Genomic DNA, 224,592 nt, shown 5'->3' with positions numbered 1-224,592 from the left:
CTTCATCCAGGCGCGGCACGCTGGCGTGGCCGATCAGCACCACGCCAGCCGCGGCATGGGTGCACAGAAACAGCAGGCAAGCGGTCAGCAGTTTGCGCATGGGTCAGTAGGAAACGCTGTATGACAGCGACATCACGTTCAAGCGCTTGTCGCTGGCTGCCGCGTCATCGATGAAGCTGGAGCCGGAACGGACTTTCACGTGCATCAGCTCCGCCTTCAGCTTGCTCGACGGCGTCAGCGCATACGACACGCCCAGTGCCGCCGACGACTGGTCGTCAAAATATCCGCTGGAGGACGATTGGCGTGCTGCCTTGTCCGTCAACAGGCGGCCCATCGTCACATATGGTGTCCATGGACCGGACTGGTACAGCAGCGACGCATAGGCGCCCTGGGTATTCTTTGGGGTGATGGCATTGACCACGCGGCGGCGCGCATATTCGCTGACGAAGCGGAAGTCGTTGCCGACGCCCACGTCCGCGCCCAATAGCCAGACGCGCGTATCGAGCTCGCCGCCATTGGACAGGACTGAGCCAGGGGCGAGGACATCGGTCCCCGGCGCAGCGCTGGTGAAGTCGCCGGCGCCTGCCGGGGGATTGCCAAAGAATCCGGCGCTGATACCGATCAGCGCCCGCTGCCAACCCATGCGGTACGTATCGTCGCCATTGCGCAGGCTGAGCACCAAGCCCCCTGTACGGGTGTGGAGCTCGGTGGCACCGCCGGTGCTGCCAACGTTGCCGCCGCCCGCATTGCGGGGCTGTACGCTGCTGCGGCCCGCATAGCCATCCAGGCTCAGGTCGCCCCAGGCCAGCGGCCAGCTCTTGCTGAACGAGGCCCCCGTGTAGTCGGTGGTGGGGGCGGTGGAATACACTTCGGTAGGCATACGCATCATCGCGTACGAGGCGCCGACATCCATGTTTTCCGAATAAAGGTACATCGGCATGCGCAGCTTGCCCGCGCGCAGCAGCAAGTCGTTGCCCGGGCGGTAAGAGAGGAAAGCCCAGGGCAACGACGCATCCCATTTGTGGTCGTCGCTGATGGACGGCGCCAGCCGCGCCTGCACGGTGGCGCTCCAGCGCGGCGAGAATTCCGCAGTGCCTTGCAGGCCAAGCAGCGAATCGCGCTTGATGGTGCCGGAATCGTCGGTAAAGCGTTCGTAATTGAATTCCCGGTCCGAGCGGGCATAGCCCAGCGTGCCGAAGGCGGACCAGCTCAAATCCGTGGCGGAAACAGGCGCCGCCAGCAGCAGTGCCAGTGAGGGCAGGGTGCAATGCAGTTTCATTCGTCGGCCCACCGCTGCGCAATGACTTCGAATTGCGGCAACAGCGCCAGCATGGCTTGCACCACCTCCGGGTCGAAATGCTTGCCGCTGCCATCCGTGATGAAGGCGGCGGCCTGGCTGCTGGTGAAGGGTTCCTTGTATGGGCGGCGTGACAGCAGCGCATCGTAGACGTCTGCCACGGCCATCAGGCGAGCGGGCAGGGGAATCGCATCGCCCGCCAGCCCGTTCGGGTAGCCTGAACCATCCCACTTTTCGTGATGGCATAGCGCAATCTGGCGCGCGACGTTAAGGAACTCGCCCCGTTCGCCCATATGGGTGCCGGCGCGCGTCAGGATGTCGGCGCCGCGCTGTGCGTGGGTTTTCATGATGGTGAATTCTTCCGGCGTCAGCTTGCCGGGTTTCAGCAGGATATGGTCGGGAATGGCGATCTTGCCGACATCGTGCAGCGGTGCGGACTTGGTCACCAGTTCGATGAATTCCGGCGTCAGCAAATCGCGGTGCCGCGGATTCTTTGCCAGCACCTGCGCCAGCAGGCGCACATATTCCTGCGTGCGCACGATATGGTTGCCGGTGCACTCGTCGCGGAATTCCGCCAGCGCCACCATCACGTAAATCGATGCATCCTGCAAATGGTTGATTTCCGACAGGCGCAACTCGACTTGCTGCTGCAGCCACGCGTTGCGGTCTTGCAGGAAGTCTTGCCATGCCTTGGCCTGCAATTGCGTGCGCACGCGCGCCGCCACGATGGGCAGGCTGATCGGCTTGTGAATGAAATCCGCCGCGCCCAGCGACAAGCCATATTCCTCGTCTTCCGGCGCGGATTTCGCGGTCAGGAATATAATCGGCACGCGCTGCGTGGCGGGATCGGCTTTCAGGCGGCGGCATACTTCATAGCCATCCATTTCCGGCATCATCACATCCAGCAGCACCAGGTCGGGGGGCGTGGCCGCCGCCAATTGCAGCGCCTTGGCGCCGTTGCCTGCCAGCTTGACGCGGTACTGGTCCTTCAGCAAATCGTGCAGGATGGTGACGTTGGCAGGCGTATCGTCGACCACGAGGATGGTGGGGCGCGTGGGTATCAGTGTGCTCATGGTGTACTCGGGGAAACTTGACGGTCGGCTTCTGGCAGCAGCGCCAGGGCCTGGTCGAAATCAATCTGGTCCAGCGCGCTGCTGATTTGCCGCACGGTCTGGGGCGGCAGGGCCACGGCAAACGATGCCTTATGTTCCTGCCACAGCACGATGCCATCGCCATCGCAGTCCTCCAGCAGTGCGCGCAGGCGGCCCAGGCAGGCGGGCAGCGGCGCCTGGCCGTCCGGCGCGCCGCTGTCGGTCGTGTCCTCGGTGGGCGAGGGCAGGCTGGCCAGCAGTGGCGGCAGCGCATCGGCCAGCGCCACCAGCGGCGCGGCGGCGGCATAGGGATCGGCTTTGGCGAATGCGCGCTCCAGCTGCGCGCCCAGGTTGGCGATGGTATGCGCGCCGATGGTACCCGCCAGGCCTTTGAGCGTGTGCGCCACGCGCTCCGCCTGCGGCCAGTCCTGTCTGTCAACCAGTGCGGCCAGTTCGGCCGGCGTGTTTCGGCAATATTGGCCGAAGCGCTCCAGCAGCGCCACGTACATGACGGTGCGTCCGCCGCAGCGGCGCAAGCCCGCGGCCTGGTCCAGGCCTGCGATAGGTGGCAGCGGCGGCGCCATGCCGGGGGCTGCGATGGCGGCTGACTGGTACGGCTGCGCGGCGCGGCCTGCGTTGCTATCTACGCTGTTATCCGCGTTATCGCCCACGTAATGGTGCGCCAGGGCCGCATACAGTTCGGACGGTTCCACCGGCTTGCAAACATGGCCATTCATGCCGGCGGCAAGGCACCGTTCACGCTGTTCCACCAGCGCATGGGCCGTCATGGCCAGGACCGGCAGCGAGGCGAAGCGGGGATCGGCCCGCAGGCGGCGCGTGGCTTCGTAGCCATCCATGACGGGCATTTGCACATCCATCAGCACCGCGTGGTAGTGGCGCTCCGGCGCTGCGTCCAGGTGGTCCAGCGCTTCGGCGCCGTGTTCCGCCGTGTCGACCCGCACACCCTGCGATTGCAGCAATTCCAGCGCGAGCTCGCGGTTGATGGCATTGTCTTCGACCAGCAGTACGCGCATGCCGCACAGCGAAGTACCGGGTGTGCCGGCGCCAATGCCTGCAACGTCGGCAAGCGGCGGTACGGCAACCCCGTTCAGCGTGGCGAGCAGCGAACGCAATGCACCCGGCAGCACCGGCTTGGGCAGAAAATGCGTTGCGCCCAGGCGTCCGGCAGCCGCATGGATGTGTTCCGCATCGTACGACGACACGATCACGGCGCATGGCCCGGGCTGTTCCATGCGCTGCAGCACGGCGTCGCCGGCCAGTCCCGGCATGGCCCAGTCCAGCAGCAGCAAGTCGTATGGCCGTCCCGCCGCGCGGGCTTCGGCCATCATGGCCAGCGCCGTGGCGCCATCGGGCGCGCAGGCGACACCGGCATTGCCTACACCCAGTGCGCCCAGCATGCCGGTCAGCACGCTGCGCGCTTCGGCATTGTCGTCCGCCACCAGCACGCGCAATTGCATGTTGCCGGGCAGCGGATCGGCAGGGGTGGCGGCATCGGCGAATACGGGGGCGGCGCCAAGGCGGACGGTGAAGCTGAAGGAGGATCCACAGCCAGGCAGGCTGTCGACGGTGATTTCACCGCCCATCAAGTCCACCAGGCGGCGGGAAATCGTCAGGCCCAGTCCGGTCCCGCCAAAGCGGCGCGTGGTGGAGCCGTCCGCCTGCGTGAATTCCTGGAACAGTTGGGCAACCTGTTCTCGTGTCATGCCGATGCCGCTGTCGCGCACCGTGAAGCGCAATGCGATGTCGTCGCCGCTGCGCTGCACTTGCGCCACGTCCAGCCGCACGTAGCCCTGCGCCGTGAATTTCACGGCGTTCGACAGCAGGTTGGTCAGCACCTGTCCCAGCCGCAGCGCATCGCCCGTCAGCGCGCCCCGTTCGCCCACCAGCGCCGCATCGTCCATGCCCAGCAACAGTTCCAGTTCCTTTTCGCGCGCGGCCTGCTGGACCAGCGCCAGCGAATTGGCCACCACGTCTTCCAGGCGGAAGCGCGACTGTTCCAGTTTCAGTTTGCCCGCTTCGACCTTGGAAAAATCCAGGATGTCGTTGATGATCCCCAGCAGCGATTTCGCCGCCTGGTGCACCTTGTTGACGTAGTCATGCTGGCGCGGCGCCAGCCCGGCCTGCAAGGCCAGGTAGCTCATACCGATAATGGCGTTCATCGGCGTGCGGATTTCGTGGCTCATATTGGCCAGGAACATGGACTTGGCGCGCGTGGCATCTTCCGCGTGGCTGCGCGCGGTTTCCAGTTCGCGCTGGGTGGCGGCGCGGGCCGCGATATCGCCTTCGATGGCGTGCGCCATGCTGTCGAAAGTGGCGCCCAGTGTCGCCAGTTCATCGACCGCACCGTCTTCGGCGGCGAAGCGGGTCGAGTAATCGCCCTTGGCGACTTTGCCGGCCGCCGTGCCCAGCATGTGGATCGGCCGCAGCACCTTGCGGCGGATGACCTGGCCGATCAGCAGCACCAGCGCCACCGTGATCACCAGCGAAATCACGCACAGCGCGATGCGGCTTTCCAGGCGCTGCTCGGCCTGCGCCATTTCCATGCTGGTGCGTTTGGCCGTCAGCGCGCCCAGTTCGCCCACCGCGGCCGACAAATCCGCTTTGCGCAGGCTGTAGTCGCGGCTGTGCACCAGCGAATTGGCATAGTCGCGGTGCGGTTCGCCGTCGGAGACGAAATCGCCGAGTTCCGGATCGTACAGCCCCTGGGTGGCGGCAAAGGCGATTTGCTCCGTCTGCTTCATCGCGTTGGTCGCGGCCAGCACCTTGCTCAGCGCATTGAATTCCGCCGAGCCAAAGCGGTGCCGTTTCATGCGTTCGGCCAGCGACAGGCGCACACCGTTTTCCGGTAAGCGATGTTCAATGCGGCCGGCGATGGCGGCATCCCAGTACGTGGCGGGATCGTAATCGGCCGGCATCGGCTTGGCGCCTTCGCGGATGCCGAGGATGTCGTAGTAGTAAAAGAGGTAGCGCGTCTCGCCGGTGTCCGTGTACAGCCGCACCAGCGACGTCAGGCGGTCGGTTTCCTGTTGCAGGCCGGCCGTCAGCGCCAGCGCTTCCTGGCGCGAGCGCTGCGATGCGACGGTGTCGCCATAAGCCCGGTGGATCAGGAACATCAGCCAGCAGTTCGCACCCAGCGACAGCAGGACAATGGCGGAGAACCAGGCGGTGACTTTGCGCAGTTTCATAATGGCGCAAAGTTAGCATGGGATTGCCTGCTGGTAAGTAATCTTTACCTAATTTAACATCACGGTGACGTGACATCCGGACCGGCCGCGATGCCGGCGCGGGCCAGGCTTGAACGCGCTGTGGCCATGGCCTGCAAGCGCTCCTGCAGGTAACTGCTCAGGCGCGGATGCTGGCTGAAGGCGACATTGAAACGGATGTGCCGGTCGGGCGTGGCGGTGGCGGAGAAGGCCGCTCCGCGCACGAGCAGGATCTTGTTCTGGTAGGCGTCCTGCACCAGCAAGTCGACATCCACACCTTCCGGCATCGTGCCCCACAGGAAAATGCCGGCGTCGCCGGGTTGCTCGAACAGCACGCCCGCCGCGCCCAGTTGGCGCGCGCTGGCGTTGCGCGCCGCCATGACCTTGCGCTGCAGCCGGTCCAGGTGCTTGCGCAAGTTGCCGGCCCTGAGTACTTCCAGCAGCACATATTCGTTCAGCGCCGGCGTCGTCATGATGGAATGGATCTTGGTGCGCATCAGTACCTTGAGCAGGGCGGGCGCGGCGGCGAGATAGCCCATGCGCAAGGCGGGGCTGAGCGCCTTGCAAAAGCTGGAATAGTAGATCACGCCATCGAGCCCGGACAGCGAGGCCAGGCGCGTACTGTGGCCTTGCTGGAAATGGCCGTGCACGTCGTCTTCCGCAATCAGGAAGCCGTATTGCCGGGCCAGCACCAGCAGCTTGTGCAAATTGGCGACGCTGCTGCTCCAGCCGGTGGGATTGTGCAAGGCCGTTTGCACGAACAGCAGGCGCGGACGGTGCTCGCGGCAGGCCGCTTCCAGTGCCTCCAGGTCCAGCCCATCGGGGCGGCGCCGGATGGGCACCAGGCGGATACCATCCTGCCGCATGCGGCCAAACATCAGGAAATAGCCGGGGTCTTCCACCAGCACGGTATCGCCGGCCTGCAGGAAGGTTCGGCAAATCAAGTCGATCGCATGGGTGCCGCCGAAGGTGGTGAGTATCTGGCCGGCATCCACGGCAACGCCGATGCCGCGCAACAGCAACGCGATGTGCTCGCGTAATTCCGGCAGCCCCTGCGGCGGACAGCGCGAAGCCATGCCGGCGGCGCTGCGCGCCACCGCACGCTGCACGGCAGTGGCCGGCACCGCGTCCTGCAGCCAGGTCGGCGGCAATGCCCCGCTGCTGGCCAGCAGGATGCCGGCGCGCTGATCGTTTGACTGCTGCGCCAGCCACACCGGCTCCTGTTCTTCGCCCGCTTCCAGCGCGGCTTCATCGGGGATCGGCTTGCCGGCGTCGTTCGCCGTGCGCACGAAAAATCCCGCCGTGCCATGGGAGTGTATGACGCCTGCGGCGACCAGCCTGTCGTAGGCCACCACCACGGTATTGGTGCTCACCGCCAGCTCGGTGGCGAGCTGGCGTATCGACCGCAGTTTGGCCCCGCCAGGCAAGGCCCCGCTGTCGACCATATGGCGCAAGGCGGTCTCAATCTGCTGCGACAGGGCGATGGGCGAGGAACGGTCGAGGGCGAACATGACGAAAGTCTAGCGCAAAAACGTCGCGGCCAGGACCAGCAGGGTTGCGCCCATGGTCAGATTGAAGACGCGCTGCTTGCGCGGATCCTGTAGCACGCCGCGGATCGATACGCCAAACAGGGCCCACAGGATATTGCAAGGCGCGCCCACCACGGTGCCGGTCATCGTCACCAGCAGCGCATTGCCGACCGTGTCGCTCCCCGCCGGCATGAAGACCGATGCCATGGTCATGGCTTTCACCCAGCTCTTGGGATTGAGCGCCTGAAATGTCGCGGCCTGTGCAAAGGATACGGCCCGGGGCGCCTGCGCCTTGCCCACCGATGCCCCGCTGAGTTTCCAGGCCAGGTACACCAGGTACAGCGATCCTGCGATGCGCAGCACCTGCTGCGCCAGCGGGTAGGCCGTGAAGGCGCTTCCCAGCCCCAGGCACATGAGCAGGGTTTGAATAAACAGGCCGGCCTGGATGCCGAGTATGGCGGGCAGGGCGCCGCGCCCGCCGAAGTTGGCGCCGGTGGTCGCCAGCATCACGTTGTTCGGGCCGGGAGTGACGGACATCACCAGGCAATAACTCATCAGGGGAAGTAACTCGGTCATGGTATGCGGTTCGCCGTGTCGGGATGGGGCCAGTCTAGGAGGGCGGGGCGGTGCGGACAAGGCACAAGGCGAGGGGGACAGACCCATGCTGTATCAGTCGGCGGACTGCTACAGTGGGCTCGGCAATGGCGGCCGGCATTGGAGGACGCAAAAAAGGCTTACGCGCCGAAGCGGGTAAGCCTGATCTGTACTGCGGTATTCGTGGTAGGCCGTGCGGGATTCGAACCTGCGACCAACGGATTAAAAGTCCGCTGCTCTACCAGCTGAGCTAACGACCCGAAGGGCCGGAATTATACGGGCTGCGGCGCGATCCGGCAAGTCCCGTCCGGGATCACGGCTCAATGCGTTTGGGACCGATGTGGCGGGCCAGGAACCGTTCCACCCGGTCCCAGAAATCAACATGGGTTTTTTGCAGCTTCCATCCATGTCCTTCGGAAGGGTACAGCACCCACTCCACCTCCTGGTTGGTGTTTTTCACGGCGTCATAGAATTGTTTGCCGTGGTGCATGGGCACCCGGTCGTCCGAGCCGCCATAGGCCAGCAGCAATGGCTGTTTGATGCGGGCCGCCTGGTGCAGCGGGGACGTGGCTTTCAACTGGGCGGCATCCTTGACCTGGTCGCCCACCAGCTCCGGCATGCCGTACTTGCGCCAGTGGTCGGAAATGTCGCTTTTTTCGGTCCAGGTCCCGTTGTACAGCAACCCGATATCGGTGACGCCCACCCAGTTGATGCCGCAACGGTACAGGTCACTGTCATTGACCAGGCCCATTAACGCCGCATAGCCGCCATAACTGGCGCCCGCAATGCAGATGCGCTTGGGATCGGCAATCCCTTGCGCAATGGCCCATTTTGCGCCATCGGCGATATCGTCCTGCATCGCCAGGCCCCATTGCTTCCAACCGGCGCGGAAATGTTTGTACCCGTAGCCGGTGCTGCCGCGGTATTCGGGTTCCAGTACCGCATAGCCGCGCGTGGCGAGAAATTGCGCATGCGCTTCCCAGCCCCAGCTATTGCCACGCACATAAGGACCGCCATGCACCAGCACCACCAGCGGCAGGTTCTTGTGCGGGACGCCCGGAGGCAAGGTCAGTGTCGCGGGAATGCTCAACCCGTCACGTGCGGTGTAGCGCAGGGTTTGCTGGCGTCCCATCTGGGCGGGATCGATGCGCGGATGTTCACCGCCGATCCGTTTCAAGGCACGGGTTGCCGTGTTGTAGACGAGGTACGTCCTCGGCATCACGTCCGAATACGATTCCACCAGTACCCATGGCGTTTCCGGCCTTGCCGCCACGGAGATCAGGTTGACGTTATCGGGCAGCAGTGCATCGACAGCTTTCTGGATCGCCTGCATTCCCGCATCAAACCATGTGGTGGTGGCAGCATCCGTGGTCAGGCGAACGCCAAGCAATTTATTGCTGCCGCTGATGAAATCGCCCTCCACATCGTAGTCGTCGGAGCTGATTTTGGGATCGGCGTCAACCTTGCCCGTATCCAGGTTGACCGTGTAGACGGATGCCTTGTCCCGGCCCATGTTGGCCGTGGCGTACAGCTTGCCGTTCGCACCAAATCCCAGCGGGGAAAAGCTGTTGACGCGATCCGTATAGGAATTGAAGCTGGCCAGCACCCGCCATTGGTCGGTGGCCGGGTCCCGGTAGTGGACGGTGTCCACGCCGGCATCACGCGCCATGGCCAGGCGCGGTTCGCCTTTGAAGTCCAGCAGCCATTCCTTCGTGTGCTGCGGACGGGGCACGGTCTGCACCGCGCCGTTGAACGTGTGGACCCGTTTCAGGTCGACATGGCGGATTTCACTTCCCGCGAAGCTTGGATTAATGACGTAAATCCAGTCGGTCTCCTGTGTTCCCTGCTGCGGGATCAGGAAGTGGTTCCAGGGCAGGATCTCCGCGCGGTGCCGCTGCTCCGTGGCGACGATGCGGCCATCGCCGTCGCGTTCGGCCAGTTGCACCAGGCGGCTGCCGTCGCGATTGATGGCAAACAGGCCGGGCGCCCGGTGCACGCTGCCGCGCGCGGCTTGCCGGTCGGCCGTGTCGTACACCAGCCGCTCGCTGTTAATCCATTGGAAATCCCCGATATCGACGTCGGAGTAGCCGATCACAGGCTGGATATCCATCTTGTCGAGGTCGATAACCGCCAGTCCCTGGCGCTTGCCCGGCTCGCCGGCCCTGACGGCCAGATAACGGGCTGTTGGCGACAGTTTGGCGCCGCTGAATTCGGGGGCGTCAAAAAAGTATTCGGTGGGAGGAGCGGCCATCGCAAATTGCGTGAGGGCCAGGGCGCACAAGGCCAACAGGGGTGAGCGGTATTTCATCGGAACGGAGTGCAGGGGGGAGCCTGTCATTATGATAATAACTGCCCAGTGTACCAAGAAAGTGCTTCTCAGAAATACGCACATCTTCACATGCAAGTATTGCCGAACTGGGTTAACCTTGCGCGACCGCCGCCACTGGCCCCTTGAACGAAATCGCACAGCCATGACGACCATGCCTGCCATGCCCGCCACCGAACGTGAAATCCGCGCCATCTACCTCGGCATGATGGTGCTGTTGGGCCTGTCCTCGCTGGACCAGAGCATCGTCGCCACCGCGTTGCCCCGTATCGTCGCGGAACTGGGCGGCATGGCGCATTTGTCGTGGGTGGTCACCGCCTATGTGCTGGCGTCGACCGCCACCATGCCGCTGTACGGCAAGCTGGCCGACCAGTTTGGCCGCCGTCCCGTGATCTTTGCCGCCATGGGCGCCTTCCTGCTGGGTTCCGCGCTGTGCGGGCTGGCGCAGGACATGACGCAGCTGGTGGCGTTCCGCGCCTTGCAGGGTATCGGCGCCGGGGGCTTCATGCCGCTGGTGCAGATCGTCATCGCCGACGTGGTGCCGCCCGCGGAACGGGGCAAGCGCATGGGCCTGGTGCCCGTGGTGTTTGCCGTGACCAGCATCCTCGGCCCCGTGCTGGGCGGGCTGATTACCGATGCGCTGTCGTGGCACTGGATTTTCTATGTCAACCTGCCCGTGGGCGCCGCCGCCTTTTACGTGATTGCCCGCACGCTGCGGACGGACCGCCACGGCCCGGCGCACCGCATCGATTACCTTGGCTCCGTGCTGATGACGGGCGCCATCACGTCGGCGCTGCTGGTGCTGGCGCTGGGCGGCACGGAGTGGGCGTGGGATTCCGTGCAGATCATGGTTTGCGCCGTGCTGGCCGTGGTGGGCGGCGCGTGGCTGGCGGTACACGTGCGCCGTGTGCCGGAACCGGTGCTGCCGCCGGACCTGTTCCACAGCCGTGTCTTCAACCTGGGCAGCGTGGTGATGGCGCTGACCTTCATGGGGTTGATGGGATCGTCCGTCTTTTTCCCGCTGTTTTTCCAGCTGGTGATGGGTCTTAGTCCCGCGAAGTCCGGGATGATGACGGTGGCCATGATGGCGGGGATGATCATTTCATCGCCGCTGGGCGGGCGCTGGCTATCGCGCACGGGCAATTACAAGAAGCCGCAGGTGCTGGGGCTCTCGGCCGCCATGATCGCGTTCGCCGTGCTGGCATGGGGCGTGGCGCACAGCGCCGGCTACCTGGTGATCGAGCCGGCCATCTTCCTGCTGGGCGCCGGACTGGGACTGGTGATGCCGAACATGACGGTGGCGGTGCAAAACGCATTGCCGCTGGCGCGGCGCGGTGTCGGCACCGCCATGCTGACGTTCTTCCGCTCGCTGGGCGGGCTGCTGGGCGTGACGGGTTCCGGCGCCATGCTGGCGCATGCGCTGCATACGCATGGCTTGCAGGCGGTGGCCGTGTTGCCGGGCACGGTCTTACCCGCCGCCACCGTGGCGGTGTACCGGCAGGCGATTGCCGGCGTGTTTGCCGGCGGCGCCGTGATGTTGCTGCTGGGCGTGGTAACGTTGCTGTTCTTGCCGGAGTTGCCGCTCGAGGGGCACGGGACTAACAATCCGTAGGGCGGTTTTGCCAGAGGCAAAGCCGCCGTGCATGCATGGCGGCTTCCGCTGCGCGGAAACCGCCCTACGGAATTAAGGTTACGGACCGGGATAAGGTTCAGCCCCGCGCGGGAATATTCAACCCGCGCGCCACCGCCGGACGCTCGACGAACTTCGCCAGCACGCGCTGCACGTTCGGGAAGTTGTCGAAGCCCACCAGTTCGCCCGCGCCATAGTAGTTGACCAGGTTGCGCACCCACGGGAAGGTGGCGATGTCGGCGATCGTGTACTGGTCGCCCATGATCCATTCGCGGCCTTGCAGGCGCTGTTCCAGCACGCCCAGCAAGCGTTTCGATTCGTTGATGTAGCGGTCGCGCGGGCGCTTGTCTTCGTATTCCTTGCCGGCGAATTTGTGGAAGAAGCCGACTTGGCCGAACATCGGGCCGATGCCGCCCATCTGGAACATCACCCACTGGATGGTTTCATAGCGGCCCGCCGCATCCTTGGGCAGCAATTGGCCGGTCTTATCCGCCAGGTACAGCAGGATGGCGCCGGATTCGAACAGCGGCAGTGGCTGGCCGTCCGGGCCGTTCGGGTCGAGGATGGCGGGAATCTTGTTATTCGGGTTCAGCGACAGGAATTCAGGCGACATCTGGTCGTTCTTGTCGAAGCTGACCAGGTGCACTTCATATGGCAGTCCCGTCTCTTCCAGCATGATCGATACCTTGACGCCGTTCGGCGTCGGCAGCGAATACAGTTGCAGGCGTTCAGGATGTTGCGCGGGCCATTTGGCGGTGATGGGAAAATCGGACAGGTCGCTCATGGTGTCAGTACTCCGGTTTGCAAGAAAAAGGATTATCGTGCAAACCGGCTTTACGTGCAGGACGCGTGACGAATCAATACTTGTACGTCATGCCCAGTACGAACGTGCGGCCCGAATGCACGTACAGCAACGTGTCATTGCGCTGCGAATCGCGGCCATAGCGCAGCGGGGTGTCCGTCAGGTTCTGGCCTTCGAACGTCACGCGCAGTTTCGGCGTCACGTTGTACGACACGCTGAAGTCCACGTTGGACGAGCCATCGACGATGGTGTAGTCGTGGCCCGCCACGTCGCCCAGCACGTTTTGCAGGTACGACGAGCGGTACGCTTTCGACACACGGGCACTGAACTTCGGATCTTCGTAATACAGCGTGATGTTGTGCGCCTTCGGCGACAGGCCAGTGAAGTTCGCCGTCTGGCTCAGCAATTCGTTGGCGGCCGTGTTCGGGTTGTCGACGCGCGTGATGTAGGTGATCTTCGACTTGACCCGCGTGTAGTTCAGCAGCGAGCCGAAATTGCTCCAGGCGCGAGGCAGGAACGTGAACGGCGCCTGCCAGTTGAATTCCAGTCCGTTCAGCGGGCCGCCCGGCGTGTTGACCTTGCGGTTCACCACCACCGTGGTCGATGGCAGCGTGGCGCAGGCCGGCGTGCCGCCCGTGATCGAGCAGCCGCCGCCCAGCAGGATCGAATCCGGCAAGCCCAGCGACGAGAACACGGCGCGCTCGGAGACACCCTGGATGAAGGTGTTGATCTCCTTGCGGAACGCGCCCAGCGACACCATGGCGTTTTTCGCGTAATACCATTCGGCCTGCAAATCGTAAGTGCGGGCGCGGATCGGATCGAGGTTCGGGTTGCCGATGGTGACGGTCTGGCTTTGCGACGACAGCGTGGTCGATGGCGCCAGGTCCGTGTACTCGGGACGCGACAGCGTTTTACCGGCCGAGAAGCGCAGCAGCACGTCTTTCGGCATTTGCGCCGTCACGTTCAGCGCCGGCAGCCAGTCGCGGTATTTGTGCGTATAGGAGGCCGGCGTCAGCGTGCCGTTGGCGTTCACCAGCGCATACGACGTGGCCTTGGTTTCCGCGCCGCGCACGCCGACATTGCCGCGCACCGGGATCGGGCCCACGTCGTAATGGAAGTCCGCCATCGCAAACACCGCATTGATGGATTCTTCCACGCCCCGGTTGGCCTGGCCCAGCAAGTTGTATTCGGAACCGGGGACGGCCGAGCAATGGCATTCGATGTCATACACCTTGCGGAACTTGTCGAGGTCGACCGCCGCCCACGACGTGGGCACGCCGGCGCCGCCCAGGCCGCGGCCGAAACCGTCGATCTGGCGTGTGATGCTGGCCATCGTCACGCCGGCAGGCAGGGCCAGGCCGTTGCCGCCGGAACCGATTTCCACGTTGGTCCACGTGTTCTTGCGGGCCGACAGGCCGCCGCGCAACGTGATGTTGTCGTTGACTTCAAAGCTGGCGTTGACGGCGTTGGTCTTCAGCTTGTTCTTGGTGTGCAGGTAGCGGCCCACGAACTGGCCGTGGAACGTGCCATCGGCTTCCTGCGGCGCAAACGTGAATTTGCTCGGGTCGGACACGTCGATGCCGAAGTTCAGCGCCGGCACGTTGCGGTTCTGGCGGAAGTCCCACGAGAAGCCGTTGATGTTGGGCGCGTCGAATTGCACGGTGGCGCGCATCGGTTCATCCAGGTCCGAGTTCGAAACACCCGTCAGGAAGTCGACCTTGAAACGGTCGGAAAAATCATGGCGGCCTGAAATCACGTGCTGGCGGAACAGCGTGGTGTACACGTCCAGCAAGCCTTCGGTGCGGATGTCGACCGCATTGAATTTGCCGTAGTCCCAACTGCCATTGCCGTCGAAGTGGGATTCCAGGATCGACGATTGCGGCTTGCCGTTCGATTGCGCCAGGCTGCGGCCGAACGAAATCGCGGAAATGTAATTGTCGTAGCGCTTGTTTTCGAACTTGCCGCCCAACAGGTCGAGGTTCAGTTCCGTCTTGCTGTCCGGGCGCCACTGCAGCGAGCCGGTGGCGCCGGTGCGCTGGTAATCGGTCAGCGAACGGCGGTAGCGGGGAATCCGTGGCGCGAAGGCGCCGGAACCGGCGGCCGGATTGGCCACGGTGCCGCCATAGTTGTCGGTGCGGCCCATCACGTCGTTGTAGGCGGCCAGGTTCGAGGTGCGCGGCACGCCGGTGCCGCAGTTCAGCGCATCGATGCCCTTGATGGCGCTGTTGGCGGGGTTTTGCGGCGTGTAGCCGACGGGCGAGCAAAAGCCGCCGTCGGCGCTGGCGGACAACAGTTCCACCGCCTCATAACCTTCTTCCTGCACCGTGCGGCGCGAATGCGCCACCGACACCAGCGCGCCAAACTTGCCGACACCGGTATCCCAGCGGTTCGAATACAGCGCCGTCATGCGCGGCTCGGGCTGGCGCACCAGCGAGTTGTAGCTGGCCTGGCCGCCCAGGCTGAAGGTCTCGCCCTTGAAGTCGAACGGACGCGCCGTGCGCAAGTCGACGGTGGCGCCCAGCGAACCTTCTTCCACGCCGGCTTCCGACGTCTTGCGCACTTCCAGGCTGTTGAACAGTTCCGAGGCGAACACGGAAAAGTCGAAGCCGCGGCCGCGGTTGGTGCTGCCATTGATGTCGGACGCGCCGGTGGCGGCCACGCCTTCGATGCCGTTGATGCGCACCCGCGTAAAGCCCGCGTTCAGGCCGCGCACGGTGATTTGCTTGCCTTCGCCGCCATCGCCGCGCGACAGCGACACACCAGGTACGCGCTGCAGCGATTCGGCCAGGTTGGCGTCGGGGAACTTGGCGATGTCTTCGGCCTTGATGACATCGAGGATGCCGTCGCTGTTTTTCTTGGTATTCAGTGCGCTGTTCAAGCTGGCGCGGAAACCCGTGACCACCACGGATTCGACTGGACCGTCGCTGTTTGGCGCTTGCTGCGCCCATGCCGGGTGGGCGCCGATCAGCGCCAGCACCGCGATGGAAATTTGGGTGTAGGGGTGCCCGGCCGCGTGGCGGCCAGGGTGATGCCGTGTCTTCATTGACTGTTTCCTCTGGTTCTCTTTATTGGAAATCGGCGCGCGCCCCCTCTGGGTAGCAGGATCATATGCGCAATTCGATTTGGGAAATCACCAGAAGTCAAAACACTCAGGGAAATGATTCGCGGCCGCGCAGATGCAAATCGACAACATATTAATTGCCAGAGTGACTTTCAATAGGTAAGGTGGTCGGAGATTAACGAGAAGTATGTTGCTGTTTTGAAATGAAGAACCTGTTTGCCAGGCCCGCGCCGGCCATGCGTACCGTTGCCAGCATGCTGTTGCTGGCAGTGGCACCGCATATGGGCGCACAGGCTGCATCGTCGTCCGACGAGGAAGATATTGCCCTGTACAGCATGAGCAAATCGACCATCAGCCTGGCAACCGGTTCGCAACAATTGCTGCGCCGCGCGCCGGCGGTGGCGACCGTCATTACTTCCGACGATATCGCCGCCATGGGCGCGACCGACCTGGACCAGGTACTGGAAACCGTAGCGGGATTCCACGTGACGCGCGCGGGACCGGTCAATCCGCCGAATTACATCATCCGTGGCATCGGCGGCGGCGGCCCCGCCAATCCGCAAGTCCTTGTGCTGTTGAACGGCATGCGGATGAATACGGACTTCAACGGCGACAAGGGCAATATGTGGGTCAGCTTCCCGCTGACCAATGTGGCCCGCATTGAAATCATCCGGGGGCCCGGCTCCGCGCTGTATGGCGCGGATGCGTTTGCCGGTGTCATCAACATCATTACCAAGACCGTCGCGCAAATGCAGGGCTTGCGCACGGGGGGGATCGCCGGCTCGTTCCGCACGCTGGAAAGCTGGGTGGAATATGGCAGCAACCACGGGCCGCTCGGGATTGCAGCGTACCTGCAACTGGGAACCACGGCCGGAGCGCACAGCGTGATCGAAGCGGATGCGCAAACCCTGAATGACCGCCGTTTCGGCACCAAGGTCAGCCTGGCCCCGGGCGGGATGAATCTGTCGCATGATTCGCTCGATGCCAGCGTCGAACTGGCGTACAAAAACTGGCGCTGGCGCAACAGCGTGAAGTGGCGCGGCAATGTCGGCATGGGCTCCGGCGTGAATTCCGCGCTGGACCCGCGACATCGCACCCAGAGCGGTAATGCCATCACGGACTTGTCATGGACCGATGACGATTTTGCCGAGGGCTGGGGGATGGGCGCGTCGCTCAGCTATATGCTGTTTACCGAACAATCGCCGGAAGGATTGGGATTATTCCCGCCGGGCGCCCGCATTGGCGCCAATGTCTTCCCGGACGGAATGATCGGCGGCCCGTTCCGCTGGGAACGCAATCTGCGCGCCTCGGCCTATGCCACCTACAGCGGCTGGCGCCAGCACCTGGTACGCGCCGGAGTCGGCCACGACGACATGAACCTGTACAAGGTGCACACCTTCAAGAATTTCATGCTGACGCCGGCCGGCGTCCCCGTGCCAACCGGTCCGGTCATCAACTATGATGCAATACAGCCGCACATCAAGCCGCAACGCCGCAATGTCGACTATGTGTACGTGCAGGATGAATGGCAATTTGCGCCGGACTGGGCATTGACGGCCGGCGTGCGCCATGACCGGGATTCCAGCTCTGGCGGCACCACCAATCCCCGCCTGGCGCTGGTATGGGACGCCAGCCTCGACGTCACCGCCAAGTTGCTGCATGGCCGCGCGTTCCGTGCGCCCAGCTTCAATGAACAGTCCGGCATTAATCCTGTCAATAACGGCAATCCGGACCTGCGGCCGGAAAAAATCCACACCACGGAAGGCGTACTGTCGTGGCAGGTCCAACCTGACTTGAACGTCAACCTCAGCCTGTTCCGCTATGCGATGACGGACATTATCCGCACGGTGCCGAACCCCGCGCCCGCGCCCGGCGCCAGCTACCAGAATGTCGGCAGCGTGAAAGGCAAGGGCGGCGAAGTGGAACTGGTGTGGGATATCACGCGCAACGTGCACTGGGAAGCAGGCTATGCGCGCCAGCACGCGATCGACCAAGGGACCAAACAGGATCCCGGCTATGCGCCGCGTCACCACGCCAACTCCCGCCTGGATTGGCGTTTCGGCCCGGACTGGAGCATCAGCCCGCAACTGAACTGGGTTGCGGGACGGCGCCGCGCGCCGGGCGATGCGCGCGCCCCGATTGCCGATTACAGGACGTTCGACACGACGCTGATGCACCATGCGGCAAGCGGCTGGACCGTCTCCGCTTCCGTGCGCAACCTGTTCAATGCGGATGCGCGCGAGCCCAGCCAGGCGCCGGGCCTGGCGCTGCCATTCGATATTCCCGTCTATTCGCGGGCGCTGGTGGTCCAGCTCAGCGGCAAGTGGTAAACCCGGCGCGGTTGTACACTGATACCGTCGCAAGTGTTGATGGCAGGGGAGCCGCTGATTGAAACCCGTGAACAACAGGCAAGCCGCCGGCGCCGTGGCGCTGCTGGCTTATGCATGGGCCGCGCCGTGTACGGCCGTGGGCGTGTGCCTGTTGGCCGCCGCGTGGCTGTTTGGCGCCAGGGCCAGGATATTTGCCGGTGTGATCGAAGTGGCGCTGTGGCCGGACGGGCACCCGGGGCCGCTGGCGCGTGCGTTGCCGTTTACCGCGATCACGTTCGGTCACAGCGTCATCGCGCTGACATGGCGGGAACAGGACCGCTTGCGTGCCCACGAGCGCGAGCACGTGCGGCAATACGAGCGCTGGGGCGTGGTGTTTTTCATCGCGTACCCGCTGTCCAGCCTGTGGCAGGTGGTACGGGGACGGCACTACTATTGGGACAACTGGTTTGAAGTGCAGGCGCGGCAAGCCGAACGCATGGGCTGGCCGCGCCGGCAGCCGTAGCCAGGCGCCGATCCGCGCGTTACGGCACCACGCGCAGCAAGGCGTTTTCCGACATTAAGTACAGGACCCCATCGTTGTCAAACGTCAGGCCGGTCACTACGCCCACGCTGCATGTCGTTCAGCCAGACCGATGCCGGCCTGGTCGACCGCGATGGCGTTGGGCTGCGTCAGGCGGCCGACCGGACCATCCGCATTGCCCACGCCGCCCAGGCCGCCGGCAACCATCGAAATGCCTGCCGCGGGCCTGACGATCCGCAGCGCCGCCGTACTGGTCACGGCGCCGCCGGCGCCGGTGACCACGACCGTCCAGCGGCTGCCGTCGTCTGTCGTCTGGACGCTGCCCAGCGTATAACTGCTGCCGGTGGCGTTCGCAACGTTGACGCCGTCGCGCTGCCACTGGTAGCTCAAACCCGTGCCGGTGGCAATCGCCAGGCTGACCAATGCGGCACGGGGTTTGATACGGGGGAAACAGGGCGTGAGTCTTATTCAAATTGCAAGAAAATCGAAGGCGCGAACTATACAACGTCCGCTGCATTGATAAATTCACACATTGTCACGAAAGCACTAATATAAGGGGCGGCGGCCACCCCCTGCGGAGGGAAATTGAAGACTGCAAACCAGTTGCACGTAACCGGGACCAGGATCTGCGTGGTGCAGTGGGTCCGACTGTGGTTGTGCGCTGCGTTTTTCCAGGCTTCCTTGGCATGGGCCGCTCCCCCGCAGCAGTCCGAACTGAAGTTCATCCAGACGCTCACCAACAACAGCATCATGGATGGCGTCGTCACGGCGGTGGCGCAGGATGCACAAGGCTATATCTGGGCCGGCGGCGCGACCGGCATCGCCCGCTTCGACGCCTACGATTTTGTCCGATTCCCCATCAGAAAGAGCCCGGGTGACCCCGAGGTGATCAGTTCGGTCTCGGCCATTGCGCCTGGTCCCGACGGGCGGCTCTGGCTGGGGCTGGCCGCGGTCGGCCTGGTGGCGCTGGACCCGCGCACGGGCCGCTCTGAGTTTTTCCGGCACGATGCGGCCAACCTGAATTCCGTCGGGGCAGGCATCGTCCGGGTCATCGCGTTCGACGGCGCGCAGGGATTGTGGATCGCGCTGACCGATGGCGGATTGGATCATTACGATCCCGTCACGCGCAAATTTGAACACCACCGTGCCGGCAATGGCGGTGTGCCGGACGACCGCGTGGAATCCCTGCTGCTCGACAGCCGTGGCGACCTGTGGATCGGCGGGCCGAAAGGCCTGGCGCGCATGGCGCGCGGCAGCACCGGTTTTACGCGGGTGTTGAGCGATGCCGGCGATGAGGCCCGGCTGGCGCGGCACGTGGTGGTCCAACTGTACGAAGACAACGCCGGACGGGTGTGGGCGGGCACTGTCAGCGGCGCGCTGCTGATCGTGGATCCGGTATCCGGCCGCGTGGACTGGCTGACCGATGGCGAGAGCGGGCAGGCCGGCGCCGTCCATGCCATCGCCGGCGCCGGCGCCAGCGAGCTGTGGATCGGGCGCTCGAATGGCATTGAAATCCGCGCCGCCACCGATGGCGCCTTGTTGCGGCAGGTGCGCCATATGCGGGGACGGGAAGGTTCACTGGCCGCGTCGGACGTGCGCAGCATCGTGCGCGACCGTTCCGGCGTGCTGTTTGTCGGCACCTACGGCGGCGGTGTGCAGCGCCATGTCCCGCCGCTGCCGGGCATTTCCGTTCACGTGCCGGTGTTGGATGATCCGTGGGCCGAGATCAGCATCCGCAGTATCGCTGAAATGCGCAATGGCGAGATCTGGCTGGGACGCGCCGACCGTGGGGTGACGGTGCTGGACCAGTCATTGCAGGTGAGGGGCGATATCGTCTTGCCCGGCCGGTGGCTGGGCGGCGGCGCGTCCGCCGTGCCGGTGGGGGCGGTGGCGCAGGGGGCGGACGACCACGTGTGGGTCGGCGCCGACGACGGCCTGTATGAATTCGGTGCGGACCGCCGCTTTCTCCGCGCTTACGATGCGCCTGGCGGCCGTGCACGCCGTTTGCTGCCGGACCCGGAGGGCGGGTTATGGATTGCGACCCGCAATGGATTGCTGCGCCGGAATCCAGGCGCTGCGGCACTGGTACCGGTGATGCAGGCGAAAGGCGGCCCGTTGCTGGGCAGCGTCGATGCCTTGGCGCGGGATGCATCCGGACGGACGTGGATCGGCCATGCCGCCGGCCTGTTCTGGATCGACGGCGCCACCGGCGTGGCGCACAAAGTGCAGTCCGTGCCGAATCCCGCCGACGCCAATTCCGCCGTCAAAGGCATGTTGGCCGATGGCGACGGGCTGTGGATCGATTCCGACATCGGCCGCTTCCGGGTTGACCGCTTCGATGGCCGCCAGGCGCGCTATACGCTGGCCTTCGACAGCAAGGGGCCGGATGGCCATGCGATTGGCGCCAATCTGCTGCGCGACGTGTCAGGCAGGATCTGGACCCACCGGGGCGTGTTTTATCCCGCCGAACAGCGTTACGACGAATTCAGTGTCGCGGATGGCGTGGATTTCGGTACCGGCTGGTTTCGCGCCTATGCGCAGTTGCGCGACGGCCGCATGCTGTTCGGCGGCGCCGCCGGACTGCTGGTGGTGGAGCCGGACAAGTATGTCAGCTGGGCTTACCGGCCGCCCGTGGTGCTGACGGCGCTGTCGGTCGGCGGCCAGCCCGCAGTGTTGCCCTTGACGCGGAAGGATGCACTGCGCATTGCGCCGCAGCAGCGCACGTTCCGCGCCGAATTTTCCGCGCTGGACTACAGCGCGCCCGAACGCAACCACTACCGTTACCGCTTGCTGGGCTACGATCCTGGCTGGCGCGCGGCGGGTGCGAACCTGCGTGTGGCCAGTTATGACAACCTGCCGCCGGGCGATTACACGCTGCAGGTGCAGGGCAGCAACCGCAATGGCGCCTGGAGCGATGCGGTGGCGTCGCTCAGGGTCACGGTATTGCCCGCGTGGTGGGAAACGTGGTGGGGCCGGCTGGGCATGCTGGCGCTGGCGAGCGCCGCCGTGATGGGGCTGGTGCAATGGCGCACATTGCGCCTGCGCCGCCGCGAAGAGGAACTGGAGTCGCGCGTCGCGGAACGGACGGTGCAGTTGCAGGAAGTATCGGTGGCGCTGGAGCTGGCCAGCCTGACCGATCCTTTAACGGGCTTGCACAACCGCCGCTTCCTGTCCGAGCACATCGAGGCGGACATCGTGCAATCGGTGCGCCGCCACGACGACTGCCTGCGCGACGGCGTCGAGCCGCCCGATAACGCTGACCTGATCTTCTTCCTGATCGATATCGATTATTTCAAGCACGTCAACGACCAGCATGGCCATGCGGCAGGCGACGCCGTGCTGTGCCAGATGCGGCAGCGTTTGCTCAGCACCTTCCGCGAAAGCGATTTTGTGATCCGCTGGGGCGGCGAAGAATTCCTGGTGGTGGCGCGCGGCACCCATCGGAGGAAAGCGGCGACCCTGGCGGAGCGGGCGCGCGCGGCTGTCGCCGACGCGCCGTTCGTGCTGCCCGGCGGGACGGAGTTGGCCAGGACGTGTTCGATCGGTTATGCCTGCTTCCCGCCCGCGCGCCAGGCGCCGCAGGTGGCGGACTGGCAAGCGGTGACGGAGATCGCCGATGCGGCCCTGTATGTGGTGAAGAACAGCGGGCGCAATGGCTGGTGTGGCGTGACGGCGTTGGAGATTCGCGACCAGGAAGGCTTGCGCAAGTTATTGCGCTTGCCGCTGGCCGACTGGCGGGAGAAGGGCGGGGCCGTGATTGAAGGCTCCCGCCTCAAGGCGGCGCAGCAGTGACCGCTTGGCGACTCAGGCGCGGCCCGGGAGTTCGTGGCGCTCGCCAGCCTGCACATTGATCACGATGCGCGGATAGGATGCCAGTTCGGGATACGTGCCATCGACGCGCAGCACCACTTCATACAGGCCGGGACGGACCGTGACTTCCCGCAGGTTGTCGGTCCAGTAGCTGGCGCGGCGCACCACGTTGCCTTCCTGGTCGTAGATGACGGCAATGCTTGCAGCCGTGTTGTTGGCGTTGATGTGCAACGTGGCGGTGGCCGATTCCGGCAAGCCGGCTGCGGCAGGGGCCACGGCAACCTGGGTGGTGGTGCACGCCGCCGATACGGTGGCGATGGCGAAAACGATGGCAATACGGCGGATCATCCGCTTCGATAAGCTGAACATGGTTATTCTCTCAATTAGAAATAGACGGGTAATACGACACTGCGTCGAAGACAGCGCGCCAGCCTGCTGCGGCACTGCTGTTTCTGTTACTGCTGGAATAGGCCGGGCGGGCGAAGGAAGCTGTGCCACGGCTGCGGAAAAAGCCTGTTGCGCTGGCAACTGGGGATCCGGGAGGAGGTGCCATTATAAAACGGGGATTGCTGCGGTGCAACAGATTGGTATATGCGAAAATGAATAACGCCGTCTGGCGACGGCGTATATGAGAGGGTTTGTGGGGGGGGCCGTCAACGTAGGCTGCAGCTAATGCCGTTGTAGTTCATGCCGCGCCGCCAGTTCGATGATCCAATCAATGAACACGCGAAGCTGCTTGCGGACATAGCGGTCGGGTGGATACGCCACGTGAAGCGGCATCGGCTCGATGCGCCAGTCCGTGAACAGCGGCACGAGTGCGCCGCTGGCGACATGCGCCCTGGCCATGTATTGCGGCAGCCATAACGCGCCAAGCCCGGCCAGCCCTGCGGTCAGATACGCATTGCCGTCATCGATCGCGACGAAGTAGCGGCCTGCGACCTTGACGCGTTCGCCTGCTTTCTCCATTGCATAGGGCAAACCGTTTTGCCAGCGGTAATGGACGATACGGTGGCCGGGGCCGTGCAAATCGTCGGGATGCACCGGCGTTCCCGCCTGGTCCAGGTACGACGGGGCGGCGTACACACCCAATTGCAGGTCGGCGACGCGTCGCGCAACGAGCGATCCATCTTCAATTTCACCGCCGCGCACCACGCAATCGACATTGTCGCCAATCAAGTCGACCTTGCGGTCGCTGGCGCCGATATCGAGCTGGATTTCCGGGAAACGCGCGTGGAATTCAGGCAGCGCCGGCACCAGGATGATGTTGGCAAACGGGCTCGGCACATCCACCCGCAGCAGGCCGCGCGGCGCGGTGGCGTCGCTGAAGATATTGTTTTCGATGTCGTCCAGTTCGGCCAGCAGGCGAACCACGCGCTCGTAATAAGCGGCGCCGGCCGTCGTCAAGTTCACTTTGCGGGTCGTCCTGTTGAGCAGCTTTATGCGCAGGTTGGCTTCCAGTTGCTGGACCAATTGCGTGACCGTGGTCTTGCTCACATTCAGCGTTTCGGCGGCCTTGGTAAAGCTGCCAGCCTCTGCAACCCGGACAAATGTCCGCATGCCTTCCAGTTTGTCCATCCGACAGCTCCGCCAATAGTTTGGATTTTCCAAACAGTGTAGCAGTCGTTTTGCCGTTTATCCGAATGATAGGCGGGGCTATAGTACTCGCACGTACCAACACCAGGAGCCAATATATGAAAACGCGCGACACCATTTTCCCAGCCGGGCGGCACGAACTGTACGCAGCCCATAAATATTCAGCCGCGATCCGTTCAGTGGATTTGCTGTTCGTATCCGGCCAGGTCGGCAGCCGGACTGACGGCGCGCCGGAACCGGAATTCGAGGCCCAGGTACGCCTGGCGTTTGAGAATCTGAAGGCAACCCTGGAGGCGGGGGGATGCGGGCTTGGCGATATCGTTGACGTGACGACTTTCCACACGGATCCCGAAAAGCAGTTCGCCACGGTCCTGGCGGTGAAGGACGAGATTTTTCCAGCCGCACCTTATCCGAACTGGACCGCCGTAGGCGTCAACTGGCTGGCAGGGTTCGACTTCGAGATCAAGGTCATCGCCAGGATTCCCGGCTGACTATCTCTGCGCTTCTATTCGTCCCGCTGTGATCGGAGAGCGGCTGGAAAAAGCTCCCGAACCGAAGTTCGTGGGCTTTTTTGCTGTATCTTGGGAGTTGGTACCGGATTCGAACCGAAGACCAACCGAGTAAAAGTGCGTAGTGTTGCCTAAAGGGATTTTAGCTCACCGACGAGTCAATTTCCCTATGGAATGCGAGTTTCTGCATAAATGTATTATTTTCGGTGGAACTAAACTTGGAACAGGCACCCAGACTTGTTTAGTCGGAGATGACTAGAGCACGCCTTGCACGTTTGCAATGGGGCTATAGACGGCAAGTTACATCGGCTTGTGTTGATGGTGATGGCAGGGACAGGTTTTGCCGTGACCATGTGTTGTGTTTTTGGTTCTGGAACGAATTGTTTGTTGATGATATGGAAAAAATTAGTAATACTAATTCTGCGTGAGCGTACCGCTCATTTGCCGCAGTCGTGAGATATATGTTATCGCTGGAAGATGCTCGGAAACGAGCGCTTTATGGGGCGACCTGTAAGGCACGTGGGGAGGGCTCGCACTCTCCTCTCCTCTGACCCCGAGGAGAGATGGACGATAGGCTTGGCCATGGGAAAAGTGGCAGTTGCCAGCGATAAATCGACGGAGGCTTTATTTTTCCCTGCGCTCTATTGTATGAGCTGGCTAATCCTATATTTTCACAGTGCCCACAGTTCCTCAGTTAAATCCAGTTAAAGTTTCCACTGAATCGATCATCACTGTCGAGAATCTTTGCTCGGCATTAAGTATCACCCTCGAGGAGCTCAACGAGGTCCGTTCAATTCCCAACGGTGAACGTTATATCGCATCCCAGATACCTAAAAAAGATGGGACGATGCGGGTAGTTCACAACCCGCATTTTCGACTGAGGCGTATTCAAAGAAGAATAAATAAGAGAATTCTTTCAAGGCAATCTGTAGTAAGTTGGCCTGACCACATCTTTGGAAGCATCCCCAACCAGTTGGACAGTGAACGCATCGAGCACGAAAAGGATTATGTTGCTTGTGCTAGGGTCCATTGTGAGGCAAAGAGTATATTAAGTATAGATATTGCAAATTTTTTTGATAATATTCACATAACTAAAATATCGAAAATATTTTGTGAATTTTTCAAGTATAGCACGGAAGTTTCTAATATTTTGGCTGAAATTTGCTGTCATAATGATAACTTGATTCAAGGAGCTCTAACTTCCAGTTATCTTGCAACATTGTCTTTGTATGAGGTTGAGGGGAAAGTTGTAGAAAGACTTTTGAAAAAGAATCTTCGCTACACCAGGCTTGTGGACGATATTACTGTCTCATCGCGTCTTGCAGGGTACAACTTCGACTATGCGAAAGCGCTCATTGAAGAGATGCTAATCGATATGGACTTGCCGATGAATTCGTCCAAAACGCGTATTCAATACAATTCCACTGTACCTCTAACCGTTCATGGCCTTAGGGTGGCGTTTAAGGAGCCGCGTTTGCCTGGAGACGAGGTTCGGAAGATCCGCGCCGCTGTGCATAGCATAGAACTAATGGCAAGCGAGCCTAATTACAGGACTACTCATCCATATCGCCGTGACTTTAACCGTTGTATGGGGAGGGTGAATAAACTAAGTCGTGTAGGCCATCAGCAGCACTCGGTATTGGTAAATCGTCTTCGGAAGGTAATGCCTCTGCCGTCACCGAAAGACATTGAACGGACTATCAAAATTATTACGCGATTGGAAAGAGATTATCCTACCAAGCGCGGTACGTTTTGGTTTTCAAAACGATACTATCTTGCCCATGAAAGGCTGAATATCCTCAAAAGGTCATTTCCCGGAATTTCGAAAGAATTAAGGAAGAGACTGAAGCCGCTTAGGTCAAAATATGAATAGAATATCAAAATTCAAAATCTTGCTGAGAGCAATTTTTTTAATAGCAATTTTGGGTTACGGATTTGCATTAATTAGTTTGGGTGCCACTATTTTTTCTACCGACCTGCTGGAGCGCTCCTTGTGTTTTCGATCTGAGTGCATAAAAAAATTCAGTGAATGTGTAGATGGAGCTTTGCTAATAGGGAAGGCAACTTCTGATTTGTTGGTTGCGATAGCAACGGCGGGCGGGATCTTGGTGGCGCTATGGAATTACTTCACTACGATAGAAAATTCCGCACTGGCTAATCATATCTCGCATTTTTCTACATTTCAAACTTATTTGAATAACGAAATTGCAAAAAGAAATAGGATTAATGCTTCTAGTATAGATACTTTTCATTGGTACAATGCAATATTTCCTTTTTCAAAATCGGGGAATATGTTGGTGTCGGAGCATTATAAGGAATTTGTTAAAGAATTAAATTTAAAAATCACCAATGCAAATCAACTTTCCTCTACTGCAACTGGGGAGTCATTTCGATATAAGCCTCACCAAACGGAGATAAAGGCCCACTTGAAATTAATAGGTGTAGCTATTTCGCTACAGCCTCGCATTGAGTACTATGAAATTGAAGACCAAGTTTTTTCGCTTATTTTATGCGTTAATAACGCTTTTTGCGTGGGAAGTAACTTGGACGAAATTGTTCAACGAGGATATGCTTGACCCTAGAATGTGATTCACTCAATACCTCTGTGTTCGTTTCTAACGTGGGTACGGTCACGGTGTTATGTTTGGGTGAACTGGATACCTGCGTTAGCTGCTGGCAAATAATTTACCCAGTCCGCATTATCCGACCCAAAGGGAGGTGGTAATTTGAGTTTTTAACTGTCCAGTCCCACAGGGATCCGATCAGTCTGTCATACGAAAAGAGTTTTGACCGCAGTGAATATTTTCCCATAATTTAGGAGTGCTACGCCAAAAGTAGCGCAGAAAATTATGGCAGTGACTGCTGGGTGAGATTTCGCAACTTCGATAATTGCTACAGGATGCACACCGTATATATCCATAAAATTCGCATTCGTCTTCAAGTCTTTCCCGTGTACACGGTCGAAAATATTTGCAAAAATATCCACTTTGCGCAAGGTTGATCGATGGAGGCGGAGATATTCTGAGTGATTATATGCCTCTGCCTCCTCCGCGCCCTGTAGGGCATCTATATCGGCGATTCTATTTAGCTCGACAATACTCATGAGCCGTCCTTTTCGGCCGGTTGGGGAGATATGCGGAGCGTAATTTCTTCCATAAAGGGTAACCAGTTCGCGGGCTAGGTCAAATTTTCTGTCATCGCTAAGTATGTAGGGTTTACCACGCAGGACGGTAAAGCAATGTTCTAATGCAGCGAAACCGAAATTCTCATCGCGCATGTTCCAATGTATGTACGTGGCATCGCGGTGGGCTTCCAGAAATTCAAAGTACCCTGCGAGCATCGCATATTCGTTCTGGTCGATATTTTCCTGGATGTTATCTAGCTGTCCTGCCAATTCAGCAGACTTGTGCAGAGACCACGACTTGGTTTGCCCTGACTTTAGATTGCGTACTGCGATTGACGTAACCCGAAGGGAACCTCCAGTGAAATTTTCATAGAAGGATTGACATGAGTAATGTATCAAGTAGCTGCGGATGGCATTATCGAAGATCTTATTAACCATTTCACGCGTCGCGGCGCGTTCCTTAATTCGTGAAAGCTCCGAACTCAATTCAGGTTCCTTCTCGCCGAGGTTTTAGGAAAAGGGAGTAGTACCCTACGGGCATCCATAGTAGCTTAGCCTATCGCTATGTGCAATTTGGCGGTAGTCTTTCTAAACGAGGCAAGTGCATGTGTAGGTACCTTCGAAGTGCTGTACCAGAAATGAACAAGAGAAAAAGCCCTCGCATCGAAATGCGGAGGGCTTCCTTGAATCTTGGTAGTCCGTGCGAGATTCGAAATTGTGACCAACGGACTAAAACTCCGCTGCGCTAGTAACTGAGCAAACTAACCGAAGGGCCGGCCGGTTATTTCCGCAGGCTGGTCTTGAAGCGCTCCGTCACGTCCGGTTGCCGCTCGAACGCGTCGAAACCTTGCGCCATCGCGACCGACAGGGCATCGAGCCGGGCGTTGAATGGCGGATGGGTTTTGAACAGCAGCGCCAGGCCGGCATGGTCGGCGTTGACCGTTTGCAGCGTTTGCAGGACGGATGGCAGGCCGTACGGGTTATAGCCGGCGCGCGCGGCCAGCACCACGGCCATGCGGTCGGCTTCGTATTCGTCGTCCTTGTCCAGCCCGCGCACGTACAGTTGCGTGCCGATGTTGGACAGTTCGCGGAACAGCGGAGTCAACTGGCCATTGCCGCTGCGGGCCATTTTCTGCTCCACCTTGTCCCCCAGGAATTCCGCGCCCAACGCGGTGCGGGCCGCTTTCTTGATCGCCGCCAGCTGGTGTTTGCGCAGCACGTGGGCAACTTCGTGCGCCAGCACGCCGGCCAGTTCGGCTTCGTTGCGCAGGCCGTACAGCAGGCCGCGCGTGATGAAGATGTAGCCGCCGGGTGCGGCGAAGGCGTTGGCTTCGGCATCGTCCAGCACGGCAAAGCGCCAGGTCAGTTCCGGCCGTTCGCCCTGTGCCGCGACCCACTGTCCGACCTGGTTCACGTAGCGCTGCGCCGCCGCATTGTTGTACAGAGGAGCGGCGCCCAGCAAGTTGCTGGCCATGCCTTCGCCCAGCGCCGCTTCTTCTTCCAGCGTGAATTCGCGCAAGGCATCGGCGATGTTCTTGCCCTTGTTGAGCAGGGCCTTGGCGCCGTCCAGGCTCATGGGCAGCTGGAACTGCGCCTGCGCCGGCGCGCACAGGGCCAGGGTGGCGGCAAATAACGCCGCGATTTTCAGGGATTTCATTTGGCGCCTCCCACTGCGACATACTTCACGGTCTGGCTTTGCAGCCCGGCGCTGGCGGCAAATTTCGCCGCATCGCCCGCGCTCACGGCGTTGCCCTGCATCTGCTGCAGCGCGGCCGGATTAGGGTGCGGGTTGATCAGCTGCTCTTCCTTCAGGCCGCGCACGCCGGTGGTGGCCACGCTGCCGCTGCCGCCTTTGCCGATCGACATCAGGAAGGGATTGGACGATGCATTGGCGGCGGCCGCATTGGTGGGAGCATCGAAACGCAGGCTGAGCATCTTGACCCAGCCCGTATGCGGTGCGGATTTGACTTCGATCCAGCTGGTTTCGCGTTTCAGCACGTCGACGCGGCTGCGCTCGGCCAGGCTGGTGACGGTTTCCGCATCGGTAAATGGCTTGGCTTTCATATCGGTTTGCCGTACCGCGGTGGCCTGCTCCGCGGCAGTAGCGGGCAGGCACACGCTGCTGGCAATGGCCAGCACGTACAAGGTCATCTTCATCGCTCACCTCCTCCTTTTGGACCAAACAGGGATACTTGCTGCTCCCGTCCTTTGACGTCGAATGCGCCGAACGGTGTGAATTCGAAAGCGTCGCCGCAGCGCTCCACGGTGTCCGACGACACCAGAATGCGGGTCACGCCCTTGGTCAAGCCTTCGATGCGGCTGGCCAGGTTGACCGTGTCGCCAATGGCGGTGTATTCGCGCCGCTGGTCGGAACCGATCAGCCCCACCACGGCCGGACCGGAATGGATGCCGATGCCGACATCGAAATCAAGCTCCGTGGCGTCCATTTCCTTTTTGAAGCGCTGCAGCACTTCGGCCATTTCCAGCGCCGCTTCGACGGCGTGGCGCGCGTGGTCCGGGTCGTCCAGCGGCGCGCCCCAGAAAGCCATGATGCAATCGCCGATGAATTTGTCGAGCGAACCGCCATGGCGGAACACGACTTCCACCTGCAGCGTGAAATAGCGGTTCAGCAGTGCCACCACTTCCTGGGGGCTGCGGTTTTCGGACAGCGTGGTGAAACCGCGAATATCGGAAAACAGCACAGAAATGTCGCGCGCTTCGCCGCTGCGCGCCAGCTCGCCGTTCTGCACCAGCTGTTGCACCACATGGGGATTGACGAAGCGGCTGAACATTTGCACCGCCTGGCGACGGCTGCGCCGTTCGGCGAGATAAGCCTGCAAGGCGCAGGCGATGTAGTAGATCCATAGCAGCAGCAGGGCCGAGATGGCCGGCACCAGCCACAGGTGGCCGATGGCCCAGTACACGCCAAGCAGCACGACGGCGCTGAAGGCGGCCAGCCCGGCGCCGATCAGCAGCACTTGCGCGCCGCGCACGAACAGGACGCAGAGCGCCGTCATCGACAACATCAGCACCACCGGCACTTGCCATGCCGGCGGCTTGCGCATCATGCTGCCGTGCTGGAGATTGTCGAGCGCGGTGGCCAGGATTTGCACGCCGGGATAATTGGCGCCGAGCGGCGTGTGGCGCAGATCGTTCAGGCCGGTGGCATCGGCGCCGATGATGACGATTTTCCCGGCCAGTTCGTTGGCGGGGCGTTTCGGATGTTCGCGTCCGAAGTCTTCGTACAGGTCGGCGTAGGAAATGGTGCGGAAGCCTGCCATGCCGCCACTCCACGACAAGAGCATGCTGGGCTGGCGCGGCGCCGCATAGCCGAGGCTTTCAGCAACACGCGCGGGCAAGGAGGGCAGCAGCCAGCCATCGTGGTCGCCGAACAGCTCGTAATGGCGCGTCACGCCGTCCGCATCGCTGAGCATATTGATGCTGCCCGTGCGCCAGTATTTCGGATCCACGGCCAGGGGCGGCATGACCCGCAGGCGCGCGTCGGGGTTGGCCCGGCCGGTACGGATCAGGCCAATCTGGTTGGCGATGGCCGCCGCCGGCAGGCTGGCGTCGGCGCCGCCGGCGTCCAGCCGCACGACAGGGAAATAAACATTGGTGCTGCCGGCCAGCGAATCATTGAACAGCTGGTCGCTTTCCGGGCGATAGACATCGCGCTCCACAAAGCTGATGTCGAACACGATCGCGCGCGGCGACTGGCGTTGCAGCCCGGCCAGCAATTCGGCATGCACGGCGCGCGGCCACGGCCAGGCGCCGGCGACATCCTGCATGCGCGCCAGGCTGGGGTCGTCGATGTTGACCACCACGATGTCCGGCGAGGGCGTTTTGCCGAGCGCCTGGGCGCGCACCATCCGGTCGAGGACATTGTTCTCCAGCGGCGTCAGCACGTGCAAAAAGAGCAGCTCGCAAGCTGCAATGGCCAGCATCAGGATGAACAGGGGCAGGCGCATTTGCGAAGGCGCAAATTCCGATAGGAAAATTAATTATACGCGCGTGACCAAAGGTTGACTTGTATCAAGGAAGGGGTATTGCGGATGGAGTAGGGAAAGCAACAAAAAAGCCCACGAACCGAAATTCGTGGGCTTTCTTGATGAATCTTGGTAGGCCGTGCGGGATTCGAACCTGCGACCAACGGATTAAAAGTCCGCTGCTCTACCAGCTGAGCTAACGACCCAAGGTGAACTTTTCAAGCATCTTTCGAATGGTAGGCCGTGCGGGATTCGAACCTGCGACCAACGGATTAAAAGTCCGCTGCTCTACCAGCTGAGCTAACGACCCGTCGAAAGAAGCAAGATTATAGGCAAGCTTGGCGGCCCTGTCAAATGCTCGAAAGCACTTATTTGGGCCACGAAGGCTTTATTTGCCCTTCAAGCGGTCGCGCGCTTCCTGCGCCTGCGGCGTGTCCGGGTACTTGCTGATCAAGTCCGTCAGGGTTTTCTTGGCGTTGGCCACGGCTTTCAACTCGGTCTGGCAGGTGGCGATGTTCAGCATCGCGTCGGCGGCGCGCGGGCTGTCCGGGTAGTTCTTCACCACCAGTTGCTGGGCCAGGATCGCGCCCTTGCAATCTTTTTGCACGTAGAACGTATTACCCAGGAAGTATTGGGCGTTGGCCGCGTAAATCGAATCCGGGTACATGCGCACGAAGTCGCCCAGCGCGATGGCGGCGTTCTTGTAGTCGCCGCCTTTCAGCAGCAGGACGGCCGCGTCATAAGCCTTTTGTTCGGTCGGGTCCACGGTGCCCTGCTTGCCTTCCACCGTCACCATTTTCGGTTCCAGCTTGCGGATGCGGGCGTCCAGGTCGATGTACAGATCTTTCTGGCGCTTTTGCACGTTGGCCAGTTCGTTGGCCAGCACTTCGATCTGGCCGCGCAGCTTGGCGATTTCCGCCATGGTCTGTTCGTGCTGGCTGACCAGGTCCAGCGTGCTGCTCTTGTCGGTCTTGCTGTCGATGCGTCCGCTGAATTCGGTACGCATGGCTTCCACTTTGGCGCGCAACTCGATGATGGCCTTGCGGGCTTCGTCATCGTCAAACAGGGCGGCGTTTGCCTGCAGCGGCAGGTACGAGAATGCGGCCAGCACGGCGGCGGCCAGGCCGGCTTTGGTGAGTGTCGTCATCTAATTTTGCGCTTTCAAAAGAAACGGGGCAGGGCGCAGTATAAACTGCGCGCCGCCCCGGGTGTAGCCCATGCTTGCTGCTACGAAGTCAGGATTACTTGTAGACGATGTCCGCACGGCGGTTTTGCGCCCATGCTTCTTCGTTGTGGCCTTCAGCCTTTGGCTTTTCCTTGCCCAGCGAAACGGCTTCGATCTGGCTCTCTGGCACGCCCAGGGCTGCCATCGATTTGCGCACAGCTTCAGCACGCTTCTGGCCCAGGGCCAGGTTGTACTCGGCGCCGCCGCGTTCGTCGGTGTTACCCTGGATCAGGATGTTGCGCTGTTTGTTTTTGGTCAGGTAGCCGGAGTGGTTCTGCACCACTGGCTTGCCGTCTTCACGTACCACGTAGCTGTCGAAATCGAAGTACACCGAGCGGGCAGCCAGCACGCCTTTTGGATCGTCCAGAGGGTCGATCGACTGGGTTTGCACAGGAGCGACCTGGCGGGTGTCCGCAACAGGGGCTTTCTGTTCAACTGGCTTTTCTACCACTGGGGCCGGTGCGGATTCTTTTACCGGGGTCGAGCAGGCGGACAGCAGGGCTGCGCCGGCGATGAGGGCTGCTACGCTTTTAACGTTACGCATTTGTAATTCTCCTGGTCGTTGATAAAGTACTGCTTCACTTCATGAAAGGACCCCAGGTGGGCTCCTTGATATTACCCGCTTGAACGGTCAAGCGTTGCTTAACGCGGCCATCAACCGACACCACCGCCAGCGATTTCGTGCGTCCGGATTCGGTCGCATATAGCAGGAATTTGCCGTTGGGTGCGAACGAGGGCGATTCGTCGCTGGTGGTATCGGACAGGCGTTGTTCCTGGCCGCTGGCAAGGTCCAGTACAAAGAGCTGGAAGTTGCCATCGCGCCGGGAGATGTACGCCAGCGTTTTTCCGTCCGAGGAAATACGCGGGCTGATATTGTAGTTGCCACCGAAAGTAACTCGCTGGGCATCGCCGCCGTTGACACTCATGCGATAAATTTGCGGGCCGCCGCTGCGATCGCTGGTGAAATAGATGTACTGGCCGTCGGCGGAGAATTGCGGTTCCGTGTCGATGCCGGCGCTGTTCGACACGCGGCGCATGCCGCTGCCGTCGGCGTTGACGACATACACCTGGGTGTGCCCGTCTTTCGACAGCGCCACGGCCACCTTGCTGCCATCCGGCGACCACGACGGCGCCGAATTGCTGCCCTTTTCATTGGCCACGACCTTGCGCTGGCCCGTCATCAGGTTGTGCACGTAGACCACCGGCTTTTTCTGCTCGAACGATACGTACGCCACCTTGGTGCCGTCCGGCGACCAGGCCGGCGAAATGATCGGCTCGTTCGAGCCCAGCGCCAGTTGCACGCCTTCGCCGTCCGCGTCCGCCACTTCCAGGCGGTACGAGCGGCCCAGTTGTTTGACGTAAGCGATACGGGTGGCGAACGCGCCTTTCACGCCGGTCAGCTTTTCATACACGTCGTCGGCGATCTTGTGGGCGGCCAGGCGCGAATGCTGTGGCAGCGCCGATTGGTCCAGTTGGGACAGCTTGGAACCCTTGACGGTGTCGAGCAATTTGTAGCGCACATCGAAACTGCCGTTGGCCAGCGCCTGCACGGAACCCACCACCAGCGCATCGGCGCCGCGCTGTTTCCACTGGCTGAAATCGACGTCGTTGGGGTTGGCGATGACGCCGGCGTCGATGATCTTGAAGGCGCCGCTGCGCTCCAGGTCCGACTTGATGATGGACGACACCTGGGCCGGCGACAGGTTTTCGTCGGCGAAAGTGGCGATGGCGACCGGGATCTGGTTGCTGCCGATACCGGAAATTTCCACGCGCAATTGCGCGTGCGCGTTCAGGCCGGCCAGCAGGCCGGTGTACAGAATGATTTTGTGCAGAGTCTTCATAGAACCTTCAATGCAAATCTTTAAGGTTGAACACCAGTTCCAGGTCGCGGTCCACAGTGCCGTCTTTTTTCTTGGGCAGCGGGCTCGACTTGTTGATGGCGTTTTCGACCGCGGAATCGTAAGCCGGATTACCGCTACTCTTTACTTTGCGAACCGAAACGATCTCGCCCGTCGGCAATTGCGCGACGCGGAATACCGCTTCCACGTCTTGCTTGGCGCCGGAATACGACACATTGCTTTGCACCTTGGCGCGGATCGCCGCCTGGTAGCCGGCGTCGATGCGCGGCGCCGTCGACTTGGCGGCGGTGCCCGTCACGCCGGTGGCGTCCAGGACGCCGGCCAGGCGTTTCATTTCCGCTTCGCGCCGCTTGTCGGCTTTTTTCTGTTCCGCTTCCGCCTTGGCCTTGGCAAGTTTTTCGGCCTGCTTCTTCTCTTCCCTGGCTTTTTCCTCAGCGAGTTTTTTCTCTTCGAGCTTCTTCTCTTCGGCTTTCTTTTCGGCGAGTTTCTTCGCCTTTTCAAGCTCTTTACGCTCGTCTTCTTCCTGTTTCAGCTTGGCCAGGCGTTTTTCTTCTTCACGCCGTTCCTTTTCAGCCTTTTCCTTCGCCTTGCGCTTTTCCAGCGCAATATCCGGTTCCTTCGCGGGCGGTGGTGCTTCCACTGGTGGTGCGGGGCGGGGCGGCGGCGCCACTTGCGGCTGCGGCGCGGGTTCCGGTTCCGGCTCGGGTTCCGGCGGAGGAGGTGGCGGCGCAGCCTGCTGGATCGCCATGTCCCATACTTCCGCCTCCACCGCTACCGGCTCGTTGTTTTGCCAGTGCACACCGATCCACAGGAACAGCAGCAAGCCCGCGTGCATGGCCGCAGCCATGGCAAGCGAGCGTATGCCATGCTCATCCTTCGGCACGCGGTACGGGCCGCCTGCGGTTGCGGGTTTCACGGGGTTCCTCACCATGCCTTACTTCGTTGCCAATCCCACCCGGTGTATGCCCATCTTCTTCGACTCGGAAATCAACTGGATCACGTCGTCGTACTTGCTTTCCTTGTCGCCTGCAATCATCACCGGATAATCCGGGTACTGCTCATGAATCGCTTTCAGTTTCTTGATCACCGCGTCGCGGTTCGGCGCGGTTTCCGGCGCTTCCTGGCCCTTGCCCTGGATGCCGATGGAAATCGCGCTGTTCGGTTTGATGCTGATCTGGATGTAGCTGTCCGGCGGGCGGGTGGAGCGCTCCGCTTGCGGCAATTCCACTTGCGACGGGTTGTTCGTCGACGGCATCACCATGAAGATGATGAGCAGCACCAGCATCACGTCGATGTACGGCACGACGTTGATTTCCGATTTCAGTTTGCGGCCGCCCCGGCTGCCGCGCATGCTGCTGTTAAAGGAGGAACCCATGGACGCTGACCTGTGACCTTAGCGCGACTGGCGCTGCAGGATGTTGGAAAACTCTTCGACAAAGCTTTCGAAGCGGATGGCCAGGCGGTCGATATCGTGCGAGAAACGGTTGTATGCCACCACGGCAGGAATCGCGGCGAACAGGCCGATGGCGGTGGCGATCAGCGCTTCGGCAATGCCGGGCGCCACTGCGGCCAGGGTGGCCTGTTGCACGTTGGCCAGACCGCGGAATGCATTCATGATGCCCCACACCGTGCCCAGCAGACCGATGTAAGGCGACACGGAGCCGACCGACGCCAGGAACGCCAGATGGCTGTCGAGCGCATCCATTTCACGCTGGAACGCGGCGCGCATGGCGCGGCGGGCGCCGTCCAGCACCACGCCGATGTCCAGTGGTTCGCGGCTCGACGCATAAGCGGCCTTGCCTTTGATGAATTCACCCATGCCGGCTTCGAAGATGCGCGCCAGCGCGCCGCTTTGTTCGCGGTTGCTGCCGGCGCTCTGGTGCAACGCGTGCAAGTTGCCGCCGGCCCAGAACGTGCGTTCGAATTCGCCCGTCTGTTTGCGGGCGGCGCGCACGGCAAACATCTTGCGGAAAATATAGGTCCAGCTGATCAGTGAAATTGCCAGCAGCAGCGCCATGATCAATTGCACGATCAAATGCGCATTGGCGATGAGGGCGAAAAAGGAAAGGTCTTGAGTGACGTTCATTATTGTCGATTCAGATTAACTAAGCGGCGCCGCGCATCCGGGACGCCACGGCATCAGGCACGGTGCGTAGACGCAGGGAAGAATCGACGCAGCCGACCTTGACGCGCGCCGAGTTGAGCAATTGTTCGCCGTTCCAGGCTTCCTGCACGAACTGGATGGAAGCACGGCCCAGCTTTTCGATTCTCAGCGTTAATTTTAGTACATCGTCCAGCCTTGCAGGCGCATGATAGTCAGCGCTGACACTCTTTACAACGAACATGACGTCATGTTCTTGCAGTAGTTGGTGCTGGTTGGTGCCCATGGCGCGCAGCCACTCGGTACGGGCCCGCTCGAAGAACTTCAGATAATTTGCATAATAAACAATGCCACCGGCATCGGTGTCTTCGTAATAGACACGGACATTCCAGATAAAGTCTGATGACATGTTATTTTGACTACTAGTGAGGATGGGCAACATTCTACGCGAAATCGCGCCAATGGTTGCGCAAAACAAGGAGAAAAGTCACGGAAAATCACAGGCGCGACATGACACCGCGCCAAGTAGAGCGGATTCGAGTCAATTTACCAACACTTGTAACATCCGCTTACGAATTTCCCGTCGAAGCCAACAATTCGCTGCTGATAGCGGAAGTTATCTAAAGTGTAAGTAAAACCCCTATGCAGGATTGCGCTTGATCGTGAACGGCGAGAACCCCTGGCAGGTCGGCATCATTTCGATCTGGTTGACGTTGACGTGTGGTGGCAACGTCGCGATCCAGTATGCCGTGTTGGCGATATCTTCCGGGCTCAAAGGCACGGTGCCTTCATAGACCTTGGAAGCGGCCGTGTCGTCTTTCAGGCGTACGTTGGAAAACTCGGTGCCGCCGCACAGGCCGGGCGCCAGGTTGGTGGCGCGCACGCCGGTGCCCACCAGGTCGGCGCGCAAGTTCAGCGTGAATTGCTCGACGAAGGCCTTGGTGGCGCCGTAGACGTTGCCACCCGGGTAGGGATAAGCGCCCGCCGTGGAACCGATGTTGATGATGGTGCCGCTGCCACGCTGGACCATGGCCGGCAGCACGGCGCGGGTCACGGCCACCAGGCCTTTGCAATTGGTGTCGATCATGGTTTCCCAGTCCTCCAGCGACGCTTCGTGCGCCGGCGCCACGCCCAGCGCCAGGCCGGCATTATTGACCAGCACGTCGATCGGCTGCCATTCGGCGGGCAGGGCGGCCAGCGCGGCGGCAATGGCGGCCTTGTCGCTGACGTCGAGCTGGATCGGCAGCACGCTCGGGCCCAGTTCGGCGGCCAGCGCCTGCAGGCGATCCACGCGGCGGGCGCTGACGATGACTTTGTGGCCATTGCCGGCAAATACGCGCGCCATGGCGGCGCCGAAGCCGGCGCTGGCGCCGGTGATGAAGACGATCATGTGGACTTTCCTCTATGTTGCGGCTTTTGCACATAACAATCATGCAATTGTGCCGAAATTAACTCAATTACAAAGATTCTAGCCTAACCAGCCCCTTTCACGCATGGAACGGTCGTGCTTCTTGATATCTTGTCATGGGTTTCCTTGCCCTTGAGCTGGTCTTGCCCTACAATCGGGGCTTCCATTTACGTCTCACGTGACTGGCGAAAAGCCGGCGATTCCTGATTGCCGGCGAAAGGTGGGTATATCCACCGGGGAGCGTGAGATTCAAACAATAGCCGTTCGCCTGGGCAGCCGAAGTGGATTTGCACGACCGAGGCTGCCTGTCCCGTTGTTTCCGGCTTTCCTCATTCGATCCTAACCTGCCAGTAACATTACTCTCACGGAGTTTTTTTCATGTTCGCCAAAGATCACACCCTCGCCAGCATCGACCCGGAATTGTTTTCCGCTATCCAGGCTGAAAATGTGCGCCAGCACGACCACATCGAGCTGATCGCTTCCGAAAACTACACGTCGCCGGCCGTCATGCAAGCGCAAGGCTCGCAGCTGACCAACAAATACGCCGAAGGCTACCCAGGCAAGCGCTACTACGGTGGCTGCGAACACGTCGACGTGGTGGAACAACTGGCGATCGACCGCGTGAAAAAACTGTTCGGCGCGGAAGCGGCGAACGTGCAGCCGAACTCCGGTTCCCAGGCGAACCAGGGCGTCTTCTTCGCCGTGCTGAAACCAGGCGACACCATCATGGGCATGTCGCTGGCCGAAGGCGGCCACCTGACCCACGGCATGCCACTGAACATGTCCGGCAAATGGTTCAACGTGGTTTCCTATGGCCTGACCGCTGAAGAAGACATCGATTACGCAGCGATGGAAGCGCTGGCGAAAGAACACAAGCCTAAGCTGATCATCGCCGGCGCATCGGCCTTCTCGAAGAAAATCGACTTCGAACGCTTCGCTGCCGTGGCCAAGGCCGTAGGCGCGTACTTCATGGTCGACATGGCCCACTACGCCGGCCTGATCGCCGCCGGCCTGTACCCGAACCCGGTTCCTCACGCTGACTTCGTCACGTCGACCACGCACAAATCGCTGCGCGGCCCACGCGGCGGCATCATCCTGATGAAAGCCGAACACGAAAAAATCATCAACTCGGCAATCTTCCCTGGCATCCAGGGCGGCCCGCTGATGCACGTGATCGCCGGTAAAGCCGTGGCTTTCCAGGAAGCACTGCAACCTTCGTTCGTTGAGTATCAGAAACAAGTGGTGAAGAACGCCGACGTGATGGCGAAGACCCTGATCAAGCGCGGCCTGCGCATCGTGTCGGGCGGCACCGAGTCGCACGTGTTCCTGGTGGACCTGCGTCCGAAGAACCTGACCGGTAAAGAAGCCGAAGCCATCCTGGGCACCGCGCACATCACTTGCAACAAGAACGGCATCCCGAATGATCCGCAGAAACCATTCGTGACGTCCGGTATCCGCCTGGGCTCGCCAGCGATGACGACCCGCGGCTTCAAGGAAGAGCAAGCCGAGCAGGTTGCCAACCTGATCGCCGACGTGCTGGACAACCCGCACGACGCCGCGACCATCGAGCGCGTGAAAGCTGCCGTAAAAGTACTGGCGGACGCGTTCCCGGTTTACGCATAATCACCTGCTTTTGGTAACATCGAGAGCGCCGTCCCGCCTGGGGCGGCGCTCTTTTAAATTTGGAAGGCAACTTGCTTAATGAAATGTCCGTTTTGTCAGCATGAAGAAATCCACGTCCTCGACACCCGCATGTCGGAAGAGGGCGATGCGATCCGCCGCCGTCGGCGTTGCGGCAAGTGCGACAAGCGCTTCACGACTTACGAGCGCATCGAACTGGTGATGCCTTACGTGGTCAAGAAAAACGGCAGCCGTGTCGACTATTCGGCCACCAAGTTGCGCGGCAGCCTGGCGCTGGCGTTGCGCAAGCGTCCCGTGTCGGCCGAGGCGGTCGACCTGGCGGTGCAAGCCATTGAAGAAAAACTGCTGACGTCCGGCCAGCGTGAAATCGATTCGCACGCGATTGGCGAACTGGTGATGCAGCAATTGAAGCGCCTCGATACGGTCGCGTACATCCGCTTCGCCTCCGTCTACAAGAATTTCGAATGCCTGGCCGAGTTCCAGGATGCCATCGAAGAAGTCGGCCACGATACGCCGCCGGCCAAACTTTCCTGATCACATATTTATTTGCCTCGCACATGAGCGAGGCAAACCTTCCTTCGATTTGTCATGCCGGCTCAGCCCGGTCTTGATCTTCGTCATGCCGCGCACCGCTTCGGCGCGTAACGTCGGGTTCTTCGGACCTGACGTGGAGGCGGCTTATGCAACCCCGGCTGGCACAAGGTTTTACGTTACCTGAAGTATTGGTGGCCCTGGTCGTGCTGGCGCTCGGCGTGCTGGGCGCCGGCGCCATGCAATTGACGGCGCAGCGCGTACGGCTGGAATCGCAATGGCTGTCGTCCGCTTCGCGGCTGGCCGCCGATGCCGCGGCACGCGTGCGCGCCAACGCGGCGCAGGCCGATGCGGTCTACGCCGGATTTGATTTCGATGCGCGGTTCGAATCCGCTCCCGGTCCTTCCTTTGCCTGTGCCGATGCGCCCTGCGACAGCGCGCAACTGGCCCATGCCGATCTCGCTGAACTGAAACAGCAGGTGATGCAAACGCTGCCCTCCGGGCGCGTGCGCATTTGCCGCGACCGGCACATGTGGCAGGGCGGCCGTTTGCGCTGGACATGCGACGGCGGCGCGAAGGCGCCCCTCGTCATCAAGATCGGCTGGCGCGCGCGGCGGCCCGACGGGCAGTCCGATACCGATGCCGATGGCTATGCGCCCGGTGTTGCGCTGGCGCTGGCGGGAGTGGCGCCATGACTGCGCGCGGCTTTGGCCTGGTGGAATTGATGCTGTCGCTGGCCATTGGCACGCTGCTGGCGCTGGCCGCGTCGGCCATGTTGACGGGCGCGCACGCCGCATATCAGCGCAACAGCGCCGCCGCGCGGCTCGACGACAGCGGGCGGCAGGCGCTGGCGATGATGGCGCGCGCCGTGCGCCAGGCGGGCTATGTGGAAACCGGCGCGCCGGCGCCGTGGCCTGCCGCCCTGACGGGACTCGATGCATCCGGCGTCGCGCAAGGCGGCCACGGCATTGACGGGCCATGGCCCGCCGCCGTCAATGGCAGCGATGTGCTGGCCGTGCGCTTTGCCGGCGCCGGCAGTGGCGGTGGCGACGGCAGCATGACTGATTGCGCGGGCTTCGCCATCGGTGCGGGTGAAGAAGGATGGAGCATCTTTTACGTGGCCACCGGGGCCGATGGCGAAGGCGAGTTGCGCTGCAAATACCGGGGCGCCAGTGGCTGGGGCGCGGACGCCATCGTACGCGGCGTCGATTCCCTGCAAATCCTCTACGGCATCGATACGGACGATCCCGCCGACGGTGTGCCGAACCGCTACCTGAATGCGACCGAAGTCGCCGCGCTCGATGCGGCGGGCGACGGCTGGCGCCGCGTGGCCAGCGTGCGCATTGCCTTGCTGCTGCACGGCGAACGGCATTCCGATCCCGGCGCACCGGCGGCCATGTATGACTTGTTTGGCAGTGGCTACACGGCCATCGCGGGCGGCCGCGATGCGGGTGTGGCGATCGATGAAAAGGTGTTGCCGGCTGCACAGCGGCAGCGGGTGCGGCGCGTGGTCGGCGCCACGGTCTTCGTTCGCAACTAGGAGGTGCATGATGGGCATGGTCAAAGCGGCAGTCCTCGTAGGACCCCAGCAAGGCATGGTGCTGATGGCGGCGTTGCTGGTGATGGTGATGCTGTTGTTGATGGGCGTTTCCGGGGCGCGCATCGCGATCCAGGGCGAGCGTTCCGCGCGCGGCTTGCGCGACCGCGACGTGGCCATGCAGGCGGCGGAAGATGCGCTGGCCGATGCGGAACGGGAACTGGCCGGCGGGGCAAGCGATGCGGCCCGCAATGCGTTGCTGGCTGCCACTGACGCTTTCGTGGCGGGGTGTGGCGACGGCGCCGCCGGCCCGGACCTGGGGTTGTGCGCGGCGGACGAAGGGGATGCGGCGCCCGCCTGGCAGCAGGTGGATGTTGCCGATGACAGCGCGGCGTCCCGCTCCGTGCCATTCGGCCTTTACACGGGGGCGGAAATGGAAACCGGCGAAGGATTCCTGCCATTCCGCAAACCGCGCTATGTGATTGAACAATTGCCGCTGCCGTCCGGCGCCGCACCCGGCACGGAACATGTGTACCGCGTGACGGCCGTTGGCTTCGGTGCGCGTGAAGGGACGGAAGTCGTGTTGCAAAGTACATTCCGGCCAGCCCCGAAGCCCGGTGCTGCGGCAGCGAAGGGAGCCCGCACCGCCTGGCGCGAGGTGTCCAACTACCGCGAACTGCGGCGCACCGCCAAACCCTAGGAGGCGGCCATGCACTCATCGAACGGTTTTACGCTGATTGAATTGCTGATCGTGCTGGTGCTGGCGCTGATCCTGTCCGCTGCGGCGTATCCCGCCTACACGCAATTCGCCGTACGGGCGCGCCGCACGGAAGCGCAGGCGGCGCTGCATTTGCTGATGCAGCAGCAGGAGCGTTACTTCAGCCGCCATGGCAGCTATATCGCCTTCGATGCGGATGCCACCGATGACGATGCGCGCGCCTTCCAGTGGTGGAGCGGCGTCAAGGCATCGTCCAGCGCCTATGAAGTGGAAGGCAAGGCGTGTGACGATGCCGCCATCACCGATTGCGTGCAATTGATTGCCAGGCCCGGAACGGCACGGGTGGATGGCAAGTTCCGCGATGAGGCCTGTGAAAACCTGGTCCTGACCAGCACCGGATTGCGGCTGGCGACCGGACCATCGCCGAATTGCTGGCGGTGACCGGTCATGGCATCGCTGACGGACAAGTGGCAACGGGGCCGCTCGCTGCTGGAATTGCTGGTGGCGCTGGCCATCGCCGCCATCCTGCTGTGTGGCGCGTTGCCTGCGGGCCGCACGCTATTGCAGCGCCAGCAATTGCGCACCGCAGTCGCGGACTTGCACGCCGCGCTGGACACGGCCCGTTCGCTGGCCATCGCGCGCGGCAGCGTGGTGGTGCTGGCGCCCCGGGCGGGCGGCTGGGAACAGGGCTGGACCATGTTTGCCGACCGCGATGGCGACGGCAAGCCGGGACCGGGCGACGAAACCATCATCGAGCAAGGCGCGCTGGCTGATGGCATCCATATCCGCATGCAATTCACGGGCAGCACCGGGCAACGCTATATTGCCTATAATGCCAATGGGCGCAGTTGCCGTGCGGATAAAAGCCAGACGGCCCGCTGGGGCACGCTGACGGTGGAAGCGGGGCCGCAGCAATACCTGGTCAGGATTAACATGCTGGGCCGTGCGCGCGTTTGCGATCCGAAAAAGGATGGCAGCGCCTGTACAGGATGACAAAGGTAATACAAAGAGGGTAATACGACGTGGACATAACGAACGACGCCGATGGCATGAAACTGGCCCTGGAATGGGCTGCGAAAGGGCTGTACACGACGTCGCCCAATCCCCGCATCGGTTGCGTGATCGTCCGGGATGGCAAGGTGATTGGCGCGGGCGTCACGCAGGCTGCCGGCCAGGACCATGCGGAAATCCAGGCCATGAAAGATGCGCAGGCGCGCGGCCACGACGTGCGCGGCGCCACGGCGTACGTGACGCTGGAGCCATGCAATCACCATGGCCGCACGCCGCCATGCTCCGATGCGCTGGTGCGCGCGGGACTGGGCCGCGTGGTGGCTGCGATGGAAGACCCGAATCCGCTGGTGGCGGGGCAGGGCATGGCCAAGCTGGCGGCCGCCGGCATCCAGGTGTCGACGGGCTTGATGGCCAACGAAGCCTATGAAATGAACATCGGCTTCTTTTCGCGCATGACGCGGGGCTTGCCGTGGGTGCGCATGAAAACCGCCGCCAGCCTCGATGGCATGACGGCGCTGCACAATGGCCAGAGCCAGTGGATCACGGGCCCTGAAGCGCGGGCCGACGGTCACGCGTGGCGAGCGCGCACGTGCGCAATCCTGACCGGCATCGGCACCGTGAAAGCGGACGACCCGCAACTGACGGTGCGCGCCGTCGACACGCCGCGCCAGCCGCGCCGCATCGTCGTCGACAGCCGCCTCGACATCAGCCCCCAGGCCAAAGTATTGCAGGGCGGCGGCACATGGGTCGTCGCTGCCATGCACGACCCGGAAAAGGAAGCGGCGTTGCGCGCCGCGGGCGCGGAAATCATCACCTTGCCCAACCCGCACGGCAAAGTGGATTTGCCGGAGCTGATGCGCGAACTGGGACGCCGCCAGATCAATGAATTGCACGTGGAAGCGGGCGGTAAGCTCAATGGTTCGCTGATCCGCGAAGGCTGCGTCGATGAATTGCTGGTTTATCTCGCGCCGGTCTTGCTGGGCGACGCGCAAGGCATGTTTGCACTGCCCGCGCTGACCGAACTGTCCGGCAAACACACGCTGACATTCCACGAGGTGACGCAAGTCGGCGCCGATTTGCGTATCCTTGCCAGATTCGTTTAATTTACATTTTCATTCGAAAGACTCGCTATGTTTACTGGTATCGTTGCCGCCGTCGGCAAAATCACTGAAGTCCAGCCGCTGGAAGGCGGCCTCGAAGCGGGCGTGCGCCTGTCGGTCGATGCGGGTGGCCTGCCGCTGGCGGACGTCGCGCTGGGCGACTCGATTGCCCTGAATGGCGCCTGCATGACCGTGATTGAAAAAACCGACACGGCCTTCAAGGTCGACGTGTCGCGCGAAAGCCTCAATTGCACCGTGGGCCTGGACGGCCTCAATGAAGTCAACCTGGAAAAAGCCCTGACCCTGGCCGAGCGCCTGGGCGGCCACCTGGTGTCCGGCCACGTCGACGGCCTGGGCGTGGTGCGCAAGTTCGAACCGGTGGGCGAATCGTGGGAACTGGTGATCGAAGCGCCGAAAAGCCTGGCGAAATACCTGGCGTTCAAGGGTTCCATCGTCGTCAACGGCGTATCGCTGACCGTCAACCGCGTCAACGACCTGGGCGCCGGCGATGAACTGGTCAGCCAGTTCTCCATCAACCTGATCCCGCACACGATTTCCGTGACCACCCTGAAGCACTTGAAAGTGGGCGGCAAGGTCAATTTGGAAGTGGACTTGATTGCACGGTATGTGGAGCGGATGCTGTCTGTTTCTGGGAAGTAACATCAGCAAACGTTCGCTTCAGCAGTAAATTTTTTCAATGAGCCAGCTCATCCGTACGAGCGTAGAATGTTGCCAATACGCTCGTAAAAACGGGGCTGGCCATGAACTTCCTGCGCATGCTGCTGACGCCCGCGGTGAATCTGATGCACCGCCTGCGGTATCCCTACAAGTTCGCTGCGATCGGCCTGCTGGGCGGAATTGCGATTGCCTATCTGTTTTATACGCTGACGTCCAACCTGCAGCGTTCCGCCGATATCGCGCACCAGGAGCAGGCCGGCCTGGCGGCAGATATCCCGTTGCTGACCTTGCTGCAAGCGGTGCAACAGCACCAGGGCTTGCAGGCGGCCGTTTCGGGCGGCGCGCGCCAGATGGAAGCCAAGCGCCGCGATAAAGCCGGCGAAGTGCAGCAAGCCATCGAGGCCGCCAGCCAGGCGGTGTCAGTCCATGGCGGGCGGCTGGGCATTACCCCGCATTGGGACGCCGTGCTGAAACAATGGCAAGCCTTGCAGGCCGGCGGTGGCGCCGATCGCGATGCGCACGCCGCGCTGTCGCGGGAAGTGATGGCCGTGATCGAAAAGGTGGGCGACAACAGTTTCCTCGTGCTCGATCCGGACGCCAACAGTTATTACCTGATGTCCGCCGCCACCGACAAGTTGCCGAAGGCGCTGGACATGGTGGGGCGGATCCGCGCCCATGGCGCCGAAGTGCTCGCCGCGAAAAAACTGACGGCGGAAGGACAAACCCGCTTCATTGGCGACGTGGCGGTGCTGCATGCGCGGCTGGACGAGCTGGAAGCCGTGCTGCGCAAGGCGGAAATCGCCAACCCGCAGGTGGCGGACAGGATCGCGCGTTTTTCCCGCCAGTTCCGCGAAGCGCTCAACGAAGTGCTGACGGACGTCGAGCAAGACATCTTTGGCGGCCGCTATGCGGCCGATCCCGTGCGCTATATCGAAAAGACCACCGCAGCGATCGACCGCGGCTTCGACCAGACCCGCGACGTGCTGCTGCCGCTGCTCGATGAATTGCTGGCTGCCCGTATCCGCCACGTGGAAGAACAGTTTTTCCGCAGCGCCGTGCTGGCCGGACCGGCTTTCCTGATCCTGTTCCTGTACCTGGCGACCGGCGCCTGCCTGGCCGTGATGTCGTCGATTAAATCGCTGCGCGACGGCGCCGACCGCATGGCGCAGGGCGATTTCGTCACGCCGATCCTGTTGGCCAGCAAGGACGAGTTGCGTTACGTGGCGCTCAGTTTCAATGACATGGGGATGCAACTGTCGCGCCGGGTGCGGGAAGCGAATCTGCATACATGCGAGCTGGAAGTGTTGAACCGCAAGCTGGCGGAGCTGTCCGCCACGGACGGCCTGACCGGCATCGCCAATCGCCGCCGCTTCGATGAGGCGCTGGCGTCGGAGTGGAGCAGGGCGGCGCGCCTGCGCACGCCGCTGGCGCTGGCCATGCTCGACGTCGACTGGTTCAAGAAATTCAACGACCATTATGGCCATCAGGCCGGCGACGAATGCCTGCGCCGCGTCGCATTGGTGCTGGCCGGCTGCATGCGGCGCGCGGGCGACCTGGTGGCGCGCTATGGCGGCGAGGAATTCGTCTTTATCGCGCCCAATTGCGACGAGCACCATGCGCGCAGCCTGGCCGCGAAAGTCAGCAATGCGCTGCAGTCGCTGGCGATGCCCCACCAGTTGTCGCAATTCGGCTACGTGACGGTGAGCATCGGCGTGGCCATCATCGTGCCCGATACGGGCGATACCCCGGATTGCCTGATCCGGGCCGCCGACGCGGCGCTGTACCAGGCCAAGGAGCAGGGCCGCAACCGCGCCGTGTTCGACAATGCCGTGTGCGTGCAGGCGGCCGCACCCAATGCCGCGCCATCGTCCACGCAGCCGGTGTACCAGTCGCCCGTTCACTCGGTCTGATAAGCGCGGCGCCGGCTGTTCCAGCTGGAGGTCGAACCCCGCGCCGCGCGCGATGATCCGGTCATGCGACTGGCCTGAACTGTTCAGCGCAATGTAGGTCGCATGCTCACCCGGATGCAGCGCGCGCAGTTGCCGCGCCAGCGTGTACCCTTCCACGCCCGGCAGGTCGGTGCGGATCAGCACCGCGCTCGGATGCAGCTCACGGGCCTGTGTCAGCGCGCAGCACGTGGCCGTCCTCGTCGCAGATCGGCATGGCGCGCGACAGGAACCAGCGGTACTGGCCATCGGCGCCCCGCAGGGGAAAGGTGTCCTCCCACATGCACTGCTCTTCGACGATCCGCTTGCGGTAGAGCGCCACCACGCGTTCCACGTGGTCCGGGTGGTGTACCTTTTGCCAGCCCCAGCCCTTCATTTCGTCGAGCGTGGCGCCGGTGTAGGCAAACCAGCGGTTGTTGTACCAGAAGATGTCGCCATTGCGGTCTGCCATCCATGCCAGCTGGGGAATGTTTTCCGCCAGCGTGCGGAATTCGGATTCGCTGATCCGGCGCGCTTCTTCCGCCATGACGCGCTCATGGATATCGGTCGACGTACCCATCCAGCGCACGATCTCGCCCTGTTCGTTGCGGACCGGCAGCGCGCGTCCCAGCGTCCAGCGGTACTGGCCGGAGTGGTGCCGGATACGGAACTCGACTTCGTAAGGGGCGCCGGTCGCCAGGCTGTGCTGCCAGCGCGCCATCAAGGCAGGCTGGTCGTCCGGATGAAACAGGTTGAGCCACGCTTCGCCTTCGCCCCGGTTTTCCGGCAGACCCGTATAGTTGTACCACTGCCGGTTGAAGTAATCGGCAAAACCGTCTGGACGGGCCGACCAGACGATTTGCGGAATGGCGTCGGCGATATTGCGGAATTTGGTTTCGCTTTCGCGTATGGCCTGTTCCGCCAGCTTGCGTTCGGTAATGTTTTTGTAAAACACCGCCAGGCCTTCGCCAAACGGGAAGACGCGCGCCTCCTGCCATAGTTCCTGTCCGTCATGCCGGCAGCATTGCTCGACAGTGGTACGGGAGCGGTCGCGCAGCGCTGTGCGGAAAGCCTTGGCTACTGGTAAATTCTCCGAGCCAGGCCATGCGTCCCAGTAGGTCAGGCCAAGAATGGCCGAGCGTGGCCGGCCGTCGAGCCGCAGCGCTTCATCGTTGATGCAGCGGATGCGGAATTCGTGGTCGAGCAATATGAATCCTTCATCGATGGCATGAAGGATGAATTCGCCCGCATCCCGCAGGCTTACTCCCGCCAGATTGGCAACGTCGGATTGCTCCATGGGACAGGTTCGCTTGGGGATCGTTATCGTGCAGGAATCATACTGGAAGCCACGCCGGGAGCTCGCCACGTTGCCTCGCGACCTTAGCTGGCGCCCACAGCTGGCTGCGCCCGCCTGGCCAGGGTCAATCGGCGTACAGTTTCAAATACTTGGCGGCCAGCCGCTCGCCTTCGGCCTGCCGGATTTCCGCCAGCGCTTTCCAGATACGGGGCGGCAAGTCCGGGTACTTGTCGTTGAACTGGTGGCTGATTTGCAGGTAGTAGTCGCGTGTCGCCAGCGGCAGCGGTACCTTGACGATGCGCTCCAGCCCGGACTTGCGGCGCAGCGTCAGGTCGCCGAAATCCGTCAATTGCGCGAAGCCGTCCGCGCGGCCGGCCAGCAGCATGCGGAAGGCGTCGTCCGGGCTGTTGACTTCCGTGACGGCCACGCCGGTTTTTCTCAGGTCGTCCACGATGGCGTAACTGCGCATGGCGATAATGCCCTGCTGTACGTTGCTCAACGTGGTCCCGTCCCACTCCAGCGGCGTGTCACGCAGCTTGTACAGGCTGTAGGACTTGGTGTCGATGCGGTAGCGCCGGTCCGCCTTGCCATCGGCCATCGGATAGATGCCGATCTTCAGTCGCTCCGGCTTGAAGCTGCTGGAAAAGATTGCATCGACCGCGCCCACTTCCAGTTCGGCCAGGCAACGTGCCCATGGTTTGCGGGAGAAGGTGATGCGCACATTCGGCACCCGTTGCGGAATCAGGGCCACCAGTTCGACCAGGACGCCCGGGTGTTCCGGCACACCGGAACCCGCTCCGGTGTGGTCATAACTATCCTTGTCTTCAAACGCGACGCGGAATTCCACCGGCTGCGCGCCTGCGGCGCAGGTGACCAGCGCCAGTATCGACGCCAGCAGGATACGAATCAAAGTCGGCATGGCAGTTGCTGCGCTCCGGATAGATTCATCGATACGGCGATTGTAGTCCAAGCGTCCGGCGATCCGGTGATGATTCTTGACAATGTGTAAAAGTGATCCTAAAGTGATATCACTTTGATGTTAACCAAGGACTCGAGATGTCTACTGCAACTCCAAGGTGTGAACGCAGTTTTACTTCCCATAACGGTTATCTGGCCGCGCTGGCTTCCGTGCTGCTGGTGCTGGGCAGCCTCGTGGCGCTGCGTGGCGGTCCGGTCGGTATCCTGCTGTTCCTGTTAATGGCCGCCACCGGCATTTTTATTGCGCCCGGCCTGTACATGCTGCAACCGAATGAAAGCGCGATCCTGACGCTGTTCGGCAAATACATCGGCACCGACCGCAGCGAAGGCTTGCGCTGGGCATTCCCGCTGTACCGCAAGCGCAAATTGTCGGTACGGGCCCGCAACTTCAACGCGCCCACGCTGAAAGTCAATGACAAGCGCGGCAACCCGGTGGAAATCGGCGCCGCCGTGGTGTGGCGCGTGCGCGATACGGCACAGGCGCTGTTCGAAGTGGATGATTTCGAGCGTTATGTGGCGGTGCAGGGCGAAGCGGCGTTGCGCCACCTGGCGTCCCAGTACGCGTACGATGAAGGCGAAGACTTGCCTGCCGGCGAAACCACGCTGCGCGCCGGCATGGATGAAGTGGCCCATGCGCTGCGCGCGGAACTGCAGGCGCGTTTCGACGCCGCCGGCGTGGAAGTGCTGGACGCCAAGTTGACGCACCTGGCGTATTCGCCGGAAATCGCGCAAGTCATGCTGCGCCGCCAGCAGGCCGAAGCCATCATCAGCGCCCGTTCCAAGATCGTCCACGGCGCCGTCAGCATGGTGGAAGCCGCGCTGAAAAGCCTGGCCGAACGCGAAATCGTGGAACTCGATGCGGAGCGCAAGGCCGCCATGGTCAGCAACCTGCTGGTGGTGCTGTGCTCCGACAAGGAAGCGCAGCCCATCATCAACGCCGGCACCCTGTACAACTAGCGTCAACAGAGGCGTATTACGATGGCCAGCCCGGGGAAAAAAGCCTTCCCGCTGCGGATTGATCCTGCACTGTGGGACGAGTTGCAGCGGCTGGCCGCGCGCGATCTCCGCAGCGTGAATGCGGAGATCGAATTTTTATTGCGTGAAAGCCTGGCGCGGCGCGGCATCAAGGTCAAAAGCAAGGCCGATGCGATGCCGGACGACGGGGATGCTGGGCGATGACCTCACTCGCTGGAAAGGCCGCGCCGCGCTTGCCGCAGGCGCTTGCTAAAGTCTGCCTGCCTGGCCGCCAGGAAGCCGCTTTTCTGCATCTCCTGCAGTGCCTGCGTCAACGCCGGGATCACGGCCGCGTGCGTTTTGTGCACGTAGTGATACAGCGGCCATGACTGGAGCGGGGTATCCTGGGTGCGCATGCCCCGGATATTGAGCCTTTCCAATTCCAGCCATGCGGTGTCCGGCAGCACGGCCACGTCGCAGCGTCCGTGTTTCAACATGTTGAAGATATTGGCGGACTGGCTGACCGCGCTCACTTGCGGAAAACTGGCTGTCGCCTTCTCAATTGACTTGAGGCCACGTCGAATACAGATGCGGTAAGGCTGCAGGTCGGGCCATGCACGCAGCGGCAGATCGCGGCCATAGGTAAAGGCCAGCACCTCGAACGAAATCAGTGCGACCGGAACGCGCACCAGGTTGGGGTACACGGCGTCGATACCGGCCACGTGGGTCACGTCGCCAAAAAATTCGCCCGCGTTAACGGCCGCCGCGGCCCGCTCGGGTGGCATCGGCACGCCCACCACCTCGATGCCGATGCGGCGGTACGCTTCGCGCAGGATGCCCAGCGCGGTGTCCGTCATGGGCTCATTTTCCACGCACCCCAACTGGACCGAGGCGGGCCAGGAAGGTTGCGCCCGGCAAACCTGCGCCGCCAGCGCCGCCAGCGTCCCCAGCAAAACAGTTCGCCGCGTCAGCGTTGCAATTTGCATTGCGCATCCCGTGGAATCGATCTCGCCAGCCATTTTACATGCCGCCGCCATCGCCACTGTGGCATTTTTGACCGCAAACAATCATCGTTTGATTTAATAAATCACTTGCTTTAATATTTTAGGCGGATATGTTCATGGAACAGGGTTGGCATGGATAACAACGTGATGTGCGATGACGTGCGCGATGCGGTGCGGATCGGCGGGGCGTCCGGCTTCTGGGGCGACAGCATGGCTGGCCCCGTGCAGCTGGTACAGTCGGGCGCCGTCGATTTTCTGGTGTTTGATTACCTGGCCGAACTCACCATGGGTTTATTGGCCAAGGCGCGCAGCAAGGATGCCGGGGCCGGCTATGCGACGGACTTCGTTACGGTCGCCATGCGCGCCGTGCTGAGACCCGCGCTGGCGCAGGGCATCCGCATCATCGCCAATGCGGGTGGGGTCAATCCGCACGCCTGCGCGCGCGCGTTGCAGGCGCTGGCGCGGGAATTGGGCGTGACCGTCACAGTGGCGGTGGTCGATGGCGATGACGTGCAGGCGCAGTTACCCGTGCTGCGCGAACAGGGCACCGTGTTGCCCGCGCAAGTGGCCAGCGCCAATGCCTATCTGGGTGCGTTACCCATCAAGGCTGCTCTCGATGTCGGCGCGCAAGTGGTGATCACAGGGCGGTGCGTGGACAGCGCAGTCACGCTGGGGCCGCTGCTGCATGTCTTTGGCTGGTCCATGGATGATTATGATTTGCTGGCGGCGGGCAGCCTGGCGGGTCACCTGATTGAATGCGGTTGCCAGGGCGTGGGCGGCTTGCACACGGACTGGGACACTGTGCCTGACTGGGCCAACAGCGGTTATCCCATCATCGAGTGTCGCCGCGACGGCGTCTTCACGCTCACCAAGCCTGTTGGCACCGGCGGGCTGGTGACGCCGGCCACGGTGGCGGAACAATTGCTGTATGAGATTGGCGATCCGGCGCGCTACCTGCTGCCGGACGTGACGTGCGACTTCACCGGCGTCACATTGACGCAGACGGGCCTCGATGCCGTGCAAGTACAAGGTGCGCGGGGTTTGCCGCCGCCGTCCACCTACAAGGTGTGCGCCACCTATATGGATGGCTGGCGCTGCGCGGGGCAATTAACGGTGGTTGGCTTCGACGCGGCTGCCAAGGCGCAGCGTACGGCTGAAGCGATTTTGCAGCGTACCCGCTTGATGTTTTCCCATCTTGGCATGGCGGACTACACTGCCACGCATATCGACATTCTCGGTGGCTTGAAACCGTATGCGTCTTCCGGCGGCAATGGTTTTGAAGCGGTTATGTGGCTGGCCGTGTCGCACACCGACCAGCGCGCGCTGGAATTGTTTGCCCGTGAAATTGCGCCGGCCGCGACGTCGTGGGCGCCTGGAACCACGGGGGCGGCGGGGCGTCCCGCGGTGACGCCGCTGGTGCGGCAGGCGGCGCTGGCGATCGATAAGGCGCAGGTGGCGGCACGGGTCGTGCTGCTCGATAGCGGCGGGGAAGTCGTGACGGTGTCCACGGGCGATGGTCCGGTGGCGCGCACCTCGCGGGCGAATGATGCCGCTGCCGCCGGGCAGGCATTGTGCGCGATTGACGGCGGCGCGGGCGGCAACATGGCGTCGGACGAAACGTCCGGCACTGTGCAGCCCGGCGCGGATGCCATACCTGCGCGCACCGCACCATTGATCGCGCTGGCCTACGCGCGCAGCGGCGACAAGGGCGACATCTCCAATATCGGCGTGATTGCCCGCCGTCCGCAAGACGTGCCGCTGCTGCGCGAACTGTTGACGGAACAGGCCGTGGCAGGCTGGCTCGCGCCGCTGGTCAAAGGCCGCGTGACGCGCTATGAACTGCCCGGTATTCACGCCTTCAACTTTGTCTGCGAACAGGCGCTCGACGGCGGCGGCATGGCGTCGCTGCGCAACGACCCGCTGGGCAAGGGCATGGCGCAAATCCTGCTGGCCATGCCGGTGCAGGTTCCCCACGATTATCCAATGGAGTAAACCGTATGTATCGTTCCATACTCAAGCCCGGCCTGTTTGACGGCCAACTGATGGTCGTGACGGGCGGCGGCAGTGGCATCGGTCGCTGCACGGCGCACGAACTGGCTGCGCTGGGCGGCACGGTGGCGCTGGTGGGACGCGATGCCGGCAAGCTGGCCTCGGTACAGGAGGAAATCGCGGCGGCGGGTGGACAGGCCCATACCTACGCCTGCAACATCCGCGACGAAACCGCGGTGCAGGCGCTGGTGGCGCAACTGGTGGCGGAACACGGCGCCATCGCTGGCCTCGTCAATAATGCGGGCGGCCAGTTTCCGTCGCCATTGAAAGACATTTCGCAAAAAGGCTGGGAAGCGGTGGTGCAGACCAACCTGACCGGCGGCTTTTTGATGGCGCGCGAATGCCTGAACCAGGCCATGATCAATGGTGGCGGCGCGATCGTCAATATCGTGGCCGATATGTGGGGCAGCATGCCCGGCATGGGCCACTCCGGCGCCGCGCGCGCCGGCATGGTCAGTTTCACTGAAACGGCGGCGTTCGAATGGGCGCAGTACGGCGTGCGCGTCAACGCGGTGGCGCCGGGCTATATCGCGTCGTCCGGCATGGACCAGTATCCGCCCGCCATGCGCGACACTATCCGCGCCTTCCCCGGCACGGTGCCGCTGCAGCGCTTCGGCACGGAAGCGGAAGTGTCGGCCGCCATCGCCTTCCTGCTGTCGCCCGCCGCCGCCTTCATCACGGGGACCACCTTGCGCGTGGATGGCGGCCGTCCCAATGTGCGCCCCGGCATGCCAATGGCCAAACCGGCACAGCCTCCAGAAGCGTTCAACGGTTTCCACCTGGCGGCCAGGCCCCGGGTGCTGGGCGATGGAGACGCATGATGGCGGCCATTGAAACCACAGTCGATCCGGGCGCGGACAGTTACCGCGCCAACCGTGACGCGCTGCTGGCGCAACTGGCGCAATTGCGGGCGCTGGAACAGCGCACCCGCGACAAGTCCAACGGCGCCCGCCCCTTGTTCGAACGGCGTGGCCAGTTGCTGCCGCGCGAGCGGCTGGGACACTTGCTGGATGCGGGCGCGCCCTTCCTGGAATTGTCGACGTTGGCCGGCTATGGTCTCGACAACCCGGACCTGGAACGCTCCGTGCCGGGCGGCGGCCTGATTGCCGGCATCGGCTTTGTCGAAGGCGTGCGCGCCATGGTGGTGGTGGACGATGCCGGCATCGATGCGGGCGCGGTGCAGCCGATGGGCATCGAAAAATTCCAGCGCGCGCAGCACATCGCGTTGCAGCAAAAGCTGCCGTTCATCCACCTGGTGGAATGTGCCGGCGCCAACCTGCTGGCGTACAAGGTCGAAACCTTCATCCACGGCGGCAGCGGCTTTTACTGGCTGGCGCGCCTGTCCGCGGCCGGCCTGCCCGTGATCAGCGTGGTGCATGGCGCCAGCACGGCGGGGGGCGCCTACATGCCGGGCTTGTCCGATTACGTGATCATGGTGCGCGGCCAAGCCAAGGCTTTCCTGGCGGGCCCTCCGTTGCTGAAGGCAGCCACCGGCGAAATCGCCAGCGAAGAAGAGCTGGGCGGGGCCGACATGCACGCGGCGATTTCCGGATTGGCGGAGTACGTGGCGGATGACGATGCCCATGCGCTGTCGCTGGCGAGACAAGTGGTGGCGACGCTGGACTGGAACCGCCACGTGGCGCCAGCGGGAACAGCGTTTTTGCCACCCACGCTGGATGCTGAGCAGTTGGCGGGCCTGGCGCCGGCCGACCAGCGCAAGCCGCTCGACATGCGCGAAGTGATAGCCCGCATCGCCGACGGTTCATCGTTCCTGGAATTCAAGCCGGACTTCGGTCCCGCCACCGTGACAGGGCATGCGGCCATTTGCGGCATGCGCATCGGTATCCTCACCAACAACGGCCCGCTGGACCCGGCCGGCGCCAACAAGGCCACGCAATTCATCCAGCTGTGCTGCCAGTCCGGCACGCCGCTGGTGTACCTGCAAAACACCACGGGCTTCATGGTGGGCAAGGCGTACGAGCAGGCCGGCATGATCAAGCACGGCTCGAAGATGATCCAGGCGATGGCCAACGCCAATGTGCCCCGCATCACCGTGCATTGCGGCGCGTCGTTCGGCGCCGGCAATTACGGTATGTCGGGGCGGGGTTTTTTTCCGGACTTTTGTTTCAGCTGGCCCAATGCCCGCACGGCGGTCATGGGCGCGGAGCAGGCGGCCGGCACGATGGCCATCGTGATGGAAGCCGGCATGCGCCGCAAGGGGCTGGAAGTGGATGCGGCAGCCATCGCCGCCATGCGCGAGCAGGTGATCGCCACGTTTGAAAAGCAGACCGGCGTGTTTTATACGTCGGGACGGTTGCTGGACGATGGCGTCATCGATCCACGCGATACGCGCAAAGTGCTGGCGATGGCGCTGGCCACGTGCCGCGAAGCGCGCGAAAGGACAGTCAATCCCGTGCAGTTTGGCGTGGCACGGCCATAACGAATAAACATTCCGGAGACAGGCATGCAACTGACACACGAACACCAGGAATTGCAACGCAACCTGAAGCGCTTTATCGACGAGGAAATCAATCCCCACGTGGATGAATGGGAAGCGGCGGAAATCTTTCCCGCGAAGGCATTGTTCAAGAAGATGGGGGAACTGGGTTTCCTCGGCCTGTGCAAGCCCGCTGCCTACGGCGGGCTGGGCCTCGATTATTCGTATTCGGTGGTGATGGCGGAAACGCTGGGCCACATCCAGTGCGGCGGCGTGCCGATGGCAATTGGCGTGCAGACCGATATGGCCACACCGGCGCTGGCGCGTTTTGGTTCCGATGCGTTGCGCGAACAATTCCTCGCGCCGGCCGTCAGCGGCGACATGGTGGCGTGCGTGGGCGTGTCCGAGCCGTCGGCCGGTTCCGACGTGGCGGCCATCCAGACCACGGCGCGCAAGGACAGCGGCGACTACATCATCAATGGCAGCAAGATGTGGATCACCAACAGCTTGCAGGCGGACTGGATGTGCGTGCTGGCCAATACGTCGGGTGACCCGTCGCACCGCAACAAGTCGCTGATCATCGTGCCGATGGATACGCCGGGCATTTCCGTCGGCAAGAAGATCCGCAAGATCGGCATGAATTCGTCGGACACGGGATTGATCCACTTCGACGACGTGCGCGTGCCCCAGCATTACCGCATCGGCGACGAGGGCAAGGGCTTTACTTACCAGATGCTGCAATTCCAGGAAGAGCGCATGTGGTGCGCGGCCAGCATGGTGCAGGCTGCGGAAAACTGCATCACGCAAACCATCGACTACGCGCGCCAGCGCAAGCTGTTCGGCGCCACGGTGCTGGACCAGCAGTGGGTGCACTTCAAGCTGGCGGAATTGAAAACCGAAGTGGAAGCGCTGCGCGCCTTGCTGTACCGCGCGTGCGATCTATACGTGGGCGGGCGGGACGTGACGGAACTGGCGTCGATGGCCAAGCTGAAGGCGGGCCGGCTGGCGCGCCAGGTGCCCGATACCTGCATGCAGTTCTGGGGCGGCATGGGTTTTACACTGGACAATCCGGTGTCGCGCTTTTACCGCGATGGCCGCCTGACGTCGATCGGCGGCGGCGCCGATGAAGTCATGCTGGGCATTATCTGCAAATACATGGATATCCTGCCGGGCCGTAAAGCATGACAGACTTCGACACCATCCTGATCGCCAACCGGGGGGAAATCGCGCTGCGCATCATACGCACGGCGCGCAGGCTGGGCTACCGCACGGTGGCGGTCTATTCGGATGCCGACGCGGATGCGCCGCACTGCCGCGCGGCGGACGTGGCGCTGCGCATTGGCGGCCCGCAACCGGCCGATTCTTACCTGAATATCGCGGCGTTGCTGGCGGCTGCGCGCCAGGCCGGCGCGCAGGCGATCCATCCCGGTTATGGCTTCCTGGCGGAACGGGCCGATTTCGCGCAGGCGTGCGCCGATGCGGGACTGGTGTTTATCGGGCCGCCGGCCCAGGCCATTGAATCGATGGGCAGCAAGGCGGGCGCCAAGCAATTGATGCGCGATGCCGGCGTGCCGTGCATTCCCGGCTATGACGGGAGCGACCAGTCCGATGCGCGGCTGATCGACGAAGCGCGCCGGATCGGCTATCCCGTGATGGTAAAGGCGTCGGCGGGCGGCGGCGGGCGCGGCATGCGCAAGGTCGATGAGGCGGCGGACATGCCGGCCGCGCTGGCGGCGGCCCGGTCCGAAGCGCAACACGCATTTGGCGATGCGGGACTGATCCTGGAAAAGGCCATCGTGTCGCCGCGCCATATTGAAATCCAGGTATTTGCGGACCGGCACGGCAACGTCGTGCACATGGGTGAGCGGGACTGTTCGGTGCAGCGCCGCCATCAAAAGCTGATCGAGGAAACGCCGTCGCCTGCCGTGGACGACGCGCTGCGCGCGCGCATGGGCGAAGTGGCGGTGGCGGCCGCGCGCGCCATCGGCTATCAGGGCGCGGGCACGCTGGAATTCCTGCTCGATGCGCACGGCGATTTCCACTTCATGGAAATGAATACGCGCCTGCAGGTCGAGCATGCGGTGACGGAAGCGGTGCTGGGGCTCGACCTCGTCGAATGGCAGTTGCGCGTGGCGGCGGGCGAACTGTTGCCGCTGCGGCAGGAAGAACTCGATGCGCGCCGTGCGGCGGGCGGCCATGCTATCGAAGTGCGGCTGTGCGCGGAAGATGCGCAACAGGGCTTTCTGCCGCAAAGCGGGACCGTGCTGCGCTGGCAGGCGCCGCAGGCAGTGCGCTGCGACCATGCGCTGGCCGATGGCGCCGTGGTGCCGCCGTTTTACGATTCCATGCTGGCCAAGATCGTCAGCCATGGCGCCAGCCGCGCCGATGCGCTGCGCCGCCTGCGGCGCGCGCTGGGCGAAACCGTGTTGCTGGGTGTCGCCAGCAACCGGGCCTTCCTGGCACGCTGCGTGGCGGATGAGGAATTCGCGGCAGGACTGGCCACGACGGATTTTATCGAACGCAGGAAGGATTCGCTGCTGGCGCAATATACCGATGCCGCCGCCGATGCCGGTCTGCCACTGCCTGCCTGTGTGGCGGCGGTGCTGCTGGCCCATCAGCAGATGCGGCAACACGCCGGACGCTGGCCGGATGAATTGCGGGGCTGGTCCAGCAGTGCGGCGGCCGGCCGCACCTGGCGTGTCGTTATCGACGGCGTGACGCACGGCGTGCCGCTGCGTTCAACAGGACCGGACAGCTGGGATGCAAGCGGGCGCATGCTGCGCCTGGCGCAAGGGGACACGTGGCGCGCGGAGGTGGACGGTTTACCCTTGCCGCTGGCGTGGGCAGCTGCGACTGGCGGCGTACCGGGTTGCGTACACTTCATGCTGGGCAATGGCGACCACGTGGCCGGCCTGGCGCCATCGGTGGCCGCCGGCAAGCGGGCGGTTGAGGCATCGCATGGCCGCATTGCCGCGCCCATGAACGGGCGTATCGCGGCGCTGCCGGTGGCGCAAGGCGAAACCGTCAAGGCGGGGCAGGTGGTGGCGGTGATCGAAGCCATGAAAATGGAGCACCGCTTGCTGGCGCCGCACGACGGCCTGCTGGAGACCGTGCATCTCAAAGTGGGCGACCAGGCCGTGCCGGGGCAGGTGCTGGTGACGGTTGCCGCCGTGGCGGTCAGCGCCCCGTGATCCCCGCTTCGCGCTGGGACTTTTCCAGGCGCTGCTGGTATTGCGCCCGCTGCTGTTCCAGGTAGCCGCTTTTTGCCATGTCTTGCAGCACGCGCTGCAGCAGGGGCACGATGGCGCTGTTGGACTTGTGGACGTGGTGGTACAGGGGCCAGCTTTGCAGCGGCGGCTCCAGCGTGCGCATGCCTTTCATTTCAAAGCGTTCCGGCTGCAGCCAGGCGCTTTGCGGCACCACGGCCACTTCGCAGCGGCCCACGCGCAGCATACGGAACAGCGGCGCATATTCGGCCGCGACAATGCGGTGGGGTAGAGACTTCGTCATCATGTCAATCGACTTGACGCCACGCTTGATGCAGACGCGGTATGGCGACAGGTCGGCCCAGGTCTTGATCGGCAATAGCCTGCCATCCGTCACCGCCATCGCGTAATACGTGATCAACGGAACAGGGATGCGCACCAGGTTGGGATACATGCGGTCGAATCCTTCGATATGTACGATATCGCCGAAAAACTCGCCCGCATTCAATGCCTTCAGCACGCGCTCGCCGGAAGGGACTTCGTCCGTGGCGGTAATGCCCAGCCGCGCATAGGCTTCGCGCACCATGGCGGATGAAAAATCGATGATGGGATCGTCCACGCCCCGCGCCAGGTGCACGGTGGCGGGGATGCCGGGCGGCGGACCAAGCGAAGACTGCGCCGCGCATGGCGCGCACGGCACGGATAGTGTCAGCGATAGCAACATGGCCGCCGGCGCTGTTGGCAGGCGGCCCGGCTTGGCATTGGGCATGGCGTTCCTCCGGGGCGGTACGGCAGCGTCACGCTTTCATTGTAGCGCAGCGGAAAGCCGGCGCGGCGGCGGCGTTCAGGGTTTGGCCGGCGTGCGCAGGATGAATTGCACGGCTTGCGCCGCCAGGTCTTCCAGCGAAGCGCGGCCCGGCTTGTACCACTGGGCGGTCCAGCTCAGCGCACCGAACATCAGCAGGCGGTCGAAGCGGGTCGGCATCGACCATTCGCCGGACGCGTGCAGGCGCTGGATGACTTCATCCCACACGGCTTCGTAGCGGTCTTTCAGCTTGATGATGCGCTCGCGCGACGGCTGGTCCAGCGAGCGCCATTCGTACAGCAGCACGGGAATGAAGTCGTGGTTCGGCGCCAGCACGTTATGCAGGTGCACTTCCACCAGCCGCTGGAATGCCTGGCGGGGCGGCAGCGTTTGCGGCGCGATTTCCTCGATGCGCGCCAGCGATTCATTCATGCCGTGTTCCATCACGGCCGCCAGGATTTCCTGCTTGGATTTGAAATGGTAAAACCAGCTGCCGGAATGGATGCCGGCCGCCGCCGCGATATCGCGCACGGTCGTGTTGTCGTAACCCTGGGTGCGGAACAGGTGGGCGGACTTGCGGATCAATTCTCCCCGCAAACTGTCCTGTTCGCTCTTGGCGGGACGCCCGCGCCGGCGCGGCGCGACTTCCTGCGCGGCATCGGTGGTTTCAGGAGGGACAGGTGGCGGTGATTTGCTGGACATGCCGCCTTTATACCATTTTTACTTCGCGCCCTCCAGAGACCGGGCCCCTTATGCGGCTTGCATTTCCGCCAACTCCTGCAATAACTGCCACGGATAAATGCCCTTGTTGTGGCCATCGCTGAACGTCAGTTGCACGCCATAGACGCCGACCGGCGCAATCAGCTCCAGCGCGATGGCTGCATCGGCCGCCGGGGCGCCGCCCGCGCGGCGCGTGGCTGTGCACGCCGAACAGCGGCAGCCGCTGCGCAGCGTTTCGTGGCTGATTTCCACTGTCGAGCCGTCTTCATGGCCCAGTTCCAGCACGCGGCGGGATTTGTCGTTGCGGATGCTGGTGATGGTCATGCCGCCACCTGCGTACCTTGTTCCAGCTGGATCTGGCGGATCGCCAGGCGCGCGGACTTGCGGACTTCCGGATCGGGATCGTCTTCCACCGTGGCCAGCGCGGGCAGCGCCTGCGGCAGGCGGATTTCTCCCAGGGCCAACGCGGCTTCCTTGCGCAGGTTGGCCACCGTGTTTTGCAATGCCAGCGCCAGTGGCGCCACGGCCGGCGCATGGCGCAGGCGCCCCAGGCTGCGGGCGGCGCGCAGGCGCACCTGCCAGTATGGATCATCGAGCAGCGGCAGCAGGGCGTCGCCGGCGCCCGGCGCGGCCAGTTTGCCCAGCACGCCGGCCGCTTCTTCCCGCACTTGCCACGACACGTCGACCAGGCCGGCCAGCAGGGCGGAACGCACCGCGTCGGCGGCGCCCGTGGCAAAGCCCAGCGCACCGATGGCGGCGCGCCGTACGTCAGGCGACGGGTCGTTGCCGGCCAGCGCGCCCAGCGGCGCCAGCGCCGATGGGTGTTTCAGCCAGCCCAGCACGGCCACCGCTTCACGCCGCACCGAAGCATCGACGTCGCCCAGCGCAAGCAAACCCGGTTCCAGGCTGCCGGGGGCGCGCAATTCGCGCAGCGCGCGCAGCAGGGCGGCGCGGGCAAACGGTGTCCACGCGGGTGCGTCCGCACCGGCCAGCGGCGGCAACAGCGCCAGCAGGGGTGCCGCCGACGACGGTTGCTTTAATTCCGACAGCGCCTGCGCGGCGGCCTGGCGGACGGCTTCATCGCTGTCGTCCAGCGCCAGCGCCAGCGCATGGGCGGCTTCCGGGCTTTCCAGCGCTTCCAGCGCGCGCGCCGCTTCCAGGCGCACGCCGGCTTCCGTATCGCGCAGTGCGGCAATGAACAGCGGCGTATGTTCGTCGCCGGCGAAATCGGCCAGCTCCAGCAGCGCGAGGCGGCGGATGCCGCTGTCGTCAGCGTGCAGGCGCGCCAGCAATTGTGGATCGTCTTGTAACAGCGTGGTCATGCAGTCTTCCTTTGTAATTGTTCGATCGATGGGCCCAATGGGCTGAGGCGCGCCAGCGGCTGCGGATGGCCGTTTGGATAACTGCGCGGGTGCAGCAAGTCGAGGCAATGCCGCTTCAGGCGCGTGAATTCCGGCGCCGTCACGAGGTTGGCCGAGCGGGGGCGTTCGAACGACGCTTCCCGGTCCAGGCGCAACTCTTCGACGATGCGGCCAGGGCGGGGGCTCATGACGAAAATGCGGTCGGCCAGGAACAGCGCTTCGTCGATATCGTGCGTGATGAACACGATGGTGGTGCGGATGCGGGCCCATACGTCCAGCAACAGGTGCTGCATCATCAGCCGGGTCTGTGCATCGAGCGCGCCGAACGGTTCGTCCATCAGCATCACGCGCGGATGCGTGATCAGCACACGGGCGATTTCCACGCGCTGGCGCATGCCGCCGGACAGTTGCGACGGATAGTGTTGTTCAAACCCTTCCAGGCCAACCAGCGCAATCAATTCCCGCGCCCGCGTTTCCCGTTCCTTGCGCGCCACACCTTGCATTTTGAGGCCAAAGGCCACGTTGGCCAGCACGGATTTCCATGGAAATAAAGTGTGTTGCTGGAACACCAGGCCCCGGTCGGGGTGGGGACCGCTGATGGCGGCGCCGTCGACGGTGATGCCGCCGCCACTGGCTTCGATGTGGCCCGCCAGGGCGCCCAGCAACGTCGACTTGCCGCAGCCCGATGGGCCCAGCAGGCAAATGAATTCGCCCGGGGCGATATCGAGCGACACATCCTGTACCGCCTCAAACGCGCGGGCGCCCTGGCCCAGCGTGATGTGCAGGCGGTCGATTTTCACGCCGCCGCGCAGGGTTGCAATATCCGCAGTCATTTGTCTTCCTTCCATGGTGTTGCCAGTGCGCCCAGCTTGCGTATCAGGGCGCTGCTGCCCATGCCGAACACGCCGATGAACAGCATGCCGACCACGATGTCCGCATAGTTCTGCACCGTGTACGATGCCCACGTGTAGTAGCCGATGCCGAATTGGCCGGAAATCATTTCCGCCGTCACCAGGCAAAACCACGCGGTGCCCATGCCGATCGCCAGGCCCGTGACGATGCCGGGCGCGGCGCCCGGCAGCACCACTTCCGCGAACAGCGCCAGGCGCCTGGCGCCCAGGCTGCGCGCCGATGCCAGCAGGCGGGCATCGATCTGTTCCACGCCATGCACGGTGTTGAGCAGGATCGGGAACAGCGCGCCCGTGAACGTGATGAACACCATCGACATTTCCGACGACGGGAACATCAAGATCGCCAGCGGAATCCACGCGACGGCGGGAATGGGCCGCAGCATTTCCAGCGGCGGCATCAGGATGTCCCCGGCGCGGCGAGAACGGCCGATCACCAGTCCCAGCGCCACACCGGCCACCGCGGCGGCGATAAAACCGCCGAACACCCGCGCGACGCTGGCGCCGACGTGTTTCGCCAGCAGCGGCGATTGCAGCAAGTCCCACGCGGCGTGCAATACTTCCAGCGGCGCCGGCACGTTGACGAAAGTGATCACGCCCAGGTCCAGCTTGCGGGTCGACGCCCAATGCCACGCCAGCAGGCACAGGGCCAGCGACGCCGCGCGCAGCAGCAGCGTTGCCGCCTGCGGCCAGGACGGCTGCGCCGGCTGGCCGCGCCCCTCCGCCGCACCGGCCATACCGAGCGGCGCGCCGGACAGCGCGGTCGATGCGGCTGAATTACTCATGCGTTCCTCCGTTTATGCGCCGGTTTTCACGGCGTTAAATTCCAGCACCTTGCCGCCATTCTTCTTCGCCCACGCTTCGGCCGCTTCTTTTTGCAGGAAGCTGCTGACATCGTTCTTGCCGCTGACGAACCATGCGTCTTCCGCCAGCAGTTTCAAGCCCGTGTTGCGGTCATGCGTATAGACCACGCGTACCTTTTTGCCAGCCTTTTCAAGCTTGCCCAGTTCGGCAAAGGCGGACGTCGCCGTGGCATAGCTGCGCACCAGTGGTTCGCCTTCCACCCATACTTGCGCGACTTGCTTGAAGTCCGTGATGGGCTTGCCCGTGACGGCGTCCTTCGCCACCAGCGGATGGCGGCCGTAGTGTTTCAGTTGCGTGTCGTAATCGAGGCCGGCCTGCTTGAACGCCGTGCGCAGGTACTGGTCGTTGATGAAGGTTTTCGGATCGAGGTCCGTTTCCGTGCGTTTCATCAGGCGCAGCGTTTCAATCGACGTTTGCACGGCCTGGCGGTATTCCGGCTTCCACGTGAAGTCGCGCGTCTGCAAGCCCAGCGGGCCATGGAACAGGTAATTGATTTCCGCTTCGATGCCCGTGACCCTGGCAATCAGCTCGCTGTATTTTTCCGGTTCGGCCGCCACCAGGCGGTCCGCTTCGATGGCGGCGCGCAGGAAGGCCACGACGATTTCAGGATATTTTTTCGCGAAGTCCGTGTCGACCAGGCTGCCGTGCAGGGTCGGCGCGTTGGCTTGCGAACCGTCGTAGATCTTGCGTGCATAGCCACGATGCGGGAACAGTTCCGCGAATGGCACGAAGTCCGCGTGCGCGTCGATCTTGTTCGCCTGCAGCGCCGAACCGGCGACTTCGGGCGCCTGCGTGACGATGGTGATGTCGCGGTCCGGCGTCCAGCCTTGTGCTTTCACGGCCCGCAGCAGCATGCCGTGCGCTGTCGATGCGAAGGGTACGGAAATGGTCTTGCCTTTCAGTTCCGACAGCGACTGGATGCCGGACGCTTTCGGCACCACGATGCCGTTGCCGCTACCCTGGGTGCTGCCGGACAGCACGGTGATGAACTGGCTCTGGCGACCCGCTTTCTGGAAGGCCGCGCCATTGAACGAGCCGGGGAAGTCCGCCATCGAACCAATATCGAGCTTGCCCGCCACCATTTCATTGGTCAGCGGCGCGCCGGACGTGAAGTTTTTCCACTGGATGTCGTATTGCGCATCCTTGTACTTGCCGTCTTTCGGCAGGTACTTTTCCAGCAACTTCAGTTCACGGATGATCAGGCCGCCGGTGGCGCAATTGATGGTGGTGTCCTGGGTGCCGATGGCGATGCGGATGGTCTCGGCATTGGCCGAAACAACGATGGTCGACAGCAGCAGGGGTAACAGTTTTTTCAGCATGGCAGTTCCTTAGATCAACGCAACAGGTAAGGGATATCGACCGTGACGGCGCCGGTCGGGCAATCTTTTTCGCAAGGCATGCAATACCAGCATTCGTCGTACTTCATGTAGGCTTTGCCCTTGACCATGTCGATGGCCAGCACGTCGAGGGGGCAGACGTCGACGCAGACGGTGCAGCCTTTATGGGCGATGCACAGGTCGTCGTTGACGCGGACCGGCACGCTGGCCGGGATATAGGCGGTAGTCATGGTGTTCCTTTCAGGCCGCCAGCGCGGCCGGGGTGGTTTCCTGTTCGGCGGCTTGCCGGGACGGCGCGGTGCGCTGCACCCGCAAGCGCTGGTAAGCGTTTTTTTCCTCATCGTCCAGCGGCACGATGTAGGGAGCGATGGGGCGCTTGAAGCATTCCATCTTCCCGTCGGTCTTCTTCAACTGCACGTGGACGAACCAGTCGCTGTCATTGCGCTCCGGGTAGTCGGCGCGGTTGTGGTACAGGCCCCAGCGGCTCTCCGTGCGGTACAGCGAGGCGCGTGCCGCCATTTCCGCGCAATCGCGGATCGCATGCACTTCCATGGCGCGCATCAGTTCATGCGGGTTGGTGGCGACAAGACGGTCCAGGTCCGACTGGATGGCTTCGAAGCGGGTCAGCCCCAGTTCCATCTTGCGCGTGACTTTCGGCGGCTGCAGGTAATCGTTGACCATGCGGCGCAGTTTGTATTCGACTTGCTGCGGCGGCAGCCCATCCTTGCGGTTCAGCGGCGCCCACACGCGTTCGCGTTCGGTGGCCACCTGTGCGTCGTCGATGTCCGGCAGCGCGATTTCAGCGCAGCGGCGGGCCGCGCTTTCACCGGCCAGCTTGCCGTACACGAACGCGCCCAGCATGTAGTTATGCGGCACGCATGCCAGGTCGCCCGCCGCGTACAGGCCCGGCACCGTGGTGGCCGCGTGCTCGTCGACCCAGACGCCGGAGGCCGAGTGGCCGCTGCACAAGCCGATTTCCGAAATGTGCATTTCCACCATCTGCGCGCGGTAATCGGTGCCGCGGCCTTCGTGGAAACGTCCGCGGCTCGGGCGTTCATTGGTGTGCAGGATGGTTTCAATGGTGCTGATGGTTTCTTCCGCCAGGTGGTCCAGTTTGAGGAACACGGGACCGTTACCGCCTTGCAGCTCGTTGTAGAACTCTTGCATCATCTGGCCGCTCCAGTAATCGCACTCGATGAAGCGTTCGCCCTTGGCATTGGTGGTGTAGCCGCCGAACGGACCGGTCACGTAAGCGCAGGCGGGGCCGTTGTAATCCTTGATCAGCGGGTTGATCTGGAAGCATTCGATGCCCGACAGTTCGGCCCCCGCGTGGTAGGCCATGCTGTAGCCGTCGCCCGCATTGGTGGGGTTTTCATAGGTGCCGAACAGGTAGCCGGACGACGGCAATCCCAGGCGGCCTGCCGCGCCGGTGGCCAGTACCACGGTTTTTGCGCGCACCACGTGGAAGTCGCCGGTGCGGCAATCGAAAGCCATCGTGCCGGCAATCGAGCCGTCGGCGGCCGTCAGCAGGCGCGTCGCCACCAGACGGTTGGTGATCTCGACGCGGGCCCGTTTCAGGCGGCGGTACAGCACTTTCTTGATGTCGTGCCCTTCCGGCATCGGCAACACGTAGGTGCCCATGTGGTGCACCTTGCGCATCGCGTAGTCGCCGTTTTCATCCTTTTCGAATTTCACGCCCCAGCTGTCCAGCTCTTCGATCATGGGGAAGCTGCCCTGGGCGTAAGCCATGACGGTGGCCTGGTTGACGATGCCGTCGTTGGCCGTGGTGATTTCCTTCACATATTGTTCGGGCGTGGCGAAGCCCGGCACGACGGCGTTGTTCAAGCCGTCCATGCCCATGGAAATGGCGCCGCTGCGGCGCACGTTGGCTTTTTCCAGCAGCAGCACTTTGAGTGCGGGGTTCGATTCCTTGGCCTTGACGGCGGCCATCGGGCCGGCGGTGCCACCGCCGATCACCAGCACGTCGACTGTTTGAGTAATGGTTTGCATGGTTAGTCCTTGCTTTATTGCTTGTGGAGGCGGAGCCGGTACTGGAAGGCGTCGCCACGGAAGTACAGGTATTCGAAGTCCAGCGGGATGGCCTGGCCGTCCGCGCCGATGCCGTGGGTCAGGCGTTCGATGCGCAGGATGGCGCTGCCTTCGGCCACGTTGAGCGCGGTGGCCAGGGCGGCGTCGGCCGGGATGGCGTCGATGCGCAGGTCGGCATGGCCCAGCGCAATGCCGTAGTCGTTTTCCAGGATCAGGAAAATGTCGCGCTGCGCCAGGTCGGCGCCGCGCAGCCGTTCGCCGATGTGCAGCGGCAGGTACGTCACTTCCACTGACAGCGGATCGCCGTTCAGGCAGCGGATGCGGCGGATTTCCGCCACCTGCGTGCCGGTGGCCACTTGCAGCTGTTGGGCCACGGCGGCATCGGCGGCCACCGCCGTGTGGCTGGTCACCACGTTGCGGATGCTGTGCCCCAGGCGCGCCATGGCCTGGGCAAAGCCTTCCAGCTGCGACAGTTGCTGGAAGGCCTTGGGCTTGGCGACAAACGTGCCTTTACCTGGCACCTTGAAGATCAAGCCTTCCTTGTGCAGGTCGCCCAGCGCCTGGCGCACGGTGATGCGGGATACGCCGAACAGCGCACCCAGTTCGCTTTCCGGCGGCAGTTGGGCGTGCACCGCGTAGCTGCCGTCGAGGATGCGTTCGCGCAGGCGCTCGCGCAGTTGCGCATGCAGCGGCACCGGCGAGGCGGCGGCGGGAGCAAGCAAGTCGGATTTCAGGATTTCGTTCGGCATCTGCGCTGACCTGTCATGACAGGTAATGAGTAGCTGGTGATGCCGAGTGTAGGGAGGGGCGGCGCGCGGGGGAACGAATATGATCGCGCAAGCTTATGCCGGGTGACTGTCTATCGTTATGCGTTTGTGACGTTTATGTTAATGCGGGGAGTGAATGTGGCGTATCCACGTAGGGCGGTTTTGCTGAAGGCAAAGCCGCTATGCCGGCGTGACGGCGACGGGGAACGTAGTGGTGCGCATGCATGGCGGCTTCCGCTGCGCGGAAACCGCCCTACGGAGTGACGGAGAGGTGCTAAATCAGGGGCGGCCGTACCGTGCCGGCGGGACGCCGGGAACGTCGACTTCGACGGCGAACAGGGCGCCGGCGAGCGGTTCCTGCGCGCGCTGTTCGGCGCTCAGGCTTTCCCAGGCCGTGGTAATGAACAGCGTCTTGTAATCCGGGCCGCCCAGCACGCACGATGCCGGTTGCGATACCGGCATGTGCACGGTGGCCAGCAACTCGCCGTCCGGGCTGTAGCGGCACACGCGGCTGCCGCCCCACTGGGCCACCCACACGCAGCCTTCGGAATCGACCGTCATGCCGTCCGGCGAACCCTGTTCGCCGCCATAGGTCTTCCACAGGCGCGCTTCGCCCAGGCTGCCGTCGGCGGCCACGTCGTACGCGAAGGTGCGGTCGATGAAACTGTCGTTGTGGTACATGGTCTTGCCGTCCGGGCTGAACGTGGGACCGTTGCAGATGCGGTAATCGTCCAGCGCCACGTGCAGTTCGCCGTTGGGATCGAGGCGGAACAACTGGCCGTCAGGACGGCTTTTGTCGTCGCCGTTCAGGGTCCCGGCCCACAGGCGGCCCTGCGGGTCGGCCTTGGCGTCGTTCAGCCGCACGCCAGGACGGGCCGCCACCGGTTTGTGCAGGTATTCGACGTGCAGGTCCGGCTTCAGCCACAGGCGCACGATGCCGTCCTTCAGGCCGGCCATGAAGCCGTCGCCGTCGAGGCGCGGCACGATCCAGCAAATCGACGTCGGCAATTGCCAGCTGTGCGTGGCGCCGTCGGCGTCATACGCGTGCAGCACGCCGGGGATCAGGTTGACGAAGTACAGGCGTTGCTGTTCGGGCAGCCACAGCGGGCCTTCGCCCAGTTCGGCGCCCAGTTGCCACAGCAGGCGGGGCGTGTAGTGTTGTGCAGTCATGGCAATCATGATGGAGACGGGGAAGTCGACACTATGCCGCAATCGCGGCGCGCGCGGCGTGCCGGAACTATGCCTTTCAATCGAGTATGTATGCCGATTTGATATAGCTTGACAAGGTCAGCCCGCGCGCCGTTCGCCATGTTCGGCCAGCCGGAATGCCGCGTGCACCGCCGCCCGCAACTCCGCATCGTCCCACGGCTTGGACAGGCATTTGTAGACCGCACCCTGGTTGACGGCGGCGGCCATGGTCTTCAGGTCGGTATACCCCGACAGCAGGATGCGCACTGTATGCGGATACAGTTCGCGGGCCCGGGCCAGCAATTCCACCCCCGGCATGTCCGGCATGCGCTGGTCGGACACGATCACTTGCACATCCCGCGCAGCCAGCATGTCCAGCGCTTCCTGGCCGCTGTGCGCCACCAGGATGCAGTAGCCCTCCCGGCGGAACAGCCTTGCCATCGCGTAGGCGGCGCCTGGTTCGTCGTCGACCAGCAGCAGGGTGCGGGCCGGCACCAGCGCCAGGTTTTCCTGCATCAAGGTGCGGCCTTCGCGCAGCAGGGCGGCAAAGTCGGACGCGGCCAGCGGCTTGCTGAACAAATAACCCTGGATCTTGTCGCAGCCGATGCTGCGCAGGTAACTCAACTGGCCCGGCGTTTCCACCCCTTCGGCCACCACCACCAGTTCCAGCCCGTGCGCCAGCGCGATGGTCGCCTGTGCAATGGCGGCGCTGCGCGGTTCGCAGGTGATGTTGCGGACAAAGGTCTGGTCGATTTTCAGCTTGTCCAGCGTGAAACGCGACAGGTAGCCCAGCGACGAATACCCGGTGCCGAAATCGTCGAGCGACACGGAAACGCCCATCTGCGCCAGTTCCGACAATTGCGCCTGCACGGCTTCCGCATCCTGCATCATGATGCTTTCCGTCAGTTCGATTTCGAGCCAGTCCGGCGCCAGGCCGCTGGCCGCCAGCGCGGTGCGCACCGTGGCCGGCAGGTTGCCGGCGGACAGCTGGCGCGCCGAGACATTGACCGCCACGCGCAACGGTGGCAGCCCTTGCTGCTGCCATGCCTTGTTTTGCGTGCACGCCTGGTGCAGCACCCAGGCGCCGATCTCGATGATCTGGCCCGTGTCTTCGGCCAGCGGGATGAAGTCCGATGGCGGCACCATGCCCAGTTCCGGGCTGTGCCAGCGCAGCAGCGCTTCCATGCCGCTGACGCGGCCATCGGACAGCGAGACTTGCGGCTGGTACAGCAGGGTCAACTCGTTGCGTTCGATCGCGTGCCGTAAATGCGTCTCCAGCAACATGAAGCGCTGCGCGTGCGCATTCATTTCGCCCGTGAAGAAGCGGAAGCTGTTGCGGCCCGCTTCCTTCACGTGCGACAGCGCCACGTCCGCGCCGATCAGCAGCGCACTTGCCGAGGAGCCGTCGCGCGGATAAATGCTGACGCCGACGCTGGCCGTCACGTACACATCCTGGCCCTGCAAATGCACGGGACGGGCGATTTCCTCCATCAACTGGCGCACCGCCACGATGACGTCGTCGACCTGCTTGCACTTGGTGAGCATCAGCGCGAATTCGTCCGCGCCCAGGTGGGCCAGCGTGTCGCCCGGCGTAACGATGCGGTTCAGGCGGCGCGCCATTTCCTGCAGCAGCGCATCGCCCGCATCGTGGCCCATGCTGTCATTGATGCGTTGCAGGCGGTCGATATTGAACAGCAGGATGGCCACCAGCGCGCCATCGTGCCCGGCGGCCGCCATCGCCAGTTGCAGCCGGTCGTTCAGCAGGTTACGGTTCGGCAGCAAGGTGAGTGGATCGTGGTTGGCCAGGAAGTCCAGCTGGTGATGGGCTTCCTTCAGGGCGCTGATGTCAGTCGACACGGAGACATAGGCGCTGATATTGCCGTGCGGGTCGCGTATGGCGGAAATGCTCATGCGCTCCGGGTAGATCTGGCCATTCTTGCGGCGGTTCCAGATTTCGCCGCGCCACTGGCCCGTGGTTTCCAGGCTGGCCCACATGGTGCGGTAAAACGCGCTGTCGTGGCGGCCCGAGCGCAGCAGGCTGGGATTGCGGCCCAGGACTTCGCGTTCCTTGTAGCCCGTGATCTGCTCGAACGCGGGATTGACGGCGATGATGTTGCACTCCGCATTCGTGGTGGTGATGCTTTCCTGCGTGCTGTCGAACACCATGGCGGACAGCCGCAGGCGGCTCTCCATCTGGCGCCGTTGCGTGGTGTCGCGCAGGATGGCGGTGAAAATCTGCTTGCCGTCCACGTGCACGATCGACAACGCCTGTTCGGCGATGAATTCTTCGCCGCTCTTGCGTCGCCCGTGCACTTCCGCCAGGCGGCCGCTGTAATACGGCTGGTTGGTGCGCCGGAATTGTTCGTAGCGCACGCGCGCCTTGTTGCGGTAGCGTTCCGGCATCAGCAGCATGACGCTCTGGCCCAGCATGTCCTGTTCCGTGTAGCCGAACATGGCCACCGCCGCACGGTTGAAGTGCAGCACGTGCAAATCATGGTCCAGGGTGACGATGGCGTCCGGCGCCGATTCGCTCATGGCGCGGTAGCGGTTTTCGCTGGCGCGCAGCGCCAGGTCGGCATCGCGCCGGGCGCTGGCTTCCATCTGCAATTGCGCCGCGTGGCGCTGCACCACCTGGTACAGGTTCAGGCTGTAATACGCGACCGTCAGTTGCGCCGCCAGGGTGGAGGCGGTTTGCACATCCTGTTCGGAAAATTCCGGCTGGTTACGGCGGCCCGCGAAATACAGCCAGCCATACAGCGTGTAGCGGTCGCGCAGCGCCATGCCCAGCAAATTACGCACCGGCGGGTGCCCGGGCGGCAAGCCTTCCAGCGGCCCGCTGGGCGCGGCGCGGCGCACAATGTGGGTGGCGTCGAGCAGGCTGCCGGGCAGGGACGAGCGGTCCAGCGCATGGCCGCGCAGTACGGCGGGATCGACGCATTGCGTGGCCAGGTGCTGCACCACCTGTTCCTGGCCGTCCAGCAGGCACAGGGCGATGCACTCGGTTTCCAGGATCTGCGCGGCCGTGGCGGTGAACGTGGCGGCCATGGCGGCGGCATCCCGTTCGCTGCCCAGGCGCAGGCCCAGCGCCACCAGTTCATTGGCGATGGCCAGCGTGGCGGCAGCGTCCGTGGCGCTGGAGGCGCCGGTGGCGGGAATGCCATCCGCCGGCGGGACGCCACCGGCCGGCGCATCAACGGTATTGTCCAGGATCGCATCGCTTGCCCTCGTGTCCGCGGCGGATGCGGCCTGCGTGAGCGGTTGCGGTACGGCGGGCCATTCGCTGGCGCAGCCGTGCGGCGCCGCCGCTTCAGGTTCCTGTCCCAGCTCGTGGCTGACGGCGTCCAGGATCGCCTGCGGGTCGGCCGGTTTGGACAGCACGGTGCGCACGCCGCAGGCGGCGGCCATGGCGTGCATCTCGTGGCACGAATAGGTGGCGCTGAAAAAGATCACGGGGATGTCGGCCAGGTTCGGATCGTTGCGCAATTCCTGCGTAAACGCATAGCCGTCCATGGTCGGCATCAGCAAATCCGTGATGATCAAATCGGGCCGTTCGCGCCGTACCAGCGCCAGCGCCTGCGCGCCATCGCTGGCTTGCAGCAGGCGGTGCGGCGTAAAACCCAACAGGGTCAGCAGGAATTCGCGGTTGGTGGGGCGGTCGTCGACCACCAGCACGGTGCGGGCGACGCCTTGCTGTATGAAGTCTGGCTGCGGTTCCGAGTCCAGGGCGGGCATGCTTGTAGTCTCCATCTGCATGTCTTGGTCATGACTGAGTCATGACTGATGCTACCCTGCTGCCTGTTTACAAGGCGCACTACAGGGGGAATGCGGCTGAAACGGCGGTTCCGAGGGGGAATTCAGGTTGAGATGCGCCAAATCCTTTAAAATAGAGGGTTAAGGAAACTCGAAACCAAGGATAAGCAATGTCTATTTCCAGCACCGAAGAAATTGTTGCCGAATTGCGCGCAGGGCGCATGGTCATTCTCGTTGACGAGGAAGACCGGGAAAACGAAGGCGACCTGGTGCTTGCAGCGGACTTCGTGACGCCGGAAGCCATCAATTTCATGATCCGGTACGCGCGCGGCCTGGTGTGCCTGACGCTGACCGAAGAGCGTTGCAAGCAGCTGGACCTGTCGATGATGACGGCCCGTAACGGCACGTCGTTCGGCACCAACTTCACGCAATCGATCGAAGCCGCGGAAGGCGTTACCACCGGTATTTCCGCCGCCGACCGCGCCCGGACCATCCAGGTGGCCGTGGCAAAAAATGCAAAACCTTCCGACATCGTCCAGCCGGGCCACATCTTCCCGCTGCGCGCGGTCAAGGGCGGCGTGCTGATGCGTGCCGGCCACACGGAAGCCGGTTGCGACCTGACGTCGATGGCGGGGCTGACCCCGGCGTCCGTGATTTGCGAAATCGTCAAGGACGACGGCACCATGGCGCGCTTGCCGGACTTGCTGGAGTTTGCAAAAGAACACGACCTGAAAATCGGCACCATCGCCGACCTGATCCACTACCGCAGCCGCAATGAGTGCATCGTCGAGCGCGTGGCAGAGCGCACGCTGAAGACAGCCAGTGGCGAGTTCCGCATGATCGCGTTCCGCGACACGCCGACCGGTTCGGCCCACCTGGCGCTGGTGCACGGTTCGATGGACCAGGACCAGGAATCGCTGGTGCGCGTGCACCAGCCGGTGTCGATCCTGGACTTGCTGGAATCGGAAGCCACCACGCACTCGTGGACGGTGCCGTCGTCGCTGAAAGCCATCAAGGAATCGCCGCAGGGCGTGGTGGTGCTGCTCAATTGCGAAGAAACCGCGGAACAGTTCTTTGCGCAATTTGCCGCGCTGGACCAGCCTGCGCAGCGCCCGCAAGGCCGCGCCGCCAGCATGGACTTGCGCAGCTATGGTATCGGCGCGCAAATTTTGCGCGACGTCGGCGTGCGCAAGATGAAATTGCTGGCCAGCCCGCGTAAGATGCCATCGATGACGACTGGTTTCGACCTGGAAGTGACGGGTTACATGGCCAAGCCGGCTGTCTGATCCGCATATCAAATAACATACACACATATATAAGAGGGCTGCCATGACTGTAGGAAGCTACGAAACCAATCTGTCCGGCGAAGGTCTGCGCGTCGGTATCGTCCAGGCCCGTTTCAACGAAGACGTGTGCCACGGCCTGCTGTCCGCCTGCCTGGCGGAACTGAAACACCTGGGCGTGGCTGACGAAGACGTGCTGCACGTGACCGTGCCGGGCGCGCTGGAAGTGCCGCTGATCCTGCAAAAGCTGGCGGAATCCCAGCAATTCGACGCCCTGATCGCGCTGGGCGCCATCATCCGCGGCGAAACCTACCACTTCGAACTGGTGTCGAATGAATCCGGCGCCGGCGTGACCCGCATCAGCCTGGACTTCGGCATCCCGATCGCCAATGCGATCCTGACCACGGAAAACGATGAGCAGGCCGAAGTGCGCATGGCTGTCAAAGGCGCGGACGCTGCCCGCGTGGCGGTCGAGATGGCCAATCTGTCCATCGCGCTGGAAGAGTTGCAGCAAGACGCCGGCTACGACGAGTAAGCGCTGGCCCTGAAAGACCGCGGCCATGGCAAACAGCCGGCTGGCGGTCTTTTTCCATTTTTAAGACAGGTAACAAACATGACCGACAAATCCCTCCACGCCAACCCAAGCAAGAGCCGCACGCCGCGCCACCGCGCGCGCGAGTTCGCGCTGCAGGGTCTGTACCAGTGGCTGCTGAACAATGAAGAATCGACCAAGGTCGTCAACAACATCCGCAATGCGCACGGTTTCGACAAGGCGGACGCGGAATTCTTTTCCAACCTGCTGCGCGGCACCATCGCCGACTCGGTTGCGCTGCGCGAAACGTTCGCGCCGCTGGTCGACCGCGGCATTTCGGAACTGTCGCCCATCGAGCACGCCGTGCTGCTGATCGGCGCCTACGAGTTCAAGAACCACCCGGAAATCCCGTACCGCGTCGTCATCAACGAAGCGGTCGAACTGACCAAGTCGTTCGGCGGTATCGATGGCCACAAGTACGTCAACGGCGTGCTGGACAAGCTGGCCGGCCAATTGCGCCCGGACGAAGTGGACGCCGACAAGAAGCGTTAATCGCTGCGGCGAATCAGTCAAAAGCCACCCGGCGTCATGGCCGTGGTGGCTTTTTGCTTATAAGGACTTGTTGTTTACCGTGATAGCGGCCGTCATGGCCGGGATTAAGATGGCCGGATAGCCACCATCAACGGAGACGTATATATATGAGTACCGACAACCTCAGCGCCACCGACCTCGCGCTGCTGCGCGAAACCATCGCCTTGTCCGCCGAATCGCGCGACCGGGGCCGCCACCCGTTTGCCGCGCTGGTGGCCGATGAGCAGGGCAACGTGGTGGCCCGGGCAGGCAATAACTCGATGCCGCCGGGCGACCCGACGCAGCATGCGGAATTGCTGGCCGTGGCGGCGGCCGCCAAAGTCCTCAGTCCGGAGCAAATGGCGAAAGCCACCTTGTTTACCAGTGCGGAACCGTGCTGCATGTGCGCGGGCGCTGTGTACTGGACCAACGTCGGGCGCGTCGTCTACGCGCTGTCCGAACATACGTTATTGGGATTGACGGGGGCGCACCCGGAAAACCCGACGTTCTCGCTGCCGTGCCGCGAAGTGTTTGCGCGGGGCCAGCGGCCGATCGGCGTAGTAGGGCCGTTGCTGGAAGAGGAGGCGGCCGTGCCCCATCTCGGCTTCTGGAAGTAATCGCCCGCCCATAAAAAAACCGCCCGAAGGCGGTTTTTCGATCCAGGCAGATCGGGGGATTACAGGCCGGCAATTTGCGAATCAGGCAGTTTCGCGGATGCCACGGCCGGTTCCGGTGATTTCACAGCCGGCGCAGGGGTGGCGACGATCACCGGATTGGTGGTCGGCACTTTCTTGCCGGTGGAAACCTGTTGCAGTTTCTTGTATTCCGCCATGACTTTGGAGCCATAGCCTTCGTCCGTTTCAAAGGCGGCGGCGCCCACGTACCATTTCAGGCCCGCTTCCACCGAACCGCCACGGGTCACGTAATCCTTCAGGATCAGCGAACCGACACGGATGTTGGCAACAGGGTTCAGTGCAGCCTGGACGCCGCCCATCTCCTGGAATTTGTCGTGGTGCACCTTCGACATCACTTGCATCAGGCCCTGCGCGCCCATCGGGCTTTCCGCGAACGGGTTCAAGCCCGATTCGATGGCCATCACGGCCAGGATCAGCAGCGGGTCCAGCTTGATTTCACGCGCCGTCAGGTAAGCCGTCGAGACCAGCATGTTGGTCGCGTCGGACGCCACCCGGTAACGCTTGGACAGCCAGGTGGTGACCCACTCCTGCTGTTTTTTCGAGCCCATCAACTTCTTTTCTTCTGCCGTCATTGGCGCTTCAGCGGCCGTTGCCTGGGCGGTTGGCGCATCCATCAGCGCGGTCAGTGGCGGAGCCGTTACGGAAGCTGCCGCTTCTGCTTGTTGTGGCGCCATGGACTTGCTCAAGGCATGAGCCAGGTCCGGGCGGACGAACAGTACTGCAATCATTACTAAGGCGGTCACACCGCAAATCGTCAACGTGTGATGAAAGGTGGTCAGCAGGCTGCGCACGGTAACGCGCGACTTCGCCATGCCGTTGGCCACCGAGGCCAGCTGGCGGGTGGCATCAGCCACCCTGGTAGTGCGATTAGTCATAGAACTCCCCTGAAATGTCCGTAACGAGCGCATCCCTGCCGCGTTTTATCGCAGCTGTTCTTTTGATGTGCCAATGCCGTGCATCAGAAATATCATCGTTCAACGCTGCCGTGAGCAGCCGTGGAACGCCATCATTGCTTGCCTGAGCTGTCGCTACCCGATGCCTGGCGGGTACGCGGGACAGTCCGCAATACAACTTTTTCCGGGGGTTAAGGCAGACGCCTTGTGAAAACACTCCTTAAAATGTTTGTGGAGCCCCGACTCCGGTGAATGAATGAGTGACAACAAAGTTGGCTAACTGGCCATGTCCCCTCTTCAAGTAAGGCGAATTGTAGAAGCCGTTTTATATCACGTCAATACTAACAAACACGTTCTTTATAACTTATTGATATAGAATTTTGCCTTGCGGTGCAGCAAAAACTAATAAAATCAAACACTTGTCTGAAAAACCTCAATACGTCTTGCGAAAGCGAAAAAATCGTAAAAAAGTATGAAGTACACCGATCTGCGTGATTTTATTTCTCAACTGCAACGAATGGGCGAACTTAAGCCCGTTTTAACCCCGATTTCCCCGAATTTGGAGATGACTGAAGTCTGCGACCGTACTTTGCGGGCCGGCGGACCAGCCTTGCTGTTCCAGCATCCCACCGGACACACGATGCCGGTGCTGGGCAATTTGTTCGGTACGCCGCGTCGCGTGGCGCTGGGCATGGGGGCGGAAGATGTCAGCGAATTGCGCAAGATCGGCCACGTGCTGGCGCGCCTGAAAGAGCCGGAACCGCCCAAGGGATTCAAGGATTTGATGGGCATGGGTTCGCTGGTGAAGGCGGTGTGGGACATGTCGCCGAAAGAGTTGCGCGGCGCGCCTTGCCAGGAAATCGTCTGGGAGGGCAATGACGTGGATTTGGCGCGCTTGCCGATCCAGCATTGCTGGCCGGGCGATATCGCGCCGCTGATCACGTGGGGTCTGGTGATTACCAAGGGACCCAACAAGAAGCGGCAAAACCTGGGGATTTACCGCCAGCAGGTGCTGGGACGTAACAAGGTCATCATGCGCTGGCTGGCGCACCGGGGCGGGGCGCTGGATTTCCGCGAACACGCGGTGCAAAACAAGGGGCAGCCGTATCCGGTGGCGGTGGCGCTGGGCGCCGATCCGGCCACCATCCTGGGCGCGGTGACGCCGGTGCCGGACACCTTGTCGGAATACCAGTTTGCCGGCCTGCTGCGTGGCAGCCGCACGGAACTGGTGAAAGCCATCGGCAGCGAATTGCGCGTGCCCGCGTCGGCGGAAATCGTGCTGGAAGGGCATATCTATCCGGACGAAAACCACCCGTCCGGCTACGAACATGCGCTGGAAGGGCCGTATGGCGACCACACCGGTTATTACAATGAACAGGACTGGTTCCCCGTGTTCACCATCGACCGCATCACGATGCGGCGCGACCCGATTTACCACTCGACGTATACCGGCAAGCCGCCGGACGAGCCGGCCGTGCTGGGGCTGGCGCTGAATGAAGTGTTCGTGCCGCTGCTGCAAAAGCAGTTCACAGAAATCACGGACTTTTATTTGCCGCCGGAAGGGTGCAGCTACCGCATGGCGGTGGTGCAAATCCGCAAACAATATGCGGGCCATGCGAAGCGCGTGATGTTTGGCGTGTGGAGTTTCTTGCGCCAGTTCATGTATACCAAGTTCATCGTCGTGGTCGATGAAGATGTCGACATCCGCGACTGGAAGGAAGTGATCTGGGCCATCACGACCCGCGTCGACCCGACCCGCGACACCACGCTGGTCGATAACACGCCGATCGATTACCTGGACTTCGCGTCCCCCATCAGTGGACTGGGCAGCAAGATGGGGATCGACGCCACCAACAAGTGGCCGGGCGAGACCAACCGGGAGTGGGGCACGACCATCACCATGACGCCCGAAGTGAAGGCGAAAGTCGACAGTATCTGGCAAGAGCTCGGGCTGTGAGCATTACAATGCCCACGTTTCCGTCAGAGCGGTTATAATTGCAGCCGGCGGGCCCCTGCGCATTGCGGCATGGTCAACCTGGTCAGGTCGGGAACGAAGCAGCCACAGCCGTTCACCGCAAGTGCCGCAGATCAGGCTCGCCTCTGAATTCAGGAAAAAAAGCTGCCTCGCGCAGCTTTTTTTTCGCCCCTGCCTGTTGTGCAACATTGCCAAAGTCCCGGCGCCCGTGCGGGATGGTAAAATTGCCCGCATGTCTTATCAAGTCCTCGCTCGCAAATACCGCCCCCGGAACTTTGAAACGCTCGTCGGCCAGGAGCACGTCGTGCGCGCGCTCACGCACGCGCTGAACACGGGCCGGCTGCACCACGCCTACTTGTTCACCGGCACGCGCGGTGTCGGCAAGACCACGTTATCAAGGATCCTGGCCAAGTCGCTCAACTGCACCGGTCCCGACGGCACGGGCGGCATCACCGCCACGCCTTGCGGCAAGTGCGAGGCATGCCAGGCCATCGATGGCGGCCGCTTTGTCGACTATATAGAGATGGACGCGGCGTCGAACCGCGGTGTCGATGAAATGGCGCAGTTGCTGGAGCAGGCGGTGTACGCGCCGTCGAATGCGCGCTTCAAGGTCTATATGATCGACGAGGTGCACATGCTGACCAACCACGCGTTCAACTCCATGCTGAAAACGCTGGAAGAGCCGCCGGAACACGTGAAATTCATCCTGGCGACCACCGATCCGCAAAAGATTCCCGTGACCGTGCTGTCGCGCTGCCTGCAATTCAATTTGAAGCAGATGCCGCCCGGTCACATCGTGGGCCACCTGGCCAATATCCTGGGCCAGGAAAATGTCAACTTCGAGCAACCCGCGCTGCGCCTGCTGGCGCAAGGCGCGCACGGTTCCATGCGCGATGCGCTGTCGCTGACCGACCAGGCCATCGCCTATGCGGCCGGTGAAGTGACCCTGGATTCCGTGCAGGGTATGCTGGGTGCGCTGGACCAGTCGTACCTGGTGCGCCTGCTGGACGCGTTGGCCAAACAGGATGGCGCCGATTTGCTGGCGGTGGCCGATGAAATGGCGTCGCGCAGCCTGTCGTATAACGGCGCGCTGCAAGACCTGGGCACCTTGCTGCACCGGATCGCGCTGGCGCAGACCGTACCGGCCGCCGTGCCGGCGGACTTGCCGGAATATGCCGACATCGTGCGCCTGGCGGGTGAATTCGACGCGGAAGAAGTGCAACTGTATTACCAGATCGCCGTCCATGGCCGCAATGAACTGGGCCTGGCGCCCGATGAATATGCGGGCTTCTCGATGACCTTGCTTCGCATGCTGGCCTTTCGTCCCGGCGTCGGTGGCGCCGAAGGACTCCCGGCAGCGCCCGCGGCAGCCGTAGCGCGCGGTCCCGGCGCGGCGCGCGCCGCTGCCGCCGCGGCGGGATTGCCGGCCGCGCAGCCGGCACGGGCCGCTTCGATGGCGACGGCCAGCCATGCCTCCGTCACACCGGGCGCCCCGGGTGGCGGGATGGCGGCGCAAGCGATGCCGGCGCAGGCCGTAGCCCAGCCGGCACAGTACCAGGCGCCGCAAGCGGCTGCCCCGGCCGTATCCCAGCCACAAGCGGCCGCACAGGCGCCGGCTCCCGGTGCGGCAGCGCCTGCCGCGCCGCTGAGTCCGGCCAAGGCGGCGATCCAGGCGGCGTTGCAAGCAGCCCGCGCCGCCTCCGGCATCAAGGCACCGCCAAGCCGTCCGGCGCAAGTCGGACCGCAATCGGAACCGCCGCAAGCGGCCCAGCCGGCGGCGCCGTCCGCCATGGGCCAGGCGCAACCGGCTTCGCAAGCCATGGGACAAGCCCGGCATCCCGCCGCGCAAGCGGTGGGGCAGGGACGTCCGGCCCCGGCGATGGGCCAGATGGCGCCCGCCGCGGCGGCACAGGCAACGCAGCCGGCCGTGCAGGCGCGCGGTCCGGCCCCGTGGGAAGATGCGCCGCCCGCACAGCAAGCCACGCCGCCATGGGACGACGCGCCCTGGGACGATGGTCGTCCCGCGATGGGTGGCGACACGGCCGTGCTGGAAGCGCCGCCCAAGGTGCAGGTACGCCAGCAGGCGCCGGACGACGATTTGCCGCCATGGGTCACGGAATTCTCTGACGACACGGCTGTGGCTTCAGCGCAAGCCGATGCGCCGGCATCCATGCCGCAACCCCAATCGCAGGCGCCCCAGCGCGCGCCCGCCAAGCCGCCCTATGAATATGTGATCACGCCGGTTCCCGAGCTGGACTGGGATGGCAACTGGCCCGCGCTGGCGGCCCGTTTGCCCCTGCGTGGCGTGGCGCAGCAACTGGCGACGCAGGCTGAACTGATCAAATGCGTGCCCGATGGCACGGCATCGGCCCAGTTCTTTGTCCGCGTACCGATTGAAACATGGCGTACACCCGCTAATGTGGAAAAGCTGGCGGCCGCCCTGACGGAACGTTTTAATCGCCCGATCCGGGTGGAAACCGAGTTGGGTCGCGCCTGGTACACGGCCAGCGCGGAAGCGCAGGCGCACCGGGAAGCGGTGCAGCGCGCCGCCGAGGAAACCGTGGCCAACGACCCGTTTATCAAGAGCATGATCCGGGAATTTGGCGCCTTCGTGGTGCCAGGCTCGATCGTGCCGCCGCCGGCGCCACCGGCGCACTGACAATTAGCTATACTGACTTACAGGAATACAGGAGAAACGCACCATGATGAAAAACCAACTGGCTGGCCTGATGAAACAAGCGCAGGCAATGCAGGAAAACATGAAGAAAGCCCAGGACGCGCTGGGTTCCATCGAAGTGGAAGGCCAGTCCGGCGCCGGCCTGGTCAAAGTCGTCATGACCTGCAAGAACGACGTGAAACGCGTGTCGATCGACCCGTCGCTGCTGGCCGACGACAAGGACATGCTGGAAGACCTGGTGGCCGCCGCGTTCAACGACGCCGTGCGCAAGGCTGAAGCCACGTCCGCGGAAAAAATGAGCGGCCTGACCGCCGGCATGAATCTGCCGGCCGGCTTCAAGATGCCTTTCTAAACCTGGAAAGCCAGCCATGTTCATCATCTCGCTCACCTATCTGAAGCCGGCCGAGGAGATCGATGCGCTGCTGGCCAAGCACCGGGAATACTTGCGCGAGCAATATGACAATGGCATGTTCCTCATGTCTGGCCGGATGGTGCCCCGAACCGGGGGCGTCATCATCGCCACGGCCGACAGCAAAGCCGACATTGAAGCCGTGATCGAACTCGATCCGTTCAACGAGGCGGGCGCCGCCAGTTACACCATCACTGAATTCGTGCCGACCATGACGGCCGAGATCCTCAGCCAGTTCAAGCAGCACTGATGGCCAAGTCGCTGGAATTCCTGACGGAGGCACTGCGCCGCCTGCCCGGTGTCGGACCCAAATCCGCGCAGCGCATGGCGTTCCACTTGCTGCAGCATGACCGCGAAGGCGCGGCCATGCTGTCGCGCGCGCTGTACCAGGCGGTGGAAGCGGTACACCACTGCGCGCTGTGCAATACGTTCACGGAAGACGAGATTTGCGGCACCTGCCGCGATGAAGCGCGCGACAAGCGCCTGCTGTGCGTGGTGGAGACGCCGGCCGACCAGATGATGATCGAGCAGACGCTGACGTACAAAGGCCTGTACTTTGTGCTGATGGGGCGCCTGTCGCCGCTGGACGGCATCGGCCCGAAAGACATCCACCTGGAAAAACTGGTCGACCGCGCCAATGACAGCGTGGTGGAAGAGGTGGTGCTGGCCACCAACTTTACCAATGAAGGCGAAGCCACCGCGCATTACATCAGCGAAATGCTGAAGGCGCGCGGACTGAAGGTGAGCCGTCTGGCGCGTGGCGTGCCGGTCGGCGGCGAGCTCGAATATGTGGACGCGGGCACCATCGCGCGGGCCATGCTCGACCGGCGCAGTACTTAGTCCTATATTCATGAGCGACCAAAAACCAACTCACGGCCCGTTAAAAGGCATCAAAGTCCTGGAACTCGGCACCCTGATTGCCGGCCCGTTTTGCGCCCGCATGCTGGCGGAATTCGGCGCGGAAGTCATCAAGGTGGAAGCGCCCGATGGCGGCGACCCGATCCGCAAATGGCGCGTGCTGAAAGACGGCACGTCGCTGTGGTGGTCGGTGCAGGCCCGTAACAAGAAAAGCATCACGCTGAACATGAAGGATGCCCGTGGCCGCGCCATTGCCCGCCAGCTGGCGCTGGAGGCGGACATCATCATTGAAAACTACCGTCCCGGCGTGCTGGAAAAATGGGACATCGGTTACGAGCAGCTGAAAGCCGTGAAGCCGTCGACCATCATGGTGCGCCTGTCCGGCTTTGGCCAGACCGGGCCGATGAAAGACCAGCCGGGCTTTGGCGCCATCGGCGAATCGATGGGCGGCTTGCGCTACGTGTCGGGCCACGCGGACCGGCCGCCGGTGCGCGTCGGCGTGTCGATCGGCGATTCCGTGGCGGCGCTGCACGGCGTGATCGGCGCCATGATGGCGCTGCGCCACCGCGACGCCACCGGCGGCCGCGAACATGGGCAGGGCCAGATGGTCGACGTGGCGCTGTATGAATCGGTGTTCAACCTGATGGAATCGCTGGTGCCGGAATTCGACCATGCCGGCGTGGTGCGCGAGCGCACGGGCGGCGCGTTGCCGGGCATCGTGCCATCGAACACGTACACCACCAGGGATGGCGACAATGTCGTCATCGCCGGCAATGGCGACGCGATCTTCAAGCGCCTGATGCTGGCCATCGGCCGCGACGACATGGCCAACGACCCGCAAATGGAACGCAACGATGGCCGCGTGGCGCGGACCGCCGACATCGACGGCGCGATCCAGGCATGGTGCGACACCAAGTCCATCGACGAAGCGCTGGCGATCCTGCAGGCGGCCGACGTCCCGGTCGGGAAGATTTACTCGGTCAAGGACATGATGACGGACCCGCAATTCCTGGCCCGTAACATGTTCGAGCAACACCAGTTTGCCGACGGCACACCGGTCAAGTTGCCCGCCATTTCGCCGAAACTGTCGGAAACACCCGGCCATACGCACTGGATGGGGCCGGGGCTGGGCGAGCACAATGACGAGGTGTTGAAGTCGCTGGGTTACAGCGATGCCGATATCGCGGCGTTGAAGGCGGAGCGGGTCCTGTAAAAATACGTCAAGCCTGCCGCACGATCGGCGCCCGCCTTATCTTCAGCATTTGCGTGATCGCGTCGTTGGTCGACGGCTTGCCCAGGTAAAAACCCTGGGCAAGGTCGCAGCCATACTGTTCCAGCAGCATGAACTGTTCTTCCGTCTCGACCCCTTCCGCCACCACGATCATGCGCAAGCCGTGGCCCAGCGCGATGATGGCGCGCGTGATGGCCGCGTCTTCCGAATCCTGCGGCAAGCCTGAAATAAAGGATTTGTCGATCTTCAGCGTGTGCACGTCGAAGCGCTTCAGGTAATTCATCGACGAATAGCCGGTGCCGAAATCGTCGACCGACAGCAGCACACCGATGCCGCGCAACTGTTCCAGCATCGCCAGCGTGGCGCGGGCGTCGTCCATCAACGTGCTTTCCGTCAGTTCCAGTTCCAGCAAGCCCGCTTCCAGCCCCGATTCGTGCAGCGCGGCCAGCACCGTCTGCGCCAGGTTTTCATCCTTGAACTGGCGTGCCGACAAGTTGACGGCGAGCCGCACCGGGCGGCGGCACACATCCTGCCACAGGCGCGCCTGCACGCACGCGGTGCGCAACACCCACGCGCCGATGGGCACGATCAGGCCGGTTTCCTCTGCCAGCGGAATGAATTCGTTGGGCGGCATGATGCCGTGTTCCGGATGGCGCCAGCGCACCAGCGCTTCCACGCCCACCACTTGCGAACTGGCGAAATCGACTTGCGGCTGGTACAGCAGATACAGTTCATCGTTTTGCAGCGCCTTGCGCAACCCTGTCTCCAGCCTGACGTGGCTCATGATCTGCATCGTCAGCGATGAGCTGTACAGCTGCGCATTGTTCTTGCCCAGGTTTTTCGCGTGGTACATCGCCGTGTCGGCGTATTTCAGCAGCGACGTGCTGTCTTCGCCGTCCTGCGGATACAGCGAAATGCCGATGCTGGCCGTGACGAAGATTTCATGGCCGTCCAGCAGGAAAGGGCGGCGCATCGCATCCTTGACGCGCTGCGCCACGGCCAGCGCGCTGTCGACTTTTTCCAGGTCGGGAATCAGGATCGTGAATTCATCGCCGCCCAGGCGCGCCAGGTTCCCGGGCGGGAAGTCGCCCTGCTGCGCGCGGGTGACGGTGTCGCCGGGGCGGATGGTGTCGTGCAGCCGTTCCGAGACAACCTTCAGCAGCAGGTCGCCGACGTCGTGGCCCAGCGTGTCGTTGATGCGCTTGAACGCGTCGAGGTCCATGAACAGCACGGCGAATTTCTTGCCCAACTGGCGCGAGCGGGCCAGTTCCCGCTCCAGCGATTCCAGGAAGGCCTGGCGGTTGGGGATGCCCGTCAGGCTGTCGCAGTAAGCCAGGCGGCGGATTTGTTCTTCCGTGCGTTTGCGCTCGCTGATGTCGCGCACCAGCCCCAGCACGTCGCCGGCGCCGGTGGCCACCAGCCGCGCTTCATAATGCCGCGTGCCATCGTCGCCGTGCTGCAATTCATAATCGAGCGCCCGCACGGTTTGCGTGGCCAGCACCGCGTGCACCTGTTCCAGGATTTGCGCGGCAATCGGCGGCGGCAGCACGTCGCCGATATGGCGGCCCACGCACGCGTCGCCCCGGCATTTGCCATTGTTGTCCTGGCCCCGCTCGTAATCGAGGTAATAGCCGTCGCGGTTCAGGCGGAAAAACGTGTCGGGGATGGCGGCCAGCACGGCGCGGTTGTGCGCGTCGGCCAATCGCAGCCGTGCAATCGCATCGCTGGCCCGCAGCACGTACAGCACGCGGTGACCCAGGATGGGCCAGTTGATGGGCTTCGACACGAAGTCGGTGGCGCCGTCTTCATACGCTTGCGTCACGGCCTCGACGTCGTCGCCGCCCGTCACCATGATGATGGGCACGGCGGCGCCGTGGTCTTGCGCGCGGATGGCGCGGCACACGTCGAAGCCATCCATGCCCGGCATGTCGACGTCCAGCAGCACCAGGTCGGGGCGGATCTGGCGGAAGCGCGCCAGCGCGGCGGCGCCGTCTTCCGCCTCCACCGCATCCAGCCCCACTTGCGCCAGCATTTCCAGCATCAGCAGGCGCATGACGGGATCGTCGTCGGCCACCAGCACGGTACCGCGTGAAGGACTATGTAGCGCTGCCATATCAGGGCTCCTTTTCCAGGACAGTGCAGAGGGCGCGCCGCACCGCTTCGAACTCCCGTTCCATGCCGGCCAGCAGGGCCGGAGCGCCTTCGGTGGTGTGGGCCTTGCCCAGTTGTTCCAATTCCTTGCACAGGCGCGCCAGCGCCTCGGCGCCGACATTGGCGCTGCCGGACTTCAGGCTGTGCGCGATGCGTCGCAGTTGATCCGGCTGTTGTCCTTCCAGCGCGGCGCGCAACGCGGTCAGTTGCTGGGGCGTGTTGTCCAGGTACGACTGCACGACGCGGCGCAGCAGGCTGGGCGTTTTCCCATTGTTATTGCCGTTGTTGCTGCCATGGTCGAGGGCACGGATATTGTCCAGCGCGCGCGGGTTCAGCGGATCGGCGCTTGCCTGGGTTGGGAGCTGGGGCATGGCTAGCTGCGCATCGGCCTGCGCATTGGCTTGCTTTGCGGGCAAACGCGGCAGCCGGATCCACCGCGCCAGCGTTTCACCCAGCCCCTGTTGCGTGAAGGGCTTGCTGAGGTAATCGTCCATGCCCGCCGCCAGGCAGGTTTCGCGGTCGCCCGGCAAGGCGTTGGCCGTAATCGCCACCACCGGCAGGCGTGTGCGGCCTTGCTGCTGTTCGTGGCGGCGGATTTCCGCGGTGGCGGCCATGCCATCCATCACCGGCATCTGGCAATCCATCAGCACCGCATCGAAACCTTCGGCGCGCACGGCGTCCAGCGCTTCCGCGCCATTGCCGGCGCAGCGCACTTCCAGTCCCAGACCGCGCAGCATGGCCGACGCCACCTGGACGTTGACGGGATTGTCTTCGGCCAGCAGCACCTTGCGGCGCTTGCCGTGGCCGGGCGATGGCGGCGGGGCAGGGGGCGGCGGTGAGGGAGTCACGGGGTGCGGCGGCGCCGCCTCGGCAGCTTGCCGCGCGCCCGTACCCGAGCGCTGCGGCGTGGCGACGCATTCATACACATCGCAGGCGCGGGGCGGTTTGATCAGCTGGAACGCCACCCCGGCTTCCCGGCGCTGCACGGTGTCGGCGGCATTGCGTTCGCTGGCCAGCAACAGCAGCCGCACGCCGGCAATGGCGGCATCGGCCTTGATGTCGGCCGCCAACATCAAGCCGCTGCCGGGGCGCAAGTCCATGTCCAGCAGCGCCACGTCATATGGATGGCCGCGCGCCGCGCCGTCGCGCAGCATGCGCAACGCCGCGTCGGACGATTCGGCGCAATCGACGTGCAGGTGCCAGCGCGCCAGCTGGCGTTCCAGCAGCAGGCGGTTTTCCGGCAGCGGGTCCGCCACCAGCGCGCGCTTGCCGGCCGCCGCCGATGGCGGCGCAGCCGTATCGCCATCGGCTTCGTCGACGCGGCGCTTGTCGAAGCGCAGCGCGAACCAGAATATCGATCCCTGCGTCAGCGCGTGGTCGACGCCGATGGCGCCGCCCATCAATTCCACCAGCTGTTTCGAGATCGCCAGCCCCAGTCCCGTGCCGCCGTGCTTGCGCGTGGTGGAGCCGTCCGCCTGCGAGAACGACGTGAAAATGCGGCTGCGCGCCTCGCGCGACACGCCGATGCCCGTGTCATGCACTTCAAAGCGCAAGTCCACGCTTTGCGCATCTTCATTGGTGACCGCCACCTTGACGGTGATCTTGCCGGTTTCCGTGAACTTGATGGCATTGCCCAGCAAGTTGAACAGCACTTGCCGCAGCCGGTTGGGATCGCCGCAGATGGCGACCGGGATATCGTTGGCGATGGCGAATTCGATCGCAATGCCTTTGGCATGCGCCTGCGGCGTGAACACCTGGTCGATATCGTCCAGCAGTTCGCGGAAATTGAAGTGGATGTATTCGACGGTCAGCTTGCCCGCTTCGATCTTGGAAAAGTCGAGGATGTCGTTAATGATGACCAGCAGGTGTTCGCCGGAACGCTGCACCATTTCCGTATAGTGGCGCTGCACGTCCGTCAGCGGTGTGGACAGCAGCAATTCCGTCATGCCCAGCACGCCGTTCATCGGCGTGCGGATTTCATGGCTCATGGTGGCGAGAAAGGCGCTCTTGGCCTGGCTTGCGCTTTCCGCCGCGTTCTTGGCTTTTTCCAGCTGCTCGGTGCGCACGCTCACCTGCCGTTCCAGCTGGTCGCGGTATTGCGCCAGGCGCGCATCGCGGCTGGCCATTTGCACCAGCATGTCGTTGAAGCTGTCCAGCAGCGCACCCAGTTCGTCGGTGCGGCTGTGCTGCAGGCGGGCGCCGGGTTGGCCGTCGGCGGCCTGGCGCGCGGCGGCGATCAGGCTCGCGATGGGTTCGGCAATGCCGTCGCGGAAACGGCGCGCCAGCCACAGCGCGCACAGGAACGACAGCACGGCGGCGATAGCGCCGCCCACCAGGTTTTGCAGGATATCGCGCCACATGCGGGGTAATCCCGCTTCCAGCATGACGGCGCCCACCTGGTCTTGCTGGAAATGCACGCCGCGGTACATGCGCAGCCCCGGCGCCCACAGCGGCCCGGAAAATTCATGTTCGCCGGCCTTGCCGATGTCCTGCAGCCGGCGCAATTCCAGGTCGGGCGGGGCGGCGGGACCGTCGTCGTGCATGGCGCTGCGGGACAGCAGCTTGCCGTCGCGGTCGAACAGGACTACTTGACGGATATCGTCGCGGCCATCGAAGTTGGCCAGCGCCAGCACCTGGTTCGCCTGCGACGGATCCACGTACAGCAGCGCGATGGCGCTGTTGGCCGCCACCGTGCCCGCCAGCGTGTGCAACTGGCGCCGCTCGAGTTCCAGCTGGCTCGACACATGCGTGGCCGCGAACACGGCGAACGCCAGCAGCAAGGCGCTGCCGGTCGACCAGGCGCTGATCATGGTGAGTTTCCGGCTCAGGCCGGAGCGTTCGAAGCTGAGCATAGGTCCCGGCCCATAATTCCGTTAGGAAAATATATCTGTCGGGATCTTTAACATGTTGATTTTTATCTAACGTTACTGCTGTGCCCGCCTCAAAAAAAAACGCCCCGGCAGGGACACCGGGGCACAAAGGGGATAAAGGGATCAATCGTCAGTGCAGCTTCAGCAACAGCCGCCGCGTTTGCCGGCCCCGCCGTAGCGGGCTTCCTGGCGTTCGCGGAAAAACTCTTCGTAACTCATCATCGGCAAATCCGGATGGGTCTTTTCATGGTGCGCCACGTACGTGTCGTACTCGGGCAGGCCCACCATCAGCCGCATGCTCTGCCCCAGGTAGCGGCCGGCCTGCAAGCCGGCTTGCATCAGGTCGCTGAACATCACTGCACCGCGGGCATGGCGACCATCGGGCTTTCGTTGGCGGTCGGCTTGGCGCTGGCGCGCGCCGCCAGCACGGTGCGGATGCCGAACACCAGCACCGACAGCACCACCACCATGAAGAAGCCCGCCAGCGACGCGTCGAGGTAATCGTTGAACACGATCTGGTGCATCTGTGCCATCGACTTTGCCGGCGCCAGCACCTTGTCTTCCGTGATGGCCGTGCTGTACTTGGTGGCGTGGGCCAGGAAGCCGACTTTCGGGTTGGCGTCGAAGATTTTCTGGTAGCCGGCCGTCAGGGTGCACAGCAGCAGCCACGCGGTGGGGACCATGGTGACCCACGCATACTGGCCACGCTTCATCTTGAACAGCACGCAGGTGGCGAGGATCAGCGCGATACCGGCCAGCATCTGGTTGGCGATGCCGAACAGCGGCCACAGCGTATTGATGCCGCCCAGCGGATCGACCACGCCCTGGTACAGGAAGTAGCCCCAGGCCGCCACGCACAGCGCGGTGGCCACCAGGCCGGCCACGGTGTTGTTGGAATCCTTGAACGACGGGATGAAGGCGCCCAGCAAGTCCTGCAGCATGTAGCGGCCGGCGCGGGTGCCCGCATCGACGGCGGTCAGGATGAACAGCGCTTCGAACAGGATCGCGAAGTGGTACCAGAACGCCATCATCATCTTGCCGCCGATGACGTTCGACAGGATGTGCGCCATGCCGACCGCCAGCGTTGGTGCGCCGCCGGCGCGGGAAATGATGGTGGTCTCGCCCACGTCCTTGGCGGTCTGCACCAGCATTTCCGGCGTGACGTGGAAGCCCCAGCTTGCAATCACCTGGGCCGCTGCTTCGGGCGTGGTGCCCAGCAGCGCGGCGGGGCTGTTCATGGCGAAGTACACGCCCGGATCGATGGTCGATGCCGCCACCAGCGCCATGATGGCGACGAACGATTCCATCAGCATCGCGCCGTAGCCGATGAAGCGGGCATGGTTTTCGTTTTCAATCATCTTCGGCGTGGTGCCGGACGAGATCAGCGCGTGGAAGCCGGACACGGCGCCGCAGGCGATGGTGATGAACAGGAACGGGAACAGGTTGCCCGCCCAGACCGGACCGGTACCATCGATGAATTTCGTCACGGATGGCATTTGCAGGGTCGGGGCGACAATCAGGATGCCCAACGCCAGGCCGACGATGGTGCCGATTTTCAGGAACGTCGACAGGTAATCGCGCGGCGCCAGCAGCAGCCACACCGGCAGCACGGACGCCACGAAGCCGTAGCCGACCAGCATCCATACCAGCTCGGTGCCGGTGAACGTGAACATCGGCGCCAGCGCCGGGTTTTCCTGCACATACTGGCCGCCGATAATGGCCAACATCAGCAGTACGAAACCGATAATGGACACTTCACCGATGCGGCCCACCCGCACGTAGCGGGTGTAGACGCCCATGAACAGCGCGATGGGAATCGTGGCCATCACGGTGAAACTGCCCCATGGCGAGTGCGCCAGCGCCTTCACGACGATCAGCGCCAGCACGGCCAGGATGATCACCATGATCATGAAGGTGCCGAGCAGCGCGATATTGCCGGGGATGGGACCCAGTTCGGATTTGATCAGGTCGCCCAGCGAGCGGCCGTCGCGGCGCATGGAAATGAACAGTACGATGAAGTCCTGTACCGCGCCGGCAAACACCACGCCGGCCAGGATCCACAGCATGCCGGGCAGGTAGCCCATCTGTGCCGCCAGCACGGGACCGACCAGCGGGCCGGCGCCGGCAATCGCGGCGAAGTGGTGGCCGAACAGGACGTTCTTGTTGGTGGGGACGTGGTCGAGACCATCGTTGAATTTGTACGCCGGCGTCATGCGCTTGGCGTCGAGGCCGATGACTTTTTCGGCGATGAACTTGCTGTAGAAACGGTAAGCGATCAGGTAGACGCAGACTGCCGCCACCACGATCCATACCGCATTGATGCTTTCGCCCCGCTTCAGCGCAATCACGCCCATGGACGCGGCGCCCAGCAGCGATAGCGCTGCCCAGCCGGCCCGGCTCATTACTGGATTCATATGCTCCTCCGAAGTTGTATTTGTTGCTGATGACAAGTATTCAGGAGGTGCATAACTGCCACAAGCGCACCACTACGCAGGCCAATAAGTAGTAATACGCAGCGGCGAAGCGACCATGGGAGGTAGAATTCCCGCATGAAACTTCGCCAGAAAGTCATTTTCCTCGCCATTGCGCCGCTGATCCTGGCCCTGTGCGCCATTGCCTGGGCTGTGCAGCACCAGGCCGCGATCCTGGCGCAACAGCAGCGCGACACCATCCAGCGCGCCTACCTGGCCAGCAAGGAAGCGGAACTCAAGCACTACGTCACGTTGGCGCAGCACTCGATCGCCCGACTCTATCAGAGCGGCCGCACCGACGCCGCCACCTTGGATGAAGCCAAGCGCATCCTGGAAGGCTTGAGTTTTGGCGACGATGGCTATTTCTTTGTCTACGACATGCAGGGTCGCTCACTGATGCACCCGCGCCAGCCGGAACTGGTGGGGCAGAACCTGTACGAGCTGCGCGACCGGGAAGGCGTGCCGACCATCCAGCGCCTGCTGGCGCGCGCAAGAAATGGCGGCGGCTTTGAGCGCTATTACTGGATCAAGCCGTCCAGCCACAAGCCGGAGCGCAAGCTGGGCTATGTGATCCAGCTGGACAAGTGGGGCTGGATGATGGGCACCGGCATCTACCTGGACGACGTGGACCGCGCGCTGGCGCTGGTCGACATCCAGCAGCAGGGCAATATCCAGAACACCATGCTGTGGATCGCCATCATCGCCACGGCGGCGGCCGTGGTGGTGGGCACGTCCGGACTGGCGCTGAACATCAGCGAATCGCGGGTGGCGGACGCCAAGCTGAAAGTGCTGGCGCAGCGCGTGGTGGAGTCGCAGGAAGAAGAGCGGGCCCGCCTGTCGCGCGACCTGCACGACGGGATTTCGCAGTGGCTGGTGTCGATCAAGCTGCAAATCGAGGCGGGCATTATCCGCCTGGGAGGCAAGGCTGAACAGCGCGAGTCCGCGCTGGCCGTGTTCGAGCACACTGCCGAACAGTTGAATAACGTGATGGGCGAAGTGCGCCGCATTTCGCACAACCTGCGGCCCGCCATCCTCGATGACCTGGGCCTGGCCGCCGCGCTGGAACACCTGGCCGAAGAAGTGCGGCAAGGTTGCGGTATCCCCGTGCTGTTCACGGCCGAAGGCTGCACGGAAGATTTGCCGGACGTGGCCAACACGGTGCTGTTCCGTATCGCACAGGAAGCGTTGACCAATATCGAGCGCCACGCGGCGGCCAGCCATATTGAAATCAGCCTGACGGGTGAAGCGCGGGGCGTGACCTTGCGCATCAGCGACGATGGCCATGGCTTCGATGCGGCCGGCATCGCCGTGCACCCGAAACGGGGCATCGGCTTGCGCAACATGATGGAACGGATGGATGCGATTGGCGGCACGTTCAATATCAGCTCCTCTCCGGCCGGCACGGTGGTGCTGGCACGGGTGGAAAATGAAAGTTAATGAGAGGTAACCGGTAATGACGATCAAGATCCTGCTGGTGGACGACCACCCCCTGGTCCGCGACGGCTTGCGCGCGCGGCTGGAAGCCATGCCGCAATTCAAGGTGGTGGCCGAAGCGGGCGGCGCGGCGGAGGCGCTGGAACAGGCACGCCACATCGATATCGACCTGGTGCTAATGGACATCAATATGCGTGGCGGTAACGGCATCGAAGCGACCGCGCAATTCCGCCAGCAATTCCCGCAAATCGCCGTGTTGATCCTGTCGATGCACGACAAGCTGGAATACGTGTCGCAGGCGATTGCCGCCGGCGCCCGCGGCTACGTGCTGAAAGATGCGCCGGGCAAGGATATCGTGGTGGCGATTGAAACCGTGATGTCGGGCGGGATTTATTACAGTGCGGCGCTGGCCCGCCAGCTGGCCAAGCCGCAAAACATCGACAACCAGTTGACCACGCGCGAACACCAGGTGTTACGCCACATCGCCAATGGCCACTCGAACAAGCAGATCGCCCGCGACCTGGATTTGTCCGTGCGCACGGTGGAAACGCACCGCCTCAACATCAAGCGCAAGCTGGGAATCGAAGGCCAGGCGGAATTGATCCGGTATGCCGTGCAATTTGCAAGTGGCGGCAGTTAATATAGCAGGGGAGGGTGCACACAATTGGTGCTTCGGCTGTCTGTTCGGCAATTTCTGATATATTCAGGCATTCCGGGATTCCCGGAGGATAGATTGTTAAATTGCATGACGTAGTGTTGTTTCTGGTACGCAATTGATTGCCTGTGATCAATATTTGACATACCATTGCCGCACTACCAACCCCGAGATACTGATGTCTTTGCCTGAATCGAGCCCGTTTCCGTTGGTGGGCCTGAAAGCCGTGACGAACGCCCAGCATGAATGGGTGGCGTTGGCTTTTGATATTGCGGCCGGCCCCGACGATGCGCTGCACGCGCTGCAGGCGGTATTCGGCTATCCCGATATGCAGGCGGCGCTGGCGCCGCTCGATTGCATCGTCACTGCGCCAGACCTGACCGTGACCGATCCCGCGCAATTGCGCTCGCTGCCTTCCAACGCCATCATGTTCCGCGTGCCGCTGTCGGCTTGCGCGGATGCCGGCCTGCAAAAGAAATGCAAGCAACTGGCGGAACAGGGCTACCGCCTGCTGGTGGAAGGCGAGGGCGGCATCCACGCCGGCCAGGCGGGCATCCGCAGCATGGCGTTCGATTGCAGCACCACGGTGCCCAGCGAACTGGCGATGCTGACGATGGCGGGCCCGCACCTGGCATTGAACGTCGATACGCAGGCGCGCCGCGACGCGGCCAAGGCGGCCGGCCTGACGCTGTTCTGCGGCAACCACGCGCTCCATCCGGAGGAAGACACCAACCCATCGGACGGCACGTCGCGCAAGCGTTTGCTGGCCCTATTGGGCTTGCTGGCGCGCGACGCCGATTCGCGCGAGCTGGAAATCTTGCTGAAACAAGACCCGGCGCTGTCGTACCACTTGCTGAAGGTGGTCAATTCCGCCGCCTTTGCCCTGAGTTCCCCGATCCACAGCTTCGGCCAAGCCATCAATGTGCTGGGCCGCCGCCAGTTGCAGCGCTGGCTGCAACTGCTGCTGTACGCGCGCCAGCAGGATGATGGCAGCGCCAATCCGTTGTTGCCGCTGGCGGCCGTGCGCGCGGCGCAAATGGAAGCGCTGGTCAAGCTGCGCGGCGGCGACCGCGACCAGCAGGACATGGCTTTCGTGACCGGCGTGTTTTCACTGCTGGACGTGTTGCTGGAAATGCCGATGACGGAAATCGTCGGCGCGCTCAGCCTGGACCTCGACGTGGTAATGGCGCTGCTGGACCGCGCCGGGCCGTTTGGCGAATTGCTGAAAGTCGTGGAGCAGGACCGTCCCGACAGCAGTGCGCTGAACGATCTTGAACTGGACCACGAAACCTGGTGGCGCAGCCTGCTACAGGCCTACCACTGGGCCATCCAGGTCAGCAGGAACCTGTAACCATGGCGGCGCATCCGGTCTCCGACTTCCTGGGCAGCAGCGCCGCTTTATGCGACGCCGTGTTGCGCCTGCGGGGCCCCGCACTGGCAGAGGAGCTGGGCCGGATTGCCCGCGCTGTCGCCAACAGCCCGGATGGCCGCTACGTCCCGGCCGGGACGGAGTTGCCGGCGCCGTTCCATGGCAGCCTGATCCAGGAAATCCAGTTCGAAGACCAGTATTTCGGCATGTTCGAAGTGGGCGGCCGCGCCCAGTTCTCCGACCTCGAGCGCCAGCAACTGGCCAGCCTGGCGGGCCTGGCCGCCAGCGTCTTGCAAGTGCATTCGCTGGCGCAGCGCAGTACCCACGCTTATGTGCAGGTGGAAGCGCAGTTGCAGCACCAGTCGCAAATCCTGGACCAGATCCACGAATCCGTGCTGACCATGGACTTGAGCGGGTTCATCACCAGTTGGAACAAGGGCGCCGAGCGCCTGTTCGGCTACAGCTCGGTGGAAGCCGTGGGGCGCAACATCCTGTTCCTGTATGACGACGAAGACGCGGGCTTCAACGACGCCTTCCTGGAACACGGCGGCCGCCTGATGGAGGTACGCCGCAAAAAGAAGTCCGGCGAGGTGTTCTGGGCCAGCCTGTCGTTGTCCACGCTGCATGACCGCGACGACCGCCCGGTGGGCCTGATTGCCTATCTGACCGACATCACGGAACGCAAGACCGCCGAAGAGCGTATCCACCACCTGGCGTATTACGACGCGCTGACCAACCTGCCGAACCGCACCCTGCTGACTAAGCTGGTCGACCAGGCGCTGACGGTGGCGCAGCGCAACCGCGCGCAAGGCTGCGTGCTGTTCATCGACTTGAACCGTTTCAAGGTCATCAACGATACGCTTGGCCGCCGCATCGGCGACGAATTGCTGCGCGAAGTGGCGCAGCGTTTCCGCCTGGCGCTGCGCGACCAGGACCTGGTGGCGCGCCTGGGCGGCGATGAATTCGCGGTCGGCCTGTTCGACATCCACCAGCACTACGAAGCGTCCACGGTGGCGCAAAAGCTGATCGCCACCTTGGTGGAACCGTTCTATATCGACGGCCACGACTTGCGCGTGGGCGCCAGCATCGGCATCAGCGTCTACCCGCAAGACGGCGGCGACGCGGAAACCCTGCTGCGCCTGGCGGACATCGCCATGTACCGCGCCAAGCAGCAGGAAGGCGACGTCGAGGGCGAGCACGTGGCGTTCTACAGCCACGACATGAACCAGGGCATGCAGGAACGCATGCGCATCGAATCCGGCCTGCGCCATGCGCTGGGCAACGGCCAGCTGGAATTGCACTACCAGCCGAAGTTCTCGATTTCCAGCGGCCAGATCATCGGCGCCGAAGCCCTGGTGCGCTGGCGCCACCCCGAGCGCGGCCTGGTGCCGCCGGCGGAATTCATCCCCCTGGCCGAAGCCACCGGGCTGGTGGTGCAGGTGGGCGAGTGGGTGCTGGAAGCGGCATGCGCGCAGGCGCAGGCGTGGAAGGAAGCCGGCCTGCCGCCGGTGCGCCTGGCCGTCAACGTCTCGGCCCGCGAATTCACGTCGGCGCTGCCGGGCCGCGTGATGGAAACCTTGAAGCGTTATGGCCTGGAGCCGTGGTGGCTGGAGCTGGAAATCACGGAAAGCACGTTGATGCACAACATTGACCGCGTGATCGGCATCATGGACCGCATCACGGCGCTGGGCGTGACCTTATCGCTGGACGACTTCGGCACCGGCTATTCCAGCCTGTCGTACCTGAAGCGTTTCCCGATCGACACCCTGAAGATCGACCGCTCGTTCACCACCGGCATCCCGCTGGACGCCAACGATTGCGCCATCGCCAGCACCATCATCAGCATCGCCCAGCAACTGAAGCACAAGGTGATTGCCGAAGGGGTGGAGACGGTGGAGCAGCTGGCGTTCCTGAAGACATCCGGCTGCGACGAAGTGCAGGGCTACCTGTTCTCGAAACCGCTGCCGGCGGCGGAATTTGAAAAGGCGTTACGGGAGAACTGGACGCCGGTGCAAGTCCCTGTATAATGCTGGCGGTCTTACCGACATCAGGAAACGTGGCCGAGTGGTTGAAGGCAACAGTCTTGAAAACTGTCGACGGTTTACGCCGTTCGTGAGTTCGAATCTCACCGTTTCCGCCAAGAAATAAAACAAGCCGCTCATGCGGCTTTTTTTATTTCTTGGCGGAAACGAGCAAGGCGCCTGCGCGCCTTGCGAGTGAGATTCGAAGGTCTCGCGCGTACTACGCGCGTACCTCTTCGAATCGCCTGACTGCCGCTCGGAGCGCGAGCGGCTTTGCGCGCCGTGGGCGCGCACTGATCTGCAGTGGCCGTTAGCGAGCGGGAGCGAGGCGACTCGCGAGCAAAAAACGGTCAAACACTAGCCAATCGCTCCAGCATATCCGGATATTTCTCCACCAACCGAATCAGCGCACAAGCCTGATCGTTCGGCTTGCTTCTCCCTTGTTCCCAATTCTCCAGTGTCCGGTCATTGATCCTCAGGTAGCGCGCCATTACCGGCCGCGACATCCCAAGACTATTCCGCAGTGTAACCAATTCATTCGGTGTAACTGGCGCTACTTCTCGGACCTCGACCTTGTGTCGGCGTAAGGTCTTCTTACCCTCGCGCTCAGCCTCCAATGCGTCAAAACCCTCAACGAGTTCGGCAAAAATATCGCGTTTCTTGATCACTTCAGCATCCTTTCTCTGAGTTCGCGTTCCAACAATCCCTTTAGCACTTTCTTCTGCGAAGACGTCAGATCGGAAGCTTCGTCCTTGTCATATAGCGTAAACAGCAAAAACTGCATTTCACTAAGTCGCCAGTAGTAGATGACGCGAATGCCGCCCCGCTTCCCTTTTTGCCTGCGCCAATCAAGAAATCTGACCTTGCGCAGTCCTCCGGTTCCTTCGATGACATCGCCCGCTCGTGGATTAGCCAGCAGCATTTTTTGTAACTGCCGGAACGATTCATCGCTGAGGTAGTCTTCCCGATGCCGTTCAAACGCTGGAAGCTCAATAAAGGTGGCATCCATATGAGATAAGTGTACGTTAGTTGCGTATATTTATCAAACCGGCGCTACATTCCCCGCCCTCCTCATTAATTTATAGACGCGGGAAAATTGAGGCATGAATGTGCTCAATGGTTGGCATCTCATAATCCGCGTTCGTCGTCTCTCCAGGATGCAAACGAGAACAGAATAGGGCCATCTGTCCGCAGGTGACGATTGAATTGTTATCGTTATCAACTGTGGTAACCTAAGCTTCACCTGCCAGCCCAACCCGCCCATGCCCACCACAATCGCCCTGACCACCACCGGCCACCCGATCCACGCCCACATCGATCCCCGCCATGCCAGCTACGACACCCAACACCCCCGCATCCTGCTGATCGGCGCGCCAGGCTGGGACCCGGCCCCGCTGTACACATGGTTCCACAGCAGCGCATCCGGCCTGGCCGAACGCTACCTGCTGTCGGCACTGGCCGACCCCGACCCAACGGCAAGCTATCCGCCGCCCGGTGAAGCCTATGCGCCGGCGCCCGCCGCGCATGGCATCTGGCGCTGGATCGGCCTGCATGCACCGGACCTTGTGCTGGCCGTCCGCAGCAACGAGCGCGACGACGATCTGGCCACGCAATTGCCGCTGCGCCCGGTGGCCGGCATGGGCGCCATCCCGGTCATTGTCATGCGCGAGTTATCGCCGCACAGCGTGACCGCCGCGCTGGCCGCGTGGCACAGCCAGCCGTCGCCGGCGCGCGCCGAGCAGTGGCGCAGGCTGGCGCGCACGCCGCGGGAGATTGCGCAGATGCTGAGCGCACGCTATGCGAACGCACTCGAACAGCCGGTCTACATTCCCGCGATGGCGCTGGTGGGGCGTTTGCGGCTGGGCGAAACGCAGGCGGTCGAAGCCATCGCCGCCCCGTTCCTGGAAGGCAGCAAGCACGCGCTGACCAACCTGACCAGCAGCCACTTTGCCGGGCACTTGCTGTTTGGTGTGCTGGCGCAAGCCACCGGCAAACCCGGCTGGCTGGAACTGGCACGCGCGGCGGCCGCGCTGGCGTTCGACGAACACAGCCAGCCCCGCGACGCGATGCCGCTGCATGACGAGATGAGCGATTCGCTGTTCCTGGTGTGCCCGCTGCTGGCGCAGGTGGGGGCGCTGACGGGCGAGCCGCGCTATGCGGACATGTGCCGCCGCCACATGCGTTTCATCCAGCAGCGCACCCTGCGCAGCGACGGGCTGTACCGCCATTCGCCATTGTCGGATGCGGCGTGGGGGAGGGGGAACGGCTTTGCCGCGCTGGGGCTGCTGTTCAGCCTGGAGTACTTGCCGCCGGACCATGCTGCGTATCCGCAAGTGCTGCGGGAATTCCAGGCGCTGCTGGCCGCGTTGCTGGCGCACCAGACGCACGACGGCATGTGGCGGCAGGTGATCGACGTGCCGGGTAGTTACCTGGAATTGAGCGCCACCTGCATGATCGCGGTGGCGCTGGCGCGCGGTATCCGGCGCGGCTGGCTGGCGGACGCGGACAGCGGGGCGCCGTTTGGCGCGGCGCTGGCGCGTGCCTGGTACGGTATCCGCCTGCGCATTGCACGCGACGGCGAACTGGCCGACGTCTGCACCGGCACCGGCAAGCAAGCCAGCCTGCAGGCTTACCTGGACCGTCCGGCGCTGCTGGGCGCCGATCCCCGGGGCGGGGCGATGGCATTATTGCTGGCGACTGAATTGATAGACGGCGGCGCCCCAGGCGTGCTGTAGCGCGCAATTCAACCAAGCCACAACAGCCCGCTCAACGTGAAAAACGACGCACTTGTCGTCAACACCAGCGCAGCCGCACTGCGGTTTTCCAGCCCATAGGCCTGTGCAACGATGGGATAAATGCTCATCATGGGCATGGCCGCCATCATCACGGCGGCATGCCGTAATGCCGGCTCGGCCGGCGTGACACCGGCATAGGGCAGCGCCGCCATGACCAGCGCCACCGCCAGCGGATGCAGCACCAACTTGCCGGCGACGATCGGGGCAACTTGCCGGGCCATGCCGCGCATCGGCAAGCCGACCAGGGTGCCGCCAATCACGAACAGCGACAGCGCGCCGCTGGCTTGCGCAAACAGCGTGACGGTACGGCCCAGCGGCGCCGGCAGTTGCCATTCCAGCAGCGATACCAGCAGCCCTGCCGAAAGTGCGATGATCAGCGGATTGCGGACCAGCCGCGCCAGCGTCAGTTGCAGCACCTTGCGCGCGCCGCCACCGTCGCCACCGCTTTCCGCCAGCGTGATAATCAGCGGCAGCATGACCACGTTCTCGACCAGCACGTTCATGGCCAGTGCCACGCCCGCCACCGGCGCCAGTGTCAGCAGCAGGATCGGATAACCGATAAAGCTGCTGTTCGAGCAGCTCATTCCCATCGCGTAAATGATCGCATCGGCTTGCGCCATGCCTGCCAGCTTTTTTCCGGACAGGTAAGCCGCGCCCAGCACGATCAGCGAACCGCCCAGGCAGGCCAGCAGGTAAGCGGGATGCAGGATGTCGGCGATCTTGCGCTGCGCGATGGCGTTGAATACCAGGGCGGGCAACGCCAGGTTGATGACGAACTTGCCGAACGTCCGCATTTCCAGCCTGGCGAACAGTCCCGTGCGGGTGGCGATATAGCCCAGCAGGATGATGATGTAGATGGGGGTGGTGATGGCGAGGATGTCGAGCATGCGGGAATTCGGACTGGCGGCGAGGCGGATAGCCCGACAGTATCGCATCTGGCGCGTCTCTTTGCCGGGAGCAACGCTGCGAATAACAAAAAGGGCAGCCAGTCAGCTGCCCCGATCATCCGGCCGTTCAGCCAGCATTCAATGCTCCGTCATGCCCCGCAAATTCTCGATATCGGCCACCGCCATTTTCCAGCTGGCCTCGCCTCCGCAGGCGGCCAGCATGTCCAGCGGCAGCTCGACTTGCTTGAGCTGCTTGCCATCCAGCGAGATGGTGTAGCGCAGGCTGGTGAAATCCACATCGTAGGTTTTCCGCAAACCTTGCCGGCGGGTATAGGTGTCGTGCGATGTTGCCATAAGTCCTCCCATGCAAAGAGTGGTGATGCCAGTCTAGCACGCTGGGCCGCGTGCGCGCGCTTGTATTTGGCTGTATGGACACCCAGTGTTAAACTGTCTATCAACCCACATTGGAAACGCGCCATGTTGCACAGTCCTAAAGCCATTGCGAATTACTTCATCGACCTGGCCAAGTCCAGCGGGCAGGGCATTACGCCGATGAAATTGCAAAAGCTCGTGTACTACGCGAACGGCTGGTACGCCGGCTACACGGGGCAGCCGCTGATCGATGAAGCGGTGGAAGCGTGGCCCTATGGTCCCGTGATCCCGTCGCTGTACCACGAATTCAAGCGTTTCGGCAGCGCGGAAATCGACGGCAAGGCCAGCGAGGACGGCAAGGAAGTGCCGGCGCCGGCCGATACGGAATTGCGCCAGTTCCTCGACAATGTCTGGAAACAATACGGCCAATTCACCGGCATCCGCTTGTCGGAAATGACCCATGCGCTGGGCAGCCCGTGGGACGTGACGTGGAAAGCCGCGGCCGGCGTGCGCAACGCCGGCATTCCATTCGAGATCATTGCGCGCCATTTCAAGCAGGCCGCCGACACCGCCCAGCAAAGGACCCACCAGTCTTGACGACTCCTTTCCAGCCCACGCCGGCCGAAGCGCCGGGTGCGCCGCCATCGATTGCGTCCGTGACCATCGATGCCAGCGCCGAACCGATGCAGGCGCCATCGGCCAACGTCACCGCCCAGGACGAGGCGGAATTTTACCGGCGCTCGAGCGCCACGTTCCAACTGGAGCACAATCGGCAGAATCTCGGCGTGCTGGGCCGCTTCTTTGGCGCCAATAGCGCGGCCTCGACCAATATCGCGGGCGCCGTGGTGGGCGTGTCGCTGATCGGCGTGTTTGTGACGTTATTTTTCCCGGGCAATGCGGAACTGGCGGAAACGCGCAAAGGCTTGCTTGGCTTGATCACCGCCGCGCTGAGCTTTATTTTCGGCGCGGCCAGCAAGAAATAATCAGTAGTCGAAGCGGCTTTCGTTCCGCTTGCGCAGCGCGCCGCCGGCCAGCACGGGCTTGTTTTCCAGCGCTTCACGCTCGGCTTTTTCCTGTTCGCGCTGGAGGCGGCGCGCTTGCGCAGCTTCTTCCTTGGCGCGGTGCTGGTCGACCACGCGCTGCTGGATTTGCCGCTTGCGCACGCAATCCTGGTACAGGCTGAATTTTTGCATCATGGCGGCCACCCACACGAAGCCGATCAGGATGGTCACGAAGCCAAAGCCGTTTTGCCACAGGCCGTAATTCTGGTCGATTACGGAAAACAATGGTCGGGCGCGTTCCAGGCTGTGCTCGCCAAACACGATCAGGCATCCGGCAAGGAGGCCGATGATGATGGTACCGACGATGTGACGCAGGCTGGTCTGGACTTGCCAGTCCAGCAACTCCAGTAATTCGGTGGGTTCGTACCTTTGGGACATGACAATCGGCTACGGGTTGATGCTAAGTCTATAGCAGGATTATGTCACAAAATTCCCTTATGGAAAGCATTTGCTGTCAGAGGATGGCTTCGAATAATGAGGGAGCGCATTGACGGCGGAAGTATTTATAGGTACCTTTAAGTACCCATAAATGCCAATATTGGCGGTTATGAGATACCTATAGGTGCTAAGTTGGAATGCCATCTTGAAATTTACGCGGATGCCGGCTGGCGTGACTGCGCCATTGTGACGGTCGATGATCCCCGCGCCGGCGGCGTGCGGGGCAGGGCCACGTTCGAATATGAACTGGACTATGTATTTTCCGCCGGGCCTGCGCCTGCACCGGTATCGCTGGTTTTACCCGTCAATACGGAATTGCGGCAGACGGAACACTGGCCCAGCTTTTTATATGACCTGGTGCCGCAGGGTAATGGCCGCAAATACCTGCTGGGCCAGTTGCGGCTGGCCGACGATGCGGCAGCCGACTTTGCCCTGATCTGTGCCGGCGCCTTCAATCCGATCGGCTGTATCCGCGTGCGCGAAGCGGTCGCGTATTTTGAACAGCATGCCGGCCGCCATGCGGCCAGCAACGTCGAACACGGGTTGACGCTGGCGCAGATTCTCGACCGTGGCGAACCATTTGTCGAACGCATGCTGGTGCACAGCATGCTGGCGGCAGGCACCACCGGTATCCAGGGCGCCGCCCCCAAGTTCCTGTTGACGCAGGACCGCGCCGGGCTGTGGCATGCGGACGGCGCATTGCCGGATGCGGAGGCTGCCAACCACGTGATCGTCAAACTGCCGCGGGGGAAAGCGGAAGCGGACCGGAAAGTATTGCGCAACGAAGCGGCCTATATGCGCGTCGCGCGGGAGTTGGGCTTGCGCACGGCAGGCGAGATTACGCTGCATGGCGACATGCTGTTCATTCCCCGTTTCGACCGCACCGTGTCGGGTGGCAGCGTACTGCGCCACCACCAGGAAAGCGCGGCTTCTATTGCGGGTATCGTGGGGTTCGACATGCGGCCTTCGCAGTTCGACGTGCTGCACGCGCTGCGCAAGGTGGTGACGGACCCGCAGGCTGAAACGCTGGAATTCCTCAAGCGCGATGTCTTGAATCTCGCCATGCGCAACACCGATAACCATGCCCGCAACACCGCCGTGCAAGTGCGCGATGGCGTCGTGCGCCTGACGCCATTGTTTGACTTTGCCCCCATGTACCTGGACCCGGAAGGCATCGCCCGCGCCAGCCGCTGGTATCACCCGCAGGGCGGCAATGAGTTGCAGCATTGGCGCAACGTATTGGCTGCGCTGGACGTCGGCGACGCGGAAAGGGCGGCGTTGCGGGAAGGGCTGGCGGCATTTGCGGAGGAAGTCGCGCGGCTCGATGCCGTCATGCACGCCGCGGGCGTGGAGGATGACATCGTGACGTACCTGCGGCCATCGATCGCCGGCCAGTTGCGGCAATTGCAGGAACTGGGAGTGGCCCATGGATAAACGCCGCAAGCCGCCGGACCGTGCGGTGCAGCGCGCCGAGCGCGTGGCGCTGTATGACGAGATCAGCCGGGGGCAGGTGACGCTGCGGGATGCCGTCAAGCGAATGCGCGCATTGTCCGGATTGACGCAGGCGGAATTTGCCGAGCACCGGGGTGTCAGCATCAAGGTGATCAAGGAAATCGAGCGTGGCATTGCCAACCCGACCGTCAATACGCTGAACCAGATCGGCGCCGTGTTTGGGCTGGAAGTCGCCTTCGTGCGCAAGGAAGGCTTGCAGCGCGAATAGCGGGAGCCGCGAGTGGCTCCCGCCTTGCCGCACTACCGCATTACTGCACGTTCACCGTCACGTCATCAATCAGGAACGACGTCTGCACCGCCGAGCCTTCGATGCCTTCGAAGTAGATGCGCACGGTCTGGCCCTTGTATGCGTCGAGGCTGAAGGTGCGCTGCACGTAGCTGGTGCCCTTGTTCAGGTTCGAGTACGTGGCCAGGGTGGCCAGCACCGTGCCGCTGGTGTTGCGCACCTGGACTTTCAGCGTGTCGTACGCTTGCGTGGTGGTGGTTTCGTCGGACGCGACCTTCAGCCAGAACGACAGGTTGGCGCTGGCGGCGGCCGATGGAATCGCCACTTGCTGGTACAGCGTATCCGTGTGCGTGGAGCCATAGCCGTTCAGCCACGCCTTATAGCTGCCGGTGCGGGCGGCCGCGCTGCTGTCGTTGGAAATCACGCCGCTGGTGGCGGTCCACGACGAAGCGCCCGATTCAAAGCCGCCGTTGACGATCAATTGCTGCGCCGTCGTGTTGTTGACGGTGAATGGCACGCCGGTGGACGTCGTGCTGTTGCCGGCCGCATCGTAAGCCTTGGCGGTCAGCGTGTGGCTGCCGTTGGCCAGGGTGGTGGAGTTCAGCGCCAGCGAGTAGGGCGCCGTGTTGTCGCTGCCTTTCAGCGCGCCGTCGACATAGAATTCCACGTTGGTCACGCCCACGTTGTCGCTGGCGCTGGCCGACAGCGTGATCGTGCCGCTGGTGCCGGACGACGATGCGCTGACCGTCGGCGCCACCGTGTCGGACGACGCGGCGCCCTGGGTTACCCAGATCGGCGCCGACCACAGGATATTGCCGTCATTCTGCGTGACTTTCGCATAGTAGAAATGCTCGCCGTTCGATGGCGTGATGGTGGTGCTGGCGACCGACGCCAGTTGCGTCACGGTGCCGTTGCGGCCCGGCACGCCTTCGAAAATCTGCACGGTCGACGCGGTCTTGCCGCTGGTGCTGGCGAAGTTCGCGGTCAGGGTCAGCGCGCCATTGTTGGTGATGCGCTCGCCCATGATGCTGCCATTGGCGGTCAGCACCAGTTGCGACGTTTTATCCATGGTGGCGAACACGCGGCGGGCGCGCACCGCGTCCATGAAGCTCGTTTGCGTCAGCGCCGTGCCGGTCGGGATCAGCACGCCGGTACGATTGGTGTACGACGCGCCCCAGTTGGCGCAGTGGTTATCCTGGTTGGTGGAAAACGCCACGTGGAAGCCCGCTTCCAGCGCTTTCTTGCACGCGCTTTCGTAATTGCTGCGGCCTGTTTCGGTTTCCGTCGTGTTGGTGGAAAACGCCGACGTGTTCAGCACTTCGCACAGCGCCATCGCCTGGTCGCCGTCCGCCGTGTAACCCAGCGCCGTGCCATTGGTGATGAACTGGCCGCTGGTTTCCGGGTGGTTGAACTGGCCCAGCCAGCCGCGCTGGCGCATCAGCGTGTACAGCGACGCGTAATCGTTTTTCGCCACCAGCGTATCGGCCAGCAACTGGCCGCTGCTGTTGACTTCCCAGCCCACCAGCTCATCCGCGTTGAGGATGTTCAGGTGGCCGCCATTGTTGATGACACCCCATTCCATGCCATAGATGCCGAGGAAGGTCGGGTTCGATGCGTTGTAGCTGGCGGCCGCCGACAGGCCGGACTGGTACAGCGCCTTGGCGGTGGCGGGGTTGGCCGACGTGTTGGTGCTGTCGGAACCGTCGTACATGTGGTTGTGTTCGGACGTCATCAGGAAGTCCAGGCCACGACCCTTTGCATAGGCATACGCGTCGGTGGGGCCGAAGGCCGCGCTTTGCGGCGCCTGCGCACCGGTGCAGGAACCCAGCGCGCCGCCACCGTCGCTGTGGTTGGTCTGGCTGTGCATGTTGCCGTAATAAACCGTGTACGGCAGCGATGCGGTGGCTGCCACGGCGCCCTGGCGCATGCGCTGGTGCGCGCCATCGCCGGCTTCTTTCGCGGCTTTGGCGGCGGCCGCGCTGCTGTTGCTGCCGGCCGGCATGGCTTTGAAGGCCGGCATCGCGGGCGCCAGCGCCTGGCCGATCGCCATTTCCCATTCCTGGTCATGGACTTCCACGTCGGTGCGCGCCAGCGCCTGCGGCACCGCCACGTCGGCCGCGCCCGCCGGGCTGTCGGCGGCGTCGAGCGAGACCGCGCGCAGGCGCACCTGGTAAATGCCGTCCGCCAGGCTGGCGCGGCCGCTGCGGCCATCCCAGTCGACCTTTACTTGCACGCTGTCCTTGTGCAGCGCTTCGACGCCGTTCCAGCGTTGCAGTACGTCGCCGTTCGGCGCGACCAGTTCCAGTTGCCAGTGCACGGCTTGCGCCTGTTGCACGTGCGGATAGCTGAAGGCCAGCGTGAAGCTGCGCGCGTCGCGGTCAGCCGCGTTGGTGGCGGCTTGCGTGCGGTAGGGCGCGTGCAGCGTGGCTTCGAATTCCCGGTGGTCCGCTTCGGAGGCAAAAGCGGCGGCGGTGGCGGCGCTGGCCAGGGCCAGCAAAGTCAGGCGGGGCAGGTGGCGCATGAATTCCCTCTTGTCGTAGTTGGTGAATAGTGACTGCGGGGGCCACTATGCACTTGCAAAACAAGAGGGACAAATTCGAATTAGGTTGGCAATTAAGATGAAATGTTTATAAACCGATTTGATTTGTCTTAAATCAAACAATTAAGGGATTTTGTTTTAAATAAAACAAAATCCCCGGCGGATTATGCAATTCGATTCATGGGAACCAGCGAAAGTTTGCGGGCTGTTAATGATGGAGTATTTCTATAAGGAATACCAGCGTCGCGTTCCTGCAACGTAAAGACCGCCACGGCTTCATGCAATGACGCCGCCTGCTGCTTCAGACTTTCCGACGCGGCAGCCGCCTGTTCCACCAGCGCCGCATTTTGCTGCGTCATTTCATCGATCTGCGTGATGGCCTGGTTCACTTGCTGGATACCGGAACTTTGTTCCTGCGCCGCCAGCGTGATGCCGGCCATGATGCCCGTGATGCGCTCCACGCTGGAGACCACGTCGTGCATGGCTTTGCCCGCTTCACTGGCCAGCGCGTTGCCCGTTTCGACCTTGTGCACGCTGTCGCTGATCAATTCCTTGATTTCCTTCGCGGCACTGGCCGAGCGCTGCGCCAGCGAACGCACTTCCGACGCCACCACGGCGAAGCCGCGCCCCTGTTCGCCGGCGCGGGCCGCTTCCACCGCCGCGTTCAACGCCAGGATATTGGTCTGGAAGGCGATGCCATCGATCACGCTGATGATGTCGACAATGCGGCGCGAACTGTCATTGATGGCGCCCATGGTGTCGACCACCTGGGCCACCACCTGGCCGCCCCGCGCCGCCACCGCGGTGGCGCTGCCAACCAGCTGGTCCGCTTCGCGCGCATTGTCGGCGCTGTTGCGGACCGTGGCCGTGATCTGTTCCATCGACGCGGCGGTTTCCTCCAGGTTCGACGCCTGCGCTTCCGTGCGCGACGACAGGTCGGCGTTGCCGCTGGCGATATCGTTCGACGCGTGGCCGATGGTATCGATACTGGTGCGCACGCTGCTGACGATGCCCACCAGGCTGTCGTTCATGGCTTTCAGTGCCCGCATCAATTGCGCGGTTTCGCTGCCGCCGTCGGTCTCGATGTGCGACGTCAGGTCGCCCTGGGCGATGCGCTCGGAAATCTGCACGGCTTGTTCCAGCGGCACGCTGACGGAGCGCGCAATCATGCGCGCCAGCAGGCCGGCCAGTGCGATCAGGCCCAGCATGGCGGCAATCATCATCCACCGGGTCTGGCGCATGTCGTCAATCTTGCCTTTCAACATGATTTCCAGCTGGCGGCTGGCTGCCGCGTTAACGGCAAACTGGGCATCGATGGTGGCCGTGGTCTGCGCCACATACTCGGTGCCGGGGAATTCCAGGGTTTCCGCGCGGACGATGTGTGTGCTGGCCAGTTGCATGACTTTATTGGTCAAGTCATACGCTTGCTGCCATTGCGCTTCCAGCTTGTCGCGCAGCGCGGGGTTGGCGAGGAATGCCTTGTTCAGGCCGGTATTGGTTTGCGTCAGCCGGTCATTGACGCGGCCGATGATGGCGGCCAGCACTTGCCGGTCTTCCAGCGACGCTTCATGCTTGGCCAGCAAGCCGGCGCCCTTGGCGCGCATTTTTCCCGTTTCCTCGGTCAGGTAAGGCAACTGGTAATACATGGACTGGATCAACTGGTACGTATCGACATCGGGGTCCAGGCTGAGGCCGAACAAGTCGCTGGTCAGGTCATTGACCACCAGCAGTTTCGGCACCAGGGCCGTGTGCGCCGCATAGCTTTCCGGCACGGTGATGGTGCGGTTGCTGACACGGTTGCGCAAGTCTTGCCATTCGCGCTTGGGGATGGCCCACGCGTCTTCGATGGCCTTGTTGTTAAAGCTCTTTACCAGCGCATCGAATTTCTCGTAAGCCTGGTCCGCTTCCTTTTGCTTGGCGTCGCGTTTGTCCTTGACCCCGTCGACACCGCCCAGCACCAGCGCGGACAAGCCGCGGTGCTGCTGCGTCAACTGCACCACTTGCAGGATGGTGGCGGTCGGGCCCAGGCCCGCTTCTTCGCCCAGTGCCGCCTCGAGGGACTTGCCAGCCTCGCGCAAGTACAGCGTGGCGGGGATGCCTGCCAGTATTAAAGCGATAATGCTCAGGATAATAAACTTCTGCCAGAGCAATAGTCTGTCCAGCACAGATTGAATGGCCACGTGATCCCCCATACGGAAATGTCTTTATTATTGGTACTACTTTCAAATTGATTCTATGCCTTATTTCCGTCGAATACGAGGAAGGTGTTGTATATGCGTCTGGAAAGTAATTGGCTCCAATCAAGTTTCTGTAAGGCAGTATATTTTCGATACCAATAATTAAATCCGGTCACTTTCTTTTCTGACCACGCGGCCGATGACGATGCAATCGGCGCCCCGGCACACTTTGCGGTGGTATTTGCGCTGGTCGGGGTTGTCGGACGTCAGCCACCACTGGCCCGCATCGCGCGCCAGCCGCTTGACCACGGGCTCGCCCTCGTAATTGAACGCATAGACGATGCCGTCGACCAGCTTGGTGTCGGCGGTATTAATAATGACCAGGTCGTCCTCAAACAGCGACGGCTCCATGCTCTCGCCCCGCACCTTCACCCCGATCAGGCGCTCCGGGTTGTAACCGTTGCGGTCGGCCCAGTCGCGCGGGATGCTGATGGTGGAACCGTCATGGGTTTCCGGTTCCACCGCGAAGCCGCTGATGCCGGCTGACAGCCGCAGCTTGACTTTATCGATGCGGTAAAAGCGGTCGTCATCGTCCGGTGCGATCACCACGTGCGTATAGCGCGGCGCCTGCGGCTGTGCGGCTGCCGGCGCATTGCGCTCGCGCTGGCCGGTGCCTTCGTGCAGCCACTCGAACGTGACATTGCAGGCGGACGCCAGCGCCGCAAGCGTATGCGCTTCCGGGCCTTTTTTGCCTACGGCATTGAGGATGCGGTTGATCGTCGGTTGCGGCACGCCGGAAGCGCGCGCCAGCGCGCTCTGCGATTCGAACCCCGCTGCTTTCATGGCTTCAGTCAGCCGGCTAGAGATGTCCATGCATGCACTATACACAGTTGAATAGGTTGATGCAAATTTCTATTCATTCGGGTATTGTTAGTCTATTCATTCTCGTATATATTGTTCTTTATGGCAATTAATTACAAGGAGGGCAACAGGATGACCATGGCTTATGACACAGCGAACCAGGATGCGATTTTCAACAGCGCAGGGCAGGCCGTGCATGTTGCATACATGATTACCGGGCAGGACGCACCGCAGGATGCGCCGCTGCGCAAGATGCTGATACGGATGCTGGAAAGCGCACCAAACCCGGGCAGCGAACAGCGCGCGTGGCTTGAGCAGTTGCGCGGCTCGCCGTCGCGCCGCGTGAATTTTGCGGGACTCAGTCCGCTGGAAGTGCGGGCGCAGTGCGCGTTGATCGTCCATGCGGTCAAGACCAGGCTGCCGCGCATGGAAATGTGGGCGTTGCAGGCGCGCTTCGGCCACATGGAAATGGAAGATGACGAGGGTAACCGCCGCTTTGCGTTTTCCGCCGAACGCATCGAGGCCATCAGGGGCTTGTCGGACTGGCTGGCGCCGTCGTTTCCGACCGTCAATCCCTTCGCGATCGACTGCATGATCGGCAAGCTGTACGCGAACCACCACAAGATGGAAATCAGCTTCCGCGACCTTGCCGCCAATTTCGGCGCCAGCCATATGACGTACAAGCGCGCCTATGAAAAGATGCGCAGCCGCCTGCGCGAACTGGAAGACCTGGCGCTGGACCGGCTGGAGCCGTACCTGCGCGAGCAGGGTGTCGTGGGTGATTTTGCTTGAATGAATTGAGAGAAAAAACAGAAAAATCAGAAATATCAGAAAAAAATGAAAAAAGTTCTTGACGAGCCTGTTACAGCGCGGATATGATTCAGTCATCATCGCAGTAATTGCAACCAAGGCCCGCTCAAGCGGGCTTTTTTGCTTTCTGCCCCGCCTTCTTTGACCACACCCCGCCCGGCCTTGGCGCCACGCGGGGTTTTTTATTGGGAGTTCGCCGGCATGGCTGACCAATTACACAACCTCGACCAATTGCACGAAGCCATACGGACCGGCCTGGCTGCCCGGCTGGCCGACGTGCCGTCGGTCTTTTGCTATCCGGCCGATGAGGGCGCGCTGGCGTTGCCGGCCATCCTGATCGACCTGGTGCGGCTGGCGCCGGGCCGCGATCCCGGCAGCGGCGAACTGGGGCTGCGCGCGCATTTCCAGGCCCGCATCGTGGTGGATGCGACGGCGCCCGGCGCGGCGCTGCAGGCGCGGGGCCTGGCAGCCCGTATTGCACTGGCGCTGCGCAACGAAAACTGGGGCTTGCGGATCGGCGCCGCGCAACTGGGCGGCGCGGCGGCCGATGCGGTGCAGCCGTCAGGCCGCCTGGCCTGGCTGCTGGAATGGACGCACGACATCGAACTGGGCGAACCCGCGTGGCCGTATCCCGACAGTACCGGCGTGGCGCTGATGCTGGGCCTGGAGCCGGAAACGGGGCCCGGTCACGAAAGCGACTACTGGCAGGCGGGGGGCTGATATGGATTACGCGATATCGGAACTGGACCGCCGCCTGGCGCTGCTACTGCAGCCCGGTGTCATCGAACAGGTCGACCATGGCGCGGCGCGCTGCCGGGTACGGGTGGGACCCTGGGTGTCGGCCATGCTGCCCTGGCTCAGTCTGGGTGCAGGGGAAGTGCGTCACTGGCGTCCGCCATCGGTCGGCGAGCAGGCGCTGCTGGTATCGCCTTCCGGCGATCCCGGCTGCGGCTTCGTGCTGCCGGGCTTTTATACGACACAGCATGGCCGGGCCGGCGACGAGCGCGCCAAAGCCGTGGCATGGCGCATGCCCGATGGCTGTGTGCTCGACTATGACTGGGACACGGGCGCATTGCGCGCCGCCGGCATGCGGACGGCGCACATCGAAGCGGCCGGCGCCGTCACACTGAAATGCGCATCGCTGAAGGTGGAAGCGGACGATGTCGCGTTCACCGGCAATGTCGCCATCGGCGGCAAGCTGGCCGTCTCCGGCAACGTCAACGTGCAAGGCAATATCGATGCGGCCGGATCCGTGATGGATGCCGGCGGCAACAGCAACCACCACAAGCATTGAAGCAGTAACTGAGTAGTAAGCCGCAGCAGTACCGACCCACTCCCGCCTTGCGCGGGCTTTTTTTTATCTGAATTTATCTGACAAGGAACCAGCATGGCTAAAAGCGAACCCAAAATCCCCGTCGTCTTCCGCGACACCGCCTTCAAATCCCGCACGCTGGTATTGCCGAACGGCGCCGTGCACCGCGTGCTGCAAGGCCATATCAGGGCCGCCAGTCCGGAACTGATTGCGCACCTGGACCAGCACGCCGAATTCGAGCGCGTGCCCGTGGTGCGCGCGGCGGGCTGACCATGGGGTACGTCGGCATGGACAGGCACACGGGACAGCCGCTGACCGGCGTGGCCCACTTGCTGCAAAGCGTGCGCGACATCCTCACCACGCCGCAGGGCAGCCGGCGCGAACGGCCGGAATATGGATCGGACTTGCCGCGCATGGTGGATATGCCGCTGACGCAGGGCTGGAAGTCGGCCGTGCAGGCGGAAGTGGCGCGCGCGCTGGGCCGCTGGGAACCGCGCCTGGCGCTGCAGGCCGTCACCGTGGAATCCGTCATCGACGGCAAGGTCACGCTCAGGCTGCGCGGCGAATTCCAGGGCACGGCCATGATCATGGAGGTGAACACGTGAGCATTATCGATCTCACCCAATTGCCGCCGCCCGATGCGGTGGAGGCGCTCGATTTCGAGCAGATATACCAGGACATGTTGTCCGCATTCCGCGCCGCCATGGGCGATGGCTGGAATGCGGCGCTGGAATCGGACCCGGTGGTCAAGCTGCTGGAGTTGGCCGCGTACCGCGAACTGCAGGTGCGCGCCCGCATCAATGACGCGGCGCGGGCCGGCTTGCTGGCCTTTGCCGGCGGCGCGGACCTCGACCACGTGGCGGCATTGTATGGCGTGCAGCGCATGCCGGCGCAGCAGGGCGTCTCCGAGGAAGGCGACGAGCGGCTGCGGCTGCGCGTGCAATTGCGCGCCGCCGCGCTGGCCGGCAACGGCACGGCCGAACAATACCGTCACACGGCGCTGTCGGCCACGCCGCTGGTGCGTGACGCCGCCGTGTTGCCGGCGCCGCCCGGCCGCGTCACGCTGGCCATCTGGCCAGGTAATGCAGCCGATGGCGATGCGGCGCTGGCGGCCGTGCAACGTGCTTTCATGGCCGACGACGCCAGGCCGCTGGGCGTGCCGCTGGACATCGTGCTGGCCGAAGCCGTGCCACTTGACGTGACGGCGACCGTGCAGCGCGACGCGAGCGCGCCGCCCGACCTGGTGGCGTTGCTGCGCGCGGCGCTGCCGGACCTGATTGCGGACCATGCGAAGCTGGGCCGCGAATTGCCGGACTCCTGGTTGTCCAGCCGCCTGTATGTGGATGGCGTGGCCAGCGTGGAGCTGGTGAGCAGCCGCCACGATGTTGCGCAGGCGCTGTTGCCGCACCAGTACCTGGCGCCGGGCGCCATCGTCATCCATGACGGAGGCATTGCATGGTAGCGGCGGCGCAGGACCTGGCCCGTAACGCCGCACTGCTGCCGCTGAACCGCACGCCGCTGGAATCCGCGCTGGCCAATGCGGCATCCCGTTCCGTGTGCGATCGGCTGGCGGATGCGCCGGCCGGCGTGCGCCACCAGCCCGCACCGGCTTTCGTGCCATGGCTGGCGGCGGAATGGCGGCTGGCGCCGTTCGCCCGCTATTTCAGCGATCCGCAGGCGCTGCTGGCGCAAGGTTTGCCGTGGCTGCGGCAACGGGGCAGCGCGGCGGCGGTGACGCGCGCGCTGTCGTGGATCGGCCTCGATGCCGCGGTGGAGGATGGCGATGCGCGCCTGCAGCTCGATCCGGGAACGGTGCAGGCGCCGTCTCGGCTGGCCGACGTGCGCCGGCTGGTGGAGGCATCCGCGCCGGCCCACGTCCGGCTGTACCGGCTGTACCACGGCTATGACTTGCGGCGCATGGCGTTGTCGGGCCCGGCGGCGATGGATGCGGGCATGCTGTCCGACGATTCCGGCGTCTGGATGGATGGCGTCAAGCTGTCGTTCGGCGACGTGCGTGGCTGCGGCATTGAAGCGGGCAAGGGCCGCAGGCTGGCGCTGGGCCGCTCGGATATCCGCATGGACCGGCTGTACGTGGAAGAACAGCCGCGCCTGTCGGTGTCGCCGTACGACGTGCGGCCGGCGCTGAACCACCGCATCCAGGCCGGCCAGCTGATCACGGTCAGCAACAGCCGGGCATTGGCCAATCCGGATTCCATCGCGCTGCGGCGCAATGTGCGGCGCGCCAACATCGCGCTGTCCGACAGCGATGAAATCGGCGCCATCAATGCCGTGTTCCAACGCGATTACTGGCACCAGCCGCCGGACTTCATGACCCTGTCCGGCAAGACCCGGCTGTCCGCGTATGACGGCCGCATCGAACGCCGGCCGGTCGATGAAATCCGCACGCTGTTTGCCGCGTCGATGTCGTTTTCCGATGTCGGCGGCGCCGTCGCATCGTTCGGCATCACCGAGCTGCGCTCGATCGGCGCGATTGAAACGAAGCAGCCGACGCTGCAGCCGAAGGCGGGCGTGGAATTCGTCCGTGGCAAGCACTCGCGCTTCGACCCGGTCTTCAACCCCGCGCCCGCAATGTGGGCTTACACCGGCGGCGGCGCCTGGAACCAGGATGCCGTCACCGACTGGCAGGACGCCACGCCATGGGGCGGCGGCGTGCGCCAGCGCTGAAATTTTTAATTCAATACAAGGAGAACTTATATGGCGATATTGACTTCCTCCGGCCGCGCGGCCGTCGCAGCATCGATCAAGGCCATGCCGCTGCACCTGGCGTGGGGCGCGGGCTTGCCGGCCTGGGATGCCACGCCGGAACCGGAACCGGTGCTGGCCACCGCGCTGCAAAGCGAAATCGGCCGGCGCGAACTGACGCAATCGCTGTTTTGCGTGCCGGACCCGAACGGCGAAGTGATCGTCCCGACCGGACGTTTTTCGATCAGCAACGAGCCGACCAACAACCTGTACCTGCGCTTCAACTTCGACTTCGCCGATGCGGCCGCGTCGGACATCCGCGAAGTGGGCGTCTTTGTCGGCACCGTGGTCAAACCGGGCCTGCCGGCTGGGCAGAAGTATTTCACGCTGTCCGAACTGGCGCAGCGCGGCCAGTTGCTGGCGCTGGAGCGCCTGCCCAAGTTCACCCGCAACGCGGCCGTGCGCCAGACGTTCGAATTTGTCATCACTTTCTAAGGGAACACCATGGCTGAAAACCTGTTACACCATTACGACCGCCACGATCCGGCGCGCAATTATGAGAAGCACCTGTTCCGCGCCGGTTACGTGCTGCAATCGGCGGAACTCAATGAAATCCAGAGCGCGTCGCTGCAGCGCCTGAAGGGCGTGGCCGACGCGCTGTTCAAGGATGGCGACATCATCCGCGACGCCCAGGTCAACGTGAACCAGGCCACCGGCGCCGTCAAGTGCGGCGCCGGCGCGGTCTACCTGCGCGGCGCCGTGCGCGGCGTGGCGTCCAGCCAGGTCACGATCCCGGTCGACAAGACGGTGTCGATCGGTATTTACCTGCTGGAGCGCGTGGTGACGGAATTGCAGGACCCGGCGCTGCGCGACCCCGCTTCCGAAGTGCGCAATTACCAGGAGCCCGGCGCGGGTCGCCTGGAAGTGGCGACGAGCTGGGGCTGGCAGGCGGCGGGCCAGGCCGATGGCCAGGTCGGCGAATTCTATCCGGTCTACACGGCCGACATGGGCGTGCTGCGGTCGAAATCCACGCCGCCCCAGCTCGATTCGCTGTCGCAGGCGATTGCCCGCTATGACCGCGATTCCACCGGCGGCGACTACGTGGTCAACGGCTTGCGCATCACCATGCTGCCGGACGTGAACGGCGTGCAGCAATACAGCGCGGATGCCGGCACGGCGCGTGTCAACGGCTTCCCGGTCGATATCCCGGCCGCGCGCCGCCTGCCCTACAGTGCCGCACCGGACATCCGCTTCATTGATTCCGAACCATGGATGTCGACCACCACCGGCGCGCAGCGCATCACGTTCGACCGCACGCCGGTGCAAAACATCACGCAGGTGCGCATCACGGCGGAAAAGACGGCGGAAATCGTGCACGGCTCGTTCCTTGGCTCGCAGGACCCGCTGCCCAACAGCTCGATCGTGGAAATCGTCGAAGTCAAGCAGGGCGGCACCACCTACGTGCAGGGCGTGGATTACAAGCTCACGGGCCAGAAGATCGACTGGAGCCTGGACGGCGCCGAGCCGTCGATCGGTTCGACCTATACGGCGAAATACCGCTACATCACGTCGGTGACGCCGGGCGCCGTCGATGAAACCGGCTATACCGTGACGGGCGCCGTGGTCGGTACGCTGGTGCAGACGTCGTACAACGTCAAGCTGCCCCGCGTCGACCGCCTGTGCCTGACGCAGGAAGGCACGTTTGAATGGGTGCGTGGCACGTCGACCGACTTCGATCCGGTGCCGCCGCCGGTGCCGAACCAGTTCCTGCCGCTGGCCATGGTGCGCCAGGCCTGGACCGCGGAGCGCACGCTGCAAAACGATGGCTTGCGCGTGGTGCCGATGAAAGACCTTGAAGAAATCAACGAGCGCCTGAACAACATCACCGACATGATCGCGCAACAGCGCCTGGCGTCGGACGCCAATGCGCGCAACGCGGCGGCCAAGAAGGGCATGTTCGTCGATCCGTTCCTTAACGATAACCAGCGCGACGCGGGCATTGTGCAAAGCGCTGCCATCGTGCGCGGCGAACTGGTGCTGCCGATCAGCGCGGCGTTCCTGCGTCCGGGCGCCGACATTACCGCGCCGCAGGTGCTGAACGGTACGCCGGCCACCGTGCTGCAGCAGGGCGCGATGACGGGGGCTATGCAGATCAACCCTTACCAGGCGTATGACCCGATTCCGGCCACCGTGAAACTGGATCCGCCGGCGGACCGCTTCACCATCACCAACACCACGTGGACCAGCGCGGCGACCGAAGTCATGACGGTGGGCGGCGGCCTGCAGACGCGGGTGAGCGTCGATACGGAAATGCAGGTGATGTCGAGCACCACGCGGGCCGTGGAATTCCTGCGCCCGATCGACGTGACGTTCCAGGTTGACGGCCTGGCGCCGGGCGAAGTGCTCAATGCGCTGACGTTCGATGGCATTGCCGTGACGCCGGTCTCGGTTTGATTTTTACAGATATCAGGAGCAACTATGGCGCTTGTCGCAAATAACCAGGGCCGGATTTCCGGCAAATTCACCATTCCCGCCAACGTGCCGTCCGGCCGCAAGGAGTTCGTCATCAGCGGCTCGCAGGGCAACCGGGGCAGCGCCATCTACGTTGGCGATGCCAGCATCACCGACCAGGTGGTGCGCTGGCTGACCACCGTCACCATCAACCGCTACGACCCGGTGGCGCAGACCTTCTCGCTGTTGCAGGCGGAACAGGTGAAGGCGGTCGACCTGTTCGTCACCGCCAAGGGCGCCAAGCCGGTACGCGTGCAACTGCGCGAAACCGCGTTCGGGGTGCCGACGCAGACCGTGCTGGGCGAAGCGGTGCTGGTGGCCGCAAGCATCACGGCCGGCGCATGGAACCGTTTTGAATTTTCGTCGCCCATCAACTTGTCCGCCAATGTCGAATACGCGGCCGTGGTGCTGAGCGAGGAAGCAACGCCTGCCGTCGGTATCGCGGAACTGGGCAAGTATGACGCGGCCAGCGCGAAATGGGTGACCAGCCAGCCTTACCAGGTGGGCGTACTGCTGTCATCGTCGAACGCGTCGACGTGGACGCCGCACCAGGACCGCGACCTGGCGTTCCGCATCGTCGGCCAGCGCTACACGGAAAACAACCGGCTGGTCGACCTGGGCGCGATCAACGTCGCCAACGTGACGGAATTCCGCCTGCAGGGCCTGATCGAAGCGCCGATGCAGGGCGCCACCGGCGACTACCAGCTGGAATTCCCCGACGGCCGCGTGGTTCGCGTCGGCAACGGCCAGGTGGTGTCGCTGCCGTCGCCGGTGACGGGCTCCGTCAAGGTGCGTGCCGCGGTGTCTGCCACGGCCACCCATTCCGCCGTGCTGCATCCGGGCACCTTCGTTGCCGCCGGCAGCCTGGCCACCACCGCCGATTATGTGACCCGCGCGATCGAAGCCGATGCGCTGGGCGCGGACGTGCGGGTGGTGTTCGACGCGGTGATTCCGTCCGGCGCCACCGTCAAGACTTACTACAAGGGGCTGGACGCTGGCGACAACTGGGTGGAAATGCCGCTGACCGGCACGCCAAAACCGCTGGACGACAAGCTCTATGAATTTTCGTTCGCCAGCAACGACGTGATGGAAGCGCGGCTGCGCATCAAGCTGGTGCTGACGGGTTCCCCGACGGCGCGGCCGCGCGTGCGCAACCTGCGCGTGACTGTACTGTAACCATGGACTGACACATGATCGATCAAAAAACTTCCCATCAGGGTTATCCGCTGCCGCATGCGGATAATGCCCTGGGCTTTGACGTGGCCCGCGTGCGGGATGCCGTCGCGGCCATCGATGGCGACGTCTTCCAGGCCACCGCCATTGCGACGGCCGCGAAACAGCTGGTCGATGGCGTGATTACCGATACCGTCACCACCGCGCAGGCGGGCAAGGTGCTCAAGCTCGATGCGAATGCCGCGCTGCCGGCCAATGTGACGGGCAACGCGGCCACCGCCGACAAGCTGAAAACCGCGCGCACCGTGTCGCTGTCGGGCGCGGCCAGCGGTTCGGTGTCCTTTGACGGCAGCGCCAATGTCACCATTCCCGTGACGGTGGCCAATGACAGCCATACGCATGCGTTCGGCAACCTGACCGGCAAACCCAATTCGCTGGGCGGCTATGGCATCCAGGATGCCTACACCAAGTCGGAAATCGACAACCTGGTGACGGGGCTGGACATGAAGGCGTCGGTGCGCGCGGCCACGACCGCGGCGGTGACGTTGTCCGGCCCGCGCACTGTGGACGGTGTGGCGCTGGTTGAAGGCAACCGGGTGCTGGTGAAAGACCAGGGTTTGGCCGAGCAGAACGGCATATACGTGGTCAAGGAGGCCGGCGCCTGGGCCCGTACCGACGATGCGAACACGGGCGCCAAGGTTTCGCCGGGCATGTATGTGTTTGTCGAAGAAGGCGTTGTGAACGACAACTCCGGCTGGGTGCTGGCAACCAACGGCGCCATCAATGTCGGCACGACGGCGCTGAGCTTCGTCCAGTTCAACGGGTTGGGACAGGTGAGCGCCGGCACCGGGCTGCAAAAGAGCGGCAATGTGATGGCGCTGGCCGATACGACGGTGGCGGCCGGCGCCTATGGCTCGGCCACGCAGGTGGCGCGCGTCACGGTCAATGCGCAGGGACAGTTGACCAGTGTGACACCGGTAACCATCACGCCGGACTGGAGCAGCATCACCAACCGCGATGCGGCGCCGGCCAGCCATACGCATACGCTGGCGATCGGCGACGGCACCATGCAAAAGATGACGGTGGCAACCAATGAGCGGCTCAACATCAAGGCTGGCGCGAACGTGGCGCTGTCGTTCGATGACGCGGGCAATGCGGTGACGATTTCCACCAGCGGCCAGTTGTCCGGCAACGTCGATACGGCGACGCGCTTGCAGACGTCGCGCACCATCACCCTGTCCGGCGACGCCACCGGTTTCGTTGATTTCGATGGCAACGCCAACGTGACATTGCCGGTCAGTGTGCTGGACGACAGCCATTTGCATGCGTTCACCAACTTGACCGGCAAACCGAATTCGCTTGGCGGCTATGGCATCCTCGATGCATACACCAAGACGGAAGTTGAAAACCTGGTGTCCGGACTGGATATGAAGGCATCCGTGCGCCTGGCGACCACGGCCGACCTGGGCGCGTTGACCGGCTCGAAAACCGTCGATGGCGTGAACGTGGCCACCGGCGACCGTGTGCTGGTGAAAGACCAGGTGTCCGCCGTACAGAACGGCATCTACATCGCCAACACGCTTGGCAGCTGGAACCGGGCCGGCGATGCGGATAACAGCGCCAAGGTGACACCGGGCATGTACGTGTTCGTCGAGGAGGGAGCGGTCAACGACAATTCCGGCTGGGTGCTGGCGACCAATGGCCCCATCACCCTGAACACGACGGCGCTGGCATTCACGCAATTCAACGGGCTGGGCCAGGTGACGGCCGGTACGGGGCTGCAAAAGAGCGGTAATACGCTGGCGTTGAACAATACCGGTGTGAGCGCTCGTACCTATGGTTCAGCGACACTGATTCCCTCTGTGGCGGTGGATGCGCAGGGCCGCGTGACCGGCGTGACCGAGGTGGCGCCAGTCGGTGACTGGAACACGCTGCAAAACAAACCGACCACGCTGGCGCAGTCCGGCATCACCGATGTCTACACCAAGACCCAGGTCGACAACTTCATCACGGGGCTGGACATCAAGCCGTCGGTGCGCGTCGCCACGACGGGGAACCTTGTCACGCTGGCCGGCCTGCTGACGATTGACGGCGTGACGCTGGTGGCCGGCGACCGCGTGCTGGTGAAAGACCAGACTACCGGGGCGCTGAATGGCATCTATGACGCCGCGGCCGGCTCCTGGCAGCGTTCGCAGAACGCCAACGACGGCACGAAGCTGTCGGCCGGCGCCTATGTGTTCGTGGAAGAGGGGACGGTCAACGACAACTCGGGCTGGGTGCTGGCGAACAATGGCGCCATTTCTGTTGGCACGACGGCGCTGACGTTTGTGCAGTTCAATGGATTGGGGCAGGTGACTGCCGGCACGGGGCTGCAAAAATCGGGCAATACGATTGGACTGGCCAACATCGTTTCCGCTACCGGCCCGGTCGGCACGGGCACGACGGTGCCGGTGGTGACCATCGATGCGACGGGGCGCGTGACGGCGCTGACCAGTACACCGGTGACGCCGCCGGCATGGACTGCCGTCACGTCCAAACCAACCACGCTCGCTGGCTATGGCATTACCGATGCGCAGCCGGCATCGACTGAACTGAACGCCGAAGCCGGTTTGACGGGCACCGGCCTGATTGCCCGCACCGCTGCCGGGACCCGTGCCGTGCGGTCGCTGGCGCAAGGCAATGGCATCACGGTCACCAATGGCGATGGCGTGCTGGGAAACCCGACGGTGGCGTTGTCCAGCATCGTCACTGCAACGGGGCCGATCGGCAATGGCACGACAGTGCCGGTGGTGACCATTGACGCGACAGGCCGTGTCACGGCGCTGACCAGTACAGCGGTCACGCCGCCGGCATGGAGCGCCGTGACGTCCAAACCGACCACATTGAGCGGTTATGGCATTACGGATGCGCAGCCGGCGTCGGCGGAATTGAATGCGGAAGCGGGCTTGTCAGGTACCGGGCTGATTGCCCGCACCGCCGCCGGCCAGCGTACCGTTCGGTCGCTGGTGCAGGGGACGGGCATCACGGTGACCAATGGCGATGGCGTCAATGGGAATCCGACGGTGGGGCTGGCCAATACATCGGTCACGCAGGGTTCTTATGGTTCGTCAACGGCGGTTGCCGCGATTACAGTCGATGCGCAAGGTCGATTAACAGGCGCAACTTCGGTAGCGATTGCACCGCCGGCCTGGACATCCATCACTGGTAAGCCGACCACCGTGGCGACGCTCGGCGTCAGCGATGCACTTTCCACCAATGGTGGTGTACTCACCGGTCCGATCGATGAAGCCAAGGGTGCGGATATCGCCAGCGCTGCGACAGTGAATCTGCAGGCGGCGACCGGTAACGTGGTCGACGTTACGGGCGCTGCCACGATTTCCGCAATAGCGCTGAATAGCGGGGCGGAACGTACCGTGCGGTTTGGCGGCGCTGCTGTCCTGGCGCACAGCGCCTCGCTGGTACTGCCTGGTGCGGCGAATATCACCGCTGCTGCTGGTGATTTTGCGATTTTCAGGGGGTATCCCGGCAATGTGGTGCGTTGCGTGGTGTACAGCAGGGCCAATGGCACGCCTGTGGTGTCGGTTTCGCTGGGAGCAGGAGGCGTTACTGCAAACGCCAGCGTGACACTGACAGTGGATACGCTGGGTGTGCTGACGGCCACGCCGGTTGCACCGATGCAGGCAGTGACTTTACCTGCGGCGAACACTTGCGTGAAGGGATGCGGTGTCTTGTCGGTGTACAACCAGAGTAACGAATTCCAGTATGGCGTTCGGAATGCCGCAGGGGTGTTGATTTGCGTTCTTGAACCGCTGTCCAGTGCTGTTTTTGATTTGCAAGGCAATGCGACGGTGGCAGGGGAGTGGGGATATGTCGTGCAGGGGGCGGAGGCCGGTGCATTAATGTCAGGTCCCGTCAGCTACCCAAACGGCCATCAGGCAGCAGGGCAAGTGCTTGTAATGGACGCCAATACGTCCTTGATGCTGAGCAGTTCCCAAAACAGCGGAAGCCAACTAGCTGGTGATGTTTTTGTCACAGCATTTTCTCGTACTTCGCTGTCTTTTGGCGCTCCGGTGATGGTTTTTAATAATGCTGCCGGAGGCAATCCTGTTATAAAGAAATTGTCTGCAACGACGGCTTTGTTAACGTGGAAGACTTGGCCATCGTATGCGATCAGCGCGTGCATCGTGACGCTCTCCGGGACTGCTGTGAGTGTGGGCGCAATCGCGACTCTGGCGTTAGGCAGTAATGAAAGCGTTTATACGGACGTGCAGACTATGGTCTTAAACTCCTCGTCTGTCGTCTTGGTAGCTGGGGTTTCTAATTCTAACAATGGCATTTACTCCACCACTGCATGGGCACTGAACATTTCAGGTAGCACAATATCGATTGGTTCCGGGGTAATACTTGTTTCAGACGCGGCGCATCAGGCAGGTTTGGGCTTATCAAGTTGGCTGCAGATCGATTCCACCAGATGTATTGCGGTCCCTGTTTACACGGTCAACGGCTATCTAAATGTTCGAACCATGGCTGTATCCGGAACGAATATTGCGGTCGGTATTCTTTACGTCAGCCACTCAGACGCGGGCGGTGCTACCTATTCAGGATTGGTTCAACTTCCGGGTACCAACAAGTTCATTTTAAATTACGGCATAAACACCACCACGATCGCATTGGTGCTGACTGTCGATGCCGGTGTGAACGTGACGCAAGGTGCAAAACGCGATTTGGGTGGCGGTGCGATGGCTCGCATCTTCCCTTATGACGCAACCAGGGCCTGGGTATGGCGGCCGCAAGGTACCTGGGGTGCCTATGTTTCCTCTATGGTGGAGTCCAATGGGACGCTGACGATGGGAACCGTACAGGAATTGGATGGCAATAGCACTCCAATTAATCCTACCGGGAATGGATGCCATATCCTTATCGGCATAGCATCCAATACATCACGCTGCAGGATGAACTTTGATGGCAATGCTTTTTCCTTTACCTACGTGACGGAGCGGGAACCTGCCGCCTTCGGGCGGACGCAATATGGCACCAGCTATTGTGACACGACCACGTCGATCAAGAAGAATGGCAAGGTATGTTCCATGTTCCCCCGGGGCCATGTGGTGAATGGCACGACGATGACACAGTTTTCGCAGTCTCACGCGTTCATGACCTCAAAAGGTAATACCCGGACACAGGGCATGGCCAGTCCTATCGTTTCTTTAGTTGAGGTCGCGCAGTAATTTTGTATATAACGAATTTCTTTCAACCCGCCCCGAGCGGGTTTTTTTATTTCTAAAAGGAGCAACACATGCCAGCAACCTCTTTCTTCCACGGCGTCACCGTTACCCTGGTCGACACCGGCCCGCGCGCCATTGCCACCCCATCGAGCTCGGTGATCGGCCTGGTGGACAGCTACACGCCGGCCGCCGGCTTGGCCGCGCCCAACACGCCGGTGAAAATCACGTCGCTGCGTGAGGCCGCGGCGGCGTTCGGCGCCGACAGCGCGATGTATAAATCGCTGCGCGCCATCTATGCCCGCACCAGCGCCGTGGTGGCCGCTGTCGGCGTGGCCAAGGCGGCCGATGCGGCGGCGCAGGCGACCGCCGTGATTGGCGGCGTGACCGCGCAGGGCGCCCGTACCGGCCTGCAGGCGCTGCTCGACGCCAAGTCGGTACTGGGCCTGCATCCGCGCCTGCTGGTGGCGCCGGGCCATTCGGCCACGCAGGCGGTGGCCACGGAAATGGACGGCCTGGCGGGCAAGCTGCGCGCCATTGCCATCATCGACGGCCCCAACACCACCGACGATGCCGCCGTCGCCCATGCGCAGCACTTCGGCAGCAAGCGCCTGTACCTGGTCGATCCGGGTGTGCGCCTGTGGGACTCCGCCACCAGCGCGGACATCGATGCGCCGGCGTCGGCCGCCACGGCCGGCCTGTTCGCATGGACCGATGCCGAGTATGGCTTCTGGGTCTCGCCATCGAACAAGGAAATGGTGGGCGTCACCGGCACCAAACGCCCGGTGGAATTCCTCGACGGCGATGAAACCTGCCGCGCCAACCTGCTGAACCAGGCCAAGGTCGCCACCATTATCCGCGATGGCGGCTTCCGCCTGTGGGGCAACCGCACCTTGTCGGCCGACCCCAAATGGGCGTTCGTGACCCGCGTGCGCACCACCGACATGGTGATGGACGCGATCCTGTATGCGCACAAATGGGCGGTGGACCGCGGCATCACGCGCACCTACGTGAAAGACGTGACCGAAGGTCTGAACGCCTTCATGCGCGACCTGCGCAATGCAGGCTGCATCATCAATTTCGAAGTGTATGCCGACCCTGAACTGAACTCGGCCAGCCAGCTGGAGCAGGGCAAGGTGTACTGGAACATCCGCTTCACCGATGTGCCGCCGGCTGAAAACCCGAACTTCCGCGTCGAAGTGACCAACCAGTGGGTCACCGAAGTGCTGGACACCGCCAACTGATCACTGAACACCCCTGACCATTAGGAGAGAAAATATGATTCCGCAAACCCTGTACAACTTCAACCTGTTCGTCGACGGCACCAGCTACGCCGGTGTCGCCACCCAACTGACCCTGCCGAAGCTGAAAGTCAAAACCGAAGACTACCGTGCCGGCGGCATGGACGCCCCGGTCAAGATGGACGTCGGCCTGGAAGCGATGGACGCCGCGTTCTCGATGGCGGGCGTGGCCAAGGACGTGCTGAAGCATTTCGGCCTGTCCGATGCTTCCGCGTTCAAGGGCACGTTCCGAGGCGCGTTCCGCGACCAGAAAGGCGCCGTGGTGGCGGCCGTGGCCACGTTCAGCGGCACGCTGTATGACGTCGACATGGGCGACTGGAAAACCGGCGAAAAGGGCGAAACCAAATACACCGTCAACTGCAGCTATTACAAGCTGGAAGTCGATGGCGCCACCGTGTTTGAAATCGATCCGGTGGCCGGCATCCGCTTCGTCGACGGCAAGGACCAGCTGGCGGATGTGCGCGCCGCGCTGGGCGCCTGATTCATTCCGCATCTTCACTGATTGACTCCACGCCCGGCCACAGCGCCGGGCGTTTTTTTTTGAAAGACTGATATGGAAAAAAATGTTCCGCAATGGCTGCGTCCCGGTACGGACGCGGTGACGGTCACGCTGTCGCGCCCTGAATCGTTCAACGGCGTCAAATCCAACCAGGCCGTGCTGCGCGCGCCCACGGTGCGCGACATGCGCGCCGCGCAGCGCCTGCATCCGAACGATGTGGAAGAGCGCGAGTTGGCGCTGTTCGCCAGCTTGATGCAGGTGGCGCCGGCCGATCTCGAACAGCTGAAACTGACCGACTACAACCGCATCCAGGAAGCGTACTTTCGGCTGGTTTCCGATGCTGCGCCTGACGCCGCAGCAGGTGCGCAGTCTGGCGCAGCGGTTGGCGACTGAGTACGCGTTCCAGCCATCGGAAATTGACCGCATGACGCTGGAAGACATGTTGTGGTGGCTGGAACGGGGTGAGGAAGGAGGACACGCAGATGGCGGGTAATGACGAACTGGTGGCAAATGGCAAGGACCGGATCGAGCTTGGTACGACGCTGAAGGATGGCGGCCCCGCCGCCATCGGCAGCATTTTTGCAAAGGCGGAAACGAATGCCGCCACCTACCAGGCCATCATCCGGGATATTGCCGTATTACGGCTGAGGCAAGCGCAGGTTGCCACGGGGCGGGTAGCAGAGGTGGATGAGGCGCTAGAACGCACGGTGGCGGGGGAAATCTCGAAGGTGGCGCAGCAGGAGGGCCTGGACCGTAATGTGCTGGGCCCCGCCATCGGACAAATGCTTGGCGATTTGAAGTATGCCGATGCGCTGGCGCTTGCTCCCGTGATGGCGAAATTCGCGGTAGGGCAGAAAGCCGATGCGGGCGCGTCGGCCGCGCTGGTGGCGCGGCTGAACAAGGACTTCGGCGTCGACGCCAAGGCAATGCCGGTCGCGCTGTCGCGCCTGGCGGCATTTAGCAAGGATAACGGTGTCGAGGGCACCGAACTGGTCAAGGCTGTGCAGGTGCTGCTGGATGACTTGAAGTTCATCGGCTACACCGACACCAATGCGGCCCAGCGGGCGCTTGCCATGCTGCATAAAGGCATGGATCGATATGGCAGCGCCAGTTCCGCCGCCAGCCATATTCACCAGGATTTGCAAAAGTCGTTGGGCAATGGGAGTGCCGCTGCGAGACAGCGGGCCATTGCCAAGGTCAAGAATGAGTCCGACCTGAAAGACGGTATCGAGACCGTCGATGACGACATGCTGAACCGCGACCAGCGGGCACAGCGCGGGCTGTCCGGTGCGAAGTGGCAGCAAACAGGGGACGCTGTCCGCGACGCGTCGGTGGAGGTGGGCAATGTATTGAAACCGGCCACCGACGCCGCGGCCGGGGCGCTCAAGGACCTTGCCGTGAGCGCGGGGGCGCTGGCCACGGAAAATCCAGCGGCAGTCAAGGTGGGTGCGGTTGCGGTGACGGTCGTGGGTACCGTTCTGGCGGCGATGGCGGCAAGGAGCATGGCATCCGGCGTCGTATCGGCTGGCAAGGGCTTGTTTGGCAATGGCAAAGCCGCTGGCGGAATGGCCGCGGGGGCTGCGGGATCTCCGCAGCCGGTGCTGGTCACGAACTGGCCGGGCGGTGCGGGATTGGGCTTGGATCCCGGTGGCGGCAAGGGCCGGAAGGCGCGGCGCACAGCGGCCGCATCGCGGGCCGCGGCACGCGGGCAGCCGCGTAATGCGCAGATGCCGCAGCAGTTGCAACGACCTCCTGGAATGGGAACCGAGATTCCTGCCCGGGAGCGTGGTTTGGCGGCGCGGGCCAGGAGCCTGGCGAGCAGGATGCCGGGAAGAGCGCTTGCGCGGACAGCGGTGTCCCGCGCCGGCTTGTTGGTACGGGGGGCGTCGCTGATCGGCGCTGCCTGGGGCACGTATCAGGCGGCCGATGCCGTGTTGCGGGGGAACTCGGAGGCGGAGCGCAAGCGGGGCATCAAAATGGGCCTCGCGATGGCGGCCGGCGCCGTGATCGGCGGCGTGCTGGTCCCGGGGATCGGCATTGCCGGCGGTGCCGCTGCTGGACATGCGCTGTATCAGATGTTTGGCACGTCCGAAGAAGAGGCAAAGGCAGAGGAAAAGAAACGGGCCGGGAAAGCCTCACCGGGCGTAGTAGCGCCGCCAGCTTCGGCGGTTGCCGCTGTTCCGGGAAATACGCCGGCAAAGGCGGCGGGAGCCCCTTCACAGCCCACGGCCGCGGCCAGGCTGTCGGCAGTCTTGCCCGGAGCCGCACTGGCGGCGACAGCGGTGACCGTTGATGCAACGCGGCACGGCGTCGGGGGCGTATCCGCTACGGCCGCCGCCAGGGAGTCCATGCCGCAGGCTAACGCAATCTCCTCTCAGCAACTGGCGCCAGCTGGTGCTCCGGGCAAGTGCCAGCCTTGCGCCCCTGCCATGCCGCAGCCCGCGCCGCAACTGCACTTCAATCCCAACATCACCGTCACCGTCCAGGGCGACGTGCGCGAACCGCGCCGCATCGCCGAAGAACTGATGCCGTACCTGCGGCAATTATTCGATCAATTCCAGGGCCAGCAACAGCGTTCGTCGCTGTTTGATGCACCCCTGACTGCGGGAGGAATCGCAACATGAGCATAGACAGCTGGATCCGCCAGGCGACTGGCGAGGCGGCCAAAGCGGCCGAGCGGGTGCGGCAGGCCGAGGCGGCGTTGAAGCAAAAAGCGGGCGGGCTGGAAAAGCAGGTCAACGGGCAGGCGCTGAAGGCTGCGCAATGGATCGGTACGGCCGCCGGCCATATCGACCGCGCCGGTAAACTGGCCGCGTCCGCATCGGCAGCATGGAACCACGTGCTGCCTGCGGCGGAAGCGGCGGCGGTCAAGCGCGGCACGGGCGTGCTGTCCGCCGCTGCCGACCGGTTCGCCGCCAGTGGCATTGCCGCGATCAAGGACGCGGGTGAACGCCTGCAGGCATCGGTGGCGGGGCTGGGCAGGAAGCTGGGTGTTTTCGGCACGGCGGGGCAGCCCGCTACGCCTGCCGCCGTGGCCGAGGTGAAACCGTCGTCGCAACTGACGCCGGCGGTGCCCCGGCTGGCGGGGGCGACGGAGGCGACCAGGCATTTGCTGGTCTTGATGCCGCCGGCAGGCGATGGCTTTTACTTCGGATTGTCCGCCACGGCATTCGACTTGTTGCGGCGGCAAACCGCGTTCGGCATCGACAGCGTGCCGCGCCTGGGACGGCCCGATGCGGCGCAAGCGGTCGGCCAGGGTTCGGAAACGCTGACGCTCAGCGGCGCCGTCTACCTGTCTCACCGCATGACCTTGGGAAAGGGAAACGCCGGCGCCGATGAACTGGCGCTGTTGCGCAAACTGGGCCTGGCCTTGAAGCCGCTGCAATTGTCGACGGGGTCCGGCGAATTGCTGGGCCGCTGGTACATGACCAGCCTGACGGAAGAGCGCAGCTACCTGATCGCAGGCGGCCATGCGCGCAAACAAACCTACACACTGGAGTTCAAACGCTATGGCGACGATTATCAGAAGCTGTGACGGCGACATGCTCGACACGCTGTGCCACGCGCATTACGGCCACTTGCAGGGCGTGGTGGAAGCCGTGTACGGCGCCAACCCAGGACTGGCGGCGTTGCCGCAGCCATTCGCTGCCGGCGTGCTGATCACGCTGCCGGACCTGGCGCCGCGGCAGGCGCACACCATCCAGCTTTGGACGTGAGGGGAACCATGCGGGCACGATTCCACATCGAGGCGGATGGCGTCGACATCACGCCGCTGCTGAACGACCGGCTGGTCTTTCTGCGGCTGACCGACAAGCCCGGGCTGGCCGCCGACACGTGCGAGCTGAAGATCGACGACCGCGACGGCAAGGTCGCGTTGCCACCCAAGGGCGCGATGCTGCGGATATCGCTGGGGCGGATGGACAGCGATCTGCATTTCCTCGGCCTGTACCGGATCGACGAAGTCGTCATGGAGAGTTCGCCGATGACCATGACCGTGCGCGGTAAAAGCGCGGACTTGCGCAAGGACGCGAAAAGCCAGCGCGACCAGGCGTTTGAAAACACCACGCTGGAAAACATCACCGACCGTATCGCGCGGCGCCATGGGTGGATTCCCGTGTGCCGCGTGCAGGCGCAGGTGGCGCGCGCCGACCAGTTGCGTGAAAGCGATGTGAGCTTTATCACGCGGCTGGCGCGGCTGTATGGCGCCACCGCCGCCGTCAAGGACAACAAGTTGCTGGTGCTGCCGCGCGGCGCGGGCAAGTCCGCCAGCGGCGAAGACTTGCCGGTGATCGAAGTGACGCCCGGCATGCTGTCGCGCTACAGCTTCACGTTTGCGGACCGCGCCCTGGTATCGGCCGTGAATACGTACAGCCACGACCATGCCACCGGCAAGCAGACGCAGGCGCGCGCTGTGAACGCCGGCGCAACGCAGGGCGGCGCCGAGCTTGCGGACCGCCATCCTCATACCGATGCGGCGGCGGCGCAGGCTGCGGCCGATGCGGGATTGGCGGCGCTGAACCGGGGCACCGCCAGCGGCCAATTGGACATGCCGGGCGACCCCGCCATTGGCGCGGAACGGCGGCTGGTGCTGAAGGATTTCAGGGAGGGATTGAATGGCGAATACCTGGTCGGCGCCGTCGAGCACACGTTTGCCGGCAAGTCGTGGCAGATGCTGGTGACCGTCAACGCCGGCAATGGCGGCAAATCGGGGACGGCACGGGGCGGCAAGGCCGGGTCTGCGCTGGCGGCTGCGCCGCCATCCCATTAATACTGATTGATGAAAGGAGAATGTATGGCAGAACCGGCAAGTTCCACTGCGTCGATCGCCATCGCCGCAGGCACCATCACGCTGAGCGGCTCCGTTTTCGGCGTGCAATACGACGCCTTGCTGGCCGGCTTTTTCGGCGGCCTGGTGTCGCTGTCTTACCTGCCGCCGATGCCGGCGCTGAAGATCGCCGGCACAGTGGCGGGCTCCGCACTGCTGGCGGGTTTTTTTGCGCCCGTGATCGCGGCGGCCGCGCTGCATTATTTTCCGTGGCTGCAATCGCTGGGCGACTTCTTGCGCCTGGCCGGCGGCGCTGCGCTGGGGATCGCGTCGCAGGCGCTGATTCCAGCGGGATTGAAGCGCCTGCGTTCGCTGGTGGGAGGTGCGTGATGCTGCTGTCGGTTTATTTTGCGGCAGCGCTGCTGATCCTGTGCCGCGGCTTGTTTGTCGCCATCAACCGGATGGGACGGCATACCGCGCCCACCACGCGCGTGGCATGGCTGTTGTTGACGACGGGGGCGGTCGACATCGTGCTCGGCCCCCTGTTCGGGCGCGTTCCCGCGCCCACGTATGGCGATGCGCTGCTGCTGGCGGCGCTGGCCTGGTATGTGCTGTGGCGCGATTACGCCACGGCGTCCGATGAAGGAGAAAAATGATGATGTTGTCGTTGTTGTCGATGCTCGGCGGCGGCTTGCTGCGCCTGCTGCCCGAGCTGTTCGGGTATTTGAATAAGAGGACCGACCACGCGCACGAACTGGCCATGCTGGACCGGCAATTCCAGCTGGAGCAGACGCGCGCGGCGAGTCGTCAGGCGCTGGTGGAATACCAGGGCAGCGTGGACCAGGTGCTGGCTCTGCTCGATGCGCAAAAAATCGCGCTGCAAGGGCAAATGCAGCCGCTGGGCTTGCGCCGGGTCGATGCGCTGAATTTCCTGGTGCGCCCGCTGGCCACGTATTACGTGCTGTTGCTGTATGGCGTGGCCAAGGCCGCCATGTATGCGGTGGCGGTCCACAGCGGCATCGGTGGCTGGGATGCGGTCGTGCGCCTGTATGACAGTGAGGACCGCGCCATCCTGTCCGGCATCCTCGCGTTCTGGTTTGTCGGCCGCGTATTCGACAAGGTGAAATGATGGATGCGCTGGCATTATCGATGGCAACGATCGCCGGATTCGAAGGGTGCCGGTTGCGGGCATACCAGGACGTGGCCGGTATCTGGACCATCGGCTGGGGGGAGACGGCCGGTGTGCGGCCGGGGCTGGTGTGGACGCAGGAACAGGCCGACGCCGCGCTGCGCGTGCGCGTGGCGCAATTCCTGCTGGCAGTATTGCAGCGTTGCCCGGCGCTGCGTGAAGCGCCGCCGCAGCGTGTCGCCGCTTGCGTGTCTCTGGCGTACAACATCGGCGCAGGTGCGTTTGGCTGCAGTTCCGTCTGCCGCCACGTCATGGCGGGCAAGGTGCACGATGCGGCCAACAGTTTCCTGCTGTGGGATAAGGCCGGCGGCCGCAAGGTGGCGGGACTGGCGCGCCGCCGCGCGGCGGAAAGGACTTTGTTTCTGTCGGCCGGCGCCCACTGCTGAGTGGTATACCGCACACTGGCAAGCAGACTGTGCTCCGGAGCGCGGCATGGCGGCTATACTGGAAACGTCGAATCCATGGGGGATTTTCCATGCGCCCGCATCCCGTCAACCTGACGATCTGGGACCGGCTGCTGAAATTGCGGCGGCTGGAACAGCGCCTTGCCGCCGCAGGCTTGCCGGCCGCGTTGGCGCGGCTGCCGTACTGGCTTTTTTCGCTGCAATATTGCTGGGAAATGGAATCGAAAATCGTGCGCATCCGCCGCATCGGCGGCCGCATCCAGGCTTGGCACGATTCCATGCAGCGGCGCTGCACGCGCGACGGGGCGGAAATCGAACTGGTCGACGTCGGCATGGCCATGCGCGACGATATCGAAGCCACCAAGCGTTCGCTGGCGGACTTGCGCGACATCTGCATCGATGTCACGCGGCTGTTTGGCGGCGTCGGCTACAGTTCGCGACGCTTGATGCGCCTGCAGGAAAATTTCGTCGCCTTGCTCGACCAATCCTATGACACGGCCTCCGCGTTGCAGGCCATGCTGCATGAACACGATGCACGGGCGTTGACCTTGCTGCGTGCATTGCATGACAGCGGTCGTGACCCCGAACCCCGGGGCGGAGCGGACTATGGATCCGGCGCCACGCCGGATCCCGCCTGAAGCAACCGATTAAAAACCTTCCAGCACGATCTTGCCTTTGGCGCGGTTGCTTTCAATCAGCGCATGCGCGCGTTTCAGGTTGGCGGCATTGATGGCGCCAAACCGTTCGCCCAGCGTGGTTTTTACGACGCCGCTGTCGACCAGCGCGGCCACGTCGTTCAGCAATGCATGCTGTTGCGCCATGTCGTCGGTTTTGAACATCGAGCGGGTGAACATCATTTCCCAGTGCAGCGATACGCTTTTGAGTTTCAGCGCGCGCACGTCCAGCGCTTCCGGATCGTCAATCAATACCAGTTTGCCTTGCGGCGCGATCAGGTCCGCGATGGCGGCAAAGTGGTGGTCCGTGTGCGTCAGCGCCGCCACGTATTTCACCGGAGGCAAGCCCAGGCGCTTGATTTCTTCATTCAGCGGTTTGCTGTGGTCGATCACGTGATGGGCGCCCAATTGTTCCACCCACGCGGCGGTATCGGCGCGCGACGCGGTGCCGATCACCGTCAGGCCCGTCAGCTTGCGCGCCAGTTGCACCAGGATGGAACCGACGCCGCCCGCGGCGCCGATCACGAGGATGGCTTCGCCGCGCTGTTCCGGTGTGCGCGGCACCTGCAGGCGGTCGAACAGCATTTCCCACGCGGTGATGGCCGTCAGTGGCAGGGCGGCGGCCTTGCCGAAGTCCAGGCTGGCCGGTTTGCGGCCGACGATGCGTTCATCGACCAGGTGCAATTCACTGTTGGTGCCTGGGCGGGTCAGGTCGCCCGCGTACCACACTTCGTCGCCCACTTTGAACAAGGTCACGTCCGGACCCACTGCCTTGACGATCCCGGCCGCATCCCAGCCCAGCACTTTGGCCTGGCCGTCGGCCGGCGCCACATTGCGGCGGATTTTCGTGTCGACCGGGTTGACGGACACGGCTTTGACTTCGACCAGCAAATCGCGGCCGCTGACCTGGGGGACAGGCAATTCGATATCGACCAGCGCGTCGGCGTGATCGATCGGCAGGCTGGCGTGGTAGGCGATGGCTTTCATGAAGGACTCCTGTAGAGGTGTTTGCGATGGGAGTATCATCATTTATTTCGAAGTGAAGAAAAAGACTGCCTGTAACGAAACACTTTCAAAGGAATTTTGAAAATTGCTGCGACTCGATGATTTGACGGTGTTTGTGCGGACAGCCGACGAAGGGAGTTTGTCGGCTGCCGCCCGCACGCTGGAAATGTCGCCCGCGCTGGCCTCCGCCGCGTTGAAACGGCTGGAACAGGCGCTGGGCTTGCGGCTGTTTGTGCGCACCACGCGTTCGCTGCGCCTGACGGACGAGGGCGCGCAATACCTGCTGCATGCGCGCGAAGCGCTGAGGCAATTAAAGGAAGGGCATGACAAGCTGGTGCAGCGGCAGGATACGCCGGGCGGCCTGTTAAGGATCGCCATGCCGTCGGACCTGGGACGCAATACCTTGCTGTACTGGCTCGATAAATTCCAGGCCCGCTATCCGGATGTGCAATACCAGCTCAGCGTCAGCGACCGCCAGGCCGACATGTTCCGCCAGCCGGTGGACCTGGCGCTGCGTTACGGTCGCCAGGACGATTCCAGCATGGTGGCCATGCCGATCGCGCCGGACAACCGGCGCGCGCTGGCGGCATCGCCCGACTATGTGCGCAAGCATGGCAAGCCCGCGTCGCTGGCGGAACTGGCCCGCCACAACTGCCTGTGCTACGTGCTGGACGACGTGGTCCACAACCGCTGGACGTTTTATCCGCCGGAGGGCGGCGGGGATGGCAAGCCGGTCACTGTGCAAGTGACCGGCAACCGCTGCGCCGACGATGCCGACCTGGTGCGGCGCTGGGCCGTGGCGGGGCAGGGCATCGTCTACAAATCGCGGATGGACCTGGCCGATGACTTGCGCCACGGCCGTTTGCAAATCCTGTTGCCGGAATGGCTGGGAGAAGCCACGCCACTGCACCTGGTGTGCATGCACCGGGCGCAAGTGACGCCGACTGTTTTACTGTTGCGTGACTTTTTGCGCGAACAGTATCAGCAGCTCTAGCCGGGAACGGGTGGATCAGTGCATCGATGCCTTGGACAGGATCAGCAGCCAGCGGCGCAGCAGCAGGATTTCAACGTGGCCTGGCTGCACACCCGTATCGCATTCGATCAGCGGGTTCACGGCATAGAAACGCTTGCGGAAGTCACGGCATACCAGCACCTCGCGGCGGCCAAAGCGCGCCAGGAAAGACGTCGGGGCATATTCCAGGCCAAAACGGGAGCCGAAGCTGCTATTCAGGGAAGTCATCGCTGTTCCTTCGTAGTGAGGTGGTTGTTTGTGTGCTGCAATGGATAACACTGTATCACAACCACTGTATGAAAACACAGGACTGTATGAAAAATCAGTAAATTTTGACATTTGTTGTTTTTTACACAGCTCTTATGTGCGCTGGCATACCGACGGCGGGGGGAGCTTGCGACGACAATCGCGCATGAAAAGGAATCCATCATGAGCGACATTACACAGTTGAATGCACAGTTGACCCCCCAGTTGAACCCATCGGAAGCATCCGAGGAATTTGCCAGCCACGGCTTGCTGCATGCGGAAATGCGTGTGCTGGACAGCTTGCCGCGCGCGCTGGCGCAGGGCATTTTCAGCCAGCCCGCCACGTTCCCTGCCCTCGTGCGGCTGTCGTCGGCGCCGCTGGTGCGCGGCATGGCCGTGAAAGTCACGGTGCCGGACGGCGGACGCACGGCGCAGCAGGATTTCGTCATGGGCGGCGCGCCGGACCGGCGCCTGCTGGGCGAAACCTACTTCAGCCAGGCGCGCATACATTACGGCGACCATGTCGCGCAACTGTGCGCGGTCTCCGTGTCGCGCGGCCAGGCGCCGCGCCGCAAGGAAGGGCCGCAAGGCTTGCGCGACGCGTTCGTCGAGCATTTCGCGCGCCACGGGGCGGAATGGGAATTGCGCGTGTGCCTGGAAGAGGGGGCGTTCGGCTGGCTGGAAGACCCCGGCAGCTATGTGACGGTGGCGCGCATCGTGGCCCGCCCGCAACCGGCGTGGAGCACGACGCTGGCGCGCGCGGCGGCGCATGCCGTCACGTTCAGTCCATGGCAATGCGTGGAAGGGCATCGTCCGATGGGCACCATCATGCGCGCGCTGCGCGACGGCTATGGCGCGTCGGCGCGCTTCCGGGGCGCGTTCGGTGCGGGTAACATGGCGGAACCCTATAACGCCTTGGCCTATCCCGCGCCCAACTGACCGCCTTGACCGACTTGCCTGACCGTTCCTCCCGCCGCGCATCCAGCAGGATCGTGCGCTTTATCGAAGCCCGCCTTGCTCCTGATACGGAGTTCGGATTGCACCTGACAGCGGGCGTGGTGCTGTTGGTGACGGCAACGGTGTTGTTTGCCGGACTGGCGGACGATGTCGTGCAACTGGACGGCCTGGCCGCGTTCGATGCGCGCGTGTCACAGTGGCTGCACGCCCATGCGCGCGAACCGCTGACATCGGCAATGCTGGTGCTGACCCATGCGCACAGCGTGGCCGGCATCGTGGTATTGACTGGCGCGCTGGCGTGGCGGCTGTGGCGCCGCCACGCGTGCTATTGGCTGCTGGCGCTGCTGTTGTCGGTGCCAGGCGGCATGTTGCTGAACGTGCTGGTGAAACACCTTTATCAGCGCGCGCGGCCTGTGTTCGAGGATCCCATCGTGAGTTTGCCGACCTACAGTTTTCCCAGCGGGCACACGTCGTCCGCCACGCTGTTCTATGGCGTGCTGGCGTCCTATGTGGTGATGACGGCCGCGCGGCAGCGTACCCGTGTCCTGGCGGTGGCGGGGGCCGTACTGATGGTGTTGCTGGTGGGGTGCAGCCGCATCTACCTGGGCGCGCACTATCCCACCGATATCGCCGGCGCGATCCTCGAAGGGGTGGGCTGGCTGGCCGTTTGCATCACGGGCGTCTCCACGTGGCGCCGCCGGCGCGAGGGGCGGGCGCTGTGAACACGCCGGTTGCCGTCATCGTCAATGCCGGCGCCGGTCTTGGTTATTGCGGGGAATTGTCTCAGCAATTGCATGAGAAATTTGCCGCCCACGGCATGCTGGCCGACATCACCCTGGCGCACAGCGGGACGGAATTGATCGAGGCGGCGAAGGCCGCGCTGGCGCGCGGGGTGCACATGGTGGCGGCCGGCGGCGGGGATGGCACCATCAATGCCGTGGCGTCCGTGCTGGCCGAGGCCGGCGCCGGCCAGGAGGTGGCGTTTGGCGTGCTGCCGCTGGGGACGCTGAACCACTTCGCGAAGGATTTGCACATTCCCCTCGACCTCGATGGCGCCATTGCCAACCTGGCGCACGGCCAGCCGGTACGGGTCGACGTGGGCGAGGTCAATGGCCGCATCTTCCTCAATAATTCCAGCCTGGGACTGTATCCCGACATCGTGCGCGACCGCGAACGCCAGCAGCGCCGCCTGGGCCGGGGCAAATGGCTGGCGTTCAGCTGGGCGGCGCTGGCCGCGCTGAAGCGCTATCCTTTCCTCAGTGTGCGGCTCGAAGTCGATGGCGTGGCCCATGCGCGCCGCACACCGTTTGTTTTCATCGGCAACAATGCGTACCAGATGCAGGGCTTGAATATCGGCGAGCGGGAGCGGCTCGATGGCGGCCAGTTGAGCCTGTATGTGGCGCAGCGGCCAACGCGGTGGGGACTGGTCCGGCTCGCTTGGCATGCGCTGATGGGGCGCCTGGCCGAGCAGCGTGACTTCGATGTGGCGGCGGCGCGCGAACTGACCATTGAAACGCGGAAATCACGCTTGCGGGTGGCGACCGATGGCGAAGTCACCGTCATGCAACCGCCGCTGATCTACCGTATCCGGCCCGGCGCGCTGACCGTCATCGTGCCGCGTTGAACCAGGGAGGGATTATGCGGACGCTGGTGCATTTATCGGACTTGCATTTCGGACGCATCGATGCGGCGCTGCTGGCGCCGCTGCGCGCCTGCGTCGAACGGCTGGCGCCCCATGTCGTCGTGGTGTCGGGCGACTTGACGCAGCGCGCCCGCAGCCACCAGTTCCAGGAAGCGCGGGCCTGGCTCGATACGTTGCCGGGGCCGCAAATCATCGTGCCCGGCAACCATGACATCCCCATGTTTAATATCGCCGCGCGTTTTTTCACGCCATTGGATAAATACAAGCGCCATGTGACGGACGACCTGGCGCCCGTGTATGTCGACGACGAAATCGTCGTGCTGGGGCTGAACACGGCCCGCTCGCTGACCATCAAGGATGGCCGCATCAACCATGAACAGGTGGCGCTGCTGAAACAGCGCTTTGAGGAATTGCCCGGACCGCGGGTACGGATCGTCGTGACGCACCATCCGTTTGATTTGCCGGAACATTTCGACCCGGATGAGCTGGTCGACCGCGCACCGATGGCGATGCAGGCATTTGCCGAATGCGGCGTCGATGTCTTGCTGGCGGGACATGTGCACACCAGTCATGCGGGCAGTAGCGATGAGCGCTATCCGATCACCGGCTATGCGGCGCTGGCAGTGCAGGCCGGCACCGCCACGTCGACCCGCACGCGGGGCGAAGAAAATTCATTCAACGTGCTGCGCATCGAACAGGACCGGGTCGAAGTGGGGCGCTACCGCTGGGATGGCGCGGATTTCGTACCGGCGGGGGCGGACACGTTTTGCCGCCGCGGCGATGCGTGGAAGGCCGAGCACTGCGGTCACAGCCAGTAATCCCATATTTTCGCCGTCCACTCCTTGAAGCGCATGCTCCACGGCCGCGCACGCCAGGCGTCGAGCGTGATTTCCGTGGAATTGCGCAAGTCTTCCTGGAAGGCGCGCTCCAGTTCATCGCCAAAGCCGGCGCCCATGACCACCACGCTGACTTCGCTGTTGTGCAGGAAGCTGCGGGTATCGAGGTTGGTGGACCCGACGGTGGACCAGACGCCATCGATGACGGCGGTTTTCGCGTGCAGCACCGACAGTTTCAATTCATGGATTTTCACGCCTGACGCCAGCAGGTCGTCGTACAGCGCGCGGCCGGCATGGAACACCAGGCCGCTGTCTGAAATGCTGGGCAGCACGATGCGCACGTCGACGCCCCGTTTCACGGCATCTTTCAGCGCGGTGATGGTTTGCTGGTCGGGGACAAAATACGCCATCGTGATGTGGATGGATTTTTTGGCTTCCTGCATCGCCAGCAGGTAAGCCTTGTAAATTTCAAACCGGCCGCCCGGCTTGCTGCCCAGCACGCGCACGATGCGGTCGCCCACGGGGGACAGCTTGGGGAAGTAGTCGGCATCGCGCAAGTCGTCGGCATCCTGGTTGGTCCATGCCTGGATGAACAGCCACTGGAAGGCGGCGGCGGCGGGGCCTTCGATGCGCACATGGGTATCGCGCCAGCCGAGCTGGGATTGGTCGGTGGAACGGTTCTTCGAACGGAAGGGCGAACTCTTCGCATAGGTGTCGCTGATGTTGATGCCTCCGGTAAAGGCGATCTTGCCATCGACGATCAGGATTTTGCGGTGGTCGCGGTTGTTGACCTTCCAGCCGTTGCCCCGCACTTTGGCGGGGTTGACGGGATTGAACGCGACCAGCCGGATGCCGCCGGCGCGCATGCGGTCGAAGAACGCTTGCGGCACGCCGATGGTGCCGACGCTGTCGTAAATAATGTTGACGATGACGCCCTGGCGCTGCTTGTCCAGCAACAGGTTGGCGAACTGTTCGCCCAGTTCATCCTGGTCGAAGATATATGTTTCGAAATTGATGTGGTTTTTGGCCTGGGCAATCGCGGCCATCATGGCTTTCATGGTTTGCGGCCCGTCGAACAGCAAGTCCACCTTGTTGCCCGCAATCAGCGGCACACCGGTGGCCGCTTCCTCCAGCGCGGCTTGCTGCGTCAAATCCAGCGCGCCCTTGGCCCACCTTTTTTTCAACAGCGACACGGCGGCGGGCGCCGGTATTTTCCCATTGCCGGTTTCGATTTTCGGCGCGGAGGCGGGCGCCACGGCATCGGGAACGACCGGAGGCAGGGACGCGCACGCCAGCAACGACCAGCACGTGGTCAGCACAGCGAGCCAGCAGCGTAAGCGCATATTTTTCAAGTGGATCACCCTGTCGTTGTCTAAGCACATCGTGGGCTTATTGTGGGGTAACACAGCCATGAATGGCGCATGGTTGATACAGTTCACCAGTGTGTGCGCGCGCACAGAATCGGTTCTGCGGCAGAGGTAATCTGAGACATCATGAAGACCTCGCCCTGGATCATCGTTTTGCTGTTGCCGCTGCCGGCTATGGCGCAAGACCAGCCGGGCGTCAACATTTACGGCACGCTCGATGCCGGTGTGGTGGCGGAACGGGGCTGCACCGTGGCTTGCCCCAAGACGCGGGTGGCGAGCGGCATTGCCACGGAGTCGCACGTGGGCATTGCCGGACGCGAACGATTGAACAGCGACGTGGCTGCCGTGTACCGCGTTGAAGCCGGCGTTCACGTAGATAACGGCACGGGCGACGCGGATAAATTATTCGGACGGCAGGCCTTCATCGGCCTGGACAGCCGCTGGGGCGTACTGACCCTGGGGCGCCAGTACAGCTTGCAATATGAAGCGCTGGCCGGCGTGGCCGACCCATTCCACGGCGGCATGGCGGGGGCGGCCAGCAATATTGCCGGGTCGGCCGCGCGGCGCTTCGATAACACCGTCAAGTATGTGACGCCCACCGTCAATGGCTGGAGCGCGGGCGCCATTTACAGCTACGGCGAATCGCCGTTCAGCAACAAGTTCAACCGTGCCTACGGCGCCGTGATCGGCTTCGAACAGGCCCCCTTCACGCTGCGCATCGCGCACCAGCGCCGCTACAACCTGTCCGACGCGACGGGCGTGGTGCCGCTGGTCGACTATTCATCGCGCAACACCTTAATTGCCGCCAACATGGTGCTGAAGCACGCGACGATCTATGCCGGCTATGGCGTCAACCGCGGCTTCGGCAGCGCGCCCTACGACCCCGTGGCGCCGTATGGCACGATGGTGGTGCCATGGTTTACCGACCGCAGCCGCGATTTGATCGCCGGTATTTCCATCCCCTACGGCAATGCCACGTTCATGCTGTCGTATATCCACAAGGATGACCGCTCGCTGGCCAACCGCGATGCCACCCAGGTGGCAGCCGGCGTGGCCTATGCGCTGTCGAAGCGCACCAGCGTGTATGCGGCTTACGGCAAGATCGACAACCGCAACGGCGCCCGCTATACGGTCGGCAATGCATCCGAGCGGGGCAGCGGCAACCGCGCGCTGTCGATCGGCTTGCGCCACTCTTTCTGATGATGTCTGATTATTTGGCAGGGGTCTTGGCGCCGCAATCGGCGGACAGCCACCGTCCCGACCCGTCGACCGTCATGGTTTCCGGTTTGCCCCGTGCCGAACTGGTGACATTCATCGTCGTGCTGTAGGCGGTATCGCCATGCAAGGTCACCTGGCCGTTGCCGCTCGATGGCGGATTGGCGCACGTGAAGCTGACGTTCATGCCGGTGGCGGTCGGCGTCGAGGTGCTGGTGCATTTACCTTGCTGGCCGGCGGGGATTTCGCGGCGTTCCGCCATTTCCTTGGTCACGCAATATGTGACCTTGACGCTGCCGTCGCCATTCATGGCCATGCCGACACCATGCTTGGCCATCATGGATTCCATCATCTTGCGCTGCTCCGGCGACATGGCCGCCATCTGCTTTTGCGCTTCCGCCATGGCTGCCGCGGCCTGGCTGTTGCCGGAGGAAATTTTGCTGGTGATTTCCCACAGGCCGGGACGCATGGTGTCCGCGGCGTGGGTGGTCAAAGGGAGGGAGAAGGTGGCGGCCGCGGTGATGGCGGCCAGAAGCGGGGTGCGGATCATGGCAACTCCTTCTGGTGAGAAGTTGCCAGCATACACTTGTGCGGCACTATATGCCTCGTCCGCTGATCAGGCGCAGCAGCACCATGATGATCGCGACCACCAGCAGCACGTGAATAAAGCCGCCGATCGTGTACGACGTTACGACCCCCAGCAGCCACAGGATGAGCAATACGACAGCGATGGTATAAAGCATGATAATGTCCTCTCGACTCTTTGGTTATCTGGAGATTTCATTATCTGTGTCACTGCCGCCGGCATCTGTACGTTGCCGTACAGTGCGCATCGCGTGTCGACACCGCATCATTTGCCGCCGTGCTCGCCGGACGATGGCGCCAGCCATCCCAGCAGGCCGCACAGGCCGGTGGCGCCTACCAGCCCTGTGAGCAGGCCGCCCGTCAGCAGCAAGGTGGCGGTGATCTCCGGCGATGACGTTTCCTGCATCGCCACTTCGTTATATCCCAGCCGGGCCAGTATCAAGCCGACAAGGATGGTCCAGGCCCACAACAGCTTTTCCATGGCGTTCTCCACTGATGAGTTTGATTCGATTGATTGTCATGGCCGGCTGTGATCGGGCTCTGTGCGGTATCACACAGTCCGGCTTGACAGTACAAAAATGCAACATTTTCTCGTGCGAACGACATAAAAAAGCCCCGGTGACGACCGGGGCTGATGACAGTGCAGCCGAATCAATCCGAGCGCAGCGCGCCATTGACGACCCGCACATGGTCGCCCGGACGCCAGCCGGGTTGTGCGCTCTGGTGGAAGGTGCGGACCTTGCCGTTATCCATGCGCACCGTGATCACATAGGTGTGCGTGGCGCGGGCATTGCCCTCGACCTGGTTGCCTACTACAGCGCCGCCAACCGCACCGGCTACCGTGGCCAGCTGGCGCCCCGTACCGCCGCCGATCTGGTGGCCGAGCAAGCCGCCCACCACGGCGCCCGCACCGGCGCCCAGGCCGCTGCCCTGGGCGCGGTGGGTTTGCTGGTGAATGCTTTCCACCACGCCGCAGCTGGAGCAGACCGCCGGCGCTGCCGGGGCCTGGGCCGTCTTGTAGGCGGGCGCGGTGTCATAGGTGTCCCGTACCGCGGTATTGCCGGTATTGCGTGCGGGGGTATAATCGCGCGCGGGCGCCGGTCCGGCCGCATAGTTGGATTGCGGCGTGGACGTCAGCGCCGCAGTGCCCGAGCCGGTGGCGCCATACGACGACACGCCGCTGCTGGTGCCCGAGGCGCCGCCAGGAGTGCCATACGCGGCGGCGGCGCCGGAATCGCCCACGGAATAGGCGGGCGCGGTGGCCTGGGTGGCGCTGTCGCTGTTACGCGAAGGCAGCCAGCCCAGGATGGCGGCAATGCCGAAGGTGCAGAACAGCACCACTGCCACGGCTGCGGCAAGCAGCATCGGGTGGGTGTGGCGGGAGTTATTGGTATTCATCGTTATATCCTCAACAGTTACTTGGTGCCTGCATTGTCCCGCAGCGGGCCGCGCGGTTCCGTGCGTCACCGTACATACATGGGTATGACCTGCCTTTACGCTCTGGAGCCATGAACCTTACCTATGCCCACCATCCCGGAAGCCAGTTGCCGCCCCATGCGGCGGGCAACCGCTTGCTGGCCAGCTTGCCGGAAGACGATTTTCTGCACCTGGAAAGCATGTGCGACGGTGTTCACATGGAAATGGGCGACGTGCTGTACGAGCCCGGCCAAGCCATCGAATACATCTATTTCCCCACCGATAGCCTGATTTCGCTGCTGGCCGTGGCGGAAGGGCGCATGACGCTGGAAGTCGGTTCGGTCGGGCGCGAAGGCATGATCGGTTCGTCCGTGGCGCTGGGCCACCAATTGGCGCAAGTGCGCGCCGTGGTGCAGCGTGCCGGTGGCGCCACGCGCATCCACGCGGCGGACTTTTGCAAGGAGTTCGCGCACATGGAATCGCTGCGCCAACTGCTGTACCGCTACACCGATACGTTGCTGGCGCAGGCGATCCAGATTGCCGTGTGCAGCCGCTTCCACGTGCTGGAGGCGCGGCTGGCCCGCTCGCTGCTGATCACGCGCGACCGCCTGCAATCGGAAAAATTCCACCTGACCCATGAATTCCTCGCGCATGCGCTGGGTGTGCGGCGCGTGGGCGTGACCAAGGCCGCCAGCGCGCTGCAGCAGCAGGGGCTCATCATGTACAGCCGGGGCAATATCGAAATCCTCGATTCCGCCGGACTGGAAGCGGTGTCGTGCCGCTGCTATGAAATGGTCAAGGATACGGGCAGCATCGGCATGGGCAACGTGTTCCTGTAACGCCATCCACGTAAAAAAAGCCCGCCGTTGCCGGCGGGCTTTATGCCGCGGTACTGCGCACCATTAACGTGGTGGCTTGTTGACCTGGTTGCCGATCACGCCGCCGACTGCGGCGCCGCCGACCGTGCCGGCCGTGCTGCCGCCCGTCAGGACAGACCCGGCCACGCCGCCGATGGCGGCGCCGACGGCCGTGCTTTTATCCTGCTGCGTCATATTCGAGCAGGCGCCCAGCGACAACATGGCGGCGATCGCCGCAAGAGTTTTGATGGTATGCATGATGTTCTCCTTAATTAATTCAAGCCAAGTTTCAAGCAGCTCATTTCAATCGCATGTCATTGGTGACGCTCTTCACCCCGGTGATGCTGCGTGCCGCTGCCAGCGCCGTGTCGATTTCCTGCTGGCTGGACACAAAGCCGCCCAGTTGCACTTTGCCCTGGTAGGTTTCCACGTAAATGTCCGCCGGGTTCAGGCCCGGCTGACTGGCGAGCGCCGACTTCACGTTGGCAGTAACGACGTTGTCCGCCACGTAGACGTCCGCGGGATCGACGGTGGTGGTCGATGCGCACCCCGTTAATGCCAGCGCCGCCGCCAACACGGAAGTGGACAGTAAAGATTTCATAGCATGCTCCTGTTCTAGACTGACAGGAACACTGTACTGGCAGAGGTGAAAACGTTCTGTTCGCCATCTAACGCGAAGGTTTATTTGGCTTTCCTGCCCGGAGGCGGCGCTTGCGGTTTCACTCTGGCCTGCGCCAGCAAGGCGGCGCATTCGCTGTCCTGGTCGGGCCCCGTATTGACCAGCGGGATCAGCGCGGCGACAGGGGCGGCCGCCACGGCCAGCGCGATCGCGCCGCCTGCCTTCATCGCCAGTACTTTCTTGTCGATGCTGATGTCCGGGTCCTTGAAGGTGCCCGTCATATAGATCGGCGAGCGCAGCGTAATGATGCGCAAGCCTTTACTGTCCGGCTTCATCGTCAAGTCCAGCTTTTCCGATGCCAGGTCGATGCTGCCTGTCACGTGGATGGTGGCGTCGTCGGTATCGACGATAAACTGGCGCGCCACGGCCTTGCCGTCCGTGACCTTGAAGTCGGCCGCCATGCAATGCAGCTTCACTTGCTTGTCGCCCAGGAGCTTGGTCAGCACCACGTTGCCCAGGTTCAGCCCCATTTGTTCCAGCAACAGCTTGCTGATGGTGCCCTGGTTGATCAGCGCTTTCACTTCGCCATTGGATTTGGCCAGCAGCGTGGCCACGGAATTGCCGGTGGCCGACAGCGACGCATCGCCGTTGATTTCACCCACGCTGGCTTTCAAATCCGGCAGCGCGGGGAACAGGTCGCGCAACTTCAGATGCCGCGCACTGGCCTTCAGTTCCGCCGCGATGGCATCCTTGACCTTGGTATTGCTGCCATCGAGCTTGACATTGGAGTGCAACTTGCCGCCGGCCCAGTCGAAGTTAAGCGGCGTCAGCGCCAGCACCCCATCCTTCAAATGGAATTCCGTGTACAGGTTGGCGATGGGCAGCTGTTTTTCGCGCACGATGCGGTCGGCCTTGAAGCTGACGTCCGCATCGATGCTGGTCCACCGTTCAGTTTTGAACGCTTCCACCGGCAGCACTTTGTTGGCCGGTTGCACGGCGGGCAAGCCCCGCGCCTGCTTGCTGGCGTTGGAATCGGCGCCGATCAGTGGACCGAGGTCGGCAAATTGCAGCAATTTGGACGACACCTTGCCGCTCAGGTAGCCGCGCGGCTTTTTCTGCTGGTATTCAAGATGGCCACCGATATCGCTGGAACCGACTTTACCGGTGAACTGGTCGTACACGTAATGCCCGCTATCCTTGCCCAGCGTGGCGGTCAAGTGCCCCGACGTGCTGAACGGCGGCGTTTCCGGCAGCACGATGCCGGTCAGCCCATACAGCCGCGCCATGCTTGCCCCCGACAAATGCAGCTTCATGTCCAGCGCGGCCAGCGCTGTGGGCTTGGTCAGCGTGCCTTCCACGGCAATGCGGGTACCGCCCAGATTGACATCGGCCATGATGGGATATGGCGTGGTTTGCTGCTGCAGCGACAGCACGGCGCCGGCCTTGCCGTGGCCCGATAGGGGTGCGCCTTTCCAGGCGCCCTTGAGCCGCCACGACACGCCATAGTTGGGATCGGCATTGAGGGTGTCGATATCGGCGGTGGCATCGGCCTTCGCCACGTCATCGAGGTAGTGCACGACACCTTTGTTGAACACCACGCGCTGCAAATCCAGTTGCCACGGCGAAGGCTTGTCCTTCTTGTCGAAGGTCCAGTTATTGGCGCCGTCGCCCGTGCGGCGCAACAGCACGGTGGGGGCTTCGAAGCGCAGCACGGGAATGGAAATGGTTTTCTCCAGCAACGCGAACGGGTTCAGTGAAAACGAGAATTCGCTGACGCTGGCCATGTCGGCCGGCAAGCCGGGATTGGCGGCCGCCATCGCGGCGGGATTGCCGATGTGAACGTCGCGCGCCACCAGGTGGGGCCATGGGATCCAGTCGCGCCAGCCGCGTTCCTTTTCCGGCACGATTTGTTTTTCCCAGCTTAGCGCCAGGTTGCCGCGGATGGCGAACGGGCGGCCGATGGCTTCACTGGTCTTTTCATTGAGCCAGGGGCGGGCGCGGTTCCAGTCGTAGAAATGCAGCGCAATCAGCGCTGCGGCCGGCACGGCGACGAGGACGCCGCCGACGGCCAGGGCAATCTTGCTGCGGCGTGGCAATGTCATGGTGATGCCTTTTTGTTGGGTGTCTGCTCTAGCATAGCCGCGCATGATACCTGTCTCTGTGCGCACCCGCACCCATGCGGCCGGGCCGCCCTATGTGCGGCACCGTACTGAATGCCTTGCCCATCAAGCCTATAACGTCTGTACTCACCCAACCGAAGGAGAACAACAATGAGCTCACGTATGCATATCGTGCCGGCCCTGTGCGGTCTGGCCGTCGTGCTGCTGGCCGGTTGCGCCAGTCAGAAAGCGCCGGCCACCGCCGATGTGGCTGTGTCGCGCGCCGCCGTGGAAAGCGCGGTGTCTGCCGGCGGCGCCGACGCGGCGCCAGCGGAAATGATGTCGGCCCGCGCCAAGGTGCAGGAAGCCAACCAGGCGCTGGCCGCCAAGGATTACTCGCGGGCGCGCGACCTGGCCATGCAGGCGCAGGCCGACGCCAAGCTGGCGCAAAGCAAGGCCGGTTCGGCCAAAGCCACGGCGGCAGCCGATGCGCTGCAGGAAAACATCCGCGTGCTGCGCGAAGAACTGGACCGCGCCAACAGCACCACCGTCAAATAAGGAGAGCATGATGAACAAGACCTTCCTCAAGCCGGCCGCACTGGCGCTGGCCATTGCATTGTCCGCTTGCAGCTCGGCGCCCACCACCACCAGCACGCTGGACCAGGCGCGCGGCGACTACATGGCGGCGCAGGGTAACCCTGCCGTTGCGCAATATGCGTCCCTCGAACTGCGTCAGGCCACCATCGCGCTGGACCGCGCCAATGAGGCGGCGGCCCGCAAGGAAAGCATCGCGGAAGTCGATAAGCTGGCGTATATAGCCAAACAGCGTATCGCCACGGCCCAGGAAGTGGCCAAGCAGAAATCCGCCGAAGCCCAGGTAGCCGATGCGGCGCGCCAGCGCGACCAGGTCCGGCTGGAAGCCCGCACGATTGAAGCAGACCAGGCCAAGCGCAGCGCCGAACAGGCCAAGGCCGAGGCGGATGCGGCCCGGATGGCCGAGCAAAACCAGGCCGCCGCCACCCGCGACGCGCAAGCACAGGCTGATGCGCTGGCTGCCCAGCTGGCCGACCTGAAAGCCAAGCAAACGGAACGCGGCATCGTGATGACGATGGGCGATGTGCTGTTCAATGTCGACCAGGCCAATCTGACGGCGGGCGGCATGCAGACGCTGCAGAAGCTGGCTGACGTCATGCGCGAACATCCCGACCGCAATGTCATGGTGGAAGGCTTCACCGACAGCACCGGTTCGGAAGACCATAACCTGATGCTGTCGCAGCGGCGCGCGGAAGCGGTGCGCAGCGCCCTGATGAACATGGGCGTGGAAGGCACGCGGATCAGCACCCGCGGCTATGGCGAGGCGTATCCCGTCGCCAGCAATGCGAATTCGGCCGATCGCCAGCTGAACCGCCGGGTGGAAATCGTGCTGTCCGACGCTGGCCGCACCATCAATGCACGACGCTGATTTAAAAGGAGAACACGATGGCAGCATCCACCATATCCACGCTGGCCGGCCTCGATACCAACGCGATCCGGCAAGCCGCGCAAAACCTGGCCGATGGCCCGGTGACGGCCGGCTATAAAGGCGACCGCGAAGAAGTCATCAAGTTGCTGAACGGCGCACTGGCGACCGAACTGGTCTGCATCCTGCGCTACAAACGGCACTATTACACGGTTACTGGCTTGCAGAATGCTGCCATCAAGGCGGAATTCCTCGAACATGCACAGCAGGAACAAGAACATGCGGATTGGCTGGCTGAGCGTATCATTCAACTGAATGGCGAACCGGATTTCAATCCAGCAACATTGCTCGAGCGTAGTCATGCCGAGTATGATGACTCCAGGGAGGTGCAATCCATGGTGCGCGCCAACCTGATCGCTGAGCGGGTCGCCATTGAGTCGTACCGCCAGATGATCGAGCAGATCGGAGAATCGGACCCGACCACGCGCCAGTTATTGATCAAGATCATGGCCGTGGAAGAAGAACATGCCGACGACATGCGCGATCTGCTGGAATAGCCGATTCCGCTGGACCGATTTGCGACAACTGTTTTCGTAACCTAACCGAGGAGCCCATCATGCTGGAAAATAACATCAGTACTGTGAACAACGACGTCAAAACCCTGGTTAAAGATGCGCAGGCGCTGTTCACGGCCGCCACGGCGCTGACGGGCGAAAAAGCGGAAGAATTGCGCGGCCGCGGCATGCGTGCGCTGGACACGGCACTGGCCAAGGCGCACGAAGCGCAGCAAAGCGCGGTTGCAGCCGGCAAGCAGATGGCGCAATCGACCGATGCTTATGTGAAAGAAAATCCATGGCGTTCGATCGCGCTGGCAGCCGGCGTCGGCCTGCTGGTGGGCGTGATCCTGGGCCGCCGCTGATCCGGTGGCGTCACCTGATATGGAGCATGCGTCGCCACCCCCGGGCTTGATCGCTTCGCTGGCCGGGGTGGCCCGCAATACCGCGCGGCTGATGCTGTCGCGGCTGGAGCTGGCTGCCCTCGAACTGTCGGAAGTGCGCAACCATCTGGTCGAATTGACCGTGGTGTTTGCGCTGGCGCTGCTGGCGGGCTGGTTTGCCATTGCCTTTACCACGGCCACCGTCATCTTCCTGTGCTGGGAAGCGATGGGGTGGAAAATCCTGCTGGTGCTGGCGGTGGCGTTCGTGCTGATCACCATTGCGTTGATCATGGGCGCGCGGTCCATGCTGCGGCAAGGAAAGCTGTCATTGCCCGCCACCATGGCCGAGCTGAAAGCCGACCGCGAAATGCTGCTGTAACGGGAGAATCAATGAGCAAACACGCAGACAGCGCGGCAGTGGCCGTGGCGAAAGAACGGCTGGTGCGCGAAGGCGAGTTGTATCGCGTCAGTGTCGCCCACGCCAAGGGGCAGCTGGCCTATGCCTTGCATCCGGATGCGCTGATGCACAGCGCCGTCGACCACGCGGTGGGCGCCTTGCACCACCGCTTCGGTTCGCTGTTCGGCGGCCAGCACGGCGGCGGGGGGCTGGCCGGCGTGGCGGGCCTGGCTGGTGGCTTGAGCTTGCCGAAGATCCTGCCTTATGCAATCAAGGCAGGGTCCTTTATTATTCGCCGGCGGCTGGTGAAACCCGTCTTGCTGGCCGGTGTGGCAGCTGCCATTGCCGGCCTGTGGATCAGCCGGAAACACCGCCAGTAAAGTTCACGCAACGCTAAAAACAAACGCCGCTTTCGCGGCGTTTGTTTTTTCAGCCGCATGCAAGGATCAGCGGCCCGTGGTTTCGTACACGCTGGTGTCCATGTGGTTTGCCGCGTAATTCAGCTCGCGCATGTTACCCAGGTCGGCCGTGTAAGTGTCACGGGCTTCTTTCATGCAGTCGCTGCGCTCGTCGGCCGACATTTTCCTGCAGCCGATCTTGGCTTCAGCATAGGCGGCATTGATTTCCTTGCGCAAGGTGCGCAATTGCGCTGCCGTGCTGCGGTCAGCCTTGTACCAGCGGGCCGGATCGCCACGTTTGAGTTCTTGCCGCTGATGGGCCGCCACGTCGGGCGGCGTGGTTTGCGCCTGGGCGGCGCAGCAGACGGCCAGCAGGGCCGCTGCGACGAGTTTGTTCATGATGTCCTCCTATAGCCGCCCGGTCAGCAGCATGACAATCAAGACCAGCACAATGATGCCGGCAATGCCGCTTGGGGCGTAACCCCAGTTGCGGCTATATGGCCAGGCCGGCAACGCCCCCAACAAAATCAGTACCAGAAAGATCAGCAGTATGGTGCCCATGGTGTCTCCTTGAACGGCTCGATGGCCTGAGTGGCTTAGTAGCGATAGACACGGCCATCGACCACGCGCACGCGGTTGCCGATGCGCAAGTCATAGACGCTGTCCTGGTTGATGGTGCGGTAGTCGCCGTTATCCATGCGGACCGTGATCTGGTAAGCATCGTACGGCTGGTTGCGGTTGCGTTCCACGCTGTTGCCGACCACCGCGCCGCCGATGGCGCCAGCCGCCGTGGCCGCCGCGCGGCCGCTGCCGGAACCGATCTGGTTACCGACCAGCGCGCCGACCAGGCCGCCCGTGACGGCGCCGACGCCGCTGGTGGCCGGATCGAGTCGCACGGTCTGGATCGATTCAATCGTGCCATAGGTGGCGGCGCTGCCCATCGATGAATAATTGGTGGATTGCACCGGCGTGCTGGAGCAGCCGGTGATCAGGGCGGAAGTTGCGATCATCAACGCCGCCAGAGTCTGCGTTGTCTTCATGTTGTTCTCCTGTTTGTCCTGGGTGAGGATGCAACCAGATTAGTGAGCAACCTGATGAGGGTCTGTGCGGTGACGCACGCTGTATCGGGAGGGTGTTCTGTGTACGTTAGCGTACAGATGAAGGGGCGCAACTGTCCGACACTGGACATCAACGGCCTGCTGCTGGCCTCTTTGCTCCGGCGTGACCAATATGCCGGCTGACTGCTCTGACGAGCACTAAATTAAGGAGTCTTATCATGAAATTTGCCCAAAAATTTGCTGCCGCAGTATTTACCGCCGCCACCGCCTTTGCTGTCGTCGGCTGCTCGTCGACGCCGACCAAGGAAAGCGCCGGCGAATATGTTGACGATTCCATGCTGACCACCAAAGTCAAAGCCAGCATCTTCAATGAGCCCACCTTGAAATCCACGGAAATCAACGTGGAAACCTTCAAGGGCACGGTGCAGCTGAGCGGCTTCGTGGCGCAACCGGCCGACATTACGCGCGCCGGTGAAATCGCCCGCGGCGTGCAGGGCGTGAAGGAAGTCAAGAACGATATCCGCGTGAAGTAATCCACCGCACAGCGGGACCGTCACGGTCCCGCGTGTTTCCCCCATGATCCCCGCCGCCGACCCGCACGACGCCTCCGATACCACCGTCGCCACCGACGCGGACCATGCTGCTGCCCCGGATACTGAACGCATTCCCATTCACGTCAACGCCCGCGGCCTCGCGCTGGGCGTGATCGCCACCGTCGCCTTCGTCTACGCGCTGCAATGGTCGCGCGCCTTCCTCGTGCCGCTGCTGCTGGGCATCCTGATCACTTATACGCTCAATCCCGTCGTGTGCTGGCTGGAGCGCATGCGCATTGCGCGTCCGCTCGGTGCGACCTTGCTGACGGCCGCCATCCTGAGCGGCATCGCTGTGGGCGGTGCGCGCTTGCACGGGGAATTCCAGAACATCATGGAAGAATTGCCGACCGTTACCCACAAGGTGTCGACGTTGTTGCGGGCCAAGCTGGGCAGCGGTCCCAGTACGCTGGAGCGCATCCAGGCGGTGGCCAATGAAATCGAACAGGCGGCCTCGGGCAGCGCCGCGCGCAAGCCGGCCGCGCGCAAGACGCCATCGGAGACCGGCGGTATCAAGGTGATCGACTGGGTGTGGGCCGGTTCCATGGGCCTGGCAGGCTTCGTCAGCCAGGCCGCGATGGTGATCTTCCTCGTGTTTTTCCTGCTGCTGGCCGGCGATACTTTCAAGCGCAAGCTGGTGAAGCTGACCGGGCCATCGCTGACGAAGAAAAAAGTCACCGTGCACATCCTGGAAGACATCAACAGTTCGATCCAGAGCTACATGTTCATGCTGCTGGTGACCAATGCCTTGCTGGCGCTGCTGACGTGGCTGGCCCTGCAGGCGATCGGACTGGAGAATGCCGGCGCCTGGGCCATCGTGGCGGGGCTGCTGCACATCATGCCGTACTTCGGGCCGCTGCTGGTGACCAGCGCCACGGGCCTGGTGGCCTTCCTGCAATTCGAATCGCTGCAAATGGTGTTGCTGGTGGCCGGCGCGTCGCTGGCGATCGCGACCCTGGTCGGCACGTTCGTCACCACGTGGATGACGGGCAAGATCGCCCGCATGAATCCTGCCGCCGTGTTTGTCGGCCTGCTGTTCTGGGGCTGGCTGTGGGGCGTGTGGGGCTTGCTGCTCGGTGTGCCCGTGATCGTCATCATCAAGGTGGTGGCCGAACGCATCGAAGGCATGGAGATCGTTGCAGAATTGCTGGGCGAATGATCACCCCATTTTCAGGTCGCCACGCTCATCGCGCGGATGGTGCTTGAGGCTGCCCAGTTGCAGCGCATACTGGCGGGCGAATTCCGCACCGAGGAAAAAGATCTGCGCCGAATAATAGACCCACAGCAGCAGCGCAATCAGCGAGCCGGCCGCGCCAAAGCTGTCCGCCACGCCGCTGTTGCCGATATAGGCGCCAATCGCGTATTTGCCCAGCGTGAACAGGGCCGCCGTGCCCAGCGCGCCGATGACGACATCGCGCCACGACAGTTTGATCCGGGGCAGCATTTTATAGATGACGCCAAACATGGCGGCAATCACGAGAAAACTGATTACCCAGTTAATGCCGGTCAACAGCATCGTGGTATTGCTCCAGTGGCCTTGCCACAATTTTTCCAGCAAGGTCAGCGCGGCACTGACCACCAGCGACACCAGCAATAAAAATCCCAGCACCAGCACCATGCCGAACGACAGCAGGCGGGTGCGCACCGTATCCCACAGCGTGCCTTGCTTCAACGCTGGCAATTGCCAGATTTCATCGAGACTGGCTTTCAGTTCCGCAAACACGGTGGTGGCGCCAAACAGCAGCAGCACACCGGCAATCAGCGTGGCCAGCACGCCGTCGTCATGGTTGCGTGCGCCGGCCAGGATCGCTTGCAGCGCTTCCGCACCCTGGGGGCCGATCAGCGCCCGCAGTTGCCCGAACAATTCCCCCTGCGCCGCTTGCTGGCCGTAAAACAGGCCGGCAACGGCAATCACCAGCACCAGGATGGGGGCAATGGAAAACGCCGTATAAAAGGCGAGGGCGGCGCCCTTGCTGCTGTCGCGGTGCTCGAACCATTCGGTAATGGTGCACAGGGCGACGGTGCGCAAGGTGCGGCCGCGGTGGCGTAATAATCTCATCGGCTGGCTCCTGAAAAGAAAAGGGGCCTTGCGGCCCCTTGGTTTATTGCTGCATTGAACCTTAGTTCACGCGGCGTTCGATCGTCACTTGGTCGATTTCAACGCGGCGGTTCGGTTCCAGGCACTTGATCAAGTCTGCACGTTTTTGCTTCTTGCCGTCGCATGCCACGAGCGGGTTCGATTCGCCCTTGCCGACAGCGTTCAGGCGGTCGGCCGCCACGCCTTTACCCACCAGGTATTGCTTGACGGAGTTGGCGCGCTGCTCGGACAGCTTCTGGTTGTACTTGTCGGAACCCAGGCGGTCGGTGTAGCCGGTGATGGTCACGTTACCCACGGAAGGGTTGTTGACCAGCAGCGCCGCCAGTTCGTCCAGTTTCGGCTGGTTCGGGTTCAGCTTGGCGCTGTCGAACGCGAACAGTTCGGTGGCCGACATCGTGACTTTTTCAAACTTCGGTGCTGGCGGCGGTGGTGGCGGTGGGGCAACCGGGGCCGGTGCAGGTTCCGGTGCAGGCGCGGCCTTCGGCACCGGGGCCGGCGGCACTGGTTTGGCGCCCAGCGCATAGTTCAGGCCCAGGGTCAGGTACGTGTTGTTGGCTTTGTCGCCGGCGGCAGGGAAGGCCGAGCCGCGCAGGAAGCCGTGCACGTTGCGCAGGTCCGCTTGCAGCGCCAGGCGCTCGGTCAGGTCGGCCTGGAAGCCCAGGCCGGCGCTGATGTAGGGCGAGCTTTTCTGGGTCTGCGGATTGATCCTCAGGTTGGTCTTGTCGCGCTCGACGCCACCGCCCACCAGGACGAATGGACGGAACGATTTGCGGGAAAACAGGTACAGGCCATCCAGGCCCAGGGTTTCTTGCTGGTAGCGCTGGCCGGCTTCTTTCGAACGGCCATAGGTGTAACCCATTTGCACGTCCCAGTTCTCGTTGACTGGCTTACCGAATTTCAGGCCGGCGCCGTAGCCGGTTTTGTCCACGCCGAAGTCCGAATCCGGTTTCATGGCGCTGACCGATGGCTGGATGTACCAGGAAGGATTGATGACTGCGTCTTGCGCCATGGCGGCGGTCGAGCACAGCAAAGCCGTGGCGATTGCGATTTTCTTAATTTTTTTCACAAGTTACTCCCGATGTTAGAGGGGTGATGCTGACGCACCACAATATTTCCAGCTTGAAGCTGTTGGACTGAACTTTATGGACATTCGAGCAACGCTACTGTGCGCTAGCGCACATGCAAAGGGACATCGTTGTGGAATTACTACAGTCCAGCCCCATTCCAAGGGGACACCGCCACGGTGGCGTTCCCCAAAAGAAACCGCGCCACACCAAAATGGTGCAGCGCGGCAAGCATTGTATCAGAGTAGCTGCTGAGCAACTATTCAGCAGCGTGCGCGTCAGCGGGCGGGTTCGGCTGGGCGGTCGGGAACAATGACGGTCGTGTCGCCGGGTTTGCCTGCTTCGCCTTGCGGACCCTGCGGTCCTTGCGGACCAGCCGGGCCAGGCACCGGGACTGGAACGGGCACCGGCACGGCCGATGGCGCCGGGGCGGGCGTCTCAACCACCGGTGGGTTGTTCACTGTGGTGCGTTCGCATGCGGTAAGGGTGAGGGCGGTCGCTACAGCGGCCAGCAGCATTGGTAATTTCATGATGTTGTCCTTCATATGGATAAGGTGAGGCCAGCATAAAGCCCGCTTCGCCTGCCATCTGTTCGCAAACGCACCCTCGGTTTGATGACAATTTGCCTACGTATTTCCAGTATTGCTCACTTATGTTCGTTGCCGCACAGACCGGATTTTGCTATCCCGGCATCCTGATTGCCAGATGTAGACGACGCATGTTGCCTGAGTTCACGGCACATGCCGCGATCGACGCGATCGCGCCTCTGGCAATTCATAAGGAGTATTCACATGCACGCATTCAGAGAAAACCAAGAATCCAGCCTCGCTGACCAGCAGGAACCGGCAAAGTTCGTGGAAAAGCCGAGACTGGCACTGGTGGAGCGCCCCGGCCCCATCCCTGAGCGCAAGCCTTTGTCCCTGGCTTCGATCGAGCGGGTGCGCTCGACGTCGGCCACATTGCGCCGCATCGAAAACATGCAAAAGCTGATTGCCGAGTTGCAACAGCACGAAATGCTGGCCGATGAAATCGCCTGGTTCCTGAAATTCTCGCCCTCCGGCGCCCGCAAATATATCCGCGACTTGCGCGAAGCGGGTGTGATCGAACTGGCGCGGTATATCGAAGGCACCGCTACTTACCTGGGCAAGGCGGTCTATCAGTTGACGCCGGACGCGGAGCGCGTCAAGCAATTCCTGGGCGCCATTTCCCAGCCAAAACGCGAAGGTACGCCACCCCGTAAAGAGCGCCCCAGCCTGCGCGAACAGGCCATGGCCGGCGCCGGACGCCACTTCCATATCCTGGCGGACGATACCCATTACGCCATCCGCGTGAACCGCGGCCCCGTGACGCGCGATCCGCTGGTGGCCGCCCTGTTTGGCGCGGCGCCGTCGATGCAGAAAGCCCAATCGTAAGCATTCCATCCCGCCGCCGCAGTGCTACAGTGAAAACAGCCGGACATAGTTCGGCTGTTTGCATTGAATTGCTATTTGTGAACCCCATCTTGGTGGCTGACCTTCTACCTGGACGGCACTATGGAAGCATTGTGGTGGATTCCCCTGCTGGCGCTGGCGTGCGCCTTGCCCCTGCTGGTTCCGCGCTGGCGCTTGCGGCGCGCACTGGCGCAACCGTTGCCACCCCATGCGCTGGCGATTTTCGAGCGCAATATCGCACCGTACCGCCGCATGGATGCGGCCACGCAAGTGCAATTGCAGCAACTGGCGAAGCATTTCCTGCACACGAAGAAATTTGTCGGTTGCGAAGGCCTGGAAATCGACGATGAGATGCGTTACACGATTGCCGGCCAGGCCAGTATGCTGGTGCTGAACCGGCCCAACAAGGTGTACCGTACGCTGCATACCGTCCTGGTCTATCCGGGCGCGTTCCTCGTGCCCCGGCGCGAAGTGGCGGCCGGCGGCGTCGTCACGGACGTCAAGCAAACCTTGCTGGGCGAATCGTGGGAAGACGGGCGGGTCGTGCTGTCGTGGGCCGACGTGCTGCAGGCGTCGCAGCACTGGGGCGACAGCCACCACGTGGTACTGCACGAGTTCGCACACCAGCTCGACAGTGAATCGGGCCACACCAACGGCGCCCCGTATCTCGGCAGTCCCGACAGCTACCGCAGCTGGTCCGCCGTACTGTCGCGCGACTTCGCCAACCTGCAATACGACGCGTATTACGGCCGCACCGACAGCGTGCTGGACCACTACGGCGCCACCAGTCCCGCGGAATTCTTTGCGGTGGCCACGGAAACGTTCTTCGGTAAGCCGTGGCAAATGCGCGAGCGCCATCCGGCGCTGTATGACGAACTGCAAAAATATTACCGCGTCGACCCGCGCAACTGGACCGATGCGCCGCCGCCCGCGTGGACGCCGGACGTCGTGTTTGCCGCCCCATCCGCTCAGGGCCGCTCGTTCGCCATCGCCAGCTGGTAATTCCTGACTTTTGCAAGGTGTGCGTGAACGCACGGAAGGCGTGTTCGTACACGGGCAAGCTGGTGCGCCAGGACCATTACAGGAGCGCACCATGAGCACCATCATTGCAGGGCATTTCCAATTGCAGGAAGACACCGACCGTGCGCGCGACGCGCTGCTGGCGGCCGGCTTTCCGAGGGACCAGATCAGCACCTTCTTCGTCAACCCGCCGGGCCAGCATGCCGCGCTGGACCTGGGCGGCGACCGTGACAAATCGCCGGGTGCGAAAGAAACCGATGCCGGTGTGGCGAAAGGCGTGGCCACCGGCAGCGCGGTGGGCGCCGTGGTTGGCGCCGTGACGGCGCCGGTGACCGGGCCGCTGGGCGCCGTGGTGGGCGCGCTGGTGGGCGGCCACGTGGGCTCGCTGTACAGTTTTTCCCACATGAAGGAAGCCGGCGAGTCGGAGCAGGGCAGTATCGCCAACGAGGTCGAGCAGCGGCCCAGCGGCATGCTGGTGGCGGTGGCCATGGAAGAAGGCGGCGACATGCTGGCGCAGGAACAGCGCGCCATCGACGTGCTGCGCCAGTTGGGCGCCCACCATATCGAAGAAGCGGAAGGGACCATCGCCGATGGCGATTGGCAGGATTTCAATCCACTGTCCTTGCCGGTGCTGATTACCCGTTAAGTTAACCGTTCAGTTCGCGCCACGCCTGTTGCAGCGCTGCACACATTTCCCGAAGAAATGCTTGCTTCGCGGTGTTAGTTGCTACAATCAAAATACTAATACTGCGATCCTCAAACACTGGGAGGAGCGATGACACACGCGTGGTTGGAGCTGACACGTCCCGATGGCCGCAGCGTTGCCGCGCCAACGGAGACGCAACTGGCCGCGGCCCTGGCTGAAGTGTATAGCGGCAGCGTGCAGGCGCCCGACGGCGGACCCGGCACGGCAGTATTACGGTTTGGCTACGACGATGGCTTGATGTATGAAGTCGAAGTGGCGGCCGGCGGCGACATTTGCTACGCCGAATGGTCGGACCGCGATTGCGAAATCGCGCTGGCCAATCCCCGCAAGATGGCGGGCGCCGCGCAGGAAGCGGCCATGCAGCTGTGGCTTTGGCTGGCGCACCGGCAGGTGGCGAAAATCCGCAGCCAGGCGTGGCAATCGGATGAATAACGGGCATTGAATGCCGGCGTTCAGTGCGCCATCAGCACCGGCAATGTCATCGATTCCAGCACCGTGCGGGTGACGCCGCCCAGCAGCGTTTCGCGGAAGCGCGAATGGCCGTAAGCGCCCAGCACCAGTAAATCGCACGCGTAGTCGGCCGCCAGCGACAGCAGCGCTTCACCGGTGCCGGCGGGGCGCTTCAGCATGCCGCCGCGCTGCGTCTGGCGTACGAGGATTTCCGCATCGATCCCGTGCCGCATCAGGAATTTCAACAAATCGCCGCCGGGCGATTCGCCGTGCAGGGCTTTTTGATAATCCGGATCGAACACGGCAATGTGCACCTGGTCCGCGCGTTTCAGCAGGGGCAGCGCTTCGCGCACCGCGCGCGCCGCTTCCTTGCTGCCATTCCATGCCACCAGGATGCGCCGCGCCGGCGCATGGGCAGCGCCGGCCGGGCGCGTCAGTCCCGCATACGGCACCACGAGGACGGGGCGGCCTGAGTTGGTCAGCACCTGGGCGGGAAACTCCGTGCCGGCCACGGTGGCCACGTGTTCCGGATCGGCCTGGCCAATCACCACCAGGTCCGCATGGCGCGCCAGCAGGCTCAGGCCTGCGCCGGGATCGTCGTCGACCACGCGCTGTTCGAACGATTGCAGGCCGAGGCGCTGCACCAGCGGCGCGAATTGTTCCAGCGCCCGGTTGGCGCGTTCACGCAGGAAATTCAAATGCAGCGCCAGGTTCGGGTCCTGCTCGTCGAGGATGGCGTTCTGGTACAGCATGCGCGAAATGCCGGTCAGCGCGACGCCCAGCACGTGGCCGTCATCTTGCAACGCCAGCTCGACCGCGTAGCGGATCCGTTCCGCCACGCGGGGCGTTTCATCCACATGCACCAGTATTGACCGGTAAGCCATGTTGATCTCCCGCAGGGACATGGCTTGATTATAGGCTTGCCTTGGACCGCGTGGACACACGCATGCACGCGGCGCCATGCATCAACGCTGGCGCTGCTCGCTGCGTGTCTGGCACGCAATGCACAACGTGGCTTCCGGCCGCGCGTGCAGGCGCGAGTAGCCGATGTCGTTGCCGCAGTTTTCACAACTGCCGTAACTGTCATCGTCAAACTTGGCCAGCGCGTGCTTAATGGCACGCAATTGCGTGAGCAGGTGGCCGGCCGTTTCCTGCTGTAACTGGTTCATCGTGCGGTTGCTGGCGCTGTCGGCCGGCGACGTTTCCACTTCTTCCACGGCAGGGCCGGCGGTGGCCAATGCCACCTGGTCCAGCAGCATGTGCCGGCGCTGTTCCAGCGCCGCGTGCAGCGCTTCCAGCTGCGTCTGGGTCAATCCGTTCATGCCTGTCTCCTGTTATTTCTATAGTAGAGGGGGCAGGCGGGACGGCGCGCACAATAGAGGGGATGGCTAGGCTTGCCCCGGGTCATGCAGCGCCTTGAAACGGTCGCGCACGTCCCGGACGGCGGCCGGCCATTGCGCGGGCTTGCCGGCGGCCAGTGCGCCGGCCAGCGTGACGAGGCCGGCGGTCAGCCCCGCCAGCGCCTGCAGTCGGGCCACACGGCGCAATTCGTCCCGGGCGGTGGCGGTGATCTCCATCAATTCCTGACGCACCGCTTCCTGTCCCGCCGCGGCCAGCACGGCGGCTTGCACGTACAGGTGGTTGGCCGACTGGCGCAGCAAGACTTCCTGGTCGAACAGCGCTTGCGCATCCTGTTGCGTGATGCCGTGCGCCAGGTCTTGCGGCGGCGTGCCCGCGGCCGGATCGGGCTGGCGCTGGCGGATCGCGCGCATGATGCGTTCATGCAGCGCATCGGCGCAGCGGGACAGGTTGTCGGCCAGTGCTTCGATGTCGGCCGGCGTGGCAGGAGGGATCGGGGGCTTGGTGGCGTTCATGTCAGTCTCCGTTCGTTGAGGATGGCTGGGCAGGGCATGGCGTCAGGGCATTTCCAGCCGGGTCGCGCCCAACGGCGCCGCCGGTTGCGCCAGGGCGTCGCTGCTGGCGCGCAGTGCGCCGGAAGCGTCCTTCAGCGCCGTACCGGCCGCCGCGTCGTCCGGCTGTTCGAGGCGGTGCAGCAGGGCCGTATGCGCCGCCGCAATGGCGGCCACGTGCTTCATCGCCAGCGTGTGCCGCAAGCCGGCCAGCCGGTATTCCTGCGCGCGCGACTGCCGGTGGGCGCGCGCGATGGCGGCCAGCAGGCGGTCGCGGGGCGTGTCGGCAAACGGGATTTCCACGTCCAGCATGCCCAGCACGATGGCCCGTTCGTTGTCGCTGCTCTTGTCGTAATAGCGCAGCAGGCGCTGCATGGCGTCCAGCAGCCGTTGCAGGTGCGGTTCAGCGTCCTGCACCATTTGGCGTACGGCGTTTTCCTGCCGCTGTGTCGTGGCGGCGCGCGCCAGCACGCGGGCCAATCCGGTATAGGCCTGCACGTGACGGTCGTCCAGTCCCGCGTCGGGCCAGGCCTTGATGCTGCCGCCCAGCGATTTCAGCGGGGCGTCGAGCGCATACCGGTCGGCGCCGGCCAGCTGGCCCAGCGTGCGCATGTAGTGCGTGACGGCGTCGTGGATCGCCATGAAGTCGGCAAAGGCGGCGCGCCGTTCCGCGTCGGTGGCGCGCTCGCGGGTGTCGGCCGCCACGGTCAGGTAGGGCCGCTCGCGGACATAGGTATCGCGGAATCGTTCGCTGAGGTCGGCATAGCCGCCCAGGCGGGAGGCGTCCGCGGCGAAATCGCGCGCGTCCTGCAAGCGGGGACTGGCGGCGCAACCGGCCAGCGCCGCCAGAAGCAAGGTGCAGAATGCACGGCGTGAAGTGGGCAGCAAGTTCATCGTCTCTCCCGGTCAGGAATGAGCGTTGATCTTGCTCCCGAATAATTATGGCGCTATTGCGCCGACGCAAGTTTCCCTGCGGTTACAAGCCAGTGCGCCAGCCCAGGCCTTCCACCGTGCCGGCGCGGGGATTGTATTCGCAGCCGATCCAGCCGTCGTAGCCCAGTTCGTCGAGCAGCTTGAACAGGAACGGATAATTGATTTCGCCCGTGCCCGGTTCGTGGCGGCCCGGCGTATCGGCCAGCTGCATGTGGCCGATGCGGGGCAGGTGGGCGCGGATGGTGTTGGCCAGTTCGCCCTCCATCCGCTGCATGTGGTAGATGTCGTATTGCAGGAACAGGTTGGGGCGGTCGCATGCATCCATGATGTCGAGCGCCTGCCTGCTGCGGTTGAGGAAGTAGCCGGGCATGTCGTACGAATTGATCGGTTCGATCATGACGTCGATGCCGTGCTTGCGGCACTGGTCCGCCGCGTATTGCAGGTTCTGGATATAGGTTTCGCGGGCCCGTTCGATGTCCAGCCCGTGCGGCACCTTGCCCGCCATGCAGTGCAGGCGCGTGACGTCCAGCTCGGTGGCGAACTCAATCGCCAGCTGCACGCCTTCGCGGAATTCATCGTTGCGGCGGGGATCGCACGCCATGCCGCGGTCGCCCGCATTCCAGTCGCCGCACGGCATATTGTGCAAGACCAGCTTTAATTGATGGCGGTGCAGGCGGTCCGCGATCTGGTCGGGATCGAATGCGTAGGGAAACAGGAATTCGACGGCGTCAAAGCCGGCCTCGCGGGCGGCGGCAAACCGGTCCAGGAAGGGCTGTTCGGTGAACAGCATCGACAGGTTGGCGGCAAATTGGGGCATGGCTCGTCCTGTTGAGTTTTAACAGGCCGCCATCGTAATCCAATTTGCCGTTGCGTGCAGGCGGAACGCCGCGCCGCGTGAGCGGCGCGGCCATACGGTCAGCGGTTGCCGCTGCCTGAGCGTGGTTGCTGGCCGCCGCGGGGTGCGTTGCGGTTGCCGTTGGCTGCGCCCTGGCTGCGGCCGCCCGGTGCGCCGTTGCGGCCCTGGCTGCCCGCACTGCGGTTGCCATTGGATACGGCCGGTGTGCGCGGCTGGCCGCCGGTGCTGCGGTTGCCGTTGGCCGGGGCCGGTGCACGGCCCTGGCCGCCACCCGCGTTGGCGCGGCCCTGGCCATTGCCGCCGTTACCGCCATTGCCACGGGCGCCGTTGCCGCCGCCATTGCCCTGGCGGGGATTGCGGTGGTGGCCGGTGCCGCTGCGCAGCTGGATCGGTTGCGGTTTCGCGGTCGGATCCGGTTCGAAGCCGGGGATCACTTCTCGCGGCAGGGTTTGCTTGATGAGCTTTTCAATGTCTTTCAACATTACATGCTCGTCCACGCAGACCAGCGACACGGCTTCGCCAGTGGCGCCGGCGCGGCCGGTGCGGCCGATGCGGTGCACGTAATCTTCCGGCACGTTCGGCAAGTCATAGTTGACCACGTGCGGTAACTGGTCGATGTCGATACCGCGCGCGGCGATGTCGGTGGCGACCAGCACTTGCAGCGTGCCATCCTTGAATTCAGCCAGCGCGCGGGTGCGGGCCGACTGGCTCTTGTTGCCGTGGATCGCCATCGCGTTGATGCGGTCGCCGCCCAGTTGTTCCACCAGCTTGTTGGCGCCGTGCTTGGTGCGGGTGAACACCAGCACTTGCGTCCACTTGTAGGTGCGGATCAGGTGCGACAGCATCTGGTGCTTCTTGTCGCGGTCGACCGGGTGGATTTTCTGCGAAATGATTTCCACCGTCGAATTGCGGCGCGCCACTTCGATGGTGGCCGGGCTGTCCAGCAAGCCGTCGGCCAGCGCCTTGATTTCGTCCGAGAAGGTGGCCGAGAACAGCAGGTTCTGGCGCTTCGGCGGCAGCGCCGCCAGCACTTTGCGGATATCGCGGATGAAGCCCATGTCGAGCATGCGGTCCGCTTCGTCCAGCACCAGGATTTCGATCCGGGACAGGTCGATGGTTTTTTGCGCCATGTGGTCCAGCAGGCGGCCAGGGGTGGCCACCAGGATATCCACGCCGTGGCGCAATTGCTTGATTTGCGGGTTGATGCTGACGCCGCCAAAGATCACGGCCGAATTCAGCTTCGTGTATTTGCCGTAGACGCGCACGCTTTCCTCCACCTGCGCCGCCAGTTCGCGGGTCGGGGTCAGGATCAGCGCACGGATCGGGCGCGTCGACGTCGTGTTGTTCAGCTTGGCGCCATTCGCGTCAGTGGACAGGCGGTGCAGGAGGGGCAGCGTGAAGCCGGCCGTCTTGCCAGTGCCGGTTTGTGCGCCGGCGAGCAGATCACCACCGTTCAGGACGGCCGGGATCGCTTGCGTCTGGATCGGGGTCGGCGTGGTGTAACCGGTTTCAGTCACCGCGCGAACGATGGATTCAGACAGACCAAGTGTATTAAAGGACATATTAACTTTTGGTTAAGTTCAAGTAAGCGCCGGATGGGAGCTTAGCTATCGGTTTGCTAGGGGTGTCAGCCGGGAATCGGGCTGGGTAGTATCGCCCGGCGAGTATAACAGCTGTTTTGAAAGTTTCTTGCGGTGTGGCAACAATAAAAGGGGCAAAGCCCCTTTTATTTTGTAACAGAATTACAGAATGTTGCCTGAATAGTACGAGTGACCGGTTTTGTCCAGGACTCAGGCGAATTCCGCCAGCAAGCCAACCATCTGGCCGAACACTTTCGGGCTGCCGGCAATGATGTGGCCTTTGTGCAGGTAGTCGGACTCGCCATTGAATTCCGCCACGATGCCGCCCGCTTCGGACACCAGCAGGCTGCCTGCGGCGATATCCCACGGGTTCAGGTTTTTCTCGTAGAAGCCGTCCAGGCGGCCGCAGGCGACGTACGCCAGGTCCAGCGCGGCGGAACCGGCACGGCGCACGCCCTGGCAGCGCTCGGCCATGATGCCGTACATTTTCAGGTATTCGTTCAGCGCGGCAGGGTTGCCGGTTTTGTAACCGGTGGCGATCAGCGCATTGGCGATGCGGTCCAGCTTGCCCACACGGATACGTTTTTCATTCAGGTAAGCGCCAGCGCCCTTGGTGGCGGTGAACAGGTCGTTGCGGGCCGGATCGTAGATGACGGCTTGCGTGATGACGCCACGCGTTTGCAGCGCGATGGAAATCGCGTACTGCGGGAAGCCGTGCATGAAGTTGGTGGTGCCGTCCAGTGGATCGATGATCCACACGTTCTCGGTGTCGTCGTTCACATTGGCGGAAGCGCCGGATTCTTCGCACAGGAAACCGTGGTCAGGGTAGGCTTTGGACAGCACATCGATGATTGCCTCTTCGGCGGCGCGGTCGACGTCGGTCACGAAATCGTTATGATTTTTTTCGGTAACAATAACGCGCTCGAGGTCGAAGGTGGCGCGGTTGATGACGGCGGCGGCGCGGCGGGCGGCTTTGACCGCCGTATTGATCATTGGGTGCATGTGAGCTTCCGTAAAAAAACGCATGGCCGCCCGGCGCAATCACAATGAAATGCGGCCCGGCAGACTGGCGTGTGAACAAGAATGAGAAAGAGCGCGGCGTTCGCTATCGGTGTAAAGTCCGGGGCAAAGTCGTTACAATGCCCGCTTCGCAAACGCGTAATTGCGCTATTTTAAATGAACCTGCCTCAAAACACAGCATCCATCTTTACCCGCCTGCGAATTATCCTCGTCGAAACTAGCCGTCCTGGCAATATTGGCTCGGTGGCACGGGCCATGAAAACCATGGGGTTTTCCGACCTGGTGCTGGTCAATCCCCGTTTTGACGGCGCGTTGCAGCACGAGGAAGCGGTCGCGTTTGCCAGCGGCGCGCAGGATATCCTGGCGTCCGCCCGTATCGTGGGATCGATGGCCGAGGCGCTGGACGGCGTGAATTTCGCCGCCGCCGTGTCGGCCCGGCTGCGCGAATATTCGCCGCCGGTGCTGACGCCGCGCGTGGTGGCGGAGCAGGTGGCGGCGCAGCCGGAATTGCAGGCGGCGCTGATCTTTGGTAACGAACGCTTTGGCTTGCCGAATGACATCGTGGAAAAAGCCAATGTGCTGATTAACATTCCCGCCAACCCGGACTATTCGTCGCTGAACCTGGCGCAGGCGGCGCAAGTGCTGGTCTATGAATGCCGCATGGCGGGCTTGGCCGGGCAACAGGCCGGGCAGGTGCGCGCGCCCGGCAATGGCGGCGTGATCGGTTTCCAGGGCGAAGCGGCGTCGCTGGCGCAAATCGACGGCATGTATGCGCACCTGGAACAGGCGCTGGTGGAAGTCGGCTTCCTCGATGCGAACAATCCGCGCAAGCTGATGCCCCGCCTGAAACGGCTGTTCGCCCGCACCCAGCTGGAAACCGAGGAAGTCAATATCCTGCGCGGCATCGCGCGGCAGATTATTGCCCGCTGCAAGCCGTAAGTCCGACTAGCCCTGCATGGAGTCCCGCATCCGCGCCGGTGACGATCCAAACGGCGCGGCGTCGCCCCGGTAACTGCGTTCCAGGATTTCGCGCTCGCGCCGCGTGATGGTGTCGACGAATTCCAGCGGCTTTTTCATTTTGCGGAAGGCGTTGAAGCCCCGCTCGAGGAAGCGCTGCAAGCTGCCCAGGCCCGCCAGCTTGGCCGGCCCCCGCATCAGCACCAGCGTGCCATACAGCATGGGGATGCGCACCAGTTCGCTCAGCGACTCGCCCAGTTTTTGCACCAGGTCGAGCTGGCGTTCGCGGTCGGCGCGCGTCATCGCCTGGCGGTACGCTTCTATATATTGTTGTTCTGTAAATTCCGGCCCCAGCAGCCGGGCCATGGCCGTGTCCAGCCGCTCCGCCAGCGCATCCAGGCTCATGGCGTCGGTCATGGTTTGCAGCGCATCGGCCGGCAATACCCGCAACATGGTGGGGGCGATGCGTTCCAGGTCGACGTCACGCTGGCTCAGGTCATGCGTGCCATACAGCTCATCGAGGAAAAACATGACGGCATCATGGGTATCGCCCCGCATCAGGTCGGCGTGGGTGGCGGCCAGGCGCTGGCTTTGGAACGTCTTGAGCGCCAGGCGGGCCGATTTCAGCGCAGGATCGTTGCCTGCCGCCTGGCGTTCCAGGCGGGCGTCGCGGAGCTGGGTTTCCAGGGGACTGAGTGGGTTCTTTTTCTTCATGGGGGCAGATTTTTACCAGAAAGCTGCTGAAAAGGAGGCCAGTATTGGTGGAGGATGGGCTCTATTTTTGGCTTCCAAGGTCACTGGTGTCCTGTCGTACACTGAAAAACACGTCTGATAATGAAGCATAGGACACTTAGAACAAAAATTGGAGATCTCATGAGTAACCGCAGAACCTTCCTGAAGGCCGGGGTGCTGGGCGCCCTGGTGCTGGCGGCGGGCGGCGCCCTGTATCGCAAGGTACAGGGCCCGCCGCCGCTGGCGCCATACCGCCTCGATGGCGGCGCCCGCACCGTGCTCGCCGCCATTGTCCCCGCCATACTCGGCCCGATGTTGCCGGTGGAAGCGGCTGCGCGCGCGGCCGCCGTCACCCGCACCGTCGATGGCGTGCAGGGGGCGGTGGGTACCTTGACGCTGTCGACGCAAAAGGAAATCCAGGACTTGTTCGGCTTGCTGTGGCTGGCGCCGGCGCGCCGCCTGCTGGCCGGTGTCCCGGCCTGGGACGAAGCGTCCACGGAACAGGTGGCGGCCTTCCTGGAAAGCTGGCGCATGCACCGCTTCGGCATGCTGCGCGGCGCGTATGCGGCATTACACGACCTGGTGCTGGGCGCCTGGTATGCGCAACCGGATACCTGGGCCGCCATCGGCTACCCGGGACCGATCAAGGAATTGAGCTGAGGATCGCCATGGCAGATATCGAAATCAAAGCACAGCCGGGCGCACCAGTCATTCCTGATCCCATCAAGGCGGGCCTGGCACGCGGCTGGAAAGTCACGGATTGCTCGACGTTGCAGCAAGACCAGGCGCTGGAAGCGGACGTGGTCATTGTCGGCAGCGGCGCCGGCGGCGGGGTGACGGCGGAAATCCTGACCCTGGCCGGCCTGGATGTGCTGATCCTTGAAGAAGGTCCGCTGAAGTCGTCGAGCGACTTCAAGATGCGCGAAGCGCAAGCTTATCCCACGCTGTACCAGGAAGGCGCCGCGCGCAAGACGCGCGACAAGAACATCAATATCCTGCAAGGCCGGACGGTGGGCGGCACCACCGTGGTGAACTGGACGTCCAGCTTCCGCACGCCGGACGATACGCTGGGATACTGGCAGGCGACCTTCGGCCTGTCCGATTATTCGAAGGAAGCGCTGGCGCCCTGGTTCGAGATGATGGAGCAGCGCCTGCACGTGGCCAAGTGGGAAGTGCCGCCCAATGAAAACAACAGCTTGCTGGCGAAGGGCGCGGAAAAACTGGGCATCCCCACTGAAACCATCCGCCGCAACGTCAACGGTTGCTGGAACCTGGGATATTGCGGCATGGGCTGCCCCACCAATGCCAAGCAATCGATGCTGGTGACGACCATTCCGTCCGCGCTGGACCATGGCGCGCGCCTGCTGCACCACGCCCGCGCGTGGCAACTGGTGTTCAAGGGCGACAAGGTCGACCATTTGACGGTGCACGCGATGGCCGCCGACGGACTGGCGCCCACCGGCAAAACCATCACCGTGCGCGCCAGGCATTATGTACTGGCCGGCGGCGCCATCAACAATCCCGGCTTACTGCTGCGCTCGAAAGCGCCGGACCCGCATGGCTTGGTGGGACGCCGCACGTTCCTGCACCCGACCATCGCGTCGGCCGCGGTGTTCGAACAAAAGGTGGAAGGCTACGCGGGCGCGCCGCAATCGGTTTATTCCGACCATTTCCTGCACCGCGATGCGGTCGACGGCCCGGTCGGCTACAAGCTCGAAGTGCCGCCGCAACATCCGGTCCTGATGTCGACCACGCTGCAGGGCTATGGCGAGAGCCACGCGGACTTGATGCGCCAGTTCCCGCACGTGCACACGATGCTGGCGCTGCTGCGCGACGGTTTCAACCACGATTCGGCCGGCGGCGCCGTGGGCCTCAACGATTACGGCTTGCCGGTGCTGGATTACCCGATCACGCCGGCGGTATGGGATGGCGTGCGGCGCGCGCTGCTGACGATGGCGGAAATGCAGTTCGCCGCCGGCGCGAAGACCGTGCTGCCCGTGCACGAACAGGCGAAGCAATACACCAGCTGGGAACAGGCGAAAGCCGCGATCAATGCGTTGCCGATGCAAGACCATTTGATGCGCGTGGTGTCGGCGCACGTGATGGGCGGCTGCGGCATGGCGTCCGACCCGGCGAAAGGTGTCACCGATGGCAATGGCCGCTATTACGGCGTGGCCAACCTGTCCGTGCATGACGGTTCCCTGTTCCCGACGTCGATCGGCGCCAACCCGCAGCTGTCGATTTACGGCATCACGGCGCGCCTGGCCAGCCGGCTGGCGGAAAGCCTGGGCAAGCCGGCGCCCAAGCTCAACGCGGTCTAGGAGATCCACTGATGGCGCGCCTGCTGCTTGCCACCATCGTGCTGCTGCAACTGGCGGTGGCGCTGGCCATCGGCTGGGGTGTGCTGCACTGGTGGCCGCAGGGCGGGCCGTGGGGCGCCGCCTTGCTGGCGCTGGCGTGCGTGGCGGCCGTGCGGCTGGCGATCAACCTGAACAATTTCGCCATGGCGGCGCGCGCGGCCAGCGTCACGCCGGACGAACACCGGCTGGACTGGCGCGGCGCGCTGCGCCTGTTTTATACGGAATTCCGCGCCTCGATGCTGACCACGTCGTGGCATATGTTGCGCCCCGACCGCAACTTGCATCTTGCTACAGGCATGCCCGTGCTGCTGCTGCACGGGTATGGCTGCAACAGCGGTTACTGGGTGCATTTGTCGGCCCGCTTGCGGCGCGCCGGCATCAGCCACATGGCGCTGGACCTGGAACCCATTGCCGGCAGTATCGACCAGTATGCGGACAGTATCCATGGCGCCTTGCAGCGGCTGTGCAAGGCGACCGGCAGCCCGCGCGCCGTGATCGTCGCGCACAGCATGGGCGGACTGGCCAGCCGCGCGTACCTGCGCCGCCATGGCGCGGACAAGGTCGCGAAGGTCATTACGTTGGGCACGCCGCACCACGGCACGGCGCTGGCCACGTTCGGACCCGGCGTCAATGCCCGTGAAATGCGGCTTGGTTCCCCATGGCTGGCCGCCTTGGCGGCCGGCGAGACGGCGCAAACCCGCGCCTTGTTCGTGTCACTGTGGTCGCATCACGACAATATTATCGCTCCGCAAAATTCCTCCTTCCTGCCTGGCGCCCGCAATATCGAGTTCAGCGGTATCGGCCACGTCGCACTGGGCGCCGATGCGCGCATTTTGCGTGTCGTTGAAGATGAAATCGCTTCAATTACAGCAGAATTCAATTGCGCGCAATAAAATAGACAGCGTGGTATTCGTTAGGTAGACTGTATTAAGACCTGGCAATACATAGCCTCTAAGAAATTCCCTATCAGCAGTGAGAATTGGTGAGTATTTGCTCATCTTGTTGCTGTATGGTTATTGTATGTGCCTGATGCTTAATACCTGGGCGAACCCATGGCCACAGATTTTGCCAAGCTGATCCTGGATGAATCGCCGGACGCCGTCATCGTGACCACGCCGGATGGCGTAGTCGTTTTCTGGACCCGCGGCGCACAGTCTGTCTTTGGCTATACGGGCGAGGAAGCGCTGGGCCGGCCGCTGGCCAGCCTGATCGTGCCGCCGGACATGCTGGCGGCGGAACAGGCGATCCTGCGCGAGACGCTGGAACACGGCAGCGCGAATTACGAATCGCTGCGGCGCGCCCAGGATGGCTCGCTGGTCTATATCGACAGTACCGCCAAGGCCTTGCGCAATGGCGCGGGCTATGTCGAATACATCCTGTGGAACAAGAAAAACGTCACGCAACTGAAAGTGCTGCGCGATGCGAAACTGGTCGGGGCGCATTTCGGCAATGTGCTGGAATCCACGCCCGACGCCATCGTCATCGTCAATGCGGCGGGACGGATCGTGCTGGCCACCAGCCGTGCGTATGCCATGTTCGGCTATGAAGCCGGCCAGTTGCGCGGGCAGCCGCTGGAAAACCTGATGCCGCTGCGTTTTCGCGCGGCCCATGCGCGCCACCGCGACCGCTATGTCACGCAGCCGCAATCGCGCCCCATGGGAGCCGGCCGGCCTTTGTTCGGCTTGCGCAAGAGCGGCGAGGAATTCCCCGTTGAAATCAGCCTCAGCCCCATTGCGACGGAGGAAGGCACGCTGATCATGAGCGCGATCCGCGACATCACGGAGCGCAAGCGCATCGAACAAGTCCTGCACGAAAAGAACCTGGAGCTGGCCCAGGCCAACCAGGCCAAGGACCGCTTCCTGGCCAGCATGTCGCATGAGTTGCGTACGCCGCTCAATGCCATCCTGGGCTTTGCGGGCACGCTGCTGATGCGCTTGCCTGGGCCGCTGACGGACGAACAGGAGCGGCAACTGCGCACGGTCCAATCCAGTGCGCGCCAGTTGCTGTCGCTGATAAACGATTTGCTGGACCTGACCAAGATCGCATCGGGTAAAGTGGAGTTGCAGATGCAGCCGGTGGGTTGCCATGCGTTGCTGAAGGACTTGCTGGCGGAATTCCGGCCGCATGCGCAGCGCAAGGACGTGGCGCTCGATTGCATTGTTCCGGAGCGCGACATCAGCGTGCGCAGCGACCGCAACGCGCTGCTGCACATCCTGGGACACCTGGTGGGCAATGCCATTAAATTCACTGAACATGGTACTGTGCAAGTAATGCTGGCGCGCAGCGAGATCCGCGGGCGTCCGTATGCCACCATCAGTGTCAGCGATACTGGTGCTGGTATCAGTCCCGAACGACAGGCCAGCCTGTTCCAGGCCTTCAGCCAGCTTGACAACGGCGACCGGCAGCAGCACGAAGGCGCCGGCCTGGGTTTGCACCTGTGCCAGAAAATGGCCCAGTTACTGGGGGGCGAAATACAGTTTGAAAGCCGCTACGGCGAAGGCAGCGTGTTTACGCTGGCTGTGCCGCTGCATCAAGTGTCTTGAGACTTAACCGGGAGTTGTACCGTGTCCGCGCGTATCTTAATTATTGAAGACAACCCGACCAACATGGAGTTGATGACTTACCTGTTGAATGCCTTCGGCTACACGGCGCTGATGGCGCACGACGGGGAACAGGGTGTCGCCATGGCGCGGCAGGAATTGCCGGACCTGATCATTTGCGATGTGCACCTGCCGAAGCTCGATGGCTATGGCGTGGTGGCGCAACTGAAGAAGGACCCGGCGCTGCGTCCGATCCCCACGCTGGCCGTGACGGCGCTGGCCATGGTGGGCGACCGCGAACGCTTGCTGGCGGCCGGCTTTGACGGTTATATCGGCAAACCCATTGAACCCGATACGTTTGTCACGCAAATCGAGTCTTTCTTGCCGGGGGAGATGTCGCCCCAGATTAAAAACGACATCTCGACGATCCTGATTGTCGACGACCATGTGCTGAACCGGGAATTCCTCATGACCCTGCTGGGTTATGGCGGCCACCGCCTGCTGGAAGCGGCGAATGGCGTGGAAGGCTTGCGCATGGTGAAACAGGAAAAACCGGACCTGGTGATTTCCGACATCCTGATGCCCAACATGGATGGCTATGAATTTGTCACGCGCATGCACCGTGATCCGGAAACGGCCAATGTACCGGTGATCTTTTATACCGCCACCTACCGCGAGCGGGAAGCCATGGCGGTGGCCGATGCGTGCGGCGTGCGCTGGGTGTTGCCCAAACCGTCCGATCCGGACGTGATCTTGAAAACCGTGCACGAAGCGCTGGGCGTGGTGCAACCCGACACCGATACGGTGCCGGCCTTTGCGCCGGAACCGCCATCGAATGGCCGCTTCATGAACCTGGACCACCAGGTGGCGGAATACCTGGGCGAAGTGGAGTCGTCGAGCCAGTTGATTACCCAGATGGCGGGGGATTCGCCGGAACCGGAAACGGAACACTTGAACCAGATGACGCAGCGGCTGTCGCATTCGTTGTCCAGCCTGCAGGCGGTGAGCTTGCGCCTGACCGCGCTGATCGAACTGGGGATCGAACTGGGCGCGGAGCGCGACCCGCAGGCGCTGATTGAAATCGGCTGCCGCGTGGCGCAAAACATTTGCGTGTCCCGTTATGCCTGCATCGGCGTGCTGGACCAGGGCGCCGACGTGCTCAGTTACTTCGCGTGCTGCGGCGTGGGCCAGCAAGCGCGCCTGATTGCCACGGCGCCCCGCGCCGGCGTGCTGGAAAACCTGCTGCAACAGCGCCAGCCGATCCGCATCGATGCCTTGCCCGGCAATCCGGACGCCATCGGCCTGCCGGAATCGCATCCCACCGTGCACTCGTTCCTTGGCGTGCCGTTGGCGTCCAGTGAACACGTGCATGGCTGGCTGTACCTGGCCGACAAGCTGGGTGTCGACAGTTTTTCCGAAGTCGACGAGCGGGTGGCCGTGACGGTGGCGGCGCAAGTGGCGGTCGCTTACGAAAACCTGCAGCTGTACGACCAGATCAAGCGCCACCACGCGCAACTGCAGCAAGACATGAATGCGCGCATCCGCCTGGACGAGGACTTGCGGCGCTTCCGCCTGGCGATGGATGCCACGGCCGATGCGATTTTCCTGGTCGACCGCGCATCGAATACCTTTGTCGACGTGAATGCGACCGCGTGCCGCATGCTGGGCTATTTGCGCGACGACTTCCTCAAGGTGGGCCCGGAACGCTCGCACGACCCGGACCTGGCGCGGCTGGAAGATTTATACGACAAGCTGCTGGCCGGCGACCAGAGCGGCGCCATGGCGGAAATGCTGGTGCAGCGCAAGGATGGCTCGCCGCTGTCGGTGGAAGTGCAGCGCCGCACACTGCGCTCCGGCCAGAACTGGATCCTGGTGGCCGTGGCGCGCGACATCACGGAACGCAAGGAAGCGGAACAGCGCCTGCTGAAGCTGGCCCACTTCGATACCCTGACGGGCTTGCCGAACCGCAGCCAGTTCTATGATTCGCTGAGCCACTCGCTGCACCAGGCGGGCGAACACAAATGGGCGCTGGCCGTGCTGTTCCTCGACATGGACCGCTTCAAGAACATCAACGATACGCTGGGCCACACGATCGGCGACGAATTGCTGCGCCAGTTCTCGAGCCGCCTGGTCGATTGTCTGCGCGTGCGCGACACCATCGGCCGCTTTGGCGGCGATGAATTCGCCGCCATCCTGATGTTGCCGGAAGGGGCGCAGAACGCGATCGCCGTGGTCGACAAGATCCGCGAAGCGATGCGCCGCCCGTTCGACCTGAAAGGCCATGAAGTCACCGTCACGGCCAGTATCGGCATTTCCGTGTTCCCGGACGATGGCCAGGATGCGGACACGCTGATCCAGTATGCCGACACCGCCATGTACCGAGCCAAGGAAGCGGGGCGCGACGCGTTCCGCTTCTTCACGGCGGAAATGAATGCCCAGTCGCTGGCGCGGCTGGACATGGAAAACGCGCTGCGCCGCGCCATCGACAACGGCGAATTCGTGCTGTATTACCAGCCCAAGGTCGACATCAGCACGGGGCGCATCAGCGGCGCCGAAGCGCTGATCCGCTGGAGCCGTCCGGGCCATGGCATGGTCTCGCCCGCGCTGTTCGTGCCGCTGCTGGAAGAGACGGGGCTGATCGTCAAGGTCGGCACCTGGGTGATCCATGAAGCGTGCCGCAAGATCGCGGAATGGAGCCGCTCGCGCATCGGCAACGTGAAATTGTCCGTCAACGTGTCGGGCATCCAGTTCTTTGTCGGCGGCCTGGAAGAGGAAGTGCTGAAGGCGATCAAGGAACACGACATCGCGCCGGAATTGCTGGAGCTGGAATTGACGGAATCGTCGCTGATGTCGAACGCGGAAGATACCATCAGCGTGCTGCAAAACCTGAAGGCGCTGGGTATCGAGATTTCCATCGACGATTTCGGCACCGGCTATTCGTCGCTCGCATACTTGAAACGCTTCCCGATCGACAAGCTGAAAATCGATATCGCGTTCGTGCGCGAAGTGACCAGCAACCCGGACGATGCCGCCATCGTGCTGGCCATCATCAACATGGCGCACAGCCTGAAACTGCACGTGATCGCCGAAGGCGTGGAAAAAGATGCGCAGCTGGCCTACCTGCGGCGCCATGGCTGCGATGAAATGCAGGGTTACTATTTCAGCCGTCCGTTGCCGGAGCAGGACTTCGAATTGATGCTGCGCGATGGCAAATGCCTGCAAGCCCCGGTCGATGAACAGCAGGTCGAGCAGCAGACCCTGCTGATCGTCGACGACGACCACTTCATGCTGGAAGTGCTGTCCGACTTCCTGGCGCAGGACGGCTACCGCATCCTGACCGCGCAAACCGCGGCCGAAGGCTTCGACTTGCTGGCCCGCAACCGCGTGCAAGTGATCCTGTGCGACCAGTGCATGCCGTTGATGAGCGGCACGGAATTCATGGAGCGCGTGAAAAACCTCGCGCCGGACACGTTCCGCATCATGCTGTCCGCCTACGCCGACCTGACCCCCATCATGGCGGCCATCAACCATGGCGCGATCGACCGCTTCTATACCAAGCCTTGGAAGGGCGCGGTGCTGCGGGAGAATATCAAGGAAGGGTTCCGGCTGCATGCGCAGCTGTATGGGGCGCCGACTGCGCAGTTGAATTGACATGAACAAGGCGCGCCGCGCTGTCCTGCTGCTGGCGCTGTCATGCCAGTGGGCGTCGGCGGCGGCGCTTGACACGCCATTGCGGCTGTTCGGCATGGATAGCCGGCCCGTCAGTTACATGGAAGACGGCAAGCCCACCGGCATTGCCGTGGAACTGGCGCAGGAAGTGCAGCGGCGCCTGGGCCGCAACGATCCGATTCAGATTGTGCCGTGGGCGCGTGCGCAAACCGTCGCCCAATATGAGCGCAACGTCATGTTGTTGTCGATTGTGCCGACGCCGGAACGGGCGGCTTACCTGGTGTTTGCCGGACCGCTGTTCACGGCGCATATTTCCGTGTTCGTCAAAGCCGACAAGGCCGAGGCGTTGCGCGCCCTCGGCAACGACGCGTACAGGCTGCGTGCGGGCGCGCGGCGCGGCAGCATTTTCAGCCATGTGGCGCGCCGCGAAGGTTTGAACGTGACGGATGAAACCAACAGTTCCGACCTGGGTGTGCGCATGTTGATGCAGGGCCGTTTTGATTTATTGGTGGAAGGGGAGGAAATCGCCTGGCCGGCGCTGGAGCGCGCGGGCTACCGCCGTGGCGATATGGCGCTGTTGCGCACGCTTGGCAGGGAGGACGTGTTTTTCGCGTTTTCCCGCGACACGCCACCGGACGTGGTGCGGGCGTGGAACGAGACACTGCGCGACATGAAGCGCGACGGCGCCTTCATGCGCATACACCGCAAGTGGCTGCAGCCGCATCAGTTGCCGTCGGATATGCGCGCACCGGCGAAGTAGGCTGGCGAAAAAAACGCCGGCCCGGATAACCCGGCGCCGGCGTTGGCAGGCATCACTGTCAAGCGATGAAGCTTAGAAATGCACCCCGCGCAGCAACTGCTGCATCGCGATCTGTTCGGACGACATTTGTGGCGCCTTCTTGCCATCGGCGCCCTTGGCCGCTTCCGAATCCGGGAACATGCGGAACGTGGTGTTCAGCACGATCTGCGCGACGCGCGGCATCAGCGCATGCAGCACCTGGCCGAAGATGCCGACGCGGGTGGCGATGCGGACCGGTTTCCACACGATGGCTTCCGCGATCAGGTCGCCTGCTTCTTCCGGCGACAGCGTCGGCACGTTCTGGTAGATCTTGGTTGGCGCGATCATCGGCGTGCGGACCAGCGGCATGTTGATGGTCGTGAACTTGATGCCCAGGTCTTGCAGTTCGGACGACGCGCAGCGGGTCCACGCATCCAGCGCGGCCTTCGACGCCACGTAGGCCGAGAAGCGCGGTGCATTGGTCAGCACGCCGATCGACGAAATGTTGATCACGTGGCCGCGTTTTTTTGCCGTCATCGATGGCATCAGCGCCATCGTCAGGCGCAGCGCACCGAAGTAATTCAGTTGCATCGTGCGTTCGAAATCGTGGAAACGGTCATACGACGATTCGATGGCGCGGCGGATCGAACGGCCCGCGTTGTTGACCAGCACATCCACGCCGCCGTGGTTTTCCAGCAGCACCTTGGCGAAACGGTCGATGTCGGCCATGTCCGACAGGTCGGCCGAATATGTGATCAGCTCGAAGCCTCGGTCTTCCACTTCCTTCTTCGCTTCCGCCAGCTTTTCCTCGTCGCGGCCGCAAATGATGGTGATGGCGCCGGCCTCGGCCAGCTTGTGGGCGGCGGCCAGGCCGATACCGGACGAGCCGCCCGTCACCAGCACCACCTTGCCGGCCACCTGGCCGCGCAGCGTGTGGTCGATGAACAGGTCCGGGTCCAGATTGCGTTCCCAGTAATCCCACACCGGCGCGGCGTAGCTGTCCAGCGGCGGGCACGCAATGCCGGTGCCTTTCAGCGCCTTGGTGGTGTCGCGGTTATCGAAGCGGGTAGGGTAGTTGATGAAGTTCATCAAGTCCGGCGGCAAACCCAGGTCTTTCATGACGGCGTCGCGCACGCGGCGCACCGGCGTCAGCGCCATCACGCCCTTTTTGATGGATTTCGGGATGAAGCCGAACAGCGCCGCATTGATGCGGATGCTCATGGTCGGGGCATGGGCGGCGCGGCAGAAGATGTTCAGCACTTCGCCCACGCGCAGCGGTTCCGGGTCCGTCAGGTGGAAGGCGCGGCCATCCAGGTCGGGCTGGTGCGAAATGTGGTGCATCGCGTTGACCACGTAATCGACCGGCACGATGTTGATGCGGCCGCCTTCGATGCCGATGGTCGGCATCCATGGCGGCAGCAATTGGCGGATGCGCTGGATCAGCTTGAAGAAATAATACGGACCGTCGATTTTATCCATTTCGCCGGTCTTGGAGTCGCCGACCACCATGCCGGGGCGATATACGCGCCACGCGCCCTTGGTTTCCTGGCGGACGATTTTCTCGGATTCGTGTTTGGTGGCGAAATACGGATGGTCGAGATTCTCCGCCTCGTCAAACATATCTTCGCGGAAGATGCCTTCAAACATGCCGGCGGCGGCAATCGAACTCACGTGGTGCAGAATACCGGCCTGGATCGCATTGGCGAATTCCACGGTATTGCGCGTGCCTTCGACATTGACGGCGATTTGCTCGTCAGCGTCGGCCAGCATGTCGTAAATGGCAGCCAGGTGGTAAAAGTGATCGATATTCTTGTTCAGTTGCTTAATGTCGTCTTTGGAGACGCCAAGCTTAGGACTGCGCAAGTCGCCGAATACCGGAATTGCACGTGATTTGCTGACGCCCCAGTATTCGTAGAGCGCCGGCAGCTTGTCGCTGCTGCTTTCACGCATCAGGAAATAGACTACGCTGCCTTTCTTTTCCAGCAGTTTCCTGACCAGGCGTTTGCCGATAAAACCAGTCGCTCCGGTAACAAAGTATTGCATTAAGTCTCTCCTTTATTCTTTAAGTATCGACAACCCGGCAATCATTACAGGACAGGCAACAATTGGCAAGCACTGTTGCAATGTTCATTAGAACGCATACTCTACCCCATTAGAAGCCCATCTCTAGAAATGACCCCTAAAATGTTTTCATCGCAAGGAACGATCCGATTAAACGAAAGACTCTTTAGGAGCTTACAATGGCAAAGAAACTGAAATCCCTGGCAGCAAAAGAAGACGACAAACAACTGGCTAGCGCAGTGCGCAATTCCGCACAGCAAATCTGGCAAGCAGGCCTGGGCGCATTCGCTAAAGCGCAAGAAGAAGGCGGCCGCGTGTTTGCCAAGCTGGTGAAAGAAGGTACCGCGTTGCAAAAGCGTACCCGTGATCTGGCCGAAGATAAAGTCTCCGAAGTGCGCGACACCGTCAGCGGTGTTGGCAAGCAAGCCGCCGGTTCGTGGGACAAGCTGGAACAAGTGTTCGAAGACCGCGTTTCCCGCGCCTTGGGCACCATCGGCGTTCCAACCCAGAAAGACGTGCAAGAACTGAACAAGCGCGTTGAAGCCCTGACCAAAGCAGTGGAAGAGCTGACCGGCAAGAAGATCGTTGTGGCAGCCAAGCCAGCCGCCAAAGCCGCCGCCAAGCCAGCAGCGAAAAAGCCAGCCGCCAAGAAAGCCGCTGCGCCGAAAGCTGAAGCTGCTCCAAAGAAAGCCGCTACCCGTAAGCCAGCAGCCAAGAAAGCTGCCGTTGCCAAAGCCGAAGCGCCTAAAGCGGCTGCCGCCATCGCCTTCCCGACTGCCGCTTCCGTGAGCGCAGCCAAGAAAGAAGCAGCGTAAGCAGGCCGTTCGACAAGTTCCCTCGGTCCTCCTCCCCCGGCCCGCTTGCGGGCCGGGTCCGAGGGAATTTGCTACAGGCCTGCCACGTGCGGGCCTTTTGCGTTTTTGGCCGCTTATTCGGCGTTAATGGAATTACATGCCCGTAGAACAGAATCATAAGCAAGAGACAAAGCCACCCGTGAAAGTCGGGCTGGCGCTGGCGGGCGGTGGTCCGCTGGCCGTCGTATATGAAATCGGTGCGCTGGCCGCGATCGCGGAAGCCATCGAAGGACTGGATTTGAACAAGGCCGACATTTACGTCGGCGTCAGCGCGGGCGCCGTGATCACGTCGGCGCTGGCCAATGGTGTCACGCCGCACCAGATGTGCCGGTTGTTCGTGGAAAGCGACGTGGAAGCCGCCGAAGGGGCGCTGCTGTTCCGCCCGGAAACCCTGCTGCGCCCTGCGCTGCGCGAACTGGCCAAGCGCGCCCGTACCGTGCCGCGCCTGCTGGCCAGCAGCCTGCTGCACTATGCGCGCAACCGCAAGAGCCTGGCGGGCTCGTTCGAGCGTTTGAAGGAAGCGTTGCCGGCCGGCTTCCTGTCGGCCGATTCGCTGGGCCGCTACCTGGAATCGGTCTACAGCCAGGCGGGCCGCACCAACGATTTCCGCAAGCTGGGCCGCAAACTTGTGATCGTCGCCACCGACCTCGACACGGGCAAGGCCGTGCGCTTTGGCGAAACCGGCTGGGACAGCACACCGATCTCGACGGCCGTGCAAGCCAGCGCGGCTGTCCCCGGCTTGTTCCCGCCGGTGGAAATCAATGGCCATCATTTCGTCGACGGCGCTTTGCGCAAAACCATGCATTCGTCGATTGCGCTGGAAGAGGGCGTGGAATTGCTGTTACTGGTTAATCCCATCGTTCCTTACAACGCCCGGTTCAAGGCGGGCGCCGGCAAGCTGGTCAATGGCGGCCTGATCGACGTGCTATCGCAAACCATCCGCTCGATTTTGCATTCGCGCCTGGAAACCGGCCTGGCCAGCTACCAGGTCAGCCATCCACACGTCGATATCCTGCTGTTCCAGCCTAGCGAAGCCGATGCGGAACTGTTCTTTACGGCGATGTTCAGCTACAACAACCGGCGTCATACGTGCGAACAGGCGTATCAGCACACGCGCCAGGCATTGTGGCAACAGCGCCACATTCTGGGGCCGAAACTGGCCCGCCATGGCATGCGGTTAAGGGAATCTGTCTTGCAAGATAAAAGTCTTCGTCTCGTCAGCGACGCGCCGCCACGCAAGTCGCTGCTGGAACTGGATGCCGCGCTGGCCGACCTGGAACGTTACTTGAGAGTGGTGCATGGGGTTGAAGCGCAGCAGTAATAGGCCTGTGGAAAGCGATGCTTCGGTGTTATCCTTGCATGAAGAAAAACAGATAACGACAACCATGCAACAAAAAGCACCACGGCGCACGCGCGAACGTATCCTGGAATTATCCCTTCGCTTATTTAACGAATTCGGCGAGCCCAATATCACGACCACCGTGATTGCCGAAGAAATGAATATATCGCCGGGTAATCTGTATTATCACTTCCGTAATAAAGACGATATTGTTAATTCGATTTTCACGCAATTCGAAGGTGAAATCGAACGCATATTGCAAGTGCCGGATGGCCGCCGTTCGAATATCGAAGACGTATGGCTGTATTTGCACCTGATGTTTGAATTGATCTGGCGTTACCGTTTCTTTTACCGCGACCTCAACGATTTATTGTCGCGTAACCGCAAACTGGAATTGCACTTCAAGCAGATCCTTGCGCACAAGATCAAAGTCGCAAAGCAGTTATGCGAAGACTTGCGCAGCGAACAATCGCTGGAAGCGTCCGATGCGCAGATCGATGCGATGGCGACCAACATGGTGGTGGTGGCCACCTATTGGCTGTCGTACGAATACGTGCGCAACCCGCGCAAATACACGGAACAGCAATCGATGGCCGATGCGCTGGCCCGCGGTTGCTACCAGGTGCTGTCGCAAATCGGTCCGTACCTGCGCGGTGAGACGCAATTGCTGTTCCAAAAGCTGTCTGAAGAATACTTAAAAAAACTCACCTAGGAGAAGCACACATGGCATGGACCAAATTCCCGTATGCGGACGACGCTTACGTCTACACCGCCGCCGGCCTGAAAAAAGCGTGGGCGCGCCTGCACGCCAGCGATGCGGAACCGTTCCCGTCGAATCCGGAACTGGTGCAGGCATGGATTGCCTACCACGCCGGCGACTTTGAAAAAGCCGCGCAATTGGGGCTGGCGCAGGGTGTCGACGGTTACTCGGTGGCGAACCGCGCGACGTGCATCTATGCCAATTACCTGGAAAAGAGCGACAAGAAAAAGCTGGACCTGTACCTGGAAGTGGCGGAACGCTGCGAACAGCAACAGGAAGAACAGCCGAAAAACGCGGCCGGCTTCTATTGGCACGCGTATGCGCTGGGCCGTTATGCGCAGGGCATTTCCGTGGTGAAGGCGCTGTCGCAGGGCATCGGCGCGAAAGTCAAGAACAGCCTGGACACCGCCATCAAGCTGGCGCCCAAGCACGCCGACGCGCACATCGCACTGGGCAGCTACCACGCGGAAATCGTCGACAAGGTTGGTTCGATGATTGCCGGCCTGACGTATGGCGCGAAAAAGGAAGAGGGTTACAAGCTGTTTAAGAAGGCGGCGGAACTCAATCCGGACAGCGCTATAACGCACATCGAATATGCGAATGCGCTCGTCATGCTGGACGGCAAGAAGAAAATGGACGAAGCTGTCGCTTTGTACGAGAAGGCGGCCGAGCACGACGCGGCGGACGCCAACGAACGGCTGGACGTGGAGCTGGCCAAATCCGAGTTAGAGGACGAGTAAGTGCAGGCTGTGAAATCGATCTGTGTCTATTGCGGCGCCAATGCCGGTGTCTCCCCCCGTTATGCGGACGAGGCGCGCCGGCTGGCGCACGCCATGGTGGAAGCCAATTTGTCGCTGGTATATGGCGGCGGCAACGTGGGGCTGATGGGCGTGATTGCCGATGAAGTGCTGCGCCTGGGCGGCGAAGTCACTGGTGTGATTCCGACCGCGCTGATGGAGCGCGAAGTGGGGCACACGGGCCTGACCCGCCAGTTCATCGTCAAGGACATGCACGAGCGCAAAGCCATGATGGCGCAACTGGCCGACGGTTTCATTGCCATGCCCGGCGGCATGGGGACCATGGAAGAATTGTTTGAAATGCTGACGTGGTCGCAGCTGGGCATCCACTCCAAGCCGGTCGGCTTGCTGAACGTGGATGGTTTTTATGACAGCCTGGTGGGTTTCATCCACCACGCGAAAGAGCAGGGCTTCATCAAGCCGCAGCATGCGGAAATGATGATGGTGGAAACGGATCCGGCAGCCTTGCTGAAGCGTTTCGTCAACCTTTGATGCACGGCCGTGGGGCGCGGCGAACGCTCAGGCGCCCCACAATTTCTTCCCTTCCGCATCGATCGCCGTCAGGTACAACCGCACATCGAATTCGTACTGGTGGTAATTCGGTTCCATGTACGTGCACAGTTTATAAAACGCCTTGTCGTGCTGCTTTTCCTTCACGTGCGCCAGCTCGTGGACGGCGATCATGCGCAGGAATTCCGGCGGCGCATCGCGGAACATGGTGCCGATACGGATTTCATGCTTGGCCTTCAGCTTGCCACCCTGGACGCGGGAAATCGACGTGTGCAGCCCCAGCGCGTGATTGATAACGTGGATTTTGCTGTCGAACATGACCTTGTCGATGGGCGCCGCGTTGCGCAGGAATTCGTCGCGCAAGTCTTGCACGTACTGGTACAGCGCCTTGTCATTGCGGACGTCGTGCGCGGCCGGATAGCGTTTCAATAACACTTCGCCCAGGCGGCCCTGGTCCATCAACAGCCGGACTTGTTGCTGGGTTTGGTCGGAATAGGCACTCAGGTATTTCAGGGGCTGCATAAGAGACAAGGCGTGTATTTCTGCGGGACAAGAGCGGAAATGTACCATATCATGGCGCGATGCGTACCCATGTCAATTCAGTGGGACTGCTCGTTCGCAGCGATCCTGCCTTGTCGTTCAGTTATCCGTCCCATATCGACCGCGCCAGCCTCGATGCGCTGCCGCAGCAACCCGGCATTTATGTGTTCCGCGACGCGGACGGCGTGGCGGTCTATGTTGGCAAAAGTGTCAACATCCGCCACCGCGTCTTGAGCCATTTGCGCACCCCGGAAGAAATGCAGATGCTGGCGCGCACCGCCCGCGTGGATTTCGAGCGCACCGGCGGGGAAATCGGCGCCCTGTTGCGCGAAGCGCAATTGATCAAGCAATGGCAGCCGGTGTTCAACCAGAAATTGCGCCGCACGCGAGAAATGTGCGGTTATCTCGTGCCGGACGACGGCGTGACGCTGCAACTGGTGTTTGGCCGCGAACGGGATTTTGCCGCCACCGATAACCTGTTCGGCCTGTTCGGCAGCCGCCAGGCGGCGCAGGAAGCGTTGCGCGACCTGGTGCAACTGCACGGGCTGTGTCCGGCGTTGCTGGGGCTGGAAAAAATCTCCAGGGGCCGCGCCTGTTTTGCGCACCAGATCGGCCGTTGCCGTGGCGCCTGCGCGGGACATGAAACCCACGACCTGCACCGGTTGCGCTTGCTGGAAGCGCTGATTGCCTGGCAAGTGGCGCGCTGGCCGTATGACGGCGCGATCGGCATCGTCGAAGAATCGGATGGCTTGCGCCAGGTGCACCTGGTGGACCGCTGGTGCTATCTCGGCGTCAAACCCAAGGGGCGGCGGCGCAAGCTGGCGCGCGGGGAATTCGATATCGACGTGTACCAGATTTTGCGGCGGCCGCTGCTGGCCGGTGACCTCGTCATCGAACGTTATATGCCTCTATAAATAATGCCAGTCGATACGGACGCATGGAGCGCGCTATATAATTCAGTATATTGCGAACATGATCCTGTCGAAGAGGGAAGTGACCATGCTGAGAAAACTGTGCTGCGCAACTGTTTTGGGCGCGTTTGCCCTGACCGCCACTGCCGCCGACATCACCGTCTCCGCCGCCGCCAGCCTGACCAACGCCTTCAAGGAATTGTCGCAATCGTTCGAAGCCGCCCACCCCGGCGACAAGGTGTTGCTGAACTTTGCCGCCTCCGATGCGCTGGTCCAGCAAATCGCCAAGGGGGCGCCGGTCGACGTGTTTGCGTCCGCCGACCAGGATGCGATGGACAAGGCGGAAGCGCAGCATTTGCTGGCGCCGGGCAGCCGCGGGAATTTCGTCAGCAACAGCCTGGTGCTGATCGTCCCGAACGGCAGCACACTGCCGATCCGCAGCCTGGTGGATCTAAAATTGCCGGCTGTGGCGAAAATCACGATGGGCAATCCGGCCGGCGTGCCGATCGGCCGTTATGCGAAAGAAGCGCTGGAAAAAGCGGGCCTGTGGGCCGCCGTCGAGCCGAAACTGGTGTTCGGCGCGTCGGTGCGCCAGAGCCTGGACTACGTGGCGCGCGGCGAAGCCGATGCGGGTTTTGTCTACGTGACGGACGTGGGCGCGCAAAAGGATAAAGTCAAGGTCGCCTTGCCCGTGCGCAGCGCCACGCCGGTGACGTATCCGATCGCCGCCATCCGTACCGCGCCGAATGCGGCGGGCGCCAATAAATTTCTCGCCTATGTGCATGCGCCGGCGGGCCAGGCCATCCTCGCCAGGTATGGCTTCGGCAAACCTTGACGTGCAAATAAATGAGTGACATCTGGCAGCCGGCCTGGATTGCGCTGGCGCTGTCATTGAAGGTGGCCGGGTGGGCCACCTTGCTGGACATCGTGTTCGGCATCGCGCTCGGCTACGTGCTGGCGCGTTACCGCTTTCCCGGCCGTGACATGCTGGATGCCTTGCTGACCCTGCCGATGGTGATGCCGCCCACCGTGCTGGGTTATTACCTGCTGGTGCTCATCGGCCGCAACGGTCCGATCGGCCACTGGCTGCAACAGCAGTTCGGCATCAACCTGATTTTCACGTGGCAGGCCGCCGTGCTGGCGGCTGCCGTGGTGGCGTTTCCCCTGGTGCTGAAGGCGGCCCGCTCCGCATTTGAAACCGTCGATACGCAACTGGAGGACGCGGCCCGCGTGCTGGGCGTTTCTCCCGTCGGCGTGTTCCTGCGCGTGACCTTGCCGCTGGCGTGGCGCGGCGTCCTGGCCGGCACCTTGCTGGCCTTTGCCCGTTCCATGGGCGAATTCGGCGCCACCCTGATGGTGGCGGGCAGCATTCCCGGCAAGACGCAGACGCTGTCGATCGCCGTCTATGAAGCCGTGCAGGCGGGGCAGGACGACACGGCCAACCTGCTGGTCATCATCACGTCCGTCACGTGCGTCGTGGTGCTTGTGCTGGCCAACAAACTCACTCCCAACCGCGGGTTGTAAATCATGTTGATCGACGTCGATATCGCGAAAACCCTGCGCGCCGGCCAGCGCACCTTCCGCCTGAAAGCCAGGCTGGTGTCGGCCAGTGACCGCATCGTGATTTATGGCGCGTCCGGCGCCGGCAAGAGCATGCTGTTGAAAGCCATTGCCGGGCTGGTGACGCCCGACAATGGCCACATCGCGTTGAACGGGCGGCGTCTGTACGACCGCGCGGCGAAAGTCGACGTGCCGGTGCAGCGGCGCCACGTGGGCTACCTGTTCCAGGATTACGCGCTGTTTCCCCATTTGAACGTGCGGCAGAATATCGCTTTCGGCTTGAAGAAGGGCTGGTTCAATCCGCCGGTGACGGCGCATGGTGAGCAACTCGATTACTGGCTGGACGCCTTTGAACTGCGCCCGGTGGCGCACCAGTACCCGGCACAACTGTCGGGCGGGCAGCGGCAGCGCGTGGCGCTGGCCCGTGCGCTGATCGACGAACCGCAGGCGCTGTTGCTGGACGAACCGTTTGCCGCGCTGGACCCGGCGCTGCGGGTGCGCATGCGCGCCGAGCTCGATGCATTGCAGCACCGCTTGCGGATTCCGATGCTGATGATTACCCACGACCCCGACGACGCGCGTGTCTTTGGCGGCCACGTGCTGACGATGATGGATGGCGTCATTGCCGGCGAACGGCAGATCGATGTGGAGGCAAGCCATGGTGGCTGACAGTAAAGCGCTGGCGCTGGAAGGCAAGGTGTGGATGACGGTGGGCGGCAGGCAACTGGGCGGCTCGGACCGCGTGGCGCTATTGGCGGCGATTGCGCAGCACGGCTCGATCACGCAGGCGGCCAAGGCCGTGCACATGAGTTACAAGGGCGCGTGGGACGCCATTGAAGGCATGAACAACCTGGCGGGCGAGCCGCTGGTCGAGCGCCTGACGGGGGGCAAGGGCGGCGGCGGCACGCGGCTGACGCCGCGCGGCCTGCAACTGGTGGAAAACTTCCGCCTGATCGAGCGCGAACACCGCATGTTTATCGAACACCTGAGCCGCCAGTCGCATGCGCTGGCGGACGATTTCCTGCTGATCCAGACCATGAAAATGAAAACCAGCGCACGCAACCAGTTTTCCGGCACCGTGTCCGCCATCAAGCGTGGCGCCGTCAATGACGAAGTCACCATCGATATCGTTGGTGGCCAGCGGCTGGTGGCCATCATCACGCGCGACAGCACCGATAGCCTGGGCTTGAAAGTCGGCGGCGATGCCTTTGCGCTGGTCAAGGCTTCGTCCGTCATCATTGCCACCGACGCGGACGGCGCCAGGGTATCGGCGCGCAATCAGCTCAGCGGTGTGATCACCCGGCTGGTGGTGGGGGAAGTCAATGCGGATGTCAGCATCACGCTGCCGGGTGGCGGCGTGCTGGGCGCGACACTGAGCCTGGAAGGCAGCCAATCGCTGGCGCTGAAAGAGGGGATGACGGTCACGGCGCTGTTCAAGGCATCGAGCGTGATCGTCGGCGTGCCGGGCTAAGCCAGCGCCAATCCCTCATGGCTGGCCCACTGGCGCAGGGCCTTTTCCGTGGCGTCATGTTCATACTGGCGCCACAACGCTTCCTTCCCTTCCTTTGCCACCAGGTCGTGGAATTTTGCGTGGGCGCCGCGCCGCTGGAAAAATTCCTGTGCGACGGCGAATTGCGCGGGAATGTGTTCCTCCACGAACTTCAGTTCCAGGTGGCCACCGAGGTCGAGGTCCTGCCGGTGCGGCACCGACCAGTAGCGTTCATCGTCGTCGACGTCAGGGGGGATCCGCTTGTACGCATCGTAGATTTGCGCGGCGTGGAAGACTTCACCGGTCGCCTTCGCGATATAGGCATTGCGTTCATATGGCGCGCCGGCGGACACAAAATCGAAGGCGGATTGCAGGTCGTCAAACGGGATCGCTGTTGGCATGGCTACTCCTTTCGGAAGTATCGGTTTGACAAGTCAATCCATTATAGACGGCGTTGATGTTTGTCACTAAGAGTAGTTGATATATGTCACATCCTTGCATCAAATCGGCAGTCGAGCAGTGATGAGCGAGGGCGGCATGCCGTAACCCATGCCGCGATACCGCAAAACAAAGTGTATAACGTGTGCCCGGCTGTTACTCATTGTCCCTGCCGGCAGCCTGCTGCTTGTTCAGGCGGTGGGCGGACTGGCGGCTTTCACCGCCCTTGCGGCCGATTTCCGACATGTGGGCGCGGTCACGGCTGACGGCTTCGCCGCCTTTTTGGCCGGCGCGGCGCGCTTCTTCCGAATTGAATTCGTGCGCCGTGCCTTTCTGGTGGGCGGCCTGGCCGCCGCGGCTGGCGATGGCGCGCTGCTGTTCGGCATCCATGGCGGCAAAGCCGCGTTTTGCGCCATTTTTCGTGCCATTTTTAGCGCCGTTGCCTGCGGCGGGCTTTTCGGGGAGATCCGACGGGGTATTGTCGTCCATGATGCTGCTCCTTTATGCGATGAGACCGCCGGGATGGCGGTCCTGTGCATTGGAGAAGCAGCGCGCGGATAAGTTCCGCGCCGGCGATGGGGCTTACGCGACCTTCAGCACCAGCTTGCCGAAGTTTTTGCCTTCAAACAGCATCGTCAATGCTTGCGGGAATTGATCGATGCCTTCCACGACATCTTCGCGGCTCTTGATCTTGCCTTCTTTGAGCCAGGTGCCCAGTTGGGCGATGGCGACGTGGTAGCGGTCGGCATAATCAAACACCACCATGCCTTCCATACGGGCGCGGTTGACCAGCAGCGACAGGTAATTGGCAGGACCTTTGACCGGCGTCGTATTGTTATATTGAGAAATCGCACCACAGATGACTATACGGGCTTTCATGTTGATGCGGGTCAGTACCGTGTCCAGAATCTCGCCGCCGACGTTATCGAAGTAGACGTCGATACCTTGCGGGCAATGTTCTTTCAGGCCGCCCCGGATATCGCCGGCCTTGTAATCGATGCACGCGTCAAAGCCCAGTTCGTTGACGACGAAATCGCATTTATCCTTGCCGCCGGCGATGCCGACCACGCGGCAACCCAGCTGTTTCGCCACCTGGCCCACGGTCTGGCCCACGGCGCCCGCGGCGCCCGACACCACCACGGTTTCACCGGCTTTCGGCTGGCCCACTTCCAGCAAACCGAAGTAGGCCGTCATGCCGGGCATGCCCAGCGTATTGGTCCACACGGTGGCCGGGGCCAGGCGCGTGTCGATTTTTGCCAGCGCCGCGCTGCGGTCGTCCGCCGCGCCGGTCCAGTAGCTTTGCACGCCCAGGCCACCGGTGACGATGTCGCCGACCGCGAATTTCGGCGATTTCGACGCCACCACTTCGCCAATGCCGCCGGCGCGCATGACTTCACCGATCGCCACCGGGCGGATGTACGACTTCGCATCGTTCATCCAGCCGCGCATTGCGGGGTCCAGCGACAGGTACTGGGTCTTGACCAGGACTTCACCGTCAGCCAGGTCGCGTACGGGTTCCGAGATGCGCTGCCAGTTGCTGTCCGTGGGCAGGCCGACCGGGCGGGATGCCAGGCGAAATTGAACGTTGTGCAAAGCTTCCATAAAGTGCCTCCGAAGTTATTGGGATTGTTTTCCTACTATAACTTAAAATGAACGACCGTGCTATTTTTCAAAATACCTGTGGTGGCGTCAAGACATGCGACAATAGCAGGTTAATGCTTTTCTAATCCATTGATTAACAAGTTTCGTCCATGACGCACCCTGAATACATCCTGACCCTGTCTTGCCTGGACCAGCGCGGCATCGTGCATCGCGTTTCAGGCTTCCTGGCCGAGCACGGCTGCAACATTATCGATTCCGCCCAGTTCGGCGACAGCGAATCCCAACTGTTTTTCATGCGCGTGCATTTCTCGCTGGAAGAAGCGGGCGTGACGGATGAACGCCTGCGCGCGGAATTCGCGCTGCTGGGCAGCGACATGCAGCTGGACTGGGAATTGCGCGATGCGCGCGCCAAGCCGCGCGTGCTGCTGATGGTGTCGAAAATCGGCCACTGCCTGAACGATTTGCTGTTCCGCTACAAGAGCGGCCTGCTGCCGATGGAAATCCCGGCCATCGTGTCGAACCACATGGACTTTTACCAGCTGGCGGCCAGCTACAACATTCCATTCCACCATCTGCCACTGGCGGCGGGTGCGTCGGAAGAAGCCAAGCTGGCGCAGGAAGCGCGCATCATCGAGCTGGTCGAGTCGCACAATATCGACCTGGTGGTGCTGGCGCGCTACATGCAGATCCTGTCGCCGCAACTGTGCGCGCGCCTGAAGGGCAAGGCCATTAACATCCACCATTCGTTCCTGCCCAGCTTCAAGGGCGCCAAGCCCTATGCGCAGGCGCACCACCGCGGCGTGAAACTGATCGGCGCCACGGCGCACTTCGTCACCAGCGACCTCGATGAAGGTCCGATCATTGAGCAGGACGTGGAACGGGTCGACCATTCGATGGATGCGGACACCCTGTCCGCCATCGGTCGCGACGTGGAGTGCGTGGTGCTGGCGCGCGCCGTGAAATGGTTCGTCGAACACCGCATTCTGCAAAACGGCCGCAAGACCGTCGTCTTCAAGTAATCGCTACTGATTGAGCATTGACTGAGTAATGGCACTGAAATCCACGATTTATAAGGCGGAACTGTCGATTGCCGACATGGACCGCAATTACTACAACACCCACCTGCTGACCCTGGCGCGCCACCCGTCCGAAACGGACGAGCGCCTGATGATCCGCGTGCTGGCGTTCGCCATCCACGCCGATGAAGCGCTGGTCAATGCCAAGGGCTTGTCCGATACGGAAGAGCCGGACCTGTGGCAAAAGGATTTGACCGGCGCGATCCAGCTGTGGATCGAAATCGGGCAGCCGGACGACAAGCGCCTGCTGAAGGCGGCGGGCCGCTCGGAGCAGGTCGTGGTGTATTCGTACAGCGCCACGTCGCACGTCTGGTGGAAGCCGCTGGCCAACAAGATCGACCGCGCGAAAAACGTCAGCGTGGTGAATATCCCTGCCGAGGCATCGGCCGCGCTGGAAAAGATGGCGCAGCGCTCGATGCAATTGCAGTGCACGATCCAGGATGGCCAGATCTGGCTGACCGACGGCACGGAAACCGTGCTGGTTGAGCGGGAAACCTTGAAAGCATGAGTCCCGTAGGGCGGTTTCCGCAGGAAGCCGCCATTGCTTGCGCTGCGTTGGCGCAGGCAAGGCGGCTTCGCTGGCGCGAAACCGCCCTGCGATTTGTCGTCTGGTTGGCTGTAATAGCAACGCCAGTCGGCGCGCACGCGCTGGACCAGCAGCAGGTGATGGCGGGTGCGGCGGTGCTGTACAACGAACGCATCGCCGGCCTGCGCGCCGCGCAACTGCTGGACAACGACACGGACTTCCACGCGCGCGTGCAGCGCATCGCGCAACCGCTGCTGGCGCAGGCGGCGCGCGACTATCCCGAATCGGCCGCCTGGCCGTGGGAAGTGCACACCACCACCGATCCCGAAGAACACGCGTATGCATTCGCCGGCGGCAAGCTGCTGGTCAGCGGCGCGCATGCCGCCGCCCTGAACTTGTCCGATGGCGAACTGGCCATGGTGCTGGCCCATGAAATCGCCCACGCGGTGCTGCGGCACAATTTGCAGGAATACGAAGCGGCCCTGACGCTGGAGCCGGCGTGGGCTACCCGTCCGTTCGCGGAACTGGAACACGCTGTCGACCACGATGGCGCGCTGATGGCCAAACTGGCGCCGCTGGGCAAGCAGCAGGAGCTGGAAGCGGATCGGGAAGGCTTGAAACTGGCGGCGCGGGCAGGGTGGGCGCCCCAGGTGCTGGCCGGCTACTTCCGCAAGGTGGTGCAGGCGTCCAGCGCACCGAACGCCAGCGGCTTTGCCCATCCGTCGCCTGCCAGCCGCTGGCGCGCGGCGCGCGACGCGGCCCGGCAATTGGGCCGCTGACATATGCGGTGGGCGCCATGCCAGCTATAGCGCGTCGCCACGGACATCCCGGGTTATAATCGACCGTTATGAAACGGACATCGGCAACCAGCACGCTGTGGCTCTGGATCGCATGCTTTGCGGTCTTGCTGAACGCGCTCGCGCCCTCCGTTTCGCATGCCATTGCGTTCAGCCAGGGCGTGCCGGCCACGTGGGAAATCTGCCGCGCCGACGGGTCGCGCGTCACGGTCTCCGGCCTGATCACGTCCGGGGACAGCGACGACAGCAACAAGTCGTCCGGCGCCGCCAAAACCATGGGCGGGGATTGCGCGTATTGCCAGACCCACGCCGGGTCTTTCGGCCTGCCGCCCGCCACGCTTTCCGGCCTGCCCGCCACGGGCACGCCATTCATGCCGTTCCTGTTCTATCGCGCGCCGCGGCCGCTGGCTGTCTGGGCCTCCGCGCAACCGCGCGGGCCGCCCGCGCGCATCTGATTCACCTTACTGCCGCGCGCCATCGCCGCGATGCCGCGCTCCTTGTAAACCGATTCAGAGGTAGAAATATGAAATATTCGAATAAAGTCATCCTGTCCGCCGCGGCATGGCTGCTGGCATCCAGCGCCCACGCGCAAGTCACCGTCAAGGATCCGTGGGTGCGCGCCACGGTGCCCGCCGCCAAGGCTTCCGGCGCCTTCATGCTGGTGCAGTCGGCACAGGATGCGCGCCTGGTGGAAGTGCGTTCGCCGGTCGCCGGCATGGTGGAAATCCATCAAATGTCGATGGATGGCGGCATGATGAAAATGTCCGCCGTCGACGGCATCGACCTCCCGGCCGGCAAGCCCGTTGCGCTGGCATCGGGCGGCTACCACGTGATGCTGATGCAGTTGAAGCAGCAAATGAAGGAAGGCGACACGGTGCCGCTGACACTGGTCGTGCAAAAGAAAGACAAAAAACTTGAAACCATCGAAGTCAAAGCGCCGGTCAAGCCTTTGAACTACGCGCCCGCCAAGTGAGGTTGCTATGAACAAGACTTTCGCAATTGCCGCCGCAGCCCTGGGCGCGGCGCTGTCCCCGTTCGCTTTCGCCCACGTCACGCTGGACCAGCCCACCGGCCAGGCCGACACGTATCACAAGCTGACCTTCCGCGTCGGCCATGGCTGCGATGGCAGCCCCACCAAGTCCATCACGGTGACGATGCCGGAATCCGTCACGGGCGCCAAGCCGATGCCGAAAGCCGGCTGGAAAATCGCCACCACGCAGGGCAAATTGTCCGTGCCGCAGGAATCGCACGGCAAGACCATCACCACCGCCGTGCGCGAAGTCACGTGGAGCGGCGGCCCGCTGGCCGACGAACATTTCGACGAATTCGTGGTGCAAGCCAAACTGCCCGCCGAGCCGGGCAAAGTGTATTTCAGGGTGGTTCAACAGTGCGTGAAAGGCAGCGTCGCCTGGGATGAAATTCCCGGCGATGCCGGCGCCAAATTGCTGGCGCCGGCGCCTGTCCTGACCGTCGTTCCCGCTACCGGGCCCGCTCACGCACACTGACCTGACATGAACAATTTGAAATGCAGGCCGCTGGCAGTCATGCTGGCGGCAATGGGCGCTGCCGCGTCCATGGTTTGTCCTGCCCGCGCGGATCACGTGGTCCACATCACCGCCGGCCGTCCCACATCGTTGCCCGCGCAAATTCCCACGACGATGGAAGGCATCACGGGCGAACAGGTGGAAGACCGCATCAACGCCAGCGACAGCGAAGATGCGCTGAAATACCTGCCCAGCCTGAACGTACGCAAACGCTATATCGGCGACTATGATCACGCGGTGCTGGCCAGCCGGGCTTCCGGCACGGGAAACAGCGCCCGCTCGCTGGTGTACGCCGATGGCATCCTGCTGTCCAACCTGCTGGGCAATGGCGCCACCTACACGCCCCGCTGGGGCCAGGTATCGCCGGAAGAAATCGAGCGGGTCGACGTGCTGTACGGGCCGTTTTCCGCCGCCTATCCGGGCAATTCCGTCGGCGCCGTGGTGGACTTCCAGATCCGCATGCCGGACCAGCTGGAAGCGCACGTCAAGCTGTCCGGCTATACGCAGGGCTTCAGACAATACGGCTCCGATACGCGCCACGATGGCGGCCAGGCCAGCGCATCGATCGGCGACCGCCAGGGCGCCTGGTCGTGGTGGCTCGACGTGTCGCGGCTGGACAGCAACGGGCAGCCGATTGCCTTTGCCAACAAGCTGGTTTCCGCCGGCAAGGCCAATAACGACGGCGTGCCTGTGACGGGCGCGATTGCCGATAAAAATCCGAGCAATGCCGACTGGCTGATCCTCGGCGCCACCAGCCAGGTGCACACGGTGCAAGACCACGCCAAGGTCAAGCTGGCGTACGACATCGCCCCCGCGCTGCGCGCCAGCTATACGCTGGGCTGGTGGCGCAACGATGCGGTGCGCACGTCGACGTCGTACCTGCGCGATGGCGCGGGCAATCCCGTTTATGGCGGCACGATCAATGTGGCGGGACGCAGCTACGCATTGCTGGCGTCGGATTTCGCACCGTCGCGCGGCGCGCTGGAACACGTGATGCACGGCCTGTCGCTGAAGAAAAACGGCAGGGGCGAGTTCGAATGGGAAGTGGCGGCCAGCCGCTACGATTATGCGCGCGACCTGGTGCGCACGCCGACCGTGGCCGTGCCGGATCCCGCCACCGGCGGGCAGGGCAACCTGACCGACATGGGCGGCAGCGGCTGGAATACGCTGGCCCTGCGCGGCGTCTGGCGTCCGCTGGGTATCGCGCACACGGTGGAATTCGGCGTGCAGCGCGACAGCGCCTGCCTGCGCACCCGGGTCACCGGCAGCGCGGATTGGATCCATGGCGCCGCCGGCAAGCCGGTATCCCGTTTCGTTGGCGATACCCGCCTGACCAGCGTTTACCTGCAGGATACGTGGCGCATCACGGACGCGTGGAAAACCACGCTGGGCCTGCGCCGAGAACAATGGCAGGCGTTCGATGGCGGCATCGCCAACAGCGCTGACGCGCTGTTGCCGTTCAAGGCGCGCAGTGAAGCGTCATGGTCGCCCAAGGCGGCGGTATCGTACCGCGCCAGCGATGACTGGTCGGTGAAAGCGTCGGCCGGACGCGCCGTGCGTAACCCGACGGCGCAGGAATTGTTCCAGGGTTCCATCGTCAACAATGACATCGTCAACTCGGACCCGGCCCTGCGCGCCGAACGCTCGTGGACCAGTGAACTGACGGCGGAACGCCAGCTGGACAAGGGCAGCCTGCGCCTGACGGGCTTCCACGAAACGTCACGCGACGCGCTGTATTCGCAGCCCTTGCCCTCGGCGCCCACCGTCAATACCGTGCAAAACATCGCCCGCATCCGCACCAACGGCCTGGAGCTGTCGTACCAGCAGGAAGACGTGTGGCTGCATGGGCTGGCGCTGACGGGCAGCGCCACCTGGGCCGACTCCGTCATCACCGGCAATTCCGCGCTGCCGGCCAGTGTCGGCAAACGCCAGCCCCGTGTACCGGACTGGCGCGCCACCTTGCTGGCGTCGTACCACGCGGGGGAGCACTGGACGTCGACCCTGGGCTTGCGCTACAGCGGCCGCCAGTATGGATCGCTGCTGAACAACGATCCGAACGGCATGACGTACATGGGCGTGTCGGATTACCTGGTGCTCGACGCGCGGGTGCGCTACCGCTTCAACCGGCAGTGGAGCGGGTCGGTGGGGATCGATAACCTGAATAACCGCAAGTATTGGGCCTTCCATCCCTATACCCAGCGCATGCTGGTTGCGGAGCTGAAGTTCGACCTGTAGGCCAGCCCCGGCCGGCGCGCTTAGTTTGGCGAACCGCCCAGGCGCTTGACGGACCCGGACCCCATGATGCTCTTGCTGATCTGCGGATCGCCGTAGTAGCCAATGTCGCCGGAACCGGCCACCGACAGGTTCAGCGACTGCTTGGCCCACACGGTGGCCTGGCCGGAACCGCCGATGCTGACGGAAACGTCGCGCGCCGCCAGTTTGTCGGTCGACACCTTGCCGGAACCGCCGATCGACACTTGCAGGCGTTCCGTATTGCCGGCCGCCTTCAGGCTGCCGGAACCGCCCAGCGATACCGCCACCGCATCGCTTTCCATGTTGCGCACGTTGATGGAGCCCGAACCGCCCACGTCGAACGTGAGTTTGGGCGCCTTCAGCGTGTCGGCATCCACCGAGCCGGAACCGCCGACGGCGATCCTGTCCAGCATGCGGGCGTTGACGATGACTTTCAGGTTGCGCGTTTCGATGCGCACGTCGCGCTTGACGGGGCGCACTTGCAGCACGCCGTGTTCCACCACGGTTTCAATCACCGCTTGCACGTTTTCATCCGTTTCAATCGTGATATTTTCCGTATTTCCCGTACGCACTTCCACTTCGCCCGGCAAGGCCAGCGCGAGGCCCGTGAAATGGCCGGTTTCGCGCGTCTGCTTGACGATCTTGCCATTGCCTTGCACGGCTTCGCCGCCGCGCAGCCAGCTCAGCGGACCGGCCTGCACGCCGGCAGCCGGCACGATGATGGCCAGGGCGCTGGCGGCCAGCAGGACGGAACGGGCGATGTTGTGGAATGCTGCCATGTTGACTCTCCTCAGTGAAACGTGTTTTGAATGTGAATGAGACTTGATGAGGATCATGGTACGGCGGCAAGATTGCCACCGCAGCCGCCATGCGACAGACTGCCGTGGACAGGGAACAGAATGCAAAATCGCGGTTCCGGCCGCCGCCAATTGGCCGCCATGGCGGCGGCTTGTCAACGGACGTGGCATCCATGCCAATAATCGCGGCTGGCGGCATCAAAACCGCTGGCGGCGCGGCCTGCGGACCGTATAATCCTTGCGGAACTATTAATTTACCCAGGGAATCGAGTCATGGAATACCACCAGTCTTCGCAGATACGCACGCTGACCTATGAGGAAAACGAAGACCACCCGGTGTTCGGCACATTGGTGGAGCAAATCCTGCACCTGCTCAATTCCCGGCTGACCTTCAGCGACATCCTGATCCACCAGAACAGCCCGCTCCTGCTGCGCCAGCCCAAGGGCCTGGTGGCGGTGACGGATTCGCCCATCACGCGCGAAGAACTGGAAGAATTCTTTGAAGTGGTGGAACCGAACTGGCAGGAACGGATCCAGGACCGCGCCTTTGACCGGTCGATCGACCTGCACATGGCCCGCATCCGCGCCAACTGCTTCACGTTCCAGGGTAAGAAGCGGCTCGGCTGCGTGATCCGCCGCTTCCCCAAGGAACCGCTGCCGCTGGCGAACCTGGGGCTGCGTCCCCATGAACAGAAATTTGCACAATTAACCAGCGGCCTGGTGCTGATCATCGGCGATACGTGCCAGGGCAAGTCCACCACCATCGCTTCGATGCTCGATGAAATCAACAAGCACCGCTCGGGCCACATCATCACCATTGAAGACCCGGTCGAAACGCTGATCCCGCAGCGCATGTGCGTGATCACGCAGCGCGAAGTGGGCTTTGACGGCGACGTGGAAAGTTTTTACCTGGGTGCGCTGGACGCGCTGCGCGAACGGCCGGACGTCATCGTCATCGGTGAAATCCGCGATGCGCAGACGGCGCAGGAAGCGCTGGCGCTGGCCGAATCCGGCCCGCTGGTGCTGGCCACGTTGCACGCCCGTTCGACGGAACTGGGCTTGCAAAAAATGATACGTTTACTGGGCAACTCCGAACCGCAGCAGCAGGCGCTGGCCCACGCGCTGCGCGGCGTGCTGTGCCAGGCGCTGCTGCCGTCCGTGGATGGCGACCGCTACCACTTGGCCACCGAATGCCTGACCATGCACCCGGATGTGGCGCGCATGATCGAGGCGGGCAATGTGACGGGCATCCGCAACTGGATGGAAGCGCAGCAGCGCGACGGCTGCCACACGATGAACGCGGTGCTGCGCGTGCTGCTGGCCGAGAAAAAGATTGCGCTGGATGATGCGCGGCATGCCACCACGGACCGGGTGGGGCTGGCGGCGCGCACGTCGTAGCGCATCACGGGCGTCAATCCAGCGGGACCCTCCGGTAGCGGTCGACGTCGTTGCCGTTGATGGGAGGCGCGTTGTTATTCCACGCGGCGCGGATGTACGACACCACGGCCGCCACTTCCGTGTCCGACAGCACGTGCGCGAACGGCGGCATGCCGTATGGCCTTGGATTGCCGGCGGTAGCAGGGGCAAAGCCGCCATTGAGCACGATGCGGATCGGATTGGCCGCTTCTTCCATCAAGAGCGCGCGGTTGCCGTTCAGCGGGGGATAGGCCGGCGGCAAGCCCTTGCCCCCAAAGCCGTGGCACTGCACGCAATGCTTGAGGTAGACCTCGCTGCCCAGGTTGATGAATGCCTGCGCTTCCGGCGACTCCATCCGTTCATAGGGCTTGGCCTTGCCGCCCGCGTGGGGCAGGGTTTTCAGGTACATGGCCATGGCTTGCACATCGTCGTCCGACAGGTGCTGCAAGCTTTCCCGCACCACTTCCGCCATCGGGCCAAACACGGTGGCGCGCGGCGATACGCCTGTTTTCAGCAGTTGCGCCAGGTGCGCCGTGTCCCAGTCGCCCAGTCCCGCTTCGCCGTCGGACGTCAGCGATGGCGCATACCAGCCCAGCATCGTGATCAGGCCGCCCGACATGCGATCGCTGGACGCGCCCAGTACATTGCGCGTGCTGTGGCAGGCATTGCAGTGGCCCAGGCCCTGGACCAGGTATGCGCCACGGTTCCATTGCGCGCTTTGCCCCGTGTCTTCGCGATAGACGGCAGGGCGGAAATACAGCGAGCGCCACACCCACAGGCTGGCCTGCAGGTTGTACGGGAAACGCACTTCGTGGGGCAGGCTGGCTTGTTTGACCGCCGGAACGGTCTGGAAATACGCATACAGCGCATCGGCGTCGTCGCGCGACACGTTGGTGTAGTTGGTATACGGGAAGGCCGGGTACAGTAGGCGGCCGTCGCGCGATTTGCCGTTATGCAGCGCGCGCCAGAATTCATCGGCGCTCCAGGCGCCGATGCCGGTTTCCCGGTCGGACGTGATATTCGGAGCGAACACGTTGCCGAACGGCGTTTGCAGCGCGCGCCCGCCCGCATAGGGCTGGCCGCCCCGCGTGGTGTGGCAGGCCTGGCAATCGCCGGCGCGGGCCAGGTAGGCGCCGCGCGCAATCCTGTCCGGTGCGGACAGGGCGGCGGTGGCTTTGCCGGGCGGCGGCATCGGGTCGTCGCCCGGGGCGATCAGCCACAGGCCCGCCAGCAGGATGGCGAAGACAGCACAGGCAATGGCGAGACGGCGGTTCATGGCTGGCCTCCGGTGCGGGGGGCGCTGGTGGCCGGATTGTCCGGCGCGCTGCCGCAGGCGATGGGCAGCGGACGGGCGATCGTTTCGGCAGGCAGGATAGCGGCATCGGCTGGTTGCTGCGCCAGCCAGCCGGAAACGGCGGCGATGTCCTGGTCGGACAGGCGGGCGGCGATATCGGCCATGCAGTCGGGGGCATGCGCGCGCCGGCCCTTGTCGCGCCAGGCGCCGAATTGGGCATTGATATAGTCGCGGGGCAGGCCGACCAGGCCAGGGATCGCCGGAACGACGCCAGTCAGCTTGTCGCCATGGCAGGCCACGCAGGCGGGCACTTTCTTTTGCGGATCACCCTGCAATGCCAGCACGCGTCCCCGTTCCAGCATGGCGGCGGTGGCGCTGGTTTTCCCGGGCGCGGGGTAGGGTGGGTGCAGGGATGCGAAGTATTCGGCGATTTCCATCAGGTAGGCGTCGGATAATTGCTCCGTCATGTACGTCATCATCGCGTAATGCCGGCGGCCTTCGCGGAAATTGCGCAACTGGTTATACAGGTAGCCTGCCGGCTTGCCGGCTATGCGGGGGAAGTACACGTCGCCGCGCGCGGCCGCCTGGGCGTCGGCTTTGACATTGGCGCCGGCCGTGTGGCAAGCCGTGCAGGCCGCCACGCGCTGGGCCATGGTGTCGGGGAGTTCCTTGAGCGCCACGGGCTTGGCGGGAGCAGCGTATGCTTGCGGCGCCAGCATGGTTGCGGCCAGGCAGATGGCCAGGATCGGTTTCCTCATCGGGTGCCCATTCTTTAAAATGGTGGACTGAGATGCAAGAATACGCCTGTGCGGCACGGATGGACAGGCGCAGAAACGCAACAAAACAGGGGATCAGATTGAAGCTTTACGAAGCGCTGGCGCAGGAAATCGAAGACCTGGTGGCGCAGCAGGCGCTGCGCCCCGGCGACCGGCTGCCGTCCGTGCGCCAGCAACAGGCGCGCCGGGGCGTCAGTCCGGCCACCGTGTTCCAGGCTTATTACCTGCTGGAGGCGCGCGGCGTCATTGAATCGCGGCCCCGCTCCGGCTATTACGTGGCGCGCCGCCGCCTGCCGGACGATGCGCCGCCGCAGCCGCAGGCATCGGCGCCGGCCGGCGAGGCGGCCGCCGTCGATGTCAGCGCGCTGGTGTTCGACGTGCTGGAAGCGGCGCGCAACCGGTCAGCCGTGCCGTTCGGTTCCGCTTTCCCCAGCCCGCTGCTGTTCCCATTGGACCGGCTGGCGCGCGAAACCGCGTCGGCCATGCGCCGGCTGGATCCGTGGAGCACGGTGGCGGACCTGGCGCCGGGCAATGCCGAATTGCGGCGCCAGATCGCGCTGCGCTACCAGCTCGATGGCGCGCCCGTCGCGCCGGACGACATCGTCGTCACCAATGGCGCGATGGAAGCGCTGAACCTGTGCCTGCAAGCCGTGACGCGGCCGGGCGATACGGTGCTGGTGGAGTCGCCCACGTTTTATGCGGCGTTGCAGGCACTGGAGCGCCTCGGCTTGAACGCGGTGGAAGTGGCGACCGATCCCCGCGACGGTATGGAACTGACGGCGCTGGCGCAGGCGCTGGAACGGCACCGGCCCGCCGCCTGCTGGCTGATGACGAGCTTCCAGAACCCGCTGGGCAGCCTGATGCCGCCCGAGAAGAAACAGGCGCTGGTGGCGCTGCTGGCGGAACATGGCGTGCCGCTGATCGAAGACGACGTCTATGGCGAGCTGTATTTCGGCGCGCGCCGCCCGGCGCTGGCCAAGCGCTATGACCAGCAAGGCCTGGTCATGCATTGCGGTTCGTTTTCCAAGTGCCTGGCGCCGGGATTCCGCATCGGCTGGGCCGCGCCGGGCCGCCATGCACGCGCCGTCGAGCGCCTGAAACTGTCGACCAGCCTGGCGTGCGCCATGCCGTCGCAGCTGGCGCTGGCCGGTTACCTGGCCCAGGGTGGTTATGACCGCCATTTGCGCCAGTTGCGCACCGCGCTGGAAGCGCAGCGCGACGCCATGCTGATGGCGGTGGCGCGGCACTTTCCGCCGGGGACGCGCGCCACCCGGCCGGACGGCGGCTATTTTCTGTGGGTGGAATTACCACCGGGCGCCGATACGCTGGCGTTGCAGCGGAGCGCGCTGGAGCGGGGCATCAGCATCGCGCCGGGACCGATGTTTTCCGCGCGGCGCGAGTACCGCCACTGCTTGCGCCTGAATTACGGGCATCCGTGGAATGCGGAGCAGGAGGATGCAATGGCCTTGTTGGGGCGGTTGGCTCAAAATCCGTAGGGCGGCTTGGGTTGATCAAGCCGCCATGCGTGCGTGATCGGTACCGCATGCGCTCGCGGTGGCGCATGCATGGTGCATCCGTTCGTGGTGGTGGCAGGCGCTTTGGCCCGGCAGGGGATCTACGTGGCGCCGGAAGCGGCTGCCGGTTTCGGCGGCCGCGGCTTGCGCTTATGCTTGGCCGGCCGCAGCGGCGGCAATACATTGCCCGCTGCGATCCAGTGGCGGTAAATGCGCAGGGCGACTTGCGCGTCATCGGCCGCATACAGGATCTGCCGTTCCGACAGGCGCGGCGCGGCCCAGTTGGTGGTGGAAATCTTTTTGGACTTTTGCAGTTTCTGGCCAAAGAAGCGCGCCACGGCGCTTTTCGCGCCCAGGTCGTTGCGCTGGCCGCCCCGCAGGGCCACGGACAAATCGGCCACGCGCTGCGGCTCGATGCCCAGCTTGGCGCGTAAGCGGCGCACGTCATCGGACAGGCCGAAACCGACTTTTAAAATCTGCTCGGACTCCAGCACTTCCTTTAACAGCGGCAGCGCGGGCGACGGCTGCGGGCCGATCTGGAACAGGTAGCAGGTGCCATCGGTCGCCAGCTGCACCAGGTGCGGCCCGTCGGACGATTGCCCTTTCAGGAAAGTCGGCTTGGATTCGGTATCGAAACCAATCACGTCCGCCGCCAGCAATGCCGAATGCGCATCTTCCAGTTCGGCGGCGCCGCGCACCAGCCGCACGTCGGACAGCGCAATGCCGATATAAGGCGGCAAATCCGGGGCAAGCCCCGGCCCGCCATCGGCTGGCAAGTCGGCGTCGTCGTCCATCAGCCTTTTTTGGAGAATTTCGCTGCCAGCAGGTTCAGTTTTTCCTGGCGCTGCTGGGCCGCTTCCGCTTCCGCGGCGGCTTCGCGCTCGGCTTTCTTGCGCTCCGCTTCTTTTTTCAGGCGTTCTTTCAACACTTCCTTGGCGTGCTTGCGATGCACGTCGGTGACTTCGGCGCCGGCTTTGCCATCGAGGTCATAGCGCACGGTGGCTTTTTCCATCACGCGCAGGTAGCGCTGCGAACCCGTGTGGATGCCCAGCGCGGCGCGCATCAGCTTTTTGTCGATGCCCGGCATTTGCGCCAGAATTTGCTTGTCGATACCGATCGACAGGGGCAGGCAATCGCGGAAAGGTGGGAATTGTTGCTGCAGTTGCTTCAACAGGGCACGGGCGGTTTGCGCGGGCGCGGCTGGTTGAATGGCCGCTTCGGTGGCCGCCGGTTCCGGGGTAAGGCTAGTGTTCATCGACTTCACAGGTTAAGCAAGAGGCCGCCAGCATATCACGCTGTCAGCATCGTTGCATTGCAAAATCCGCCACCATGTTGTTTTGCTTATTAGATATTCAACGTGCGCTTGCGCTCAAAAGCCGTTATAATAATCGACTCGCCAAACAAAATTGGCTGTAGCGGCAGGACTTGCAGCAGGTATAGAGCAAATCAGCAAATTAACCAGCAATACGTTCCCGCCTTGCATTGTAGATAAAGCAAGCCCGTACAGTGAATGCAACGGGCTTTTTTCAATTTCCGACGAGATGTTGTGTGCTGACGGTCTGGAACCGGATCTGTCGGCATGGTCTCGCATTGAGAGATATTTGAATGACGAAAACGCCGAAAACCCTCACGTTGTCTGCCAAAGCCCCACGCACTACTGCGGCGCAACTGGCTGTACCTAAGACCACTTTATCTTATGTCATCGACAATGCGCAAGAGGCTGCCGGCAAAGTTACCGTCGTAAAGAAAACCCGTTCGCGCCTGGCCGCCGTGGCGGCCGCGGAAGCGGTGCAAACCGGCGCGGCTTCGGACGCGGTGGATGCCGTGCCGGCCATGGCGGAAGGCGTGACGGCGGTAGCGGAAACGTCCGTGGAAGTGCCTGTTGTAAAAGTGGCGCGCAAGCCGGGCGCGGCGACCGCCGTGTCGCTGGCTGCCGCCGGCGGCGACGCCGTCAAGCCGGCCGCGAAAACCCGCGTTGCCAAGGCCAAGGCTGAAGCGGCGCCGGTCACCATCATCCCGGTGGGCGCCGCGCCTGCCGTGAGCCAGGTCACCGATGCGGCCGTGCTGGCCGCCATCGACACGTCCGGCTACCAGCTGCCGGGCGTGAAAGTGCCAGGCCGCCGTGGCCGCAAGCCTAGCGAATTCACGCCGGAAAACGATGAAGTGGCGGCGCTGAACGCCGTGGAACGCGCCGAACTGAAGGCCGCGTCGAAGGCGCGCGAGCGCAAGGCCAAGGGCCTGGACGCGCTGAGCGCGGGTGGCGCATCGGCCGAGGAACTGGAAAAACGCCGCACGCAGTTCAAGAACCTGATCAACCTGGGCAAGGACCGCGGCTACCTGACGTACGCCGAAATCAACGACCACCTGCCGGAAAACATCATCGATCCGGAAGCCATCGAAGGCATCATCGCGACCCTGAACGACATGGGTATCGCTGTCTACGAGCGCGCCCCGGACCAGGAAAGCCTGCTGCTGACCGATGGCGTGGTGACCGCCGCCTCCGACGATGAAGTGGAAGCGGCTGCCGCGACCGCGCTGTCGACCGTGGATTCCGACTTTGGCCGCACCACCGACCCGGTCCGCATGTACATGCGTGAAATGGGCGCCGTGGCGCTGCTGACGCGCGAAGGCGAGATTGAAATCGCCAAGCGTATCGAAGAAGGCTTGAAGGACATGATCCAGGCGATTTCCGCCTGCCCGACCACGATCGCGGAAATCATCGCGCTGGCCAAGAAGATCGAATCCGACGAAATGAAGGTCGATGACGTGGTCGACGGCTTCGTTGACCTGAACGAATCGGCCGCATCGCCGGCGCCGGCTGTTGCCGCCGCATCGGATGATGACGAGGAAGAGGAAGAAGTCGGCGAAGAGGAAGAGGACGGCGCCGCCGCGGGCGGCGCGGCCGGCTACTCGGCCGAACAACTGGCGCAACTGAAGAAGGGCGCGCTGGAAAAGTTCGCCCTGATCGAACAGCAGTTCGAAAAAATGCGCAAGGCCGCCGGCGGCTATGGCTCGCCGGCCTATGTGAAAGCGCAGGAATTCATTTCCGCTGAATTGCTGGGCATCCGCTTCACCGCCAAGGTCACGGAAAAGCTGTGCGATACGCTGCGCGGCCAGATGGAGCAGGTGCGTTCGATCGAGCGCGCCGTGCTGGAACTGTGCGTGAACCGCTGCGGCATGCCGCGCGCCCACTTCATCAAGGTCTTCCCGGGCAACGAATGCGACCTGGACTGGGTCGACGGTGAAGTCAACGCCGGCTATCCCTACAGCGCGGTGCTGGGCCGTAACGTGCCTGCCGTGAAAGAGTTGCAATCGAAGATGATCGACTTACAGGCGCGCGTGGCGCTGCCGCTGGCCGACCTGCGCAAGATTAACAAGCAGATGGCTGCCGGTGAAAAGCGCGCCCGCACGGCGAAGCGTGAAATGACGGTGGCCAACCTGCGCCTGGTGATTTCCATCGCGAAGAAGTACATCAACCGCGGCCTGCAATTCCTGGACCTGATCCAGGAAGGCAATATCGGTTTGCTGAAGGCGGTGGACAAGTTCGAATACCGCCGTGGCTACAAGTTCTCGACCTATGCGACGTGGTGGATCCGCCAGGCCATCACCCGTTCCATCGCCGACATGGCCCGTACCATCCGCGTGCCGGTGCACATGATCGAGACCATCAACAAGATGAACCGCATCTCGCGCCAGATCATGCAGGAAACCGGCAGCGAGCCGGACCTGGCGACCCTGGCGGTCAAGATGGAAATGCCGGAAAACAAAGTCCGCGAAATCATGAAGATCGCCAAGGAGCCGATCTCCATGGAGACGCCGATGGGCGAGGATGGCGATTCCCAGTTGGGCGACTTCATCGAAGACAACACCACCCTGGCGCCGCTGGACGCCGCGATGCACGCATCGATGCGCAACGTGATCAAGGAAGTGCTGGATTCGCTGACGCCGCGCGAAGCCAAGGTGCTGCGTATGCGCTATGGCGTGGAAATGTCGAACGACCACACGCTGGAAGAAGTGGGCAAGCAGTTCGACGTGACCCGCGAGCGTATCCGCCAGATCGAAGCGAAGGCCATGAGCAAGCTGCGCCAGCCGTCGCGTTCGGACAAGCTGAAAACCTTCCTGACGCAGAATTAATTACGCAATACAGGAAGTATTGGAACGGGAAGCCGCGGCTTCCCGTTTTTGCATTCCGGGCAGACGTATCGTCAACGTGGTGCCCTTGCCGGCCGTATTGCTGACGACGACGTCGCCGCCAAACGCGCTGACGCGCTCGCGCAGCGCCAGCACGCCGAACGGCGCTGCGCCGTTGGACGCCAGGCCGGTGCCATTGTCGCCCACCACCACCAGCAAGGCATCGGCCGCCAGGTCCAGCGTGACATCCACGCGCGTGGCCTGGGCGGCGGCCGAGATATTGGCCAGCGCCACCTGGATCATGCGGAACAGCGCCCACGTTTCGCGTGGCGGCAGTGCATCCTGGGAGGCGTCGTTCAACAGGTGCAACTGGCAGTGGATGCCGCTGCTACGTTCCATTTGCTTGAGCAGCCAGTCCACGGCGGCCGGCAAGCCCAGTTCCAGCGTGCTGGGGTGCAGTTCATTGATCAGCGTGCGCACCGCGTGGATCGACGCGTCCAGCGTCGTCAGCGCGCCGCCCGCCTGGCTGTGCAGGCGCGGGTGGTTGCGCGCCGTGCGCTGGTGCAGCATATCCGCATCCAGCTTCAGCGCCATCAGGTTCTGGCCCAGCGCATCGTGCGCATAGCGGGCCAGGCGGCGGTGCTCCTCTTCGCGCGTGGTTTCCTTGTGGTCGGACAGTTGGCGCAACTGGCGCAGCGTGTCCTGCAGCGCCAGGTCGGCGCGCATGCGTTCGGTCACGTCGATGCACATGCCGATCAATACCGCGGGCTTGCCGTCGCTGTCGTACACGGGGCGCTTGAAGGTTTGCACGCGGCGGTCTTCCTGCAGGCCGCCATGCCACAGCCATTCCTCTTCGACCCGCAGCTTGCCGGATTCAAAGGCGATACGGTCGGCCGCCAGGAAACCTTCCATCTGGTCGGGCGGGTAGTAGGCGCTGCCCCGCGTGCCGGACAGCTTGGCGAAGTCGACGCCGAAAATCTGTTCGCACGCTTCATTCATCATGATGATGCGCGAATCCGGGTCTTTCAGGAACAGCGCCACCGGCAGCATGGAGACGATGTGCTGCAACTGGTCTTCGCTGCGGGCCAGTTCCGCCGTCCTGGCGCGGGCCCGCTCCAGTTCGAGGCGCAATGCTTCCACCTCGTTGCGGGCCTGCTCCAGCAGCCGGGAATTGTTACTGGCGGTGCGCGCGGCACGGCGCCACAGCATCGCCAGTAGGGCGCAAACGGTGACGAAAAGTAGGTTCAGTGCAGTCATCATGGGGCCACGATTGTACCTGCACTTTTATTCTTTAGGCATGCATATGTATAGCACATATCAGTGCGCAAGTGACATATAGAAATATGTAGTGACCACGTATAGGGGCCCCTGTTCATGACGCTGCGCCAATGAGACAGTGCCGCCCGGACTTTCTTGACAGCGATAATTGATGAGGGGACGATGATCTGAGCCCCGCCAGTTGAGCACCCCACTAGTACATCCCGTGTAGTTGGTACAGCTAGGGAAAGTCCGTCATCGAAAATGGGAGTATTTAACAATGAAGGTCGAACTTTCACGCCGCAATTTCCTGAAGGCGGGGATGGTTGCGGGTGTGGCGGTCTACGTCGCCCCGCTTGGGGGCAAAGCGTTTGCCGCCCTGTTTGAAGAGAAAATACTGACGCCGGTCGCCTGGGATCCCAAGAGCGCCACGGCCAAGGTACGTATCGACGCCCTGGCCAAGGTCACGGGCGCGAAAGTGTTCGCGCGCGATATCCGCGCCAAGGACATGCCGCACTGGCCGCAACAGCAGTCCCACGCCTTCATCCTGCGCGCCACGCGCACGGACCGCGCATATGCGGGGGTGGACCTGTCGCTGCTGGGCGATGAATTGAAACCGGACCGCGTGGTGACGGCTGCCGACCTGGAACGCGACGGCGTCGCCTTCCCGGGCTTCTATGGCACCGATATGCTGCTGCCGGAAGGGAAGGCCGCCCATTACCTGGGCCACGCGGTGGCGATCCTGATTTACGACGATTTCGCCCGTTACCGCTTCGCCAAAGACAAGCTGCAATTCCAGGAGTCCGCCGTTAAATACGGCGACGCCGTACCGCTGCTGGAGCGCGACCCGTGGGGCTCGTTCCGCTTCGTGCGCGTGGGCGGCGCCACGTCCAACGACGATGACGCTTTCTCCAGCCTGAAAAACGCGCCGGTGTTCCCCAGCGCGATGCGCAAGCAGCAGCCGGTGTGGCCGGATGGCGTCGAGCACGGCAAGCTGGGCGAGCAGGGCATGTTCTACGCGAACCAGATCAAATCTGAACTGGATAATCCGCCGGGCGACTGGCTGGTGCTGGAACGTACCTACAACACGCAGTCGGTCGACACGGCCGCGCTGGAGCCGGATAACGCCAACTGCTGGTATGACGCCGAGAAACAGGCGCTGCACCTGGTGATCGCCACGCAGGGCCCGCAGGAAGTCATGGACAGCGCGCTGGAAATGATGAAGAAGGCGGCCGCGAAGTTCCCCGTCAAACAGCTGTTCGTCCACCCGTGCTACACGGTGGGCTATGGTTCCAAGGACCACTACAACTTCCCGTTTTACGGCCTGGTGACGGCGCTGTACGCGAACGGCAAGCCGGTGCGCCTGGCGAACGACCGCTACGAGCAATTCCAGACGTCGATCAAGCGCCATGCGTTCAGCATGAAATACCGCATCGGCGTCGACCGCAAGACCGGCATGATGCAATCGTTCCAGGGTTACCTGGAAGCGAACGGCGGCGGTCGCTGCAACTTCTCGCCATCGGTGGCGATGGTGGCGGCGACGGCGGCGCAATCGATTTACTACTTCCCGAAAAACGACCTGGCAGCTGTCGCCATCGCGTCGCGTGCGGTGGATGCGGGTTCCGCCCGTGGCTACGGCACGCTGCAAAGCATGGCCGCGACGGAAATGATGGTCGACGAATTCGCCGAACAGCTGAAGCTGGACCCGATCGACTTCCGCCTGAAAAATGCGCTGCGCAGCGGCATGAAAAATACGCAGGGCGCGATCCCTGCCGGCGCCGTGCGCGTCGATGAAGTGCTGGAAAAGGCCAAGGCGCATCCGCTGTGGGTCAACCGCGCGAAGAAGAAAACCGAATTCGAAGCGGCCAATCCGGGCAAGCGCTATGGCGTGGGCTTCGCGTGCACGCAGAAAGACTTCGGCACCGGCGCGGAAAGTTCGTTTGCCCGCGTCGAGATCGATGCCGAAGGCAAGATCCACCTGTGGCACAGCGGTACGGAAATCGGTACCGGCATGTCGACGTCGCAGGCGGTGGCGGTGGCCAAGTGGCTGAACCGCCCGGCGTCCGACATCCTGACGGCCGTCACGGAATGGCACGACTTGCCGGTGGTAACCAGCGGCGACCCGTACATCATGAGCCAGGCGGACCAGGACAAGCTGTCCGCCAACCCGCGCTGGTCGAACGCGTACTGCTCGCCGGCGTCGGCCACCAATTCCGCGTTCTACTACACGCACACCACGCGCGAAGCGGCCCGCGTGATCTTCATGCACGGCCTGTGGCCGGCCGCCATGGCGATCTGGAGTTCCGGCTACATGGGCGGCCAGGCCGGATCGGTCACCATCCGGGTGGAAGATGCGCGCTGGGTCGATGGCAAGCTGACGGCCGACGGCCTGGAAGCGCTGCCGTACGAAACCCTGGTGAAGAAAGCGCACGAACTGGGCCTGGTGACGGGCGCCGCCGTGCACGCGTTCAACCGCTGGGCATGGACGGAAGCGGACTGGGAAATCAATGGCGCCAACACGCGCCTGCCGATCGACGGCCTGTCGGTCCGTTATGGCGACGGCGCGGCGGCTTCGAAGAAGGCGCAAGCGTCGACGCCGGGCGGCTACCACGTCTTGAACCGCAAGAAGGTTTACATCCCGCCCGTGCAGCGTAACGGCGCGATGGTGACGTATTACAGCGCGGTCGGCACCCTGGTGGAGCTGGCCGTGCATGAAGGCAGCGGCAAGGTCGAGCTGCTGACGCACCACTCCATCATGGAGTGCGGCAATATGCTGTCGCCGCAACTGGTGTCGAGCCAGTTGCAGGGCGGCCTGGCGATGGGCATAGGCCACGCCTTGCATGAATCCCTCCCGTTGTACGAGGACGGTCCCGGTAATGGCACGTGGAACTTCAATCGTTACCACTTGCCGCGCGCAACCGACGTCGCGGTCTGGAAACAGACTTCGGAAGTGTTGCCGCCGCTGTCGGAAACCGATCCCCCGAAAGGCATCGCCGAAGTCGTGATGATTCCTGTCGTTGGCGCCATCGTCAACGGCATCGCGCACGCCATCGGCCATCGGTTCACCGATCTGCCTGTTACCCCGCAACGTATCCAGGAGGTGCTGGCATGAGCATCGTCACCAAACCCATTACCTTACATATCAACGGCAAGTCCGTCGGCCCCACCCCAGCCCCGGAAGGGTTGATGATGGTGGACTTCCTGCACGAATACTGCGACTTGACGGGTTCGCGCCTGGGCTGCGGCCAGGGCGTGTGCCATGCCTGCACCATCATCGTGGACAAGCCGGACGGCACCAGCGAAGAAGTGCGCACCTGCATCACGGGCGCGCACCACTTCGAAGGCAAGAAAATCCGTACCGTCGAGGGCCACGCGCAGCGCAACGACAAGGGTGAAGTCACCGGTGTCTCGGCCATCCAGCAAAAGTTCATGGAGCATTTCAGCTTCCAGTGCGGTTACTGCACGCCGGGCTTTGTCACGGCGGCCACCGTGTTGATCGAACGCCTGAAGAAAGCGCCGATCGCCAAGGACCAGGTTGAAAGCACGATCACCGATGCGCTGAACAAGCACATTTGCCGCTGCACGGGTTACGTGCGCTATTACGAAGCGGTCAAGGAAGTTGTGCTGTCGACGCCGGGGCTGGTGAAGGAGGGCAAATGATGAAGCCTTCTTACCTGGCCACCGCCTTGAGCGCGGTCGCTGGAGCCGCCATGCTGTTGCTGTCCGGTTGCGGCGGCAAAGGCGAGGGCGCCTCGGCGCCCACCGCCAACAACAAGGAAATGGTCGAACGCGGGCGCTACCTGGCCAAGGCTGGCGACTGCGCCGCCTGCCACACGGCGCCAACGGGCGCCACCTATGCGGGCGGCGTCGAACTGGCGTCCCCGTACGGCAAGTTCTACGGCACCAATATCACGCCGGACAAGGAACACGGCATCGGCACGTGGAGCCGCGACGATTTCTATAAAGCCCTGCATGACGGCAAGGCGCCCGGCAAGCACCTGTATCCGGCCATGCCGTACACGTCGTACCGCGGCCTGTCGCGCGAGGATTCCGATGCGCTGTACGCCTACTTCATGCAGCTGAAACCGGCGGCGGTGGCGAACAGGGAACCGGACTTGAAGTTCCCGTACAACATGCGCTTTGGCATGGGGATCTGGAAAGCCATGTTCCTCAAGGATGAACTGACCGATGCGTCGGCCGGTTCGTCGGCGGAATGGAAGCGCGGCCGTTACCTGGCCAACACGCTGGGCCACTGCGCGGAATGCCATACGCCGCGCGGCGCGCTGGGGCAGATGGATTTGTCGCGCACCTTGACGGGCAACCGCATGGCGCGCATCGGCGCCACCGATATCTCGCCGGCAGGCCTGTCCGCCGCCGGCTGGACGCCGCAAGACATGCAAACCTTCCTGGCCACCGGCGTGGCGCAGCAAGGTTCGGCCACCGGTGAAATGTTCGACGTGGTGCACATGAGCACCCAGCACATGAAGCCGGAAGATTTGAAAGCGATGACCACCTACCTGTTCGGGGACAAGCCGCTGGCGCCGCAAGCGCTGAAACCGGTGGAACTGTCGGGGGCGGACATCGACGCCGGCAAGCGTACTTATCTCGCCGTCTGTGCAGGCTGTCACGGCCTGGACGGCGGCGGCAAGCCGCACGTGGCTGTTGCGATGAAGGGCAACACGTCTGTGCGCAATACCGACCCGCATAACCTGATCGCGGCAACGCTGGACGGCATCAAGGCCCAGCATTTCGGCGAAAAGGAATCGATGCAGGAAATGCCCGGCTTCGCGGGCAAACTCAGCGACAAGGAAGTGACGGACCTCGTCAACTTCCTGCGCGGCGGCTGGGGCGGGATATCCGCCAAAGTCACCGAGTCGCAAGTCAGGGCGATCCGCGAGGAGGGTGGCGCGCACCACTGACGGCAATAACGCAGACGTAATACAGCCGGCCGCGGCTGCCCTTGCGGCGCACGATCATCTGATCGGGCGCCGTCAAGCGGCTAAGTCTGAATATTCCGTTTGGGGTGCCACTTACTACCATGACGAAGGGAATAACAAAAAATGGAACAACTGTCTGGCACCGACAGCCTATGCCAGGAGAGCGGGAATAACGACAGGGCGCCTGCCCGCAAGCGCAGCGCCGGAGCCGCATGATGCAGTCGGCCGCCGAACTGCAAGCGGTCACGCCGTACACGCGCGCCATTACCCACCACGGTGGGCGCTGGCGCCGTTTCTGGCTGCACCTCACGTTGCGCCTGCTGACCCGGCGCATGATTTCACTGAACCCGGACGTGCCGCGCCTGCGCGCGCGCCAGCTGCACGTCGACGCGCGCGTCAACCGCTTGCCGCAAGGCTTGCACCGCACGCGCGTTGATTGCGGCGGCGTGCCGGCCGAATGGCTGGAAACGCCAGGCAACCAGCCGCAGCGCGTGCTGCTGTACCTGCACGGCGGCGCGTTCATGTTCCGCTTCCCCCATTCGCATGGCGCGCTGGTGGGGAATTGGTGCCGCGAGCTGGGCGCGCGGGCGCTGATGGTGCAATACCGTCTCGCGCCGGAACACCCGTTCCCCGCCGCGCCGGACGATTGCCATGCGGCCTACCGCTGGCTGCTGGCGCAGGGCTACCGCGCCGAAGACATCGTGCTGGCAGGCGATTCGGCGGGCGGCAACCTGGCGCTGGCGACCCTGCACCGCATCAAGGCGGCGGGCGAACCGATGCCGCGTTGCGCGGTACTGCTGTCGCCCTTCGTCGACGCCACCTTGAGTGGCGCCAGCCTGCGTTACAACGCCCATTGCGACCCGATGTTCACCATCGAAGGCATGATGACGATCCGCAGCCTGTACGTGAAGCCGGAAAGCTATTTCGACCCGTCCGCGTCGCCGCTGTTCGCGGACTTCACGGGCTTGCCGCCGATGCTGATCCAGGCCGGCGGCATTGAAATGCTGCGTGACGACAGCGTGCGGGTGGCGGAAAGCGCCCATGCGGCCGGTGTGCCGGTGCAACTGGAAATATGGGAACACATGCCGCACGTGTTCCAGGCGATTCCGCTGCTGCCGCAGGCTGCCGCGGCGTCGCAGCGGATCATGGCGTTTATTGCGGGGCAGACGGGGTGGGGGAGGATAGCGGCCTGAGCTGTGGAACATGCAAACAGCCTGCGTGGCGGGCTGTTTGCACAAACGGATTAGATCGTATGCTGGCCAGCTGCCGTCACATGAAACCGCATGCCGAGTGCTTGCACGACTTTCAGTATGGTCGCGAAACTCGGGTTTCCCTCGCCGGACAGGGCTTTGTACAAGCTCTCCCGGCCCAGACCCGTGTCGGAAGCAAGCTGCGCCATGCCGCGTGCACGCGCAATGTTGCCGATTGCCTTTGTAATGAATGCTACGTCGTCGCCAGCCTCTTCCAGGCAGGCTTCGAGATAAAGCACCACGTCCTCGTCAGTTCGGAGATGCTCCGCGCTATCCCATTTCTTAAGTTTTAGTGCCATTTCCACCTCCCCGCAGGCTATCCGCCAGCGCTTGCGCGGCCTTGATATCACTGGATTGTGTAGCCTTGTCGCCGCCTGCCAGCAAAATCACCAGCTTTCTGCCCCGCATCGTGTAATAAATTCGATAACCCGGCCCGTAGTCGATCCGCATTTCAGAGACTCCTTTGCCGACTGCATGGTGATCTCCAAAGTTGCCATCTTCAGCTCGATCTATTCGTGCCTGGATGCGCAATGCGGCGCGACGATCTTTCAGTTTGCCGAACCATGTGTCGAACAGCTCAGTCGTGAAAACTTCCATACCTCGCCCCTCGCTGGTTAGTGTATCCTATGGGATACCGTTGCGCAAGAACGCGGCCACGCGTAACGTGACAACGTTCATTGAACATTTAGACCAGTTGGGAAGAGCGAAGTTCCGCGGATTGGCGGAAGGTCAAACGCCTGGCATTGCGGCCAGGCGTCTCTGGATGACTAGCTTAACCCGACATTACCCGGTATTGCGCAACCCCGCAGCCACGCCATTGATCGACAAGTGAATCCCCCGGTGCACGCGCGGGTCCACCTTGCCCGGTTCATGCGCCACGGAGCGGTGGCGTTTGATCAGTTCCACCTGCAAGTGGTTGAGCGGGTCGAGGTAGGCGAAGCGGTTTTGCATGGAACGGGCCAGCAGCGGGTTGCCGGCCAGGCGCTCGGTATTGCCGGTGATCGCTTGCAGGCATGCCAGCGTGTCGGCATGTTCCTGCGTGATGCGCTTGAAGATGCGGGTGCGCAGTTCGTCGTCCTGCACCAGTTGCGAGTAGCGTGAGCCGATGGCGAGATCAGTCTTGGCCAGCACCATGTCCATGTTCGACAGCAGGGTGGCAAAGAAAGGCCAGTGCTGGTACATGTCGCGCAGTTGCGCCAGCCGTTCGTCGCGGTCGCCCTCATTGCCACTGCCCCGTACCCAGCCGCCGATGGCGCTGCCGAAGCCATACCAGCCCGGCAACAGCAGGCGGCACTGGCCCCACGAGAAGCCCCAGGGAATCGCCCGCAAGTCTTCGATGCGGCGCGTGGCCTTGCGCGAGGCGGGACGCGAACCGAGGTTCAGTTCCGCGATTTCCGCGATCGGCGTGGCGGCAAAGAAGTAATCCGTGAAGCCCGGGGTTTCATAGACGAGATCCCGGTAGGCGCGGTAGGCGCGGTCGGAAATGTCCGCCATCACGGATTCGAAGCCGGCCAGTTGCGCCGCTTGCGCCGTATCCGACGGCGGCGGCAGCAGGCTCGCTTCCAGGGTGGCCGCCACCAGCAATTCCAGGTTGCGGCGGCCGATTTCCGCGTTGGAGAATTTCGACGCGATGATTTCGCCCTGCTCGGTCAGGCGGATCTGGCCATTCACGGTGCCTTTCGGCTGCGCCAGGATCGCTTCATACGAAGGACCGCCGCCACGGCCCACGGTGCCGCCGCGGCCATGGAACAGGCGCAGTTTCACGCCCGCCTGCGCAAACACTTCCACCAGCCGCACTTCCGCCTTGTACAGTTCCCAGTTCGACGTCAGGAAGCCGCCATCCTTGTTGGAGTCCGAATAGCCCAGCATGACTTCCTGCTCTTCGCCTTGCTGGCGGATCAGCTGGCGCACCAGCGGAATCGCCATCATGCTTTCCATGATGCCGGCCGCGCGCTGCAGGTCGGGGATGGTCTCAAACAGCGGGATCACCATCAGGTCGAGGTGCGCCGCGCCATCTTTGGTCCGGCGCAGCAGGCCGCTTTCCTGTTGCAGCACCAGTACTTCCAGCAAGTCCGACACGGTTTCCGTGTGCGAAATGATGTAGTTGCGGATGGCGCGCGTGCCGTAGCGCTGGCGGATATCGCGTGCCGCGGACAGGATCGCCAGTTCCGAGACCGTCTGTTCCGAATAATCGATGTACGGCGAATACAGCAGGCGTGGTTGCGCCAGTTCGGCCAGCAGCAATTTGACCTTCTCGTCTTCCTCCATCGACGCGTAATCGTCGACGACACCGGCGCGGGCAAACAGTTCGGACAGCACGCGTTCATGGATGTCGGACGACTGGCGCATGTCCAGCGACGCCAGGTGGAAGCCGAAGATATCGGCCGCGCGCTTCAGCGTCGCCAGGCGCGGCTTGACCATCACGCCCGCGTGGTTGGCGTTCAGCGAATCGATCAGCACTTGTAAATCCGCGGCAAATTCGGCCGGGCTGGCATACGGTTCCGCGTGGCCGACTTCCTTGCGCAGGATATTGGTGGCGCCCAGTTCGCGCGCCGTGCCGGCCAGCCGTGCATAGACGCCGATCAGCGCGCGGCGGTACGGTTCGTCGGCGCGGTGGTCGGTCTGGTCGGGCGAGGCGTCGGCCAGCGCCTGCAGTTCCGGCGTGCACTGGACCATCAGCGTGGAAATCGACAGCTCCGCGCCCAGTGTATGGGTCTCGTCCAGGTAAAAGTCGAGGATGGTGGCGGCCTGGCGCGCCAGCGCGTGGCGCATGGTGGCGGCGTTGACGTTCGGGTTGCCGTCGCGGTCGCCGCCGATCCAGCTGCCCATCTGCATATACGATGCGGCAATCGGGACGGGCGACTCTTCGTGCCCGTATTGCAGCGCGATGTCGGACTCGATGTCGTCATACATGGCCGGCAATTCGCGCAGGAACGTGATGCGGTAGTACGACAGCGCGTTTTCGATTTCATCGGCCACCGTCAGCTTGGTATAGCGCAGCATGCGGGTTTGCCACAGCGTCGACACCTTGGCGCGCAGCAGGTGCATGTTGGCGGCGCGCTCTTTCGGCGTCAGCGGCAAGTCGCGCTCGGCCAGCAGGCGGGCGATGTCATGTTCCGCGTCGAGGATGGATTTGCGCTGCACTTCCGTCGGATGCGCCGTCAGCACGGGTGAGATCAGCGCATCCTTGAAGAAGCCGGCCACGGCCGATTCTTCCACGCCGGCCTTGTGCAGCTTGTCCAGCGCGAACGAGACGGAACCCTGCTGCGGCTTCGAGCCGGCCAGCAAGTGCGCGCGGCGGCGGCGGATATGGTGCTGGTCTTCCGCGATATTGGCCAGGTGCGAGAAATACGAAAACGCCCGCACCACGGAAATCGTCTGGTCGCGCGTCAGGATCTTCAGCATGCCGTCCAGTTCCTTGGCGGCGCCGGCATCGGCTTCACGGCGGAACCGCACGGCGGTCTGGCGGATGGTTTCCACCACGGAGAACACTTCCTCGCCTTCCTGTTCCCGCAACACGTCGCCCAGCAGGCGTCCCAGCAGGCGGATATCTTCTTTCAGGGGAGCGTCCTTGTCCACGCCCGCCGGATTCATTGCCACATCGTTCGTTGCACTCACTGGTGTCACCCTTGTATAAGCCACAAAGTATGTTGAATAACGGTGCGAAGCTGGGTAAGCCCCGGTTCTGTATTGGATGGCGCGTGCTAAAATTTGTGGTCTCAGGCACGTCTGCAGAATGTGATAGCTGCCCTATCACCACACTATCGCGAAAGATCCGGTTTTGAATACTTCCGAAATGGCTTCCCAGGTCCCATCCAAACTCATCATCGCTTCGCGCGAAAGCCGCCTTGCCATGTGGCAGGCGGAGCATGTGCGCGCGCGCTTATCTGAATTATATCCGCAGTGTGATATTCAAATCCTCGGTATGACTACGCGGGGCGACCAGATTCTGGACCGCGCTTTGTCCAAGGTGGGCGGCAAGGGATTGTTCGTCAAGGAACTGGAAGTGGCGATGGCGGAAGGCCGCGCCGACCTGGCCGTGCATTCGCTGAAAGACGTGCCGATGGAATTGCCGGAAGGCTTTACCTTGGCGGCCGTATTGGAGCGCGAAGATCCGCGCGATGCCTTCGTGTCCAACGATTACGCGTCGCTCGGCGACTTGCCGGCCGGCGCGGTGGTCGGCACCAGCAGCCTGCGCCGCCAGTCGCTGATTGCGGCCCGCTATCCGCACCTGGTCATCAAGCCGCTGCGCGGCAACCTCGATACCCGCCTGGGCAAACTGGACCGTGGCGATTACGCGGCCATCATCCTGGCCGCGGCCGGGTTGAAACGCCTGGGCTTGCCGCAGCGCATCCGTTCGCTGCTGGAGCCGGAGTCCAGCCTGCCGGCCGCAGGGCAGGGCGCGATGGCCATTGAAATTGCCCAGCGTAACGATGGCCTGGACTTGATGGCGATCCTGGCGCCGCTGAACCACGTGCCGACCGCGCAGGCGGTGGCGGCCGAACGCAAGGTGTCGAAAGTGTTCGGCGGCAGCTGCCAGGTGCCGCTGGCGGCCTTCGCCACCGTCGATGGCGATGCCATGCATTTGCGCGCCATGGTCGCCACGCCGGACGGCAAGCGCATGGCCAGCGCGGAAGTGCGCGGCCCTGCCGCCACCGCGGAAGACCTGGGCGTGCAAGTGTCTGAATTGCTGCGCCAGCAGGATGCGGTCGATATCCTGTCCGTGTGCCTGGCGGAAGCGGCGGCGGCCGAGCATTCGCCCAATCAAGCGCCGAACCAGGCGCCAGGCGCCTGAGTTCGCGCACTTCCACCGTACGGATGCCCGGCCCCGTCGTCATTACCCGTCCTTTAGCGCAGGCGCAGCCGCTGGCTGCGCGCGTGGCCGCGCTCGGCCTGCCGGTGGCGATTCTGCCGTTGCTGGAAATCGCGCCGCTGCCTGACAGCGCGCCGTTGCAGGCCGTGCTGGCGCGGCTGGCGCAATTCGACCTGGTGGCGTTCGTGTCGCCCAACGCGATCGACGCCGCGTTTGCCCACATTCCCGCATGGCCGGCTGGCGTGGCCGTGGCCGTGGTGGGCGAGGGCAGCAAGCTGGCGCTGGCCGCGCATGGCGTGACCGACGCCACCGCGCGCATCCACATGCCGGCCGACAGCGCCCACAGCGATACCGAACACTTATTGGCCGCGATGGACTTGCAGGCGCTGCATGGCGCACGCGTCCTGATCGTGCGCGGCGAAAGCGGGCGCGAGCTGATGGGTGACGCCTTCCGCGCCGCCGGCGCCGACGTCACCGTGGTGGCCGCCTACCGGCGCCAGGTGCCGGCGCTGACCGCCGCGCTGGCGCGGCAACTGACGTCACTGTTGAGCGGTGGCGCCACATGGCTGATCACCAGTTCGGAAGCGCTGCGCGGGCTGGTCGGGCTGGTGCGGCAGTTGCCGGACAGCGACGCACTCGTTGCAATTTTGCAACAACAAGAATTGATCGTCCCCCATGCCAGGATTGCCGAAACGGCAACTTTGCTGGGATTTCACTCTATAACGCAGACAGGTTCAGGCGACGAACGCCTGCTCGCCGCGTTACAATCACGCCCATGAACGATTTGCCTACTATTCCAGACTCCGCAACGGAGTCCGCACAACCCGCGGCCAAGCCGGGCGCGGACAATGCCGCGCCGCAAGCTGCCGCGTCGATGACGCCGCCGCCGACACCGCCGGCGCCCCCAGCGCCTTCTGTGAAAAACGAGATGCAGCGTCCGCTGGTGATCGCCGTGATCGCGCTGGGCGTATTGCTGGCTGCGCAGACCTGGTCGTCACACAACCAGGTGCGCAAGCTGCGCGAAGAAATGGCGCGCCGCCTGCAGCAGGGCGACACCGTCACGGCCGACACGGGCAAGGTGGTGCGCAGCGTGCAGGAAGGCACGAAGGAATTGCAGATCAAGGTCGCCATGCTGGAAAACAAGCAGGTCGAAGCGCAAAGCCAGCAACTGGCGCTGGAACAGCTGTACCAGGACTTGTCGAAGAACCGCGACGAGTGGGCGCTGGCGGAAATCGAACAAGTGCTGTCGACGGCCAGCCAGCAATTGCAACTGGCCGGCAACGTGCCGGGCGCGCTGATCGCGCTGCAAAATGCGGACCGCAGCCTGTCCCGTTCGGACAAGCCCCAATTCATCACGATCCGCCGCGCGATCGCGAAGGACACGGAAAAGCTCAAGGCATTGCCGAGCGTCGATACGGTGGGCCTGGCCGTGCGCCTCGATAACGTGATGGCGCAAGTGGACACGCTGCCGATGCTGGCCGATGAAAAACCGACCTTGCCGGCACAACCGGACCGCAAAGCCAAGGCGCCGGTAAAACCGGCCGCGAAAGGCGCGAAGGGCGCCAAGGAAGCGCCGCCTGCCGAGCAAAGCTCGCCGTGGCTGGGGCAGGTGCGCGATGTGTGGGACGAGTGGAGCACCGAGATGTGGACCGACGTGCGCCAGCTGATCCGCGTACGCAGCGTGGAAACGCCGGATGCGCTGATGCTGTCGCCGACCCAGGCGTACTTCCTGCGCGAGAATTTGAAATTGCGCCTGCTGAATGCCCGCATGGCGCTGTTGTCGCGCAATGAAGCGGCGTTCCGCAGCGACTTGATTGCCGCGCAGGAGGCGCTGGCGCGCTATTTCGATACCCGCGCCAAGGCCACGCAATCGGTGCAGGCGCTGTTGCGCCAGGTGCAGAACAGTAACCTGGCGATTGAAATGCCGACATTGGCCGACAGCCTGAACGCCGTCCGCAATTACAAGGCGAAACCGTAAATGCGCTTATTCCTCTGGTTACTCGCGCTGATGGCTGCCGCCATCGGCATCGCCGTGACGGCCCGCTTCAATCCGGGCAACGTGGTGCTGTTTTATCCGCCGTACCGCGTCGACCTGTCGCTGAACCTGTTCCTGCTGTTGCTGGCGGCGCTGTTCGCGTTGCTGTACCTGCTGCTGGGCGCCTTCCGCAGCACCATGCAAATGCCGGAACGCGTCGCCGCCTACCGCCAGCGCAAGCGTGAGCGTGACGGCAACAAGGGCTTGCGCGATGCGCTGAAAGCCCTGTTCGAAGGCCGGTTCGGCCATGCCGAGAAGGCGGCACTGCGTGCGTCCGAATTGCCGGAAAACGCGGGTGTGGCGGCGCTGATCGGCGCCCGCGCCGCGCACCGCATGCGCCAGAACCAGCGCCGCGACAACTGGCTGGCGACGATTGCCGCCGATTCCTCGATGAAGACGGCGCGCCTGATGACGATGACGGAATTGCTGGTCGACGACCACCAGCCGGAAGCGGCGCTGGAAGCCGTGCGCGAATTGAATGCCTCCGGCACCCGCCATATTCACGCGCTGCAATGGTCGCTGAAGGCGCAGCAGCAGGCAAAGAACTGGCCGGAAGTGCTGCGCCTGGTGCGCTCGCTGGACAAGCACAAGGCGCTGCACCCGGCACTGTCGGCGCGCCTGCGCGAACTGGCGTACCAGGACTTGCTGTCGGATGGTTCGCACGATGCGGAATCGATCCTGCGCGTCTGGTCGACCATCCCGTCGGGCGATCGCACCAAGGCATTCGTTGCGTGCCGCGCGGCCGGCGCCATGAATGAACGCGGCTTGCATGACCAGGCGCGCGTGGTGGTGGAAGACGCGCTGGCGTCGAACTGGGATGAGCGCGTGATCCGCGCCTACCGCGACGCGGCCGCACCGGCCGGTTCCCAAGCGCTGCTGACGCAGATCGAACATTGCGAAAAGTGGATGCAGGAGCGCCCGACGGATGCCGAACTGGCGCTGACGCTGGGCTCGCTGTGCCTCAAGCAGAAGTTGTGGGGCAAGGCGCAGCGCTACCTGGAACAGGCGCTGTCCGATGCGTCGGAACCGCGCATGGTGCGTGAATCGCACCTGAAGCTGGCGCAATTGCATGAAGCGTTGCAGCAGCCGGAAGAGGCCGCCAATCACTATCGCCAGTGCGCGCTGGCCACGCTGCTGTAACTGATACCACAATCGTAATACCGTAGGGCGGTTTCCGCGCAGCGGAAGCCGCCATGCGTGCGTCAACGAGGCGCAAGCAGGCGGCTTTGTAAAAGCCGCCCTACGGTTGGTGAGCGTACGGATTACTCAAAACCGTATGGTCAGCACCGCGTCCACCACCCGTCCCAGCATCACGGTATTCTGCGGCGGATTGGCCAGCCCGCCGAATTCGCGGTGGCGCCGGTCAAACAGGTTGCGCGCGGCCACCGTCACGTCGACGTTGCGCTGCGGGCGCCACGTCCACTGCAAATCCGCCAGGGCATAAGACGGCACCGGTGACGCCGTCAGCGGGTTGGACGACACTGCCGGCGGCAGCCGGCCCACTTCACGCAACGTCAGTTGCACGTCATGCTGCTCGAGCGCGTGCCAGCGTACGCTGGCGCGCAACTGGTGGGCCGGATCGCTGCCTTGCCGCGTCTGCGGCCGCAACCCGCCCTTGAATTCCTCGTGCAGCAGCAGGGCGCCCGCTTCGAAAGTCCAGCCGGGCTGGGGCATCCACATTGCCTGCGCTTCGATCCCCTGCGTGAATCCATGCACCTGGTTGCCGATCACGAAGGTGCTGCCTTGCATATCGACGCTGCGCAGGCGCTGGTATTGCGTATGGAAGCCGACCAGCGACCAGGACAGCGACTGGCCCACGCGGGCGCGCCAGCCGGTTTCCACGGTATTGGCGACTTCGGCGCGGAAGTTCGGGCCGCCGACCAGGCGGTAAGGGGGACGCGACGGGAAATAGACTTCCGCATCGATGCGCGACGGCGCCCGCACATTGCGCGCCAGTGTCGCCCACCACAGCGCGCCATCGCGCGGCGCCCAGGCTACCTTCACGCTGGGCAGCCATTCCAGGCCGCTGTAATTATTCGATTCCGCGCGCAAGCCGCCCGTCACGCGCCAGCCGGACTGCCAGCGCATTTCGTGCTGGACCACCAGGTTGGCCCAGTACAGCTGGCGTTGCGCCGGCAGGAACGCCAGCGTGCCATTCGGCCCGACGTGGTCATAGGCAATGCGGTAGCCGCCGCCAATGATGGTGTCGCGGTCCTGCCGCTCTGGCAGGTGGTATTGCACGTCGACGTCGTAGATATTCAATTGCTCGTTCAGGATGCCGGGCATGTCGCGCGTGGTACGGTCGGCATAGCCTTGCACACGCAGGCTGGCGCCATCGGCCATCGCGTGGTCCCAGCGCGCCATCAGGTTGCCGCCCGTGAGGCGGGCCCGCACGGGGGGCGCCTGTTCGCCGGAACTGCGGTACGCATCGCCCTGTACGCTGTAGTGGTCGCCGCCGCTGTGCCAGCCGGCGCGGAAGCCGACCTGGCCATGGCCGTATTCATCCGGGTTGTCGGCGCCGCTGGCGCGCTCGGTGCGCTTGCCGCTGTCCACCTTGCCGTAGACGGCATAGGCGATGCCGCCTGTGTTGTTTTCATTACCGATTGTGCCGCCGTGGCGCCATGCGGCGCTGTTGCCGCTGCGTCCGGTGGCGAACTGGGCCAGGTCGCCGCGCAGCGCATCGGCCGGCTTCATGATGATGTTGATGACGCCATTGACGGCATTGGTGCCCCACACCACGCCTGCGGGGCCGCTGATGACTTCGATGCGGTCGACGTCGGCGATCATCACGTCGTGCGCATCCCAGAATACGCCCGAATACAAGGGGGTAAAGACAGTTCGGCCATCGATCATGACCAGCAGCTTGTTGGAGGTGATGTCGTTGTGGCCGCGGGCGGAAATCGCGTACTGGAATGACGTGGTTTGCGCCACCTGCAAGTTGGGAGCCAGCCGCAGCGCCTCGGGCAGCGTGTGGATGCCGGCGCGCCGCAACATGTCGCCGGTAATCACATAGACTGATGCCGCCGTGTCCGCCAGCCGTTCCTCCTTCCGGGAAACCGACGTGACGCGGAATTCGCTGAGTTCTTCCAGCGACAGGTCGATGAAACTGGTGGATTGCAAGTCCTGTGCGCAGGCCGGAGATAGCACTGCCGCGAAAATTAAAGTCATTACGCGGCGGCAAGGTGGTGCTGGCTGCACTGCATTAGTCATAAAGGTTTCCCAAGCAGGCTCACGGACCGGCGCCCGGATGCAAGGGCGGCAATGTGGTCATCTTAGCATGTGGCGCCGGCGCCTGCGGACGGCCCGGGAGAGGGGTGTTGCTCATCGGCACAGGCCGTGGCGGCAGTGTGGCGGCGACAGGCCACCTGCAGTTCGCTATAATGTTGCGGTTAGACTTTTCATACGCAATCCCATCAAGGAAAAACATGAGCCTGAATAAAGTACCGGCCGGTAAAGACGTGCCGAACGATTTCAACGTCATTATCGAAATCCCGATGAATGCCGATCCGATCAAGTACGAAGTGGACAAGGAGTCGGGCGCGATCTTCGTCGACCGCTTCATGGGCACCGCGATGCACTACCCATGCAACTATGGTTACGTGCCAAACACGCTGTCCGACGACGGCGACCCGGTTGACGTGCTGGTCATCACCCCGTTCCCGCTGATCCCGGGCGTGGTGGTGCGTTGCCGCGCCATCGGCGTGCTGAAAATGACGGACGAATCCGGCGAAGACGCGAAAGTGCTGGCCGTACCGGTCGACAAAGTGCTGCCGATCTACAAGCACTGGCAAAAGCCGGAAGACCTGCAAGACCTGCGCCTGCAGCAAATCCAGCACTTCTTCGAGCACTACAAGGACCTGGAGCCAGGCAAGTGGGTCAAGGTGCAGGGCTGGTTCGGTCCGGAAGAGGCGAAGCAGGAAATCCTCAATGGCGTGGCCAACTACAACAAGGATCAGCAGGCGTAATTTACCGCCATGCTATTCTGCAAAACGCACCGCCTGGTGCGTTTTTTTTTGGTGCGCCCAGCAAGGGCGCACTCCTGCGGGTGCAAGTCCCGCCGCGAGCTGACCACAGCGAGCGAAGTGAAGCGCAACTGCGGAAGGGTAACTGACCGTGGGAAGGAAGCGTGAATCGTAAATCAAGAGCCGATGGACAAGAATCGCATAGAAGGTGCTGTCGATCAGGGCGAGCGGGCCAGAAACCGCGAAGTTCTTGTGGTCAAAGAGGAGTGAATCCGATATGTCGATGCAGCAAGCCATGCGTCAGATGCCTGCCTCGGCGGGGCGGGAGGCCATAGGGCAAGGTGAAGCCCTGTTCGATGCCTCCAGCGACGAAGCAAGCTGCCCGCGACATGCCACCGGAAACACAGGGTCAGCGCTGCTTGCTGCGGCGCTGACAACAGTGAACCCGCGGTGGGCGTTCAAGCGTGTCCGTGCCAACAAGGGGGCGGCAGGCATCGATGGTCTGGATATTGACCAGACATCGCGTCATCAGGCTTCCGCGTGGCCGGGCATACGTGAACAACTGCTGTCGGGGACGTACCGGCCCAGCCCGGTGCGTCGGGTGACGATCCCGACGCCGGACGGTGGCGAGCGTGAGCTTGGCATTCCGACGGTGACGGATCGCCTGATCCGGAGTGATCCGGCTGATTCGTGCCTATCTGAACAGCGGCATCATGGATCACGGCGTTGTCGTGGAGCGAACCCCGAAGATTTGGCAGAAACTCGATGAATGGCTGCGTCACCGGCTGCGGGCGATTCAGCTCAGGCACTGGAAGCACGTGACCAGCATGTATCGGGAATTGCTGAATCTGGGTGCGCCGCTCTCGACCGCCAGGCAGGTGGCTGCCAATAGCCGTCGCTGGTGGCGCAACAGTGGGATGCTGCTCAACAGCGTATTCACGATTGCGTATTTCGATCGACTGGGTGTACTTCGCCTGTCTTGACCTCAACTTCTCGAACCGCCCGGTGCGGACCCGCATGCCGGGTGGCGTGGCAGGGGACCAACTGGTGATACTGGCTGCCCCTATGCCGATTCTGACACTTCGCCATCGCGAATTTGTAACAAGCCGGGAAAAGTGAGAATTCGAGAGTATGTATTGATGTAAGGGATGATAAGTTGCCGTAAGGAATTATTTTCACGGGAATTTATGTCACGCCTCATTTACTTCGCACTCTCACGGGTGTTGTACGCGGCGGGCTTATGCATCTGCCTCTGCTCCACCGCCCTGGCGCAGAACGATTGGCGTCCGCCCGTCAGCGGCTGGTGGGCCATCGGGCCGGTGATTCATGGCGATATGACCGCGGCAGCGGACTATGCCTGCCGCGACACGCTGGGCCTGCATCACCTTGATAACAACAGTATTTACTGCAAGGTATATCAGACAGCGAGCCACCCGGAATATGGCACGGTACCGCTGTATATGGGCATCGTGAAACACGTTTCGGCCTGTGCGGACACCGAGACACCCGGCAGTTATGACCCCGCCAAAAAATGCTATGTCGCAGGCGAAAAGCCTCCGGTATGCGACTGCGTGGGCAACCCGGTCAAATTCGCCAACGGCGAAAAAATCCAGGTCGAGCGGGACTATGTTGCGCCGACAGGGCTGGAATTCACGCGCTATTACTCCAATAAACTGGTCGGCGACCAGGGGGCGTTGAACGCCGGCTGGCGGCATGGCTATGCCAAGAAGCTGTTGCTGTATCAATACAACCCCAATCAGCTTGCCAGCTACACGTGGACCGCTTATCCGGGTGGCGCTGGCCGCTGGTCAGGTCCTTGGGGCGGCATGCCGGAAGCGGCGGGTGCTTATACCGCCAGCATTGTCAATCCGGATGGCTATGGCTACTTTTTCTCATCCAGCGACAACGGTGTCACCTGGGTGGCGGATGCCGATGTCAAGGCGCGCCTGAGCGCCACGCGCAACGGGACGGAACTGACACAATTCAGTTTGCAGCTGCCATCGGGCGATACTGAAATCTACGATGGCAATGGCCGCCTGACGGAAATCCGCTACCGCAACGGCCGCACACTGGCGTTGGCCTACAGCTGGGTGGCAATGGACAGCGGCACGCCGGCTTATCTGTTGACCGGTGTTGCCAACAGCTTCGGCCAGTCGCTGCAACTGGCCTATAACGGGCAGGGCCGCCTGGTCGGCA

At 62.9% G+C, this 224,592-nt stretch carries 213 protein-coding genes, 4 tRNA genes, 1 other RNA gene, 1 pseudogene and 1 riboswitch (1 of these 220 only partly in view); of the genes and pseudogenes, 125 read left to right on the top strand and 94 right to left on the bottom strand.

The features are described 5' to 3' along the window. The 8 genes from GJ700_RS11685 to GJ700_RS11650 form a co-directional block, all read right to left on the bottom strand. Window positions 1–100, bottom strand: the start of a protein-coding gene (locus tag GJ700_RS11685) for a hypothetical protein (RefSeq protein ID WP_154373839.1). 302 nt of this gene lie to the left of the window's left edge; only the first 100 of its 402 coding nucleotides appear in the window; its start codon is at window positions 98–100; its stop codon lies off the left edge, out of view. A 3-nt stretch (window positions 101–103) separates the two neighbouring features. Further along, window positions 104–1,279: a hypothetical protein gene (locus GJ700_RS11680; protein WP_154373838.1), complete on the bottom strand. Its 1,176-nt coding sequence runs from the start codon at window positions 1,277–1,279 to the stop codon at window positions 104–106. Next, window positions 1,276–2,370, bottom strand: coding sequence for a response regulator (locus tag GJ700_RS11675; protein ID WP_154373835.1), 1,095 nt, complete (start codon window positions 2,368–2,370; stop codon window positions 1,276–1,278). The genes GJ700_RS11680 and GJ700_RS11675 overlap by 4 nt, the downstream gene beginning before the upstream one ends. Further along, on the bottom strand, window positions 2,367–5,594 hold the full coding sequence (locus tag GJ700_RS11670) for a response regulator (RefSeq protein WP_154373833.1): 3,228 nt from the start codon (window positions 5,592–5,594) through the stop codon (window positions 2,367–2,369). Before GJ700_RS11670 ends, GJ700_RS11675 begins: the two co-directional genes overlap by 4 nt. A 59-nt stretch (window positions 5,595–5,653) precedes the next feature. Next, the gene (locus GJ700_RS11665; RefSeq protein ID WP_154373831.1) at window positions 5,654–7,123 is read right to left on the bottom strand and encodes an aminotransferase-like domain-containing protein; all 1,470 of its coding nucleotides are present in this window, start codon (window positions 7,121–7,123) and stop codon (window positions 5,654–5,656) included. Between the two features lie 9 nt (window positions 7,124–7,132). Then, window positions 7,133–7,717 (bottom strand): LysE family translocator, encoded by a 585-nt coding sequence (locus GJ700_RS11660; RefSeq protein WP_154373829.1) that lies wholly within the window; start codon window positions 7,715–7,717, stop codon window positions 7,133–7,135. A 202-nt stretch (window positions 7,718–7,919) separates the two neighbouring features. Continuing rightward, window positions 7,920–7,995 (bottom strand) — tRNA-Lys (locus GJ700_RS11655). A gap of 53 nt (window positions 7,996–8,048) precedes the next feature. Further along, entirely contained in the window at window positions 8,049–9,986 is a 1,938-nt protein-coding gene (locus GJ700_RS11650; RefSeq protein ID WP_229506938.1) for an alpha/beta hydrolase family protein, read from the bottom strand. A gap of 220 nt (window positions 9,987–10,206) precedes the next feature. Between GJ700_RS11650 and GJ700_RS11645 the strand changes: the two genes are divergently transcribed. Further along, window positions 10,207–11,673: an MDR family MFS transporter gene (locus GJ700_RS11645; RefSeq protein ID WP_229506937.1), complete on the top strand. Its 1,467-nt coding sequence runs from the start codon at window positions 10,207–10,209 to the stop codon at window positions 11,671–11,673. 97 nt (window positions 11,674–11,770) lie between these two features. Here GJ700_RS11645 and GJ700_RS11640 read toward each other — a convergent pair whose 3' ends face one another. Next, window positions 11,771–12,475 (bottom strand): glutathione S-transferase N-terminal domain-containing protein, encoded by a 705-nt coding sequence (locus GJ700_RS11640; protein WP_154373825.1) that lies wholly within the window; start codon window positions 12,473–12,475, stop codon window positions 11,771–11,773. A 73-nt stretch (window positions 12,476–12,548) separates the two neighbouring features. After that, on the bottom strand, window positions 12,549–15,536 hold the full coding sequence (locus GJ700_RS11635) for a TonB-dependent receptor (RefSeq protein WP_154373823.1): 2,988 nt from the start codon (window positions 15,534–15,536) through the stop codon (window positions 12,549–12,551). Window positions 15,537–15,757: 221 nt separating this feature from the next. Here GJ700_RS11635 and GJ700_RS11630 point away from each other — a divergent pair, with 221 nt between their 5' ends. Together GJ700_RS11630 and GJ700_RS11625 are read left to right on the top strand one after the other, a co-directional pair. Then, the gene (locus GJ700_RS11630) at window positions 15,758–17,884 is read left to right on the top strand and encodes a TonB-dependent receptor plug domain-containing protein (RefSeq protein ID WP_229506936.1); all 2,127 of its coding nucleotides are present in this window, start codon (window positions 15,758–15,760) and stop codon (window positions 17,882–17,884) included. Window positions 17,885–17,951: 67 nt separating this feature from the next. Further along, window positions 17,952–18,386 (top strand): signal peptide prediction, encoded by a 435-nt coding sequence (locus GJ700_RS11625; protein WP_229506935.1) that lies wholly within the window; start codon window positions 17,952–17,954, stop codon window positions 18,384–18,386. Between the two features lie 96 nt (window positions 18,387–18,482). Here GJ700_RS11625 and GJ700_RS11620 read toward each other — a convergent pair whose 3' ends face one another. Beyond that, window positions 18,483–18,827 carry a hypothetical protein gene (locus GJ700_RS11620; protein ID WP_154373821.1) on the bottom strand — a complete coding sequence of 115 codons (345 nt, stop codon included), beginning with the start codon at window positions 18,825–18,827 and terminating at the stop codon, window positions 18,483–18,485. 258 nt (window positions 18,828–19,085) lie between these two features. Between GJ700_RS11620 and GJ700_RS11615 the strand changes: the two genes are divergently transcribed. Then, window positions 19,086–22,196 (top strand): ligand-binding sensor domain-containing diguanylate cyclase, encoded by a 3,111-nt coding sequence (locus tag GJ700_RS11615; RefSeq protein WP_154373819.1) that lies wholly within the window; start codon window positions 19,086–19,088, stop codon window positions 22,194–22,196. 12 nt (window positions 22,197–22,208) lie between these two features. Here GJ700_RS11615 and GJ700_RS11610 read toward each other — a convergent pair whose 3' ends face one another. Continuing rightward, complete coding sequence (locus tag GJ700_RS11610) at window positions 22,209–22,583, bottom strand: hypothetical protein (RefSeq protein ID WP_154373817.1); 375 nt, start codon at window positions 22,581–22,583, stop codon at window positions 22,209–22,211. Between the two features lie 300 nt (window positions 22,584–22,883). Then, the gene (locus GJ700_RS11605; RefSeq protein ID WP_154373815.1) at window positions 22,884–23,789 is read right to left on the bottom strand and encodes a LysR family transcriptional regulator; all 906 of its coding nucleotides are present in this window, start codon (window positions 23,787–23,789) and stop codon (window positions 22,884–22,886) included. Between the two features lie 116 nt (window positions 23,790–23,905). Between GJ700_RS11605 and GJ700_RS11600 the strand changes: the two genes are divergently transcribed. The 3 genes from GJ700_RS11600 (at window position 23,906) to GJ700_RS11590 (ending at window position 26,892) form a co-directional block, all read left to right on the top strand. Further along, window positions 23,906–24,298: a RidA family protein gene (locus tag GJ700_RS11600; RefSeq protein ID WP_154373813.1), complete on the top strand. Its 393-nt coding sequence runs from the start codon at window positions 23,906–23,908 to the stop codon at window positions 24,296–24,298. Between the two features lie 694 nt (window positions 24,299–24,992). Then, window positions 24,993–26,189 (top strand): reverse transcriptase family protein, encoded by a 1,197-nt coding sequence (locus GJ700_RS11595; RefSeq protein WP_371867921.1) that lies wholly within the window; start codon window positions 24,993–24,995, stop codon window positions 26,187–26,189. Next, complete coding sequence (locus GJ700_RS11590; RefSeq protein WP_154373811.1) at window positions 26,182–26,892, top strand: retron Ec48 family effector membrane protein; 711 nt, start codon at window positions 26,182–26,184, stop codon at window positions 26,890–26,892. Before GJ700_RS11595 ends, GJ700_RS11590 begins: the two co-directional genes overlap by 8 nt. Before the next feature lie 194 nt (window positions 26,893–27,086). Here the strand turns inward: GJ700_RS11590 and GJ700_RS11585 are convergent, their stop codons facing one another. From GJ700_RS11585 to GJ700_RS11520, 14 genes are all read right to left on the bottom strand, one after another. Next, window positions 27,087–27,926, bottom strand: a complete 840-nt coding sequence (locus GJ700_RS11585) for a hypothetical protein (protein ID WP_195763863.1) — start codon at window positions 27,924–27,926, stop codon at window positions 27,087–27,089. A 295-nt stretch (window positions 27,927–28,221) separates the two neighbouring features. Continuing rightward, complete coding sequence (locus GJ700_RS11580) at window positions 28,222–29,097, bottom strand: M48 family metalloprotease (protein WP_154373809.1); 876 nt, start codon at window positions 29,095–29,097, stop codon at window positions 28,222–28,224. Next, window positions 29,094–29,597: an SH3 domain-containing protein gene (locus GJ700_RS11575; protein WP_154373807.1), complete on the bottom strand. Its 504-nt coding sequence runs from the start codon at window positions 29,595–29,597 to the stop codon at window positions 29,094–29,096. Before GJ700_RS11575 ends, GJ700_RS11580 begins: the two co-directional genes overlap by 4 nt. Then, window positions 29,594–31,408, bottom strand: a complete 1,815-nt coding sequence (locus GJ700_RS11570; RefSeq protein ID WP_154373805.1) for a CHASE2 domain-containing protein — start codon at window positions 31,406–31,408, stop codon at window positions 29,594–29,596. The genes GJ700_RS11575 and GJ700_RS11570 overlap by 4 nt, the downstream gene beginning before the upstream one ends. A 148-nt stretch (window positions 31,409–31,556) precedes the next feature. Continuing rightward, window positions 31,557–31,632: transfer RNA gene (locus GJ700_RS11565), tRNA-Lys, on the bottom strand. A gap of 28 nt (window positions 31,633–31,660) precedes the next feature. Beyond that, a tRNA-Lys gene (locus GJ700_RS11560) sits at window positions 31,661–31,736 on the bottom strand. A gap of 78 nt (window positions 31,737–31,814) precedes the next feature. After that, complete coding sequence (gene ybgF / locus GJ700_RS11555) at window positions 31,815–32,573, bottom strand: tol-pal system protein YbgF (RefSeq protein ID WP_154373803.1); 759 nt, start codon at window positions 32,571–32,573, stop codon at window positions 31,815–31,817. Window positions 32,574–32,667: 94 nt separating this feature from the next. Continuing rightward, the gene (gene pal, locus GJ700_RS11550; RefSeq protein ID WP_154373801.1) at window positions 32,668–33,195 is read right to left on the bottom strand and encodes a peptidoglycan-associated lipoprotein Pal; all 528 of its coding nucleotides are present in this window, start codon (window positions 33,193–33,195) and stop codon (window positions 32,668–32,670) included. A 34-nt stretch (window positions 33,196–33,229) separates the two neighbouring features. Further along, window positions 33,230–34,492 (bottom strand): Tol-Pal system beta propeller repeat protein TolB, encoded by a 1,263-nt coding sequence (gene tolB / locus GJ700_RS11545; protein WP_154373799.1) that lies wholly within the window; start codon window positions 34,490–34,492, stop codon window positions 33,230–33,232. Between the two features lie 7 nt (window positions 34,493–34,499). Then, the gene (tolA, locus tag GJ700_RS11540) at window positions 34,500–35,426 is read right to left on the bottom strand and encodes a cell envelope integrity protein TolA (protein ID WP_371867920.1); all 927 of its coding nucleotides are present in this window, start codon (window positions 35,424–35,426) and stop codon (window positions 34,500–34,502) included. Window positions 35,427–35,444: 18 nt separating this feature from the next. Further along, window positions 35,445–35,885 carry an ExbD/TolR family protein gene (locus GJ700_RS11535; protein ID WP_229506934.1) on the bottom strand — a complete coding sequence of 147 codons (441 nt, stop codon included), beginning with the start codon at window positions 35,883–35,885 and terminating at the stop codon, window positions 35,445–35,447. A gap of 18 nt (window positions 35,886–35,903) precedes the next feature. Then, window positions 35,904–36,596 (bottom strand): protein TolQ, encoded by a 693-nt coding sequence (tolQ, locus tag GJ700_RS11530; RefSeq protein ID WP_154373795.1) that lies wholly within the window; start codon window positions 36,594–36,596, stop codon window positions 35,904–35,906. 19 nt (window positions 36,597–36,615) lie between these two features. Further along, window positions 36,616–37,020 (bottom strand): tol-pal system-associated acyl-CoA thioesterase, encoded by a 405-nt coding sequence (ybgC, locus tag GJ700_RS11525; protein ID WP_154373793.1) that lies wholly within the window; start codon window positions 37,018–37,020, stop codon window positions 36,616–36,618. 231 nt (window positions 37,021–37,251) lie between these two features. Further along, window positions 37,252–38,001 (bottom strand): SDR family NAD(P)-dependent oxidoreductase, encoded by a 750-nt coding sequence (locus GJ700_RS11520; RefSeq protein ID WP_154373791.1) that lies wholly within the window; start codon window positions 37,999–38,001, stop codon window positions 37,252–37,254. Between the two features lie 186 nt (window positions 38,002–38,187). Next, window positions 38,188–38,300, top strand: a riboswitch (ZMP/ZTP riboswitch). A 97-nt stretch (window positions 38,301–38,397) separates the two neighbouring features. Between GJ700_RS11520 and glyA the strand changes: the two genes are divergently transcribed. The 10 genes from glyA (at window position 38,398) to GJ700_RS35390 (ending at window position 47,145) form a co-directional block, all read left to right on the top strand. Continuing rightward, on the top strand, window positions 38,398–39,642 hold the full coding sequence (gene glyA / locus GJ700_RS11515) for a serine hydroxymethyltransferase (RefSeq protein WP_154373789.1): 1,245 nt from the start codon (window positions 38,398–38,400) through the stop codon (window positions 39,640–39,642). A gap of 78 nt (window positions 39,643–39,720) precedes the next feature. After that, window positions 39,721–40,194: a transcriptional regulator NrdR gene (gene nrdR, locus GJ700_RS11510; RefSeq protein ID WP_154373787.1), complete on the top strand. Its 474-nt coding sequence runs from the start codon at window positions 39,721–39,723 to the stop codon at window positions 40,192–40,194. Window positions 40,195–40,340: 146 nt separating this feature from the next. After that, entirely contained in the window at window positions 40,341–40,886 is a 546-nt protein-coding gene (pilV, locus tag GJ700_RS11505) for a type IV pilus modification protein PilV (RefSeq protein WP_154373785.1), read from the top strand. After that, the gene (locus GJ700_RS11500) at window positions 40,883–41,731 is read left to right on the top strand and encodes a PilW family protein (RefSeq protein ID WP_154373783.1); all 849 of its coding nucleotides are present in this window, start codon (window positions 40,883–40,885) and stop codon (window positions 41,729–41,731) included. The genes pilV and GJ700_RS11500 overlap by 4 nt, the downstream gene beginning before the upstream one ends. A 7-nt stretch (window positions 41,732–41,738) precedes the next feature. Beyond that, window positions 41,739–42,428 carry a pilus assembly PilX family protein gene (locus tag GJ700_RS11495; protein ID WP_229506933.1) on the top strand — a complete coding sequence of 230 codons (690 nt, stop codon included), beginning with the start codon at window positions 41,739–41,741 and terminating at the stop codon, window positions 42,426–42,428. Window positions 42,429–42,437: 9 nt separating this feature from the next. Beyond that, window positions 42,438–42,887, top strand: a complete 450-nt coding sequence (locus GJ700_RS11490) for a type IV pilin protein (RefSeq protein WP_154373781.1) — start codon at window positions 42,438–42,440, stop codon at window positions 42,885–42,887. Between the two features lie 6 nt (window positions 42,888–42,893). Further along, a complete protein-coding gene (locus tag GJ700_RS11485; protein WP_154373779.1) occupies window positions 42,894–43,439 on the top strand; it encodes a GspH/FimT family pseudopilin in 546 nt (181 codons plus the stop codon). A 29-nt stretch (window positions 43,440–43,468) separates the two neighbouring features. Beyond that, the gene (gene ribD, locus GJ700_RS11480) at window positions 43,469–44,560 is read left to right on the top strand and encodes a bifunctional diaminohydroxyphosphoribosylaminopyrimidine deaminase/5-amino-6-(5-phosphoribosylamino)uracil reductase RibD (protein ID WP_371867919.1); all 1,092 of its coding nucleotides are present in this window, start codon (window positions 43,469–43,471) and stop codon (window positions 44,558–44,560) included. 27 nt (window positions 44,561–44,587) lie between these two features. Then, window positions 44,588–45,217, top strand: a complete 630-nt coding sequence (locus GJ700_RS11475) for a riboflavin synthase (RefSeq protein ID WP_154373777.1) — start codon at window positions 44,588–44,590, stop codon at window positions 45,215–45,217. 101 nt (window positions 45,218–45,318) lie between these two features. Then, complete coding sequence (locus tag GJ700_RS35390) at window positions 45,319–47,145, top strand: GGDEF domain-containing protein (RefSeq protein ID WP_229506932.1); 1,827 nt, start codon at window positions 45,319–45,321, stop codon at window positions 47,143–47,145. Between the two features lie 199 nt (window positions 47,146–47,344). Here the strand turns inward: GJ700_RS35390 and GJ700_RS11465 are convergent, their stop codons facing one another. Continuing rightward, window positions 47,345–48,457, bottom strand: coding sequence for a PAS domain-containing protein (locus GJ700_RS11465; RefSeq protein ID WP_154373775.1), 1,113 nt, complete (start codon window positions 48,455–48,457; stop codon window positions 47,345–47,347). Between the two features lie 124 nt (window positions 48,458–48,581). Then, window positions 48,582–49,376, bottom strand: coding sequence for a substrate-binding periplasmic protein (locus tag GJ700_RS11460; RefSeq protein ID WP_154373772.1), 795 nt, complete (start codon window positions 49,374–49,376; stop codon window positions 48,582–48,584). 137 nt (window positions 49,377–49,513) lie between these two features. On the opposite strand from GJ700_RS11460, the gene GJ700_RS11455 reads away from it, so the two are divergent. Beyond that, window positions 49,514–50,392 carry an SPFH domain-containing protein gene (locus GJ700_RS11455; RefSeq protein ID WP_154373770.1) on the top strand — a complete coding sequence of 293 codons (879 nt, stop codon included), beginning with the start codon at window positions 49,514–49,516 and terminating at the stop codon, window positions 50,390–50,392. A gap of 21 nt (window positions 50,393–50,413) precedes the next feature. Then, complete coding sequence (locus GJ700_RS11450) at window positions 50,414–50,614, top strand: type II toxin-antitoxin system antitoxin (RefSeq protein ID WP_154373768.1); 201 nt, start codon at window positions 50,414–50,416, stop codon at window positions 50,612–50,614. 2 nt (window positions 50,615–50,616) lie between these two features. Here the strand turns inward: GJ700_RS11450 and GJ700_RS11445 are convergent, their stop codons facing one another. Continuing rightward, entirely contained in the window at window positions 50,617–51,408 is a 792-nt protein-coding gene (locus GJ700_RS11445; RefSeq protein WP_195763862.1) for a substrate-binding periplasmic protein, read from the bottom strand. 117 nt (window positions 51,409–51,525) lie between these two features. Here GJ700_RS11445 and GJ700_RS11440 point away from each other — a divergent pair, with 117 nt between their 5' ends. The 5 genes from GJ700_RS11440 to GJ700_RS11420 are packed head-to-tail and all read left to right on the top strand — an operon-like array spanning window position 51,526 to window position 59,070. Further along, window positions 51,526–53,385 carry an acyclic terpene utilization AtuA family protein gene (locus tag GJ700_RS11440; protein WP_229506931.1) on the top strand — a complete coding sequence of 620 codons (1,860 nt, stop codon included), beginning with the start codon at window positions 51,526–51,528 and terminating at the stop codon, window positions 53,383–53,385. A 5-nt stretch (window positions 53,386–53,390) separates the two neighbouring features. After that, the gene (locus tag GJ700_RS11435; RefSeq protein ID WP_154373765.1) at window positions 53,391–54,263 is read left to right on the top strand and encodes an SDR family oxidoreductase; all 873 of its coding nucleotides are present in this window, start codon (window positions 53,391–53,393) and stop codon (window positions 54,261–54,263) included. Next, window positions 54,263–55,882, top strand: a complete 1,620-nt coding sequence (locus GJ700_RS11430; RefSeq protein WP_154374073.1) for an acyl-CoA carboxylase subunit beta — start codon at window positions 54,263–54,265, stop codon at window positions 55,880–55,882. Before GJ700_RS11435 ends, GJ700_RS11430 begins: the two co-directional genes overlap by 1 nt. Window positions 55,883–55,906: 24 nt before the next feature. Next, entirely contained in the window at window positions 55,907–57,064 is a 1,158-nt protein-coding gene (locus tag GJ700_RS11425) for an acyl-CoA dehydrogenase family protein (protein WP_154373763.1), read from the top strand. Next, window positions 57,061–59,070, top strand: a complete 2,010-nt coding sequence (locus tag GJ700_RS11420) for an ATP-binding protein (protein WP_154373761.1) — start codon at window positions 57,061–57,063, stop codon at window positions 59,068–59,070. The genes GJ700_RS11425 and GJ700_RS11420 overlap by 4 nt, the downstream gene beginning before the upstream one ends. Here GJ700_RS11420 and GJ700_RS11415 read toward each other — a convergent pair. The 12 genes from GJ700_RS11415 to GJ700_RS11360 all read right to left on the bottom strand — a co-directional run bounded on the left by GJ700_RS11415 (window position 59,057) and on the right by GJ700_RS11360 (window position 72,816). Further along, window positions 59,057–59,854, bottom strand: coding sequence for a substrate-binding periplasmic protein (locus GJ700_RS11415; RefSeq protein WP_154373759.1), 798 nt, complete (start codon window positions 59,852–59,854; stop codon window positions 59,057–59,059). The two genes, GJ700_RS11420 and GJ700_RS11415, sit on opposite strands and share 14 nt — an antisense overlap. A gap of 75 nt (window positions 59,855–59,929) precedes the next feature. Then, entirely contained in the window at window positions 59,930–60,592 is a 663-nt protein-coding gene (locus GJ700_RS11410; protein ID WP_154373757.1) for a TetR/AcrR family transcriptional regulator, read from the bottom strand. Window positions 60,593–60,640: 48 nt separating this feature from the next. Next, window positions 60,641–60,934, bottom strand: coding sequence for a DUF971 domain-containing protein (locus GJ700_RS11405; protein ID WP_154373755.1), 294 nt, complete (start codon window positions 60,932–60,934; stop codon window positions 60,641–60,643). Beyond that, complete coding sequence (locus tag GJ700_RS11400) at window positions 60,931–61,932, bottom strand: HEAT repeat domain-containing protein (RefSeq protein ID WP_154373753.1); 1,002 nt, start codon at window positions 61,930–61,932, stop codon at window positions 60,931–60,933. The genes GJ700_RS11405 and GJ700_RS11400 overlap by 4 nt, the downstream gene beginning before the upstream one ends. Continuing rightward, window positions 61,929–62,804, bottom strand: a complete 876-nt coding sequence (locus tag GJ700_RS11395) for an ABC transporter ATP-binding protein (protein WP_154373751.1) — start codon at window positions 62,802–62,804, stop codon at window positions 61,929–61,931. The genes GJ700_RS11400 and GJ700_RS11395 overlap by 4 nt, the downstream gene beginning before the upstream one ends. Continuing rightward, entirely contained in the window at window positions 62,801–63,616 is an 816-nt protein-coding gene (locus tag GJ700_RS11390; RefSeq protein ID WP_371867928.1) for an ABC transporter permease, read from the bottom strand. The genes GJ700_RS11395 and GJ700_RS11390 overlap by 4 nt, the downstream gene beginning before the upstream one ends. A 60-nt stretch (window positions 63,617–63,676) precedes the next feature. Beyond that, window positions 63,677–65,062: an ABC transporter substrate-binding protein gene (locus tag GJ700_RS11385; RefSeq protein WP_154373747.1), complete on the bottom strand. Its 1,386-nt coding sequence runs from the start codon at window positions 65,060–65,062 to the stop codon at window positions 63,677–63,679. 14 nt (window positions 65,063–65,076) lie between these two features. After that, window positions 65,077–65,310 carry a 4Fe-4S dicluster domain-containing protein gene (locus tag GJ700_RS11380; RefSeq protein WP_154373745.1) on the bottom strand — a complete coding sequence of 78 codons (234 nt, stop codon included), beginning with the start codon at window positions 65,308–65,310 and terminating at the stop codon, window positions 65,077–65,079. Window positions 65,311–65,320: 10 nt separating this feature from the next. Then, complete coding sequence (locus GJ700_RS11375; RefSeq protein WP_154373743.1) at window positions 65,321–67,090, bottom strand: fumarate reductase/succinate dehydrogenase flavoprotein subunit; 1,770 nt, start codon at window positions 67,088–67,090, stop codon at window positions 65,321–65,323. Window positions 67,091–67,104: 14 nt separating this feature from the next. Next, window positions 67,105–67,878, bottom strand: coding sequence for a GntR family transcriptional regulator (locus tag GJ700_RS11370; RefSeq protein ID WP_154373741.1), 774 nt, complete (start codon window positions 67,876–67,878; stop codon window positions 67,105–67,107). A gap of 297 nt (window positions 67,879–68,175) precedes the next feature. Continuing rightward, window positions 68,176–69,066, bottom strand: coding sequence for an SMP-30/gluconolactonase/LRE family protein (locus tag GJ700_RS11365; RefSeq protein ID WP_154373739.1), 891 nt, complete (start codon window positions 69,064–69,066; stop codon window positions 68,176–68,178). A 117-nt stretch (window positions 69,067–69,183) separates the two neighbouring features. After that, complete coding sequence (locus tag GJ700_RS11360) at window positions 69,184–72,816, bottom strand: EAL domain-containing protein (protein WP_229506930.1); 3,633 nt, start codon at window positions 72,814–72,816, stop codon at window positions 69,184–69,186. 188 nt (window positions 72,817–73,004) lie between these two features. On the opposite strand from GJ700_RS11360, the gene ribBA reads away from it, so the two are divergent. From ribBA to GJ700_RS11335, 4 genes are all read left to right on the top strand, one after another. Further along, window positions 73,005–74,120, top strand: a complete 1,116-nt coding sequence (gene ribBA, locus GJ700_RS11350) for a bifunctional 3,4-dihydroxy-2-butanone-4-phosphate synthase/GTP cyclohydrolase II (protein WP_154373737.1) — start codon at window positions 73,005–73,007, stop codon at window positions 74,118–74,120. 43 nt (window positions 74,121–74,163) lie between these two features. Further along, window positions 74,164–74,652 (top strand): 6,7-dimethyl-8-ribityllumazine synthase, encoded by a 489-nt coding sequence (gene ribH / locus GJ700_RS11345; RefSeq protein WP_154373735.1) that lies wholly within the window; start codon window positions 74,164–74,166, stop codon window positions 74,650–74,652. A gap of 78 nt (window positions 74,653–74,730) precedes the next feature. Then, complete coding sequence (gene nusB / locus GJ700_RS11340; protein ID WP_154373733.1) at window positions 74,731–75,201, top strand: transcription antitermination factor NusB; 471 nt, start codon at window positions 74,731–74,733, stop codon at window positions 75,199–75,201. A gap of 146 nt (window positions 75,202–75,347) precedes the next feature. After that, a complete protein-coding gene (locus GJ700_RS11335; protein ID WP_154373731.1) occupies window positions 75,348–75,836 on the top strand; it encodes a nucleoside deaminase in 489 nt (162 codons plus the stop codon). A 59-nt stretch (window positions 75,837–75,895) separates the two neighbouring features. Here the strand turns inward: GJ700_RS11335 and GJ700_RS11330 are convergent, their stop codons facing one another. Beyond that, window positions 75,896–76,789, bottom strand: a complete 894-nt coding sequence (locus GJ700_RS11330) for a transglycosylase SLT domain-containing protein (protein ID WP_154373729.1) — start codon at window positions 76,787–76,789, stop codon at window positions 75,896–75,898. Window positions 76,790–77,279: 490 nt separating this feature from the next. Here GJ700_RS11330 and ubiD point away from each other — a divergent pair, with 490 nt between their 5' ends. From ubiD to GJ700_RS11295, 7 genes are all read left to right on the top strand, one after another. Next, a complete protein-coding gene (gene ubiD, locus GJ700_RS11325; protein ID WP_154373727.1) occupies window positions 77,280–78,764 on the top strand; it encodes a 4-hydroxy-3-polyprenylbenzoate decarboxylase in 1,485 nt (494 codons plus the stop codon). 46 nt (window positions 78,765–78,810) lie between these two features. Next, window positions 78,811–78,909: signal recognition particle sRNA small type (ffs, locus tag GJ700_RS11320), an RNA gene on the top strand. A gap of 105 nt (window positions 78,910–79,014) precedes the next feature. Beyond that, window positions 79,015–81,441, top strand: coding sequence for a DNA polymerase III subunit gamma/tau (dnaX, locus tag GJ700_RS11315; RefSeq protein ID WP_154373725.1), 2,427 nt, complete (start codon window positions 79,015–79,017; stop codon window positions 81,439–81,441). A 43-nt stretch (window positions 81,442–81,484) separates the two neighbouring features. Beyond that, window positions 81,485–81,811 (top strand): YbaB/EbfC family nucleoid-associated protein, encoded by a 327-nt coding sequence (locus GJ700_RS11310; protein ID WP_154373723.1) that lies wholly within the window; start codon window positions 81,485–81,487, stop codon window positions 81,809–81,811. Window positions 81,812–81,827: 16 nt separating this feature from the next. Further along, complete coding sequence (locus GJ700_RS11305; protein ID WP_154373721.1) at window positions 81,828–82,118, top strand: YciI family protein; 291 nt, start codon at window positions 81,828–81,830, stop codon at window positions 82,116–82,118. After that, window positions 82,118–82,708, top strand: coding sequence for a recombination mediator RecR (gene recR / locus GJ700_RS11300; protein WP_154373719.1), 591 nt, complete (start codon window positions 82,118–82,120; stop codon window positions 82,706–82,708). The genes GJ700_RS11305 and recR overlap by 1 nt, the downstream gene beginning before the upstream one ends. Window positions 82,709–82,718: 10 nt before the next feature. Continuing rightward, entirely contained in the window at window positions 82,719–83,939 is a 1,221-nt protein-coding gene (locus GJ700_RS11295) for a CaiB/BaiF CoA transferase family protein (RefSeq protein ID WP_154373717.1), read from the top strand. A gap of 7 nt (window positions 83,940–83,946) precedes the next feature. Here the strand turns inward: GJ700_RS11295 and GJ700_RS11290 are convergent, their stop codons facing one another. The 4 genes from GJ700_RS11290 to GJ700_RS11275 form a co-directional block, all read right to left on the bottom strand. Then, window positions 83,947–86,070 carry a putative bifunctional diguanylate cyclase/phosphodiesterase gene (locus GJ700_RS11290; protein ID WP_154373715.1) on the bottom strand — a complete coding sequence of 708 codons (2,124 nt, stop codon included), beginning with the start codon at window positions 86,068–86,070 and terminating at the stop codon, window positions 83,947–83,949. Window position 86,071: 1 nt separating this feature from the next. Further along, window positions 86,072–88,960, bottom strand: a complete 2,889-nt coding sequence (locus GJ700_RS11285) for a response regulator (protein WP_154373713.1) — start codon at window positions 88,958–88,960, stop codon at window positions 86,072–86,074. 159 nt (window positions 88,961–89,119) lie between these two features. Next, window positions 89,120–89,332 (bottom strand): YbdD/YjiX family protein, encoded by a 213-nt coding sequence (locus GJ700_RS11280; RefSeq protein WP_154373711.1) that lies wholly within the window; start codon window positions 89,330–89,332, stop codon window positions 89,120–89,122. Further along, window positions 89,332–91,392: a carbon starvation CstA family protein gene (locus GJ700_RS11275; protein ID WP_154373709.1), complete on the bottom strand. Its 2,061-nt coding sequence runs from the start codon at window positions 91,390–91,392 to the stop codon at window positions 89,332–89,334. Before GJ700_RS11275 ends, GJ700_RS11280 begins: the two co-directional genes overlap by 1 nt. Before the next feature lie 135 nt (window positions 91,393–91,527). On the opposite strand from GJ700_RS11275, the gene GJ700_RS11270 reads away from it, so the two are divergent. From GJ700_RS11270 to GJ700_RS11250, 5 genes are all read left to right on the top strand, one after another. Continuing rightward, window positions 91,528–92,886: a cache domain-containing protein gene (locus tag GJ700_RS11270; RefSeq protein WP_154373708.1), complete on the top strand. Its 1,359-nt coding sequence runs from the start codon at window positions 91,528–91,530 to the stop codon at window positions 92,884–92,886. 16 nt (window positions 92,887–92,902) lie between these two features. Further along, entirely contained in the window at window positions 92,903–93,523 is a 621-nt protein-coding gene (locus GJ700_RS11265) for a response regulator (RefSeq protein ID WP_154373706.1), read from the top strand. Window positions 93,524–93,716: 193 nt separating this feature from the next. After that, window positions 93,717–94,889 carry an HDOD domain-containing protein gene (locus GJ700_RS11260; RefSeq protein WP_154373704.1) on the top strand — a complete coding sequence of 391 codons (1,173 nt, stop codon included), beginning with the start codon at window positions 93,717–93,719 and terminating at the stop codon, window positions 94,887–94,889. 2 nt (window positions 94,890–94,891) lie between these two features. Continuing rightward, window positions 94,892–96,934: a putative bifunctional diguanylate cyclase/phosphodiesterase gene (locus GJ700_RS11255; protein WP_154373702.1), complete on the top strand. Its 2,043-nt coding sequence runs from the start codon at window positions 94,892–94,894 to the stop codon at window positions 96,932–96,934. Window positions 96,935–96,957: 23 nt separating this feature from the next. After that, a tRNA-Ser gene (locus GJ700_RS11250) sits at window positions 96,958–97,047 on the top strand. Window positions 97,048–97,278: 231 nt separating this feature from the next. Here the strand turns inward: GJ700_RS11250 and GJ700_RS11245 are convergent. Next, window positions 97,279–97,596 (bottom strand): helix-turn-helix domain-containing protein, encoded by a 318-nt coding sequence (locus GJ700_RS11245; protein ID WP_371867918.1) that lies wholly within the window; start codon window positions 97,594–97,596, stop codon window positions 97,279–97,281. Beyond that, window positions 97,593–97,937 carry a toxin gene (locus tag GJ700_RS11240; RefSeq protein ID WP_154373700.1) on the bottom strand — a complete coding sequence of 115 codons (345 nt, stop codon included), beginning with the start codon at window positions 97,935–97,937 and terminating at the stop codon, window positions 97,593–97,595. The genes GJ700_RS11245 and GJ700_RS11240 overlap by 4 nt, the downstream gene beginning before the upstream one ends. 253 nt (window positions 97,938–98,190) lie before the next feature. Here GJ700_RS11240 and GJ700_RS11235 point away from each other — a divergent pair, with 253 nt between their 5' ends. Then, a complete protein-coding gene (locus GJ700_RS11235; RefSeq protein WP_154373699.1) occupies window positions 98,191–99,663 on the top strand; it encodes a glycoside hydrolase family 88 protein in 1,473 nt (490 codons plus the stop codon). 8 nt (window positions 99,664–99,671) lie between these two features. Here the strand turns inward: GJ700_RS11235 and GJ700_RS11230 are convergent, their stop codons facing one another. Both GJ700_RS11230 and GJ700_RS11225 read right to left on the bottom strand, forming a co-directional pair. Then, window positions 99,672–100,610: an AEC family transporter gene (locus GJ700_RS11230; protein WP_154373697.1), complete on the bottom strand. Its 939-nt coding sequence runs from the start codon at window positions 100,608–100,610 to the stop codon at window positions 99,672–99,674. A gap of 138 nt (window positions 100,611–100,748) precedes the next feature. Further along, window positions 100,749–100,964 (bottom strand): hypothetical protein, encoded by a 216-nt coding sequence (locus GJ700_RS11225; protein ID WP_154373695.1) that lies wholly within the window; start codon window positions 100,962–100,964, stop codon window positions 100,749–100,751. A 123-nt stretch (window positions 100,965–101,087) separates the two neighbouring features. Between GJ700_RS11225 and GJ700_RS11220 the strand changes: the two genes are divergently transcribed. Both GJ700_RS11220 and GJ700_RS11215 read left to right on the top strand, forming a co-directional pair. Next, window positions 101,088–101,579 (top strand): Panacea domain-containing protein, encoded by a 492-nt coding sequence (locus GJ700_RS11220; protein WP_229506929.1) that lies wholly within the window; start codon window positions 101,088–101,090, stop codon window positions 101,577–101,579. After that, complete coding sequence (locus tag GJ700_RS11215) at window positions 101,576–101,965, top strand: hypothetical protein (protein ID WP_154373693.1); 390 nt, start codon at window positions 101,576–101,578, stop codon at window positions 101,963–101,965. Before GJ700_RS11220 ends, GJ700_RS11215 begins: the two co-directional genes overlap by 4 nt. On the opposite strand, the gene GJ700_RS11210 is transcribed toward GJ700_RS11215, so the two are convergent. After that, on the bottom strand, window positions 101,966–102,421 hold the full coding sequence (locus GJ700_RS11210) for a hypothetical protein (RefSeq protein WP_154373691.1): 456 nt from the start codon (window positions 102,419–102,421) through the stop codon (window positions 101,966–101,968). It lies immediately after the preceding gene. A gap of 192 nt (window positions 102,422–102,613) precedes the next feature. On the opposite strand from GJ700_RS11210, the gene GJ700_RS11205 reads away from it, so the two are divergent. Together GJ700_RS11205 and GJ700_RS11200 are read left to right on the top strand one after the other, a co-directional pair. Beyond that, a complete protein-coding gene (locus GJ700_RS11205) occupies window positions 102,614–103,915 on the top strand; it encodes a type II toxin-antitoxin system HipA family toxin (RefSeq protein WP_154373689.1) in 1,302 nt (433 codons plus the stop codon). Beyond that, on the top strand, window positions 103,908–104,201 hold the full coding sequence (locus GJ700_RS11200; protein WP_154373687.1) for a helix-turn-helix transcriptional regulator: 294 nt from the start codon (window positions 103,908–103,910) through the stop codon (window positions 104,199–104,201). The genes GJ700_RS11205 and GJ700_RS11200 overlap by 8 nt, the downstream gene beginning before the upstream one ends. A 40-nt stretch (window positions 104,202–104,241) precedes the next feature. On the opposite strand, the gene GJ700_RS11195 is transcribed toward GJ700_RS11200, so the two are convergent. The 3 genes from GJ700_RS11195 to GJ700_RS11185 all read right to left on the bottom strand — a co-directional run bounded on the left by GJ700_RS11195 (window position 104,242) and on the right by GJ700_RS11185 (window position 109,808). Continuing rightward, complete coding sequence (locus tag GJ700_RS11195) at window positions 104,242–106,740, bottom strand: CehA/McbA family metallohydrolase (protein WP_154373685.1); 2,499 nt, start codon at window positions 106,738–106,740, stop codon at window positions 104,242–104,244. Between the two features lie 182 nt (window positions 106,741–106,922). After that, window positions 106,923–108,908, bottom strand: a complete 1,986-nt coding sequence (locus tag GJ700_RS36085; protein ID WP_308700666.1) for a methyl-accepting chemotaxis protein — start codon at window positions 108,906–108,908, stop codon at window positions 106,923–106,925. 189 nt (window positions 108,909–109,097) lie between these two features. Next, window positions 109,098–109,808 carry an XRE family transcriptional regulator gene (locus tag GJ700_RS11185; RefSeq protein ID WP_154373681.1) on the bottom strand — a complete coding sequence of 237 codons (711 nt, stop codon included), beginning with the start codon at window positions 109,806–109,808 and terminating at the stop codon, window positions 109,098–109,100. Window positions 109,809–109,934: 126 nt separating this feature from the next. Here GJ700_RS11185 and GJ700_RS11180 point away from each other — a divergent pair, with 126 nt between their 5' ends. The 23 genes from GJ700_RS11180 to GJ700_RS11070 all read left to right on the top strand — a co-directional run bounded on the left by GJ700_RS11180 (window position 109,935) and on the right by GJ700_RS11070 (window position 132,323). Next, window positions 109,935–110,588: a hypothetical protein gene (locus tag GJ700_RS11180; RefSeq protein WP_154373678.1), complete on the top strand. Its 654-nt coding sequence runs from the start codon at window positions 109,935–109,937 to the stop codon at window positions 110,586–110,588. 219 nt (window positions 110,589–110,807) lie between these two features. Then, window positions 110,808–111,326, top strand: a complete 519-nt coding sequence (locus GJ700_RS11175; RefSeq protein ID WP_154373676.1) for a hypothetical protein — start codon at window positions 110,808–110,810, stop codon at window positions 111,324–111,326. 1 nt (window position 111,327) lies between these two features. Continuing rightward, window positions 111,328–111,900, top strand: a complete 573-nt coding sequence (locus GJ700_RS11170) for a phage baseplate assembly protein V (RefSeq protein WP_154373674.1) — start codon at window positions 111,328–111,330, stop codon at window positions 111,898–111,900. A 93-nt stretch (window positions 111,901–111,993) separates the two neighbouring features. Beyond that, window positions 111,994–112,188 (top strand): hypothetical protein, encoded by a 195-nt coding sequence (locus GJ700_RS11165; RefSeq protein WP_154373672.1) that lies wholly within the window; start codon window positions 111,994–111,996, stop codon window positions 112,186–112,188. 2 nt (window positions 112,189–112,190) lie between these two features. After that, window positions 112,191–112,523 carry a GPW/gp25 family protein gene (locus GJ700_RS11160; protein ID WP_154373670.1) on the top strand — a complete coding sequence of 111 codons (333 nt, stop codon included), beginning with the start codon at window positions 112,191–112,193 and terminating at the stop codon, window positions 112,521–112,523. Next, a complete protein-coding gene (locus tag GJ700_RS11155) occupies window positions 112,520–113,380 on the top strand; it encodes a baseplate assembly protein (protein WP_154373668.1) in 861 nt (286 codons plus the stop codon). The genes GJ700_RS11160 and GJ700_RS11155 overlap by 4 nt, the downstream gene beginning before the upstream one ends. Beyond that, window positions 113,374–114,603 carry a phage tail protein gene (locus GJ700_RS11150; RefSeq protein WP_154373666.1) on the top strand — a complete coding sequence of 410 codons (1,230 nt, stop codon included), beginning with the start codon at window positions 113,374–113,376 and terminating at the stop codon, window positions 114,601–114,603. The genes GJ700_RS11155 and GJ700_RS11150 overlap by 7 nt, the downstream gene beginning before the upstream one ends. A gap of 30 nt (window positions 114,604–114,633) precedes the next feature. Further along, window positions 114,634–115,116, top strand: a complete 483-nt coding sequence (locus GJ700_RS11145) for a BW3TFN family phage tail fiber component (protein ID WP_154373664.1) — start codon at window positions 114,634–114,636, stop codon at window positions 115,114–115,116. A 9-nt stretch (window positions 115,117–115,125) separates the two neighbouring features. Continuing rightward, window positions 115,126–117,075, top strand: a complete 1,950-nt coding sequence (locus tag GJ700_RS11140; RefSeq protein ID WP_154373662.1) for a DUF4815 domain-containing protein — start codon at window positions 115,126–115,128, stop codon at window positions 117,073–117,075. A gap of 24 nt (window positions 117,076–117,099) precedes the next feature. Continuing rightward, window positions 117,100–118,308 carry a hypothetical protein gene (locus GJ700_RS11135; RefSeq protein WP_154373660.1) on the top strand — a complete coding sequence of 403 codons (1,209 nt, stop codon included), beginning with the start codon at window positions 117,100–117,102 and terminating at the stop codon, window positions 118,306–118,308. Between the two features lie 215 nt (window positions 118,309–118,523). Further along, window positions 118,524–123,533, top strand: coding sequence for a beta strand repeat-containing protein (locus GJ700_RS11130; RefSeq protein ID WP_195763861.1), 5,010 nt, complete (start codon window positions 118,524–118,526; stop codon window positions 123,531–123,533). A gap of 68 nt (window positions 123,534–123,601) precedes the next feature. Further along, the gene (locus GJ700_RS11125; protein ID WP_154373656.1) at window positions 123,602–124,771 is read left to right on the top strand and encodes a phage tail sheath subtilisin-like domain-containing protein; all 1,170 of its coding nucleotides are present in this window, start codon (window positions 123,602–123,604) and stop codon (window positions 124,769–124,771) included. A gap of 34 nt (window positions 124,772–124,805) precedes the next feature. After that, window positions 124,806–125,309: a phage major tail tube protein gene (locus tag GJ700_RS11120; RefSeq protein WP_154373655.1), complete on the top strand. Its 504-nt coding sequence runs from the start codon at window positions 124,806–124,808 to the stop codon at window positions 125,307–125,309. A 72-nt stretch (window positions 125,310–125,381) separates the two neighbouring features. Next, window positions 125,382–125,720 carry a phage tail assembly protein gene (locus GJ700_RS11115; RefSeq protein WP_154373653.1) on the top strand — a complete coding sequence of 113 codons (339 nt, stop codon included), beginning with the start codon at window positions 125,382–125,384 and terminating at the stop codon, window positions 125,718–125,720. 89 nt (window positions 125,721–125,809) lie between these two features. Next, window positions 125,810–127,951 carry a hypothetical protein gene (locus GJ700_RS11110; protein ID WP_154373651.1) on the top strand — a complete coding sequence of 714 codons (2,142 nt, stop codon included), beginning with the start codon at window positions 125,810–125,812 and terminating at the stop codon, window positions 127,949–127,951. Further along, a complete protein-coding gene (locus GJ700_RS11105; RefSeq protein ID WP_154373649.1) occupies window positions 127,948–128,862 on the top strand; it encodes a phage tail protein in 915 nt (304 codons plus the stop codon). The genes GJ700_RS11110 and GJ700_RS11105 overlap by 4 nt, the downstream gene beginning before the upstream one ends. Further along, entirely contained in the window at window positions 128,837–129,043 is a 207-nt protein-coding gene (locus GJ700_RS11100) for a tail protein X (RefSeq protein ID WP_154373647.1), read from the top strand. The genes GJ700_RS11105 and GJ700_RS11100 overlap by 26 nt, the downstream gene beginning before the upstream one ends. Window positions 129,044–129,051: 8 nt before the next feature. After that, window positions 129,052–130,095, top strand: a complete 1,044-nt coding sequence (locus GJ700_RS11095) for a phage late control D family protein (RefSeq protein ID WP_154373645.1) — start codon at window positions 129,052–129,054, stop codon at window positions 130,093–130,095. A 24-nt stretch (window positions 130,096–130,119) separates the two neighbouring features. Next, window positions 130,120–130,482 (top strand): hypothetical protein, encoded by a 363-nt coding sequence (locus GJ700_RS11090; RefSeq protein ID WP_154373643.1) that lies wholly within the window; start codon window positions 130,120–130,122, stop codon window positions 130,480–130,482. After that, window positions 130,482–130,748, top strand: coding sequence for a hypothetical protein (locus GJ700_RS11085; protein WP_154373641.1), 267 nt, complete (start codon window positions 130,482–130,484; stop codon window positions 130,746–130,748). Before GJ700_RS11090 ends, GJ700_RS11085 begins: the two co-directional genes overlap by 1 nt. Next, window positions 130,745–131,221 (top strand): hypothetical protein, encoded by a 477-nt coding sequence (locus GJ700_RS11080; protein ID WP_154373639.1) that lies wholly within the window; start codon window positions 130,745–130,747, stop codon window positions 131,219–131,221. The genes GJ700_RS11085 and GJ700_RS11080 overlap by 4 nt, the downstream gene beginning before the upstream one ends. Before the next feature lie 20 nt (window positions 131,222–131,241). Next, on the top strand, window positions 131,242–131,667 hold the full coding sequence (locus GJ700_RS11075; protein WP_195763860.1) for a lysozyme: 426 nt from the start codon (window positions 131,242–131,244) through the stop codon (window positions 131,665–131,667). A gap of 89 nt (window positions 131,668–131,756) precedes the next feature. Beyond that, a complete protein-coding gene (locus GJ700_RS11070) occupies window positions 131,757–132,323 on the top strand; it encodes a hypothetical protein (RefSeq protein WP_154373635.1) in 567 nt (188 codons plus the stop codon). Between the two features lie 9 nt (window positions 132,324–132,332). Here the strand turns inward: GJ700_RS11070 and GJ700_RS11065 are convergent, their stop codons facing one another. Beyond that, window positions 132,333–133,346, bottom strand: a complete 1,014-nt coding sequence (locus GJ700_RS11065) for a zinc-binding alcohol dehydrogenase family protein (protein ID WP_154373633.1) — start codon at window positions 133,344–133,346, stop codon at window positions 132,333–132,335. Between the two features lie 103 nt (window positions 133,347–133,449). On the opposite strand from GJ700_RS11065, the gene GJ700_RS11060 reads away from it, so the two are divergent. Beyond that, the gene (locus GJ700_RS11060) at window positions 133,450–134,358 is read left to right on the top strand and encodes a LysR family transcriptional regulator (protein WP_154373631.1); all 909 of its coding nucleotides are present in this window, start codon (window positions 133,450–133,452) and stop codon (window positions 134,356–134,358) included. Window positions 134,359–134,373: 15 nt separating this feature from the next. On the opposite strand, the gene GJ700_RS11055 is transcribed toward GJ700_RS11060, so the two are convergent. Continuing rightward, on the bottom strand, window positions 134,374–134,604 hold the full coding sequence (locus GJ700_RS11055) for a hypothetical protein (RefSeq protein WP_154373629.1): 231 nt from the start codon (window positions 134,602–134,604) through the stop codon (window positions 134,374–134,376). A 201-nt stretch (window positions 134,605–134,805) separates the two neighbouring features. Here GJ700_RS11055 and GJ700_RS11050 point away from each other — a divergent pair, with 201 nt between their 5' ends. Genes GJ700_RS11050 through GJ700_RS11035 form a run of 4 tightly spaced genes read left to right on the top strand, consistent with a single transcriptional unit; the run spans window position 134,806 to window position 138,039 of the window. Then, the gene (locus GJ700_RS11050; RefSeq protein ID WP_154373627.1) at window positions 134,806–135,561 is read left to right on the top strand and encodes a catalase family protein; all 756 of its coding nucleotides are present in this window, start codon (window positions 134,806–134,808) and stop codon (window positions 135,559–135,561) included. A 5-nt stretch (window positions 135,562–135,566) separates the two neighbouring features. Beyond that, complete coding sequence (locus GJ700_RS11045) at window positions 135,567–136,301, top strand: phosphatase PAP2 family protein (protein WP_229506928.1); 735 nt, start codon at window positions 135,567–135,569, stop codon at window positions 136,299–136,301. Then, entirely contained in the window at window positions 136,298–137,203 is a 906-nt protein-coding gene (locus GJ700_RS11040) for a diacylglycerol/lipid kinase family protein (protein ID WP_371867917.1), read from the top strand. Before GJ700_RS11045 ends, GJ700_RS11040 begins: the two co-directional genes overlap by 4 nt. Before the next feature lie 14 nt (window positions 137,204–137,217). Continuing rightward, a complete protein-coding gene (locus tag GJ700_RS11035; RefSeq protein WP_154373625.1) occupies window positions 137,218–138,039 on the top strand; it encodes a metallophosphoesterase family protein in 822 nt (273 codons plus the stop codon). Here GJ700_RS11035 and cls read toward each other — a convergent pair. Then, complete coding sequence (gene cls / locus GJ700_RS11030) at window positions 138,027–139,400, bottom strand: cardiolipin synthase (RefSeq protein ID WP_154373623.1); 1,374 nt, start codon at window positions 139,398–139,400, stop codon at window positions 138,027–138,029. The two genes, GJ700_RS11035 and cls, sit on opposite strands and share 13 nt — an antisense overlap. Before the next feature lie 150 nt (window positions 139,401–139,550). On the opposite strand from cls, the gene GJ700_RS11025 reads away from it, so the two are divergent. Continuing rightward, window positions 139,551–140,624, top strand: coding sequence for a porin (locus GJ700_RS11025; protein ID WP_154373621.1), 1,074 nt, complete (start codon window positions 139,551–139,553; stop codon window positions 140,622–140,624). Window positions 140,625–140,634: 10 nt separating this feature from the next. Here GJ700_RS11025 and GJ700_RS11020 read toward each other — a convergent pair whose 3' ends face one another. The 4 genes from GJ700_RS11020 to GJ700_RS11005 all read right to left on the bottom strand — a co-directional run bounded on the left by GJ700_RS11020 (window position 140,635) and on the right by GJ700_RS11005 (window position 142,622). Then, the gene (locus GJ700_RS11020; protein WP_154373619.1) at window positions 140,635–141,189 is read right to left on the bottom strand and encodes a DUF3617 domain-containing protein; all 555 of its coding nucleotides are present in this window, start codon (window positions 141,187–141,189) and stop codon (window positions 140,635–140,637) included. 46 nt (window positions 141,190–141,235) lie between these two features. After that, on the bottom strand, window positions 141,236–141,382 hold the full coding sequence (locus GJ700_RS11015) for a lmo0937 family membrane protein (RefSeq protein ID WP_154373617.1): 147 nt from the start codon (window positions 141,380–141,382) through the stop codon (window positions 141,236–141,238). A 107-nt stretch (window positions 141,383–141,489) separates the two neighbouring features. Beyond that, window positions 141,490–141,705, bottom strand: a complete 216-nt coding sequence (locus GJ700_RS11010; protein ID WP_154373615.1) for a hypothetical protein — start codon at window positions 141,703–141,705, stop codon at window positions 141,490–141,492. Window positions 141,706–141,875: 170 nt separating this feature from the next. Then, window positions 141,876–142,622 (bottom strand): glycine zipper 2TM domain-containing protein, encoded by a 747-nt coding sequence (locus tag GJ700_RS11005; protein WP_154373612.1) that lies wholly within the window; start codon window positions 142,620–142,622, stop codon window positions 141,876–141,878. Between the two features lie 110 nt (window positions 142,623–142,732). Here GJ700_RS11005 and GJ700_RS11000 point away from each other — a divergent pair, with 110 nt between their 5' ends. Then, window positions 142,733–143,479 (top strand): Crp/Fnr family transcriptional regulator, encoded by a 747-nt coding sequence (locus GJ700_RS11000; RefSeq protein ID WP_154373610.1) that lies wholly within the window; start codon window positions 142,733–142,735, stop codon window positions 143,477–143,479. Window positions 143,480–143,542: 63 nt separating this feature from the next. Here GJ700_RS11000 and GJ700_RS10995 read toward each other — a convergent pair whose 3' ends face one another. From GJ700_RS10995 to GJ700_RS10985, 3 genes are all read right to left on the bottom strand, one after another. After that, window positions 143,543–143,755, bottom strand: a complete 213-nt coding sequence (locus tag GJ700_RS10995; protein ID WP_154373608.1) for a YMGG-like glycine zipper-containing protein — start codon at window positions 143,753–143,755, stop codon at window positions 143,543–143,545. Between the two features lie 40 nt (window positions 143,756–143,795). After that, window positions 143,796–144,098, bottom strand: a complete 303-nt coding sequence (locus GJ700_RS10990; protein ID WP_154373606.1) for a BON domain-containing protein — start codon at window positions 144,096–144,098, stop codon at window positions 143,796–143,798. Window positions 144,099–144,178: 80 nt separating this feature from the next. Further along, window positions 144,179–146,218: an AsmA family protein gene (locus GJ700_RS10985; RefSeq protein WP_154373604.1), complete on the bottom strand. Its 2,040-nt coding sequence runs from the start codon at window positions 146,216–146,218 to the stop codon at window positions 144,179–144,181. Window positions 146,219–146,386: 168 nt separating this feature from the next. Here GJ700_RS10985 and GJ700_RS10980 point away from each other — a divergent pair, with 168 nt between their 5' ends. Genes GJ700_RS10980 through GJ700_RS10955 form a run of 6 tightly spaced genes read left to right on the top strand, consistent with a single transcriptional unit; the run spans window position 146,387 to window position 149,388 of the window. Further along, window positions 146,387–146,773, top strand: a complete 387-nt coding sequence (locus GJ700_RS10980) for a DUF4398 domain-containing protein (RefSeq protein WP_154373602.1) — start codon at window positions 146,387–146,389, stop codon at window positions 146,771–146,773. Between the two features lie 7 nt (window positions 146,774–146,780). Beyond that, window positions 146,781–147,677 carry an OmpA family protein gene (locus GJ700_RS10975; protein ID WP_154373600.1) on the top strand — a complete coding sequence of 299 codons (897 nt, stop codon included), beginning with the start codon at window positions 146,781–146,783 and terminating at the stop codon, window positions 147,675–147,677. A gap of 17 nt (window positions 147,678–147,694) precedes the next feature. Continuing rightward, window positions 147,695–148,231 carry a ferritin-like domain-containing protein gene (locus GJ700_RS10970; protein WP_154373598.1) on the top strand — a complete coding sequence of 179 codons (537 nt, stop codon included), beginning with the start codon at window positions 147,695–147,697 and terminating at the stop codon, window positions 148,229–148,231. A gap of 59 nt (window positions 148,232–148,290) precedes the next feature. Further along, on the top strand, window positions 148,291–148,593 hold the full coding sequence (locus GJ700_RS10965) for an ElaB/YgaM/YqjD family protein (protein WP_154373596.1): 303 nt from the start codon (window positions 148,291–148,293) through the stop codon (window positions 148,591–148,593). Window positions 148,594–148,612: 19 nt separating this feature from the next. Next, window positions 148,613–148,990, top strand: coding sequence for a phage holin family protein (locus GJ700_RS10960; RefSeq protein WP_154374063.1), 378 nt, complete (start codon window positions 148,613–148,615; stop codon window positions 148,988–148,990). An 11-nt stretch (window positions 148,991–149,001) separates the two neighbouring features. After that, complete coding sequence (locus GJ700_RS10955) at window positions 149,002–149,388, top strand: hypothetical protein (RefSeq protein WP_154373594.1); 387 nt, start codon at window positions 149,002–149,004, stop codon at window positions 149,386–149,388. Window positions 149,389–149,454: 66 nt separating this feature from the next. Here GJ700_RS10955 and GJ700_RS10950 read toward each other — a convergent pair whose 3' ends face one another. The 3 genes from GJ700_RS10950 to GJ700_RS10940 are packed head-to-tail and all read right to left on the bottom strand — an operon-like array spanning window position 149,455 to window position 150,446. Then, the gene (locus GJ700_RS10950; protein ID WP_154373592.1) at window positions 149,455–149,805 is read right to left on the bottom strand and encodes a hypothetical protein; all 351 of its coding nucleotides are present in this window, start codon (window positions 149,803–149,805) and stop codon (window positions 149,455–149,457) included. A gap of 9 nt (window positions 149,806–149,814) precedes the next feature. Next, the gene (locus GJ700_RS10945) at window positions 149,815–149,967 is read right to left on the bottom strand and encodes a DUF3309 domain-containing protein (protein WP_154373590.1); all 153 of its coding nucleotides are present in this window, start codon (window positions 149,965–149,967) and stop codon (window positions 149,815–149,817) included. Between the two features lie 35 nt (window positions 149,968–150,002). Continuing rightward, the gene (locus GJ700_RS10940; protein ID WP_154373588.1) at window positions 150,003–150,446 is read right to left on the bottom strand and encodes an outer membrane lipoprotein; all 444 of its coding nucleotides are present in this window, start codon (window positions 150,444–150,446) and stop codon (window positions 150,003–150,005) included. Between the two features lie 236 nt (window positions 150,447–150,682). Here GJ700_RS10940 and GJ700_RS10935 point away from each other — a divergent pair, with 236 nt between their 5' ends. Both GJ700_RS10935 and GJ700_RS10930 read left to right on the top strand, forming a co-directional pair. Then, entirely contained in the window at window positions 150,683–150,997 is a 315-nt protein-coding gene (locus tag GJ700_RS10935) for a BON domain-containing protein (protein WP_154373586.1), read from the top strand. Window positions 150,998–151,040: 43 nt separating this feature from the next. After that, complete coding sequence (locus tag GJ700_RS10930) at window positions 151,041–152,213, top strand: AI-2E family transporter (RefSeq protein ID WP_154373584.1); 1,173 nt, start codon at window positions 151,041–151,043, stop codon at window positions 152,211–152,213. Here GJ700_RS10930 and GJ700_RS10925 read toward each other — a convergent pair whose 3' ends face one another. The 3 genes from GJ700_RS10925 to GJ700_RS10915 all read right to left on the bottom strand — a co-directional run bounded on the left by GJ700_RS10925 (window position 152,214) and on the right by GJ700_RS10915 (window position 154,746). Next, entirely contained in the window at window positions 152,214–153,113 is a 900-nt protein-coding gene (locus GJ700_RS10925) for a YihY/virulence factor BrkB family protein (RefSeq protein ID WP_154373582.1), read from the bottom strand. A gap of 61 nt (window positions 153,114–153,174) precedes the next feature. Then, window positions 153,175–154,218, bottom strand: a complete 1,044-nt coding sequence (locus GJ700_RS10920) for an OmpA family protein (RefSeq protein WP_371867916.1) — start codon at window positions 154,216–154,218, stop codon at window positions 153,175–153,177. A 276-nt stretch (window positions 154,219–154,494) separates the two neighbouring features. After that, complete coding sequence (locus GJ700_RS10915) at window positions 154,495–154,746, bottom strand: hypothetical protein (RefSeq protein WP_154373580.1); 252 nt, start codon at window positions 154,744–154,746, stop codon at window positions 154,495–154,497. Window positions 154,747–155,007: 261 nt separating this feature from the next. On the opposite strand from GJ700_RS10915, the gene GJ700_RS10910 reads away from it, so the two are divergent. The 4 genes from GJ700_RS10910 to GJ700_RS10895 all read left to right on the top strand — a co-directional run bounded on the left by GJ700_RS10910 (window position 155,008) and on the right by GJ700_RS10895 (window position 157,804). Further along, window positions 155,008–155,628 (top strand): winged helix-turn-helix domain-containing protein, encoded by a 621-nt coding sequence (locus GJ700_RS10910; protein WP_229506927.1) that lies wholly within the window; start codon window positions 155,008–155,010, stop codon window positions 155,626–155,628. A 120-nt stretch (window positions 155,629–155,748) separates the two neighbouring features. Beyond that, window positions 155,749–156,648: a M90 family metallopeptidase gene (locus GJ700_RS10905; RefSeq protein ID WP_154373578.1), complete on the top strand. Its 900-nt coding sequence runs from the start codon at window positions 155,749–155,751 to the stop codon at window positions 156,646–156,648. 91 nt (window positions 156,649–156,739) lie between these two features. Then, entirely contained in the window at window positions 156,740–157,312 is a 573-nt protein-coding gene (locus GJ700_RS10900; protein WP_154373576.1) for a glycine zipper domain-containing protein, read from the top strand. Window positions 157,313–157,441: 129 nt separating this feature from the next. After that, complete coding sequence (locus GJ700_RS10895) at window positions 157,442–157,804, top strand: hypothetical protein (RefSeq protein ID WP_154373574.1); 363 nt, start codon at window positions 157,442–157,444, stop codon at window positions 157,802–157,804. 20 nt (window positions 157,805–157,824) lie between these two features. Here GJ700_RS10895 and GJ700_RS10890 read toward each other — a convergent pair whose 3' ends face one another. From GJ700_RS10890 to GJ700_RS10860, 7 genes are all read right to left on the bottom strand, one after another. Then, a complete protein-coding gene (locus GJ700_RS10890) occupies window positions 157,825–158,706 on the bottom strand; it encodes a universal stress protein (protein WP_154373572.1) in 882 nt (293 codons plus the stop codon). A gap of 81 nt (window positions 158,707–158,787) precedes the next feature. Then, complete coding sequence (locus tag GJ700_RS10885) at window positions 158,788–159,144, bottom strand: TraR/DksA family transcriptional regulator (protein WP_154373570.1); 357 nt, start codon at window positions 159,142–159,144, stop codon at window positions 158,788–158,790. 66 nt (window positions 159,145–159,210) lie between these two features. Continuing rightward, a complete protein-coding gene (locus GJ700_RS10880; RefSeq protein WP_195763859.1) occupies window positions 159,211–159,696 on the bottom strand; it encodes a hypothetical protein in 486 nt (161 codons plus the stop codon). A 42-nt stretch (window positions 159,697–159,738) separates the two neighbouring features. Then, window positions 159,739–160,626, bottom strand: coding sequence for a hypothetical protein (locus GJ700_RS10875; RefSeq protein WP_195763858.1), 888 nt, complete (start codon window positions 160,624–160,626; stop codon window positions 159,739–159,741). 82 nt (window positions 160,627–160,708) lie between these two features. Next, the gene (gene otnI, locus GJ700_RS10870; RefSeq protein ID WP_154373568.1) at window positions 160,709–161,482 is read right to left on the bottom strand and encodes a 2-oxo-tetronate isomerase; all 774 of its coding nucleotides are present in this window, start codon (window positions 161,480–161,482) and stop codon (window positions 160,709–160,711) included. Window positions 161,483–161,580: 98 nt separating this feature from the next. After that, on the bottom strand, window positions 161,581–163,083 hold the full coding sequence (locus GJ700_RS10865; protein ID WP_154373566.1) for a DEAD/DEAH box helicase: 1,503 nt from the start codon (window positions 163,081–163,083) through the stop codon (window positions 161,581–161,583). A 228-nt stretch (window positions 163,084–163,311) separates the two neighbouring features. Next, entirely contained in the window at window positions 163,312–164,094 is a 783-nt protein-coding gene (locus tag GJ700_RS10860) for an inositol monophosphatase family protein (protein ID WP_154374057.1), read from the bottom strand. 183 nt (window positions 164,095–164,277) lie between these two features. Here GJ700_RS10860 and GJ700_RS10855 point away from each other — a divergent pair, with 183 nt between their 5' ends. Continuing rightward, window positions 164,278–165,060 carry an RNA methyltransferase gene (locus tag GJ700_RS10855; protein WP_154373564.1) on the top strand — a complete coding sequence of 261 codons (783 nt, stop codon included), beginning with the start codon at window positions 164,278–164,280 and terminating at the stop codon, window positions 165,058–165,060. 6 nt (window positions 165,061–165,066) lie between these two features. On the opposite strand, the gene GJ700_RS10850 is transcribed toward GJ700_RS10855, so the two are convergent. Then, window positions 165,067–165,792 carry a DUF8198 family protein gene (locus tag GJ700_RS10850; protein ID WP_154373562.1) on the bottom strand — a complete coding sequence of 242 codons (726 nt, stop codon included), beginning with the start codon at window positions 165,790–165,792 and terminating at the stop codon, window positions 165,067–165,069. Between the two features lie 159 nt (window positions 165,793–165,951). Here GJ700_RS10850 and GJ700_RS10845 point away from each other — a divergent pair, with 159 nt between their 5' ends. The 6 genes from GJ700_RS10845 to GJ700_RS10820 all read left to right on the top strand — a co-directional run bounded on the left by GJ700_RS10845 (window position 165,952) and on the right by GJ700_RS10820 (window position 175,139). Beyond that, window positions 165,952–166,470: a hypothetical protein gene (locus tag GJ700_RS10845; RefSeq protein WP_154373560.1), complete on the top strand. Its 519-nt coding sequence runs from the start codon at window positions 165,952–165,954 to the stop codon at window positions 166,468–166,470. Window positions 166,471–166,478: 8 nt separating this feature from the next. After that, on the top strand, window positions 166,479–168,131 hold the full coding sequence (locus GJ700_RS10840; RefSeq protein ID WP_154373558.1) for a GMC family oxidoreductase: 1,653 nt from the start codon (window positions 166,479–166,481) through the stop codon (window positions 168,129–168,131). Window positions 168,132–168,142: 11 nt separating this feature from the next. Then, window positions 168,143–169,063, top strand: a complete 921-nt coding sequence (locus tag GJ700_RS10835; RefSeq protein ID WP_229506926.1) for an esterase/lipase family protein — start codon at window positions 168,143–168,145, stop codon at window positions 169,061–169,063. Window positions 169,064–169,222: 159 nt separating this feature from the next. Further along, window positions 169,223–170,713, top strand: coding sequence for a sensor histidine kinase (locus GJ700_RS10830; RefSeq protein ID WP_154373554.1), 1,491 nt, complete (start codon window positions 169,223–169,225; stop codon window positions 170,711–170,713). A 21-nt stretch (window positions 170,714–170,734) separates the two neighbouring features. Further along, on the top strand, window positions 170,735–174,361 hold the full coding sequence (locus tag GJ700_RS10825) for an EAL domain-containing protein (protein WP_371867915.1): 3,627 nt from the start codon (window positions 170,735–170,737) through the stop codon (window positions 174,359–174,361). Window position 174,362: 1 nt separating this feature from the next. Then, a complete protein-coding gene (locus GJ700_RS10820) occupies window positions 174,363–175,139 on the top strand; it encodes a substrate-binding periplasmic protein (RefSeq protein WP_154373552.1) in 777 nt (258 codons plus the stop codon). A 72-nt stretch (window positions 175,140–175,211) separates the two neighbouring features. Here GJ700_RS10820 and GJ700_RS10815 read toward each other — a convergent pair whose 3' ends face one another. Beyond that, on the bottom strand, window positions 175,212–177,200 hold the full coding sequence (locus GJ700_RS10815; protein ID WP_154373550.1) for an SDR family oxidoreductase: 1,989 nt from the start codon (window positions 177,198–177,200) through the stop codon (window positions 175,212–175,214). Between the two features lie 197 nt (window positions 177,201–177,397). On the opposite strand from GJ700_RS10815, the gene GJ700_RS10810 reads away from it, so the two are divergent. The 5 genes from GJ700_RS10810 to GJ700_RS10790 all read left to right on the top strand — a co-directional run bounded on the left by GJ700_RS10810 (window position 177,398) and on the right by GJ700_RS10790 (window position 181,460). Next, the gene (locus GJ700_RS10810; protein WP_154373547.1) at window positions 177,398–178,033 is read left to right on the top strand and encodes a phasin family protein; all 636 of its coding nucleotides are present in this window, start codon (window positions 177,398–177,400) and stop codon (window positions 178,031–178,033) included. Window positions 178,034–178,211: 178 nt separating this feature from the next. Further along, window positions 178,212–179,393, top strand: coding sequence for a patatin-like phospholipase family protein (locus tag GJ700_RS10805; protein WP_371867914.1), 1,182 nt, complete (start codon window positions 178,212–178,214; stop codon window positions 179,391–179,393). A gap of 64 nt (window positions 179,394–179,457) precedes the next feature. After that, window positions 179,458–180,123, top strand: coding sequence for a TetR/AcrR family transcriptional regulator (locus tag GJ700_RS10800; RefSeq protein WP_154373543.1), 666 nt, complete (start codon window positions 179,458–179,460; stop codon window positions 180,121–180,123). 11 nt (window positions 180,124–180,134) lie between these two features. Next, window positions 180,135–180,911 (top strand): tetratricopeptide repeat protein, encoded by a 777-nt coding sequence (locus tag GJ700_RS10795; protein ID WP_154373542.1) that lies wholly within the window; start codon window positions 180,135–180,137, stop codon window positions 180,909–180,911. Between the two features lie 9 nt (window positions 180,912–180,920). Then, the gene (locus GJ700_RS10790; RefSeq protein ID WP_371867927.1) at window positions 180,921–181,460 is read left to right on the top strand and encodes an LOG family protein; all 540 of its coding nucleotides are present in this window, start codon (window positions 180,921–180,923) and stop codon (window positions 181,458–181,460) included. A gap of 27 nt (window positions 181,461–181,487) precedes the next feature. Here the strand turns inward: GJ700_RS10790 and GJ700_RS10785 are convergent, their stop codons facing one another. Next, window positions 181,488–182,000: a YgjP-like metallopeptidase domain-containing protein gene (locus tag GJ700_RS10785; RefSeq protein ID WP_154373539.1), complete on the bottom strand. Its 513-nt coding sequence runs from the start codon at window positions 181,998–182,000 to the stop codon at window positions 181,488–181,490. Between the two features lie 80 nt (window positions 182,001–182,080). Here GJ700_RS10785 and GJ700_RS10780 point away from each other — a divergent pair, with 80 nt between their 5' ends. Genes GJ700_RS10780 through GJ700_RS10760 form a run of 5 tightly spaced genes read left to right on the top strand, consistent with a single transcriptional unit; the run spans window position 182,081 to window position 185,960 of the window. Next, window positions 182,081–182,932: an endonuclease gene (locus GJ700_RS10780; RefSeq protein WP_371867913.1), complete on the top strand. Its 852-nt coding sequence runs from the start codon at window positions 182,081–182,083 to the stop codon at window positions 182,930–182,932. A gap of 58 nt (window positions 182,933–182,990) precedes the next feature. Then, window positions 182,991–183,764, top strand: a complete 774-nt coding sequence (modA, locus tag GJ700_RS10775; protein WP_371867912.1) for a molybdate ABC transporter substrate-binding protein — start codon at window positions 182,991–182,993, stop codon at window positions 183,762–183,764. Between the two features lie 11 nt (window positions 183,765–183,775). Further along, complete coding sequence (gene modB / locus GJ700_RS10770; protein ID WP_154373535.1) at window positions 183,776–184,453, top strand: molybdate ABC transporter permease subunit; 678 nt, start codon at window positions 183,776–183,778, stop codon at window positions 184,451–184,453. 3 nt (window positions 184,454–184,456) lie between these two features. After that, window positions 184,457–185,158: an ABC transporter ATP-binding protein gene (locus tag GJ700_RS10765; protein ID WP_154373533.1), complete on the top strand. Its 702-nt coding sequence runs from the start codon at window positions 184,457–184,459 to the stop codon at window positions 185,156–185,158. Next, window positions 185,148–185,960, top strand: coding sequence for a TOBE domain-containing protein (locus tag GJ700_RS10760; RefSeq protein ID WP_154373531.1), 813 nt, complete (start codon window positions 185,148–185,150; stop codon window positions 185,958–185,960). Before GJ700_RS10765 ends, GJ700_RS10760 begins: the two co-directional genes overlap by 11 nt. Here GJ700_RS10760 and GJ700_RS10755 read toward each other — a convergent pair. The 3 genes from GJ700_RS10755 to GJ700_RS10745 form a co-directional block, all read right to left on the bottom strand. Beyond that, a complete protein-coding gene (locus GJ700_RS10755) occupies window positions 185,957–186,379 on the bottom strand; it encodes a hypothetical protein (protein ID WP_154373529.1) in 423 nt (140 codons plus the stop codon). The genes GJ700_RS10760 and GJ700_RS10755 overlap by 4 nt on opposite strands. A 193-nt stretch (window positions 186,380–186,572) precedes the next feature. Continuing rightward, on the bottom strand, window positions 186,573–186,905 hold the full coding sequence (locus tag GJ700_RS10750; RefSeq protein ID WP_195763857.1) for a KGG domain-containing protein: 333 nt from the start codon (window positions 186,903–186,905) through the stop codon (window positions 186,573–186,575). 93 nt (window positions 186,906–186,998) lie between these two features. Then, window positions 186,999–188,018: an NADP-dependent oxidoreductase gene (locus GJ700_RS10745; protein WP_154373527.1), complete on the bottom strand. Its 1,020-nt coding sequence runs from the start codon at window positions 188,016–188,018 to the stop codon at window positions 186,999–187,001. Between the two features lie 149 nt (window positions 188,019–188,167). On the opposite strand from GJ700_RS10745, the gene purU reads away from it, so the two are divergent. The 7 genes from purU to GJ700_RS10710 all read left to right on the top strand — a co-directional run bounded on the left by purU (window position 188,168) and on the right by GJ700_RS10710 (window position 194,196). Next, window positions 188,168–189,037 carry a formyltetrahydrofolate deformylase gene (gene purU, locus GJ700_RS10740; RefSeq protein ID WP_154373525.1) on the top strand — a complete coding sequence of 290 codons (870 nt, stop codon included), beginning with the start codon at window positions 188,168–188,170 and terminating at the stop codon, window positions 189,035–189,037. Between the two features lie 28 nt (window positions 189,038–189,065). Further along, window positions 189,066–189,602: a YaeQ family protein gene (locus GJ700_RS10735; protein WP_154373523.1), complete on the top strand. Its 537-nt coding sequence runs from the start codon at window positions 189,066–189,068 to the stop codon at window positions 189,600–189,602. 104 nt (window positions 189,603–189,706) lie between these two features. Beyond that, on the top strand, window positions 189,707–190,399 hold the full coding sequence (locus GJ700_RS10730; protein WP_195763856.1) for a M48 family metalloprotease: 693 nt from the start codon (window positions 189,707–189,709) through the stop codon (window positions 190,397–190,399). 68 nt (window positions 190,400–190,467) lie between these two features. Beyond that, window positions 190,468–190,872, top strand: coding sequence for a DUF2946 domain-containing protein (locus tag GJ700_RS10725; protein WP_154373519.1), 405 nt, complete (start codon window positions 190,468–190,470; stop codon window positions 190,870–190,872). A 68-nt stretch (window positions 190,873–190,940) separates the two neighbouring features. Beyond that, window positions 190,941–191,390, top strand: a complete 450-nt coding sequence (locus tag GJ700_RS10720; protein ID WP_154373517.1) for a copper chaperone PCu(A)C — start codon at window positions 190,941–190,943, stop codon at window positions 191,388–191,390. Window positions 191,391–191,397: 7 nt separating this feature from the next. Next, entirely contained in the window at window positions 191,398–191,922 is a 525-nt protein-coding gene (locus GJ700_RS10715; protein ID WP_154373515.1) for a YcnI family copper-binding membrane protein, read from the top strand. A 6-nt stretch (window positions 191,923–191,928) separates the two neighbouring features. Beyond that, window positions 191,929–194,196, top strand: coding sequence for a TonB-dependent receptor (locus GJ700_RS10710; RefSeq protein WP_195763855.1), 2,268 nt, complete (start codon window positions 191,929–191,931; stop codon window positions 194,194–194,196). Window positions 194,197–194,216: 20 nt separating this feature from the next. Here GJ700_RS10710 and GJ700_RS10705 read toward each other — a convergent pair whose 3' ends face one another. Continuing rightward, a complete protein-coding gene (locus GJ700_RS10705) occupies window positions 194,217–194,993 on the bottom strand; it encodes a head GIN domain-containing protein (RefSeq protein ID WP_154373513.1) in 777 nt (258 codons plus the stop codon). 291 nt (window positions 194,994–195,284) lie between these two features. Between GJ700_RS10705 and GJ700_RS10700 the strand changes: the two genes are divergently transcribed. Continuing rightward, on the top strand, window positions 195,285–196,409 hold the full coding sequence (locus GJ700_RS10700) for a type IV pilus twitching motility protein PilT (protein WP_154373511.1): 1,125 nt from the start codon (window positions 195,285–195,287) through the stop codon (window positions 196,407–196,409). Window positions 196,410–196,422: 13 nt separating this feature from the next. Here GJ700_RS10700 and GJ700_RS10695 read toward each other — a convergent pair whose 3' ends face one another. Together GJ700_RS10695 and GJ700_RS10690 are read right to left on the bottom strand one after the other, a co-directional pair. Beyond that, window positions 196,423–197,703, bottom strand: coding sequence for a c-type cytochrome (locus GJ700_RS10695; protein WP_154373509.1), 1,281 nt, complete (start codon window positions 197,701–197,703; stop codon window positions 196,423–196,425). Further along, entirely contained in the window at window positions 197,700–198,479 is a 780-nt protein-coding gene (locus GJ700_RS10690; RefSeq protein WP_195763854.1) for a c-type cytochrome, read from the bottom strand. The genes GJ700_RS10695 and GJ700_RS10690 overlap by 4 nt, the downstream gene beginning before the upstream one ends. Before the next feature lie 98 nt (window positions 198,480–198,577). On the opposite strand from GJ700_RS10690, the gene GJ700_RS10685 reads away from it, so the two are divergent. Next, window positions 198,578–199,993 carry an aminotransferase-like domain-containing protein gene (locus GJ700_RS10685; RefSeq protein WP_154373507.1) on the top strand — a complete coding sequence of 472 codons (1,416 nt, stop codon included), beginning with the start codon at window positions 198,578–198,580 and terminating at the stop codon, window positions 199,991–199,993. A gap of 119 nt (window positions 199,994–200,112) precedes the next feature. Here the strand turns inward: GJ700_RS10685 and GJ700_RS10680 are convergent, their stop codons facing one another. Continuing rightward, complete coding sequence (locus GJ700_RS10680) at window positions 200,113–200,805, bottom strand: 3'-5' exonuclease (protein WP_154373505.1); 693 nt, start codon at window positions 200,803–200,805, stop codon at window positions 200,113–200,115. Continuing rightward, window positions 200,805–201,266 carry a ProQ/FINO family protein gene (locus GJ700_RS10675; protein WP_154373503.1) on the bottom strand — a complete coding sequence of 154 codons (462 nt, stop codon included), beginning with the start codon at window positions 201,264–201,266 and terminating at the stop codon, window positions 200,805–200,807. The genes GJ700_RS10680 and GJ700_RS10675 overlap by 1 nt, the downstream gene beginning before the upstream one ends. Window positions 201,267–201,616: 350 nt before the next feature. Here GJ700_RS10675 and rpoD point away from each other — a divergent pair, with 350 nt between their 5' ends. Beyond that, complete coding sequence (gene rpoD, locus GJ700_RS10670) at window positions 201,617–204,145, top strand: RNA polymerase sigma factor RpoD (RefSeq protein WP_154373501.1); 2,529 nt, start codon at window positions 201,617–201,619, stop codon at window positions 204,143–204,145. On the opposite strand, the gene GJ700_RS10665 is transcribed toward rpoD, so the two are convergent. Further along, the gene (locus tag GJ700_RS10665) at window positions 204,146–205,402 is read right to left on the bottom strand and encodes a PAS domain-containing sensor histidine kinase (protein ID WP_154373499.1); all 1,257 of its coding nucleotides are present in this window, start codon (window positions 205,400–205,402) and stop codon (window positions 204,146–204,148) included. 277 nt (window positions 205,403–205,679) lie between these two features. On the opposite strand from GJ700_RS10665, the gene GJ700_RS10660 reads away from it, so the two are divergent. The 4 genes from GJ700_RS10660 to GJ700_RS10645 all read left to right on the top strand — a co-directional run bounded on the left by GJ700_RS10660 (window position 205,680) and on the right by GJ700_RS10645 (window position 211,529). Further along, window positions 205,680–208,511: a xanthine dehydrogenase family protein molybdopterin-binding subunit gene (locus tag GJ700_RS10660; RefSeq protein ID WP_154373497.1), complete on the top strand. Its 2,832-nt coding sequence runs from the start codon at window positions 205,680–205,682 to the stop codon at window positions 208,509–208,511. Continuing rightward, a complete protein-coding gene (locus tag GJ700_RS10655; RefSeq protein WP_154373495.1) occupies window positions 208,508–209,059 on the top strand; it encodes a (2Fe-2S)-binding protein in 552 nt (183 codons plus the stop codon). The genes GJ700_RS10660 and GJ700_RS10655 overlap by 4 nt, the downstream gene beginning before the upstream one ends. Then, on the top strand, window positions 209,056–210,318 hold the full coding sequence (locus tag GJ700_RS10650) for a cytochrome c (RefSeq protein WP_154373493.1): 1,263 nt from the start codon (window positions 209,056–209,058) through the stop codon (window positions 210,316–210,318). The genes GJ700_RS10655 and GJ700_RS10650 overlap by 4 nt, the downstream gene beginning before the upstream one ends. Window positions 210,319–210,548: 230 nt before the next feature. Further along, on the top strand, window positions 210,549–211,529 hold the full coding sequence (locus GJ700_RS10645; protein ID WP_154373491.1) for an alpha/beta hydrolase: 981 nt from the start codon (window positions 210,549–210,551) through the stop codon (window positions 211,527–211,529). 50 nt (window positions 211,530–211,579) lie between these two features. Here GJ700_RS10645 and GJ700_RS10640 read toward each other — a convergent pair whose 3' ends face one another. From GJ700_RS10640 to ppc, 3 genes are all read right to left on the bottom strand, one after another. Then, window positions 211,580–211,885: an addiction module antidote protein gene (locus tag GJ700_RS10640; RefSeq protein WP_154373489.1), complete on the bottom strand. Its 306-nt coding sequence runs from the start codon at window positions 211,883–211,885 to the stop codon at window positions 211,580–211,582. Continuing rightward, window positions 211,869–212,183 carry a type II toxin-antitoxin system RelE/ParE family toxin gene (locus tag GJ700_RS10635; RefSeq protein ID WP_154373487.1) on the bottom strand — a complete coding sequence of 105 codons (315 nt, stop codon included), beginning with the start codon at window positions 212,181–212,183 and terminating at the stop codon, window positions 211,869–211,871. The genes GJ700_RS10640 and GJ700_RS10635 overlap by 17 nt, the downstream gene beginning before the upstream one ends. Window positions 212,184–212,369: 186 nt before the next feature. Further along, window positions 212,370–215,180: a phosphoenolpyruvate carboxylase gene (ppc, locus tag GJ700_RS10630; RefSeq protein ID WP_154374045.1), complete on the bottom strand. Its 2,811-nt coding sequence runs from the start codon at window positions 215,178–215,180 to the stop codon at window positions 212,370–212,372. Window positions 215,181–215,382: 202 nt separating this feature from the next. Between ppc and hemC the strand changes: the two genes are divergently transcribed. The 4 genes from hemC to GJ700_RS10610 are packed head-to-tail and all read left to right on the top strand — an operon-like array spanning window position 215,383 to window position 219,574. Next, on the top strand, window positions 215,383–216,381 hold the full coding sequence (gene hemC / locus GJ700_RS10625; protein ID WP_154373485.1) for a hydroxymethylbilane synthase: 999 nt from the start codon (window positions 215,383–215,385) through the stop codon (window positions 216,379–216,381). A gap of 23 nt (window positions 216,382–216,404) precedes the next feature. Further along, window positions 216,405–217,178, top strand: coding sequence for a uroporphyrinogen-III synthase (locus GJ700_RS10620; protein ID WP_154373483.1), 774 nt, complete (start codon window positions 216,405–216,407; stop codon window positions 217,176–217,178). Beyond that, window positions 217,175–218,377 (top strand): uroporphyrinogen-III C-methyltransferase, encoded by a 1,203-nt coding sequence (locus GJ700_RS10615; RefSeq protein WP_154373481.1) that lies wholly within the window; start codon window positions 217,175–217,177, stop codon window positions 218,375–218,377. Before GJ700_RS10620 ends, GJ700_RS10615 begins: the two co-directional genes overlap by 4 nt. Further along, on the top strand, window positions 218,378–219,574 hold the full coding sequence (locus GJ700_RS10610) for a heme biosynthesis HemY N-terminal domain-containing protein (protein WP_154373479.1): 1,197 nt from the start codon (window positions 218,378–218,380) through the stop codon (window positions 219,572–219,574). A 126-nt stretch (window positions 219,575–219,700) separates the two neighbouring features. Here GJ700_RS10610 and GJ700_RS10605 read toward each other — a convergent pair whose 3' ends face one another. Then, window positions 219,701–221,602, bottom strand: coding sequence for a TOL_0244 family TonB-dependent receptor (locus tag GJ700_RS10605; RefSeq protein WP_195763853.1), 1,902 nt, complete (start codon window positions 221,600–221,602; stop codon window positions 219,701–219,703). Window positions 221,603–221,859: 257 nt separating this feature from the next. Between GJ700_RS10605 and ppa the strand changes: the two genes are divergently transcribed. From ppa to GJ700_RS10590, 3 genes and pseudogenes are all read left to right on the top strand, one after another. Beyond that, the gene (gene ppa / locus GJ700_RS10600; RefSeq protein WP_154373475.1) at window positions 221,860–222,399 is read left to right on the top strand and encodes an inorganic diphosphatase; all 540 of its coding nucleotides are present in this window, start codon (window positions 221,860–221,862) and stop codon (window positions 222,397–222,399) included. Window positions 222,400–222,673: 274 nt separating this feature from the next. Further along, window positions 222,674–223,379, top strand: a pseudogene (locus tag GJ700_RS10595) (hypothetical protein). Window positions 223,380–223,583: 204 nt separating this feature from the next. Continuing rightward, on the top strand, window positions 223,584–224,592 hold a 1,009-nt coding region (locus GJ700_RS10590; RefSeq protein WP_229506925.1), incomplete at its 3' end, for a DUF6531 domain-containing protein.

The organism is Pseudoduganella rivuli, from assembly GCF_009674485.1.
Classification (GTDB): Bacteria; Pseudomonadota; Gammaproteobacteria; order Burkholderiales; family Burkholderiaceae_D; genus Rugamonas; species Rugamonas rivuli_B.
Note: the sequence above shows the minus strand (reverse complement) of the source record. Positions and strands in the feature narration are given on the sequence as shown.

What these genes read in the sequence shown, in the direction of transcription:
- pal (WP_154373801.1), bottom strand. Translation starts at nt 33,195, where the DNA reads ATGCGTAACGTTAAAAGCGTAGCAGCCCTCATCGCCGGCGCAGCCCTG.
- GJ700_RS10845 (WP_154373560.1), top strand. Translation starts at nt 165,952, where the DNA reads ATGAGTAACCGCAGAACCTTCCTGAAGGCCGGGGTGCTGGGCGCCCTG.
- GJ700_RS11390 (WP_371867928.1), bottom strand. Translation starts at nt 63,616, where the DNA reads ATGGCCGGTGCGGCGGAGGGGCGCGGCCAGCCGGCGCAGCCGTCCTGG.
- rpoD (WP_154373501.1), top strand. Translation starts at nt 201,617, where the DNA reads ATGACGAAAACGCCGAAAACCCTCACGTTGTCTGCCAAAGCCCCACGC.
- GJ700_RS11415 (WP_154373759.1), bottom strand. Translation starts at nt 59,854, where the DNA reads ATGCCCAATGCCAAGCCGGGCCGCCTGCCAACAGCGCCGGCGGCCATG.
- modB (WP_154373535.1), top strand. Translation starts at nt 183,776, where the DNA reads ATGAGTGACATCTGGCAGCCGGCCTGGATTGCGCTGGCGCTGTCATTG.
- cls (WP_154373623.1), bottom strand. Translation starts at nt 139,400, where the DNA reads ATGCGCTTACGCTGCTGGCTCGCTGTGCTGACCACGTGCTGGTCGTTG.
- GJ700_RS11075 (WP_195763860.1), top strand. Translation starts at nt 131,242, where the DNA reads ATGGCAACGATCGCCGGATTCGAAGGGTGCCGGTTGCGGGCATACCAG.
- GJ700_RS11440 (WP_229506931.1), top strand. Translation starts at nt 51,526, where the DNA reads ATGGATAACAACGTGATGTGCGATGACGTGCGCGATGCGGTGCGGATC.
- GJ700_RS10765 (WP_154373533.1), top strand. Translation starts at nt 184,457, where the DNA reads ATGTTGATCGACGTCGATATCGCGAAAACCCTGCGCGCCGGCCAGCGC.
- GJ700_RS11675 (WP_154373835.1), bottom strand. Translation starts at nt 2,370, where the DNA reads ATGAGCACACTGATACCCACGCGCCCCACCATCCTCGTGGTCGACGAT.
- GJ700_RS11365 (WP_154373739.1), bottom strand. Translation starts at nt 69,066, where the DNA reads ATGACTGCACAACACTACACGCCCCGCCTGCTGTGGCAACTGGGCGCC.
- GJ700_RS11120 (WP_154373655.1), top strand. Translation starts at nt 124,806, where the DNA reads ATGATTCCGCAAACCCTGTACAACTTCAACCTGTTCGTCGACGGCACC.
- GJ700_RS11310 (WP_154373723.1), top strand. Translation starts at nt 81,485, where the DNA reads ATGATGAAAAACCAACTGGCTGGCCTGATGAAACAAGCGCAGGCAATG.
- GJ700_RS10695 (WP_154373509.1), bottom strand. Translation starts at nt 197,703, where the DNA reads ATGAACCGCCGTCTCGCCATTGCCTGTGCTGTCTTCGCCATCCTGCTG.
- ybgF (WP_154373803.1), bottom strand. Translation starts at nt 32,573, where the DNA reads ATGACGACACTCACCAAAGCCGGCCTGGCCGCCGCCGTGCTGGCCGCA.
- GJ700_RS11495 (WP_229506933.1), top strand. Translation starts at nt 41,739, where the DNA reads ATGATGGGCATGGTCAAAGCGGCAGTCCTCGTAGGACCCCAGCAAGGC.
- GJ700_RS10990 (WP_154373606.1), bottom strand. Translation starts at nt 144,098, where the DNA reads ATGAAATCTTTACTGTCCACTTCCGTGTTGGCGGCGGCGCTGGCATTA.
- GJ700_RS10950 (WP_154373592.1), bottom strand. Translation starts at nt 149,805, where the DNA reads ATGAACAAACTCGTCGCAGCGGCCCTGCTGGCCGTCTGCTGCGCCGCC.
- GJ700_RS11445 (WP_195763862.1), bottom strand. Translation starts at nt 51,408, where the DNA reads ATGGCTGGCGAGATCGATTCCACGGGATGCGCAATGCAAATTGCAACG.
- recR (WP_154373719.1), top strand. Translation starts at nt 82,118, where the DNA reads ATGGCCAAGTCGCTGGAATTCCTGACGGAGGCACTGCGCCGCCTGCCC.
- GJ700_RS11435 (WP_154373765.1), top strand. Translation starts at nt 53,391, where the DNA reads ATGTATCGTTCCATACTCAAGCCCGGCCTGTTTGACGGCCAACTGATG.
- GJ700_RS11305 (WP_154373721.1), top strand. Translation starts at nt 81,828, where the DNA reads ATGTTCATCATCTCGCTCACCTATCTGAAGCCGGCCGAGGAGATCGAT.
- GJ700_RS11050 (WP_154373627.1), top strand. Translation starts at nt 134,806, where the DNA reads ATGAGCGACATTACACAGTTGAATGCACAGTTGACCCCCCAGTTGAAC.
- GJ700_RS10720 (WP_154373517.1), top strand. Translation starts at nt 190,941, where the DNA reads ATGAAATATTCGAATAAAGTCATCCTGTCCGCCGCGGCATGGCTGCTG.
- nrdR (WP_154373787.1), top strand. Translation starts at nt 39,721, where the DNA reads ATGAAATGTCCGTTTTGTCAGCATGAAGAAATCCACGTCCTCGACACC.
- GJ700_RS10815 (WP_154373550.1), bottom strand. Translation starts at nt 177,200, where the DNA reads ATGCAATACTTTGTTACCGGAGCGACTGGTTTTATCGGCAAACGCCTG.
- GJ700_RS11235 (WP_154373699.1), top strand. Translation starts at nt 98,191, where the DNA reads ATGCCCACCACAATCGCCCTGACCACCACCGGCCACCCGATCCACGCC.
- ppa (WP_154373475.1), top strand. Translation starts at nt 221,860, where the DNA reads ATGAGCCTGAATAAAGTACCGGCCGGTAAAGACGTGCCGAACGATTTC.
- GJ700_RS10885 (WP_154373570.1), bottom strand. Translation starts at nt 159,144, where the DNA reads ATGAACGGATTGACCCAGACGCAGCTGGAAGCGCTGCACGCGGCGCTG.
- GJ700_RS11360 (WP_229506930.1), bottom strand. Translation starts at nt 72,816, where the DNA reads ATGCCCGCCCTGGACTCGGAACCGCAGCCAGACTTCATACAGCAAGGC.
- GJ700_RS11180 (WP_154373678.1), top strand. Translation starts at nt 109,935, where the DNA reads ATGGCTTATGACACAGCGAACCAGGATGCGATTTTCAACAGCGCAGGG.
- ubiD (WP_154373727.1), top strand. Translation starts at nt 77,280, where the DNA reads ATGAAGTACACCGATCTGCGTGATTTTATTTCTCAACTGCAACGAATG.
- GJ700_RS11295 (WP_154373717.1), top strand. Translation starts at nt 82,719, where the DNA reads ATGAGCGACCAAAAACCAACTCACGGCCCGTTAAAAGGCATCAAAGTC.
- GJ700_RS11395 (WP_154373751.1), bottom strand. Translation starts at nt 62,804, where the DNA reads ATGACTGCGGATATTGCAACCCTGCGCGGCGGCGTGAAAATCGACCGC.
- GJ700_RS10905 (WP_154373578.1), top strand. Translation starts at nt 155,749, where the DNA reads ATGGAAGCATTGTGGTGGATTCCCCTGCTGGCGCTGGCGTGCGCCTTG.
- GJ700_RS11185 (WP_154373681.1), bottom strand. Translation starts at nt 109,808, where the DNA reads ATGGACATCTCTAGCCGGCTGACTGAAGCCATGAAAGCAGCGGGGTTC.
- GJ700_RS35390 (WP_229506932.1), top strand. Translation starts at nt 45,319, where the DNA reads ATGAACTTCCTGCGCATGCTGCTGACGCCCGCGGTGAATCTGATGCAC.
- GJ700_RS11335 (WP_154373731.1), top strand. Translation starts at nt 75,348, where the DNA reads ATGAGTACCGACAACCTCAGCGCCACCGACCTCGCGCTGCTGCGCGAA.
- GJ700_RS11170 (WP_154373674.1), top strand. Translation starts at nt 111,328, where the DNA reads ATGGATTACGCGATATCGGAACTGGACCGCCGCCTGGCGCTGCTACTG.
- tolQ (WP_154373795.1), bottom strand. Translation starts at nt 36,596, where the DNA reads ATGAACGTCACTCAAGACCTTTCCTTTTTCGCCCTCATCGCCAATGCG.
- GJ700_RS11640 (WP_154373825.1), bottom strand. Translation starts at nt 12,475, where the DNA reads ATGAGCGACCTGTCCGATTTTCCCATCACCGCCAAATGGCCCGCGCAA.
- GJ700_RS10915 (WP_154373580.1), bottom strand. Translation starts at nt 154,746, where the DNA reads ATGAAATTACCAATGCTGCTGGCCGCTGTAGCGACCGCCCTCACCCTT.
- GJ700_RS11110 (WP_154373651.1), top strand. Translation starts at nt 125,810, where the DNA reads ATGGCGGGTAATGACGAACTGGTGGCAAATGGCAAGGACCGGATCGAG.
- GJ700_RS10735 (WP_154373523.1), top strand. Translation starts at nt 189,066, where the DNA reads ATGGCACTGAAATCCACGATTTATAAGGCGGAACTGTCGATTGCCGAC.
- otnI (WP_154373568.1), bottom strand. Translation starts at nt 161,482, where the DNA reads ATGCCCCAATTTGCCGCCAACCTGTCGATGCTGTTCACCGAACAGCCC.
- GJ700_RS11610 (WP_154373817.1), bottom strand. Translation starts at nt 22,583, where the DNA reads ATGTTCAGCTTATCGAAGCGGATGATCCGCCGTATTGCCATCGTTTTC.
- GJ700_RS11065 (WP_154373633.1), bottom strand. Translation starts at nt 133,346, where the DNA reads ATGAAAGCCATCGCCTACCACGCCAGCCTGCCGATCGATCACGCCGAC.
- pilV (WP_154373785.1), top strand. Translation starts at nt 40,341, where the DNA reads ATGCAACCCCGGCTGGCACAAGGTTTTACGTTACCTGAAGTATTGGTG.
- GJ700_RS11465 (WP_154373775.1), bottom strand. Translation starts at nt 48,457, where the DNA reads ATGGAGCAATCCGACGTTGCCAATCTGGCGGGAGTAAGCCTGCGGGAT.
- GJ700_RS11520 (WP_154373791.1), bottom strand. Translation starts at nt 38,001, where the DNA reads ATGATCGTCTTCATCACCGGCGCCAGCGCCGGCTTCGGCGCCGCCATG.
- GJ700_RS11080 (WP_154373639.1), top strand. Translation starts at nt 130,745, where the DNA reads ATGATGATGTTGTCGTTGTTGTCGATGCTCGGCGGCGGCTTGCTGCGC.
- GJ700_RS11150 (WP_154373666.1), top strand. Translation starts at nt 113,374, where the DNA reads ATGGTAGCGGCGGCGCAGGACCTGGCCCGTAACGCCGCACTGCTGCCG.
- GJ700_RS10785 (WP_154373539.1), bottom strand. Translation starts at nt 182,000, where the DNA reads ATGCAGCCCCTGAAATACCTGAGTGCCTATTCCGACCAAACCCAGCAA.
- GJ700_RS10620 (WP_154373483.1), top strand. Translation starts at nt 216,405, where the DNA reads ATGCCCGGCCCCGTCGTCATTACCCGTCCTTTAGCGCAGGCGCAGCCG.
- GJ700_RS11105 (WP_154373649.1), top strand. Translation starts at nt 127,948, where the DNA reads ATGAGCATAGACAGCTGGATCCGCCAGGCGACTGGCGAGGCGGCCAAA.
- GJ700_RS11400 (WP_154373753.1), bottom strand. Translation starts at nt 61,932, where the DNA reads ATGACCACGCTGTTACAAGACGATCCACAATTGCTGGCGCGCCTGCAC.
- GJ700_RS10750 (WP_195763857.1), bottom strand. Translation starts at nt 186,905, where the DNA reads ATGGACGACAATACCCCGTCGGATCTCCCCGAAAAGCCCGCCGCAGGC.
- GJ700_RS10755 (WP_154373529.1), bottom strand. Translation starts at nt 186,379, where the DNA reads ATGCCAACAGCGATCCCGTTTGACGACCTGCAATCCGCCTTCGATTTT.
- GJ700_RS11285 (WP_154373713.1), bottom strand. Translation starts at nt 88,960, where the DNA reads ATGCTCAGCTTCGAACGCTCCGGCCTGAGCCGGAAACTCACCATGATC.
- nusB (WP_154373733.1), top strand. Translation starts at nt 74,731, where the DNA reads ATGACCGACAAATCCCTCCACGCCAACCCAAGCAAGAGCCGCACGCCG.
- GJ700_RS10835 (WP_229506926.1), top strand. Translation starts at nt 168,143, where the DNA reads ATGGCGCGCCTGCTGCTTGCCACCATCGTGCTGCTGCAACTGGCGGTG.
- GJ700_RS10665 (WP_154373499.1), bottom strand. Translation starts at nt 205,402, where the DNA reads ATGATGACTGCACTGAACCTACTTTTCGTCACCGTTTGCGCCCTACTG.
- GJ700_RS11085 (WP_154373641.1), top strand. Translation starts at nt 130,482, where the DNA reads ATGCTGCTGTCGGTTTATTTTGCGGCAGCGCTGCTGATCCTGTGCCGC.
- GJ700_RS11670 (WP_154373833.1), bottom strand. Translation starts at nt 5,594, where the DNA reads ATGAAACTGCGCAAAGTCACCGCCTGGTTCTCCGCCATTGTCCTGCTG.
- GJ700_RS10655 (WP_154373495.1), top strand. Translation starts at nt 208,508, where the DNA reads ATGAGCATCGTCACCAAACCCATTACCTTACATATCAACGGCAAGTCC.
- GJ700_RS10605 (WP_195763853.1), bottom strand. Translation starts at nt 221,602, where the DNA reads ATGACTTTAATTTTCGCGGCAGTGCTATCTCCGGCCTGCGCACAGGAC.
- GJ700_RS11255 (WP_154373702.1), top strand. Translation starts at nt 94,892, where the DNA reads ATGGCGGCGCATCCGGTCTCCGACTTCCTGGGCAGCAGCGCCGCTTTA.
- GJ700_RS11380 (WP_154373745.1), bottom strand. Translation starts at nt 65,310, where the DNA reads ATGACTACCGCCTATATCCCGGCCAGCGTGCCGGTCCGCGTCAACGAC.
- GJ700_RS11260 (WP_154373704.1), top strand. Translation starts at nt 93,717, where the DNA reads ATGTCTTTGCCTGAATCGAGCCCGTTTCCGTTGGTGGGCCTGAAAGCC.
- GJ700_RS11100 (WP_154373647.1), top strand. Translation starts at nt 128,837, where the DNA reads ATGGCGACGATTATCAGAAGCTGTGACGGCGACATGCTCGACACGCTG.
- GJ700_RS10700 (WP_154373511.1), top strand. Translation starts at nt 195,285, where the DNA reads ATGGAATACCACCAGTCTTCGCAGATACGCACGCTGACCTATGAGGAA.
- GJ700_RS10900 (WP_154373576.1), top strand. Translation starts at nt 156,740, where the DNA reads ATGAGCACCATCATTGCAGGGCATTTCCAATTGCAGGAAGACACCGAC.
- ribH (WP_154373735.1), top strand. Translation starts at nt 74,164, where the DNA reads ATGACTGTAGGAAGCTACGAAACCAATCTGTCCGGCGAAGGTCTGCGC.
- GJ700_RS11600 (WP_154373813.1), top strand. Translation starts at nt 23,906, where the DNA reads ATGAAAACGCGCGACACCATTTTCCCAGCCGGGCGGCACGAACTGTAC.
- GJ700_RS10745 (WP_154373527.1), bottom strand. Translation starts at nt 188,018, where the DNA reads ATGGAAGCTTTGCACAACGTTCAATTTCGCCTGGCATCCCGCCCGGTC.
- GJ700_RS11570 (WP_154373805.1), bottom strand. Translation starts at nt 31,408, where the DNA reads ATGCGCCTGCCCCTGTTCATCCTGATGCTGGCCATTGCAGCTTGCGAG.
- GJ700_RS10645 (WP_154373491.1), top strand. Translation starts at nt 210,549, where the DNA reads ATGATGCAGTCGGCCGCCGAACTGCAAGCGGTCACGCCGTACACGCGC.
- GJ700_RS10760 (WP_154373531.1), top strand. Translation starts at nt 185,148, where the DNA reads ATGGTGGCTGACAGTAAAGCGCTGGCGCTGGAAGGCAAGGTGTGGATG.
- GJ700_RS11275 (WP_154373709.1), bottom strand. Translation starts at nt 91,392, where the DNA reads ATGAATCCAGTAATGAGCCGGGCCGGCTGGGCAGCGCTATCGCTGCTG.
- GJ700_RS10680 (WP_154373505.1), bottom strand. Translation starts at nt 200,805, where the DNA reads ATGGACGACGACGCCGACTTGCCAGCCGATGGCGGGCCGGGGCTTGCC.
- GJ700_RS11420 (WP_154373761.1), top strand. Translation starts at nt 57,061, where the DNA reads ATGACAGACTTCGACACCATCCTGATCGCCAACCGGGGGGAAATCGCG.
- GJ700_RS10850 (WP_154373562.1), bottom strand. Translation starts at nt 165,792, where the DNA reads ATGAAGAAAAAGAACCCACTCAGTCCCCTGGAAACCCAGCTCCGCGAC.
- GJ700_RS11575 (WP_154373807.1), bottom strand. Translation starts at nt 29,597, where the DNA reads ATGAAGATGACCTTGTACGTGCTGGCCATTGCCAGCAGCGTGTGCCTG.
- GJ700_RS10705 (WP_154373513.1), bottom strand. Translation starts at nt 194,993, where the DNA reads ATGGCAGCATTCCACAACATCGCCCGTTCCGTCCTGCTGGCCGCCAGC.
- GJ700_RS10640 (WP_154373489.1), bottom strand. Translation starts at nt 211,885, where the DNA reads ATGGCACTAAAACTTAAGAAATGGGATAGCGCGGAGCATCTCCGAACT.
- GJ700_RS11230 (WP_154373697.1), bottom strand. Translation starts at nt 100,610, where the DNA reads ATGCTCGACATCCTCGCCATCACCACCCCCATCTACATCATCATCCTG.
- hemC (WP_154373485.1), top strand. Translation starts at nt 215,383, where the DNA reads ATGGCTTCCCAGGTCCCATCCAAACTCATCATCGCTTCGCGCGAAAGC.
- GJ700_RS11000 (WP_154373610.1), top strand. Translation starts at nt 142,733, where the DNA reads ATGAACCTTACCTATGCCCACCATCCCGGAAGCCAGTTGCCGCCCCAT.
- GJ700_RS11095 (WP_154373645.1), top strand. Translation starts at nt 129,052, where the DNA reads ATGCGGGCACGATTCCACATCGAGGCGGATGGCGTCGACATCACGCCG.
- GJ700_RS11630 (WP_229506936.1), top strand. Translation starts at nt 15,758, where the DNA reads ATGAAGAACCTGTTTGCCAGGCCCGCGCCGGCCATGCGTACCGTTGCC.
- GJ700_RS11430 (WP_154374073.1), top strand. Translation starts at nt 54,263, where the DNA reads ATGGCGGCCATTGAAACCACAGTCGATCCGGGCGCGGACAGTTACCGC.
- modA (WP_371867912.1), top strand. Translation starts at nt 182,991, where the DNA reads ATGATCCTGTCGAAGAGGGAAGTGACCATGCTGAGAAAACTGTGCTGC.
- GJ700_RS11115 (WP_154373653.1), top strand. Translation starts at nt 125,382, where the DNA reads ATGGAAAAAAATGTTCCGCAATGGCTGCGTCCCGGTACGGACGCGGTG.
- GJ700_RS11425 (WP_154373763.1), top strand. Translation starts at nt 55,907, where the DNA reads ATGCAACTGACACACGAACACCAGGAATTGCAACGCAACCTGAAGCGC.
- dnaX (WP_154373725.1), top strand. Translation starts at nt 79,015, where the DNA reads ATGTCTTATCAAGTCCTCGCTCGCAAATACCGCCCCCGGAACTTTGAA.
- ribBA (WP_154373737.1), top strand. Translation starts at nt 73,005, where the DNA reads ATGTCTATTTCCAGCACCGAAGAAATTGTTGCCGAATTGCGCGCAGGG.
- GJ700_RS10615 (WP_154373481.1), top strand. Translation starts at nt 217,175, where the DNA reads ATGAACGATTTGCCTACTATTCCAGACTCCGCAACGGAGTCCGCACAA.
- GJ700_RS10890 (WP_154373572.1), bottom strand. Translation starts at nt 158,706, where the DNA reads ATGGCTTACCGGTCAATACTGGTGCATGTGGATGAAACGCCCCGCGTG.
- GJ700_RS10690 (WP_195763854.1), bottom strand. Translation starts at nt 198,479, where the DNA reads ATGAGGAAACCGATCCTGGCCATCTGCCTGGCCGCAACCATGCTGGCG.
- GJ700_RS10660 (WP_154373497.1), top strand. Translation starts at nt 205,680, where the DNA reads ATGAAGGTCGAACTTTCACGCCGCAATTTCCTGAAGGCGGGGATGGTT.
- GJ700_RS11290 (WP_154373715.1), bottom strand. Translation starts at nt 86,070, where the DNA reads ATGGCAGCGCTACATAGTCCTTCACGCGGTACCGTGCTGGTGGCCGAC.
- GJ700_RS11450 (WP_154373768.1), top strand. Translation starts at nt 50,414, where the DNA reads ATGGCCAGCCCGGGGAAAAAAGCCTTCCCGCTGCGGATTGATCCTGCA.
- tolB (WP_154373799.1), bottom strand. Translation starts at nt 34,492, where the DNA reads ATGAAGACTCTGCACAAAATCATTCTGTACACCGGCCTGCTGGCCGGC.
- GJ700_RS11225 (WP_154373695.1), bottom strand. Translation starts at nt 100,964, where the DNA reads ATGGCAACATCGCACGACACCTATACCCGCCGGCAAGGTTTGCGGAAA.
- GJ700_RS11070 (WP_154373635.1), top strand. Translation starts at nt 131,757, where the DNA reads ATGCGCCCGCATCCCGTCAACCTGACGATCTGGGACCGGCTGCTGAAA.
- GJ700_RS10985 (WP_154373604.1), bottom strand. Translation starts at nt 146,218, where the DNA reads ATGACATTGCCACGCCGCAGCAAGATTGCCCTGGCCGTCGGCGGCGTC.
- GJ700_RS11280 (WP_154373711.1), bottom strand. Translation starts at nt 89,332, where the DNA reads ATGTTCAGCGACCTGATGCAAGCCGGCTTGCAGGCCGGCCGCTACCTG.
- GJ700_RS11210 (WP_154373691.1), bottom strand. Translation starts at nt 102,421, where the DNA reads ATGTCCCAAAGGTACGAACCCACCGAATTACTGGAGTTGCTGGACTGG.
- glyA (WP_154373789.1), top strand. Translation starts at nt 38,398, where the DNA reads ATGTTCGCCAAAGATCACACCCTCGCCAGCATCGACCCGGAATTGTTT.
- GJ700_RS10800 (WP_154373543.1), top strand. Translation starts at nt 179,458, where the DNA reads ATGCAACAAAAAGCACCACGGCGCACGCGCGAACGTATCCTGGAATTA.
- GJ700_RS10810 (WP_154373547.1), top strand. Translation starts at nt 177,398, where the DNA reads ATGGCAAAGAAACTGAAATCCCTGGCAGCAAAAGAAGACGACAAACAA.
- GJ700_RS11035 (WP_154373625.1), top strand. Translation starts at nt 137,218, where the DNA reads ATGCGGACGCTGGTGCATTTATCGGACTTGCATTTCGGACGCATCGAT.
- GJ700_RS10940 (WP_154373588.1), bottom strand. Translation starts at nt 150,446, where the DNA reads ATGAAGACAACGCAGACTCTGGCGGCGTTGATGATCGCAACTTCCGCC.
- GJ700_RS11015 (WP_154373617.1), bottom strand. Translation starts at nt 141,382, where the DNA reads ATGCTTTATACCATCGCTGTCGTATTGCTCATCCTGTGGCTGCTGGGG.
- GJ700_RS10610 (WP_154373479.1), top strand. Translation starts at nt 218,378, where the DNA reads ATGCGCTTATTCCTCTGGTTACTCGCGCTGATGGCTGCCGCCATCGGC.
- GJ700_RS11160 (WP_154373670.1), top strand. Translation starts at nt 112,191, where the DNA reads ATGGGGTACGTCGGCATGGACAGGCACACGGGACAGCCGCTGACCGGC.
- GJ700_RS11145 (WP_154373664.1), top strand. Translation starts at nt 114,634, where the DNA reads ATGGCGATATTGACTTCCTCCGGCCGCGCGGCCGTCGCAGCATCGATC.
- GJ700_RS10875 (WP_195763858.1), bottom strand. Translation starts at nt 160,626, where the DNA reads ATGAACTTGCTGCCCACTTCACGCCGTGCATTCTGCACCTTGCTTCTG.
- GJ700_RS10975 (WP_154373600.1), top strand. Translation starts at nt 146,781, where the DNA reads ATGATGAACAAGACCTTCCTCAAGCCGGCCGCACTGGCGCTGGCCATT.
- GJ700_RS11090 (WP_154373643.1), top strand. Translation starts at nt 130,120, where the DNA reads ATGGCAGAACCGGCAAGTTCCACTGCGTCGATCGCCATCGCCGCAGGC.
- GJ700_RS11270 (WP_154373708.1), top strand. Translation starts at nt 91,528, where the DNA reads ATGAAACTTCGCCAGAAAGTCATTTTCCTCGCCATTGCGCCGCTGATC.
- GJ700_RS10860 (WP_154374057.1), bottom strand. Translation starts at nt 164,094, where the DNA reads ATGATCAATACGGCGGTCAAAGCCGCCCGCCGCGCCGCCGCCGTCATC.
- GJ700_RS10980 (WP_154373602.1), top strand. Translation starts at nt 146,387, where the DNA reads ATGAGCTCACGTATGCATATCGTGCCGGCCCTGTGCGGTCTGGCCGTC.
- GJ700_RS11240 (WP_154373700.1), bottom strand. Translation starts at nt 97,937, where the DNA reads ATGGATGCCACCTTTATTGAGCTTCCAGCGTTTGAACGGCATCGGGAA.
- GJ700_RS10840 (WP_154373558.1), top strand. Translation starts at nt 166,479, where the DNA reads ATGGCAGATATCGAAATCAAAGCACAGCCGGGCGCACCAGTCATTCCT.
- GJ700_RS11055 (WP_154373629.1), bottom strand. Translation starts at nt 134,604, where the DNA reads ATGACTTCCCTGAATAGCAGCTTCGGCTCCCGTTTTGGCCTGGAATAT.
- GJ700_RS11375 (WP_154373743.1), bottom strand. Translation starts at nt 67,090, where the DNA reads ATGCAAACCATTACTCAAACAGTCGACGTGCTGGTGATCGGCGGTGGC.
- GJ700_RS11500 (WP_154373783.1), top strand. Translation starts at nt 40,883, where the DNA reads ATGACTGCGCGCGGCTTTGGCCTGGTGGAATTGATGCTGTCGCTGGCC.
- GJ700_RS11590 (WP_154373811.1), top strand. Translation starts at nt 26,182, where the DNA reads ATGAATAGAATATCAAAATTCAAAATCTTGCTGAGAGCAATTTTTTTA.
- GJ700_RS11165 (WP_154373672.1), top strand. Translation starts at nt 111,994, where the DNA reads ATGGCTAAAAGCGAACCCAAAATCCCCGTCGTCTTCCGCGACACCGCC.
- GJ700_RS10965 (WP_154373596.1), top strand. Translation starts at nt 148,291, where the DNA reads ATGCTGGAAAATAACATCAGTACTGTGAACAACGACGTCAAAACCCTG.
- GJ700_RS11025 (WP_154373621.1), top strand. Translation starts at nt 139,551, where the DNA reads ATGAAGACCTCGCCCTGGATCATCGTTTTGCTGTTGCCGCTGCCGGCT.
- GJ700_RS10675 (WP_154373503.1), bottom strand. Translation starts at nt 201,266, where the DNA reads ATGAACACTAGCCTTACCCCGGAACCGGCGGCCACCGAAGCGGCCATT.
- GJ700_RS11660 (WP_154373829.1), bottom strand. Translation starts at nt 7,717, where the DNA reads ATGACCGAGTTACTTCCCCTGATGAGTTATTGCCTGGTGATGTCCGTC.
- GJ700_RS11020 (WP_154373619.1), bottom strand. Translation starts at nt 141,189, where the DNA reads ATGATCCGCACCCCGCTTCTGGCCGCCATCACCGCGGCCGCCACCTTC.
- GJ700_RS11580 (WP_154373809.1), bottom strand. Translation starts at nt 29,097, where the DNA reads ATGAAATCCCTGAAAATCGCGGCGTTATTTGCCGCCACCCTGGCCCTG.
- GJ700_RS11265 (WP_154373706.1), top strand. Translation starts at nt 92,903, where the DNA reads ATGACGATCAAGATCCTGCTGGTGGACGACCACCCCCTGGTCCGCGAC.
- GJ700_RS11220 (WP_229506929.1), top strand. Translation starts at nt 101,088, where the DNA reads ATGTTGCACAGTCCTAAAGCCATTGCGAATTACTTCATCGACCTGGCC.
- GJ700_RS11200 (WP_154373687.1), top strand. Translation starts at nt 103,908, where the DNA reads ATGGATAAACGCCGCAAGCCGCCGGACCGTGCGGTGCAGCGCGCCGAG.
- GJ700_RS10945 (WP_154373590.1), bottom strand. Translation starts at nt 149,967, where the DNA reads ATGGGCACCATACTGCTGATCTTTCTGGTACTGATTTTGTTGGGGGCG.
- GJ700_RS11135 (WP_154373660.1), top strand. Translation starts at nt 117,100, where the DNA reads ATGGCGCTTGTCGCAAATAACCAGGGCCGGATTTCCGGCAAATTCACC.
- GJ700_RS11175 (WP_154373676.1), top strand. Translation starts at nt 110,808, where the DNA reads ATGGCTGACCAATTACACAACCTCGACCAATTGCACGAAGCCATACGG.
- GJ700_RS10650 (WP_154373493.1), top strand. Translation starts at nt 209,056, where the DNA reads ATGATGAAGCCTTCTTACCTGGCCACCGCCTTGAGCGCGGTCGCTGGA.
- GJ700_RS10710 (WP_195763855.1), top strand. Translation starts at nt 191,929, where the DNA reads ATGAACAATTTGAAATGCAGGCCGCTGGCAGTCATGCTGGCGGCAATG.
- GJ700_RS11370 (WP_154373741.1), bottom strand. Translation starts at nt 67,878, where the DNA reads ATGCCGAACGAAATCCTGAAATCCGACTTGCTTGCTCCCGCCGCCGCC.
- GJ700_RS11410 (WP_154373757.1), bottom strand. Translation starts at nt 60,592, where the DNA reads ATGTCCAGCAAATCACCGCCACCTGTCCCTCCTGAAACCACCGATGCC.
- GJ700_RS11490 (WP_154373781.1), top strand. Translation starts at nt 42,438, where the DNA reads ATGCACTCATCGAACGGTTTTACGCTGATTGAATTGCTGATCGTGCTG.
- GJ700_RS11455 (WP_154373770.1), top strand. Translation starts at nt 49,514, where the DNA reads ATGTCTACTGCAACTCCAAGGTGTGAACGCAGTTTTACTTCCCATAAC.
- GJ700_RS10935 (WP_154373586.1), top strand. Translation starts at nt 150,683, where the DNA reads ATGAAATTTGCCCAAAAATTTGCTGCCGCAGTATTTACCGCCGCCACC.
- GJ700_RS10930 (WP_154373584.1), top strand. Translation starts at nt 151,041, where the DNA reads ATGATCCCCGCCGCCGACCCGCACGACGCCTCCGATACCACCGTCGCC.
- GJ700_RS10960 (WP_154374063.1), top strand. Translation starts at nt 148,613, where the DNA reads ATGGAGCATGCGTCGCCACCCCCGGGCTTGATCGCTTCGCTGGCCGGG.
- GJ700_RS10955 (WP_154373594.1), top strand. Translation starts at nt 149,002, where the DNA reads ATGAGCAAACACGCAGACAGCGCGGCAGTGGCCGTGGCGAAAGAACGG.
- GJ700_RS11195 (WP_154373685.1), bottom strand. Translation starts at nt 106,740, where the DNA reads ATGCGCCACCTGCCCCGCCTGACTTTGCTGGCCCTGGCCAGCGCCGCC.
- ppc (WP_154374045.1), bottom strand. Translation starts at nt 215,180, where the DNA reads ATGAATCCGGCGGGCGTGGACAAGGACGCTCCCCTGAAAGAAGATATC.
- GJ700_RS11460 (WP_154373772.1), bottom strand. Translation starts at nt 49,376, where the DNA reads ATGCCGACTTTGATTCGTATCCTGCTGGCGTCGATACTGGCGCTGGTC.
- GJ700_RS11645 (WP_229506937.1), top strand. Translation starts at nt 10,207, where the DNA reads ATGACGACCATGCCTGCCATGCCCGCCACCGAACGTGAAATCCGCGCC.
- GJ700_RS10795 (WP_154373542.1), top strand. Translation starts at nt 180,135, where the DNA reads ATGGCATGGACCAAATTCCCGTATGCGGACGACGCTTACGTCTACACC.
- GJ700_RS11680 (WP_154373838.1), bottom strand. Translation starts at nt 1,279, where the DNA reads ATGAAACTGCATTGCACCCTGCCCTCACTGGCACTGCTGCTGGCGGCG.
- GJ700_RS11330 (WP_154373729.1), bottom strand. Translation starts at nt 76,789, where the DNA reads ATGACTAATCGCACTACCAGGGTGGCTGATGCCACCCGCCAGCTGGCC.
- GJ700_RS10880 (WP_195763859.1), bottom strand. Translation starts at nt 159,696, where the DNA reads ATGAACGCCACCAAGCCCCCGATCCCTCCTGCCACGCCGGCCGACATC.
- GJ700_RS10925 (WP_154373582.1), bottom strand. Translation starts at nt 153,113, where the DNA reads ATGAGATTATTACGCCACCGCGGCCGCACCTTGCGCACCGTCGCCCTG.
- GJ700_RS11140 (WP_154373662.1), top strand. Translation starts at nt 115,126, where the DNA reads ATGGCTGAAAACCTGTTACACCATTACGACCGCCACGATCCGGCGCGC.
- GJ700_RS10970 (WP_154373598.1), top strand. Translation starts at nt 147,695, where the DNA reads ATGGCAGCATCCACCATATCCACGCTGGCCGGCCTCGATACCAACGCG.
- ybgC (WP_154373793.1), bottom strand. Translation starts at nt 37,020, where the DNA reads ATGTCATCAGACTTTATCTGGAATGTCCGTGTCTATTACGAAGACACC.
- GJ700_RS11005 (WP_154373612.1), bottom strand. Translation starts at nt 142,622, where the DNA reads ATGAATACCAATAACTCCCGCCACACCCACCCGATGCTGCTTGCCGCA.
- GJ700_RS10725 (WP_154373519.1), top strand. Translation starts at nt 190,468, where the DNA reads ATGAAACGGACATCGGCAACCAGCACGCTGTGGCTCTGGATCGCATGC.
- GJ700_RS10715 (WP_154373515.1), top strand. Translation starts at nt 191,398, where the DNA reads ATGAACAAGACTTTCGCAATTGCCGCCGCAGCCCTGGGCGCGGCGCTG.
- GJ700_RS11665 (WP_154373831.1), bottom strand. Translation starts at nt 7,123, where the DNA reads ATGTTCGCCCTCGACCGTTCCTCGCCCATCGCCCTGTCGCAGCAGATT.
- GJ700_RS11485 (WP_154373779.1), top strand. Translation starts at nt 42,894, where the DNA reads ATGGCATCGCTGACGGACAAGTGGCAACGGGGCCGCTCGCTGCTGGAA.
- GJ700_RS10865 (WP_154373566.1), bottom strand. Translation starts at nt 163,083, where the DNA reads ATGTCCTTTAATACACTTGGTCTGTCTGAATCCATCGTTCGCGCGGTG.
- GJ700_RS10855 (WP_154373564.1), top strand. Translation starts at nt 164,278, where the DNA reads ATGAACCTGCCTCAAAACACAGCATCCATCTTTACCCGCCTGCGAATT.
- GJ700_RS10820 (WP_154373552.1), top strand. Translation starts at nt 174,363, where the DNA reads ATGAACAAGGCGCGCCGCGCTGTCCTGCTGCTGGCGCTGTCATGCCAG.
- GJ700_RS11125 (WP_154373656.1), top strand. Translation starts at nt 123,602, where the DNA reads ATGCCAGCAACCTCTTTCTTCCACGGCGTCACCGTTACCCTGGTCGAC.
- GJ700_RS11635 (WP_154373823.1), bottom strand. Translation starts at nt 15,536, where the DNA reads ATGAAGACACGGCATCACCCTGGCCGCCACGCGGCCGGGCACCCCTAC.
- GJ700_RS11650 (WP_229506938.1), bottom strand. Translation starts at nt 9,986, where the DNA reads ATGGCCGCTCCTCCCACCGAATACTTTTTTGACGCCCCCGAATTCAGC.
- GJ700_RS11385 (WP_154373747.1), bottom strand. Translation starts at nt 65,062, where the DNA reads ATGCTGAAAAAACTGTTACCCCTGCTGCTGTCGACCATCGTTGTTTCG.
- GJ700_RS10635 (WP_154373487.1), bottom strand. Translation starts at nt 212,183, where the DNA reads ATGGAAGTTTTCACGACTGAGCTGTTCGACACATGGTTCGGCAAACTG.
- GJ700_RS10830 (WP_154373554.1), top strand. Translation starts at nt 169,223, where the DNA reads ATGGCCACAGATTTTGCCAAGCTGATCCTGGATGAATCGCCGGACGCC.
- GJ700_RS11605 (WP_154373815.1), bottom strand. Translation starts at nt 23,789, where the DNA reads ATGGACAAACTGGAAGGCATGCGGACATTTGTCCGGGTTGCAGAGGCT.
- GJ700_RS10995 (WP_154373608.1), bottom strand. Translation starts at nt 143,755, where the DNA reads ATGCATACCATCAAAACTCTTGCGGCGATCGCCGCCATGTTGTCGCTG.
- GJ700_RS10910 (WP_229506927.1), top strand. Translation starts at nt 155,008, where the DNA reads ATGCACGCATTCAGAGAAAACCAAGAATCCAGCCTCGCTGACCAGCAG.
- GJ700_RS11535 (WP_229506934.1), bottom strand. Translation starts at nt 35,885, where the DNA reads ATGGGTTCCTCCTTTAACAGCAGCATGCGCGGCAGCCGGGGCGGCCGC.
- GJ700_RS11010 (WP_154373615.1), bottom strand. Translation starts at nt 141,705, where the DNA reads ATGGAAAAGCTGTTGTGGGCCTGGACCATCCTTGTCGGCTTGATACTG.
- GJ700_RS11475 (WP_154373777.1), top strand. Translation starts at nt 44,588, where the DNA reads ATGTTTACTGGTATCGTTGCCGCCGTCGGCAAAATCACTGAAGTCCAG.
- GJ700_RS11405 (WP_154373755.1), bottom strand. Translation starts at nt 60,934, where the DNA reads ATGACCATCACCAGCATCCGCAACGACAAATCCCGCCGCGTGCTGGAA.
- purU (WP_154373525.1), top strand. Translation starts at nt 188,168, where the DNA reads ATGACGCACCCTGAATACATCCTGACCCTGTCTTGCCTGGACCAGCGC.
- GJ700_RS10895 (WP_154373574.1), top strand. Translation starts at nt 157,442, where the DNA reads ATGACACACGCGTGGTTGGAGCTGACACGTCCCGATGGCCGCAGCGTT.